Genomic DNA, 225,119 nt, shown 5'->3' with positions numbered 1-225,119 from the left:
GCCCGAAAGCTTCGACTACAAGGCCTATACCGAGAAATTCGACGAGGTGGTCGAGGCGGGCGAGCTGTGCGATGCCGAGGAACTCGATCGCCTGCGCGCCTATCTCGACAGCCAGCTAGCGGGCCTGCAGGGCATCGTCACGCGGCTCGCGAACCGCCTCCAGCGCCGCCTCATGGCCCAGCAGAACCGCAGCTGGGATTTCGACCAGGAAGAAGGCCTGCTCGATGCCGCACGCCTCACCCGCGTGGTCATCAGCCCCGGCCATGCGCTGAGCTACAAGATCGAACGCGACACCGAGTTCAAGGACACGGTCGTCACCCTGCTGATCGACAATTCCGGCTCGATGCGCGGCCGCCCGATCAGCATCGCCGCGATCAGTGCCGACATCCTTGCACGCACGCTGGAGCGGTGCGGCGTGAAGACCGAAATCCTCGGCTTCACCACCCGTGCGTGGAAGGGCGGGCAGAGCCGTGAGGCGTGGCTCGCCGACGGACGCCCGGCCAATCCCGGCCGCCTCAACGATTTGCGCCACATCCTCTACAAGAAGGCCGACGAGCCGTGGCGCCGCGCGCGCCGCAATCTCGGCCTGATGATGCGCGAAGGCCTGCTCAAGGAAAACATCGACGGCGAGGCGCTGCTCTGGGCACACGCCCGCCTGCTCGCCCGGCCGGAAGATCGCCGCATCCTGATGGTGATTTCCGACGGCGCGCCGGTCGACGACAGTACGCTGTCGGTCAACCAGGCGGGCTATCTCGAAAGCCATCTTCGCAAGGTCATCGACTGGATCGAACGCCAGTCGCCTGTGCAGTTGGCCGCCATCGGCATCGGCCACGACGTGACCCGTTACTACAAGCGCTCCGTAACGATCATGGATGTCGAACAATTGGGCGGCACAATTATCGAGCAATTGGCCGATCTTTTCGACGTCGATTAGTCCGCTTTCCCGCTTGCATGCAAAAACTGCAGTGATAATTACCCCGCGACAGGGAAACGGGGTTCGCTATCAAATGAAAACGGGTGTTGTCGGCCTTTGGGCCGTCGCCGCTGCCGCCTTGGGCGGTTTGGTCGCTCCTGCGATGGCGCAGGACGTGGACGCAGAGGTCGTCGCAACAGAAGCGGTGGTCGAAACCCAGCCGGAACCAGCGCCCGCTGCCGTTGCAGCGGAGATGGTCACCATTCTCAAGCTGACTCCGATTGTTATCGAGATCCTCGACCCGCTCGGCAGCAAGACCAGCAAGTCGCTCGATAGCTACCGCATCCGGCTCGCGGAACCGATCGTGGTCGAGGGCGTGGAACTGGTCCCGGCCGGTGCGGAAGGGCAAGGCGAAGTCGTCCATGCCAAGAAGGCAGGCGGCATGGGTGCGGCGGGCGAACTGGTTCTCGCCGCACGCTGGCTCGACATCGGCGGCACGCAGATGCGGCTGCGCAGCATGGAACTGATCGAGCGGGGCGAGGGCAGGGATCGCACAGGCACCGTCAACGCCATCAATGTCGCCTCGGCCGCCTCGCCGCTGCCCATCGGGCTGATCGGCTACTTCATTGGCGGCGGCAATATCGACATCCCGGCAGGGGCACTGGCCTCAGCCAAGCTGGCTGCGGACTTCCAGGTCCCCAAGCCTGCCGTCCCGGCGACTGCCGATCCGGCGGACACGCAGCCGGCCCAAGAGCTTTCCGGTCCCGAGGGGGGAACGGACGTTACCGAAGAAGGAAAACCAGAATGAAGATCGCAAAGACGCTGGCGGCATCGCTGCTGCTGGCCGGCATTACCGCGCCGGTCGTCGCCAAGGACAAGGAGCCGGTGGAACCCATCGTCCTCCCGACCGCACCTGCCGGCATGGGCCAGATCGTGTTCTTCCGCCCCGGCGGCGCGGGCTTCGCGCTCGGCTGCTCGGTCAACGAAAACGGCGAGAAGGTTAGCTCGCTTGGCGCAGGCAAGTACTTCGTCATGCAGACCACGCCGGGCCGTCACGAATTCACCGTGAAGAGCGAAGCCAAGGACGTGCTCGCGCTCGAGGTCGAGGAAGGCGAAACCCAGTACGCCAAGTGCAAGATCAAGATGGGCATCATCGTCGGTCGTCCCGACCTCGCGCCCGCCACCGAGGACGAGTTCCGCAAGGGCAAATTCAAGATGGTTGACGCTGAGGACATGGGTCCGGCACCGGGCGCCGTGCGCCCCGAGGGCGAAGTCGCCGTCGAAGCGGAAGCCGCCACCGAGTAATCGGACGCGCATCGCTGCAATTTCCGGCGCGCCGGGGCGGGAGTGCTTGCACTTCTTTCCCGGCGCGTTAGCGTTCGGGCGATGAAAATGACCGTCAGCGAAGCCGTCCAGTCCCGCCGCTCGGTGCGGGCCTTTCTCGACAAGCCGGTGGAGCGTGAGACGCTGGCGCGCATCCTCGAAAAGGCACAGCGCTCGCCCTCGGGCGGCAATACCCAGCCGTGGCACGGGATCGTCCTCACTGGCGAGCCGATGCAGAAGCTCTTCGCCCGAGTAGCGCAGGACCTGCCCAGGGGGCGGGAGGCTTTCGCTCCGGAATATCACGTCTATCCTCCGGAACTCGACGGTGCCTACGAACTGCGTCGCAGGGGTGTGGGCGAGGACATGTACGGCGCGCTCGAAATCTCCCGCGAGGAGAAGGGCAAGCGGCTGATGTGGTTCGCGAACAACTTCCGCGCTTTCGGGGCGCCCGTTCTGATGCTGGTCCACACGCCGAAATACATGGGCCCGCCACAATGGTCGGACATCGGCATGTGGCTGCAGACCATCGGCCTGCTGTGCCGCGAGGAGGGGCTCGACACCTGCTTCCAGGAGGCCTGGGCGGTCTACAGCCCGCAAATCCGCGAGATGGTCGAGATACCCGAGGATCATATCTTCTTCTGCGGCGTCGCCATCGGTCACCGCGATCCGGATGCGCCCGTGAACAACTTCTCCGTCGCCCGCGCGCCGATCGAAGAATCCGTGCGATGGGAGGGTTGGCAGTAGCGCGGCAGCAACCTATGCGCCGCGCATGACCGACGTGCCGCTCAAGCTGTTCAACTCGCTCACGCGCGAGCTGGAAACCTTCACCCCCGTCCATCCGGGCGAGGCGCGCGTCTATTCCTGCGGGCCGACGGTCTACAATTACCAGCACATCGGCAATATGCGCGCCTACGTGTTTTCCGACACGCTCGGCCGCGTGCTGCGCTGGAAGGGCTACGATCTTACCCACGTGATCAACATCACCGACGTCGGACACCTCACCTCCGACGCGGACGAGGGCGAGGACAAGATGGAGAAGATGGCGGCCAAGGCGGGCAAGTCCGCCTGGGATATCGCCAAGTTCTACCAGGAAGACTTCGAGAACGATCTCGCCCGCCTCAACATCACCGGCAAGCAGCACCCGCGCGCAACCGAATATGTCGAGGCGATGATCGCGTGGGGCAAGCGTATCGCCGACAAGCACTGCTACGAATTGGATAGCGGGCTTTATTTCGACGTCTCGACGGTCGCCGACTACGGCCGCCTTGCGCGTGCCGTCACCGACGAGGGCGAGGGCCGGATCGAAACCGTGGAGGGCAAGCGCAATGCTGCCGACTTCGCCATCTGGCGCAAGACGCCAGAGGGCGAGACACGGCAGATGGAGTGGGACAGCCCCTGGGGCCGCGGCGCGCCGGGCTGGCATCTCGAATGCTCGGTCATGGGCGAGGCGCTGCTCGGCTTCCCCTTCGACATCCACACCGGCGGCATCGACCACCGCGAAATCCACCACCCGAACGAGATCGCGCAGAACCAGGCCTATTGCTGCACCAATGGGCTGGACCGCGCGGAAAACTCTGGCGCGCGGATCTGGATGCACAACAACTTCCTCGTCGAGCGGTCAGGCAAGATGAGCAAGAGCGCGGGCGAATTCCTGCGCCTGCAGCTGCTGGTCGACAAGGGCTACCACCCGCTCGCCTATCGTCTGATGTGCCTCCAGGCGCATTACCGCAGCGAACTGGAGTTCAGCTGGGAAGGGCTGGGTGCGGCGCTGACGCGGCTGAAGCGGATGGTGATGGCGGTGGAGGTGCTGAAAAATCTCGCCGAAGGTAAAGAGCGCGAAGACGTGGACAACGTAATTCCTGACCAAGCAGCGCGAGAATTGTGCGATGACCTCAATACTCCGCGCGCCTTGGCTCACCTTGATGCGATGCTTGGCTCTAAAACTCATCCGGTCACTAAGCTCGAAGCGGTAGGCAAATTTGATCAGATGCTTGGGCTAAATCTGCTCAAGCTTACTCGCCAAGGCCTTCGCATCCGGCCCGTCTCTGCCGAAATCACCGAAGCCGAAATCGAGGCCGAGCTTGTCCGTCGCAAGGAAGCGCGCGCGGCCAAGGATTTTGCCACCAGTGATGCCATCCGTGAAAGCCTCGCGGCCAAGGGCGTCGAGGTGATGGATGGCGACCCGCTCGGCTGGGAGTGGAAGCTCTAGCCATGGCCGATCCCCGGACCCTTCTCTGGCAGCATCTCAAGGACGTGCCGCGGGGTCTGGCATTCGTGCGCGACTTCGAGGGGCCGGACTTCACGCTGCATTTCTACTGCGCGGCGGCGCACCTCGCGATCGAGGTCGAGGACGACCCGTTCCGCAAGCGACCGTCGGATTCCCGTGAGCAATGGCAGGAACAGCATCGCGTCGACGTGATGCAGGTCCCGCCGAGCCACGTCCTGCGCAACGCCACGGAAGTTGCCGAAGCAATCCTCGACATTGCCGGTCCGCGCAAGGTCCGGTTCGAGGCCTCGGCCGGGTGAGGCTCTGGCGGCTCACCCGTGCGCCCTTCGTGGCGTTAGACGGGGCTGGGCCGCAGCGACACGGGGCGCGCTATTCCTCGCCCGGCAGGCCCGTGGTGAACTTCGCTTCCGAAGCTGGTCTCGCGGTGCTGGTGGCGCTGCGCTACCTGCCCGAAGACAGGGCCGAGCGGGCGACCGACTACCTGCTTGGCTGGACCGACGTTGATGCACAGCCACTCCGCGTCCCCGACGACGAAGGCGAGGTCGCCGTTCGCGCCTGGGTCGACGACTGGCTCGACACCGGAAGATCGCTGCTCGCCGCCATCCCCTCGCGCGTCCTCCCCGAAGGCGATATCGTGATGATGAACCCGCGCCATCCCGATGCGGTTGCGATCGCGCCGCTGAAGACGCGAGCGTTCGATTTCGACGCCTGCCTCCATCGCCCGCCCATGCTCGACACCTACCGGAGCCTCCCATGACCAAAGCCGTCCTTTCAGCCCTGATCCGCCCGCTGGTCGAACCGCGCCTGCCGGAATGGATCGAGCCACTGTGGTTCATGAGCAAGGAACAGGCGCTGCAATTCGCGCCCGAGGCGGAGATCGGCTGGTTCGACCTCAACGAGAAGGAACCGATGGTCGAGATCGCCAAGGCGGCGACCAATCTCAAGTGGATGAACTCGATCTACGCAGGCCTCGATTTCATGCCGCTCGACCTGCTCAAGGAACGCGGAGTGGTGGTGACCAATGGCGTCGGCATCAACGCGATCACCATCGCCGAATATGTCGTGATGCTGATGCTGGCCCATGCCAAGGGCTATCGCGAAGTGGTCCGCGCGCAAGAGCGGCACGAGTGGCTGCTGGACAGCCCAGGCAAGCGCGAACTTTCCGGCGAGCGTGTCCTGCTGCTCGGCATGGGGGCCATCGGTTCGCTCATCAAGACGCGGCTCGAGGCCTTCGACATGAAGGTGATCCCGGTTCGCCGATCGGGCAGTGATGGGGCGCTACGCCCCGGCGAGTGGCGCGAGAAACTGGGCGAGTTCGACTGGGTCGTGCTGGCGGTCCCCTCGACCCCCGAAACCCGCCACATGATCGGCGAGATCGAACTTGCCGCGATGCGACCGAACGCCGTGCTCGTGAACATCGCCCGTGGCGACGTGGTCGACCAGGATGCGCTGGTTTCGGCGCTGGAAAAGAAGTCGATCGAAGCTGCCCTGCTCGACGTTACCGATCCGGAACCGCTGCCCGCCGACCACCCCTTGTGGGATCTCGACAATGCGCAGGTCACCATGCACCTGTCGGGCCGCGCGCAGACCAAGATGTTCCAGCGCAGCGCCGACCGCTTCGTCGAGAATCTCGAACGGTGGCAGAGGGGCGAGCCGGTCTGGCCCCAACTCGACCTCGACCTCGGTTACTGATGGCTCAGGGGCGGGGGACGATCGTCAACTTGTAGGGAATGTAGAGCAGGACCTCGCCCGGTCCAGCCTTTGCCCATTGGACGGGCATGTTCAATCCCTCGACCTCGACGGCGTAGCCTTGGCCCATGCGTGATGCCATGGCGTTGGCATCTTCGGCGATCGCAATCGCTATGGCGGGGCGGTAGCCGTCCGGCCCGACGATAGAGAGCGAGCTGTCGCCCCATTCGTCCATCTGCGCTCGACCGACTTCGGGAACGGATTCGATGTACCGGGCAATCTGCGCCTGCGCCGACCCGCCGCTCTGCGTGCCAGCAAGTTTCGCCTTCACCAGAAAGACTACGCGTTCGCTGTCCGGACGGTTGTCGGACTGGAGCGTGATCTCCTCGGCATTCTGCGCAGTCAGTCGGGTCAGCACGTAGTCGCCATAGGCCAGCTCGACCCCGGCCTTGTCGGCCCGCCTTATCGCATCAGCCAGCATGGTGCGGATTTCCTTGCTCCGCTGCTTCGGGTCGCGCGTATCGCCGCGAATTGCCACTGTCTGGACAAGGAAGTCTGCCGGTCGGCGCAAACCGACCGCAGGCATGTCGTCCGAGTAGTCATCCTGCTCGATCCGCGTGGCGGTGACCATGATTTCCTGGTTTTCGAGGTCCTGTGCGAAAGCGGGGACAGCGACGGCCCCGAGTATGGCAGCCAGGAGCAGTCGGCGCATTGTGTTTCTCCCCGTTTGCCCGCCAGTTATCGGCGGTTTAACAGGGAATATTCGCTCAGCCGTCCTCCAGCAACAGGAGTTCGCATTGCACCACGAGGCGAGGCGAGGGCAGCAGGCGATGCTCCACCTCGACAATGTTCGCATCGGCCACAAGCTGGCCGGGGATCGCGAACTCGTGATCGGGCAGGGCAGCGACGAAGCGTTCGCCTGACGCCACGGCGGCATCACCGGCGAACAGGATCGCGAAGCTGTGGCGCGCGCCGGCAAAGGTAATACTGGCCCAGGGGCGCTCTGAGTGGGTCAGCACCTGGCCCTGATGATCGCCGAGGACGGCCAGTGCGGTGCGTAGGCGGTCAGTGGTCGAGCGGCGCGGGCGGACGGGGGCCTTGCGGCGGATGGGGGCCTCAACCGACATGGGCGACCTCCTTGCTGGCAGCCTCGGCGGCGGCATCGAAACCGGCCATGAAGCCGATGATGCGCTGTTCGGTGCGGTCGCGCGGCTCGCGGCCCATGCGCAGGTCGAGGACGAATCGCGGGTCGTGCGCGGCAAGGCGACCGAATTTCGTGGCCGCCATTTCGTGCTGGCGAAGGAATTTCTCGACGGAACGGATCAGCATCTGTTGCTCCCCAATTGACTGAACTGACTGGCGAATCGCGCCATTTGTTCCAGTTATGTTCCAACTGAAATCCTACTTGTCTAGGAAAAATCCTATGGTATAGGAAAAAACATGGAAGACATCTCACGCAGCGAACAACATGCCCGGGGGCGATTGCAGGACCTGGCGCGCAGGAGCGGCGCCAGCCTCGCAGGCCTGTCGCGCATGATCGGTCGCAATCCGGCCTATCTCCAGCAGTATGTGACGCGTGGTAGCCCGCGCCATCTCGACGAGCCAGACCTGCGCAAGATTGCTGAATTTCTTGGAGTTTCGACCCGTCTCATCGAAACCCGCCGGTTCGACGATACCCGCCTCGACGCGCCTACGCAGCGCCGCGCCGCCCTGGCCGAGTATGCCGCTGCCGGGATCGATGACTGGGTCGAGGTCCAGCGCCTCCCGCTCGATGCATCCGCAGGGCCGGGGGCGTTTTCTGCGGAGGAAATTTCCTTCGACAGCTTCCGCTTTTCGCGCCGCTGGTTGCGTGAGATGGGGCTCGAAGGTGCCGACCTCACTGCGATCCGCGTGGAAGGGGACAGCATGGAGCCTTTGTTGCGGAGCGGCGACGAAATCTTCGTCGACCGCAACAAGCGCGCGGGCGAGGGAGTGCATGTCGTGCGCATCGGTGACGCGCTCCACGTCAAGCAGGTTCAGGCGCGCGGCCCGGGCCACATCGCCCTGATCAGCGCCAACGACGCCTATGCCCCCATCGAACTTGCGCGCGATGAGGTCGAGGTTATCGGTCGGGTTGTATGGAAGGGCGGGCGCGTCTGAACAACCTCATCGGGTTGCCACACTTTTGAACGATTCCCATCCTACAACGCCGCCGCCGACAGATAAAAGTATCGGCGGGCCGCTGGGTCGCATCTTCGACAAAGGAGGATGCATCATGGCGATTAATCGAAAAATATGGACTGCTTCACTCTTGCTGGTGATCTCGTCTCCCGGTTTCGCGGGCGAGATAACCGGGAACGGCAAGATCACGCCGATCGAATCTGGAGGAGTGGCTTCATCCATATGTGCCTACAGTGGGCGGAACGACACGCCCGGCCTGGACGGATTTGGGGAGGTCCAGGCTTACGGGATGCTGGTCAAGGCATTCGGCGGTTTCGATCCTGGTTTCAGTCATCATCCGGGCGTTGCTTGCCGGGGCTGAAGGACCGAAGACACTGAAGGGCGTGCGCGGCGCTTGTGTCGCGCGCGCCTTTTCGCCATTTCTGAATTCATGACCGAAACCCCCGCGACCCCGCCCATGAAAGCCGGCATTATCCCGGTTACTCCGCTGCAGCAGAATTGCTCGCTGATCTGGTGCACCAAGACCAACAGGGGCGCGCTGATCGATCCGGGCGGCGATCTCGACCGGTTGAAGGCTGCGCTGAAGCAAACCGGGGTGGAACTCGAAAAGATTCTGATCACCCATGGTCACATCGACCACTGCGGCGAGGCGGGGATTCTTGCCAAGGAACTCGGCGTGCCGATCGAAGGGCCGCACGAGGCGGATCGCTTCTGGATCAGCCGCCTTGATGAGGATGGGGCAAAGTACGGCGTCAACGGGCAGGTATTCGAGCCTGATCGCTGGCTGCAGGACGGTGACAAGGTCACGGTGGGCGAGCTGGAGCTCGAGGTCATCCATTGTCCCGGACACACGCCCGGGCACGTGGTCTTCTTCCACCGCCCAAGCAAGTTTGCCGTGGTCGGCGACGTGCTTTTCCAGGGCAGCATCGGGCGGACCGATTTTCCGATGGGCAACCACCAGGACCTGATCGATGCCATCACCCAGAAGCTTTGGCCGCTGGGCAATGACGTGACCTTCATTCCCGGCCATGGCCCGACGAGCACCTTCGGGCGCGAGCGCCAGACCAATGCCTTCGTGAGCGATTACGCTCTCCAGTAAGGCGGGAAGGGCCGGAGCATTGTGCCCCGGCCCGAGGAATTTACATTGCGCCGAGGACGATCAGGACGGCCACGACCGAGAGGCCGAGCTGCGTCAGCATAGTGATCATGATCCCGATCGAACGACCCTTGCCGAGCGATCCGCCGTCCATGCCGAAGGCGTGGGCAAGCCTGCCCAGCATGTAGATCGCAACTACCCAGGAAAGCCACGGATTGCCGCGACCGGCCAGTTCTATGGCTGCGACCAGGACGAGGACGAAGGCGGTGTTCTCGACGAAATTGAGCTGGGCGCGCATGCGGGCGGTCAGCGGACCGCCGGCGTCGTCACCGATTGAAACCTTGTGCTTCACGCGCATCTGGCCGACCCTGACACCGAGCCAGATGTTGATGACTGCGGCTGCGGCTGCGGCGGTAAGCGTAACTGGCAGGACTACGGCCATGCGATCCCTCCCTCTTCTCTCGTTTCGGACCCGCCGCGTTGCTACGACGGGGAAGGGAAGCAGGCAATCGCGACAGGGGCTTCCCGCCGCTTGCATCCCCCGCAAAAATCGGTATAGCGCGCGCCTTCACCGCCACGGTCGGGAATATTCGGGTTCACGCGCTCTTGTGCGTTGCCGGACCTTCCCCTAGGGCGGCCACCGAAATTGACTGTAATTGTTTGAGGAACAGGTGCCGCCATGGCCGTCCCCAAGAGGAAAGTATCGCCCCACCGTCGCGGCAACCGCCGTGCGCATGATTCGCTGAAGGTCGAAGCCCATCACGAGTGCTCGAACTGCGGTGAACTCAAGCGCCCGCACAACCTGTGCCCGCATTGCGGCCACTACAACGGTCGCGAAATCATCGCCGTCGGTCTTTAAGACCGCAAGCAGAACCGGAGTTAGCGCATGAGCCTGCCGCGTATCGCTGTTGATGCGATGGGCGGCGATGAAGGCGTGCGCGTGATGGTCGAGGGCGCGGCGCTTGCCCGTCGCCGCCACGACAAGTTCAAATTCCTGCTGGTGGGTGACGAGACGCGCATCAAGGCCGCGCTCGAGAATCACCCTGGCATGTCCGGCGCGTCGGAAATCCTCCACTGCGAGGATGTGATCGCCGGCGACGAAAAGCCCTCCAGGGCGCTGCGCCGCGCCAAGACCACCAGCATGGGCCTCGCCGTCGATGCGGTGAAGCAGGGCCTGGCGGGTGCGGCAGTCTCCGCCGGCAACACCGGCGCTCTCATGGCAATTTCGAAGCTCGCATTGCGCACAATGCCCGGACTCGACCGTCCCGCGCTGGCTGCACTGCTGCCCACGCTCGGCGACAACGATGTCATCATGCTCGACCTGGGCGCGAACCGCGAATGCGATGCGCGCAACCTCGTCCAGTTCGCCATCATGGGTGCCGCCTACTCGCGCATCGTGACCGGCAAGGAACGTCCGCGTACCCGCCTGCTCAATATCGGCACCGAGGAAACCAAGGGCACCGAGGACATCCAGCAGGCCGCCGAAATCCTTCGCGCCGCGACCAGCCTCGACATGGACTTCGAAGGCTATGTCGAAGCGGACAAGATCAACCGTGGCGACTGCGACGTGGTCGTGTGCGATGGTTTCTCCGGCAACATCGCGCTGAAGGCGATCGAGGGTACTGCGCGCTTCGTGACCGACCTGCTGCGCCGTGCCTTCACCAGTTCGACGCGCTCGAAGATCGGTTTTCTCGTCTCGCGCCCCGCAACCGAGCTGTTGCGCCACCACCTCGACCCCAACAACCACAATGGTGCGGTTTTTCTCGGCCTCAACGGTGTCGTGGTGAAGAGCCACGGCAGCGCCAATGCCAAGGGCGTGGCCAACGCGGTTGAAGTCGCCGCGCGCCTGCTCGAAGACGATATCCTCAACCGCATCCGCCACGACCTGGGCGAAGTCAGCGACGGGCTGGCAGCCAAGTGATCCGCTCGGTCATCAAGGGCACCGGCTCGGCACTTCCGGCGAAGTGCGTTACCAATGCCGAACTCGCGGCCCGCGTGGACACTTCCGACGAGTGGATCGTCGAGCGCACCGGCATCCGCCAGCGTTACATCGCCGACGAGACCGAGACCACGTCGAGCCTCGCCACTGCGGCTGCGCGTGAGGCGCTGGCCGCGGCTGGAATCGAAGCTGGCGAGATCGGCCTCATCGTCCTTGCCACCGCAACACCTGACCACACCTTCCCCGCAACCGCGACTCAGGTGCAGGCCGCGCTCGGCTGCGGCGGCGGGATCGCATTTGACGTGCAGGCAGTGTGTTCGGGCTTCCTCTATGCTCTGACCACGGCAGACGCGATGCTGCGTACCGGTATGGCGAAGAAGGCTCTGGTGATCGGCGCAGAGACCTTCAGTCGCATTCTCGATTGGGAAGATCGCACCACCTGCGTCCTCTTCGGGGACGGCGCGGGCGCTGTCGTGCTCGAGGCGCAGGACGTTGGCGCAGCTGGCGTTGGGGACGGCCCCGGCATCCTCGCCAGCCGCCTCCATGCCGACGGTGCGCACAAGGACATGCTCTATGTCGACGGCGGCCCTTCGACCACGCAGACCGTCGGCCACCTGCGCATGCGTGGCCGCGAAGTCTTCCGCCATGCCGTGGTGAACCTTGCCGAGGTTCTCGGCGAAGTGCTTGATGAGGCTGGCTTTACGGCGGCAGACATCGACTGGGTCGTGCCGCACCAGGCCAATGCCCGAATCCTCGACGCGACCGCCCGCAAGCTCGACCTGCCGCCGGAAAAGGTGATCGTCACGGTCGACCGCCACGCCAATACTTCTGCGGCTTCGGTCCCGCTCGCGCTCGACGTCGCAGTGCGTGACGGGCGCATCAAGAAGGGTGATCTCGTCATGTTTGAAGCCATGGGCGGTGGCTTCACCTGGGGTGCTTCGCTCGCCCGGATGTAACATTTGGTCGAAAAAGCGCCGCGCGCGTTTGCCAGAATCGCTCCAAGCCCCTATATTGCTTGGTGAAGTTTACGACAGGGCCGCTTCTTCACTCAGGGTCGCATCTGAGGGGAAGGGAATTATGGACATGATGCGCTCGGTGGGCACATTGACCAGGGCAGACCTGGCCGAAACGATCAACCGCAAGATGGGTCTTAGCCGGGCAGAATCGCTCGAGATGGTCGAGACCATTCTTGCCAAGATGTGCGACGCGCTGGCCAACGGTGAAAACGTCAAGATTTCAGGCTTCGGCAGCTTCGTGCTGCGCGACAAGAAGGAACGCATCGGCCGCAATCCCAAGACCGGGGTCGAGGTGCCGATCACGCCGCGCCGCGTGATGACCTTCCGCGCCAGCCAGCTGCTCAAGGAACGCATAGCCAACGGCTGAGGCCGCAAGAGGGTAGGGCGCCATGGCGACATTCGACGACGGCAAGGAAACCGGCGCACTGCGCACCATCGGCGAAGTCGCCAAGGCGACCGGCATAAAGCCCCACGTCCTGCGTTACTGGGAGCAGCAGTTTCCCATGCTCAAGCCGCTCACCCGCAGCGGCGGGCGCCGCTATTACCGGCCCGAGGACGTCACGTTGGTCGAGCGGATCGACCGGCTGGTCAATCGCGAAGGCTACACGCTGAAAGGGGCCAAGGCGGCGCTGCGAGGCGTACCCGACCCGCAGGCGGCGGCGCAGGCGACATCGCCGGCCCCGTCCACCGACGGCGACGTACTCCACCGTCTCAAGGCCATTCGTGAGGACCTGCGCGCCGCGCTCGCGGCCTGAACCTATTCCGACGGGATGAGCGTCAGTTCGGTCTGACGGCCGTCGAGGAAGTGTACCTCCTTGCCGTCGAAAAAGGCGTCTTCTTCGGACCGGAAATCGACCTTCTGGCCGCCCCATTCGGGCACGGCATTGTAGCTCGTCAGCTCGATCGACCAGGTCGTGTTCGGCCGGATGGCATAGGTGCCGCGCGGATCGTCCTTCTGGTTGTCCCAAAATCCGATTGCAGTCCCCGCGCCATGGCCGTGGAAGCCGATCGGGTGCGAATAGATCGACGGATCGAGCCCTTCCGCCAGCGCCTTCGCTCGTGCCCGCGCCAGCACCACGTTACCGGACAAACCGACCGCGAAGGATTGTCGCAACAGGTCCTGTACCCGGTTGGTTGCCTTGAGGCCCGCGCGCAGGCCGGCAGGCGCCTCTGTCTCGCCGGGTTTCAGGACATAGGCGAGGTGCTGGGTGTCGGTATTGAGGCGCATGTAAGTGATGCCGAAGTCGGTCCACAGAAGGTCGCCCGGCTGGATGACCTCGTCACCTTCGATCATGCCCTTCACGCCTTGCCGCTGGATGCCGATCGAGGGGTGGAACCAGGTATCGATGCCAAGGCCCGCCAGGCGGTCGCGATACCACCACTGGACCTCCTCCGCCGTAGTCTTGCCCGGCGTGATGACTTTCCGCGAAAATGCCTCGCCGATCACCGCATGGGCCAGCCGCACGATGCCCGGGTAGATTTCCAGCTCGCGCGGCGTGCGGCTTTCCAGCCAGCGTAGCGACAAGGTTTCCCCCGGGACAATCCGCTCCTCGAACCCGGTGGGGAGGGCAGCGGTCATCGCCTTGTACTGGCTCAGCGTCATGCCGTCGCCGAAGGCGGTCAGGTCGGAAGTGTTGATCGCGATGCGCTTGGGGTCACGGGCTGCGATGATTTCGGCAACGGCCTTCCACTGGTCAGGCTGCTTCGCCGGATCCCAGGATGCGGCGAAGAGGTTGCCCAGGCCATAGCGGCTGACCGTGAGCCGTTCGACTGGCTTGCCTTCGCCCGGGTTGTAGAACACCAGGATCGTGCGCCGCCGGGCACTCATGCTTTCCGCATCGAGCATTGTGGCGACCACCGGCTCCTCGAAATATTCGCGTGCCATCAGGATCCACATGTCGATGCCCTGTTCGCGCATGATCGCGGGGACGACCGTCTCCATCCGTTCGGCGAGGATGTCATCGACAACCGCCGCCCGGTCGCGTTGCGAGAGGACGACGGGCAGGTCAGGGTGCGCCTGCTCAGCGTCGGACATCGGCAGGATGGGAGGTTGGACATCCCCCGCCGAGGCTGGAGCGGACAGTCCCGCGATCACCGCCAAGGCCATCGAGTAAACGGAGAATTTCAGCATCCTGATCCCATCAAATCGGTTCGATCCGGCGCCCATCCCTATCGGAAAATCGATCAAGCGACAGCAGCGCCGAACAATTTCCCGACGAGCGCGGTGACGACCATGGCCATCGCGCCCCAGAACACTACGCGCAGGACCGAAGGCACCGGCGGTGCACCGCCGGCCTTCGCCCCCAGCGTGCCGAGGATCGCAAGGCAGATCAGCGACGCGATTGCGACCGCCATGACCATGGACTGCAGCGGTGCGAACGGCACCACGAGGAGCGGTGCCGCCGCGCCGGCGGTGAAGGTCAGCGCCGACGCGATGGCTGCCTGAAGCGGACGCGCCGTGCTCGCCTCCGAAATGCCGAGTTCGTCGCGGGCATGGGCACCAAGCGCATCGTGTTCCATCATCTGGCGGGCGACTTCTTTTGCGGTTGCTGCATCGACACCGCGCGCCTCGTAGACTCCGGCCAGTTCCGCGTGTTCGAACTCCGAGTCCGTCGCGAGTTCGTTCTCTTCGCGGGCAAGGTCCGCCTTTTCGGTATCGGCCTGCGAACTCACGGAAACATATTCGCCCGCCGCCATCGACATGGCCCCGGCGAAGAGAGAGGCCATTCCCGCGACTAGGATTTCGCTGCGCCCCGCGCTGGCCGCCGCGACACCCACGATCAGGCTCGCCGTCGAGACGATGCCGTCGTTGGCCCCCATGACGGCGGCGCGAAGCCAGCCGATGCGCGACGTCGCGTGGCTTTCGGTATGGGTCTTGAGTCTGGTCACGGACCGGTCCTCCCTGGGTGCAGGACGAGCGGCGAAACTACTCCGCCGCCAGCAATTCCTCCGCGCCGCCGAGGTCAACGCTGACGAGGCGGCTGACGCCCTTTTCGATCATGGTCACGCCGAACAGGCGGTGCATCCGGCTCATGGTCACGGCATTGTGCGTGACGATGAGGTAACGCGTGTCGGTTTCCTTCACCATCGCGTCGAGCAGGTCGCAGAAGCGGTCGATGTTGGCATCGTCGAGCGGGGCGTCGACTTCGTCGAGGACGCAGATCGGCGCGGGGTTGGTGAGGAACAGGGCGAAGATCAGCGCGGTGGCGGTCAGCGCCTGCTCGCCGCCGGAAAGCAGGGTGAGCGACTGGAGGCGCTTGCCCGGCGGCTGGGCGAAGATCTCGAGCCCGGCCTCCAGCGGATCGTCGCTGTCGATCAGCGCGAGATGCGCCTCGCCGCCTTCGAAAAGCCGGGTGAACAGGCGCTGGAAATGGGCGTTGACCTGCTCGAACGCGGCGCGCAGCCGCTCGCGGCCTTCGCGGTTCAGATTGCCGATAGAGCCGCGCAACCGGCTGACCGCTTCGCGCAGTTCGGCCTGTTCCTCGGCATTGGCGCCGTGCTCGCCTTCGATCCGCTCGAGTTCCTCGGCGGCGACGAGGTTGACCGGGCCGATCCGCTCGCGGCTGGCGGTGAGGCGGTCCATTTCCTCGCTCTCGGCCTCGGCACTGGCGATCTTCGCTTCCTCGAAGCCAAAGCGTTCGGCGAGAAGCGGGGGCGGGCATTGGAAGCGCTCGCCCGAGATGCGTGCCATCTCGATCCGACGGCCGTCCTGGTTCTCGGCCCTCGCGGCGAGACCGGCGCGGGTTTCGCGCGCTTCGGCGAGCGCCTCGTTGGCGGCGTTGAAGGTGCGGTCGGCGGCCTGGGCCGCTTCGGTCGCCGCGGCGACGGCGGCTTCGGCCTCGGCGAGTTCGCGGCCGAGGCGCTCGCGAACCTGGTCGCCCTGTTCGATCTCGCGCATCAGGCCTTCGGGCTTGGCGGCGGTGACAGCGCGCTCCTGCTCGATTTCCTCGGCGCGGATTTCCATTTCCGACAGGCGCCGCGCGGCATCGCCGCTGCGCGCCTGCCAGTTGGCCATGTCGCTGCGCTGGGCCGAGGCACGCTCGCGCGCGACAGCGAGCGCCTGGTCATGCGCGGCAAGTTCGGCGGCGCGGGCCTGCAGGGTGCTGCGCGCAGCCTCGTTCTTCGCCCGCGCGGCATCGAGCGCGGCGCGACCCGCGGCAGGATCGGGGAGCGCATCGCGCTTGGCGGTCGAGGCCGCGAGCTCGGCGCGGGCGGCAGATATGGTCTCGCCATGCTCGGCCTCGCTGCGGGCCAATTCCTCCAGCCTTGCGGCAAGCCGTTCGCGGGCTGCCTCGGCCTGGTCGAGCGCGCGCAGGGCTTGGCGCTCCGCATCGGCTGCGCCCGCCAGCTCGCGTTCGGAAGCGACCAGTTCGCGCTGGAGCTGGGACAGCTGTTCGGTCGCGGAATCGAGCGCCTCATTCGCCTGTTCGGTCGCTTCGTGCAGCTGCGGCATCCGGGCATCGAGTTCGGCAAAGCGGTTCTCGGCCTCAAGCCGCGCAGCCTCCGCCGAACCCTCGCCACGAACCACGAGCCCGTCCCACCGCCGCAGCGCCCCCGCCATGGTGACAAGCGAATGCCCGGGCGCAAGCGCGCGTCCGTCGTCATTCTCGGCAGCGTGGACCAGCGCCAGTCGCGGCCGCAATTCCTCGGGGCACGTCTCTACATGCGAGGCGAGGCTGTCCGCAACCGGGGCAGGTGCCGTGGCCCCGGTCCAGTACCGCCCCTCGGCATCGCCCTCCGGCGCACCGAGCAGGGCCTTACCGTCACGGCCCAGCGCGGCGGCCACCGCCCGCTCATAGCCCTTGGCGGCGCGCACGCCGTCGATCGCCTGCTTGCGACCGTTGCGCTTCTCTGCGGCGCGTTCGCGCGCTTCGCGGTCGCGCTTGAGTGCATCCCATTCGCGCTGGACGCCGGAGAGTTCGGCCTTCGCTTCCGCCAGTGACGAGGTTGCCTCGTCACGCACCGCCTGCAGCTCCGCCTTGCGCGCCTGCATTGTCTCGAGAGCAGAGCGCTGCCGGGCCAATTCAGCCGTCGCAGCCGCAACCGCTGCCTTGGCCGCAGTCACATCGGCTTCGGGGTTTTCGCCCGCCAGCGAAGCGCGCTGCTCGGCCATGCGACGACCTTCGGCCTCCGCGCGATCGACCCGTGTCTGTGCCTGCGCGATCTCTGCGTCGGCGACGCGCCATTCGGCCTCGACCCCGGCATTGTCGGCCGTCGCCTTGGCGAGCGCGAGTTCGGCAGCGCGGCTGGCGCTTTCGGCATCGGCATAGGCGCGCTCCAACGCCGGGCGCTTCTGTTCATCGCCGGCGAGTGCCTGCTCGCTCGCGGCGAGTTCGCGTTCGAGGCGCGACAGAGCTTCGGCCGCGTCCTTGGTCAGGCGGTCGGCATCGCCGCGATCGGCTTCGAGACGGGCCTTCTGGCGGTCGAGGTCGGCTAGGCGCTGTTCGGCAGCCTCGAGTTGGGTTGTCAGCGCGGCCATACGATGACCGTGGGCGCTGGCATCGTCGCGACGGTCGGCCTGTTCCTCGCGGGCTTCGGCGAGTGCTTCTGCCGCGACACGCTGGGCCTTCTGCGCCTCGTTGGCCGCCTGCTGCGCCGCATCGACGCGGGCGTTGGCCTGCTGCGCCGCCTGCTTCGCTTCCTCGGCGGCCTTGGCCGCATCGCGCCAGCGGGCGAAGACCAGCCGCGCCTCGGCGGATTTGATCTCGTCGGAAAGCTTGATGTAGCGCTCGGCCTGCTTTGCCTGCCGCCGCAGCGAGGCGATCTGGCTGTCGAGCCCCGCCATGATGTCCTCGAGCCGTTCGAGATTGGCCTCGGTCTGCCTCAGCTTGCCCTCTGCATCCCGGCGGCGGACGTGGAGGCCGGCGATCCCTGCGGCCTCTTCGAGCATCATGCGCCGCTCGGTCGGCTTGGCCGCAATGACCTGGGCGATCTTTCCCTGGCTCACGAGGGCAGGGCTGTGCGCCCCTGTCGCCGCATCGGCGAAGATGAGTGCGATGTCCTTGGCACGGACGTCGCGGCCATTGAGGCGGTAGGCCGAGCCGGCACCGCGTTCGATCCGGCGGACGACCTCCAGTTCGTCATCCTCGTCGGTCGCGCCCTGCAGCACCACCTCCGCAAAATCGCGCGGGGGGCGGCTCTGAGTTCCGGCGAAGATGACGTCTTCCATCCCGCCCGAGCGCATGGACTTGGGCGAGTTCTCGCCCATGACCCAGCGGATTGCTTCGAGCAGGTTCGACTTGCCGCAGCCGTTCGGGCCGACCACGCCGGTCAGCCCGGGCTCGATGAACAGGGTGGCAGGCTCGACGAAGCTCTTGAAGCCGCTCAGCTTGAGCTTCGAGATCTTCATCGCCGCCGTATCCCCCCTGCGCCGGCCTTACCTGGCGCCGGCGCGCTGGAGGATGGGTTCGAGCGCCGCCCAGGTGTTGGCGTCGACGCGCGTGCCGTTCAGTTCGAAGGTGGGCGTGCCACCGACATTGAATTCCTGCGAATAACGCTGGGTCTGCGCAGCTGCTGCTTCCATCGATTTGCCATCGGCGAGGCACTGGCGAGCCTGGTCTTCACTGACGCCGCGGGCAGCGAAGAAGTCGAGATAGCCAAGGACCTCTGCAGCGCGAACGAACCGCTGTTCGAGCGGCAGGCTCATCGCGGCCTCGAATGCCTGACCATTGGCCTGGACGGGAGCCATGATGGCGTCGTGGTTGCCCCAGACCTGGTCGGCGAGCGGAACGACTGCGGTCACCGGACCGCACTTGGTCAGGCGTCCGAGCAGCAGGTCGATCGGGCCATGAATGGCGAACTGGCGCAGTTCGAAGCTGACGCGGCCGGAATTGACGTAGTCGTTGAGCAGTTCTTCCGAACCCTCGACCGAGAAGCGCGCACAGGTCGGGCAGGTCACCGAACCGTATTCGATGAGCTTGAGCGGCGCATTGGGATTGCCGACCAGCGTGCCGCCGTCGGGCGTCTCGACCGCCTGGTCGATCCACTGGGTCCCGGCAGGGGCAGGAATGGCCGCAATCGCTTCGCCCTTCAGCGCTTCGGTATCTTCGGCGGTGCCTCCACAGGCCGCGAGTGCGAGAGCTAGCGGAGCGGCGATGGCGAAACGCAGGGTCTTGGTCATGGGAATCCTCATGTCTGGACGAGAGAGGCTAAATCAGCCCCAAGGATGATGGGAAGGCAGGAGGCGGGGTATCCACAGGGCTTTCCCCCGAAAACCCGCCTCCGGGCAGATCAGAGCGCGCTGTCGAGCTTGGGCCGCAGGTCGGCCCAGGAATGCGTGCCCTCGAGCAATTGGCCGTCCAGGACGAAGCTGGGCGTACCCTTGAGGTCCCAGGTCGCGATGTCGGCGCGCGAGAGATCGGCCATCTGACTGGCCTTCGCCTCGTCGGTCAGGCACTTGTCGACCTCGGCCCGGCCATAGCCCCGCGATTCCATTATTTCGTAGAAATCGAGATCGCTGGCGATAGCCTGCAGCCGCGCGCCGAGCGTTCCGAACTGCCAGCGCGCACGCTGCGCCTGCGTCGTCACTCGGGCCTTTTCCATCCACTCGGGATGCTTGGTCATGAAGGCCTGATGGTTGAGCGGGAATTTCTTCGCGCTCCCGCAATGGGTCAGCATGGCCGCGGTCAGGTCTACGGGGTCACGCAGCAAGTGGCGGATTTCGTAGCTCATCCGTCCGGTCGGCACATAGACCAGCTTGATCGCCCCATCGCCTTCCTGCGCAAAGTGGGCGCAGTGCGAGCAGGTGTAGCTCATGAACTCGACCAGCTTGGTCTTTGCATCGGGATTGCCGAGCAAGTGGCCGCCATTGGTTTCGGTCACCATGGCAGTCCAGTTGCCCTTCAGGGCAGCAGGCTTGTCCTGCGCACTGGCGCCAAGTGCCAGCGATCCTGCGGCGGCAATCACCAGGGCTTTGAGAAATCCGTTCTTCGTCTTCACGTGTCGTCCTGTCCCTCGTCCTGCGAACCAAGGCTGCGCGCCAGCGATTCGAGCACCGTGCGCAATTCGGGATCGCCGATATCGCGCAGACTGTCGCCCAATTCCATCGGAATCGGCTTGAGCGACGGCGGCGCCTTGGGGCGTTCCCTGCCCGGAGGCGGCTTAACCTCGCCTTGCCGCAGCTTGATCCGCGCAACCGCGCGGTAGCCGAAGAAGCGGTTCACCCGGTCGGTGATCTCGGGAAGGATCTGCTGCACCAGCGGCGCATGGGCGGGCAGTACCACCAGGTGCATGATCCCGTCCGACTTCTCGCCGGGAGGGAAGCGGATCATCTCCGGCGCACAAACCCTGGCGTGGGTCTCGCCGACGATCTCGGGCCAGCGGCTGACCACCGAGCTCTGGACGAAGCCGAAACGGCGGAATGCACTGCGGCCAATCTGTGGCATGAGATCCGAAATCGGCTTGGCCGCGCCGCCGCGTTCGCGCTTGTATTCGCGCCCAGCCGCTCCGCTGCCCGAGGCCTTGCCTTCGCGCCCGGCAGGCGGTTTGCTCTTGTCGCTTCCCATGATGTGCAGCGCCATGCCATAGGCCGCGCGTGGCCGCCACCGTCTCTGAACATTTGCTCGACTGGTACGACGCGCACGCCCGCGATCTGCCGTGGCGCGCACGACCGGGTCAGCCTGCGCCCGATCCCTATCGCGTGTGGTTGTCGGAGGTCATGTTGCAGCAGACCACCGTCGCCGCGGTGAAGCCCTATTTCGAATCCTTCACCCAGCGCTGGCCAAGTGTCGATGCACTGGCCTCTGCGCCGGAAGAGGACGTCATGGCGGCGTGGGCGGGGCTGGGATATTACTCGCGCGCCCGCAATCTGGTGAAATGCGCGCGAACAGTCAGCGCATTGGGCGGCTTTCCCGACACGGAGGCCGAATTGCGCAAGCTGCCGGGACTGGGCGACTATACCGCCGCCGCAGTCGCCGCGATCGCATTCGGAAGGCGGGCGGTCGTCGTCGATGCCAATGTCGAGCGGGTGGTGGCGCGGTTATTCGCAATCGGTGAACCGCTGCCCGGGGCGCGCAAGACCATCCGCTCAAGAGCCGAAGAAATCACTCCGGGCACGCGCGCGGGCGACTTTGCGCAAGCGATGATGGACCTTGGTGCAACAATCTGCACCGCACGCGATCCCAAGTGTTTGCGGTGCCCACTCTCAAGCGCATGCGAAGCGCGCAGGAATGGCGATCCGGCGCGGCTGCCGGTCAAGGCTCCGAAGAAGACCCGTCCTGTCCGCCAGGGTCGCGCATACTGGGTCGAGCGCGACGGAGCGGTGTGGCTCGTCCGCCGCGAAGGCGAAGGGATGCTCGGCGGCATGCGCGCGCTACCCGACGATGGGTGGAGCGCGAGGGGGGATGGTGTCGCGGAACACTCCGGCGAACTACTGGGTATGGTCCGCCACGGCTTCACCCATTTCGAGATCGAGCTCGCGATCCATGCGGTCGACATTCCGCTTGGTGATGGCGAATGGTGGCCGCTCGACCGGCTCGACGAAGCGGGCCTGCCGACGCTCTTCGCCAAGGCCGCGCGGCTGGCGCTGGCTAAATAATTCCGCCGCCAAGGCTCAGGCGGATTGCCGCGACGAGCAGGACGATCAGGCAGAAATTGCGTCCGCCCTTGCTCGACGAGAGCTGGCCCAGGATCACACCGATCGCGATCAGCGGGAGGGCGAGCCAGTTGGCCCAGCCAAGCAGCGGGATGGTCGCCGGGATCACGATCACCAGCGAAACGAGGCCGAAGATGAAGGAAAGGATGTTGAGCATGTGTCTTATATGGATAGGACACACAGGCAATGCAATACCCCTGCGCGACGGTTTCATTTCGCAATTGACCGTTCAGGATCGCTCACGCACATAACCGCCGCACCCCGGATCAAGAGGAAATCCATGGCATACCGCGAATTCGAGACTCCCGAGTTTTCCCGTCGCTCACTGCTGCGCGGCGGCGCATACCTTGCTGCCGGTTCGGCGCTGGCCGGCGTACCGTTCGGCCGGATCGCCATGGCCCGCGACACGGTGTCGTCCTGGCCTGCGGTTTCCGGCCTGATTTCCAAGTATGCCGGTGAACGCAAGGTCGCCAACATGGTCGCGACGCTCGGCTGGGGGCAGCGGCAGGCGCAGACGATCGCACAGGGCACGCTGGCCATCGGCGGCGAGGCAAAGGCCGGACCCGACAGCCTCTACCGCATCTATTCGATGACCAAGCCGATCACCGGCATGGGCGCGATGATCCTGATCGACGAGGGCAAGCTCGGACTCGACCAGCCGATTGCCGACCTCATCCCCGCCTATGCCGACATGATGGTGCAGAAGACCTACGACGGGTCGATCACCGACCTCGTTCCAGCCGAACGACCGATCACGGTCCGCATGCTGATGACCCACACTGCGGGTCTCGGCTACGGCATCGTCCAGAAAGGTGCGATCAAGACCTATTACGAGGAACACGGGCTGATCCCCGGACAGGTCAGCCGCCTGCCGATCCCGGGTCTCGGTCGCGCCAAGGCGGTGACCGGCCTCGATGTTTTCGCCGAGCGACTGGCCAAGGCGCCGCTAGTCCTGCAGCCGGGCACCAAGTGGAGCTATTCGGTCGGACTCGACCTGCTGGGGCGGGTTATAGAAGTCGCTTCGGGCCAGAAATTCGATGCCTTCCTCAAAGAACGCATCTTCGATCCGGCCGGAATGGACAGCACCTGGTTCACCGTTCCCGAAAGGGAAGTCAGCCGCTTCACCACCAACTATGGCATCATGAACGGCATGCCGTTGCCGCTCGATCCCGCGGCTGCCTCGATCTACCTCGACACGCCTCCGTTCCCGATGGGCGGCGCAGGGCTGGTTTCGAGCCCACGCGACTACGACCGCTTCCTCCAGATGCTGCTCGGCTACGGCGTGATCGACGGCAAGCGCGTCATGAGCGAGGCCGCGGTGCGTGTCGGCACGTCCAACCTGCTTCCCGAAACCGCCACGACCAAGGGCACCTGGGTCGAAGGGCAGGGCTTCGGCGCAGGCGGCCGCTCGTCCGACGGGTCTTACGGCTGGGGCGGTGCAGCGGGCACGGTGGCCTTCGTCAATTACTCCGCCGGCCTGCGCGCTAACCTGATGACGCAGTACATGCCTTCAGAAGCATACCCGATCCACGACGCCTTCCCCAAGGCGGTGCTGGAAGACCTCACCGCAATGAAGGGCATGTGAGCAGCCCGGTGCTGAGCTTCACGGGATCCCGGCTGGACCGCGCCGACCACGTCCGCGCCGACCCTGAACGGCTTGCGGGCTACATGAACTGGAAGGCGCGCGTGCTCGCGCTCGACGGTCTTATGCCCTCGCTCGACGATGACGGCGGCCTGTCATGGGTCACGCTGGCGGACGTGCCCGAGGATGCCGAGCTGTGCTTCCTCGGCCTCGATGACGGCAAGGCCTGTTTCGCTGCCGTCCCGCCCAGGGGTGATGCCAGCCCGCGCATGGCCAACCCGGCGCTGTGGTCGCTGATGGCGACCCTGCGTCCCGACGATCTTGCGCTCTATGGCGGCGCGCGTAGCCTCATCGACTGGCATGCACGGCATCGCTTCTGCGCCCAGTGCGGCGGCGATACCAGGCTCGCCAAGGGCGGCTGGCAGCGCAATTGCGAGGCCTGCGGCGCGCAGCACTTCCCGCGTACCGATCCGGTCACCATCATGCTGGTCGAATACGACGGCAAATTGATGCTCGGGCGCGGCCTCGGCTGGCCCGAAGGACGCTTTTCCGCCCTCGCGGGATTTGTCGAACCGGGCGAGAGCATCGAAGAAGCTGTCGTCCGCGAAGTGCTCGAGGAAGCAGGCGTGCGCGTGCGTGATGTATCCTACATCGCCAGCCAGCCCTGGCCGTTCCCCAGCCAGCTGATGATCGGCTGCCACAGCCATGCCGACAGCGACGAGCTGGAAATCGATATCACCGAAATGGCCGAGGTCGTCTTCTTCACGCATGACGAGGTCAAGGCGGCGCTTGCCGGAAACGGCCCCTTCGTCGCCCCGCCGACACATGCTATAGCGCATCACCTGATGCATTGGTGGGTTAGGAAATGAGCGAACCGAGACGCCTGCGGATCGATATCTGGTCCGATGTCATGTGCCCCTGGTGCCTGGTCGGCTGGGGCGGACTGCAGAAAGGTCTCGAACTGCTCGACGGGGAAATTGAGGCGGATGTGCGCTGGCACGCCTTCGAGCTCAACCCCGACATGCCGCCAGAAGGTGAGGAAAGCACCGCTCACATCGCGCGCAAGTACGGCTCGACCCCCGAACAGTCGCGCGCGGTGCAGGGCCGGATGCGCGAGGCGGCGCAAGGTGCCGGAGTGTCGCTGGAATACGAAGGGTCGGAGCCTGCGCCCGAGCGCTGGATGTGGAACACCTTCCTCGCGCACAAGCTGCTGACCTGGGCCGGCGAGGAATTTGGGCCGGCGAAGCAAACCGAACTCAAACTCGCGCTATTCGAGGCGCACTTCAATCACCGACGCAAGATCGGCGAGCGTGATGTCCTGCTTGATGTCGCGAGTTCCGTCGGGCTCGACCGTGCCGGCGCCGAAGCCGCGCTCGACAGCGAGGAACTGGCGCACAAAGTCCGCGCCGAGGAACGCGCCGCCTGGGATATGAACATCACCGGCGTGCCCGCGATGATCATCGAGAACAAGTACATGATCCCCGGTGCCCAGCCGGCCGAGGCCTATGCCAATGCCTTGCGGCGCGTCGCGGAGAAGGTCCCCGCGTGAGCGAGTGGCTGCCCGCCACCGCGGTGGTCACGGGCGGTGCGTCGGGCATCGGCCTCGCCATCGCCCGCAAGCTCTCAGCGCTGGGTGTCGCCGTGTTGCTGGCCGATCTTCCGGGCGAGAGACTGGCCACCGCCGGGTCCGAGCTTTCCTGCGGCACATTCGCCTGCAATGTCGCCAAGGCGGAAGAAGTGGACCGGCTGGCCGAAGTCGCTTTCGAGCGACTGGGCCGGGTTGAACTGCTGCTCAACAATGCCGGTGTCGGTGGACCTCGCGGCAAGCAATGGGAAGTGAGCAGCGATGATGCCCGCGCCCATTTCGACATCAATTTCTGGGGAATCTGGAACGTTTGCCAGGCTTTCGCCGGGCGCATGGCACGGCAGGAGGCTGCTTCGGCCATCTACAACACAGGGAGCGAAAACAGTTTCTTTTGCGCCGTGCCGCAGACCGCAGCCTACATTGCCGCCAAGCACGCTGTCCTTGGCCTGACCGAGAGCCTGCGTGAGGATCTTCCCGAAAATGTCCATGCGGGTCTGCTGATCCCCGGGTGGGTCTTTACTGCCATCGGAGACGAGCGGGTGATGCGCAACGGAATGGATGTCGACGAGTTCGCATCGATCGTGGTTCCCCAGATCCTCGCCCGCCGCCGTTTCGTGGTCAGTCACCGCTCGAACGTGAAACGCATCGACGAGCGCATCGACGAACTGCGCGAAAGCTATGACGAGTTCGGCGTCGACGACGACATGGACGTCCGCGACGTGATCGCCCGGTTGCGCGGATCATAATCCGCGCCTGACGCAAAATTCCAATTTCCTTTGCCTGCTCTGATTTACCGGAGATCTTGGGCGCAAGAATGGGGGGATTTCATGCGCTGCTTGCTTCTGCCGGTTCTGGCGTCGCTGCTGGGTCTCGCTTCGCCTGCATCAGCGGGAGATGGCGATAAGATAGCTTTCCTGAATGTCGATGTCGTCGACGTGGCGAGCGGGCAGATTATCGATGGCCGGACCGTCCTTGTCGAGGACGGGCTGATAGCGAGCATCGGAGACAAGGACACTGCGCTGCCACCTGATGCCCGGCGCATCGACGCGACAGGCAAGTTCCTCGCGCCGGGCCTTGCCGACATGCACACGCACACTTGGTACGAGGATGTGCAACTCCCGCTGGACCTTGCTTTCGGGGTCACCACTATTCGCGAGATGTGGGGGACACAGTCGACGCTCGACGCTCGCAAGAAGATCGAGTCCGGCGAGATGCTCGGACCCCGCATCGTCACTGCAGGGGCCATCGTCGACGGGGACCCGCCTATCTGGCCCGGCAGCGCCGTGCTGGCTGATCCCTTGAAAGCACGCGAACTCGTCGCCGAGCAAAAGGCCGCCGGATACGACTTCATCAAGACCTATGACGAGCTGTCGCCCGAAGCATTCGCCGCCCTCGTCGAAGCCGCTCGTGAAGCAGGTATGCCGATCGCCGGACACATACCCCTTGCCGTGCCGATTGCCGATGCGGCGAAGGCAGGCATGAAGTCCTTCGAACACATCGGGGCGAAGTACGAAAGCGAGATTCTTCGGCCCGAGATCGACCGCAAGATGATGAACTGGCGCAGCGAACGCTTCGACCTTGGCGCACAGCTGCTCGCCGGCACTCTTTCGCTCGACGCCATTTACGATTGGGACAAGGTCCGCTCCTTCGCGCGCACGATGGTCGCGGCCGGGGTCGCCGCGACACCCACACTCGCAGTCGATTTCGGCTTCCTGCAGACTGCGTCGGAAAAGGAAGCGCGACTGCAACGCCCTTCCTCGCGTTTCTCCTCCGAAAAGATGCGGGCCAACTGGCGCGAAGATCGCTGGATGAAGGAACTCGGGTGGGATGATATTACCATTGCCCGGCTGGCTGCCTTCCTCGCCGGAACACAGCGCATTGCTGCCATCCTCTACGAAGAAGGCGTTCTGATCCTCGCCGGAACCGACACGGGGAACCCGTTCATGGTGCATGGCTACTCGATCCACGAAGAACTGGAGGAGCTGCGCGATGCGGGGCTCGGCAATCTCGGGGCGATCCGGGCTGCAACGATCAATCCGGCGAAGTTCCTGGGCGAGGAAGGGCAGTGGGGCGAGGTTCGCCTAGGCGCGCGGGCCGATCTGGTACTGCTGGCTGCCAACCCGTTGGATGACGTTTCGAATTACTACCGGATCGACGGCGTAGTGGCGCGCGGACACTGGCTGGACGCCAGCGAAATCGCCCGTATGCGTGAGGATGGGCGGAAGGCCTATGCGGCCATCCCACCGGACCCGCCGGCAGAAGAGGCGCCAAAAGAAGAGGCCAAGGACTAGATCAGCCCCAGCCGCTCCAGCTTGCCCGCCAGCTGGCCCGGCAGCGCATCGCCGATGTCCTCGCCCTCGGCGAGATCGCGTGGCGGATCACCCTTGAGATAGCGCCAGCCTTGGTGCGCGCGCTTGGGGCGGGGGTGGACACGGACCAGCTCGGGCTTGAGGTCGATCGACCAGCGCCCATCGGGCAATTCGCTGAAACCGGTGATCTCGCTGCGCGCGACGATGCTGTGCTGGTGGATCCAGAAGAGCGACCCGCCCACGCACTCCTGCCACCGCGTCGGGCGATAGCGGGTGGTGAGGTTCGGGCTGCGACGCTGCGCATACCAGCTCGCGATATCCTCATAGCTTTGCGCGCCGAAGGCGATCTTGGTCAGGTGAAGCGGCATGAGCCGGGAGATAGGCCATCGGGCGGGAGTTGAAAGGGCTTTCCTACAATCTTCCTACAGGCGCAGGCTATGCCGATGACTGCTGCACACGCCCCGCAATTCCAGCATTCCTGCGGTTTCGAGCCTCCTTCGCAGGCCCGGAGAAAGTTTCTCCAGGACCCTGTTCCATGTGTTCCATCCTGTTGGAACTCAGGCGACGATCCCGCTGGCAACGGCAAGGCCGAGGAAGGCGAAGAAGCCCATCGAATCGGTGATCATCGTCACGAACACGCTGCTGGCCACAGCCGGGTCCTGGTCGAGCCGGTCGAAGGCTACCGGCACCAGCACGCCGGCCGAACCCGCGATCACGACATTGATGGTCATGGCGAGCGCGATGACCGCGCCGAGCTGGGGCGTGAAGATCAGCGCCGTCGCCACGCCGACCAGCAGCGCCACGGTCACGCCGTTGAGCAGCGCGACGCGCATCTCGCGCCAGAGGATGCGGCGGGTGTTCGACCGGGTCAGCTGGTTGGTGGCGATGGCGCGGACGGTCACTGCCATGGTCTGCGTGCCGGCATTGCCGCCGATGCTGGCGACGATCGGCATGAGCACGGCCAGGGCAACCAGCTTCTCGATCGCGGCTCCGAAGGCGGCGATGATCAGCGAGGCGACCAGCGCCGTGCCAAGATTGGCGACAAGCCAGCGCACGCGGCTGGAGTATGCCTCGCGGATCGGTTCGTTGATGTCGCCTTCGCCGGCACCCGACATGAGCAGGGCGTCTTCGCCCGCTTCTTCGGAGATGATGTGCACGACGTCGTCGACCGTCATCTGGCCTACCAGACGCCCACTGTCGTCCACCACGGCTGCGCTGATGAGCGCATACTTCTGGAACATCAGCGCCACTTCTTCCTGGTCGAGCATCGCCGGGATCAGGGTCTGGTCGCGCTTCATCACGTCGCCCAGAGGGATCGAGCGCGGAGTGCGAAGGATCCACGAAAGCTGGCAGGTGCCGACCGGGTGGTGACGCTCGTCGACGACGAAGACCTCGAGGAACTCGGCCGGAAGGTCGCGCCCGTCGCGCAGGAAATCGATGAGGTCGCCCACCGTCATCGCCTCTGGCACGGCGACGAACTCGCGGCTCATCAGGCGGCCTGCGGTCTCCTCGGGGTAGGCGAGGGCCGACTGGATGGCGATGCGGTCTTCGGCATCGAGTTCGGCGAGGACCGCCTGCTGGTCTTCCTCGTCGAGGTCCTCGATCAGCTGGACGGCGTCGTCGGTGTCGAGCTGCTCGGCAATCTGCGCCACCGCTTCAGCGGGCAGCGCCTCCATCATGTCCTCGCGGACGTAATCGTTGAGTTCGGCGATCACGTCGCCGCTCATCAGGTCGGTGATCGCTGCCGCAAGCGGTGCGCGGTCGTCCTTGGTGACGAGTTCGAAAAGGTCGGCGATGTCGGCCGGGTGGAGCGGTTCGACGAGATCGTAGACCGCCTGCTCGTCACCTTCCTCCAGCGCATCCTCGACCGCGCGGACGAACTCGGGCTTGAGCGTGTTCTCTTCGTCCATCCGCTCGTCGTCGATGCGGTCGTCCGGGCGCGCCTCTTCAGCCGGCGCGTCTGCCAGCATCACATCTTCGTCTTCGAGGCGGGTCTCGTCGGACATGCGATGCGGTCTAGGCAGACGGGGAGGGATTGCAAGCAGAGGGTGACACGCCGTGCACAATCCCTATGTAGGCGCGCAACAACCCACAGGAGATACTACCGATGGCCGACACGCTGACCTTTACCCTCGACACCGGCGACGGCGAACACAAGGACGTGGTGATCAAGCTGCGTCCCGACCTTGCACCGGGTCATGTCGAGCGCATCACCACGCTCGCCAACGAAGGCTTTTACGACGGCGTGGTCTTCCACCGCGTGATCCCCGGCTTCATGGCGCAGGGCGGCGATCCGACCGGTACCGGCATGGGCGGCAGCGACAAGCCCGACCTCAAGGCCGAGTTCAACGGTGAACCGCACGTGCGCGGCACCTGCTCGATGGCGCGCACCCAGGTGCCCGACAGCGCCAACAGCCAGTTCTTCATCTGCTTCGACGACGCGCGCTTCCTCGACCGCCAGTACACCGTCTGGGGCCAGGTCGAGAGCGGCATGGAACACGTCGACGCGCTCCCCAAGGGCGAGCCTCCGCGCCAGCCGGGCAAGATCGTGAAGGCTACTGTCGCCTAAGAAATCGCGACGAGGATCCGGAGCGCGTCGTCAGCGGACACGGCTGGCGGCGCGCTTCGCATTTCCGAACAGTGCGCCAATGATGACCATCGCATAGCTGATCATGATCCCGACTATCGGGGTCAGACCGAACCAGCTCGCATTCTCGCCCGCAACAATGTTGGCTTTCGTCGGCGCGAGGTTTGCGAAGACGAGTGCCGGGACGACGACCATTGTCACGAGGAAATAGAACAGGCCGGCGTAAGGAAAACCTGCCGGCGCACGACGGGCGATAAGGTATCCGATCAGCATCTGCACGGCGACCATAGGGGCGAAGAACAGGATCGGCGGCACCTCCATAGACCGCTGCATCATGGCGATCGGCCACATGGCGAGGAAGATCAGCACCATCATCACGATGGGGCTCAGGAACAGGAAGAGTGTCCGCCCCGGATTGTCGCGCCAGTGGAGACCGATCGCACTGGCGAGCGCACCCAGCGCCCACAGCGTACCGCCTTTTCCGGCAGCGTCGGTCTCAGCTGCCATGGCCGCAGTCCACTCGCTGCGCTGCGGGCCAGCGATGCGATCGGCAAGGCGCAGGATGCTGCGCGAGATCGGGTTAAGTCCACTCATGCGAAATACTCCCTGCTGCTGGTTATGGGATTTGTCGTCGGCGCGCTGGATCCTCCTGCCTCTTCCAGCGCGCGAATGCCTGCTGGCAGGATGCGGTAGGCGTGCCGTGGCGGGCGACCGGGTTCGATAGGGTCGAGCCACTGCGACTCCAGCAGGCCACGCTCGGCACAGCGGATCAGGATCGGATAGAGAGACCCTGACTTGAGGGCGGTGCGTTCTGCGATTTCGAGACCGTACAGCCAGTCGCGCGGCCGTTCTGCAAGCGCAGCAAGGACGCGAAGGGTCTGAAGGGAGGGGCGGCGGTTACGTTGCATCGGCATTTGTCTATATATGTAGAGTTAAGAGTCAAGTCGGACTTTCAACTGCTTGTCGGTTGCTGCTGCCCCGGTGCATCACGTGTTTGAAATCCTCGCTCCGACGGGCTAAAGCGCGCCCTTCCATGAAACCGACCACCACCCCCAGGACCTACAGGGTCAAGAGCTTCGGCTGCCAGATGAACGTCTATGACGGCGAGCGCATGGCCGAGATGCTCGCCGAGCGCGGCATTGCCCCTGCGCCCGAGGGGGAAGAGGCCGACCTTGTCGTCCTCAACACCTGCCACATTCGCGAGAAGGCGGCGGAGAAGGTCTATTCGGACATCGGGCGGCTGCAGAAGGCCGACGGAACCAAGCCGCTGATTGCGGTCGCGGGTTGTGTTGCGCAGGCCGAGGGCGAGGAGATCATGGCGCGCGCGCCTGCGGTCTCGATGGTCGTCGGCCCGCAGGCCTATCACCGCCTGCCCGAGATGCTCGACAAGGCGGTCCAGGGCGAGCGCGCGACCGACACCGACATGCCCGCGATCGCCAAATTCGCGGCACTGCCCGAGCGCAAGAAGATCGGCCCGACCGCCTTCCTGACCGTGCAGGAAGGCTGCGACAAGTTCTGCACCTATTGCGTGGTGCCCTATACCCGGGGCGCGGAAATCTCGCGCCCCTACAGCGACTTGGTTACCGAAGCGCGCAAGCTCGTCGAAGCGGGGGCGAAGGAGATCACCCTGCTCGGACAGAATGTCTCGGCTTGGGGCGGCGAGAATGACAAGGGGCAGCACGTGGGCCTCGCGGGCCTGATCCGCGACCTTGCCGAGGTCGATGGCCTTGCGCGCATCCGCTACACCACCAGCCACCCCGCCGACATGGACGACGCGCTGATCGCCGCGCATGGCGAGATCGACAAGCTCATGCCCTTCCTCCACCTGCCGGTGCAGGCAGGCAGCGACCGTGTGCTCAAGGCGATGAACCGCAGCCACACCGTCGAAAGCTATCTCAAGCTGCTTGAACACTTCCGCACCGCACGCCCCGATATTGCGCTTTCGGGAGACTTCATCGTCGGCTTTCCCGGCGAGACCGATGCCGAGTTCGAAGAGACGTTGAAGGTCGTCGACGCGGTCGGCTACGCGCAGGCCTTCAGCTTCAAGTATAGCCCGCGCCCCGGCACGCCCGCTGCGACGATGGACGGCCAGATCGCCAAGGAGGTCATGGACGAGCGCCTCCAGCGCCTCCAGGCCGCACTCAACCGCGACCAGCACGCCTTCAACGCTGCGAGCGTGGGCAAGACCTGCCAGGTGCTCGTCGAGCGCAAGGGCAAGCATCCGGGCCAGTGGCTGGGCAAGTCGCCCTGGCTACAGAGCGTGTGGTTCGAGGGCGACTTCGCTATCGGCGATCTTGTCGAGGTGGAGCTGGTCGAAGCTGGTCCGAACTCGCTTGCCGGCGCCCTGCGCCAGATGGTTGCGCTAACCGTCTGAGGGTGTCTCGGCTTCCAGCTTGGTCATCACCGGCTCTTCGGCAATGACCTCGGCGCCCGTCTTGTCCGTCATCTCCGCCGGCGCAACCGTCGGGTTTGGCGGGTAGGCCTTGCCGTCGAACTTCAGAAGGGCATTGCCGGAAGCGCCGCCTCCACCACTAATCGCGACAGTAATGTCCTTCCAGCCATTGCTGCTCGTGTCCATCACCGTGATGGGCGTGCGCGAAACGCTGATTTCGCCGACCTTCTCCCACATCGGACCTGCCGGGGTCAGGATGAGTGTGTTGCAACCGCCCGTGCCGCAGAAATAGGGCGTTATCAGATAGACGATCGCCTCGTCCGCTCCGTCACCATTCAGGTCGCTCCAGGCGAGAGCGTACTGCATCGGGGACGCATCCGGATATTCCTGAAGCAGGAAATGCTTGATGTCCTCTTCGGCATTGGCCGGGGCGGGTGATACGGCCTCGCTCGATTCTGTTGCACTTTCGTCAGGCGCGGGTGAAGGAGAGCCACTGCAGGCGGCAAGAGCAATGACGGCGAGCGGTAGGAAGTATGAGCGCACAAGTTTGCTCCTTTGGACTTGCAGGCCAATCATGCTCCGACGCTTCCAAGGTTGCAACTCGGTGACTTTCCACTGCCACGTGATGGCACCCAACTTGCCTCTGGTGCGTTGAAGCCTAGACTCCGAGTCGCAAACGAAAGGAGCCCATGGCCCGCAAACCTGCCCGGGAGGCGCTACCCGCCTTCTCACCATCGCCAAGCCCGCAACGCGAGATCCGCCGGGCACAGGTCGATATAAGCTTCGACAACCAGAGCCTGCTTGGCGCGCTCTTCGGACAATTCGATGCGAACCTGGTGCAGGTGGAAAACCGGCTCGGCGTGTTCATCTCCGCCCGCGGCAACCAGCTGCACATCGAAGGGCCCGAGGACAGCGTTGCCCGCGCGCGTGATGTGCTCAAGGCGATGTACGACCGCCTCGCCATCGGGCAGGACCTCGATGCCGGCGCGATCGAGGCGGTAATCGCCATGTCGGATGAACCGACCTTCGACGGCATTGTCGACGCGGACATCAAGGGTCCGCCGATCATGATCCGCACGCGGCGCAAGACCATCGTGCCGCGCAGCGCCATGCAGGCGACCTACATGCGCAGCCTAGTGCGCGACGACATCATCTTCGCGCTTGGCCCGGCGGGTACCGGCAAGACCTATCTCGCCGTGGCGCAGGCGGTGGCGCAGTTGATCACAGGCAGCGTCCAGCGCCTGATCCTCTCGCGTCCGGCGGTGGAAGCTGGCGAGAAGCTCGGCTTCCTCCCCGGCGACATGAAGGACAAGGTCGATCCCTACCTGCGTCCGCTCTACGACGCGCTCTACGACTGCATGCCGCCCGAACAGGTCGAGCGGCGGCTGGCCAGCGGCGAGATCGAGATCGCGCCCATCGCCTTCATGCGCGGCCGCACGCTGGCCGATGCCTTCGTCATCCTCGACGAAGCGCAGAACACCACCCGCGAGCAGATGAAGATGTTCCTCACCCGCTTCGGCCAGAACAGCCGCATGGTCGTCTGCGGCGACCCGCGCCAGGTCGACATTCCCGGCGGCGACCGCATGAGCGGCCTGGCCGACGCGGTCGAGAAGCTCGAAGGCGTAGAGGGTTTCGGCACCATCCGCTTCACCGCCGCAGACGTCGTCCGCCACCCGATCGTGGGCCGGATCGTCGAGGCGTACGAGGGACCCGCGTCCTGAAGTGGAACTCGACATCGAGATAGATGGCTGGCCGTCCGGCACCGATTGGGCTGGACTGGCGGAGCGGGTTGCTCTTGCTGCTGCGGAGGTGGAATCCGCCTTGGGCAATCCTCGCCTGAGCGCCAGCCTCCTTTTCACCAGCGATTCCGAGGTTCACGAACTCAACCGCGAATGGCGGGACAAGGACAAGCCGACCAACGTGCTGTCCTTCCCCATGCTGGAGCGCGAAGAGTTGCTCGGTCTCGCTCCAGAAGGGCCGCCCGAAATGCTCGGCGATCTGGCTCTTGCCTATCAGACATGTGCGAATGAAGCACTCGATAAGGGTGTTCCGCTCGCCGAACATGCCTCCCACCTGATCGTGCATGGCCTCCTCCACCTTGCCGGCCATGATCATGTCGACTCCGACGAGCAGGCCGAGGCGATGGAGGCCCTGGAAATCGCGGCGCTTGCAAAACTGGGCATCGCCGACCCATATGGGGATCGCAACTGACTGGAGCGCATTGTTAGGGCCATGCCCGATTCGCCATCACCCGCGGGAGACGCGGACAGTAGAAGCGGGCTATGGCTCGCAATCCGGAAATTGTTCGATCCCGACGCCGGCGAGCGGTCCCTTCGCGCGCAGCTGGAAGAAGCGATCGACGAGCACGAGGGCGAGAACGGCCATGCCGCGCCCCAGAACAGCGGCACCGGCGACCTGTCGCAGGTCGAACGCCAGATGCTGCGCAACCTGCTGCATTTCTCCGAGCATGATGCCGACGACGTCGCCGTACCGCGCGGCGAGATCGTGGCGATGAACGCCGATGCCAGCTGGGACGAGCTCGTCGCGACCTTCGCCGAACACGGCCATTCGCGCATGCCGGTCTATCGCGACCAGCTCGATTCCGTGATCGGCATGGTCCACATCAAGGATATTTTCCCGTTCCTGGCGAAGGGCGATACGCCGCCGGCCGACTGGACGGTGCTGATGCGCCAGCCGCTGTATGTGCCGCAGACGCGCAACGCGCTCGACGTGCTCGCCGACATGCGCCAGCAACGCATCCACCTTGCCATCGTGGTCGACGAATTTTCGGGCACCGACGGCCTCATCACGATCGAGGATCTGGTCGAGGAAATCGTCGGCGATATCGAGGACGAGCATGATGACGCACCCGAGGAATGGATCGTCCCCATCGGGGCGGGCATGTGGGATTGCGACGCCCGCGCAGAGCTCGACGATGTTGCCGAAAAGGTCGACCCGGTGCTCGCCGAGGTCGAGGAGTCGGTCGACACGCTTGGCGGCCTCGCCTTCGTCCTTGCGGAACAGGTGCCGGAAGTTGGTGCCATCCTTGAACACAAGAGTGGCTGGCGGATCGAGGTCACCGACGGTGACGAGACCCACGTAACGCGCCTGCGTCTCCACCAGCCGGAAGAGGCGCTCGACGCCAAGTAATCGACGCTTGCAGAAAATCGTACATTGAGGGTCGACAGGCGCGCTTGCGAGCAATAGTCCGCAAGCCGCATGGCAACCCGTCGTCTTCCTCCCCTGCGCGCCCTCGAAGCCTTTGTCCGCACTGTCCGGCTTGGCTCGGCACGCGCGGCGGCCGACGAACTTGGGCTTAGCCCTTCGGCGCTCTCGCGTCGGATCGGCAACCTTGAAGATTTCGTCGGCAAGAAGCTGTTCACCCGCGCCCGCCAGTCGATGCAGCTGACCGATGACGGACATGCCTTTTACGAGGCGGTCAACCCGCAGCTCGAGGCTCTTGCCCGGGCAGTGGAGAGCCAGTCGGAAAACCTCTCACTCCTGCGCCTGCATCTTGGCGTGCTGCCCCTGTTCGGAACCCAGCGACTGTTTCCGCGGCTGGGCGAGCTCCGCGCGCGGCATCCTCTCCTGCACATCGACATCGACACGGGTCCGCATCTCGAAGACCGGGTGGGCGATGTCCTCGATGCCGCCATAATCCTGTCACGCGGACCCGAACGAGGACTTCACGCGGTTCGGCTTGACTACAACAAGGTCCACGCAATCTGCAGTCGCGAGATGAAGGAGAAGCTGGGCGACGCGCCGACGGCGGAGCTGCTCGCGAAGCAGACCTTCCTGGTGCACAACGAACTGCCCGAAAGCTTTTCCGCCTGGAAGGCAGAACTCGAAATGCCGGATCTCGAACCGGCTGCCATCGACCATTTCGACTCCGGCCAGATCATGCTTGAGGCTGCAGCGCAAGGTCTCGGCATCGCTATCATGCACGACGACCACCTTCGCCGTGCGCACGACAACCGGCTGGCGCAGGTATACGACATTGAGGTCGAAAGCCCCTACAGCTACTGGTTTGTGTGCAAGCCTACTGCGCTCGAAGAACGGCCAGTGAGGCTATTCCACGACTGGCTGGTCGGCGCGGGTCTCTAGCTTTCGGTCGTGCCGTCTGCCTTGGGGCGATAGCGCACAGCATCGACTACATGCTCGAAATCGCGCAAGGGCTTGCCCAGCGTAGCGACCAGTGCCGCTTCGATTTCCTCGCGCGCCTTCGACGCAATCGCCTTGCGCCCGCGGTGATCCTCGGGGCTGAAGGGTTCGAGAAAGGTGATGGTCAAGCGGAAGGTTCCTCGTCGCGCCATGATCCGCTTTGCATTGTTGACCCCACTTTCCTCACCGATCCAGCCTATTTCCTCGGCGACCGGACCGTAGTCGAGCATCACCGGCTGGACCATCACGCCTGGCGGAGGCGGTTCGAGGACCGACAGCATGGACGATTTGAACGGCAATAGGGAATGACCATCCGTCACCGTTCCTTCGGGAAACACGGTGACCGACCAGTTGTCCTGCAGCGCCTCCTTCAGCGCGTTGATCTGCTCGGCGACGCCCATGCGGTTTTCACGCTTGACGAAGACCGTCCGGTTAAGGCGGCAAAGCCAGCCGATGACCGGTACTTCGGAAAGCTCCTGCTTGGCGACAAATGCCGTGCCGCTGGCACCGGCCAGCGCCAGGATGTCGATCCATGAGATATGGTTGGAGATGAAGAAGACATCGCGCCGCAGCGGCGTCCCGATGGTGCGCACCCTTGCACCAACAATGCGCGCCGCAAAACGCAGGAACCACATGGGGAAGGGGGAGCCATAGGCGAAGACACGATATAGGTAGTGAAGTGGAACAAGCACGACCAAGACAGCCACGATGGCGAACATGCGCAGTCCGAAGCGCACCCAGCCCATTGGCGATAGCACGGTCGGCTCACCGCGCGCGGCCGCAAGTCGCTTCTCGGTGTAGCGCGCGAGGCGCCGCTCAGCCTTCGCGGTCGAGGCGGACGCCATAGAGCTCGAGCCGGTGGTCGACGAGGCGGTAGCCGAGTTTTTCGGCGATCTGCTTCTGCAGCGCCTCAATCTCGGGATCGACGAATTCGATGACCTTTCCGGTCTCCACGTCGATGAGATGGTCGTGATGTGCTTCTGGCGCCGCCTCATAGCGGGCACGCCCGTCCCCGAAATCGTGGCGGTCGAGGATGCCGGCTTCCTCGAACAGGCGCACCGTGCGGTAGACGGTCGCAATGGAAATGCCGGAATCGATCTTGTTCGCGCGTTCGTGCAGCATCTCGACGTCGGGGTGGTCTTCGCTTTCGGACAATACGCGGGCGATTACTCGCCGCTGCTCGGTGATGCGCAGCCCCCTGTCCGCACACAACTGCTCAAGATCGATCTTCTGGTGCAATGATGCTTCCCGAATGAAAAACGCCCCGTACCCTTATCGGGCCGGGGCGTCTTCCTCAAGGCGAACCGAAGGGCCTTATGCGGCCTTTTTCTTGCGACCGCGCTTCTGGCCGGGTTTGCGGCCAAGTCCGATCTTCACCGCCAAGTCACGGCGGGTTGCCGCATAGTCGGGTGCTACCATCGGATAGTCGGACGAAAGGTTCCAGCGTGCGCGATACTCTTCCGGGGTCATGTTGTGCTCGGTTGAAAGATGTCGCTTGAGCATTTTCATCTTTTTACCGCAGTCGAGACAGACAATGTGATCTTTCTTCACTGAAGAACGAACCGAAACGGCGGGGTCGGGCGTCTCGACAGTGACAGTCGAATTGCCGCCAAGACCCGCAAGGGCCGAATAGACATTGGAAATCAGGGCAGGCACCTCGTCTACCGAGACGCTGTTGTTGCTCACGTGGGCCGCGACGATATCAGAAGTGAGCGTAATGAGCGTCTCCGCCATGTCCGTCTCGAAATTATCCATCGAGTCTTAATCCTCTTCACACAGAATTATTGGTGCGACCCCGGTTTCTGCATGAGATTGTATAAAATCGACAAGACTTAGTAAACACCAATATCCATTGATATTTTTGGCGCAAATCTACAACTTTCGTGTCGCGTGGTTACAATTTCCGCCCAAAGGTGATGGCATCGAGGCTCTCGCCATCGGCCGTCCGGTAGTAGGCGCGGCGCCTTCCGATGGGTTCGAATCCGCAGGACGAGTAAAGACTCGCTGCAGGATTATTATCGCGCATCTCGAGGAAAACCTGGTCGGCTCCATTGGCGCGCGCAGTGCGGAAAAACCACTCGATCAACGCCTTGCCGATACCCCTTTGGCGAAATTCGGGGCGCACACCAACCAGCAGGAGTTCTTCTTCGCCCGGTGCCCGCCGGGCGAGGATGAAGCCGGCAGCTTTTGCATCGCCTTCAAGGGGTTGCTGTTCCTCATCCATCAGGAGGGCATAGGTGTGGGGCAGCGTCAACGAACTCTCGACCTGGCTACGGGTCCAGGCTTCGCGCCAGTGCGGATCGAAGGCGGTCTCCATGACAGCCATCAACTGGTCGATTTCGCTCATTAACCGGGCAGCTTCGCGTCTGGGCTCCGTCCGTAAAGCGGACTGAGCAGCGGGGTAAATTGTCCTGGATCAATTCGTAATAGATGTTGTGCGTCCGGAAGTATTTCAGAAATTTCGTACGTGTTTCCGGTCGAATCGCCTAGTGCTGAGGCGCGATTGCCGACAATGAGGGGTTGCAGAACCGCATTCGCAGCGTCTTCCGGGGGCAGCGAGCGGACTTTGTCCATAGCCTCTCCGCGACTGTCGAAGTTCTGAACGAAGAATTCGCCATGACCTCCGTTCATGCAGACTGTGGCACCGCGACCCGCCATCGCCGCCACAAGCGCCAACGTGGGATAGCCCATCACCTCTGCACCCCACGCGATTGCCAGCGCCCGAGCGGTTGCGAGGCCGATGCGAACACCGGTGAAGCTGCCGGGGCCAAGCGACACGCGGATCGCGTCGGCGCGCCCTTTTCCGGGCAGTTCCGCGATCATCGGTACCAGACGCTCGGCATGGCCGCGACCGAGCACTTCGTGGCGCGCGTCGAGGAGCTGGCCGTCCTCGAACAGCGCTACCGAACAGGCTTCTGTCGCCGTTTCTATCGCGAGAATACGCATCGCCCGGCCCTGCCCGAGTGGACGGCGCGCTTCAAGTCAGTCGATGCGGTTGAACTTGTCGAAATCGGGCCGCGGGCTGCGATCGAAGATGCTGGCCGGATCACCATAACCGATTGAACAGATGAAGTTGCTGCGATGGCGCGGCTCGTCGGCGAAGAAGGCCTTGTCGACCGCTGCATTGTCGAATCCGGACATCGGCCCGCAGTCGAGGCCGACCGCGCGTGCGGCCAGCATAAGGTATGCGCCCTGGAGTGAGGAATTGCGGAAAGCACCGGTCTTGCGGCCTTCCTCGTCGCCTTCGAACCAGCTCTTGGCGTCGGTGTGCGGGAACAGCCAGGGCAGCTCTTCGTGGAAATCGATGTCGTAGCCGATGATCGCCGTGACGGGAGCGGCAAGGATCTTGGCCTTGTTTCCTTCCGAGGCGAGGTCTGCAAGCTTCTGTTTCGCCTCGTCGGACTTGACCCACACGATCCGCGAGGGCTGCATGTTGGCCGAGGTCGGCGCCATCTTCATCAGCTCGTAGATCGCGTGGATCTGATGGTCGCTTACCGGCTTGTCGAGCCAGTCGTTGTAGCTGCGCGCATCGCGGAATAGCTGGTCGAGCGCGGAATCCGGAAGGGTATGGTCGTGGTACTGCGTGGTCATGAAGGTCCTCGGGCGGGAAGGGGAGGTCAGGCGGCGCGGACTTCAACGACCTCGGGGACGTAATGTTTCAGCAGCCCTTCGATGCCGTGCTTGAGCGTCGCGGTCGAGGAGGGACAGCCCGAACAGGCACCTTGCATCTGCAGGTAGACGATCCCGTCACGGAAACCGCGATACTGGATATCGCCGCCGTCGCCGGCCACGGCCGGACGCACGCGCGTTTCGAGCAGTTCATTGATCTGCGCGACGATGTCGGCGTCTTCCTCGCGCTCTTCCACCAGCATTTCGCTGTCGGCAGGGACAGAGATTCCGCCGGCGGTGCCGGGGGCGAAAAGCGGGGCTTCGGAGACGTAGTGATCGAGCAGGATTGCGAGCACTTGCGGTTTCATTTCCGACCAGCTGGCGCCCGGAGCGATGGTAACCGAGATGAAATTACTACCGAAGAACACGTTGGTGACTTCGCCGGTGTCGAAAATGGCCTGCGCCAACGGACTGGCTTCGGCCGCTTCCGGAGTGGAGAATTCGCGCGTTCCGCTGCCCATGACCTCCTGGCCGGGCAGGAACTTCAGGCTCGCCGGGTTCGGCGTCGTTTCGGTCTCGATGAACATGGACTGCGATGTAGGAGCGGGCAGGGCACCGGACAAGCAAAGAAGCGTTTGTTCAATGTTCACTGTCCCTTCACTTCAACGGACCCTATAACTCCCGTCATGGCTATTCTAACGCGCGCCGTTCGGCGTCTCGCGCTCGTCCTTCCCCTCGCGCTGCTCGCCCCGCAGGCGATTCATGCGCAGGACCCTGCGCCGGCAACTCCGGCCTACCTGACCAAGGAAGGGCAGACGCCGTGGATTTACGAGGGCAGCGACGTCCCGCGCGACGAGGAGTGGATTTTCGGCAAGCTGCCCAACGGCGTTCGTTACGCCGTGCGCAAGAACGGGGTGCCGCCCGACCAGGTCTCCATCCGCGTGCGCATCGATGCCGGCTCGCTCTACGAGGACGATAGCGAACGCGGCTTTGCCCACCTGCTCGAACACTTGCTGTTCCGCGAAAGCCAGTACCTCGGACCGGCGATGGCGATCCCGACATGGCAGCGCCTCGGCGCGACCTTCGGCAGCGACACCAACGCCGAAACCAGCCCGACGCACACCGTCTACAAGCTCGACCTGCCCAATATCGATGCGAAGAAGCTGGCGGAGAGCATGAAGATCCTTTCGGGCATGGTGCGCGCGCCCGTGCTGTCCGACGCGAATGTGAAGGCTGAAGTGCCCATCGTCCTTGCGGAAAAGCGGGAGCGCGGTGGGCCTCAGCAGCGCGCGGCGGAAAAGACCCGCGAGACCCTGTTCGCCGCCCAGCGACTTGCCGACCGGCTGCCGATCGGGACCGACGAGACGCTCAATGCTGCGACCGGCGCGACAGTGAGTGCATTCTACAAGCGGTGGTATCGACCGGAAAACACGGTCATCGTTGCAGTCGGCGATATCGATCCGATGCAACTTGCCGCAGAGGTCGAAAAGTATTTCGGCGACTGGAAGGGCTCTGGTCCCTCGCGCCCCGCACCCGATTTCGGCGATCCGAAGGCACCCAAGGGTGCAGATCCGGCCAATCCGGTTGGCGAAGTGGCGGCGATCGTGGAGCCCGGCACGCAGCGCAATTTCACCTATGCGATCATGCGCCCGTGGCGTCCGGTACAGGATACCATCGCCTATAACGAAGGGCTGCTGCGCGACACGCTTGCCCAGGCGCTGATCAACCGCCGCCTCGAGGCGCGTGCGCGTGCTGGGGGCGACTACCTGTTCGCGCAGGTCCAGCAGGACGATGTGAGCCGGTCCACCGATGCGACCTTCGTGGCTTTCGCTCCCCTCACCGGAGACTGGAAGGCCGCACTGGCAGATGTACGCGCGGTCATTGCCGACGCGTTGATCAATCCGCCGACGCAGGAAGAGATCGACCGCGAGGTCGCCGAGTTTGCCTCGATCTTTGCGAGCTCGGTCGAACAACGTCGCGTCATGGCGGGTGCGAAGCTTGCCGACGACATCGTCAATGCAGTCGACATACGCGAAACCGTTGCCGCGCCGGAGACGGTCCTGACAGTCTTTGAATCGATGAAGAAGACGCTTACTCCGCAGCAGCTTCTCGATCATACGCGGCAGCTCTTCTCGGGGAGTGTCATCCGCGCCGCTTACCTCACGCCCGAAGCCGGCGAGGCAAGCGAGGCTGCAATCCGTGACGCACTCAAGGCTCCGATCGAGGCGGCTTCGGACGCGCGGATCGCAGCGCAGGAAATATCGTTCGCCGACCTGCCTGCCATCGGTGCACCGGGCACGATCACCCAGCAGGGTGCTCTCGGCGTGCTCGACATCGAGCGGGTCGATTTCGCCAACGGTGTGCGGACCATCCTCTGGGCCAACGATGCCGAACCGGGACGCGTGTCCGTGAAAGTTCGCTTCGGCGGTGGCTGGCGTTCGATCGGACCTGACGACGCCGCCTACGCGACTCTTGGACAGATGGCGCTGGTCGAAGCGGGCGTGGGTGAACTCGGGCAGGAAGAGCTCGACCGTATCACGACCGGGCGCCGCATGGGTTTCGACTTCGCGATCGGCGATGGGGTTTTCACCTTCCTCGGCCAGACCCGCGGACAGGACCTTGCCGATCAGCTCTATCTCTTCGCCGCCAAGCTCGCCATGCCGCGCTGGGACGCGAACCCGATCGTGCGTGCGCAGGCAGGCGCGAGGCTCGCATACGAAAGCTATGCTGGCACTCCGGCCGGCGTCATCAATCGCGACCTCGAATACCTGCTGCGCGCAGGCGATCCGCGCTACAAGACGCCCGATCCGGAGATGCTCGCCAAGGCCACTCCCGAAGGCTTCCGCAAGATGTGGGAGCCGCTGTTGAAGCAGGGGCCGGTCGAAGTACTGGTCTTCGGCGATTTCAACCGCGACGAAGCAATTGCGGCGCTGACCAAGACGTTCGGCGCACTGCCGCCGCGCGAAGCGCTGCCAGCCGCCGTGCTTTCCAACAAAGCGACCTTCCCGAATTCGGGCGAAACGGTCGTCCTCCATCACATGGGCGAAGCCAACCAGGCTGCGGCTGCCATAGCGTGGCCAGGCGGGGCCGGGGTGGAGAACCTGCGCGAATCGCGCCAGCTCGAAATCCTCACCCAGCTGTTCAACAACCGCCTGCTCGACGCCATGCGTGAACGGGCGGGCGCCAGCTATGCGCCGGTGGTGAACAACCAGTGGCCGACCGACGTCGACAGCGGTGGCCGCATCACCGCCTTCGCCCAGCTCCGGCCCGAGGACGTTCCGGCGTTTTTCCAGGCAGCCGACAAGATTGCCCGGGACCTTGCCACCACGCCGCCAGCCACCGACGAGCTCCAGCGCGTGACTGAGCCGCTGCTGCAGTACCTCAACCGCGTTTCGACCGGGAACCTTTTCTGGCTCTACCAACTCGAGGGATCGACCCAGGACCCCATGCGCATCGCCCTGCTGCGCTCGCTCCTCGTCGATTTCACCGAGACCACGCCCGAAAAGATGCAGGCGCTGGCGCAGAAGTATTTCGGGACGGCTGGCTGGCGCCTTGCCGTGATCCCCGAAGGTCAGAAGCTGGCGACACGGGTTACGGCGACGCCGGCGGAAGCAGGACGCTGATCCGAACACGGCAATCGGCTTTTTGGGCTGGCCAAGCAAAAGCTGCTTGCTCCATTATGCCTGCTCGTCTGCTGTGAGCGGGCAAATCGGCGCGAATTCCCGCGCCACAACTGGAATTGGTAATGGCGACGAACTGGGCACCCGATAGCTGGAAGGAATTCGAGGCAAGGCACTTGCCCGAATATCCCGACGCAGGCGCGCTCGATGCCGCCACCTCGACGCTCGAAACGCACCCGCCGCTCGTGTTTGCGGGCGAGGCGCGCGCGCTGAAGGCCGACCTTGCCGAAGTGGCGGAAGGCAAGGCGTTCCTGCTGCAGGGCGGCGATTGCGCCGAAAGCTTCGCCGAATTCCACCCGAACAACATCCGCGACACCTTCCGCGTGCTGCTGCAGATGGCGGTCGTCATGACCTTCGCCAGCAAGAAGCCGGTGGTGAAGGTCGGGCGCATGGCTGGCCAGTTCGCCAAGCCGCGCAGCTCGCCCACGGAAACGCAGGGCGATGTCACCCTGCCGAGCTACCTCGGCGACAATATCAACGGCATCGACTTCGACGCCGACCAACGCATCCCTGATCCGCAGCGCATGGTGCGCGCCTATTCGCAGGCCGCCGCCACGCTGAACCTGCTCCGCGCCTTTGCCAACGGCGGCTACGCGAACCTGCGGCAGGTCCACCAGTGGACGCTCGAGTTCATGGGCCGCAGCCCGTGGGCGGACAAGTTCAGCGACGTTGCTGACCGCATCGGCGAGGCGCTCGACTTCATGGAAGCCTGCGGGATCAGCCCCGAGACGCTACCGCAGCTTCGCGGCACCAGCTTCTACACTAGTCACGAGGCGCTGCTGCTCCCCTACGAACAGGCGCTGACCCGTCGCGACAGCCTGACCGGCGACTGGTACGACACCAGCGCGCACATGGTCTGGATCGGCGACCGCACCCGGTTCGACGGCAGTGCGCATATCGAATTCTGCCGCGGCATTGGCAATCCGCTCGGCATGAAGTGCGGACCGAGCCTCGAGACAGACGCCCTGCTGCGCCTGCTCGACACTCTCAATCCGGCACGCGAGGCGGGACGCATCACGCTGATCAGCCGCTTTGGCCACGACAAGGTCGAGGAAGGCCTGCCGCGGCTCGTGCGCGCAGTGAAGCGCGAAGGCCACCCGGTGGTCTGGAGCTGCGACCCTATGCACGGCAATGTCGTCAAGTCGGACAGCGGCTACAAGACGCGCCCATTCGACCGCATACTGAGCGAGGTGAAGGGTTTCTTCGCCGTACACCGTGCGGAAGGCACGCACCCGGGCGGCGTCCATGTCGAAATGACCGGCCAGGACGTGACCGAGTGCGTGGGCGGTGCGGTTGCGATTACCGACGAAGCCCTCGCGGACCGTTACCACACGCATTGCGACCCGCGCCTCAATGCGGCGCAGTCGCTCGAATTGGCCTTTCTCATCGCCGAGATGTTGAACGAGGAACAATCTGTCCGCCGCGCCGACGCGGCCTAGGGGATTCTACCGAGGCCGGCTTGCGAGCCGTGTTTTGACCTAGAAGTCTATGCGGGCCTCCCAACCCCCGGAGGTTCGATTGCGCTTGCGCTGGCTTTGCATAACGGGACTGTTCAGCCTCTGGGCAATTTTCGTCCTGCCGGCGACGATGACTTTCGCCCGCGATCAGCGTCACGAACTTCCGCTACTGATGGTCGCGACTGCACTGCCGATTGGTGTCATGCTTCTCCGCCACTTCGCGCTGTCGATGCGTCTCTACCGTCGGAACAGGGAACTTCAGGAAAAGGTCACCCAACTCCAGCTGGCCGAACAGCTCGCCGGTGTCGGTCGCTGGAGCGTCGACATCGCCACCCGGCGTCATCGCTGGTCCGAGGAAGTCTGCACCATCGTTGGCGTACCGCCGGGCACTCCGCCGACCGACGACCTGCTCGCGGGATTGCTGGTCGACGGACTGAAGCAGATGGAGACCACCTTCTATTCCCACCGCACCGATCGCGAGCCCTTTATCGTCGAATTCGAGGTGGAAAATCCGCGCCGTGGAACGCGAATCCTGCGCGCCAGGGCCAGCAACTCCTTCTCGGCCGAGGGAGCGCGCGAACAGGTGTTCATGGTCGTCCAGGATGCAACGGACGAATACCTCCGCGTCGCGGCCGCGGAACGCGAACGTGCCGAAGCTGTCGCGCGCGAGGAGGAGGCACAGCTCCTCGCCAACACGGATGTTCTTACCGGCTTGGCCAATCGCCGCGCCGCCATGGCGACGTTAGATCGCGCGATAATGACTGCGCGGCGGTGTAGGGGGGAATTGGGTCTGATCGTCTTCGACATCGACCATTTCAAACAGGTCAACGACGAGCATGGCCACGCCATCGGCGATCGTGTGCTCGCCGAAGTGGGTCGGATTGCGGCTCGGAATGCGCGCGACGGGCAGCTTGCCGCGCGCATCGGGGGCGAGGAATTCCTGATGATTCTCGCCGGGGCGCCGGAACTCGCCGTGACGGGTGCGGCCGAGCGTTTGCGGTTGGCGATCGAAGCCGGGACGAGCATGGCTCCGCTGCCGAATGTCACGGTCAGCGTGGGGCAGGCCATGCTCGGGCCGGGCGACACGAGCCTGAGTTTGTTCGCCCGTGCCGACGAGGCGCTGTATGCGGCAAAAAGGGGCGGACGAAACCGCGTCGCGCTCGCAGCATGATGTATCAAATGATTGATTGGTGAAAGAATTTTCGCGGAAGCCTTTAAACCGTCACCGATATGCGCCATCATCGCAAATGGTTGCCGCGACCTGGCAGCCGTTGCGCCGAGGGGGACCCCATGCCCCATCCTGAGCAAGTCCCTGCTTTCGCCGACGCGCCGCTCAAGGCGCGCTACCGCGCCGTGCGCGCGCTGTCCGAAGCACTCGTTGCCCCGCTGTCCGAAGCCGATGCCACCATCCAGTCGATGGAAGATGCGTCTCCCGCCAAGTGGCACTTGGCGCATGTCACGTGGTTCTGGGAAACCTTCCTGCTTCGCGACCATCTGGCCGGCTATGCGCTGTTCGACGAGCGCTGGCCCTTCGTCTTCAACTCTTACTACGAGGCGGAAGGGGAGCGGATCGCGCGCTTCTCGCGCGGGATGTTGTCCCGCCCGACGTTGGCGCAAGTGCTCGAGTGGCGCGCCCATGTCGATGCGGCGATGGAACTGCTGTTTGATCGCAAGGAGTTGCAGCCGCTGATCGAACTCGGCCTTGCGCACGAACAACAGCACCAGGAACTGCTGCTCACCGACATCAAGCATGCGCTCTTCCAGAACCCGCTCGGCGTGGCGATGTGGGAGGACACTGGAGCCGCGGCAGAGGCCTGGTGCGACGGATGGTTCGGACACCCGGGCGGGGTGGCGCGGATTGGTCACCAGGAACCCGGCTTCGCCTTCGACAGCGAGGGACCCGCACACCGCGTCCTGCTTGAGCCTTTTGCCCTGTCCTCTCGTCTCGTGACGAATGCGGAGTGGGCGGAGTTCATAGCCGACGGCGGCTACGAGACACCGACCTTGTGGCTTTCCGACGGCTGGGCCTGGGTGCGCCGGGACGACATCCGCGCGCCGCTCTACTGGCGGGAGGAAGAGCACTTCACCCATTCAGGCTGGCAACCTCGCCTTGCCGAAGCGCCGGTCACACACATTTCCTATTTCGAGGCGGACGCCTTCGCGACCTGGTCCGGTAACCGCCTGCCCACCGAATTCGAATGGGAAGCCATCGCCCGCGGGCAGGAAGGGGAGGAACAGGCGCATGATCCCAGCGGCGGCAACCAGCTCGACAGTGCTGCACCGCCATTGCCTGTGGGCAGTCCCGGGCTGTTCGGCGACTGCTGGCAATTTACCCGCTCGGCATACTTGCCTTATCCGCGCTTCAAGCCTGCCGGGGGCGCCGTGGGCGAATACAACGGCAAGTTCATGAGCGGCCAGTTCGTCCTCAAGGGTGCCAGCTGCGCCACCGCGCGCGGCCATTCGCGCCCGAGCTATCGCAATTTCTTCTATCCGCACCAGCGGTGGCAGTTCACCGGCCTGCGGTTGGCGAGGGACGTGTGATGCGGACCGAACAAGGCATTGCCATCGTCGACCGTGACGAGGACGGCGTCGACCGCGCATTCCGCGCGGATGTCCTCGCCGGTCTGCGCCAGCAGCAGAAGGCTGTGCCCGCTCGCTGGTTTTACGACGAGGCGGGTTCGCAGTTATTCGAACAGATCACCGGGCTCGAAGAATACTACCCGACGCGTGCGGAGACCGAAATCCTCCAGGCTCGAGGAGCCGAGTTCGCAGATCTCATCGGGCCCGACCGAGCTGTGGTGGAGTTCGGCTCGGGAAGTTCGGTCAAGACGCCCCTACTGCTCGAGACAATCGAGCCCGCCGCCTACGTCCCCCTCGATATCTCGGGCGATTTCCTGCGCGAGAGCGCCGCCGCGCTTGGCGAGAAGTTTCCCGGCCTGCCGGTTCATCCGGTGGAAGCGGATTTCATGCGCCGCGTCGCCTTGCCCGACGATGTCGCGCCGCTGAAGAAACTGGGGTTTTTCCCCGGCTCCACCATCGGCAACATGGTCCCACGGACGGCTGTCGATCTGCTGCGGTCGATGCGCGCCACGCTGGGTGCCGACGATGGCGAGGCACCGCTGCTGCTGATCGGCATGGACCTGGTAAAGGACGCCGCAACCCTCGAGGCAGCCTACGACGATGCACAAGGCGTAACGGCCGCATTCAACCTAAACCTCGTCCATCGCATCAATCGCGAGCTCGACGGCACGATCCCTGTCGATGCCTTCGCCCACGTTGCGCGCTGGAACGATGATTTCGCACGCATCGAAATGCATCTCGAAGCCAAGCGCGACATCGCCTTCGACGTGTCCGGGCGGCGTTTTTTCATGAGGAAGGGCGAAACCATCCATACGGAGAACAGTCACAAGTTCACCCGCCGCAGCGCGAACATTCTGTTGCTGGCAGGCGGCTGGACCCCGTTGGAACGCTGGCTCGACAAGGGCGAACGGTTCGCACTGATCCTTGCCCGCGCGACCGAACACCGCGACGCGCCCTGACATTCATGGACGCGCCACGCGTCGCTTCCTATATCCTCGCCATGGACATCGGACCCGTTTTTTCTGCCGCCGCAGACACGTTGAGAGCGATACCGCGCTCTGAATTGCTGATGGCCGCAGTTGCGGCGATGGTCATCGGCTGGATTGGCGCTCTCGTCGCAAAGCGAACCGCGCTCGGTGGTATCTTGAAGACCGCAAGCTCCGTGGCGTTGGGCGCAATACTGCTAACGGTGGTGCTCCAGCTCTCCCGGTTCGATCCCCGTTTCGATGTCGCCGTTCCGCAGATTGGCCTGCCGGAACAGGTCGTGGCCGGCGGCGAGACCCGGATCCCGATTTCTCCCGACGGCCATTATTGGGTCCGGGCCCAAGTCAACGGCGTTCCGGGCAACTTCATGATCGACACCGGCGCCACGCTAACCGCGATTTCCGAGCCGCTTGCCGAGCGTGCCGGACTTGAACCGCGCAGGGGAGGGATACCCATCATGCTGGGTACCGCCAACGGCACAGTGCAGGCCTATGTTTCGACGGTAGAGAGTCTCACCTTCGGCAACATCAACGCCAGTGGTACGGATGCCGCAGTTGCGGCGAACTTCGGCGACTTCAATGTCATCGGGATGAATGTGCTTGCACGACTGGGGTCATGGCGGGTCGAAGAGGGGACGCTGATCCTCGTGCCCAAGGCTGCTGATCGGATCGATTGATCCTCAGACGGCGCGGGTGACGAAGCCGTCTTCCCGCCCGCGACCTGCATTGTATTCCATGACCTCGCGGAGTTCACGGTGGGCAGGGCGTCCCTCGCGCGAATGCAGCACCAGCTTCACCGTGTGGAGCAGAAACCGTCTGTCGAAGGGTTTGCGGACATATGCCTGCGCGCCGCCGTACATTGCCGCGGCTTCGTCCTCGGCGCCCTGTATCGCGGTAAACATGATGACGGGCAGGTCATAGTTGCGCGCCGATTGCCGCACTTCCCGCAGTACCTGCCGTCCACTCATGCCCGGCATGTCCTGGTCCAGTAGCAGCAGGTCGGGCCTGCGCCACTTGAGCAACTGCAGCACCTTGTCGCCATCCGTCACCCATCCGCAGGCGTGACCCGCCTCTATCAGGATGTTGGCGGCGAGCTCGGCCACGATTTCATCGTCGTCGACGATCAGGATATGCGCCATGGGCAATACTCCGGTCTTTCGATATTCCAGTGGCTTACCTGCGGAGGGTTCGTTCCGCCTATCCGGTTGGCTACGTAATATTGCGCGCTAGGCAGGCGCGCAGACATTGCGGGCGGCCCGCACGAGTGCCACTTGTCTCCCGATGATTCGCGATCCTTTCCTCGTCACTCAAGGCATTCACAACTTCCGCGACTATGGCGGTTGGGAGACGCGTGGGCGCGAGCGCGTGAAGAGTGGGCTGCTGTTCCGATCCGGCCAGCACGTCGATGCGACCGATGAGGACCTCAAGGCGATTGCGGACCTCGACATTCGCACGGTCATCGACTTGCGCGGCACCTCAGAGCGCGAACGCAATCCGTGCCGACGGGTCGAGGGCTTCGACGGCGAAGTGCTGTTCTATGATGGCGAAACCACTTCCAGCCCACCGCACATGGATGTCGAACCGGGCGCCACTGCATCGGATTTCGCCCGCCAGCGGATGATCGCCGTCTATACTCGCATGCCCCACAATCCCGCCATGATCGACATGTTCGGTCGCTATCTGAATGTGCTCGCAGAGCGCGACGGTGCGAGCCTTGTCCATTGCTTTGCCGGCAAGGACCGCACCGGCATCGCGGCGAGCATGCTGCTCCACATCCTTGGCGTGCCTGAGGAATTGCAGCGCGAAGAATTCCTGCGCACCAACAAGAGCCCGACGTTCGATGTCCTCGTCCAGCAGTCACTGCCGGGTATCGAGGAACGCCTTGGCCGCAAGCTGGAAGTGGAACAGGTCCGCGACCTCCTGGAAGTGCGCACCGAATACCTCGACACATTCCATGCGGAGGTGCGCCGCGACTATGGCGACTTCGACAGGTACCTGACCGATGTCATAGGTGTGGATGAACCGTTGCGCGAACGGCTCAAGGGCCGGTTCCTCGCGTGACTCTCGGCGCGCGGCTTCCCATATAGCCGGGCATACCGAGATTCTGACCTTACGAGACTAGATATGGCTACCCACCGCACAAAGATGCTCATCATCGGCTCCGGCCCTGCCGGATATTCCGCCGCCATCTATGGTGCGCGCGCGATGATGGAGCCGATCGTGGTGCAGGGCCTGCAACCCGGCGGCCAGCTGACCATTACCACCGATGTCGAGAACTATCCCGGCTTTGCCGACGTCATCCAGGGCCCATGGCTGATGGAACAGATGCAGAAGCAGGCCGAACATGTCGGCACGCGGATGATGTGGGACACGATCGTCGACGTCGACCTCGCAAACGGCTCGCCTTTCAAGGCCATTGGCGACAGCGGCGATGAATACGTTGCCGATGTGCTGGTCATTGCTACTGGCGCGCAGGCCAAATGGCTCGGTGTCCCGGGCGAAATGGAACTCGGCGGCAAGGGCGTCTCGGCCTGCGCGACCTGCGACGGGTTCTTCTATCGCGGCAAGAAGGTCGCGGTGATCGGCGGCGGCAACACTGCGGTCGAAGAAGCGCTCTACCTCACCAACCATTCGGACGACGTGACGCTGATCCACCGCCGTGACGAGCTGCGGGCAGAGAAGATCCTTCAGGAACGCCTGTTCAAGCATCCCAAGATCAAGGTCCTGTGGAACAAGACCGTCGATAGTTTCGAGGCTGGCGCGACGGGAACCCTTGGTCACCTTAACCTGCGCGACACGGTTACGGGCGAGGCTTCCCGGTTCGAAGCGGACGGAGCCTTCGTGGCGATTGGCCATGCCCCGTCGACCGAGCTGTTCAAGGGCAAGCTGCCGCTCGACGAAAGCGGTTACCTGCTGACCGAACCTGGCTCACCTAAGACAGCCATCCCGGGCGTGTTCGCGGCCGGCGACGTTACCGATCATGTCTATCGCCAGGCCGTTACGGCCGCGGGCATGGGCTGCATGGCCGCGCTCGACGCAGAGCGTTTTCTCGCGGGCCTGGAAATCGATGCCGACGGCCACGCCCAGAAAGTGGAAAGCGTGGCCGCCGGATAAACGCCTCGAGGTGCGTCAGAACACCGCGATGGCGGCGTGAAGCACCAGAGCCATCAGCACCAGGCTGGACAGCGCGAACAACACGAACCGCACGAGTACGCGATTGGCGGTCGCCTGGACCAGCGAGTGCGCGACGCGCAGGCCGACATAGATCCACGCCAGCAGGGCATTCAGCCCTTCGCCCTGACCGATGATCGCGAGCACGATCGCGATGGCATAGAATACCGTCGGCGCTTCGTGCAGGTGGTTGTAGTTGTCGGCCTTCCAGCTCACGCTGTCGGGCAGTTCCGCGCGCAGGCTGGCACCGGTTGAACCGACCATCTTGGTCCCGTCGATGCCCGCCTTGCTCATTGCCGGGATGCGTGTGAGGTACATCCACCACCACATGATCATCGTCCAGCCGGCGAGTGCGACGACGGGTTGCAGGATTGCTGACTGGATCATGCGAGAGCTCCCGGATCGGCGAAGACGGTCAGCATGACCGCCCGGTACGCGAGGTACACCAAAGCGAAGGTGGACAGCAGGAACAGCATGAAGCGGATCGCGACCACGTTGACGGTTGCCTGCCAGATCGAGTGGATGATCCTCAGGGCCACGTAGATCCAGGCCGCCAGCGTATCGACAGCGCTGGCGCCCATCAGAGCGATGATCACAACCGCCGGGTAGAAGATGGTCGGCTGTTCCATCAGGTGGGCGTAATTGTGCGACTTCCACTGCACGCTGTCGGGCAGGACGCCCTCGAGGTCCTGGCCGCGACCGCCGGGCTTGGCCTTGGAAATGTCCATGCCGCTCTTCGACATGGCCGGAAAGCGCGTTCCCGCGGTCCAGAACAGCATGACGAGCGACCACGCAATGAGCACCGCTGCGGGCGCCAGCATCTGGGCTTGCATTGTTTTTTCCCCTCCTATCCGACCCTTGGCAGGAATCTGCGATGGAGCGGGGGGATTGTCAAACGCAACCTATCCGCTGGCGAGCGTCTGCGCGAAGCTCTGCATGTCGGTATTGCCGCCGGTCAGCATGATGACAGTATCGGCATTGACCGGCACCTTGCCGGACAGAGCCGCCGCCAGTGCCGCAGCGCCGCCCGGTTCCACGACCAGGCGAAGGTTGCGGAACGCGAACCGCTGGGCTTCGCGCACTTCGTCGTCGGTCACCGCCACCCCGGGCTCCGCACGGCCGAGCAGGACGGCAAGGTTGATATCTTTCGTGGCGTCGGGCTGCAGGGCGTCGCAGATAGTCTTGGGCGGATCGGCGGCAACGCGGACGATTTCGCCCGCAGCAAGAGACTGGCCGACCATGTCCCAGCCTTCCGGCTCGACGGGATGGATTGCACTGGTCGGGCAGGCGAGGGCGAGGCCTGCCGCAAGGCCACCCCCACCGCAGCACGCGATGAAGCGCGAAGGCGTGCGACCGAGTTGTTTCTCCGCTTCGATACCGGCACTCCCCTGTCCCTCGATTACCCAGGCATCGGCAAATGCATGGACCAGTGTCGCACCGCTTTCCTCGATGAGCCGCGCGGCAACTTCGTCGCGGTCCTCGCCCGGCCTTTCATACAGCACTACTTCGGCACCAAGCGCGCGGGTTGCATCGAGTTTCACCTGTGGCGCGTTGCGCGGCATGACAATTGTGGCTGGTATCCCCAGCCGCCGCGCTGCCCAAGCGACACCTTGCGCATGGTTGCCGGAGGACACGGCAACCACACCGCGCGCCCGTTCCTCCTCCGACAGCGCGGACAGGCGATGCCACGCCCCCCTGATCTTGAACGCGCCCACGGGCTGCAGCACCTCAGCCTTGGCCCAGCATTGCACGCCGCCGATGTCGACCGGCATCAGCGGCGTCGGCGGCAGGATCGCAGCAATCTTTTCATAGGCCTCGGCGACGCCTTCGCGGGTCGGGTTGCGTGAAGAGTCTCGGATCATTTGGCGCGCTTAGCGCATTTCGCTAGGGGAGCGCCAAGATTCGAATTCGGAGAAGTGAAACATGTCGACAGTCCTCGTGATCGGTGCCGGAGGCGTCAGCTCGGTCTGCGTCCACAAGATGGCGATGAACAAGGATATCTTCGGGGACATCCATCTCGCCAGCCGCACGCGTTCCAAGTGCGACGCGATTGCCGCCAGCGTGAAAGAGCGCACCGGCGTGGATGTCGCCACCTACGAGATCGATGCCGAGGAAGTCCCGGCGATGATCAACCTGATCAAGAAGATCGGCCCCAGCCTCGTCGTCAACCTGGCGCTGCCATACCAGGACCTGCCGATCATGGACGCCTGCCTTGCTGCCGGCGTCGACTACCTCGACACGGCCAATTACGAGCCGAAGGACGAGGCCAAGTTCGAATACAGCTGGCAGTGGGCATACCATGATCGCTTCAAGGAAGCGGGGATCATGGCGCTGCTCGGTTCGGGCTTCGACCCGGGCGTCACCAGCATCTTCACCATGTGGCTCAAGAAGCACAAGCTGAAGACGATCCGCACGCTCGACATTCTCGACTGCAACGGCGGCGACCACGGGCAGGCCTTCGCCACCAACTTCAACCCCGAAATCAACATCCGCGAAGTGACCGCGCCTGCGCGCCACTGGGAGAACGGCGAGTTCGTCGAGACCCCGGCCATGGGCAAGCGCGTCGAGTTCGACTTCGAGGCGGTCGGCCCCAAGAACATGTACATGATGTACCACGAGGAGCTGGAGAGCCTCGCCAAGTTCAATCCTGAGATGGAGCGTGCGCGCTTCTGGATGACATTCGGCGACGAATACATCAAGCACCTCACCGTGCTCCAGAACGTCGGCATGACCAGCATCGAGCCGATGAAGTACAAGGGCGTAGAGATTATCCCGCTCCAGTTCCTTGCCGCCGTGCTGCCCAAGCCCGAAACGCTGGGCGAAACGACCAAGGGCAACACCAACATCGGCTGCATCGCCACCGGCGAGGCGCTCGACGGATCGGGCGAGAAGACGTTCTACATCAAGAACATCTGCAGCCATGAGGCCGCTTACGAGGAGACCGGCAACCAGGCGGTCAGCTACACTACCGGTGTTCCGGCGATGATCGGCAGCGCAATGGTGGTGCAGGGCATCTGGAAGGGCGAGGGTGTGTTCAACGTCGAGGAAATGGATCCCGATCCCTTCATGGACATGCTTAACCGGCATGGCCTGCCGTGGACGGTCGAGGAACTCGACGGACCGGTCGAGTTCTGATGCCTATGCGACGGACGCTGACTTTCTGCGCCGTCGCCTTCGCATTGGCAGCTTGCGATCCCCAGTTCGGGTCGAAAGCGCCAGATGTCACCAAGTCAGGGGAGGTCGCGGAGACGCGACCTAATCCGCCCCCGCGTCTGCCAGTTGGAAATGCTGGCCGTATGTCCGACGAGGAGGCAGCTCTGTGTATTGAAAGCGGCGGCACACCCAGTCCGCAAGGGATGATTCAGCACGAAATGTGCGTCATCCAGTACGGCGATGCAGGCAAGAGCTGTTCCGACAGCGATGAGTGCGAGGGCTATTGCTATGCGGAAGAGGCCGGCGATATTACGGTCGCTGGCAAGTGTTCACCAAGCAATGTACCCTTCGGATGCTATGCCATCGTGCGAAAAGGCAAGGCTGATGCAGTCATGTGTCGCGATTGACGGGAGGGCAAGGGGCTGGTGAACCGATACTGCATTCAGCTGCGCAAGACGGTAACCGGACTTATGGAAGCATATCCGTGCGGGCTTTGATAATCGGGGTCATTGCTTGTGCGCTCGCGGCCTGCAACCAGGCTCCTCCCAAGGAGGAGGTGCCCAAGCTGGCGGTCGATGCCGGCTGGCCGACGATACCCGCCGATGCCAAGTTCGGCGAGGTCAGCGCGGTCGATGTCGACAAGGAAGGAAACATCTTCGTCCTGCATCGCGCCGGGCGGGTGTGGGAGGAGCCCTTCCCCGCAGAACCCATCGCCGAACCGACGGTCTTCATGTTCTCGCCCGAAGGAAAGCTTCTGGCTCGCTGGGGCGCGGGTTTGTTCGTCATGCCCCATGGCATTTCCATCGACGCCGATGACAAGGTCTGGATCACAGATGTCGGACGCGAGCAGGTATTCCGTTTCAGCCACGACGGGCAGCAGGAGCTCGTGATCGGCGAACGCGGAGTCAGCAAGCAGGACGCGACACACTTCGGCCGACCCGCGGACGTGGCGTTTCTGGGAGACAATGTGCTCGTTGCCGATGGCTATGTGAATACCCGCATTGCCGAGTTCGACCGCGAGGGGCACTTCATCAGGGACTGGGGCGACTTCAATATCGCCCACGCGGTCGCGGTGGATGACGGGCACATCTACGTCGCCGACCGCGAGAACGGGCGCATCCAGATCTACTCCTTCGACGGGAAGCTGGTCGAGAGCCGCGTCTCCCCTGGCGGCAACCACACCTATTCGATCAAGCCGCTTGGCAACGGTCGACTCCTGGCGGTCGAAGGAAGGGATGGAGCGGATCGCAAGGGTGCTGTCATCCGCATCTACGCCGCCGACGGGGCGATCGAGCGCTCCTTCGATGTTGGCTTGCCGGGTGTGGATGCGAGCCTTGGCCATGACCTCGCGGTCGGAGCGGACGGCAAGGCCTACGTCACCGACGTGCCCGGCGGTCGCTTGGCTCGTTTCTCTCTGCCGTAGTGAGCTCGCAGCACTCGCTTGACGATTTTATCAAGTGATATAATTTGAGTCGGGAAAGGAGCCGCCATGGCTACGCTCGCACTCGATTCCGACTTTGCGCCCAAGAACGATCCGCTGCCTGCCGAGGTGCTGGCGCAGCGCGATGATATTCCGCGCATCTATGGCAACGTGGACTTCGCCGTCATGCCCGAGCGGTTCTCCACCGATCTGGCGGACAAAGTTGAAATGCCTCCGCGATTCCTCTCGCGCCGGGCGGAACTGCTTGCGGACGAAGACTGCCTCGAGACGATCAGGGCCTACACCATGACGGGTGACCGGACGGCCGACGCCTATGCCGCGCTGATGCCCGAGTTCGGGTTCCGTCGTCTCGTCGACATGCTCGACCTCGCTTGCGACGAAGGGCTCGAGGCTGTCGAGGACGCACCTGCAGAGCTGTCCGCATTCATCGGCGCAATGGAAGAAAAGCCCGATTGGCTCGACATTGAGATGGTGGAGCAAGGTGCCCGGCAGGAGCGCAATGCCCACGTTCACCTGACACCCTTTGTGCTGCGCGGGGCTTTCATCGCGACCTTCATGAACAAATACAGTGCGCTTCCAATGGCGCTGACCGGTACGCTGTCGAACAACACCGCCGCGCGCCGTGCATACGAGACAGGAAGTTTCTTCACCTCCACGCTGATGCCCGGGGCCCTGCGGCGCGATGGCGCGGGCTTCAAGGCGGCGGCCAAGGTTCGCCTGATGCACTCGATGGTGCGGGCCAACATCATGCGTAGCGGCAATTGGGACGTCTCGGTGTTCGGCATACCGATCCCGCAGGTCGACCAGATGCCCGCAGGCCTCATCGGCACCTATCTGATGGCACGCGAAGTGCTCGACAGCGGGCGCGAGACATTCACACCCGAAGAACGCGCCAAGGTTGAACTGGCGCGTTACCGTTGCTTCCTCCTCGGCCTGCCCGAAGACCTGCTGAGCGACACACCGCGAGGGATCGAGAAGCTTTGGCTTACCCGCCAGGCGACGTTGCGCGCGGAATTCGACCCGGAGACCTGCGGTGCCCTGCTGCGCGCAACAATGGCGGCGGAAATGACGCAGGGCCGAGGTCCAATGGCCGGGGTCAGGCGGTGGATGGAGGGCGGCTTCTCCAAACTGTTCTTCATCGAACATTTCATGGGCGGCGACCGGGCGCTGGCCGCCAGCGTGGGCGTGACCATGAGCGCGATCGACAAGCTCGCCGCACTGACGGCAGTGGCTTTCGTCCATGGCCGGATCCGGTGGTTCAAACTGCTTGATGCAATTCCGGTCACACGAGATTGGGCGGACCGTCGCCTGGTCGGCAAATTGGCCAGGCTGCTCAAGACCTACGGCCATGCCGACTTCATCACCGACGCGAGCAAGTACAAACCATCGGTCTGAATTCTTTGAGGGACCTCTGGAGCTAAACTCGCTCTTGGCCTATCCCGCGGACATGGCTCAGACCGAACCTGCCAGCCGCGGTGCCTATGCAAAGAGTGCGGACACGCGGCGTGCCATCCTTGATGCGGCAATCGTGGCCTTCGGTGAGAGCGGGCTTGACGGGGCCAGTACGCGCACGATCGCTGCCGCTGCCGGGGTCAACCAGCCAGCCCTGAACTATCACTTCGGGTCCAAGGATGCGCTCTACGTCGAATGTGCACGGGCCATTGTCGAGCGGTTCGCAGCAGGAACCGCATCGGCTTCGGGTCCGGCAATCGCTCTATTGGGGAGCGGTGAAAGGGTTGATCCCGATCTTGCTCTTGTTCGCCTGCGCCAGCTTATGGACGCGCTGGTCGATACGCTTGTCGCCAACGAGGATGCCGCGATCTGGGCAGGGTTCGTTGCGCGCGAGATGAACGCCCCGGGCGATGCCTTCGCGATCCTCTACGACAGCCTGTGGCAGCCAGGCACGGAATTGGCGGCGCGCCTGATCGCTGCGGCACGCGGCTTTGCCGATCCGGGGGATGACGAACGGCTGGACGCCCTGATGCTGATTTCGAACCTCATCGCCTTCACCAACGGAAGGCGCGTGTCGAAATCGATAATGAAATGGCAGGACATCGGGCCTGAGCAACTCGTCGCCGTCCGCCGATCGATTTCACGCCAGGTCGATGCACTGGTGGCTCAAGGAAACTGACGGTCAGAAAACGCTGGTCCGGTCCTCGGGGACGGGAATGCATGAGGGGAAGGGAAGAATCATGGCAACGACAAGACGCGGTTTTATTGGTGGAGCCGCTGTCGCGGCATCGGTTGTAGCCAGCCCTTCGATCGCTGCGCCGCGTGCCTCGGGCAAGGTCCGCGGACCCTTCGTTCTCACGACCTGGGATTTCGGGCCCGGCGCCAACGAGGCAGCGTGGCCGGTCCTCGCCGCTGGCGGTTCCTCGATCGATGCGGTCGAGCACTCGATCAACCACGTCGAGCTGCTGCCCGACGAATATTGGGTCGGCTACGGCGGCGTACCCAACGAGGTCGGTGAAACCACGCTCGATGCGACGATCTTCTGGGGCCCGCGCCACGATTTCGGCGGCGTCGGCTGCCTCAAGCGGGTCAAGAAGGCGATCTCGGTCGCGCGCAAGGTTATGGAGGAAACGCAGCACTCGCTGATCGTCGGCGACGATGCGACGCGATTCGCCGTGCGCATGGGGTTCGAGGAGACCTCGCTCACCAATCTGCGCTCGCAGGAAGCATGGGAGAAGTGGGCCGCCAAGGGCGAGCGCACCGATGCCTTCCTGCCCGAGCCGTTTGCCGAGGATCATTTGCCGGGACACGACACGGTCGGGTCAATCTCTGTCGATGCGGCCGGAAACCTGTGCGTCGGCTGCTCGACCAACGGTCGCGAGTTCAAGATCCCCGGACGCGTCGGCGATTCCCCGATCCCCGGCGCGGGTGCCTATGGCGACCAGGCCGTGGGCGGAGCGGTTGCGACCGGCAATGGCGACGTGATGATGCGCTTCCTGCCGACCTATCACACGGTCGAGTTGATGCGGCAGGGCATGCCGCCCGATATCGCCGCCGCGACAGCGCTGAAGCGGATTACCGACAAGGGCTACAAGTTCGGCGGCGGTATTGCGGCAATCGCGATCGACGGCACGCACGGCGGTGCCCAGGTCGGCTGGGACGATGCCGGGTTCAGCTATTCGGTACGCAGCGCATCCGGGAACGAACAAATCTGGGTCTCGCCGAAGCCTGCCTGAGCGGCTAGGGGGCGGCCATGGAAACCAGAGCCGGCGACCCGGGCGCCTTCGCGCACTTCGACCTCAATCGTGTCAACAGCCCCGCTTTCGTGGTGGACGCTGCAAAGCTTCGCGCCAACTGCCAGGTGCTGGCCGACATCCGCGACGCGGCGGACATCAAGGTGCTTGCCGCATTGAAGGCCTTCTCCATGTGGTCGACCGCGCCGATCATCGGCGAGTACCTCGATGGTGTGTGCACCTCGGGCCTGTGGGAAGCGCGGCTGGCCAGCGAGTTCTACGACGGCGAGATCGCGACCTATTCGGCTGCCTACAAGCCGGAGGAACTGGACGAGGTTTGCCGCCTGTCGGACCACGTCATCTTCAACTCGCCGGGCCAGCTCGAACGCGCATCCCTGATCCTCGAGAATGCGCGCGCGAGCGGACAGGACTTCGACATCGGCCTGCGCGTCAATCCGCTCAGCCCCCAGGGCGAAGTCCCGCGCTACGATCCCTCGAGCCCGGGCAGTCGCCTCGGTTTCCCGATCGACCAGCTGACGCCGGAAATCATGGCGCAGGTCGACGGCATTCACTTCCACAATCTCTGCGAACAGGATTTCGAGCCCTTGCTGGCGACCTGGGACGTGGTCTTCGATGCGCTGGAACCCTGGTTCGGTCAGCTCAAGTGGATCAACATGGGCGGCGGCCATCACATCACCCGAGCAGACTACCAGCGCGAGGAGCTTGTCAAGTTCCTCAAGGACGCGAAGGACGATACCGGCGCGGAAATTTACCTCGAACCGGGTGAAGCCGTGGCGCTCGACGCGGGCATCCTCGTCGGCACCATCCTCGATACCGGGTGGAACGGCCTGCCGGTGGCGGTATCCGACGTGTCTGCGACCTGCCATATGCCCGACGTGATCGAGGCACCTTACCGCCCGGCGATGCTTGGCGAGTTGCAGGATCCTGACGTTACCCCGACCCGCATCGGTGGCCCCTCCTGCCTCGCTGGCGATGTCATCGGCGACTATCGCATTCCGGGCGGGGCCGAGGTCGGCAACCGTTTCGCCTTCCTCGACCAGGCCCATTACTCGATGGTCAAGACCAACACCTTCAACGGTGTGCAGCTGCCTTCGATCTACCTCTGGGACAGCGACACCGACCAGCTCGAGCTGGTGAAGGAGTTCGGCTACGAGACCTTCCGCGACCGGCTGAGCTGACGCTCAGTCCGGCTGCGGAGCGAGGCTCGCGACCTCGACCGGCTCGCCCGCAGCTTCCGCCACGGCGACTTCAACGGCGTCGACCGGTGCAGGTTCGGGCGCGGGGCGCAACGCAACGCGTGAGCCAGCTTCGGCAACCGCGTCGGTCTTGCGGTCCAGCTTCACCCAGCTGTCGACCGAATAGCCGTATTCGGCCAGGCAATCGCCCATCACGCGCTTGAACTTGCGTTCACGTCCCCCGCGGATGGCCCGAGACATTCCGAAACCGGCCAGCACGCCGATGACGGGTACGGCAGCAAAGCTGGCAGAGACCGCGCCCGTGCCGATGTTCACCCCTCCCATGCCGAGGCCGGCAATCGCGGCACCCGTGCCGACCGTACTGACGCCCGTGGTAAGGGCAGTTGCCGCAGCTCCCTTGAAGTTCGACTTGTGTCCTGCCGCGACCAGTTGCTGGCATGTGCGATAGTCGCTCTCGAATGCCATGCGATCGGCAACCGGAGTTCCGACCGAGGCGGCGAAATTGCGCGGCCGCGTCGAGCAACCACCGGTTACGGTGGCCATGGCGGCGAGGGCAAGGATCATGTGTGACTTGCGCATAATGAAATTCCCTTGGTGACGATTACGCGATCCGTCGGGGAAGTTGGCCCGATTGCCGGGGCGAGCGCAGCCGCATCGCGATGCACCGTGCAATGCAACCAATTGCAATCGCTGACGGCAGGAGTAACCCAAGCACATGGACCCGGCACGCGACCTACCCATCAAGCTGGATATGATGCTGAAGGCAGCATCGCTCAGCCGTGTCGAGCTCGCGCACCAACTGGGTGTCGACAAGTCGCTGGTGGGCCGCTGGCTGGCAGGAACGGTGCACCCCAGCGAACACAACTTGGCGCGCCTCAGCCACCTGCTCGCCGATCATGCAGAAGGTTTCCGACTCGCAGACTGGTATTTGCCAGCGGAGGACTTGGCGCGGCGCTATTCGATCGAGATGCCGACTGTCCCCGGTGTCTCGCCAGCCGAGCCGATCCTTGGCGAGTTCCGCGAGGCTGTGGAAGGCGACATGACCGCGCGGGGAAGCGCCTACGAAGGGTTCTGGCGAACTTCGCGCCCCTCGCTGCTGATGCCGGGAGAACTCTTCCACGACTATGGCATAATCCGCCGCACGGACAGCGGGCTGGTCGAAGTGAAGATGAGCGGATCCGGGCTCGATTTCACCGGCCATCTGTTCCCGTTCGCCGGCAACATCATTGTCTACCTGTTCGACCGAATCGGTCGCTCGCCGGTCACGGTGATGTGCCGCGGCGTGACGCTGCCGCGTGCCATGGTGCTCGATGGTATCATCATGCTCGCCGCGCTCGATCCGGCACGCACTCCGGCTGCCTTTCCGCTCCTGGTGGAGCGGGTAGGGGACCTCACCGGCGACACGGCTCGCGACGATGCCACCTATTCCGAACTCGCCGACTTGCAACCACAACCGCTCGATCCGGTGGGCGACGAGGCAATTAAGGCGCGAATCTACCGCGATTCGGGGCCGTCGAGTGCTGCGCAGGGGGGTGATGCCTTCCTCAACGTGTCGGCCGGAGACTCGCTTTCGCGAGGCAGCACCGGCCGCGGTTTGCGCGGCTAGGGCGGGCTCGACCCACCGCATCTCGCGCCCGACGCGCCCCGGGGCGGGGTTGCGCATTTTTCGCGCGTATTCACTTGCGTTTCATGACCCACGATTTATATGCGCCGCTCCCGCTGCCCCAAGGGGACTTCCTAACCGCAAGGCAGCTTGTCGTTTCATGGTCCGCAAGGACTGTTTAGGGGGTCCCTTGAGTTGCAGCATTTCCCTGACGCACGGTCTGTAGTTCGCGCGCTCGCGCCTGACGAACCCGTCATTCTCAACCGCCCGCACGCCGCCGCGCGCGCCGCCCGCTTCTTCGTCGAGAAGTTCCCGGGCCGCTCGCTCTATGCGGTGAAGGCGAATCCCTCGCCCGACCTGCTCCAGATACTCTGGGACAACGGCGTGACGCATTACGACGTCGCCTCGATCGCCGAGGTGCGCCTGGTTCGCAGCGTCCTTCCCGAAGCGACGCTGTGTTTCATGCACCCGGTCAAGGCGCCCAGCGCCATCCGCGAAGCGTATCACCAGCACGGCGTGCGCACCTTCAGCCTCGATTCGGTCGAGGAACTGGCAAAGATCGTCGATGCCTGCCGTGACGAGGCCGGTGAGCCGGCGCAGGACCTGCGCCTGTGCATCCGCCTGCGTGTGTCGAGCGAGTATTCCGAACTCAGCCTCGCGTCGAAGTTCGGCTGCGACCTGACCGAAGCGCCCGCGCTTCTGCAGGAAACCCGCCAGCATGCCGACTGGCTCGGCGTCTGCTTCCACGTCGGAAGCCAGGCGATGACCCCCTTCGCCTATGTCCAGGCGCTGGAGCGCGTGCGCGCCGCGATTGCCGAGGCTTCGGTGGTCATCGACATGGTCGATGTCGGCGGCGGATTCCCGAGTGTCTATCCGGGCATGGAGCCTCCGCCGCTGGAGGACTATTTCCAGGTCATCCACCAGCACTTCTACAACCTGCCGATCGCCTACAACGCCGAACTCTGGTGCGAACCGGGCCGTGCGCTGTGCGCCGAGTATTCCTCGCTGATCGTCAAGGTCGAGAAGCGCCGCGGAGACGAACTCTACATCAATGACGGCGCCTATGGCGCGCTGTTCGATGCCGCTCACGTGGACTGGAAATTCCCGGTCCGCGCGCTTGAGGACGACCTCATCAAGCCGGAGATGGACTTCGCCTTCTACGGCCCGACCTGCGACGATGCGGATTACATGCAGGGCCCGTTCCCGCTGCCCGAGGACATCCAGGCTGGCGATTATTTCGAGATCGGCATGCTCGGCGCATACGGTGCTGCAATGAAGACCGACTTCAACGGCTTCGGTGCGGCCGAGCGGATCATCGTCACCGACGAGCCCATGGCGAGCCTCTACGACGGCAGCCGCACCCGTCCGGAAGCGGACAATGTGGTGAGCCTCCGCTGAAGCGGCCAAGACCCAAACGGACATCGACCCCCGGCAGGCCACCGCCCGCCGGGGGTTTTTTCTTGCATCGCCCCTCTCCGCTCATGATGGTGCCTTCCAGACAGGGGAGATTGCCAGCCGATGATCGAATTCTTCACCGCGCCTGCGCCCAACGGGTGGAAGGTCGCGATCATGCTGGAGGAGTGCGGACTCGCTTATGAACCGCGCTGGGTGAACCTTGCCGCCGGAGACCAGCACACCGAGGAATATCTCGCGATCAATCCCAACGGGCGGATTCCGGCAATCATCGATCATGCGCCCGGTGACGGGGGAGAGCCGGTCACCGTTTTCGAATCCGGCGCGGTGCTGCTCTACCTTGGCGAGAAGTCGGGGCAGTTCCTCCCCACCGACCTGCGCGGAATGTCGCGGGTGCGGCAGTGGTTGTTCTGGCAGGTCGGCCACCTTGGCCCTACTTTGGGGCAACACGGACACTTCCACCTCTACGCGGAGGAGAAGCTCCCCTACGCCATCGAGCGTTTCCACCGCGAGACGCTGCGCGTCTACGCCGTGATGGACCGCCAACTGGGGCAGGAAGAACACATCGCGGGGCCGGACTATACGGTCGCCGACATGGCCTGTTTCCCGTGGGTTCGGACTTGGAAGGCGCAAGGGGTTCCGCTCGACGAATTCCCGCACGTGAAGCGTTGGTACGACACGCTGAAGGCTCGCGAAGGCCTGCGGCGCGGAGTGGCTCTCGGCAGCGACATGCGAAGGCAGGGTGAAATGAGCGAGGAGGAGCGACGCAACCTCTTCGGAACGGGGAAGGCGAAATTGCTATGAGCGTGGATGTCGAATTCTTCTTCGACCTGTCGAGCCCGTGGACGCGGCTCGCCTTCGCCAACATCCGATCCAAGCTCGAAGGTCTCGACTATGCGATCACATGGCGCCCGTTCCTGGTCGGCGGCGTCTTCAATGCGGTCAATCCGGCCGTTTACGAAAGTCGCAAGCCGGAGAATGCGGCGCGGCTGGCCCGCAGCTTCGTCTGGCTCAAGCAATGGGCGCGGCTGGCCGGGGTGGAGATGAATTTCCCTTCCGAACATCATCCGGTCAAATCGGTCCACGCCATGCGTTTCTGCTGCGCACTGGAGGACGACCAAGAGGCGCTTGAACGCTTCGCCCACGCGGCATTCGAGGCCTATTTCACCGGCATGCGCAATCTCGACGATCCCGAAGTGCTGGTCGCCATAGCCGACGAGGCAGGCTTCGACGGGGCGGCGCTGGCGCAACGGTCGACCGACCCCGAGATCAAGGATCGCCTGCGCGTCAACACCGACGAAGCGATACATCGCGGCGCCTTCGGCTCCCCGACGATCTTCGTGGGCGAGGAGAACATGTATTTCGGCAACGACCAGCTGCCGCTAGTGCGGCAGAAGGTCGAACAATTGTCCTAACCGCCGATGCGGTAGAGGACTTGCGCGCCGGCGCCGATATCAGGGCTGCCGTCGGCGAGTCCGGTATAGGCATAGCCTTGCAGCCTCAGCCTATCGTTGAGCTTCTGGGTCAGCGATCCGGTGATCTCGCTCCGGTCGGGCGAGGTGGCGAGCGATCCTTCGCGCCAGTCGTAGTCGAGGCCGAAGGTGCTGTTGCCGGAAGCGAGGTACAGCCCTCCGCCCGCCTGCCACACATCCTCGAGCGGGTAGACGTCGCTCGAACCGTTGAAACGACGTCCGCCGCGCACCGATGCGCTCAGCGGACCGAAGGCATGCAGCAATTCGCCCTGAAGAGTGAAATCGGTGGTACCGGTTCCGAGGAACTTCGCTTCCGAAGCGGTCGGAAACTTCACCTTGCCCGTCGTGTCGAACCAGGTGCTCTCGCCGATCGGCATTGAATAAGTCGCCGACAGGACGGCATCGCCGAGCCCCGAGCGCGAAGACACAACGGGATCGGCAGTCCCGCCACCGCCATTGCCGTTTCCGTTTCCGGGGCCTCGTACGCCTCCGTCACCAGGAATGACGCCTTCCGGGCCTGTGACATCGACATAGGGCAGTGTCAGCTTGACGTCGAAATTGCCGCGCTGGACCTTCACCGAGAAAGGTACGGCAAGCATGTCGGTGTCGACCGTGTCTCCATAGTCGCCGCTCGAATAGTCGATACCGGTGCTGAACTGGACATAGTCATCGGCCGCTGCCGGTGTGGCGAGTGCAATCGGGATGGCGGCCATCGCTGCCGCTTTGGTGATCCGCATGATCTGGTGTCCCCTGGACAGGAAGCCCCGCCTCCGCACGCGCGGGGCGGGGCTTCGGATTTCATCGATGATGTCAGCCGCCGCGGCCGGGCTTTTCCGGCTTTTCCGGCTTCTCGGGCTTTTCGGGACGTTCGGGGCGCTCGGCCTTTTCGACGCGGGCGCTGCGTTCGGGACGTTCGGCACGTTCATGGGTCACGACGGCATGCTCGCCATCGGCCTTGGTGATGGTGTGGACATTGCCCGAGGGCGTTTCGACCGTCTGCGAACGACCGACCACGACTGTTTCCATGAGCGGATTGCCGGCTTCGTCGACGACAGGATTGCCTTCCTCGTCGAGCACTGCGCGATCTTCGGTCAGATCGCCACGGGTGACGATTGCACCCTTGCCGGCAGGTTCCTCTACCACCGGCTCAGCGTCGGTGTCGGTGCCCGTGTCCTGGGCGATTGCAGTCTGCCCGGCAATGCCGAGTGCGAGTACGGCGGCCAGTGCCACCGGGGTAGTATATTTCATGAGGCGACCTCCAAATGCGAGTCCTGCCGATTAGCGGCTCAGTGCTCGTGATCGGAGGTTGGCCTTAATTTCGGGTCATCAAGCAAGGTTGTTGTGACAGGGCGTCTCGCGCTCGCGGTGAGCGCACATTCGAGGATGCTGGCGCACTCCGAGAGTTAATGCCTTCACCCGAACTGAGCGCGGTGCTTGTCCAGAACCGGCTTCACGCGACCCAAGGCTTCGCCCACCAGGTCTGGGAAACTGCCCGAGGAAATTTCCAGCACGGCATTGTGAGCGGCAGCGATGCGGCGGGCGTCGGACCAGCGGATTCCCAGATCGATCGCCCATTCGCGGAAGTCGTCCGCTGCCCCGGCACGTTTCTCCAGCGCCTTGGCAAGGGTGGGGTGGAAACCCAGCCGCCCCGTGATCGGCAGAAGCGAAAGCGGGAAACCCTTCTTGAGGTGGTTGAACGTGTCGTCGACGTGGATGGTGCCGCTCTCACGGTGCAGGGCAAGCACGGAGGAGAAGTGCACGCTCTCGTCGTCGCAGACCAGTGGAACGCCCTGGGGCACCGAGAAGTCGAAGTCGGCGCCGAACCGTTCGGCCAGTGCCGCATCTTCGCATTTGGTCTCCTGCCACGGCAGCTGCGGGAATTTCGCCAGGTGGCGCGCCGTGCCGTAGAGTGCAGCCTGCGGGTAGGCGGCATGCATCCACTCGCAATGGACCGTGTGGAAGGGGTGCAGGTTGAGGATGGCCTTCACCTTCGCCCCGCCATCGGTCAGCGCGTCGATCTCGTCCCGGATGGGATCGGTGAGCGTGTAGCTGTCGAGAAATACGAAATCGCCATCCGCCAGCCGCACGAGCGCGCATTGCGTCCCGACGTCGAGAATGCCGCCAATGCGGAATTCGCCCCGCACGGACCAGAAGTTGTCCGCAAGACGGACGAGAGTGTCGCTCATGCCAGTGTCTCCCTGTTGCGGATGATGAACCCGCAGGAAGCCAATTCTATCCCTCAAACCCCACGAAACGTGCCGCTTCCTCCACGCTCTTGCGCGTGCTGACCACGGCATTGGCGGGGAAGGTTTCGTCGGGCCAGCCCATGGCGACGGCCTTCATGATGATCTGGTCCTCGGGGATGCCCGCATATTCGCGCACGACCGGGCTTTGCATGATGCCTTGCGAGTTGATGACGCAGCCGAGGCCACGGCTCCACGCGGCATTGACGAGGGCGGTCGTCACTGCGCCGCAATCGAACTTGCTGTCGTCGCCGTCGTCCAGCACGCGATCGTAGGTGATGATGACACAGACCGGGGCGTCGAACTGGCGGAAGCCGCGCAGCACCCAGTCCTGCCGCCGTTCCTTGTCGTCACGCTCGATACCCATGGCGCCGAACAACTGCTTGGCGACGTAAATCTGCCGTTCGCGGTGGACACCCTCGAAGGCGCTGCCGCGCCGGAACTCGCGGCTGTCGGGCACTCCGGCGAGGATGTTCTCGGTGTTGCCCTTGCGGATCTTGTCGAGCGGTTCGCCGGTGATGACGTGGAAATGCCAGGGCTGCGTGTTCATGGAAGAAGGAGCGCGCATGGCGATCTCGAGCACTTCCTCGATAACCTCGCGCGGGACCGGCTTGTCGAGATAACCGCGGATCGAACGCCGCCCGCGCACCACCTCCGCAAACGTCATGTCCGGATTGCCGCTCATCCACTCTCTCCTCGTATTTGAGGAGAGGATTAGCGCGGCATCTGGCTTGCGCAAAATACGCTACGTCAAGCGCGCTCTTACGGGGTGAAAAAGGGCCGGTCGCCGGCAATCGTGACTCGCTCCATCACGCGGCGTGCGGGGAAATAGTCGCTCACCGCAAGGTGCTGGCATACGCGATTGTCCCAGAAGGCGATCGAGTTTTCGCGCCAGCGGAAGCGGCACTGGATCTCGACGTCCATGGCGGTGGCGTAAAGGTGCTGGAGCAGCCAGTCGCTTTCGGTTTTCGAGAGGCCCTCGATGTGGCTGGTGAAGCCGGTGTTGACGTAGATCGCGCGCTCGCCAGTCTCGGGATGGGTGCGGATCACCGGATGGCGCATCGGCGGATATTTCTCGTGCAGTTCCTCGACCGACTTGCCGAGCCGTTTTGCGAAGACGCGCGCGATGTCGTGTACGGCGGTGAGGCCTTCGCAAAACCGCTGCATCTGTTCGGACAGGCGCTCGTAGGCGAGGTGCATGTTGGCGAACAGCGTATCGCCGCCCACCGGCGGGACTTCGCGCGCATATAGGATCGAACCGAGCGAGGGGCATTCGCGCCAGGTAACGTCGGAATGCCAGTTGTTCTCGCTCCCGCGGCTGTCAGGTCCGTGGGCGATGCGCAGCACTTCCGGATTGGCCTGGCTCTTAGGGGTGGCGGGGTGGATTTCCAGTTCGCCGAAATGGCGCGCGAAGGCGATGTGCTGTTCCTGCGTCAGCTGCTGGTCGCGGAAGAAGATCACCCCGTACCTAAGCAAAGCCGCACGAATCTCCGGAATACGTTCGGCGATGTCGTCCGCGCCAAGGTCGACGCCGTAAATCTCCGCCCCGATGGCAGGCGTCATCGGCTGGACATCGAGTGCCCCGGTATCAAGCCCGCTCTTGTCGATCACTGTCGCCATGTGCCTCTCCCTCTCGAGGAAAGGCTATCATGCAAGGCAGGGGCATGCGAGTCCCTCGGGCTTGCAATCGCGCGGGCCGATCGACTGGCGGGAGAGCGAGTGTGGCCCGGGAGCGCCCTCAGCCCTTCCTCAGGGGCTGAGGAAGGTCACACCGCCATAGGTGACGTCGCTGTTGTCGGGTCGCCGTTCTGTCATCTTGAAGGAGACCGCCATTGTCGCCCCCTGCGGTCCGAAGAACCAGCCGCCGAAATTGCCGACGACCAAGCCGCCGGAGGTCGAGACGATCCCGGAAAAGGACTGCTTCGATCCGTCTATCGTCGTACTTCCGGTGTAGGTTCCAAGGTCGGTCACCGTGTCCGAAACCGTACCGGCAACCACTTCCTGGCCCTTCAGGTTGAGGGTAAAAGAAATCTGTCCGTTCGCCGGATTTGCAGTCGCGGTCATCGTCGTGGGGCTGGTCGAATAAGTGTGGACCGGTCCCATTCCGAGGGTACCTGCGTTTTCCACCAGCCTGAGAATGCCGGTCGCTACCGCTTTGCTATAGGACTTGGTAGCTGACGGAACATCGCTCAGCACTGTCGGAACCCCGAAAGCGCATCCGATGCTGACGAAGCCGACGCCGGTTGGTGAGCTTAAAGTCGCAAGCCGCACATAATCCTGGGTCACTCCCCCCAGTGTGACCACGGAAACACCGAAGCGCTGCGCGTTCCCGCTCGCATCGGTCTTCTTGTAGCGCTCGGTCCCGGCAGGGGCGGCAGGGTCGCGGTCGGCCTGGGTGAAGGACAGACTGAATGGCGGGTTGAAGCCCATCTGCTGGACCGTGATGTCGTAACTCGGACCCGAGCGGTCGGAATTGATCGCGATGCCTTCACCGAAGCCGGTGCCGCCATTCGTGAAGGTCTGGCCATTGAAGATTTCTTCGCCGCCACAGGTCGATGCAAAGGCCTGCTGTCCCGTAAGGTCGGCGAACTTGGAATAGGTTACCGGTGATGGGGTTGGCGTGGGGGTCCCACCGCCACTGCTGCCGCCGCCACCACCTGTGGGTGGCGGTGAGCTGCCGTCTCCCCCGCCACACGCGCAGAGGGCAAGCGCAAGGACGAGAGTGGATGCCTTGGAAAATTTCATGGAGACGACCCCTTCCTGATGGGCAGTCCCGTCCGCCCTTCCAGAACGACGTCGCGGATTCTTGAATGTCGTGCAACTGTGGTCGCTATTGTGCCGGAAGTAGTTGCGGAAAAATGCGCAGTAGAGGTTGAGTGATCAACGGATCGCTCTTGGCAAACAGGCCCCGCTTTCAAGAGCAATAAAGACCCTGCAGTCGAAATAGACGACTTCCGGATTGCCTGAACGTGCGGGCAAGTAACTGAAACGCAAGGCTCTGCGCGCATCTTCGCCCAGGGGCAATCGCGCGGGAATTGCGGTTGCATCATCCCAGCCATAGACCTGGCAATAGCGGTCGCCCGGGCAAAGCGTGCGCGCCTTCTCGACCAGTGCACCCGGCGCATCTCCGCCTGACACCAGCACAAAATGTACTCCGGGAGCAGGCGAATCGGGGGTACTCGGCCTCGTTACAGCCAAACTCGGGTCGCGCGGGATATCCGAAGCCGTGATGCTTCGAACTGCCGTGCCCTGTTGCGCCAGACGGGGTAGCAGGTCTTCTGGGCGTTCGACTTCCTGTGCGGTTTCCCGGAGCGCCAGGGGGTCCGGCTCGCCGCCGCTGTAACGTGCCGAAAGCGCCTGCGGCATCCCCCATGCGCCGCGCCAGCGGAAGAAGAGGTGAGGTCCGACTTCGGCGATCTTGTCGAGCGAACCGGACCAGTAGGGATAGACATAATTCGCATGGTAGTGGGTGGCGCTGCCAACCTTCGCATCCACGTAACCACCCAAGGCCTCCTGCGCCCGTTCGCGCGCCGAGCGCCACATGGCGTCGGAATAGGTCCGGTCGAGCGATCCGTCGCAGGTGAAGGTGAACTGGCAGCCTGTGGGGCGCTCGGAGCCTTCGAACACGACCCCGCAGACGGTCTTCGCAAAGGCTGGGTGTCGTACACGGTTGAGGACGACTTGCATCACGGCGCGTTGGTCCTCGTCGCCGCTACCTGCCTCGGCCATGGCGGCGAGGGCAAGGCAGTCACGCGCCCGTTGGCGGTCGATTCCGTTGCCGCGAAACGTGAACGGTTTGGCAGGCGGCGGCGCGTCGTCGGCGAAAGGCACGGACTCGTTTCGCGCCTTGGCATCGTCAGGGGCGAGGTCCGAGACGATGGTGCCGACGTCATCGCCGGTTGCGGGCAGTGTTTCGATAAGGCTGGTTTCGGACCGTTCGCGCTCTATTTTCGCCGTCGCATCTGGATGCCCGAACATGGCGAGCAGCGCAAAGGTCGCCAACAAGAGGGCGACCACCCCGAGCAAGGGCGCATTTTCGCGAAAAGTCGTAGCGTTCCTACCGAACATCGCGGTTAGATAGGACTGAGCAAGGCCGGTTACACCCCTCGGCGAACGTCACTCGCAGAGCTTGCCGGACTGTTCGCAGAAGGCCGCGCGTACCTCGCCCTTGTAGTCGAGCCCTGCAAGTTCCTGCATGATCGAACCGACGATCATCGGCATGATCTCGCGGCGATGCGCTGCTGCGGGCGAGCGTTCGAAACTGGCGATGGCATCGAGATCTTCGAGTGTCAGCATTGCTGCCATCGCCTGCGCTTCAGCCTCGATCGCGCGCTTGCCGATCTCTTCTGCCTTCTCGCGTCCGATGGTGCGCAAGTCATCCTGTTCCTGAGCAGTAAGATCGGGCGCATCGGCAATGATTTGCTCGACCTCTGCAGCGGTCTGCAGCGGGCCCAGCGTCGCCAGCAGCGAATGGCCGGCGATCTCGCGTGCGAGTGCCAGCTTTGGGTCATCGTTTGCTGCGAGGGGAGCTGCCAGCACCAGGACCGGCAGCGCCAATGTCAGGAGCTTCACGCCGCCTTCTGCAGCTGCAGTTCGACGCGGCCCCAGATTTCGACCAGCGCGGCGACGAGTTCGTCCATCATCGGCGGCGTGTGGGCAGGGCCGGGGGTGAAGCGCAGGCGCTCGGTTCCACGCGGCACGGTCGGGAAATTGATCGGCTGCACATAGACGCCGTATTCGGCGAGCAGGATGTCGCTGATCTTCTTGGCGCGTACCGGATCGCCAACCATGACGGGGACGATGTGCGTGACGCTGTCCATCACCGGCAGGCCCGCATCGCGCATTTTCTGCTTGAGGGTGGCGGCTGCGGCCTGCTGGCCGTCGCGTTCCTCGCTCGAGGACTTGAGGTGGCGGACTGCGGCGAGCACGCCTGCGACCAGCACCGGGGAGAGCGAGGTTGTGAAGATGAAGCCCGGGGCATAGCTGCGGATGCAGTCGATGATGCGGGTGTCGGCAGCGATGTAGCCACCCATTACGCCGAACGCCTTGCCCAGCGTGCCTTCGATAATGTCGATGCGGTGCGCGGCCTCGTCACGCTCCGAAATGCCGCCACCACGCTTGCCGTACATGCCGACCGCGTGGACCTCGTCGATGTAGGTCAGCGCATTGTACTTCTCGGCGAGGTCGCAGATCGCGTGGATCGGGGCAACGTCGCCGTCCATCGAATAGACGCTCTCGAATGCGATCAGCTTGGGCGTATCCGGGTCCTCGGCGGCGAGCAGTTCTTCGAGATGCTCGACATCGTTGTGGCGCCACACCCGCTTCTCGCAACCCGCGTTGCGGATGCCGGCGATCATGCTGGCGTGGTTGAGCTCGTCCGAGAAGATGACACAGCCCGGCAGCAGCTTGGCGAGCGTCGAGAGCGTCGCATCGTTCGAGACATAGCCGCTGGTGAACAGCAGCGCGCCTTCCTTGCCGTGAAGATCGGCCAGTTCCTGCTCGAGCTGGATGTGGTAGTGCGTATTGCCGCCGATGTTGCGCGTGCCGCCCGAACCCGCACCGACGTCATGCAGCGCCTCTTCCATGGCAGCGATGACCTTGGGGTGCTGGCCCATGGCGAGATAGTCGTTCGAACACCAGACGGTGACCGGCTTGGGCCCGTTGTGTCCGGCGAAGCAGCGTGCGTTCGGGAACGCGCCCTTGTTGCGCAGGATATCGATGAAGACGCGATAGCGGCCTTCCTCGTGAAGGCGGTCGATAGCCTGGTCGAAAATCTGGTCGTAGTTCACGCGGGGTCCGCCCGTCTCAACACCGCCCGTCCGCGGCCTGGAATGGCTCTGCCCATAGGGCGGAAAACCGCGGAATTCCACCGCGATCTTTGCGAATGGTTCTTAAGTATTAGGCGGGCGGAAGTCGGGAAGGGGTGCCCCGCCGTCGCTGCGGAAGAAGTCCTGTCGCAGGCTTTCGACGAAAGATGCGAATTCCTGCCTGACCTCCAGCCACATCTCCCTCTCGTCGTCGCAATCAGCCGGTATCGTCTCGAAAAGGATCTCCAGCGCGGCGTCGACCAGGCCAAGGTACCAGCGCGGAGGGATCAGCATGGTGTCGTTGTGATGGACTATTGCCGTCCCATGATCGATCCGTGCTGTGGGCGGGGATTCGACCCATTGCAGGAGCAGGAAGAGCGCCTCCGTCGCCATTCGCGCTTCGAGCTCGTGCGTATGTCCGAGGCCATGGTGCTCGAACGAGGCGCGGGCGTCGGGATGCCGGCGATAATAGGCGTCGATCATTTCACCGGTCACGTCGCCACGCTCGTCTGCCAGCCGCTGCAGGCTGCGTTCCGCGAGCGTGACGCGATCTTCCGCCATTGCCCTAGAACTTCTCCAGCCGCTCGATACCGTACCGGGCGAAGGTCGACGCGAGGCGATGGAAATCGGCAAGGTCACCGGTGGTCACGGCCCTGTCCGGACCATCCCGCTCGAACGACTGGCCTTGGGTGAGATAGGCGACACGCCGGGCGATGCCCTCGGCCCCGTGAACGAACCTTACGTCACGGCCGATTGCCTGCCTCAATTCGTCCTCGAGCAGCGGGAAGTGCGTGCACGCGAGGACCAGCGTGTCGATCGAATCCGCGCCGTCCAGCGATAGCAGCCCCGCAATTTCGCGAGCCACTGCTTCGACGCTAACGTCCTCGCCGCGCAGCTTGGCTTCGGCCAACGGGACAAGTCCGTTCGCGCCGTGGCGCAGCAAGCGCTTGCCGCCCGCAAACTCGCGCTCGAGATTGTCGACATAGGCCTGGCGAATGGTCGCCTCGGTCCCGAGCAGGCCGAAGGTACCGGTCGTCGTCAATGAAGCGGCGGGCTTGATGGCCGGAACCGTTCCGACGATGGGGATTTCGAGCACGTCGCGCACCATGCCGAGCGCAATGGTGCTGGCCGTATTGCAGGCGATGCAGATCAGGCGCGGTTGCCACCGTTCGGCCATGCGCCCGAGCAGACCGGCAACGCGCGCGGCGATTTCCGCCTCGCTTTTGGTGCCATAGGGCAGGCCGGCCATGTCGGCGGCATAGATGACCGGCGCGTCGGGCAGGGCTTTCCGCACCTCGGCCAGCACGGTCAGCCCGCCGACGCCGGAATCGAACAGCAGGATTGGTGCGGATGCGTTCACAACGGTCCTTTTCCACCGTGCCGGTGCTTGTCGAACTGCACCGGATCACTCTAGATGCTGCGCTAGTAGAAAGTGCGGGCATTCAGCAAGCTTGCGCGGAAAATGCGGGGTGAATTGTGCTGACTGACATGACCATCACGACGCTTTATGCCGCGCTGCTCGGCTATGCCTTCGGCTCGATCCCCTTCGGCTTGATCATCGCCAAACTGGGCGGGAAGGGCGACATCCGCTCGATCGGCAGCGGTAACATCGGCGCGACCAACGTGCTGCGCACAGGCAGCAAGGGGCTGGCTGCCGCGACATTGCTGCTCGACCTTGCCAAGGGGCTGATCCCTGTCCTCATCGCCAGGCAATTGTTCTGGGAGGACATGGGCTGGACCGCGCTGTTCGCCGTACTCGGCCATTGCTTCCCCGTGTGGCTGGGCTTCAAGGGTGGCAAGGGCGTGGCGACCAATGCCGGCGTATCCTTTGGCCTCGCCGTGCCGCTCGGACTGACCTACGCCGTGGTGTGGATCGGAATGCTGGCGATTACCCGCATCAGTTCGCTCGCGGGCATGAGCGCGGTGGTTGCAGCCGCGATTGCCGCATTCCTCATCGGCCAGCCAACCTTTGCCAAGGTAATGGCGATCATCGCCGTGTTGGTGATCTGGCTGCATCGTGAAAACATCAAGCGGCTGATGGCAGGCACCGAACCCAGGGTCGGCGGATCGAAGGCCAAGCCCGAAGAGTGAACGCTCCGGCGCATCCGGTACTGACGCAGGAGGAGGCGTTTGCGCGCATCCGCCTGTTGCGCTCGCCCAATATCGGGCCGGTCAGCTACGCCATGTTGCTGCAGCGATTCGGCAATGCCGGTACGGTGATCGACGCGTTGCCGGAGCTTTCGGCGCGGGGAGGGCGGCAGTATCGTCCCGCCAGGGTCGAAACGATCGAGCGCGAAGTCGAGGCGGTGCGCGCGGCGGGCGCAAAATACCTGTTTCACGACCAGCCTTCCTATCCCGCTCTGCTGGGGGAGATCGACGGCGCGCCGCCGATCCTGACTTGGCGCGGGGATGTCTCGCTGCTCGACCAGCCTTGTGTCGCCTTGGTCGGTGCCCGCAATTCGAGCGCGGCGGCAGTCAAGCTGGCCCGGGATTTCGGCGCGGCGCTGGCGGAAGCGGGCTTTACGGTCGTATCGGGTCTTGCCCGAGGCATCGACGGAGCCGCACATGAGGGCGCTTTCCCGCGCACCGTGGGCGTGATCGCCAGCGGGATCGACATCGCCTACCCCCCGCAGCACGCGGCGCTACAGGAACGGATTGCGGAAGAGGGCCTGCTGGTCGCCGAACAGCCCCCCGGTACCGAACCGCGCGGCAGCCACTTCCCCAGCCGCAACCGCATCATTGCCGGACTGTCGCTCGGCACGCTGGTGGTCGAAGCGGCGGTGAAATCCGGTTCGTTGATCACTGCACGGCTCGCCGGGGAGGCAGGACGCGAGGTGATGGCCATACCCGGTAGTCCGCTGGAACCGCGCAGCCACGGCTGCAACCACCTGATCCGCGAAGGCGCTGTGCTGGTGAACTCGCCCGAGGATGTCGTCGAACTGCTGTCCGGCTTCGAGGGTAATCCGCGCTCGCACTTCCGCGAGCCTCTTTCGGCCGAGTGGTATTCACACGCGGAATTGGCGTCGACCGAACCTGCTCGGATAGCGGATCTTCTAACCACTGCACCGGTAGGAGTTGACGAGCTTATCCGGCAGTCCGGAGAAGGCGCTGCGGCAGTCCAACTGGCGCTGCTGGAACTGGAGATTGCCGGTCGTCTCGAGCGTCATGCGGGCGGACGGGTAAGCCTGGTATCCTAAGGGGGAGGCGATAGGTGGGCGCACCATACTCGGAGCTCAGGCAAGCCATGTCGCAGCTCGTTTCGAAGTCGTTTCCCTGGCTGATCGGCTATCTGATCCTCGTTACCGTGCCGTATGTCCTCGTCGATACTTTCGCGCCCGAGATCGACAGTCTTGCCTTAATCTTGAACATGCTTGCTTGGGCACTGGGATACCTTCTCTTTCTCAAGCTCATGCAAACCGGGGGGTTTTTGGCAGGCGGGCGTAAGACCGGCGTGGGTACCTATTTTGCTGTGGGATTCACCATTTCCATCCTGGTTGGTCTGGCTCTCATGGTGCTCGTCATCCCGGGACTTTACTTGCTGATGCGCTGGAGTCCCGCTTGGTCGCGCGCGCTGGTCTCCGATTATGGGGTGGGAAATTCGATGCGGTGGGCATGGAGCCGCACTGAGGCAATTCAGCGCGATCTTGCGTGGGGAATGGTCGGTCCGACGCTTTGCTTCCTCGTGACCATCGGTCTGGGACTTGCAGTCTACCAGTTCTATGAGTGGGTCAGTTGGAGCAATTACGTCATTGCTTCCATCATTTGGAACACAACATTGTCTTTGGCATCGGCATGGTATGCCGTCCTCAGCGTAGCTGCATTCGACCTTGTGACGAAAGATTAGACTGACCTCACCGTCAAAAGTCCCGATCTGGGACAATTGTAAGAATTCGACACAAATGACGGCATTGTGACGCGTTCATGCAATGCGAATCGCCTTCGCAGGCGCAACAGGGCGCCGCGCTGAGGCCCCCCGCTATCGCGCAACCCGGTCGCAACCATCGCAAGTTTCATTAGCGGGCGCGCCCCCGGCGCTCTCGCGACGGGCCGCCTTCGTACCTCCTGTACGGGCGGCCCGTTCCATTCTGGCAGCTTGACCCCAGAACCTTTTGCGAAGCAGAACCCGCGCGAGGGAGGCCGTATGACGCCAGAGGAACAGTTCGCGAGCCGGGTCTATCGCTGGGCCGCAATCTACGGAATTCCCGTCCTGCTTCTCGCTTACTTCCAGCCCGTGCCTGATCCGTGGCACCTGACGCATCTCGGCTTTGCGGGCACAGCACTGGTCTTCCAGGGTGTATTCCTCGTCATTGCCCGCGACCCGCGCCGCTTCCAGCCGCTGATGCCGGTGACCTTCTTTGAAAAGCTGTGTTTCGGTATTCCGGCGGTTGCCTTCGCTCTCACCGGGCAGAACGAAGTGATGACCGGCATCTTCGGAGCGATCGACCTTCTGCTCTTCGCGCTGTTCCTAGTGGCGTGGCGGAAGATGGTGCGTTCCACGGCTTGACGCCCCCGAATCTCCGGCCCCATTTTCGCGCGTACGTACACGTACACACGTAAGGGACTGCATCTTACCCCATGCAACTGGTCATTGTTGAATCGCCCGCCAAGGCGAAAACTATCGAGAAATACCTGGGTTCGGACTTCAAGGTCCTGGCCTCCTACGGGCACGTCCGCGACCTGCCGCCCAAGGACGGCAGCGTTCGTCCGGACGAGGATTTCGCGATGGACTGGGAGCTCTATCGCGACAAGCAGAGCCGCTTCAAGGATATCGCCGACAACGCCAAGAAGGCCGACCGCCTGATCCTTGCTACCGACCCCGATCGCGAGGGCGAAGCGATTTCGTGGCACGTTCGCGAACTGCTGCAGAAGAGGAAGGCACTGCCCGACAAGGTCGAGCGGGTGACCTTCAATGCGATTACCAAGCAGGCGGTGACCGACGCCATGAAGTCGCCGCGCGAGCTCGACCAGCCGCTGATCGACGCCTATCTCGCGCGCCGCGCGCTGGATTATCTCTACGGCTTCACGCTGAGCCCGGTATTGTGGCGCCGCCTGCCCGGGGCCAAGAGCGCAGGCCGCGTCCAGTCGGTCGCCCTGCGCCTGATCGTCGACCGCGAGATCGAGATCGAGCATTTCCGTGCAGAGGAATACTGGTCGGTCATCGCCAAGCTGCAGCACGACGGCACCGAGTTCGACGCGCGCCTCGTCAAGTTCGACGGCGACAAGCTCGACAAGATGACGCTCGGCAACGAAGGCAGCGCCATGGCCGCGAAGAAGGCGGTCGAAGGGTCGAATTTCACGGTCGAGGAGGTCGAGACCAAGCCCTTCAAGCGCAATCCGGCGCCGCCGTTTACCACTTCCACGCTGCAGCAAGAGGCGGCGCGCAAGCTGGGATTCTCGGCCAGCCACACGATGCGCCTGGCGCAGTCGCTCTACGAAGCGGGCGCGATCACCTATATGCGTACCGACGGGGTCAGCATGGACGGCAGCGCTATCGCCGCCTGCCGCAAGGCCGTGGCCGACCGTTACGGCGGCCACGCGCTCCCCGACAGTCCGCGGATGTACAAGACCAAGGCGAAGAACGCGCAGGAAGCGCACGAAGCCATCCGTCCGACCGACTTCAACCGCGACCGCGCAGGATCGGGTGACGAGGGCAAGCTCTACGATCTCATCTTCAAGCGCGCGATGGCGAGCCAGATGGCCGCCGCCAGCCTCGAGCGGACGACCGTTACGTTTCGCGATCCGACCGGCCGCCACGAGCTGCGCGCCAGCGGCCAGGTGGTGAAATATCCCGGCTTCCTGGCCGTCTATCAGGAAGGTCGCGACGACCCCGAGGACGACGAGGACGGTCTGCTACCCACGCTCGCCAAGGGCGATGCGCCGCTCAAGAAGGGCGTCGAGGCCAACCAGCACTTCACCCAGCCGCCGCCGCGTTTCTCCGAAGCCAGCCTCGTCAAGCGGCTGGAGGAACTCGGCATCGGCCGTCCCTCGACCTATGCCAGCACGATCCAGACGCTGCGCGACCGCAATTATGTCCGGATGGAGAAGAACCGCTTCTTCGCCGAGGAAAGCGGGCGCTTGCTGACGGCTTTCCTCGAGCGATTCTTCGAGCGCTACGTCGCCTTCGATTTCACCGCCGGGATGGAGGAGGAACTCGACACCGTTTCCGACGGGCGCGAGGATTGGAAGGCGCTGCTCGCCGAGTTCTGGAAGGACTTCAAGCCCAAGACCGAAGAGGTGATGGAGAAGAAGCCTTCGGAAGTGACCGAGGAGCTCGACGACTTCCTCGCCGACTACCTCTTCCCCGAACGTGCCGACGGCAAGGATCCGCGCCACTGCCCACTGTGCGAGGCCGAAGGCCGCGAAAACGGCAGGCTGGCCCTGCGTGGCGGCAAGTTTGGCGCCTTCGTCGCATGTGCCAATTATCCCGAGTGCAAGTACACCCGCCAGTTCGCCAAGCCTGGCGGCGCGGATGGTGACGGGGGCGAGGACGCGGTGCTCGGCAACGATCCCGAGACCGGCCTGCCGGTCGAGCGCAAGAGCGGCCGCTTCGGTCCCTATGTGCAGCTGGGCGAGGGCAAGGAGGCCAAGCGCGCGAGCATTCCTAAGGACCTCGACGACTTCGATCTGGAATGGGCGCTGAAGCTGTTGAGCCTGCCGCGCATCGTCGGGGCGCATCCCGAAACGGGTCTGGAAATCGAAGCGAATATAGGACGTTACGGTCCCTATCTGCGCCATGACGGAAAGTACGGCAAGCTGTCGGGCACGCGCGAAGTGTTCGATGTCGGCATGAACCGTGCGGTCGATATTCTCGCCCAGGCCGCTAATCGCGGCGGGGCAGGTGGACGCGCCAAGGCCGAGCCGATCAAGACTCTCGGCGCGCACCCGACCAGCGGCGGCGAGATGAAGGTCATGCCGGGCCGCTACGGCCCCTATGTCACCGACGGCACGACCAACGCGACAATCCCCAAGGACGTGAAGCCCGAGGACCTGACCGAAGCGCAGGCGATCGAACTGATCGACGCCCGCGCCGCCAAGGGGCCCGCCAAGAAGAAAGGCCGCAAGGCTCCGGCCAAGAAGAAGGCGGCACCGAAGAAAAAGGCTGCCGCGAAGAAGGCTGCCAGCTGATGGCCAAGGAGCATTTCGAGCGGCACAAGCAGCCCTGGACCAGCGACGAGGCCAGTCAGCTGCGCACGCTCGCGGCCAAGGGCAAGGGGCTGAAGGAGATCGCCAAGGCGCTCAATCGCAGCGAGGAATCGACCAAAGACTTCGCCAAGAAGAACAAGATCGAGTTCGCCAAGAAGCGTTAGGCCTGTCCCAGCGACAGGCTGGCCATCTTGCTGCGCTCTTGCGCATCCTCGCCGATGCGGTCCCATAGTGTGCGCATGAAGGCCGTTGCATCGTCGTTCGAGGCAAAGGCGCTGTCGGGTAGGCACAGCGTCAGCGCATCTGCCCCGACGATCCAGTAGGGTTCATCGCGGACGATCTGGTGGATCGAGGGGTATGATGCGACCGCCGTGAAATTGTCCGTCCGGTATTCGAGGCCCCGCTCGTCCAGAACATAGGCGACATCAGCCTCATTCGGGATTCCGCGCTTCGCGAGACCCTCTCTCCAGGCTTTGTCGAGCACGATCGCCACGCGCTTCCAGCCTCGATCCACTCCCCACAGCGTTCCGAAAGCCGCGAGTACGAGCATGGCGAAAAGCACCGATATCGGGTGCGCCATCATCCAGGTGGGCGGGATGAAGAGGCTTAGGATGCCCGCAATCGTCAGGCCAAGCATCGTCCCGACCATGGTCGCCAGAGTGAAGTAGGCCCTCGTGTGAAAGCCGGTATGAGCAACCTTGCCATGGACCACGCTGGCTGCCCAGGTAGCCTCGTCGAGACGCAGCCTTCCGTGTGCTTCCAACCTCTCCATGGCTTGCAGGCCCTTCCCAAAAAATCCTTGCTAAAGGCGGAGATAGCCCACGATCAGGCTCGCCGCCAGCGCCACCATGCTCGCTCCGAGCGCCAGTGCTGCGGGTCGCGCGGCACCCTTGCCATAGACGAGGGTGGTACCGAGCTTCACGGTCATGTTGGCAAGGATAGTCCCGCCGATTGCCAGCGCGGCGAGGTGAGGGGCGATGGTCCCGGGTTCCAGCCCTCCGGCGGTGATGATGGCGGCATCGACATCCATCGTTCCCATGACCAGCAGCAGGACCGCTATGCCCTGTTCGCCGAAGGTCCCCTCGGCCCAGCGCGCGACGACGGCAGCGACCGCGACGAAGGCGACGAATGTGAAGGCGGGAAGCAGGGCTATCGGGTTGCCCGGCGGGGCCGCGCCGGTGCTGTGCGGCGCCCGGCGATAGAGCCACCAACTGACAGCGAAACCCGTCACAAGTGCCGGAGCCACGATGATCACGAAGGGCACGAGCAGGCTCGTCGCGAGGATCGCGACCAGCACTATCACCCGCAGGTACATCACCGCCGTGGCCAGCGCGATACCGGCATTTTCCGCCCCGCCGCCTTCTCCTGCGCCAAGCTTTTGGGAGAAGGAATAAGTCACCGCAGTCGAGCTGTAGGCCCCGCCGATGATGGCAGTCGCGATGGTCCCGCGCTTCGCCCCGAACATCCGGTTGGCGGCGTATCCGGCGAAGGAGAAGCCGGTGACGACGATCACCACCAGCCACAGCGCGTGTGGATCCCAGGCGTCATAGGGGCCGAAACGTCCGTTGGGCAGGAAGGGATAGACCGCCGCCGCGATCACGGCGTAGCGAGCGAGCGCCTTGATGTCCTCCTCGTCGAGCAGGTGGATCAGCCGATGCGTCTCGCTCCGCAGCGCCAGGACGAAAGTCGCCACTGCCGCGCCCGCTACTGCAAGAGCCGGCTGGCCAATACCTGCGAGAAAACCGAGAACGATCGTCACCATGGCCGCGACGGCGGTGGTAGCATCTGCGCGTCCGCTGGACTGCATATCGCGCCAGTATCCGAGGGCTGTAACGCCAGCGAGGCCGGCGACGATCAAACCGGCAACGAGCGAGTAGCCAAGTGACTGCAGCAGGCCTGCCACGCCTGAACCGAGTCCGAGCAGTGTAAAGGTCCTGATTCCGGCAACTCGCGACCCGTCGGCAGCTGAACGCAACTTCCAGCCGCGCTCGATGCCAATCAGCAGGCCGACGGCAAATGCCGCGCCGAGCGTCAGGGACGTGGGGCCGAGGCTAATAGAGGCCCCTCCCATCTAGCGCACCCAGTCGAGGCCCATTTCCTCGAACATTTCCTTGTCCTCGGTCCAGCGCTCGTCGGTCTTCACATGGAGGAAGAGGTGGACCTTCTGGCCCAGTACTTCGGACAGTTCCTTGCGCGCCGCCTCGCCGATGGCCTTGATCTTCGATCCGCCCTTGCCGAGCACGATGGCGCGCTGATTGTCGCGGGTGACGACGATCTGCTGGTGAATCTCGACGCTGCCGTCCTTGCGCTGGATGTATTTCTCCGGCCGCACCGCGCTGTCGTAGGGAAGTTCCTCGTGCAGCTGCTTGTAGAGTTGTTCACGCGTGATCTCGGTGGCGAGCAGGCGTTCGCTGGCATCGCTGACCTGGTCTTCGGGATAGTGCCAGGGACCCTCGGGCATCATTGCGGCAAGCGCGGCCTTCATCTCGGGCACGCCGTCGCCGGTAAGGGCAGACACGAAGAACACCTCGGCGAAGTCGACTTTTTCGCCCAGTTCCTGCGCCAGTGCGAGGAGCGGCTCCTTCTTGGCCACATCGACCTTGTTGAGGACGAGAATCTTGCGCTCGGGCCGCCCGGCGATCTGTTCGACCAGTGGTTCTAGTTCGTGGCGGCGCTGCTTCACCGGGTCGACCAGCAGCAGGATCGCATCGGCGGCTTCCGCGCCTTCCCACGCCGCGCTGACCATGGCGCGGTCGAGGCGGCGCTTGGGCGCGAAGATGCCCGGCGTGTCGACCAGGATCATCTGCGTGTCGCCGTCGAGCGCAATGCCCATCATCCGTGCCCGCGTCGTCTGCGCCTTGGCACTGGTGATGGCCACCTTCTGGCCGACGAGCTGGTTCACCAGCGTCGACTTGCCCGCATTGGGGGCACCGAGCACGGCCACGACGCCGCACCTTGTGGTTGCGCTATCGCTCACCCGTATTTCTCCATGAATTCCTTGGCTGCGGCCTTCTCGGCTTCGCCCTTGCTGCTTGCAGTCCCTTCCGCCTCGCCGACGCGGTGAACGCGTACGCGCACCGTGAAGGTCATCGCGTGGTCGGGGCCCGAACGTTCGATGATCTCGTATTCGGGCGGCTTGCGCTGGTTACCCGCGGCCCATTCCTGCAGCGCGCTCTTGGGATGCTTGGCCTTGCCCGCTCCGCTTTCGAGTGCGGGGCGGAACAGCAGTTCGACGACTTCGCGGGAGGCTTCGAAACCGTTGTCGAGATACTGCGCGCCGAGCAGGCTTTCGACAACGTCGCCCAGGATGTTGTCACTGTTGCGGCCGCCATCGGCGTGGGCCTGCTTCGAGATGCGGATATGTGCCGGCAGGCCGATGCCGCGGGCGACTTCGGCGCACATCTCGCGGCTGACGATGGCATTGAGGCGCTGTGCGAGCTTGCCCTCGGGCGCGGTGCTCTGGCGATAGAGCCAGTTGGCGATCGAGAGGCCGAGAACACGATCGCCGAGGAACTCCAGCCGCTCGTAATCGCGCTTTTCGCCCATGCTGCCGTGGGTCAGCGCGGCGAGCCACATTTCCTCGTCACGCACGGTGAAGCCGGTCGCTTCAAGCCATGCGCGGGTATCGTCGGACATGCCCTTGCTCATATGCCGTGCCCAATCCGGTCCCAGCGCGCGGCAGTGAACCATGTCCAGGGGAACAACCATTCGGCGCTGCCATCGGTGGAGAACAACACCACGCTGGCGCGTGCGACCAGCGCGTTCTGGTCGACCAGCCCCACGCCGCCCCCGGGGACTGCGGGAAAGCGGCTGTCCATCGAGTTGTCGCGGTTGTCGCCCATCATGAAGACCTGCCCTTCGGGCACGACGACGGGGCCGAAATCGTCCTGGATGGTGGCACCGAAGTCGAGCACCTGGATCTTCTTGCCGCCCGGCAGCGTCTCCTCGAAGCGGGAATAGCGGCAGGCTTCGTTGCCGCTCGGGTAGCGCATCAGCTGTCCGCGGGGGTGGCAGCGGGTGTTGGCGCTTACCGGCATGAGGAAGTCGGCGATCTTCCTCTTGGGGACCATCTCGCCGTTGATGACCAGCACGCCGTTGCGCATCGCGATCGTATCGCCGGGAAGGCCGATGGCCCGCTTGACGTATTCGGTGCCGTCGACCGGGTGCTTGAACACCACCACATCGCCGCGGGTAGGCAGACTTCCGAATACGCGGTCCCTGGGGCCCGGTATCCCCAGAGGCAGCGAATTCTCGTTGTAGCCATAGGGCCACTTGGCCGCGATCAGGTAGTCGCCGGTCTGCAGGCCGGGCAACATGCTCTCGCTGGGAATGGTGAAGAAGCTGAACAGGAACGTGCGGAAAATCAGCACTGCAAGCACGAGCTTGGCGCAGAACCACAGGAAGCTGCCCCAGCTTTCCTGCTCCTTGCGCTCGCCGCCCTCGACGGCATTCGTATCCATTACCTGATCTGTCATGCGGGGTTCTCAATCATCGCCGAGTTCCCTAGTCGCGGCAGTCGGCACACGAAAGGATTTTTGCGCGATGACCACCCCGACCGAGCTCTGGCACAAACTGGCATCCCTGCCGCGCCCGACGCTGGGAGAACTGTTCAGCGCCCAGCGTGACGGCGGCGAGGGCGCCGACGAGCCTGCGGGTGCAGCACGCGTCGCCATGCTCTCCGGCCGGATCGAACTGGGCGACGGAGGCATCCTGTTCGACTGGTCCAAGACTCATCTCGACCGCGATGTCGTTGCCGCCTTCGAGGAACTGGCCGAGGCGATGGATTTCGGCGGAATGCGCGCCAAGCTGTTTGCCGGAGAGATCGTCAATCCGACCGAGGGCCGTGCCGCCGACCATGCGACGCTGCGCGGCACGGGCGATCCTGCCAAGGTCGAGGAAGCCGCGGCCCTGATCGACCGCATGGGCATGCTGGTCGAAGCGATCCATGCGGGCGCACTGGGCGAGATAGAGCACCTGATCCACATCGGCATCGGCGGCAGTGCCCTGGGCCCCGCGCTTGGGGTCGACGCTTTGAGCCGCGACCTCAGCTATTGCGACGTTCATGTCGTCTCGAACATCGACGGCGTCGCGCTGGAGCAGGCGTTCGCCGCCTGCGATCCGGCCAAGACGCTGGTTGCGGTGGCAAGCAAGACCTTCACCACCATCGAGACCATGACCAATGCTGAAAGCGCGCTGAAGTGGCTGCGCGACAATGGGGTTTCGGACCCGGGCGGGCGCGTGATCGCGCTGACCGCCGCACCCGAAAAGGCAGTCGAATGGGGTGTCGATGAAACCCGCATCCTCCCGTTCCAGGAAAGTGTCGGCGGCCGCTATTCGATCTGGTCGAGCATCGGCTTCCCGATCGCAATGGCGGTGGGCATGGACGATTTCCGCGCGATGCTTGCAGGTGCAAGGGCAATCGACGAGCATTTCCGCGATACCGACGGGGCGGCCAACCTCGTCCTGCGCGCGGCATTTGCCGACCTCTATTATTCGCGTGTGCGCGGGTGCCAGACCCGCGCCGTGTTCGCCTATGACGAGCGGCTGGGCCTCTTCCCGGACTACCTCCAGCAGCTCGAGATGGAATCCAATGGCAAGAGCGTTACTGCCGACATGCAGCCGGTCGAAGGTCCGACGGCACCGATCACTTGGGGCGGAGTCGGCACCGATGCGCAGCACGCCGTGTTCCAGCTGCTCCACCAGGGCACCCACCTGATTCCGGTCGACTTCATTGCCAGCATAGCGCCCGGCGACGACCTTGATGCCGCACACCATCGTATCCTGCTGATGAATTGTTTTGCGCAGGGTGCCGCACTGATGGCGGGCAAGGCGGGCGAGGACCCGGCGCGCAACTACCCGGGCGACCGGCCGAGCGCGACAATGCTGTGCGACGACCTCGACGCGGCGACCCTGGGCGCGTTGATTGCCTTCCACGAACACCGCACCTTCGCCAACGCCGTGCTGATGGGCATCAATCCCTTCGACCAGTTCGGCGTCGAACTGGGCAAGCAGATGGCCAAGGCGATCGAGAAGGGCGGGGAGCAGTTCGACGCCAGCACCGACGCTCTGCTCAAGGCAGCTGGTTTGGGTTAGGTCGAATTTTCATTCCAGTCCGGCGTAGTCGTGATAACTGGGACCAATCGATGAACGAACCTGCCGACACATCCTTCCGCGATGCGCACTTTGCCGCAATCGTCGCCAACTCGACCGACGCCATCGTTTCCAAGGATCTCAATGGCGTCGTGATCTCCTGGAACGCTGCGGCCGAGCGGCTGTTTGGCTGGACCGCGGAAGAAATGATCGGCGAAAGCATCCGGCGCATCATTCCATCCGACCGCCAGGATGAGGAGGACAGCATCCTTGCGAGGGTTCGCGCCGGTGAACTGATCACCAAGTTCGAGACTGTGCGGCAGACCAAGGCAGGCGCACCCGTTCCCATCGCCGTCACCGTTTCGCCGATCCGCGATGCGGAAGGCAAAATTGTGGGCGCGTCCAAGATCGCCCACGACCTGCGCGAACACAGCACGCTCCGCCAGGAATTGCGGGAGAGCCAGCAGCAATTCGCTGCCCTGGCGCAGAATATCCCCCAGCTCGCCTGGATGGCTGACGGCAAGGGCTGGATCTATTGGTACAACCAGCGCTGGTACGACTATACCGGCACAACCCTGGAGCAGATGCAGGGCTGGGGCTGGCGCGACGTCCACCATCCTGAGCATGTCGACCGTGTCGTCGAGCGTATCCAGCACTCATGGGACACCGGCGAGGTATGGGAGGACACCTTCCCGCTACGGGGTGCCGATGGCGAATTCCGCTGGTTCCTGTCGCGTGCCAACCCGCTCAAGGACGACGAAGGAAACGTCCTGTTGTGGTGCGGGACCAATACCGACATCACCGAGCAACGCGAAGCGAGCGAGCGCATCACCTTGCTCATGCGCGAGGTAAACCACCGCGCGCGCAACATGCTCTCCACCGTTCAGGCGATCGTCAATCGCACGGCATCGGCCAGTGACAGCGAGCTTGCCGATGCATTGCTTCGTCGCATCGCGGCTCTCTCGGCCAACCAGAACCTGCTCAACGAAGGCGATTGGGTCGGGGCGGTCGTCGCGGACATTGTTGCCTCGCAGATACTGCATGTCGGGGACATAGCGGAAGGACGCATCCACACGGGTCGCCGTGACCAGGTCATGCTGAAACCCGGTCCAGCTGAGGCGCTGGGCCTCGCCATCCATGAACTCGCTACGAACGCCGCGAAATACGGGGCGCTCGCAAACGACACCGGCGAGATCGACGTTACCTGGGGCTTCGAAGGCGAAGGCGAGGACAGGCGCTTTGTCATGGAGTGGCGCGAGCGCGGTGGGCCGCCGGTCGAAAAGCCCGAGCGCAAGGGCTTCGGCACCACCATCATCGAACGCAATCCCGCCTTCGCCATGCGTGCCGACGTGACGCTGGACTTCGATCCCGCCGGCCTCGTGTGGCGGATATCCGCACCGTATGACAGTGCGATCGCGCCGGACCTGTCCGACATCTCTCGACCCGAAGCGGATTGACTTTTTGCACTGCAGCATCCACATGGCCGCCATCGAGACGCGCTAGCCAGCGTGAAGCGGCGATGTGGAGACATCCATCGCCCCGGCCGCGCCTCGGCATGTTTTTCCAAGGACTTCCCTTTTCACGCGGGTCGTTTGACACCCGCGCCGCGCCCGGAATCCGCCAGGAACCGGTCTGCGCGCCGCATATATTGCGAGTTACGATGACACAGTTTTCAGACCTCGGGCTTTCGCAGCCCGTCCTCCAGGCCCTCGATCTCAAGGGCTACGACACGCCGACTCCGATCCAGGAGCAGGCCATTCCCCCCGTCCTCGCGGGCCGCGACCTCATGGGCATCGCCCAGACCGGCACCGGCAAGACGGCCGCCTTCATGCTGCCCTCCATCGACCGTCTGCGCGAGGCGGAGAAGCAGACCCCGTTCAAGTCCTGCCGCATGCTGGTGCTTGCGCCGACCCGCGAACTGGCGGGGCAGATTGCCCAGTCGGCCAAGGACTACGGCGCGCTTGCCGGACTCAAGGTGCAGTCGATCGTCGGCGGCACCTCGGTCAACAAGGACCGCAACAAGCTCCACCGCGGGACCGACATCCTCGTGGCCACGCCGGGCCGCCTGCTCGACCTCATCGACCAGAAGGCCTTCGCGCTAAACGGCGTCGAAATCCTCGTCCTCGACGAGGCCGACCAGATGCTTGACCTCGGCTTTATTCATGCCCTGAAGCGGATCAGCCAGCTGGTGCCGAAGGAGCGCCAGACGCTGTTCTTCAGCGCCACCATGCCCAAGTCGATCAAGGACCTCGCCGCGCAATACTGCCAGTCGCCGGTCCACGTCTCGGTCACTCCCGAAAGCACCACGGCGGAGCGCATCGAGCAGTATCTCTTCATGGTCCAGCAGGACGAGAAGCAGACCCTGATCGAGATGATCCTCAAGGGCCGCCACCGCGTGCCGGGCGAGTTCGAGCGCGTGCTCGTCTTCACCCGCACCAAGCACGGTGCCGACCGCGTGGTGAAGAAGCTCGGCCAGGTCGGCGTGCGCGCGAATGCCATCCACGGCAACAAGAGCCAGCCGCAGCGCGAACGGGCGCTGGGCGAATTTCGCAGCGGCACCACGCCGGTGCTGGTGGCGACCGACGTCGCCGCGCGCGGGATCGACATCCCGGGCGTCAGCCACGTCATCAACTACGAGCTGCCCAACGTGCCTGAACAGTACGTCCACCGCATCGGCCGCACCGCGCGCGCCGGGCGTGACGGCATTGCCATCGCCTTCTGTGCCGAGGACGAGCGCGACTACCTCAAGGACATTCGCAAGAAGACCGACGCCGAGTTCGAGCGCCTGCCGCTGCCGGACAATTTCCGCGCCGTGGTCGAAGGCGTCGGGCCGACCAAGCGCGAGCAGAAGCCCAAGCTTGCCCGCCCGAACGTGCGCCCCACCGGCGATGCCGCGGCAAGGAAGCCGAAGCCGAAGAACAAGCACCCCAACCGTGCCGGCGCACCCAAGCGCGATGGCGCAAGCGGGGGCGGGGCACCCGGCGGTCGTCCGCAGGGAAAGCGACCCGGCGGGGGCGGCAATCGTCGCCGGCGTTCGGGGGCCCGTCGCCAAGCCTGATCGTTTGGCTGCTGGACACTGCATCGGCTTGGGCGCATGAGCGCGTCCAAGTCGCATTGCTTGGAGCACCAGACCATGGAACCGGCCTTCAAGCCCAAGATTACCCCGATTGACCGTATCCAGGAAAACCTCGTCGCTCGTATCGAACGGCGCGCCTTGAACTGGCTGTGTGCACGCCTGCCGCGCCGCGTATCGCCCGACATGCTGACTGCCTTCGGGATGGTCGGCGCTCTGATGGTTTTTTCCGGTTATCTCGGCAGCAATCTGGACCGTGACTGGCTGTGGCTGTCGGTGGCCGGATACGTCGTCCACTGGTTCGGGGATTCACTCGACGGCAGCCTCGCCCGCTTCCGCAAGATCGAACGGCCGCGGTACGGCTACTTCCTCGATCATAGCTGCGACGGGTTGGCGACCACACTGCTGGTGGTCGGCATCGGGCTAACCCCTTTCGTCCAGCTTGAAGTCGCTTTGGTGGCGCTTGCAGGGTACCTGCTGATGTCGATCCACGCCTTCCTGTCTGTGCGCGTGCTCGGGGAACTGCGGTTGTCCTACATGAATGCCGGACCGACAGAACTGCGGCTCATTCTCATTGCCCTGACCCTGGCCATGTATGGATTTGGTCGGGAACACCCGATCGTCTGGCAGTTGAACGGTTTCGATCTGTTCGTAGGGGGCGTGGGACTGGTGCTGGTCGCACTGTTCGTCGTCCAGACGCTGCAGGTGGCGAGGCGCCTCGCCGTCGAGGAACCGTCGCGGAACTAGTTCTCGACTGTAACTCGCGCCTTGGCAAAAGCGTATCGCAACGCGATATCGCGGTCCGCGAACCAAGGAGCCTCTCATGTCCGACACCTATGATTTCGACCTCTTCACCATCGGCGCGGGGTCGGGCGGCGTTCGGGCAAGCCGCGTTGCCGCGGCGCACGGGGCCAAGGTCGCTATCGCCGAGGAATACCGCGTCGGCGGGACCTGCGTCATCCGCGGCTGCGTGCCCAAGAAGATGCTCGTCTACGGCGCCCATTTCGCCGAGGACCTCAAGGACGCGCGCAATTTCGGCTGGAAGACCGAGACCTGCGACTTCGACTGGATCACCCTGCGCGACAACGTGCTGAAGGACGTCGATCGGCTCGAAGGTGCCTATACCGACACTCTTGAGAACCACGACGTCACCATCTTCCACGAGCGCGCCGAGATCACCGGCGAGCACGAAATCACGCTCGCCAGCGGGAAGAAGGTCACTGCGAAGTACATCCTCATCGCCACCGGCGCGCGGCCGCATATCCCCGATGTCGAGGGTGCCGAGCACGCGATCACCTCCAACGAGGCGTTCCATCTCGACGCGCTGCCCAAGCGCATCGTGATCGCCGGCGGTGGTTACATCGCCAACGAATTCGCCGGTATCTTCAACGAGTTCGGCAGCAAGGTGACGCTGGTCAACCGGAGCGACAAGCTGCTGCGCGGCTACGATCAGGCGCTGATCGACCGCCTGCTGCAGATCTCGGTCATGAAGGGCATAGATTTCAAGTTCAACACGGTGTTCGAGTATATCAAGCCATGCGAGGACGGCGGCTTCTTCGTGAAGCTGTCCGATTGCGACGAAGAGCATGTCGACCAGGTCATGTTCGCCACCGGCCGCGTTCCCAATATCGAAGGACTGGGGCTCGAAAAGGCGGGTGTGGAGCTGGGCGAAAAGGGCCAGATCAAGGTCGACCGCTTCAGCAAGACCAACATTGATCACATCTATGCCGTCGGCGACGTGACCGATCGTGTCCAGCTGACCCCGGTTGCCATTCGCGAAGGCCAGGCCTTTGCCGACACCATCTTTGGCAAGGGCGACCCGGTGGCGGTCGACCACTCCTGTATCCCCAGCGCGGTTTTCAGCCATCCGCCCATCGCGGCGGTCGGGATGACCGAGGGCGAGGCCAAGAACAAGCTCGGCAGCGTCAAGGTCTACCAGTCCGATTTCCGCCCGATGAAGAACGTGCTGGCGGGCCGCAACGAACGCAGCCTGATGAAGATGGTCTGCGACGGCGAGAGCGGGAAGATCGTCGGCATTCACATGATTGCGCCTGATGCAGCGGAAATGATGCAGGCGGCGGCCATCGCGGTGAAGGCCGGTCTGACCAAGGCAGATTTCGACGCAACCACCGCGATCCACCCGACGATGGCGGAAGAACTGGTGCTCATGCGCTAGGCACACGCCGCGGCGCTGGGACGAATTGCACGGATTTCGCAACCCGGCGGATTGCGCGGGCTCTGTTGGCGAATATGCTTCGAAGAGGAAGGGGCACGGCCGTGTGTTCCCGGCATCGTCGAGGCATTGCCATGGACCGATTCTTCACATCCTTTGCATCCCGCACCGCCGTGGCAACCGGGCAGCCTTCCGCTTTCGTCATCGCGGTGACTGTCATTGCCGCCTGGGTCCTCAGCGGGCCGTACTTCGGCTGGTCGGACACATGGCAGCTGGTGGTGAACACCGGCACGACCATCGCCACCTTCCTGATGGTCTTCCTCATCCAGAATTCGCAGAACCGCGACGCAGCCGCGATCCAGGCCAAGCTCGACGAGCTGATCCGGTCGGTCCACGATGCGCGCAACGAGTTTGTCGGGATCGAGCACCTGACCGACCGCGAAATCGAGGAAATCAGGACGGAACTGGAGCGCGAAGTGGCGACGCAGCTACCCGGGCGCAGGCGTCACGAGACGATCAAGCGGATGCTCCAGAGGCGCTAGTCGTGGAACCTCGATCGGTTCAGTCGAGAGCGCCGAGCAGGTGCTCCATCCGGTCGCGGGAATAGTCGTCGAGTGACCGGTACTGTTCACGCAGTGGCGCGTCGGACGACCAGTTCTGCAACATCAGCCATGCGCTCTTTTCGACCTGGCTGAGCCCCGCAGGGCAGGGCAGGACCTGTTCGATTTCGGCAGCCCGCTGACCACCCAGCCGCTGCCGCAGGGCGTCTCTCAGGACGGCACGAGAATCGGCAGTGACGAGCATGTGGCGGATTCTGCCGCGGAATTCGCCAAGCACAATGAGCGGCTGATGGCTGTCACATTGATGACGCAAACCGCTCCGGCGAAAGGGCTGCCTCGTCCACGCCGACGGCGCGTAACTCCTCCGGCCATTCGCTACCCGTGGCGACGGCTTCCACCGCCAGCGCCATTGCGGGCGAGGTCTGGAGGCCGAAACCGCCCTGTCCTGCGAGCCAGAAGAAGCCCGGTGCATCGGGATGGAAACCCGCCACCGGTCTGCGGTCTGGCACGAAACTCCTGAGGCCCGCCCACTTGCTTGCAAGGCGGCGGATTTGCAGCGTCGTCGCTTCTTCAACGCGCCAAGCGGCGAGGGCGATATCCTCTTCCTCCGGTTGCGCGTCGCAGGGTTCGGTCGGGTTCTCGTCCATCGGACAGGCAAGCAGGCGGCCGCGTCCCTCGGGTTCGATGTAAAAGCCCGGGCCGACCGTCTTGGTGAAGGGCCACGCCGAAACGTCGAGGCCCTCGGGTGCGTCGAAGGTGATGACCGTGCGGCGCAGGGGTGAAATGCCGATCGGCGTGACCCCGGCCATCGTCGCCACCTCGTCTACCCAGGCACCTGCTGCATTGATCACGACGCGGGCGGACCAGGCGCCTTTTGCGGTCTCGACAAGCCAACGCCCGCCCTCACGGCGCAGGGAGGTCACGGCAGCACCGGTCGCTAGTTTTCCGCCAGCCGCCGACAAGGACTTGCGGTGCCCTTCCAGCATGGCGTGAGCATCGAGCTTGCGCCCCGCGCGATCGAGCACGGCGCCGATGATCCCGCCTTCACCTTCGCGCAGGACGGGCACCAGCGTTCTTGCCTCTGCCACGCTCAGCCGCTCAACCGTTGCACTCCACTCGCGATAGTTCGCCTCTACCCGGTCGAGGGCAGCCTCCTGTCCTTCCAGCGCGATGAACAGGGCGGGGTGGATGTGCGCCGCCGGTTCCTCGAAGAACGGCATGCTGGCGGCGGTCAGGGCGCGGACGACGGGTGCATCCATGTCGAAATGGGCAAAGGCTGCACTGCGGCCGGAGGAATGGACGCCCGGAGCGTCTTCCATTTCGCACACCACGACCGATCCGTGGCCGGCGAGCCTCGCGGCAGCGGACATGCCGGCGATACCGGCACCGACGACTATGAAATCGACCTGTTCCATCGAAACTCCGTTGCCCGCTGCAACCCGCACTCGTAGGTAGCACGCAAAGGGGAGAAAGTATGGCAGGCACCGTACTCGTTACCGGGGGCACCGGCTATATCGGCGGCGAAGTCATCGACCAGCTTCTGGCCAAGGGCTACACCGTCCACACCACCGTTAGGAACAGGGCGAAAAGCGAACCCAAGCTCAGGCAGCGGTGGGCGACGGCGGGTGACCGGCTCAAGGTCTTCCAGGCAGATCTGATGAGTGACGAGGGCTGGGCGGAAGCAGTGAAGGGCTGCAACGCGGTGGCGCATGTTGCCTCGCCATTCCCGATCGGAGTGCCGAAGGACAAGGACGAGCTGGTCGTCCCTGCACGCGAAGGAACCCTGCGGGCGCTGCGCTTCGCAAATTCGGTCGGCATCAAGCGTTTCGTCCAGACCAGTTCAGCCGCTGCAATCGCCTACGGCCATCCGGAGAAGGATCACTTCGACCATACGGACTGGACCAATCTCGATGCAGGCGTCCCGCCCTATATCGAGAGCAAGACCGTCGCCGAACGCGCCGCGCGCGACTGGGTCGCCGCGAATGCACCCGACATGGTGTTCTGCTCGGTCAATCCCGTCGCCGTCTTCGGACCGGTCTACGACGATGACGTTTCGACCAGCATCGAGATCGTCAAGAAGGTCATCGACGGGTCGATACCGCTCATTCCCAACATGGGCATTTGCGTGACCGACGTTCGCGATGTCGCCGAAGCGCACGTCCGCGCGATCGAGGCCCCGGCGGAACAGGTCGCCGGCGAGCGCTTCCCAACCTCGGAAAAGTTCATGTGGATCCGCGAGATGGCGGAAACGGTGCGTCAGCGCACGCCCGAATATGCGAAGAAGGTGCCTTCCAGGCCCATGCCCGATTTCATGGTCAAGCTGCTGGCGCCGTTCATGCCCGAGATGAAACAGATCAAGGGAGAGCTCGGCAATGTCCGCGATGTTTCGGGCAAGCACACCGAGGACGTGCTCGGCTTCAAATTCATCTCCGCGGAACAGACCATCGAGGACACCGTTCGCAGCCTTGTTGCGAAAGGACTGGTGAAAGCCTGATGGACATCAACGGAAAACGCATCCTCGTTACCGGGGGCACGGCTGGCATCGGCGAACAGCTGGCGCGCCAGCTGAAGGATCGCGGGGCCGAAGTGATCGTGACCGGTCGTTCGATCAAGCGGCTCGACGCCATGCGCAAGGCAGGCTTCGAGGCGATCGAGGCCGACCTTTCCACGCCCCTGGGTGCCGACCGCATCCTGCAGGCGCTGGGCGAGCGCGAGCTCGACGTGCTGGTCAACAATGCCGGACAGGGGGTCGACCACGACTTTCGCGAAGCGGCGCCCGATGTCGACGATGCGGACGACTGCATCTATGCCAATCTCAACACGCCCATCCGGCTGATCACTGCGCTCGTTCCTCGCCTGCGCGAGAGGCCGCAGGCGGCGATCGTCAATGTGACCAGCGGCCTTGCCATCGCGCCGCGTGCCGGCGGGCCGGTCTACTGCGCGACCAAGGCGGCGCTGCGCAGCTACACGCAGGCCATCCGTGCGCAGCTTGCAGGCACGCGCGTGACCGTGATCGAGGCGCTGCCTCCGGTGGTGGACACGCAGCTCACCGCCGGGCGCGGCGGCAACAAGATGTCGGCCGCCGACTGTGCCACCGCCATTCGCGAAGGGATCGAGAAGGACCGCGAGGAAGTGAACGTGGGCATGGTCAAGGTGTTGAAGGCCGTCCACTCCGCTTCGCCGGCGCTGGCGCGAAAGGTGATGCTGCGCTTCTGAACCGCACCCTTTCGGGACTAAACAAGAGGGTGCATTGCGCCGGGGCGCTTCGCTCGCCAAAACGCGGTTAACGATTCGCCAATCTGGGGAGATTGCATGAACATGCTGGCTTCGCGCGGGCAGCTGCGCGCTAGTTTCATCCGCTGGGCCCTGTTCACGGTGCCGCTGATCGTGCTGCTCGGCTTCCTTGCGGGCATGGTGGGGAGCCCCGCCTCCGAATGGTTCCAGTCGCTCGCGAAGCCCGACATCTTCCCCGAGCCCAAGTGGTTCGGCATCGTCTGGACAATCCTCTACATCATGATCGGCCTGTCGGTGGCCTTCGTTGCCTCCGCCTGGGGCGCGCGTGGTCGTACCGCGGCTTTGATCGCTTTCGCCATCCATTTTCTCCTCAACCTCGCCTGGTCGCCAACCTTCTTCGGTGCGCACCAGATCACGCTAGCCCTGGGCATCCTCGCGGCCATCGTGGTCACGTTGCTCGTCGTGATGGCGCTGTTCTGGAAGGTCCGCCGCGTCGCCGCGCTGCTGCTCGTGCCCTACCTTGCCTGGGTCTGCTTCGCGACGCTGCTCAACTACGAGTTCCTCAGGCTCAATCCCGACGCCGATGGCGCGAGCGGGGGAAGCCAGGTGGAGCGTGTGCGCATCGGGAATTGATGTCGCGCGTGCCTGCGCCTAGATAGCCGCCATGCAAAGCCAGAACCCGCTGATCGCCGATTTTGTCAAACTCGCCAACTCGGCCGCCGGTACGCTCGCCGGCATGGGCCGCGAGGCACGCGATGCCGCGCGCGAGCGGGCCAAGGAGACCTTCGGCGGGATGGACTTCGTCAGCCGCGAGGAATTCGATGCGGTCAAGATGATGGCCAGCAAGGCACGGGAAGAGGCCGACAAGCTGGCCGATCGCGTTGCGGCGCTCGAGGCGCGTCTCGACAAGCAGGCCTGAGGCCTCGATCACCCGAAATACCCTGATCCCAGGTGCTTGCGCTCACCCGTAGGGAGGCGCAAGAACGCGCTCGGCCGCCGTTCCGGCGCTTGGGAGGGGGATGAGATGCATCGTATCGCCAAATCCGCAGTTTCAGCGATCGTAATGATGTTCGCTGCCACTGGTGCAAGTCTGCAGGCGCAGGACCTGCCGACGCGAGCATTCACCGGCAACGACCTGTTCAAGCTCGAAGGCGCGGCCGATCCACAGATAAGCCCTGACGGGAGCCAGATCGTCTATGTCCGCATGACCGGGGACGTCATGAAGGACACTTACAGACCCTCTTTGTGGCTGGTCGATGTGAAGAGCGGCGCGCAGCGCCCGCTCGCTGCGGATGGGGGGGCGAACTTCTCCCCGCGCTGGTCCCCCGATGGCAAGCGCATCGCCTATGTATCCGCCGGCAGCGACGGCGCGCAGATCCACGTCATGTGGCTCGACAGCGGCACCAGTGCGCGCGTGACCGGGCTCCCTGACGGCCCCGGCTCGATCGCGTGGTCACCCGACGGGCGGCAAATCGCCTACAGCATGCGCGTGCCCGGCGAGGGGGCGACTCTTGGCAAGGCTCCGGACAAGCCCGAGGGCGCCGAGTGGGCCAAGCCGCTGACCATCATCGACAAGGTCACCTACCGTTTCGACGATGCCGGTTATGCCAAGCCGGGCTTCGACCAGGTCTTCGTCGTCAGTGCAGATGGCGGGGCATCGCGCCGGGTCACGAGCGGGAAATGGGATGCAGGCGGGCCATTGTCCTGGTCGCCCGACAGTCGTGCGATCCTGTTCACCGGCAACCGCGTGGAAGATTGGGAGCGCGCCGGACGCGAATCCGAAATCTATCGGGTCGACCTTGCCTCGGGTGGGATCACCGCCGTCACCCATCGCGTCGGCCCGGACTTTGCGCCAAGGCTGTCGCCCGATGGCCGCAAGATCGCCTATCTCGGGTTCGACGACAGTGCGAAGGCATACGAGGACACCCAGCTTTATGTGATGGACGCCGACGGGTCCAATCCGCGGTCGCTCACGGCCAGCCTCAACCGGTCGATCAACGATTTCGCCTGGTCCGACAGCGGCACGATCTATGCGGTCTATGCCGACGAGGGCGTGACCAAGGTCGCCCGCATCGGGCTCGACGGGAAACGCAGTGTCGTGGCCGAAGGGTTGCAACCCGGCGCGATCTCCGACCGTCCCTATGCCGCCGGCGAGTTCAGTGTGAGCCGGAACGGCACTCTCGCCTACACCGGCACCGCGATCGACCGGCCCGGCGACCTCATCGTGCAGGCCGCGGGAGACAAGGCACGCCAGCTGACCCGGCTCAACGCCACCTGGCTTCAGGGCAAGGACATCGCGCCGATGCGCAAGCTGGCGGTGAAGGCCCCCGATGGGCTTGCCATCGACGCCTGGCTTATCGAACCGCCGCATCTCAGGCCCGGGGAGCGGGTGCCGATGATCCTCGAGATCCACGGCGGTCCCAATGCCGAATATGGCCCCGGGTTCTCGACCGATTACCAGCTCTATGCGGCGGCGGGATACGCGGTGCTCTACACCAACCCGCGCGGTTCGACCTCTTACGGGGCGGATTTCGCCAACCTCATCGACAAGAACTATCCGGGTCCCGACTATGACGACCTGATGGCGGCTGTGGATGCAGCGATTGCGGACGGCGTGGCGGATCCGGACAACCTGTTCGTCACCGGCGGTTCGGGCGGAGGGGTGCTGACCAGCTGGATCGTGGGCAAGACCGATCGTTTCGCGGCGGCGGCGACGCAGAAACCGGTAATCAACTGGACCAGCGAGTCGCTCACGGCCGACCTTGCGACCTTTGCCCCGCGCTACTGGTTCGGGGCGATGCCATGGGAACAGCCGATGGAATACTGGCGGCGCAGCCCGCTTTCGCTGGTGGGCAACGTCAAGACTCCAACGATGGTCGTGGTGGGCGAGGACGACTACCGCACCCCGGCATCCGAGAGCGAGCAGTATTATGCCGCGCTCCAGCTACGCGGTGTTCCCACGACGCTGGTGATCGTCCCCGAAGCAAGCCACCATGGAATTGCCGGCCGTCCGAGCCAGAGTGCAGCCAAGGCATCCGCGATCATCGCCTGGTTCGACCGCTACCGTAAGGGCAAGACGCCGGCCAATTGAGGTTTTGCGTTCGGGATTGCGGGGCTTAGGGGGAAGGGCATGCAGTTGTCCGCCCCCGCAATCCTCGTCGCCGCGCGCCCGCATGGCGAGACCGCGGTTATCGCGCGGATGCTGACCGAGGAGAGCGGCCTCGTCGCCGCCTATGTCGCGGGCGGTCGGGGCAGGGTGCTGCGGCCGGTGGTCATACCCGGCAATGTGGTCGCTGCCGATATTCGTGCGAAGTCCGACAGCCAGCTGCCTTTTGCCCGTCTTGAACTGGTCAGGAGCCGGGGGCCGTGGCTGTCCGAGCCGCTACCCGCTGCCGCCATCGCCTGGGCGACCGCGCTGACCGCTTCGGCACTGCCCGAACGCAACCCCTATCCCACACTTTATGCCGCGCTCGGCGGGCTGCTCGATGCTATCTGCTCCTCGGAAGCGGCGCGGCAGTGGGTCGAGGCCTTGGTCGCCTACGAGGCGCTGTTATTGCGCGAGCTTGGCTATGGCGGCGAACGACCTGCGATAGCGGACCTTGGGCAGGCCTTGGAAATTCTCGACCGGCAGGAGGGCCTCATCGCCCGATACCTGCTTGCCGACACGCGTACCGACGTTCTAGCCGCAAGACAGCTCCTGAGGCAGCGCCTGGCACGGATGATTGAATGAAGATTGCAGTATTACCCGGTGACGGGATCGGACCCGAAGTCACCGCGCAGGCGCTGCGCGTGCTCGAAGCGCTTTCACTGCCCGGCCTGACCTTGTTTGAAGGCGATGTCGGTGCCGTCGCCTATCGCCGCCATGGTCATCCGCTCCCGCCTGAGACGCTGGAAATGGCACGCGCAGCCGATGCGGTGCTGTTCGGGGCGGTGGGCGACTTCTCCTGTGACGACCTGCCGCGCCACCTCCGGCCCGAACAAGCGATCCTCGGCCTGCGGGCGGAACTGACCCTGTTTGCCAACCTGCGCCCAGCGGCAGGCTTCCCGGGCCTCGAAGATCTTTCCCCGCTCAAGCCAGAGATCGCCCGCGGCATCGACCTCCTCGTCGTGCGCGAGCTCAATGGCGACGTCTATTTCGGCGACAAGGGCGAGCGGGACAGCGCAGGGGGCCGCGAGGGCTGGGACGCCATGTCCTACAACGAAGCCGAAGTGCGTCGCATTGCCCACACCGCCTTCCGCGCCGCGCAGAAACGGCGCAAGAAGCTGACCAGCGTCGACAAGGCCAACGTACTCGAAACCAGCCGTATCTGGCGCGAGACGGTGATCGAAATTGCCGCCGAGTACCCCGATGTCGAGCTCGAGCACATGTATGTCGACAATGCCGCGATGCAGATGTGCCGTTCGCCCGGGCAGTTCGACACCATCGTCACCGGCAACCTCTTCGGCGACATATTGTCCGACCAGGCGAGTGCGGTGGTCGGTTCGATAGGGCTGCTCGCGAGCGCCAGTCTGGGAGAGCGCCAGACCGAATTCGGCACTTTCGGCCTCTACGAACCGATCCACGGCAGCGCGCCCGATATCGCCGGGCAGGGCAAGGCCAACCCGGTCGCCGCCGTACTTAGCCTCGCCATGCTGCTGCGCCATTCGCTGGGGCGCGAGGAGGAAGCCAACCGCGTCGAGCGTGCCGTGGCGCAGGTATTGGCCTCCGAAACCCGCGGCGGAGACCTGGGCGGGACGGCCTCGACCAGCGAAATCGGCGATGCGATTGTTAGCACCCTGCTAACCATATCTTGAGAATTGCCCCCTAATCGGGGCAAGCAATGGATATGACACCCGAAAGCCAGCCGTCAGTGGTCCGTGAACGCCGTGCAGGTTCCACGCCGCTCGAACTTGCCATCATCCTGCCGACGCTCAACGAACGCGACAATCTCGAGCCGCTGGTCGAGCGAATCGAGGGTGCACTGGGTCATGGCGGATGGGAAGTGCTGATCGTCGACGACAACTCGGCCGACGGCACCGCCGACGAGGCGCGCCGCATCGCCCAGACCGATCCGCGCGTGCGGGTGATCCAGCGCATCGGTCGTCGCGGGCTTTCCAGCGCCGCCATCGAAGGTTTTTGCGCCACCGCCGCACCTTACGTGGCGGTGATGGATGCCGATCACCAGCATGATCCCAAGCTGCTCGTCGACATGCTTGCCTGTGTGAAGTCGGGCGAGGCCGAGGTCGCCGTCGCCAGCCGCTTCGCCGACGGTGCGAGCATGGAGGAGTGGGGTCGCCCCGACCGCGAAAAGCTGTCGAGCGTCGCCAATACGCTCGCCCGCAAGCTGACCGGAGTCGAACTTTCCGATCCGATGAGCGGGTTTTTCCTGCTTCCTGCCGAAACCGCCCGCAAGCTGGTGCCCGGCCTGTCGGGCATCGGCTTCAAGATCCTGCTCGACCTTCTCGCCACATCCGAAACGCCGCTCAAGGTGAAGGACTTCCCGATGAATTTCTCCGCCCGCCGTTCCGGCGAATCCAAGCTCGACCGAGCGATCGCGCTCGATTTCCTCGCCGGTCTCTACGACAAGAGCTTCGGCAAGGTGATCCCGACCCGCTTTGCGCTGTTCGGTACCGTCGGGGTCATCGGCGTCGGCGTGCACATGGCCATCCTCTATGCCTTCCTGCTGCTCGGCGGTGCGAATTTCAGCTGGAGCCAGGCCGTCGCAACCTTCGGGGCGATGAGCTTCAACTTCTGGCTCAACAACTTCCTGACCTATCGCGACAAGCGCCTGACGGAGGCGAAGAAGGTGTTTTTCGGCTGGGTCAGCTTCATTGTTGCCTGCTCGATCGGCGCCTTCGCCAATGTCGCCGTGGCGACCACGCTGCACGACCGCGGCTTCCACACGGTCTTTGCCGCCCTTGTCGGCATTGGCATCGGTTCGGTGTGGAACTACGCCTTGTCGAGCCGATTCGTCTGGGGCCGCTACTGAGGCTCAGCGCCAGCTGGCAAGCCAGGTCCAGACGGCAAAGCTGTTCGGACCCTCGAGCGGCGCGGCGCTGAGGATCGGATAGAACCAGGCGAACACAAGCACGCTGCCGATGACGGGCGCAAGTGCCAGCTTGCGCCGGCCCTTCTGCCACGGCGCGTCGCATGCCAGCGCCAGCGCGGCGAGCAGTGCCATGCTGGGCAGGGTGTAGTGGTAGTAGAACTGGACCGCCTTCGCCGCGAAGATCCAGAATCCGAGGCTGACCACATAGACCAGCACCGCCGCCAACGCCGCGTGGTTGCGTCGCAGCAGTGCTGCCCACAGACACCACAGCAGCGCCGGAAGTCCGACCAGCATGGTCAGCGGATTGCCGATCAGGATGATGCCGCGCTGGATGCCATCGACCGGTTCGTAAAGGTACCAGATCGCCCGCCAGTTGATCACCCAGTCGGTCCAGGTCGACTGGTAGGGATGCGGGCTCAGCACCTGTTCCTGCAAGTCGAGCATGAACCTGTGATGGAAGATCAGGCCCTCGGTAATCGGGTTGATCTTGAACCAGAATCCCGGTGCGAAGGTTGCCGCATAAACCAGCACTGGCAATACGCCGAGCCAGAGCGCGGCCTCGACCAGCGTGATTCCCGGGACGGGCGCTCCGCGGCGGCTGAAGAGCAGGCGGCGACGGCCGGCCATGAACCGGGCGACGAGGAAGACGAGACCGGGCAGCATGGCCACCACCACCGCGTTCCACTTCGATCCCATGGCGAGGCCCAGCGCTATACCCGTGATCGCGAGCCGCCAGCGCCCCTGTTCGGGCTGGCGCATTGCGGCGGCGAACTGCCACGCGGCCAAGCTCAGGAAGGCGAGATAGAAGATGTCGAGCATCGCGATGCGCGCGTGCACGAACAGGTGGAAGCCGCTCGCCAGCAGCACGCCGTAGGCGATGGTGGCGAAGCGGCTGGATGTGCCGAACCACATGGCGCGCATGTTGGCGAACAGGGCCAGCGCGCCGAACAGGGTGGGAATTAGGCGCCAGCCCCACGGATTGTCGCCCAGCAGCCAGATTCCCGCGGCGATCAGCTCCTTGCCGACCAGCGGGTGTTCGCGATTGGTGAATTCGCCCAGCGCCAGCAGCTCGCGCGCGGCGGGAAGGTAGTGGACCTCGTCGAAATAGGGCTTGGTGACTGCGGTCAAAAACGGCAGGCAGAGCAGCCAGAATGCCAGCGTGATCGCGGCACTCCAGCCAAGGGGATCGCGGGTTTGCTGGGGCGCGCGGCTCATCGCGAACGGCCTAGAAAATGGCCACGCGCGCTGCAAGCTGCTTAAGAAGTGGCGGCCTGCTTCTCCAGCCAGAAAAGGCGCGCGACCATCGCAAGCAGGCCGATGCTGGCCGTCAGGGCAACGAAGACGATCCAGGGCAGCACGTTCATTCCCGCGGCCCGTGCCCGCGGAACGATGAAGAACACCGCCAGGGTAACCGCAATGAGGAGGTCCCACCATACCTGTACGCCCCACAGGCTGGTCGTGTGATTTGCCCACACCAGCAGTGCCCCTTCCTTGAACACCGTGATTGCAGTGAAGCCAGCGAAAGCGCCCGCGAGCATGGCAGCGGCGAGTGCGTCGCCGCCCGACAAGCGCCCGGAAGCGATAAGACCGAGAGCGATCAGAACGGCGGCGAGGCCGCCCGCAGCGAGAATTTCGTAAGACGACATGCGGCCCCCAGGAATGATTTGTCGTCCCGCTATATCCAGATCGCGCCAAACTGCGAGCGTTATCGGCGAAGCGGGGCTTGCCGTGCTGCAAGGCCGTGCCGCTTGCCGCGCGGGCTTGCCGTGCTATCCCGCGTGCCATGAAAAAGACCACCGGAATGGACCGCTCGATTACTTCGAAATGGCGCCCCGCGACGCAGGCCGTGCGCGGTGGCACCTGGCGTAGCGAGCACGGCGAGACCAGCGAGGTGCTGTTCCTCAGCTCGGGCTACACCTACGACAGTGCGCAGATCGTCGCCGACCGCTTTGCGGGCGAGGCCGAAGGGATGACCTATTCGCGCCTGCAAAACCCAACGGTGGCGATGCTGGAGGAGCGCATTGCGCTGATGGAGGGGGCCGAGGCCTGCCGCGCGCAGGCGACCGGCATGGCCGCGATGACCACGGCTCTGTTGTGCCAGCTTTCGGCGGGCGACCACATCGTCGGCGCACGGGCCGCTTTCGGTTCGTGCCGCTGGCTGCTCGACAGCCTGCTGCCGCGTTTCGGCATCGAGACTTCGGTCGTCGACAGCGCCGACAATGCCGCTTGGGAAGCCGCGATCCAGCCCAACACCAAGGTGTTCTTCTTCGAGACCCCGGCCAATCCCACGCTCGACGTGGTCGACCTCGAACATGTTTGCGGAATCGCCAAGGCACACGGCATCACCACCGTGGTCGACAACGCCTTCGCCACCAGCGCGCTGCAGCGCCCGATGGACTATGGCGCCGACGTCGTGGCCTACAGCGCGACAAAGCTGATGGACGGGCAGGGCAGGGTGCTTGCCGGTGCCGTCTGCGGATCGCAGCAATGGATCGACGAGGTCCTGCTGCCCTTCCAGCGCAACACGGGTCCCAACCTGTCGCCTTTCAACGCGTGGGTGGTTCTCAAGGGGCTGGAGACACTCGATATGCGCGCCCGCCGCCAGAGCGAGAATGCCGTCGAACTGGGCAGGGCGATAGAGGCGCGCGTGCCGAAGATGCTCCATCCCGGGCTCCCCAGCCATCCGCGCCACGACATCGCCACACGGCAAATGGCTGCGACCGGCCCGATTTTCGCGTTCGACGTGGGCGACCGCGCGACCGCTTTCGCCGTTCTCGACGCGCTCGAGCTGGTCGATATCTCGAACAATATCGGCGATTCCCGCAGCCTGATGTGTCATCCGGCCAGCACCACTCACGCCGGGATGACGCAGGAAGCGCGCGACGAAATGGGCGTTACCGAAGGCTTGCTGCGCATCAACGTCGGGCTCGAGGATGTCGAGGACGTCAAGGAGGACCTCGACCAGGCGCTGGCGAGGGCCGGACTATGACCAAGACTGTCGAATACATCTTCGATTTCGCCGGACCCAACGGCTACCTCGCGTGGTATCCGCTCAAGGAGATCGTCGAACGGACCGGCGCGAAGCTGGTGGTCACACCGGTCCTGCTGGGCGGGATGCACAAGCTGACCGGCAATTCGCCGCCGATGATGCGGGACGCCGATGTGAAGGGCAAGGTCGCCTACGCTTCTCTGGAGTTCAACCGCTTCCTCGACCGCCACGGGATGACGCGCTTCACCATTCCCAAGGCCTTTCCGTTCAATTCGATCCTGCTGCAGCGCGTCCTTGTGGCTGCAGCGGACGAGGAGGAGCGGCAAGCCCTCGTCGATGCCCTGCTGCCTGCCGTGTGGGAACGAGGGCTCAATTGCGGCGATGTCGATGCCGTGGCGGCGGAACTCGCGGCGGCGGGCTTCGACGCGCAGCGCCTGCTAGAAGCGACGCAGGGTCCAGAGGTCAAACAACGCCTGATCGACAACACAGAAGGTGCAGTCGCGCGCGGCACTTTCGGCATCCCGACCTATTTCGTCGGCGAGGAAATGTGGTTCGGCAAAGAACGCCTCGCCCAGATCGAGGAGTATCTCGGCGGCGGTAAGCCCTGATTTTCGAGGCCGTCGTTGCGGCCGGCGGTCCGAAGAGCGTTCAGCTCTGGAGGTAGACCTTCTTTGTCTGCGTCAGCACGATCGGCGGGATCGGCGCAAAGGGGATGATCGGCTTCATCGTGATCGTCATCGTCATCTCGCCCGTGGCCACGTTGTTCACCGTGCCGCGATTGAAGGTCAGCTTGGTGATGCCGTTGTGATCGACGCCGATCAGCGTGTCCTTGGTCCGCTTGATGACCTGGTCGGTCGTCGCCGTAGGCTTGACCTTTGCAAGGCGCAGGCCCTCGCCCATGGCATTGCGCATCGCGCCGTTGGCGTTGAGGACGAGGCCGAATTGCAGCACCCCGATGATCATGGCGACGAGAATCGGCAGGGCGAGGCCGAATTCGAGGCCGATCGAGCCACGGCTGTCGGAAAGGAAGCGCTTCATCACTGGAGCCTCACCACGCTGTCGCCGATGACCGTAATCGGCGTGTAGGTTGCGGAGCCACCGGTGAACATGGCGCCGACGATGCGCCAGTTGAACCCGGTGGAAACCTGCTTCTTGATCGATACGGTGGCAAAGCGCCGGGTCACCTGGCCGCCGTTGCACATGTCGGTGAACTTGTTCTGCACTACCCCGTTGCATTCGCAGGTCAGGGTCACGGTTACATCGCTCGAAGGCACACCGGATGCAGCAACGGCCTCCGCCACGAGGTAGGCGGTATTGCCGTTGGGCGGGCGCTTGCCGAGCGCAAGGTCGGTGGTGCGCTGCGCCGCCTGTTCGAGATCGACGCGCGTGGCGATGACCTTGCTCATGTCGATCATGCCGAGGAACATCAGCGCCAGCAGCGGCGCTACCAGCGCCAGTTCGACGAACCCGATGCCGCTCTGGTCACGAAGCAGGCGCTGGACGAAGGCGTAGATCATCACTCCTACTCCACTACCCGGACGACCTTGGCTTTGCCGGCCCAGGGGTCGATGTCGACGTTGCAGTTGTTCTCGATGTTGTTGGTTCCGCCGAAGCGCACCCGTTCGGAAATCAGCAGCAGGCACTGCGCGTTCTGCGTCGCGTCGCCGTTATAGGTGACGTCGCCGGTGGGCATGTAGATGATGCCTTCGATATCGATGTTCGCACCGCCGTTGAAGGTGTGCGTCGCCGAACCCATCGGGTCCTGGTAGAACAGAATGCCCGCCCACTTCGAATTTTCCGCCGAGGTGGGTGCCCTGATGTCGAGCTTTGCATCGCCGTTGATCGAGACCGTGGCGACCGTATTAGAATTCTTGCCGGTCAGGATGATCGTGACGCCGCCATCGCCGAACAGCGTGACATTTGCGCCCGAGTTCACCTGGAAGGTGCCGCTCTTCATGACGTAGACGCCACCGTGCATCCGCACAGTGCCCTGCAGCTTCATGCCGTTGCAATAGGTCCCGCCATAGGTCTGGACGTGATCACTCGGCGACACGGAGTAGTTCGTGTAGTTGCAGGTCGCGCTCGAATAGGAGAGGTCGCGCCCGGCAAGCGGATCGCTTACCGGCAGGCCATACGGAATGATCGCTGCGTCCGAGGGCAGGTTGCCGGTCGAATAGTCGATACCGCCTACGCTCATGATCAGCCCTGAATCGAGGAAGGCGCTGCCGCCGACGTCGACCGACACGTCCACCGGCGAGTTCGAAGCAACCGGGCAATCGAGCGAGACGTCTGCACTACCGAAGACTTCCACGCCCGTGCCCGAAGTCGCGAGCGCGAGTACGCAAGGGTCTCCCACCGCGACAGCCGTTGCCACCGCCCGGGTACGGATGGTGGGTGCGGTGGCGAGGAACACGCTGGAGAAGGGCAGCTTGCGGCTGGTGGTCGCGATGACCTCGACCGCGCCGGTATCGCCGGCATAGGCACCGCTGGTCGGCGGAATGCGGATGGCTTCGACGGTGTAGGCCGTGTTCGCCGTACGGGCGATCTCGCTGCGGGCAGAGGAATCGTAGTCGCGGCCGAAGCTGAGCGCGATGGCACCGGCGGTGGCCCCGGTATCGACCGTCTGCTGCATCTGGCGCTTCCACAGGTACCATTGCACGGTGTCGACGCCGATACCGGCGGCACCGATCAGTCCGGTCAGCGCGGCACCGGCCATCAGCAGCAGATTGCCGCGTTCGTCGCCCCTCAGTCGCTTCAGCATCCTGGCGATACCTGCGATCATGCCCTGTTCCCCGTTTGCGAAATGGTAGCCATTCTGCCGGGGAGGCTAGTCCGCATGCGGTTAGCGGATTGTCAGCCCTTGCGGTAAACCGATTTTAACCATGTCGGGCAGGGCGCGATAAATATCGTTGCGGGGGAAATCCCGCTTGCACGCCTTGCACGAGGGGCGCGCGATACTAGTTTAGAGGTGTGATCAAGGAGCTTTTCCAGCATGCCGCCACGACCGACGGGATTACCGTCAGGGTCGCGGTGAACTTCCTTCCCGAACAGAGCCAGCCCAAGGCAGGCAAGTGGTTCTGGGTCTATCACATCCGTATCGAGAACGGTTCGCACGAACGCGTTCAGCTGATGACGCGCCACTGGCGGATCACCGACGGGCGCGGCATGGTCAGCCACGTCGATGGCGACGGCGTAGTCGGCGAACAGCCCATCCTCAAGCCGGGCCAGAGCCACGACTACGTCAGCGGCTGTCCGCTGGAAACGCCGCACGGTTCGATGGAAGGCTTCTATACCTTCCATGCCGAAGACGGCTCGCCGCTCGAGGTGCGCATTCCCTTCTTCCCGCTGGCGGCACCCGCGACCGCGGACTGAGCACGCGTCGGGCAGCGCGATTGCCTGTTTGAGCTCTGTCGCGGCAATTCCAACAGGATCAAACGCTCTCGGACGGGCGCTGGAGAACCTGCATCGGCTTGCCCGCAATCGCCGTGCGAGCCACGGCTGCAGCCCATAGCACCGGGTGAGGTGCGGCTGCGAAGGCCCCCGGGGTGGTATCCATGAAGCGACGGAAATCGCGGATGAAATGTGCCTGGTCGACATATTGGTGGTCGAGCGTGTCGATCCACGCCAGCGACGGGTCGAGCATGAACTGCGAAAGGCTTCGCAGGAAGCGCTGGCGGCGCAGCAGCAGCTTGGGACTAAAGCCGAACGTCGCAAGCGACAGCCGTTCGAGCGCCCGCACACCCGTGCCCGCCCGCTCGGCAAACGCGTCGACCGTGGTCACTTCGGGATCGAGCAAGGCGTCATGGGCTTTCAGGATGGTCTCTTCCCTGCGCGCCGGGCGTTTGAGCATCGCCAGCAGATGCGCATCGAAGCGCGCCGCTATGCTGGTGAAATCGTCATCCTGCCCAGCGCAATCGAGCAGGGGAGCGAACGCCGCGAATGAACTTTCGCGTCCGATGACCTCCCACCGGTCGGCAAACTCGGCTGCGCGAATGCCCACCAGTTGCGCCCAGCCAAGCGGGAGCAGGCTGATCGTCCAGTAGCGGCCCGGAGCAAGCGAGAAGTGGGTCGAATGGCTGGTCGGACCGATCGCGCAGATCGGATTGCAGGGCTGCAACGGGCCGGGACCCGTGCAGGCGGCCATGTCGCCACCCGCGGTCAGGCGGATATTGGGCCATTCGGGATAGACCTGGTCGAACACCGTCGGCGAACCCGGAGCGACGACGGTTTGCGAATAGGTGGAAATGTAACGCCGCAAGGGGCCCGCCGGCAGCGCGTAGCTGACGGAGACACCCGGTTTCAGATTGGCGCCATGATCGGAAACTGCGCTTTCTCCATTCGCGACCCACACGGGGGGCTTGCTGCGAGGCCGCTGCCCTTAGCCTAGAAAAATGATTGGCGCACAAGATGTTTCCGCCACGCGATGGCCTGTCGGCACAAGACCTTCGCAGCGGATTTTTTCAGTCGGCCAGGCAGGCAGGTTCCCGCCTACTCCAGTTCACCAACCTTAATCTTGGGTTCGAGGCCGAGCCAGTCGGCGAGCATCGTCAATTCCTGCTCGACCGGCCCCGCTGCCAGCGCGGCGTGGCTGGCTGCGAGTTCCAGGACCAGCTTGCGCTTCTTGCGCCGCAACCTGCTGTTCGAAAGCGATTCCCGCGTCCCGCCGCCGAGCCTCTGGGCCAGACGCAGGCCGAGACCCCAGGTCATGCCTTCGCGCAGATCGTCGTCGCTGGCGAGGACGCGCAGGCGGTCGGGCAGCTCGGTCCGGCCGAGCGCGCCGACAAGCGCGGCGCAGATCATCGCCCGGCCGCGCGGGCTAAGGTCGATCCAGCGTTTGTCGAGCGACCATTCGATCGCGCAATTAAGGCGCAGGTTCGGCTCCACACGGCGCAGCGAAGCAGCAAGCTGCGCAGCGGCGATGCGCTTCCTCTCGTCCCCCGGCTTGGCATTCTCGACGAGATCGGCGGTCCATGCGGAGACGAGCGTGGCGTCGGTCACATGGACGTCGCGCGCGCTGGCAAAGGCGGAAATGCCCGCGAGCAGCGGATCGCGCGATTGCTGCAGCGGCTCGAGCCGCGAATAGAGCAGCCCCTCGCGAATGCCCCAGCTCGAGAACACCAGGCAATCGGGCTCGAATTCGGCAAGCAACGGGCGCAGCAGGGCGGCAGCATCGGGCAGGTAACCGGCGCGCATTTCGCTGATCCCGCCGATGTCCATCAAGTCCACCGGATTGGCCCTGACCAGCTCCGCCGCCATCCGGTCCGCATCCCCGACCGAAAGGACGAAGCCGTGCGGGTCGGTCAGCGGATAGTCGATCTCGCGCATGGCGTAGGAGGCAAGCGCACGCCAGGTGCCGCCGATCATGTACAGCGGCCCCTCGTGGTGTGCCGCCCAGCCGACTTCGCCGAGCGTTTCGTGAAGGTGAGCCTCGAAATCGCCCGCCGCGCGCATCTTCGGCAAGCGCAGCGTGCCGTAAGGCAGCGATTTGGCGCGATGGCATTCGTTGCCGTGGATCGACACCAGTTCGAGACTGCCGCCGCCAAGGTCGGCCACGACGCCATGCGCACCCGGGAAGGCGCCCAGCGCGCCCATGGCCGAAGCGCAGGCTTCCTCTTCACCCGAAAGCAGGCGCGGATGAAGGCCGAGGGCCGCAACCCGGTCGAGGAATTCGCGCCCGTTCTCCGCGTCACGCGCCGCAGCGGTCGCGACCGTCTGTACGTCCCCGATCCCGAGGTCCTCGATAATCAGCGCATATCGGGCGAGCGCCGCCAGTGCCTCCTGCGCCGCCTCTTCGGGAATGCGACCGGTTTCGGACAGGTCGCGGCCAAGGCGGGCGGCGACCTTTTCGTTCCACACGGTTTCGGGCGCGCGTGCGGTACCCTCGTAGATGACGAGGCGGACCGTGTTGGAGCCGATGTCGATGACTGCACGGGGCGGCGGGGGTGGCCTGCGGCGAGCGCCGCGACGCAGGTTCACTTGCGTTTGCCCTTGAGCGTCAGTCGCGGAACGTCCGATGCCGAGCTGGCCTTGCCGCGACCCGACAGCGAGGGATTGGCCATGAAATATTCGTGGCAGTTGAACCCGCCGACATCGACGCGCATGCGCCGGTACTCGCCATCCGGGTCGAGCCGCCAGCTGCGCTCGGTATCGAGGATGTTGGCCAGCATCACCTGGTCGAGCAGCTGGTCGTGGACGGTCTTGTTGGTCACCGGGACCATAACCTCCACGCGGTGTTCGAGGTTCCGGCTCATGGCATCGGCACTGGTGATATAGACCGAGGCGCGCTTGCTGGGCAGGTTGTAGCCATTGGCGAACACCCACATGCGACTGTGTTCGAGGAAGCGGCCGATGATCGACTTGACCTCGATATTGTCAGAGAGGCCCGGGATGCCTGCACGCAGCGAACAGATGCCGCGCACCACCAGCGTGACCGGAACCCCGGCAGCGCTGGCTTCGTAAAGCTTGTCGATCACCCCCTTGTTCGTGATCGCGTTCATCTTCGCCCAGATACCCGCCGGCTTGCCTGCCTTGGCATTGGCGATCTCGTGGTCGATCAGGCGGTAGAGCTTGTCCTGCAGTCCGATGGGCGAGATCGACAGCTTCTCGAGCTCGGTCGGCTCGATGTATCCGGTGACGAAGTTGAACAGCTTGGCCGCATCGCGCCCCAGCGCAGGATCGGCGGTGAAGAAGCTGAAGTCGGTGTAGATGCGTGCGTTGACCGGGTGGTAGTTGCCCGTGCCGAAGTGGCAGTAGGTGCGGTAACCGTCTTCCTCGCGCCGCACGACGAGGCTGACCTTGGCATGGGTCTTCCACTCGGTGAAACCGTAGATCACCTGCACGCCCGCGCGTTCAAGCTCGTTCGCCCAGTGGATGTTGCGTTCCTCGTCGAAGCGGGCCTTCAATTCGACAACGGCAGTCACGGCCTTGCCGTTCTCCGCCGCCGCGATCAGCGCGGCAATCACCGGCGACTGGTCACCTGCGCGGTAAAGCGTCTGCTTGATCGAGACGACCGCGGGATCGACTGCAGCCTGACGCAAGAAGTCGACCACCACCTCGAAGCTCTCGTAGGGGTGGTGGACGACGAGGTCCTTCTCCCGGATGGCCGAGAAACAGTCGCCGTCATGCGCCAGCACGCGCTCGGGATAACGCGGGCTGAAGGGCTCGAACTTGAGGTCGGGGCGAGGTTCGGCGGTAATCTGAGCAAGGTCGGATAGGCCGAGCATGCCCGGCGTCTTGACGATCATCGCCGCATCGATGTCGAACTGTTCGCGCAGCAGCGCCTCGGAAATCTCGTCGCATTCATCGTCGAGTTCGAGCAGCACGACATGGCCGCGGCGGCGGCGCTGGATGGCGGTGCGGAAGAAGCGGACGAGGTCCTCTGCCTCGTCCTCGACCTCGATATCGCTGTCGCGCAGCACACGAAACAGCCCGTCGCCAAGGATCTTGAAGCCGGGGAACAGCAGCCCGGCAAAGCGCACGATCAGCTGTTCGATGGAGATGTAGATCGCCCGGCTGCTTCCACTCTCGCCGGGCACGCGCACGAAGCGCGGCGCGCCGCTGGGAATCAGCACCATCTCGACGAGGTCGGTCTGGCGCTTGCCGCGCTTCAGCCGGAAGATGACCCCCATTCCCATGTTGGCCACGAAGGGGAAGGGGTGGCTGGGATCGATCGCCTGCGGGGTGATGATCGGCAGGATGTCGTTCTCGAAATACTCTTCCAGCCAGCTCAGCTGGTCCTGTTCGAGATCGTCGATCGTGGCGATCCAGATATCCTCGACCGCAAGCAGTTGGCGCAGGTCGTCGAGTATGCCCTGCTGGCGCTGGACCAATTCGAGCACTTCGGCGCGGATCGCCTCGAGTTGCTGGCGCGGGTCGCGCCCGTCGATGCCCAGCGTCTCCAGTCCGCGCGTCGCCTGGCCTTCGAGCCCGGCGATGCGGATCATCGTGAATTCGTCGAGGTTGCTCGCCGAAATCGACAGGAAGCGCAGCCGCTCGAGCAGGGGGAATGCGGCATTCTCTGCCTCGGCCAGCACGCGCCGGTTGAACGACAGCCAGCTGAGCTCACGATTGACGTAGCGGCCCTCGGGCGTGTCGAGGCGCGGGGCCTCCTCGATGGGCTGCTGGTCGTTCATCGCTTTTGGAATCCGTACCATGCGCACTGTTTGCCGCATGTTACGCTGGCGTGACAACCGTATTCGCGAGCCAAGCATCTTGTGCCGCAACGCAGCATCGCCTAACTCGCGCTTCCGATGAAGCGTACGCACCTGCCTCTGAACGCCCTGCGCGTATACGATGCCGCCGCGCGGCACCTCTCGTTCACCCGTGCGGCGGACGAGCTGGCTGTGACGCCGGCCGCCGTGGGCCAGCAGATCCGCGCGCTCGAGGATCACCTCGGCACGGTGCTGTTCCGCCGCACAAGCAAGGGGCTGGAACTGACGCAGGAAGGCGCCGCCGGGCTCGATGCGCTGCGCGAAGGTTTCCTCAAGTTCGAGGAGAGCGTGTCCGCCATGCAGGCGGGGCAGGCTTCCGACAGCTATACCATTGCCTGCCCGCGCGAATTCTACGCGCAGTGGCTCGCGCCGCGGCTGGCTGAATTCGGCAAGGCCAATCCCGAGATCAAGTTCACCTTCGTGGCGGACGAGAACGCCGATTTCACCGAGGCGAACCTCGATTGCGCGATCCGCCTCGTCGACGGACCGGGCGATCTGCAGGGCGTCGAGCTCGATGCCGCGCGCCGCGTGACCGTGGCCGCGCCGGGTTCGCCCGACAAGTGGATCGACTGGGGCCTGCCGCTGCAGCAGGACACGCCGGCACACATCACCGTGTCGAACGCCGGACAGGCACTGTCCTCCGCGATGGCAGGGCTGGGCAAGGCGATCCTGCCCGAACTGCTGGCCAAGGACGCGGTCGAGGCGGGCAAGCTCGAAGTGCTCGAAGGCCCGACCACCGGAACGCGCGCCTACTGGCTCGTCGCTCCCACGCCGCAATGGCGGACGAAGAAGGTCAAGGCGCTGGTCGGCTTCCTTACCGGCTCCTGACCCCCTCGAAATGCGCGAATACGTCGGCGAGGCCGGGCGGGTCGGTCTCGGCCCGTAGCAGGTCGAGCGCCTGCGCGATCTCCAGCCGGTATTCGAGCGTCGGCCCGTCGCTGGCGACCACTTCCGCACCCAGCCGCTTGATGAACTCGATCGCCGCGCGGTTCTCGTAGAGCACGTGCGCGGCAAGGTGGTCCATCCCGTCGTCCTCCGCATCGAGCAGCAGCGTCGCCGTCAGCAGCCGTCCGACGCCGAGGCCGTGGTAGTCGTCGACCACGCCGATCGAGAACTCGGCCACCTGTGCCTCCGGGTCGGGGCGCATGGCGTGGACCACGCCCATCGCGGGCTGCGCGGGGTCGGAAAGGTCGATCGCGCCCCAGGCGAGGTGGAGCACGCCGTCGGCGTCGAGGAGGCGCTCGATCACCCAGTCGGGCGGGGTCCTGGCGCCGGAGAAGAAGCGCAAATAGCGCGAGCGGGGCGAGAGCCGCGCGATCCCTTCGCGCAGGCGCTGCTCGTCCGCCAGCTCGACCGTGCGCAGGCACACCGGCCGCCCGTCCTCCAGCCGCGTCGTGATCGACGCCTCGCCGCAGGCACCGCGCCAGCGCAGCTCGTTTCCGGCCATATCACCTCCTGCGCAGCGCGACCCGCGAACCCACCCTAGCTTGCAATTTGCCATCGGGCGAGGCGATAACCCGCGAAGGCCAGCAAGGGGGAGGGTGGCGCAGATGGACTTCATGAAGATCCTGAAGAGCCTCGAACAGGCGCTCTACGAGGTCATGGTGTGGCTGGTGTTCTACCCGCTCACCATGTGGAAGGTGATCACCCGCCCGGGCGAGATGATGGCCTATGCCGACGAGGAACTCGATGACGCGGACGAGGACCGCTATTCCGACCGCCTCAGCCCGCCGATCTTCCTCGCCATCACGCTGGGCATCTCGCACGCGCTGGAGGTGTCGACCGGGCTCAACTCCGACCAGAAGGGGCTGCTGGCGGACGACCAGAACCTCCTCGCCTTCCGCATGTTCATCTACAGCGTCTATCCGCTGGTGCTGACGGTGCGACTGCTGAGGAAGCAGGGCATCGCGCTCGACCGCAAGACAATGCTGCCGCCGTTCTATGCCCAGTGCTATGTCGCCGCGCCGTGGGCGGCGGTGGCGGGCGCGGCGCCGGTGGCGGCCTATTCGGCGCAGGGGAAGACGGTGGAGGCGCTGCTGACCGCGCTCGGCGTGATGTTCGTGGCCTTCATCTGGTACATGGTGCTGCAGACCCGCTGGTTCGCAAAAAGCCTGGGCGTGGGCCTGTGGAGCGGCTTTCGCAACGCGCTGCTGACCTTTGCCGAGGCGACCTTCCTCGTCCTCCTCGCCACCGCGCTGGTGCAGAAGTTCTAGGCCCGCCTACCAGGCGATCTTCGCGATGAGGTCTTCGAGGCTCCAGCTTTCGAGCGCGTAGAGCAGGCGCTCGCGCTGGCGACTAGCTTCGCTGCTGCGCGTGGTATTCGGCCAGCACTTCCTCGCGAATGCGCTCGTAGGTCGATTGCCCCGGCACGATATCGCGCGCGTCGATGCGGTAGCGCCCGCGATAGGCGAGGACGAAGCACAGCTGCGAATTGGCGCGCAAATTGTACAGCCCGCCGTTGATCGCCCGCTCCATCGCGCAATCCTCCAGCCGCTTGACCCCGTAGACGAGCGCCGCGTCCCAGGCGGCGGCAAACCCTTCCGCCCCGGGCCGCGCACGCAGCTTGTAGAGCGCCTCGAGCGACTTGCCGACCGCAAGCGCCGCCTGCTTGACGATGCCCGTCGCAGCCAGCTCCGCGACGAAGCGCCGTTGCACATCGGGCGTGATCGAATTGCGCCGGGGAGCGGCGTGGAGATAGGGCGCGAAACCGAGGAGCGGATCGTCCTCGTCAGGCGGCTCGGCGGTATAGGCGACGGCGGAGGTGGCCTGGCGGGGTGTGGCACGGGTGGGGGTGGGGTGGTCTGACACAAAATTCTCCCTCTCAATCTGGCGAGATGACCGAGCCGCACGCGAGGCAAGCGCGACCGCGCGCCGACCGGTTAGGTCGAAGCCAAGCTGCACGGATGTGCGGCGCCCGGCGTTTGAGGGACGAAAACTAAAAACTGCGAAGTAGGAAAATGCTTTCTATCTGGCGAAATCCGGCGCGCGACCAGCGCGCCGCAAGGCCGACCGGCCGCCGCCGCATAAGCGAGCGGAATCGGAGCGAAAGGGAGATGGCCAAAGGCCTACCCAAGGAGCGCCGACGCGTCGCGCCCGGCGTCTGAGGGACGGCAACGAAAAAGCTGCGAAGTAGGGAAACGGTACTGTCGTACCATCGTCAATAAGTGAGCATGCCATTCAATTAATTCATTGCCTTTTCATGACTTAGGCGCGAACGCGATTCTATGCAGGAACTTACCGGCAACGATGTTGCTCGTATAGAAGAACAGATTGATGCGTTGTTGGAGGCGGAGAGCCTTCCAGGCGGATCATTAGCTGACTCCCGATGGATGCTTGTCACTGCCTGTGAAGACATGTTGCGAATTGTGTTCGCAAGCAGCGCGCAACTTTGGACCACGGAAGCAGATATCGAGCAACGTGCGGCTGTAATTCACCGCCTCGACGAGATAAAATATCTAATACGAATTGCGCTTCTTAAAATTGATAAAGAAAAGCCAATCGGTCATTGGGAAACAAAATACTTTAATAGAAAAAATGACAATCGTTACACGTATATAGGCGACTTCATTTGGCGAATTGCAAAGTTCTATATGAGGGCTCAAGGTGTCTTCAGTGGCATCTATGGTCGCGATGCAGATGCTTGGGGAGTTAGAGGAGGACTCAAGCTTTTTACGCGACCTAGCTTAAGGTCTATGCAGTATCGGCTCTTAGAGGCGCTAGTGGTGCAAGATCTTGATCCCTTTACGCCCATTCCAATACTCGCATCATCATTTTTGGGAGACAAATTTACTTTTCCTGACGGTAGTCGCTTAGAACAAGGTGCAGCGTTCAAGGCGGCCGTGAAGAGCGTAAAACTGCGAAATGGCAAAATTTCTTATCCGTTTGTTTTGCAAAGGATAAGGGATCTTTTCGATATGCACCTATATGATCCACAGATTGTCCCACAAGAGTGGGTGTTCCCGTGGGGAGATTACGATTTCTCAAGAAGGTTCTTTGCGGGCTTGAGCGCGCTTTGTCATATGCACATGGTGTGCGTTTACCATGGTGCACTTAAGCACGGGTTGCAGGGAGGGGGATTGGACCAAGCCTGCTTAATCTTGAAGAGAGGCGACTTTGCCAAGAGAATTTCGGCAGTAGCCGGAATTCCTAGTGATCAAACTTCAAGAGCAATCGAGATGCTGACTTACGGCACACTCGCCAAGACACCTGACCTTGCATTGCAGCCTTTTTTGCCTCTGGCCGGTGAAGAGCTGCTAGTGGCTCCGTTACACACGATATCTTCAAACTGGCCGAGAAATTCATTGACTTTACACGCCAGGATCGCGTCGTCGAATTTTGATCGACAAAGTCATCTTTTTGAGCTTCCCATGATTGAAAAGATCACCGATTCAGTTCCGAACCGGTTCGATAGTTTCGGGAATATTACCTTAAAGGTAGGTCGGCGAAAGGAAGAAATTGATGTTGTACTGGTAGACCACCTCAACAAGCAAATTTTGCTCTGTGAGTGTAAATGGTCCATCCCCCCAGGTGATCCGCGAGAAGTCAATGATCGACGCAAAAGTATGATTCAAAAAGTCGGGCAAGCGGATCGAAAACTAGAGTTTGTCCGGAAGAATCTTGCATCGTTTACTGCTAGAATGAATCTTCATGCGGATGATTATTTTTGTAGGGCGCTTGTCATCACAGAGGGGTTCGGTGGTGACCTGACCGATCAACAACATATACCGGTAGTACCTGCGGCAGTTTTTAAGGAAGCGCTGGGTCAGGAAATTACTTTGCACAAGCTCCACGAGATATTCACCTCCCCACTCTGGCTGCCTAGACCAGGAATTGATTGCGATGTGCAGGGCGAGGTCCATCGATTTGCTGGAGTCGAAATTGGAGAGGTAGGCTTGGGCTTTACGAGCAATGAATATTTGGAACAGAATCTGGCTAAGTACCTTACTGACGCTGCCGCGTTGTCTTCAGAACAGATTGCGGGCAATGTTTGGTAGCCTTGACCCATTCCCCCTCCCGCACTATGTGCGCGCCCATCCGGTGAGGGAATCGCCCTGCGCGTCTCCCACTCCGGTCAGATAGAGCTGAACATTGCCGGTCATGACCCGGGGGCCTGTCGCTGATGCGACGAGGCTCTTTTCTATTGAAGCGAACCTCACGGAACGCTCGGGGCAGCCGTCAAAGTAACCCGGTGGCCGTGGCCGATGGGTGGAGCGTTTCAGGCTCGCGCGAATGTACCGCTTACGGCGCCGTGCTGCGCCTGTGCGGCGTTAACGCGAACCCTCGCACTCCTCACCCTTCGGCATCAGTGTCACCACCAACCGGTGAAGTGAGTAATCATGCCGACGATCAACCAGCTGGTCCGCAAGGGCCGCGTTCCGCAGAAGGCCAAGAGCAAGGTCCCTGCGATGGAGCAGAACCCGCAGAAGCGCGGCGTTTGCACCCGCGTCTATACGACGACCCCGAAGAAGCCGAACTCGGCTCTGCGCAAGGTGGCCAAGGTTCGCCTGACCAACCAGCGCGAAGTCATCTCCTACATCCCCGGCGAAGGCCACAACCTGCAGGAACACAGCGTCGTGCTGATCCGCGGTGGCCGTGTGCGCGACCTTCCCGGCGTGCGTTACCACGTCCTTCGCGGCGTGCTCGACACGCAGGGTGTCAAGGACCGCAAGCAGAGCCGTTCGAAGTACGGCGCGAAGCGTCCGAAGTAAGAACGCATCTCAGGAGATATAGAAGATGTCACGTCGTCGTCGTCCCGAGAAGCGGGAAATCCTGCCTGACCCGAAGTTCGGTGATCAGGTCCTTTCGAAGTTCATGAACAACCTCATGTATGACGGCAAGAAGGCCGTCGCCGAAGGTATCGTCTACACCGCGCTCGACACCGTCGAAGCCAAGGCCAAGGCGAACCCGGTCGAGCTGTTCCATGCTGCTCTCGACAACATCAAGCCGCAGGTCGAAGTGCGCAGCCGCCGCGTCGGTGGTGCGACCTACCAGGTGCCGGTCGAGGTTCGCCCCGAGCGTGCCCAGGCGCTGGCCATCCGCTGGCTGATCACCGCAGCGCGCGGTCGTCCGGAAACCACCATGGCCGCACGCCTTTCGGGCGAGCTGATGGACGCTGCCAACAACCGCGGCAACGCCGTCAAGAAGCGCGAAGACACGCACCGCATGGCGGACGCGAACCGCGCCTTCTCGCACTACCGCTGGTAAGGCGTTCCGTTTTGGAGGCCGGGGGAGGGCGCTGCTCTCTCCCGGGTCTTCAAGCGGTCACATTAATCCCTACATGGGGCGCGAGTTAGCTCACCCCCGAACCCGAGGAATTCCACATGGCCCGCGAGTATCCGCTGGAGCGTTACCGCAATATCGGCATCATGGCCCACATCGATGCCGGCAAGACCACCACGACCGAGCGTATCCTCTACTACACCGGCAAGTCCTACAAGATCGGCGAAGTCCACGACGGCGCCGCCACCATGGACTGGATGGAGCAGGAGCAGGAACGCGGCATCACCATTACGTCGGCCGCGACGACCACCTTCTGGACCGCCGAGGATCCGACCATGGATCCGCGTTCGAACCCGGAAGACCTTCGCGCCAACCAGCCGAAGCACCGGATCAACATCATCGACACCCCCGGGCACGTCGACTTCACCATCGAAGTCGAACGCTCGCTGCGCGTGCTCGACGGTGCGGTCGCGGTCTTTGACGGCGTCGCCGGCGTCGAACCGCAGTCCGAAACCGTCTGGCGCCAGGCCGACAAGTACGGCGTTCCGCGGATGTGTTTCATCAACAAGCTCGACCGCACCGGCGCCGACTTCTACTACTGCGTCCAGTCGATCATCGACCGCCTCGGCGCCAAGCCGCTGGTGCTCTATCTCCCGATCGGTTCGGAGAGCAACCTCAAGGGCGTCGTCGACCTCGTCAACATGCGCGGCATCGTCTGGCAGGCCGAAGACCTCGGCGCGAAGTACGAGTTCGTCGACATTCCGGAAGACCTTGCCGACAAGGCTGCCGAATACCGCGAGCAGCTGGTCGAAACCGCCGTCGAGCTCGATGACGACGTCATGGAAGCTTATCTCGAAGGCAACGAACCTGATGCAGCGACGCTGAAGAAGCTGATCCGCAAGGGTACCATGGACCGTGCGTTCGTGCCCGTGCTGTGCGGCTCGGCGTTCAAGAACAAGGGCGTTCAGCCCCTGCTCGACGCCGTCGTCGACTACATGCCGAGCCCGCTCGACGTTCCCGCGATCAAGGGCGTCCTGCCCGACAGCGACAAGGAAGAAACCCGTCCGTCGAGCGACGACGAGCCTTTCGCTGCCCTGGCGTTCAAGATCATGAACGACCCGTTCGTCGGCTCGCTGACCTTCACCCGCATCTATTCGGGCAAGCTCTCCAAGGGCTCGGTCCTGAACTCGGTAAAGGACAAGAAGGAAAAGATCGGCCGCATGCTGCTGATGCACTCGAACAACCGCGAGGACATCGAAGAAGCATTCGCCGGCGACATCGTCGCTCTGGCGGGCATGAAGGACACGACCACCGGCGACACCCTGTGTGATCCGGCCAAGCCGATCATCCTCGAGCGCATGGAATTCCCCGAGCCGGTCATCGAACTGTCGGTGGAACCCAAGACCAAGGCCGACCAGGAAAAGATGGGCGTTGCTCTCAACCGCCTGGCCGCCGAGGATCCGAGCTTCCGCGTTTCGACCGACCACGAAAGCGGTCAGACGATCATCAAGGGCATGGGCGAGCTTCACCTCGACATCCTCGTCGATCGCATGAAGCGCGAGTTCAAGGTCGAAGCCAATGTCGGTGCACCGCAGGTGGCCTATCGCGAGTATCTCGCGCGTCCGGTCGACGTAGACTACACCCACAAGAAGCAGTCGGGCGGTTCGGGCCAGTTCGGTCGCGTCAAGGTCAAGGTCACCCCAGGTGAGCGCGGCCAGGGTTTCGTCTTCGAAGACGAGATCAAGGGTGGCAACATTCCGAAGGAATACATCCCGGCGATCGAAAAGGGTTTCCGCGAGCAGGCCGAGAGCGGCTACCTCGTCGGCTTCCCGATCATCGACTTCACCGTCACCCTGTATGACGGTGCGTACCACGACGTCGACTCGAGCGCGATCGCGTTCGAAATCGCCGGTCGCGGTGCGATGCGCGAAGTTGCCGAGAAGTCCGGCATCAAGCTGCTCGAACCGATCATGAAGGTCGAGGTCGTGACCCCCGAGGATTACCTCGGCGACGTCATCGGCGACCTCAACAGCCGTCGTGGCCAGATCCAGGGTACCGATACCCGCGGCAACGCCCAGGCGGTCGAGGCCAATGTGCCTCTGGCCAACATGTTCGGCTACGTGAACGAACTGCGTTCCTTCACCCAGGGACGTGCGCAGTACACGATGCAGTTCAGCCACTATGACGAGGTCCCGGCGAACGTTGCGGCCGAAGTCAAGGAGAAGCTTGCCTAAGGCAGCTTCAAGGTCTAGGGGCGGCGCCTGATTCCGTCAGGCACCGCCCGCACCACGGAAATTCAACTCTTCAGACAGAGGTAAATTGAGAAATGGCGAAGGAAAAATTCCAGCGGAACAAGCCGCACTGCAACATCGGCACCATCGGTCACGTCGACCATGGCAAGACCACGCTGACCGCGGCGATCACCAAGGTGATGGCTGAAGAGCACGGCGGTGCTGCAGTCGATTTCGCAAACATCGACAAGGCTCCCGAAGAGCGCGAGCGCGGCATCACCATCTCGACTGCACACGTCGAGTACGAAACCGCTGCCCGTCACTACGCGCACGTCGACTGCCCGGGTCACGCCGACTACGTCAAGAACATGATCACCGGTGCCGCCCAGATGGACGGCGCGATCCTGGTCGTGAACGCAGCCGACGGCCCGATGCCGCAGACCCGTGAGCACATCCTGCTTGCCCGTCAGGTCGGCGTTCCGGCTCTCGTCGTGTACATGAACAAGGTCGACCAGGTTGACGACGAGGAAATCCTCGAGCTCGTCGAACTGGAAGTCCGCGAACTGCTCTCGAGCTACGACTTCGACGGCGACAACATCGCCATCGTCAAGGGTTCGGCTCTCGCCGCTCTCGAAGGTCGTGACGACGAAATCGGCAAGAACTCGATCATCGAGCTCATGAACGCCGTTGACGAGCACATCCCGCAGCCGGAGCGTCCGGTCGACAAGCCGTTCCTGATGCCGATCGAAGACGTGTTCTCGATCTCGGGCCGCGGCACCGTCGTCACCGGCCGTGTCGAAACCGGTATCGTGAACGTTGGCGACGAAGTCGAAATCGTCGGCATCAAGGACACCCAGAAGACCACCGTCACCGGCGTGGAAATGTTCCGCAAGCTGCTCGACCGTGGTGAAGCTGGCGACAACATCGGCGCCCTCATTCGCGGCATCGGCCGTGAAGACGTCGAGCGTGGCCAGGTCCTCTGCAAGCCCGGTTCGGTTAGCCCGCACACCGAGTTCAGCGCAGAAGTCTACGTCCTGTCGAAGGACGAAGGCGGCCGTCACACGCCGTTCTTTGCGAACTACCGTCCGCAGTTCTACTTCCGCACCACCGACGTGACCGGCGAAGTGATCCTTCCCGAAGGCACCGAAATGGTGATGCCGGGCGACAACGTGACCATCTCGGTCAAGCTGATCGCTCCGATCGCCATGGACGAAGGTCTGCGCTTCGCAATCCGCGAAGGCGGCCGCACCGTCGGCTCGGGCGTTGTTGCTTCGATCACGAAGTAAGCTTCGCGCAAGCGATTGAAAAACGTTGGCCCGCTCCTCGGAAAGAGGGGCGGGCCTTCGCTTTTAATGAAGGCATTGGACGGCCCGCGCGCACGGTTCGTCTGACCCGTTTCCACTCGGCGAAAAGCTGTTGGATTTTGGGGTTGCCAGATGGGGGTCTCCTCCGTATATGCGCGCCCACAGACGGGGATTCGTCCCTGTCGCAAGAATTCAAGGGAAGGTCGCCCATACCGGGAAACCGGGGTCAAGCAGGGCGGGCCTTTCTTTTTTTGCGGGTTGGAAACGGCCCGTTTGGCTCTTTCGCATCGGTATAGGTAATGGAAGCTCAGAATATTCGCATTCGCCTCAAGGCGTTCGACCACCGCGTTCTCGACCAGGCAACTGGCGAAATCGCCGAAACCGCACGTCGCACCGGCGCCCTTATTCGTGGCCCCATTCCCATGCCGACGCGTATCGAGAAGTTCACCGTGAACCGCGGCCCGCACATCGACAAGAAGTCGCGCGAGCAGTTCGAGGTGCGCACCTTCAAGCGTCTGCTCGACATCGTGCAGCCGAACGCCCAGACCGTCGACGCGCTTATGAAGCTCGACCTCGCAGCTGGCGTGAACGTCGAGATCAAGCTGGCCTAAGCCGCTGATCCGGTCCCCGGCAGGACCTTAAACCGGCCGGAAGTTCAGGGGCCCTCGATTGCCCCGCTAGTCCGTAGGACTGGCAAGACATCGGGATACCGCCGGATCTGATCCGGGTCTGCGTCCCCCGTCTCGCTCCCGCAGCCTTCACTGGCGAGGGGGCAATCAGCCCGGACGGGGCGACGCATCACAAATTGGGCTGGCAAGCACTTGGGGATGGGCCCCACGTGCCTCTGTTTAGGAGTTTGACGATGCGCACAGGCGTTATCGCAAAGAAAGTCGGGATGACCCGCCTCTTCCAGGAGGACGGTCGGCACGTGCCGGTCACCGTTCTCGCGTTGGAGAATTGCCAGGTTACCGCTCACCGTACCGAAGATCGCGATGGCTATTTCGCGGTCCAGGTCGGCTCGGGCGAAGCCAAGCAGAAGAACGTCAACAAGCCGCAGCGCGAAGCTTTCGCGAAGGCTGGCGTTTCGCTGAAGATGAAGGTCGCCGAATTCCGCGTCGAGACCGAAGAGGCTCTGCTTCCGGTTGGTGCGCGCATTTCGGCCGAGCACTTCGTTGCTGGCCAGAAGGTCGACATTACCGGTCACACGCAGGGCAAGGGCTTCGCCGGCGCCATGAAGCGTTGGGGCTTCGGCGGTATGCGCGCCACCCATGGTGTCTCGATCAGCCACCGTGCACACGGTTCGACGGGTAACCGCCAGGATCCGGGTCGCGTGTTCAAGGGCAAGAAGATGGCCGGCCACATGGGCGACCGTCAGCGCACCCAGCAGAACCTCGAGATCGTCCGCACCGACGCCGATCGCGGCCTCCTTTTCGTCAAGGGCTCGGTCCCGGGTGCGAAGAACGGCTGGCTGCTGGTCAAGGACGCGGTCAAGATCGACCACGCCGACCTGCCGTTCCCGGGTGTGATGTATCGCAACCAGGACGAGTTCGCTTCGGAAGAAGCTGCTGCCGGCATGGTCGAGAGCGCAGCCGAGCATGAAGTCGGCACCGAAATTTCCGCCGAGCAGCAGGAAGCCCTGCTGCAGTCGCAGGAAGCTGGTGCGGACACCGAAACCACCACCGATACGCCCGCAGCCGACACCGGCTCGGACGAAAACAAGGAGGGCTGATCCGTGAAGGTGAAGGTCCAGAAAATCGACGGCAAGGCTGCTGGCGACGTCGAGCTGAACGATGCCGTTTTCGGCGTCGAGCCGCGCGCCGACATCCTGCATCGCGTCGTTACGTGGCAGCTCGAAAACCGCCGCGGAACCGCCCGCCCGACGCGCGAGCGTTCGGACGTGGCCCGCACCGGCAAGAAGTGGGGTCGCCAGAAGGGCGGCGGCACGGCTCGCCACGGTGACCGCGCTGCGCCGATCTTCATCGGCGGCGGCAAGGCCCACGGTGCCCGCAAGCGCGACTTCAACCAGTCGCTGAACAAGAAGGTCCGCGCCCTGGGTCTCAAGATGGCCCTGTCGAGCAAGGCGAAGGACGGCCTCGTCGTCGTCGATAGCCTCGAGCTCAAGGACGCCAAGACCAAGGCGCTGGTCGCCACCTTCGGCAAGAACGGCTGGAGCGGCAAGGTGCTGGTGATCGACGGTGAGAGCGTCAACGACGGTTTCGCCAAGGCTGCCCGCAACATCCCCGGCGTCAACGTGCTGCCGGCAGTGGGTGCCAACGTCTACGACATCCTGAAGCATGACACGCTCGTCCTCACCAAGGACGCGGTCGAGAAGCTGGAGGCCCGTTTCAATGGCTAAGAAGCAGGAAATCGACGCGCGTCACTATGACGTGATCCTTGCGCCGCACATCACCGAGAAGGCTACGCTGGCTTCGGAGAACAACGCGGTTGTCTTCAAGGTCGCCAACGACGCCACCAAGCCGCAGATCAAGGAAGCCATCGAGGCGATCTTCGGTGTCGGCGTGACCGGCGTGAACACGATCGTGGCCAAGGGCAAGACCAAGCGCTGGAAGGGCAAGACCTACAAGCGCACGGACATGAAGAAGGCCATCGTAACCCTGAAGGACGGCGATTCCATCGACGTCACCAGCGGTATCTGAGGGGCTAGAGAGAAATGGCACTCAAGAACTACAAACCCACGAGCCCGGGCCGTCGCGGCCTGATCCTCGTCGACAAGTCGGGCCTCTACAAGGGCAAGCCGGTCAAGTCGCTCGTCGAAGGCAAGCGCAAGACCGGTGGTCGCAACAACAAGGGTCATGTCACCTCGCGCGGCATGGCTGGCGGCCACAAGCAGAAGTACCGCTACGTCGACTTCAAGCGTCGCAAGTGGGACGTCGAAGGCACCGTCGAACGGCTCGAATACGATCCGAACCGCACCGCCTTCATCGCCCTGGTGAAGTACGAGGACGGCGAACTGGCCTACATCCTGGCGCCGCAGCGCCTGGCCGTCGGTGACAAGGTGATCGCAGCCGAAAAGGCCGACACCAAGCCCGGCAACGCCATGCTGCTCGGCCAGATGCCGGTCGGCACCATCTGCCACAACGTGGAGATGAAGCCGGGCAAGGGCGGCCAGATCGCCCGCGCCGCCGGTTCCTACGTCCAGCTGGTCGGTCGTGACCGCGGCATGGTCATCGTGCGTCTCAACAGCGGCGAGCAGCGTTACCTGCGCGCCGACTGCATGGGCACCGTTGGCGCCGTGTCGAACCCCGACAACCAGAACCAGAACATGGGCAAGGCCGGTCGTCGTCGCTGGATGGGCAAGAAGCCGCTTACCCGCGGTGTCGCCAAGAACCCGGTCGACCACCCGCACGGTGGTGGTGAAGGCCGCACCAGCGGTGGCCGTCACCCGGTTACCCCGTGGGGCAAGCCGACCAAGGGCGCCCGTACCCGCAACAACAAGCAGACGGACAAGATGATCATCCGTTCGCGCCACGCCAAGAAGAAGAGGTAATCCGACATGGCTCGTTCCGTCTGGAAAGGTCCGTTCGTCGAGCTCAGCCTTCTCAAGAAGGCGGAGGACGCACAGGACAATGGTGGTCGTGCACCGATCAAGACCTGGTCGCGTCGTTCGACGATCCTGCCGCAGTTCGTTGGGCTCACGTTCAACGTCTACAACGGCCACAAGTTCATCCCCGTGTCCGTTTCGGAAGAAATGGTCGGTCACAAGCTCGGCGAGTTCGCTCCTACGCGCACTTTCCCGGGTCACGCTGCCGACAAGAAGGGTAAGCGCTGATGAGCAAGCAGAAAGCACCCCGCCGCGTTGCGGATAACGAGGCGCTGGCCGTCGGTACCACGATCCGTGGTTCGGCGCAGAAGCTCAACCTCGTCGCCGCCCTGATCCGTGGCAAGAAGGCCGAAGAGGCCATGAACATCCTCGCCTTCTCGAAGCGGGCGATGGCGCGTGACGCCAGCAAGGTTCTCGCTTCGGCGATCGCCAATGCGGAAAACAACCACAACCTCGACGTCGATGCACTCGTCGTTGCGGAAGCGTCGGTCGGCAAGTCGATCACCATGAAGCGCTTCCACACGCGCGGCCGTGGCAAGTCCACGCGCATCCTCAAGCCGTTCAGCCGGCTGCGTATCGTGGTTCGCGAGCAGGAAGAGGCGTAAGATGGGCCATAAGAGCAATCCGATCGGTCTGCGCCTGCAGATCAACCGCACCTGGGACAGCCGCTGGTACGCCGAAGGGCGCGACTATGCCAAGCTGCTCAAGGAAGACATCGAGATCCGCAAGTTCATCGTCGAGAACCTGACCCAGGCGGCGATTTCGAAGGTGGTGATCGAGCGTCCGGCCAAGCTGTGCCGCGTGTCGATCTACGCTGCCCGCCCCGGTGTCATCATCGGCAAGAAGGGCGCGGACATCGAGAAGCTGCGTTCGCAGCTGTCGAAGATGACCGACAGCGAAGTGAAGCTGAACATCGTCGAGATCCGCAAGCCGGAGATCGATGCCAAGCTCGTCGCCCAGGGCATCGCCGACCAGCTGGTCCGCCGCGTCGCCTTCCGTCGCGCCATGAAGCGCGCCGTGCAGTCGGCTCTCCGCCTCGGTGCGGAAGGCATCAAGATCACTTGCGGCGGCCGTCTCGGCGGTGCGGAAATCGCCCGTGTGGAATGGTATCGCGAAGGTCGCGTTCCGCTGCACACGCTGCGTGCCAACGTCGACTACGCTGAAGCCGAAGCTCTGACCGCTTATGGCATCATCGGCATCAAGTGCTGGATCTTCAAGGGCGAGATCCTCGCCCACGATCCGACCGCACAGGACCGCCTGATGATGGAAGCTCAGACTTCCGGCGTCCGCCCGGCTCGCTGATTGCAGGATTAGGAAAGAACCATGCTGCAACCGAAGAAAACCAAGTACCGCAAGGCGTTCAAGGGCAAGATCCATGGCAACGCCAAGGGCGGCACCACGCTCAACTTCGGGTCGTACGGCCTGAAGGCGATGGAGCCCGAGCGGATCACCGCGCGCCAGATCGAGGCCGCTCGTCGTGCGATCACTCGCCACATCAAGCGTCAGGGACGCCTGTGGATCCGCGTGTTCCCCGACGTGCCGGTGTCGAAGAAGCCTGCCGAAGTCCGTCAGGGTAAGGGCAAGGGCTCGATCGAATATTGGGCAGCTCGCGTGAAGCCGGGCCGCATCCTGTTCGAACTCGACGGCGTTGCCGGCCCGCTGGCCGCTGAAGCGTTCGAGCGCGCAGCGATGAAGCTGCCGATCAAGACCAAGGTCGTTGCCCGCCTGGGCGACACCTCGCACCTGGGAGGCGAATGATGGCCAAGATTGAAGACCTGCGCCAGAAGTCGGACGACCAGCTGGCCGAGGAACTGACCACGCTCAAGCGCGAGCAGTTCAACCTCCGCTTCCAGGCGGCCACGAACCAGCTCGAGGCTCCGGCCCGCATTCGCGAAGTGCGTCGTTCGATCGCCAAGATCAAGACGCTGCAGACCGAGCGCGCCGCCAGCGCCGCAGCCAAGGCTTAAGGAGTAGACCATGCCCAAGCGTATCCTGATCGGGACCGTCACCTCCGACAAGACCGACAAGACCGTGACCGTGCTCGTCGAGCGCAAGGTGAAGCACCCGCTCTACGGGAAGATCATCCGTCGCTCGAAGAAGTACCATGCCCACGACGAGAAGAACGAGTACCAGCTCGGCGACGTCGTGCGCATCGAAGAAACCAAGCCGATCTCCAAGACCAAGACCTGGCAGGTGATCGATCGCGTTACCGCAGGTGGCACGCAGGCTGTCGAGGCTGACCTCGACGTCGCAGCCGCAGGTAACTGAGCAGTTAGACGTAAGGAACTGCCGGACTGGTTCCGGCAAGCCAGTGAGAAGGAACCGGATCGATGATCCAGATGCAATCCAATCTCGACGTCGCGGACAACAGCGGCGCAAAGCGCGTCCAGTGCATCAAGGTACTGGGCGGGTCGAAGCGCCGGACTGCTTCCGTGGGCGACGTGATCGTGGTTTCCGTCAAGGAAGCCCAGCCGCGCACCAAGGTGAAGAAGGGCGATGTCCATCGTGCCGTCATCGTGCGCACGAAGAAGGACGTCCGTCGTCCCGACGGCAGCGTTATCCGCTTCGACAGCAACGCCGCGGTTCTCGTCAACAAGAACGAGGAACCGATCGGTACCCGTATCTTCGGACCCGTCGTGCGCGAACTGCGCGGCCGTGGCTTCATGAAGATCATCTCGCTTGCTCCGGAGGTGCTGTAATGGCCGCCGCAAAGATCAAGAAGGGTGACAGCGTCGTCGTCCTGTCCGGCAAGGACAAGGGCAAGACCGGCACCGTCGCGAAGGTCATGCCGAAGGACGGCAAGGTCGTCGTCGAAGGCGTGAACGTCGCTGCCCGTCACCGCAAGCCGACCCAGCAGAACCCGCAGGGTGGCATCGACCGCTTCGAAGCGCCGATGCACATCTCGAAGGTCGCGCTGGCCGATCCCAAGTCCGGCAAGCCCACCCGCGTCCGCTTCGAAACCTCGAAGGACGGCAAGAAGGTGCGCGTTGCCGTCAAGTCCGGGGAGACCATCGATGGCTGATTATACCCCCCGCATGCGCAAGCGCTACGACGACGTGATCGTCAAGGCGATGACCGAGAAGTTCGGTTACAAGAATGCCATGGAAGTTCCGAAGCTGGAGAAGGTCACGCTCAACATGGGCGTCGGCGAAGCCAGCCAGGACAAGAAGAAGGTCCAGACGGCCGCCGAGGAAATGGCTCTGATCGCTGGTCAGAAGCCGGTCATCACCAAGGCCAAGAAGTCGATCGCGCAGTTCAAGCTGCGTGAAGGCATGCCGATCGGTTGCAAGGTCACCCTGCGCCGTGAACGCATGTACGAATTCATGGATCGTCTCGTCACCGTCGCAATGCCCCGCATCCGCGACTTCCGTGGCCTGAATCCCAAGTCGTTCGACGGCCGTGGCAACTACGCCATGGGCCTGAAGGAACAGATCGTCTTCCCCGAAATCTCGTACGACAAGATCGAGAAAGTTCGGGGCATGGACATCATCGTAACCACCACGGCGAAGACCGACGAAGAAGCGCGCGAGCTGCTCCGTCTGTTCGGTTTCCCGTTCCCGGCCGAAGCGTCGGAAGAGAAGGAAGCGGCGTGAGCCGCTAATAGAGGAACTTAAGTCCAATGGCGAAACTGAGTTCGATCAACAAGAACGAGCGTCGCAAGAAGCTCGTCAAGCAGTATGCGGACAAGTACGCGAAGCTGAAGGCTATCGCTGACGACAAGAATGCCGACGAGACCGAGCGCCTGATGGCCCGCCTCAAGATGGCTGAATTGCCGCGCAATGCGAACCCGACGCGTGTTCGCAACCGCTGCTCCACCACCGGCCGCCCGCGCGGCTACTACCGCAAGTTCGGGCTTTGCCGCGTCGAACTGCGCGACCTCGGCAACAAGGGCCTGATTCCGGGCCTGACCAAGTCGAGCTGGTGAGGTAAAGACAGATGGCTATGACCGATCCCCTGGGTGATATGCTCACCCGTATCCGCAACGGCCAGCGCGCGAAGAAGGACAGCGTCCTTTCGCCCGCCAGCAAGCTGCGTGCGAACGTCCTCGAAGTGCTCCAGCGTGAAGGCTACATCCGTGGCTTCAGCGACGACACCTCGGGCAAGCACCCGCAGCTGCGGATCGAACTGAAGTATTTCGAGGGCGAACCTGCGATCAAGCATGTCGCTCGCGTCTCCAAGCCTGGCCGCCGCGTCTACTCGGGTTCGAAAGAACTCCCGGTTGTTCGCAACGGCCTTGGCATCACCATCGTCTCGACGCCGAGGGGCGTGCTTTCCGACGCGGAAGCCCGTTCGCAGAACGTCGGCGGCGAAGTGCTGGCGGAGGTGTTCTGATGAGCCGCATCGGCAAGAAGCCGGTAGCGATCCCGAGCGGGGTCACTGCCGCCATCGATAACGGCATGCTCAACGTGAAGGGTCCCAAGGGCACCCTTTCGATGGGTCTGTCGGACCTGGTCGAGTACAAGCTCGAAGACGGCGAAATCGCAGTCAAGCCGGCGAACGACACCAAGGCTGCCCGCAGCCACTGGGGCATGCAGCGCACGCTCGTGTCGAACCTCGTCGAAGGCGTGACCGACGGTTTCACCAAGGTCCTCGAGATCACCGGCGTCGGCTACCGTGCCAATGCGCAGGGCAAGAAGCTCAAGCTTCAGCTAGGCTATTCGCACGACGTCGACCTCGATGTTCCCGAAGGTCTCGAAGTGAAGACCCCCGACCAGACCACCGTGGAGATTTCCGGCATCGACAAGCAGGCCGTTGGCCAGTTTGCCGCCGAAGTCCGCCGCTGGCGCAAGCCCGAACCCTACAAGGGCAAGGGCATCAAGTACCGCGGCGAATACATCTTCCGCAAGGAAGGGAAGAAGAAGTAAGATGGCAAAGCTTTCCCTCTTCGAACGCCGCCGCCGCCGCGTCCGTACCGCTCTCAAGAGCGTTTCGGGCGGCAAGCCGCGCCTTTCGGTCCACCGCACCGGCAAGCACATCTACGCGCAGATCATCGACGACGCCGCGGGCAAGACCCTCGCCGCCGCCTCGACGCTCGGTGCGAAGAACTCGGGTGCCAATGTCGACGCCGCCAAGCAGGTCGGTAGCGACATCGCCGCCGCAGCCAAGAAGGCCGGTGTGACCACCGTCGTGTTCGATCGCGGCGGCTTCCTGTTCCATGGCCGCGTCAAGGCGCTGGCCGACGCCGCTCGCGAAGGCGGGCTGGAGTTCTGATGATGGCTGACGAAAACAAGAACGAAGAAACCGTGGCTGCCGAGACCGAGCACGCGGTGACCAACGAGCAGCCGGCAATCGCCGACACGCCGTCCGAAGCCGCCGACAACCAGTCGGCTGCCCAGGGCGACGAGGGCCAGCCGCAGGAACGCCAGGGCCGTGGCCGTGGTCGCGGTGGCGAGCGTGGCGAAGGCCGCGGTCGTGGCCGTGGTCGCGACGATCGTCGCGGCAAGCGCGAGGAAGAAGACGACGGCATCATCGAGAAGCTCGTCCACATCAACCGCGTCAGCAAGACGGTGAAGGGCGGCAAGCGCTTCGGTTTCGCTGCGCTGGTCGTCGTGGGTGATGGCTCGGGTCGCGTCGGCTTCGGCCACGGCAAGGCCCGCGAAGTGCCGGAAGCCATTTCGAAGGCGACTGCCTCGGCGCGCAAGAAGATGATCCGCGTTCCGCTGAAGGAGGGCCGCACCCTCCATCACGACGGCAATGGTCGCTTCGGTGCCGGCAAGGTCACCGTCCGCACCGCGCCTCCGGGTACCGGCATCATCGCCGGTGGTCCGATGCGCGCCGTGTTCGAGAGCCTCGGCGTTGCCGACGTGGTGACCAAGTCGGTCGGCACCTCGAACCCCTACAACATGATCCGCGCCACCTTCGACGCGCTGCAGGACCAGACTTCGCCGAAGTCGGTGGCCCAGCGTCGCGGTAAGAAGGTTGCCGACCTGCTGGGTCGCGGCGGGGCATCGGAGGCCGAGGCTGAAGCCGACGCCGCCGCTATCGCGGAGTAAGATCGATGGCCAAGAACAGCACCATCAAGATCAAGCAGGTCGGTTCGCCGATCCGCCGTCCGGAAAGCCAGCGCAAGATCCTCATCGGTCTTGGGCTGAACAAGATGCACAAGATCGTCGAGCGCCAGGACACCCCCGAGGTGCGTGGCGCGATTGCGAAGATCCCGCATCTCGTCCAGATCGTCGACTGATCTGCGACAGCATAATTGACGGGGGCGGCCTGCTGCGATAGCGGGCCGCTTCCATTTTTCAGCGCGAACTAAAGCGAAAGCGAGTGCACACCATGAAACTGAACGATCTCCGCGACAACGAAGGCGCCCGTAAGTCCCGCATCCGCGTGGGCCGTGGCATCGGCTCGGGCAAGGGCAAGACTGGCGGCCGTGGCCAGAAGGGCCAAAAGAGCCGTTCGGGCGTCGCCATCAAGGGCTTCGAAGGCGGCCAGATGCCGCTTCACATGCGCCTGCCGAAGCGTGGCTTCAACAACCCCTTCGCCAAGGACTATGCCGAAGTGAACCTGGGCATGGTCCAGAAGTTCATCGACGCCAAGAAGCTCGACACCAAGAAGACCCTCGACCACGAAGCGCTGCAGGCTGCTGGCCTCGCTCGCGGTGGCAAGGACGGCGTCCGTCTGCTCGGCAAGGGCGAACTGACGACCAAGGTCACCTTCAAGGTTGCCGGCGCGTCGAAGGGCGCGATCGAGGCGGTCGAAAAGGCTGGCGGCAAGGTCGAGATCATCGAGAAGGCCCAGCCCGAGCACGAGAAAAAGGCTGCTCGCGCCGAAGCCAACAAGGCCAAGAAGGCCAAGTAACCGACAAAAAAGCGGGGGGCGGGGTTCGACATTCCGCCCCCCTCTCCCTATCTGTCCGGTCAGCGCCGGGACGGGCCGGCGACAAGCTAGGATCGAATACGACCAATGGCATCACGCGCCGACAATATCGCGAGCAACCTCAGTCTCGCCAATTTCTCGAAAGCCACCGAGCTCAAGAACCGTATCTGGTTCACCATCGGCGCGCTGATCGTCTTCCGCTTCCTGAGCTTCGTGCCGCTGCCGGGCGTTAATCCGCTCATCCTCAGCGACCTGTACGATCAGACCCGCGGTGGCATCCTCGACCTGTTCAACACATTTTCGGGCGGCAGCCTTGAGCGCATGAGTCTCATCGCGCTCGGCGTCATGCCCTACATTACGGCCTCGATCGTGGTGCAGCTGGCGGCTGCTTTGCATCCGAGTCTCGCCGCGCTGAAGAAAGAGGGCGGGGCAGGGCGTCAGAAGCTCAACCAGTATACCCGCTACGGCACGGTCTTCCTGTGCGCGATCCAGGGTTGGTTCCTTGCATCCGGCCTTGAAAGCTACGGTGCGCAAAGCGGCCTCCAGGCCGTCGTCGAACCGGGCCTGATGTTCCGCATAGGTGCCGTCATCAGCCTTGTCGGCGGGACCATGTTCCTCCTCTGGCTGGGTGAACAGATCACCAGTCGCGGCATCGGCAACGGCGTGTCGCTGATCATCATGGCCGGTATCGTCGCCCAGTTCCCGACATTCGTCAGCAACATGGGCAAGGGCTATTCGGAAGGTTCGATTTCGACCGGTACGATCGTCGGCTTCATCGTTATGGCGGTGCTGCTGATCCTTGGCATCTGCTTCTTCGAGCGCGCCCAACGGCGCCTTCTCATCCAGTATCCCAAGCGCGCGACGCAGCGCGGGATGATGCAGGCCGACCGTTCGCACCTGCCGCTCAAGCTCAATACTGCGGGTGTCATCCCGCCGATCTTTGCCAGCTCGCTGCTTCTGCTGCCGCTGACGATCACCCAGTTCGCGGGCAATTCCGTGGACACCGATACGACCTTTGGCTCGATCCTCCAGACCGTGCTGCAGTACCTCCAGCATGGCCAGCCGCTTTACATGGCGCTCTACGCCATCGGCATCATCTTCTTCTGCTTCTTCTACACGGCGATCGTCTTCAATCCTGAAGAGACGTCGGAGAACCTGAAGAAGAATGGCGGCTTCATCCCGGGCATCCGTCCGGGCAAGCGCACCGAGGAGTATCTCGACTACGTGCTGACGCGTATCACCGTGATCGGCGCGATCTACCTGACCATCGTCTGCGTCATTCCCGAATGGGGCATCGCGCAAACGGGCGTACCGCTGTTCCTCGGCGGGACCAGCCTGCTGATCGTGGTCAACGTTACGGTCGACACGATCAGCCAGATCCAGTCGCACCTGCTGGCGCATCAGTATGGCGATCTCATCAAAAAGGCCAAGTTGAAGGGGCGCCTGCGTTAAGGCATCAACGCAGGTGAAGGGGACTTAACGCGATGGACATTATCCTTCTTGGCCCTCCGGGCGCTGGCAAGGGCACGCAGGCACAACGCCTCGAGGAGCATCACGGGATGCGCCAGCTGTCGACCGGCGACATGCTTCGCGCGGCAGTGAAGGCAGGAACCCCGGTCGGCATCAAGGCGAAGGCGATCATGGATCGCGGCGACCTCGTTTCGGACGACATCGTGAGCGAGCTCATCGATGCGGAACTGACCGCGATGGGGCCAGACACGGGCGCTATTTTCGACGGCTATCCCCGCACCGAAGCCCAGGCCGAGATGCTTGACAGTATCCTCGCAAGGCATGGCCGCAAGCTCGACCATGTGATCGAACTGGAAGTGAACGAAGACGCGCTCGTCGAGCGCATCACCGGTCGGTTTACCTGCGCCAATTGTGGCGAAGGCTATCACGATACGTTCAAGCAACCCGAGAAGCCGGGTGTTTGCGACAAGTGCGGGTCGACCGAATTCAAGCGTCGCCCCGACGACAACGAAGAGACCGTTCGCAATCGAATGGCGGTCTATCGCAACGAAACCGCGCCGATCCTGCCCGGCTACGAAGCGCGCGGCATCGTCAGCCGTGTCGATGGCATGGCCGCTATCGGTGAAGTGACGCACGCGATCGACGCGATCCTCTCGCGCTGATCCGAGCCGACCTTTTCAAGCCTGCGCCCATCGCTTAGGACCTCGATCCAGAGGGGAGTGAGGGATGCACCGTTTCGCCACCGCCATAGCGCTGTTTTCTGCCGCACCTGTGGCAGCCGAAGTCGTTGAAACTCGCGCAGATGGATTCGTGACCCGTGACACGGTTACGGTCGCGACTACAAGCATGAAGACCTGGCTGGCACTGACCAAGCCGGGTGATTGGTGGACTGACGCCCATACCTGGTCGGGCGATGCCTCAAACATGACTCTGGTACCGCAGGCCGGGGGCTGCTTCTGCGAAAAGGTGCCTGGCGAGGACCGCAAGGATGGTTTCTCGCTCGATGGCAGTGTCCAGCACATGACCGTCATCCAGTCCTATCCGCTCAAGGTCCTACGCATGCGCGGCGGGCTTGGCCCGCTGCAGGGTGAACCCGCCACCGGGGTCCTCACCATCACACTGAAAGGGGTCGAAGGGGGCACCCGGGTGCTGTGGGAATACAATGTCGGTGGCCCCATGCGCTACAAGATCGACGAGATCTCGAAAGCGGTTGATGGCGTGATGACGCAGCAGTTGCGGGCGCTTCGCGATCACCTCGGGCCGCTAGATACCGCCGAGGATCGGGAGACCGCGGCTACCGAGAACCCTTCTCCTGACAGCCTGGAGGCGGAAATCGACAGCCTCGGGCAGGATTGATCGAACAGCTGCAGCATTTACGCGGTTAACGTTCAAATGGCCGCGAGGACTTTTGACCTCGCCTCGCGGCTGGTGTAACAGGCTTGAAACACGAGGCGAGCCGCCCATATCGGCGGTTCGTCGTGTCGCGTGCGCAAGGCGGTTGACGCCCAAGGCGAATCCTCCTAAGCGCGCCTTTCATTCGACACTTGCGGTGAGTCCGGCAGGCGACAGCCAATGTGCGCGCCAACCGGGCTTTTTGCGTTAGCATGCCGCCTGCGCCGAGTGGATTGAGCGATGAGATAGGGGTGCCGGCCTTCCGGTACGTCCCTGTGGAGCATGGAGAAGTAAGTGGCTCGTATTGCCGGGGTAAACATCCCCACCAACAAGCGCGTTATCATCGCGCTGACCTATATTCACGGTATCGGCCGTACCACGGCCCTCGAGATCGCCGACAAGCTCGGTATCGACCACGCTCGCCGCGTGCAGGACCTTTCCGATGAGGAAGTGCTGCGCATCCGCGAGACGATCGACGCCGACTACACTGTCGAAGGCGACCTGCGCCGCAACACCGCGATGAACATCAAGCGCCTGATGGACCTCAAGTCCTTCCGCGGCCTTCGTCATCGTGCCGGCCTGCCCGTCCGCGGCCAGCGCACCCACACCAACGCCCGCACCCGCAAGGGTAAGGCCAAGCCGATCGCCGGCAAGAAGAAGTAAGCTTCGGGGCTTTGTCCCGAACGCTTTTCCCTTCTTGAGAGAATGTAAGGAAAGAACACCATGGCACGCGAACCCGGCCGTATCAGGCGCCGCGACAAGAAGAACATTTCTTCGGGCGTTGCGCACATCAACGCCAGCTTCAACAACACCATGATCACCATCACCGACGCTCAGGGCAATGCTATCAGCTGGTCCAGCGCCGGCATGATGGGCTTCAAGGGCAGCCGCAAGTCGACTCCCTATGCCGCGCAGGTTGCTGCCGACGACGCGGGCCGCAAGGCCGCCGAACACGGCGTTCGCACCCTCGAGGTCGAAGTGAAGGGCCCGGGCTCGGGTCGTGAGAGCGCGCTGCGCGGTCTTGCTGCGGTGGGCTTCACCATCACCTCGATCCGCGACGTGACGCCGATCCCGCACAACGGGGTCCGTCCTTCCAAGCGTCGTCGCGTCTGATCCGTACCTGCCTGGCGGCTCGCTAGCGGGCCGCCGACACCCTCCACGGACCGGGCGCTCTTGCCAAAGAGCTCCGGTCCCGCCCGCATCCGAACCAGGGGATTTTCATGTCCGTCAACATCAAGAACTGGCAGGAACTCAAGAAACCCAATAGCCTTGATATCAAGGATTCCGGCGACAAGGCCCGCAAGGCTACCTTCGTTGCTGAACCGCTCGAGCGTGGCTTTGGCCTGACGCTCGGCAATGCCCTGCGCCGCGTGCTCCTGAGCTCGCTCCAGGGTGCCGCGATCACCTCGATCAAGATCGAAGGCGTGCTGCACGAATTCTCGTCGCTCGCCGGTGTCCGCGAAGACGTCACCGACATCGTCCTTAACGTGAAGCAGATCGCGCTGAAGATGGAAGGCGAAGGCATGAAGCGCCTGCAGCTTTCCGCCACCGGCCCTGCCGAAGTGAAGGCCGGCGACATCGCCGTCTCGGGCGATATCGAGGTGATGAACAAGGATCTCGTGATCTGCCACCTCGACGAAGGTGCGACGCTCAACATGGAGCTGACCGCCGACACCGGTAAGGGCTATCGCCCGGCCGTGATGAACCGTCCGGTGGACGCTCCGATCGGCCTGATCCCGGTCGACTCGCTCTACTCGCCGGTTCGCCAGGTGAGCTACAAGGTCGAGAACGCCCGCGTTGGCCAGGAACTGGACTACGACAAGCTCTCGCTGACCGTCGAAACCGACGGCACCGTGGCTCCGGAAGATGCCGTGGCCTATGCCGCGCGTATCCTCCAGGACCAGCTGACGCTGTTCGTCCACTTCGAGGACGGCATCCCGCAGGCACCTTCGGCCATGATCGGCCAGGCTGCGGAGCCGCAGGAAAGCGACACCAACCAGCTCAACCGTTACCTTCTCAAGAAGGTCGACGAGCTGGAACTGTCGGTGCGTTCGGCCAACTGCCTCAAGAACGACAACATCATCTACATCGGCGACCTGGTCCAGAAGACCGAGGCCGAGATGCTCCGCACGCCGAACTTCGGCCGCAAGTCGCTCAACGAGATCAAGGAAGTCCTGAGCTCGATGGGCCTGCGCCTCGGCATGGACATCCCCGGCTGGCCGCCCGAGAACATCGAGGAAATGGCCAAGAAGCTCGAACAGGAGCTGCTGGGCTAACACCTCGCAACGGGAATGGGCCGGACCCGCAATTCCGGCCCGTACCGGGCTACCTAGAACGGGCCCCTTACGAACGAAGGAAGTATTGAAATGCGTCACAAACTTTCCGGCCGCAAGCTGCAGCGCAAGACCGGCCACCGCAACGCCATGTTCCGCAACATGGCTGCCGCGCTGATCAAGCACGAGCAGATCATGACCACCGCCCCCAAGGCGAAGGAACTGCGTCCCTACGTCGAAAAGCTGATCACGCTGGCAAAGCGTGGCGGTCTTTCGAACCGTCGCCTCGCGCAGGGCCGCCTGCAGGACGAAACACAGCTCAAGAAGCTGTTCGACGTCCTGGCCGAGCGTTATTCGGACCGTGACGGCGGCTACACCCGCATCATCAAGGCCGGCATCCGCGCTGGCGACGCCGCTCCGATGGCCGTCATCGAGCTCGTCGATCGCGACGTCGATGCCAAGGGCCAGGATTCGGGTCCGGTGATGAACGAGGAAGAGTTCGAAGACGCCTGAGGCGCCTTCGTAGCAAGACAAGCGGGGCTGGAAGGGAAACCTTCCGGCCCTTTTGTTTTGCCCGTGCGGGGCAATAAAGTTCAGGTAAAGTGCTTCCAATATTAACAGAGCCCTTGCCGATCAGAGCTCCGGGCGAAGGCTTCGAAAAGGGACGTTCGGAGCGCTTTCTTGGGTAAGTATCGGATTCTAAGTACAAAATGATATTCATAAAAATAGGCAAAATGCTGAACGGGGCCTGTCAGCCGAGTTCAGCGTGACCTCAGAGCGAATCACCTAGAAGAGGCTCAACCGAGGCAGTCCCGCCACGGTGCTTTCGAGGAGAGCCTCACATGACCAAGAACCTGAAGACCTTTGCGAAGGGTGGGATCGCAACGGCAGCCGTCGGCGCAATGGCGCTTGCGGGTGCTACGCCTGCCTACGCCGGCCACCGCGACAATGACGGGATTTCCGTCGGTGACGTGATCGCCGGGGCCGTGATCATCGGCGGCATCGCCGCTGTTGCCAGTGCCGCCAGCAAGAACCGTGGCTACGGCTATGACGACTATCGTTATGGCGACCGCGACTATCGTTACAACGACCGCGACTATCGCGGTGACCGCTGGTCGAGCCGCGGCAATCCGCGTGCTGCCGTGGAACGTTGCGTCAATGCGGCTCGCCAGGATGCCCGTCGCTACGGCTACAACTACGCCCAGGTCACCGACATCAGCGACGTCAAGGACACCCGCTACGGCTGGCGCGTAAAGGGTCGCATCATGGTCGACGGCAATTATCGCGGCGGACGCTATGACCGTTACGGCTATCGCGACAACTACAACCGCTACAACCGCTGGAACGACCGCGATAGCGGCAAGTTCACCTGCTACATCGAGCGTGGTCGCGTGACCGACGTCGATTTCAAGGGAATTCGCGGTCTCGGCTAAGCGACGAACCGTGCAATGACCACCACGGGCGGTTCAGGCTCCATGCAGCCTGGACCGCCTATTTTTTTGCCATCGTATCAGCCGCGCGTCTTGGTGGGGGCGGGCACTCTGGGGTAATCGGGCCATGACCAAGGTCTTCAAGCTTTCCGCCGCACCGGCAATCCTTGCCGCTCTCTCGCTCACCGCAACTCCCGTTCTCGCCGCCGATCTTCCGGCACCGGTCCCGGCCGTGTCGGTAGACGCTCCGATGGCTTGGGCCCCGGGTGAGGACGTCGTTCACAACCACTGGTACCGCTATCGTCGCAATCGCGTCGATGGTGGCGACATCCTTGCCGGCGTGCTGATCCTTGGCGGGATCGCCGCGATCGCCAGTGCAGCCAAGAATTCGCAGGACCGCCGCTATCGCGACCGCGACTATCCGCGTCCCTATCCCGATCAGCGCCGTGGCGACTGGAATTCGGGCTACGACGACACGCGCGGTATCGATCGCGCGATCAACACCTGCGTCGACGAGGTCGAACGCAATGCCCGCATCGAGACTGTCGATACGGTGAATCGCAACGCGCGCGGGTGGGAAGTGACCGGCACTCTCTACAATCGCGATGGATGGACCTGCTCGATCGGCCAGGACGGCCGGATCGAAGCGATCGACTATGGTCGCGGTCGCGAGGATCGCAACTACCAGGGCAGCAACGACGACGATCGGGGCGACCAGTCCTGGGAAGAACGCGACGACGAGGACCGTGGCGACCAGGCTCGTGACGATAGCCAGTACGGCGATGATTACTATGCCGCCGCACGAGCGCGCACGGATGCACAGGGTGGGGCGGATGCCACCTATCCCGGAGGTCCCTCGGCTGGGGCCCCGGTCGATGCCGACATCGAGTTCGGCACCGGCTATCAGGGCAAGGGCGCCTAGTCCCTGCCGTAGGCCGGGAGCGCGAGCTTCCACCTGATTGCGGCGAGGCGCAGGCCGAAACCTGCGCCCGTCGCCAGCACCCATGTCAGTTCTCGCGGTATCCCGATCGTTTCGCCAAGCACGGTGACGCTCGCGGATAGTGCGGCCGCTGTAACATAGAGTTCCGGCTTCATCAGGATTGACGGGCGACCCGCGATAACGTCGCGGATGATCCCGCCGGCGCAGCCTGTGATGATCCCCATCAACAGCGCGGGGATATGAGGCACGCCGTATTCCAGCGCCTTTGCCGTGCCGAGCACCGCATACGCAGCCAGCCCGAGGCCATCCGCGATCGAGAGAAATGTTCCTTCCCACCAGCGCGTTGGTGTGAACCAGGCAAAGAGCGCGACCCCGAGACAGATTGCGGCCACCCAGGCGTCGTGGATCCAGAATACCGGCGCCCCTATGAGGAGGTCACGGATCGTTCCTCCGCCAACGCCGGTCACCAGCGCGAAGAACGACAGCGTGACCATGGTCTGCTTCTCGCGCGCCGCAACGAGGGCACCGGTCAAGGCAAAAATCGCCACGCCTGCGAGGTCGAGCCAGTCGAGGACCGGGGTCAGGACCTCGCTGTTCATGCCGCGACGCGCGCCTTGCGGCGGCGGAACATCAGGATGCAGCCGAGCAGGGCGCCGAGAACGGACGGGACTGCGAAGAGGATCAGGATCGGGTGGTGCGTATCCTCGCGCGTCTGCAGGTCCATGATGTGAAGGCCCCAAACGAAATCGAACGTTCGCCACCAGCGCGTGCGGACCGCCTCGATCTCGCCGGTTTCCGTCCCGACATAGACATGGGTGCCATCAGCGAGCCGGACCTGCCAGACGGGTAGGGGACGCCGGAAATCGAGCGGCACGTCATCGGCCGCAAACCTGCTGGTGCCGGTAACCTTGTCGCCGCCAACGATCTCCTGCGCGACAAGCAGGCGCGCCTCGACCTCGGAAACCGGACCCATCCGGCGTCCGTCTGCGGCGAAGCGGTCGCTTGTTCCGTCGAGGTAGGCGATCCGGGTGATCGTCTCGCCGCGCTCGACGCGTGTCGTCACCGAACTGACCGGTTTGGTGCTTCCCGAAGGCAGCGATATTGCGATGCGGGTGTCTGCAGGCAACGCGGCCGGGGCGGCTTCCTTGCGAAGATGGTTGCCGCGCACTTCCTCGATCGGCTTGGCGACCATGACGAGACCCGTGACCGTCCACATCAGGACGGGCACGCCGACCAGCCAGCCAAGCCAGATGTGCCACTTTGCGAATTTGAGCATCATGCGCTGTTGCGCCATGCAGTCCCCGTCCTTTTCATTGACCCCCGAAGGCGGTCTGCTTTGGCCGAGCAGGCTCAGCCGTGCAACAGCTTCCCGATGGCACCCGCGGTGGCGATGCAATCGAGGTCGGACCAACGCGGCCCCATGACCTGCATGCCGCACGGCAAGCCGTCGGTCGCCCCGACCGGGACGACGGTGGAAGGAAGGTTGGGATAGGTGGCGATGCCTGCCCAGGCCAGCGCGTCGGCAAAGGCGGAATCCTTGCCGTTGATCGTGATGCGGCGCTGGTTGATCGGTGTAGCGTCGTGCTTGTAGGCAAGGAAGGGCAGCGGCGGCGCGAGGACGAAATCGTACTCGGCGAAAAGGTCGCCCCACGCGTATTCGCAGCGAGCCTGCCGGTCGAGCAGGAGGTAATAGTCGACCAGCGACATCTCCTTGCCGCCGGGTGCCGGACGACCGCGTGCCATGGCGACGTTGAGCAGGCGCAGGTAATCAGCATGCAACTCGGCCAGATCGGGAAGCAGCGCGCTGGTGCGGTCGATCGTGGCCCCGGCCTTTTCCAGTTCTGCCAGAGCTTCCTCGATGGGCACCCGCACGGAAGCGTCAACTTCGCTGACCGGATGCTCGAGCACGGCAAGGAAGCGGCACTCCGACAAAGACTTCTCTCGCCGCACGAGCGGTCGCGCAGTGGTGATCTCGAGCAGGGCGGTGAGGTCTTCGGCCGAACGGGCAAGGGGACCGACGACCGAAAGCGGGCCCTCGTGCACGTCGAGGCCGCCGGCCGCCGGATGCGTATGACCCCGCCTGCTGACGAGGCCGAAACTGGTCTTGTGGCCATAGATGCCATTGAAATGCGCCGGGTTGCGGATCGAGCTGCCGATATCGCTGCCGTATTCGCATGGCACCATTCCGCTAGCGACCGCTGCCGCCGAACCGCCGCTCGATCCGCCAGCCACCCGGTCATGATCGTGCGGATTGTTGGTGCGGCCGTAGACGGGGTTGTTGCTCTGCAGGTCGGCGAGGTCTGGGGGAACGTTGGTCTTGCCAAGGATGATCGCACCGGCGCCCTTCAGCAGGCGGACGACCTCCGCATCCTTGTCTACGATATTATCGGCATACTGCTCGTGACCGAATGTCGTCGGCAAACCCGCGACATTGAAGCTCTCCTTGACGGTCATGGGCACACCGAACAGCGGTTCGTCCGCGCTAGGCTGGCGCTTGCCAAGCGCCTTGGCCGCATCACGCGCGCGATCGAAATCGGTGACCGCGACCGCATTGATATGCGCATCGTGATGTTCGATGCGCGCGATCGCCGCTTCGACCGCTTCGATAGGCGACATGGATCCATTGCGGATCGCTGCGGCGGTTTCGAGTGCACCCGGCTGCTTGGTCAGTTTCGGATAAGCCATCGTCTCTCCCTCTCGCCCGCCTTGTCGGACAAGGTCGGTCGCCGGTCAATCGGCTGCTTGCGCGGGACACTTCGGACCCGCATGGCGTTGGATAACCAGAGACAAAGTCCCGGAGGAGATTCACATGCGTCGCGCCATCCTGCCCCTTCTGCTCGCCAGTGCTGCCTGCGCCCCGCTTGCCACCGAGACCAAGGTCGCAAGCACTGAAACGCCCGCCGCCCATGAAGGCTACGACATGGCGGCGCAGTACGCGAAGCTGGCCGAGATCCGCATGACACCCGACACCAGTTACCTCACGCCCGAGGAACGCGATGTGGTGAACATGCTGATCGAAGCATCGGGCTACATGGACAAGATCTACCTGCGCCAGCGCTACGCCGACAATCCGCAGGTTCGCGCAGCGATTGCCAACAGCAAGCGCGGCGACCGCGACATGCTGCTTGCAATGTTCGACCGCTATTTCGGCGCGTGGGACGATCTTGCCGAATTTCACCCGTTCTGGGGAACTACCCAGTTGCCCGAGGGAGCCGGCTTTTACCCGACCGAGCTGACGCGCGAGGAGTTCGATGCCTACCTTGCCGCTCATCCCGACCAGAAGGAGGCGCTGCTTAGTCCCTATACGGTGGTCAAGCGCGAGGGTGACCGGCTGGTCGCCGTGCCTTATTCCGTCGAGTACCGCGAATTCCTCGTTCCGGCCGCGCGCTTGCTTGAACAGGCCTCGCAACGCACCTCGAACCCCAGCCTCAAGAAGTTCCTTTCGCTGCGGGCGGCAAGCTTCCTCACCGACGACTATTTCGAGAGCGAGATGGCTTGGATGGATTTGAAGGACACGCCCATCGAAGTCGCGATTGGCCCCTACGAAGTCTACACCGACCGCCTCTACGGCACCAAGACCGCCTTCGAGAGCTTCGTTACCCTGCGCAATCCCGAGGAAAGCGCCGCGCTCGACAAGTACAAGCACTACCTGCGCGACATGGAAGGCAACCTCCCGATCGAGGACCAGTACAAGAACTTCCAGCGTGGCTTCGAAAGCCCCATCGCGGTGGCCGACCAAGTCCACGGCGGCGGCGACAATGTCCCCGGCGTGCAAACCATCGCCTTCAACCTGCCCAATGACGAGCGCGTGCGTGAGGCCAAGGGCGCGAAGAAGGTCATTCTCGCCAATGTTCTCGGCGCTAAATACGAGCGCATTCTCGATCCCATCGGCGATGTCGTGCTGAAGCCCGACCAGGCGAAGCTGGTGGCGAAGAAGTACATGGAACTCGAAACGCTGTTCCACGAGCTGTCGCACAGCCTCGGGCCGGGCACGATCACCAAGAACGGCCGCCAGACAACGGTGAACGAGGAGCTGAAGGAGCAGTACTCGGCGCTCGAGGAGAGCAAGGCCGACGTTATGGGCGTGTGGAACATCCTTTTCATGATGGAGAAGGGCGAGCTGCCCAAGGCGGAGAAGCAGCAACTGCTCGCCACCTATTTCGCGGGCATCTTCCGGGCGATGCGCTTCGGCATCGACGAGGCTCACGGCAAGGGCGCGGCGCTGCAGTACGGCTACCTCAAGGAGAAGGGTGCGTTCGCCTGGGATGGCGATAGCAATCGCTACGTCGTCGACTACGCACAGCTCGAAAGCGGGCTGGAAGACCTGCTCCACGACCAGCTCATGCTGCAGGCGCGTGGCGATTACGAAGGGACCAAGGCCTTTTTCGCGCGCTATGCCGTGCTCGATGCGGCGGCGAAAGCCAGGTTTGCCGCCATGGGCGACATACCGGTCGACATTCGGCCCCTTTACCCCGACGGCGTCTGACGGGCGAGGGCGAGTGCCACGCCGAAGCCGATGATCGGCGCCGCGCCATAGCCGATGAGGACGCTGGGGTAGTTTGACACCAGCGCGGCGAGCGAGAAGCCGAACAGGGCGCCTGCGAGCGCATGCCGTTCGGGTTTGGGCGCGTGAAGGGCATGGACAACGGTGAAGAACCCGCCGAGCAGGGCGGTGAGCAGTCCCAGTCCGATCAAGGGTGCGTCAAGCCCGAGCTGGATGAGCACGCGCTCGACAAAGGGCTGGGCTGGCAGTTCGCCGCGAAATCCGGCGATCAGGCTGGCAAGGAATGCCACTCCCGCCACAAGGACCAGTCGCCAGTCGCGCGTTGCGTTGTAGAGGCCGGCAGCTGCGAACATGACAGCGTAGCCTGTCGCGGCGTCCGGCTGGACGAAGGCAACAAGCAACGCCGTGAGCAGGATTGGCGGGGCATAGTCCGGCTCACGCGCTGCGAGGACGGCGATGGTCGGCAGGACGAGCGATCCCGCGTGGAGCTGGAACGGACCTAGGGGTAGCCAGCGGGAAATGCCGTTGAGGTGTGGTCCCGTTGCGAGCGGAAGGAAGAGAACGACCAGCAGCGCGATGAGAATTGCGCGGCGAAGGCGCAGGGATGGCTCGACAGCCGGGAGGAGGATGGCAGCCCAACCTGTCGCAAGGGCCACGGCGTTGATGACCGGATAGCTCGCTGGTGCTCCCCCGAGCCAAAGGTACGCGATACCGGCAAGGACCGGCAGGCCGAGCGCGAACAGTGCCGGATACCGCGCCGATGCCGTTCCTGTCGGGTGCATCGGCGCGGCTTCCATGGTCAGATGTGGATGGGCTTGCCCTGGACCGCCATCGCCGCTTCCTTGATCGCCTCTGAGTGCGTCGGGTGAGCGTGGCAGGTGTAGGCGATGTCCTCGCTGGTGGCACCGAATTCCATGGCCTGCGCGGCCTGGGCGATCATCGTGCCGGCGACCGATGCGATGGCCCAGACGCCGAGCACGCGGTCCGTCTCGGCATCGGCGATGACCTTCACGAAACCGTCCGGCTCATGGTTGGTCTTGGCGCGGCTGTTGGCCATCATCGGGAACTTGCCGACCTTGACCTTCGTCTTGTCGCCCAGCTTCTCGATCGCCTCTTCCTGCGTCAGGCCGACACCGGCAAACTCGGGCCAGGTGTAGACGACGCCGGGGATGACATCGTGGTTCACGATGCCGGTCTGTCCGGCGATGTTCTCGGCACATGCGATGCCTTCGTCCTCGGCCTTGTGCGCGAGCATCGGGCCGGGGACAACGTCGCCGATGGCCCACACGCCGTCGACCGCGGTGCGGAAGTCGTGATCGGTCTCGATCTGGCCGCGCTTGTTGAGCTCGAGGCCGATGTTTTCCAGGCCGAGGCCCGAGGTGTTCGGCCGACGACCGATGGATACGAGCACACAGTCTGCTTCCAGCGTCGTTGCCTCGCCGCCAGCGGCGGGTTCGAGCGTCAGCGTCGCCTTCTTGCCCTTGGCGGTGCAGCCGGTGACCTTGGTCGACAGGCGCAGTTCCATGCCCTGCTTCTTGAAGATCCTGCCCGCTTCCTTGCGGACTTCGCCGTCCATGCCGGGGAGCAGTTGGTCGAGATATTCGACCACGATCACCTCTGCCCCGAGACGACGCCAGACCGACCCGAGTTCCAGCCCGATCACGCCGCCACCAATGACGACCATCTTCTTCGGCACGGCCTTGAGTTCGAGCGCGCCGGTGGAATCGACCACCACCTGCTTGTCGTTGTCGACCTCGACACCGGGCAGGGGCGTGACTGAGGAGCCGGTGGCGATGATCACGTTCTTCGCGGTGACCGTCTCGTCGCCGACCCTGACCGTATGCGCGTCCTGGAAGGTGGCGTGGCCCTTCTTCCAGTCGACCTTGTTCTTCTTGAACAGGAACTCGATGCCACCGGTTAGCTGCTTCACCGCATCGCGGCGCTGGCCATGCATGGCGTCGAGATTGAGCTTCGGCGAAACTTCGATGCCCATATGCGCCATCGTGCCGTTTGCGGCGGCGTCGAAATACTCCGATGCGTGCAGCATGGCCTTTGACGGGATGCAGCCGACGTTGAGGCAGGTGCCGCCCAGCGTCTCGCGGCTTTCCGCGCAGGCGGTCTTGAGGCCCAGCTGTGCCGCGCGGATAGCGGCAACGTAACCGCCGGGACCGGCGCCGATGACGAGGACGTCGTAGTCGTATTCAGCCATGATTTCTTCCTCAGAGGTCGATCAGCATCCGCGTGGGATCTTCGATCGCTTCCTTGATGATCTTGAGTGCGGTGACCGCCTCGCGGCCGTCGATCAGGCGGTGGTCGTAGGACAGCGCGATGTACATCATCGGGCGGATCACGATCTCGCCGTTGCGCACGACCGGGCGGTCTTCGATGCGGTGGAGGCCGAGGACGGCGCTCTGCGGCGGATTGATGATCGGGGTCGACATCAGGCCGCCGAACACGCCGCCGTTGGAGATGGTGAAGGTGCCGCCCTTCATGTCTTCCATGGTGAGCGTGCCTTCCTTGGCGCGCTTGCCGAAGTCGGCAATGTCCTTCTCAATCTGTGCGAACGACTTGCTGTCGGCATCGCGTACAACTGGCACGACGAGGCCGTTGGGGGCCGAGACCGCGACCGAGATGTCGACGTAATCGTGGTAGACGATCTCGTCGCCGTCAATCTGCGCGTTGACGCCCGGGATGTCCTTCAGCGCCAGGCAGGCAGCCTTGGCGAAGAAGCTCATGAAGCCCAGCTTGATGTCGTGCTTCTTGGCAAACAGGTCCTTGTACCGTTCGCGCGCGGCCATCACTTCCGACATGTCGACGTCGTTGAAGGTGGTCAGCAGCGCGGCGGTTTCCTGCGCGCTCTTGAGGCGCTTGGCGATGGTCTGGCGCATGCGCGTCATCTTGACGCGTTCCTCGCGACGCTCGCCGGTGGCGGCGGCAACCGCGGCCGGACCGGCGGAGTCGGCCGGAGCGGTCGCAGGTGCGCTCGACTTGGCCTGAGCAGCGGCGACGACGTCTTCCTTGGTCAGGCGACCGTCCTTGCCGGTACCCTTGATCGTCGAGGGATCGACGCCGTGTTCGAGCACTGCGCGGCGAACGGCAGGCGACAGCGTCTGGGCGCTGTCGGAAGCGGCTTCCTTCGCCTGTGCAGGCGCGGGGGCGGGGGCGGGGGCAGGCGACGGGGCCGGGGCCTCGCGCGGTTCGATTGCGGTGGTCTCGCCTGCCGCCACGCCGTCGCTCACGACGGCGATGACCGCGCCGACCTCGACCGTGTCGCCGACGGCAACCTTGATCTCGGTGATCGTGCCCGCGACGGGCGAGGGCGCTTCGACCGCAACCTTGTCGGTCTCAAGGCTGACGATGGGCTCGTCCACCTTCACCGTGTCGCCGACCTTCTTGAGAAGTTCGCCGATGGTCGCTTCGGTGACCGATTCACCCAGCGTGGGGACTTTGACTTCGGTGGCCATGATATCGTTATTCCTTCCGGGGCCTCGATCAGTTGCAGGTGGTGCTGGCGGCGGAATTGTCGCCGTCGTTCAGGCCGAGCGCGATGTTGACCAGCGCTTCCTGCTGGACCTGGTGGCGGCTGGCGTAGCCGGTGGCTGGCGATGCAGCGACTTCGCGACCGGCATAGCAGGGACGCATGCCCTTCTTGCCCGCCGCGTCGGCAGCTTCCTCGATCAGGCGGTCGACGAAGAACCAGGCGCCATTGTTCTTCGGTTCTTCCTGGCACCAGACGATCTTCTCGAGGTTCTTCATCTTCTTGAGGCGCGCCGCGAGCGGTTCGCCGGGGAAGGGGTAGAGCTGCTCGATACGGACAACCGACACGTCCTCGAGGCCTGCCTCGTCACGGCGCTGCATGAGGTCGTAGGCGACCTTGCCGCTGCACAGCACGAGGCGCTTCACCTTGGCGTCGGCAATGTCCTTCATGTCCGACTTGATGCGCATGAAATGCGTATCGCCCATGAACTCGGCGGCATCCGACTTGGCGAGTGGATGACGCAGCAGGCTCTTGGGGGTCATGATGACCATGGGCTTGCGGAAGTTGCGCAGCATCTGGCGGCGAAGCACGTGGAAGTAGTTCGCCGGCGTGGTGATGTTGCACACCTGGATATTGTCGTTCGCACACAGCTGGAGGAAGCGTTCGAGACGCGCCGAGCTGTGTTCCGGACCCTGGCCCTCGTATCCGTGCGGCAGCAGCAGGACCAGGCCGTTGGCGCGCAGCCACTTGGCTTCGCCCGCGGCGATGAACTGGTCGATCATGATCTGCGCACCGTTGGCGAAATCGCCGAACTGCGCTTCCCACATCACCAGGCTCTTGGGATCGGCCATTGCGAAGCCGTATTCGAAGCCGAGCACGCCGTATTCGGACAGCGGGCTGTCGTAGACCTCGAACTTGCCATGCGGCAGCTGGCAGAGCGGGATGTACTTGCGCTCGGTGTTCTGGTCGACCCAGACGGCATGGCGCTGGCTGAAGGTGCCGCGTCCCGAATCCTGGCCCGACAGGCGGACACCGAAGCCTTCGGTGACGAGGCTGCCGAAGGCGAGCGCTTCCGCCGTAGCCCAGTCGAACCCGGAACCGCTGGCGAACATGTCCTCCTTGGCCTTGAGCACGCGGCCCAGGGTCTTGTGGATGGTCAGGTCGTCAGGGACGGTCGTGAGCGTGCGGCCAAGGCTGTCGAACAGCTTCTTGGGGATCGCTGTCTCGACGTTACGGCGCGCGTTTTCGGGATCGGCAGGCTTGTTCATGCCGGCCCAGCGCCCGCCGAACCAGTCGGCCACGTCGGGCTTGTATTCCTTCGCAGCGGCGAATTCCTGCTCGAGGTGCTCGTTGAACTCGTCGCACAGCTTGTCGGCATCGCCCGGCGCAATCACACCCTCTGCCTCGAGGCGGGCGGCGTAGATCTTGCTGACCTTGGGATGTTCGCGAATGCGGTCGTACATCAGCGGCTGGGTGAACTTGGGCTCGTCGCCCTCGTTGTGGCCGAAGCGGCGATAGCACCACATGTCGATCACGATGTCGCGGCCGAAGACCTGGCGGTATTCGATGGCCAGCTTGCAGGCGAAGGTCACCGCTTCCGGATCGTCGCCGTTGACGTGCAGGATCGGTGCCTGGACGCCCTTGGCGACGTCGCTGGGGTAGGGCGAGGAGCGCGCGAACTTGGGGCTCGTCGTGAAGCCGATCTGGTTGTTGATGACGAAGTGCAGGCAGCCACCGGTGTTGTAGCCGCGCACGCCCGAGAAGCCGAGACACTCCCACACGATGCCCTGGCCTGCGAAGGCCGCGTCGCCGTGGAGGAGGACGGGGAGGACCTGCTCGTGCTTCTTGAGGTCGTCACGGATGGCCTGCTGCGCGCGGGCCTTGCCGAGAACGACTGGGTTCACCGCCTCGAGGTGCGAGGGGTTGGGCACAAGGCTCATGTGCACGTCGATACCGTCGAAGCTGCGGTCGGTGCTGGTGCCGAGGTGGTACTTCACGTCGCCCGAACCGCCGACATCGTCGGGGTTGGCGCTGCCGCCGGAGAATTCGTGGAAGATGACCTTGTATGGCTTGCCCATCACGTTCGCGAGGACGTTCAGGCGGCCGCGGTGGGCCATGCCGTAGATGATCTCGCGCACGCCGAGCTGGCCGCCGTACTTGATCACCGCCTCGAGCGCGGGGATCATCGATTCACCGCCGTCCAGGCCGAAACGCTTGGTGCCGACGTATTTCTTGCCGAGGAAGGCTTCGTACTGCTCGCCGCGGATGACCGAGGCGAGGATGGCGCGCTTGCCCTCGGGCGTGAACTGGATCGTGTCCTCGGGCGTCTCGAACTTGTCCTGGAGGAAGCGGCGCTCCTCGGTGTCCGAGATGTGCATGTATTCGAGGCCGACATTGCCGCAATAGGTGCTGCGCAGCGCCTCGTAGAGGTCGCGGACCTTGACCCATTCGAAGCCGAACACGCCGCCGACATAGACTTCGCGGTCGAGCTGGTTCTCGAACCCGTGCCATTCGAGCGTCAGGTCCTCGGGTACGTCGTGGTGCGACAGGCCCAGCGGATCGAGGTTCGCCGCAAGGTGACCGCGAACGCGATAGAGCCGGACGAGCAGCATCGCGCGGATGGAATCGTCTGCCGCCTGTTCCACGGCCTTTGCATCGAGAGCCTTGCCAGCCTTCTCGGCCGCCTGCGCGACCGCGATGCGCATCTGCGTCGGGTCGAGCGCGGCAGTCAGGTCGGCGCCGCTGTCGACGACGTCGGACAGCCAGCTGCGGCTGCTGCCCCAACTCGGGCCCGGTTGCGGACCTTCCTGGTTGCCCAGCTCGGGCAGGAAATCATGGCTTTCGTTACCCATCTGGGTCACCTTTCGCGCCGACGCTTGTGTCGGCTCCTATCTGGCAATGCCTTTACGGTGCGGAAGGCTCCCGGGGAGGAGACAGCCTGTCCGCAATCGTCGGTCAGGCGAGTTCCTTCAACAGCGCGTCGAGCGTGGTGCCGAGTTCGCTGGGCGAGGGCGAAACGCGGATGCCCGCCTTCTCCATCGCGGCGATCTTGTCTTCTGCGCCGCCCTGGCCGCCCGAAACGATGGCGCCCGCGTGACCCATGCGGCGGCCCGGAGGCGCCGTGCGACCGGCGATGAAGCCGACCATCGGCTTCTTCACGCCCTGCTTCGCCTTGTAGGCGATGAATTCGGCGGCTTCTTCCTCGGCGCTGCCGCCGATTTCGCCGATCATGATGATCGACTTGGTTTCGTCATCCTTGAGGAAGAGGTCGAGCACGTCGATGAAGTTGGTGCCGTTGACCGGGTCGCCGCCGATACCGACCGCGGTGGTCTGGCCAAGGCCGACCATCGTGGTCTGGTGGACAGCTTCATAGGTCAGCGTGCCCGAACGCGAGACTACGCCGACCGAACCCTTCTGGAAGATGCTGCCGGGCATGATGCCGATCTTGCATTCGCCCGGGGTCAGGACGCCCGGGCAGTTGGGGCCGATGAGGCGCGACTTCGAACCCGACAGCGCGCGCTTCACGCGAACCATGTCGAGCACCGGAATACCTTCGGTGATGCAAACGATCAGTTCGACTTCGGCATCGATAGCCTCGAGGATCGAATCCGCAGCGAACGGCGGCGGCACGTAGATGCACGATGCGGTCGCACCGGTGGCAGCCTTGGCTTCGGCGACCGTGTCATAGACCGGCAGGTCGATGTGGGTGGTGCCGCCCTTGCCGGGAGTCACGCCCGCAACCATCTGCGTGCCATAGGCAAGCGCCTGCTGCGTGTGGAAGGTACCGGTGTCACCGGTCATCCCCTGAGTGATGACCTTGGTGTTCTTGTCGACGAGGATGCTCACGAGGGCCTCTCCTTGGATTTGATTTCTAGGGGTGCTCAGGCGAGCGAGTTGTCGAGGCCCTTGCAGGCCACCAGCAGTTCCTCGACCGCGTCGGTCGAGACCTTGAGGTTGGCCTTTTCCTCGTCCGACAGGGCGATTTCGACCACGTCCTCAATGCCGTTCGCGCCGATGACCGCGGGCACGCCGACATAGAGGCCGTCGAGGCCGTACTTGCCGTCGACATAGGCCGCGACGGGGAGGATGCGCTTCTGGTCGCCGAGATAGGCTTCGGCCATCGCGATCGCGCTGGTGGCGGGGGCGTAGTAGGCCGAGCCGGTCTTGAGCAGGCCGACGATCTCGCCGCCGCCCGAGCGGGTGCGCTGGACGATCTCGTCGATGCGGCTTTCAGCGACGCCCTTGATCTTGGCGAAGTCCTTGACCGGGATGCCGTTGATCGTGGTGTAGCTGGTGACGGGAACCATGGTGTCGCCGTGACCGCCGAGGACGAAAGCGTTCACGTCCTTCACCGAAACGCCGAATTCCCAGGCAAGGAAGGTCGCGAAGCGCGCGCTGTCGAGCACGCCGGCCATGCCGACGACCTTGTTGTGCGGCAGGCCGCTGAATTCGCGCAGCGCCCAGACCATCGCGTCGAGCGGGTTGGTGATGCAGATCACGAAAGCGTCGGGGCAGTTGTTCTTGATGCCTTCGCCGACCGCCTTCATCACCGACAGGTTGATGCCGAGCAGGTCGTCGCGGCTCATGCCCGGCTTGCGCGGCACGCCGGCGGTGACGATCACCACGTCGGCGCCGGCGATGTCGGCATAATCGTTGGTGCCGGTAATCTTCGCGTCGAAGCCTTCGACCGGGCCGCACTGCGACAGGTCGAGCGCCTTGCCCTGCGGAATGCCCTCGGCGATGTCGAACAGGACGATGTCGCCCATTTCCTTCTTCGCGGCGAGGTGGGCGAGTGTGCCACCAATCATGCCGGAGCCGATGAGGGCGATCTTCTTGCGAGCCATAGGGGGAAGGGTCCTTGTTCCTGCCGCGGGACCAGTCGTGAAACCCGGACCGAAATGGGCCATACCGAAATGTCCCGCGAAGGCGGCACGGCACCCGGTCGATTGCGAGTGCGACCTAGGCCTCTGGGGTGGGGTTTGCAACCTTCAATTGGACGCTACGTCCAACTATCTTTGCAAATGGTTCGCAATTGCAATAACGCTGGGTTTGCGCGGCCTGAACGGGCCTGTTTCCGAAGTATATTATGTCTAACCCGCGCGGCGGCGGAAGAGTTCCTCGGGCGCGGTCTCGCGCTCTTCAGCCAGGAGCAGGGCAGCCTGGTAGGCCGGGACCGCGCGGCTGAAATGGTAGCCTTGTCCGTGGGTGCAACCTGCCTCGCGTACTGCCCGCACCTGGTCGATGGTTTCAAGGCCCTCGGCGACGATCTCCATCCCCAGCGACTTGCCCATTTGCGAAACCGCCCGGATGATGGCGTCGCTCTTGCGACCTGCCTGCGAGCCGGAGACGAAGCTGCGGTCGACCTTGATCTTCGAGAAGGGCCACTGGTTGATGTAGCCGAGGGACGAGTACCCTGTTCCGAAGTCGTCGAGTGCGAAGCGGACGCCCATGCCCGACAGCTCCTCGATGAACATTGCGATGTTGGGACTGTCTTCGAGGAACAGGCCCTCGGTGACCTCCAGTTCGAGCCTTTCGGGCGGTAGGCCTGCCTCGCGGAAAGCGCTGATGATCCCGAGAGCCGCGCCGGGGACCTTGAGCTGGAGTGGCGAGAGGTTGACCGCCACGCGAACCTCCTCCGGCCAGCTCGTCGCGACGCTGGCTGCCTGTGCGGTCAACCAGTTGCCCAGTGTCACTATGGCACCCGACTCCTCGGCGATGGGAATGAATTCGTCGGGCGAAATCTCGCCGCGTTCGGGATGGAACCAGCGCACGAGCGCTTCGAAGCAGCGGATCCGTCCGGTTTCCAGCTCGACAATCGGCTGGAAATAGACCGCCAGCTCGTTCTCGCGCAGTGCCCGACGCAATTCGGTTTCGATTTCCCGCCGGTGTGCGATGTCCCGGGCCATCGAGTGATCGAAGAACCGGATCTGGCGGCTTCCGTCCGCCTTGGCTTCGAACAGGGCGAGGTCTGCGCGCTTCAACAATATATCGGCAGAGATCCCGTCGTCGGGAAGCATGGCAATGCCGATCGAACCGCCCAACTCGATCCTCTCGCCATCGATACGGATGGGTCGCACGAGTTCGGCGAGCATCTGTTCCGAAAGCTTTTCCGCGGTCTTTCGTTCGGCGACCGGGCAGACGACCACAAACTCATCCCCGGCAAATCGGGCAACGATACCGCGGGCATCGACAAGGCGAGTGAGCCGCTCGCCTGTTTCGCGCAGGACCTTGTCGCCTGCCTGATGGCCCTTGAGTTCGTTCACATCCTTGAAGCGGTCGAGGTCGACCCAGAAGATCGCTACTTGCGCACGTTCATCTGCCGTTGCGAGAATTTCCACCAGCCGCCGGTCGAGCCCGGCCCGGTTGTACAGACCTGTCACATGGTCGGTCAGGGCGAGGCGCTCCATGTTGCTCGCCAGTTGCGCGCTGCGTTCTGCGGCATCGATCGACTGGCGCAGGGTGCGAAAGACCGAGAAAGTCACCCCGTACATGGCCGGGAAGAGCAGCACGATGTTGATCGCCATGAAGGCGCCCATCCGGCTATGCGTCGCAATCATCGCAAAGAAGATCGGAATCGATACCAGCGATAGTTGCGCCATAGCCAGCTTCGGTCGGGCGCCGTTGTGTGCGCATACGCCGACGCCATAACCGATGGCGTTGGCAATCATCAGTACCTGCGCCAGCGCTGGCAGGTCGAGCTGGACGCTTGCGCCTGCGATCAGGCCCAGGACCAGAGCATACGCGTATGCGCCGACCGTGTAGGCAGTCTCGACCCTGAAGATGGAAATGTCGCCGGGGTGGTGGCGCAAGTGGTTCGCATTTACCACGCGCAGGATGGCAATCGAACTCAGCAGGAATGAAAGGGAGTAGAAGGTCGACTTGTCGGTGAAAAATGCGACGGCTGCGCTGGCGAGAACGCCGTTCAGCGCCCCGAACATCAAAGCTGTCGGCCGGGCATATAGCGTGTCGACAAGGACGCGGCGCGTCTTGTCGGACATCTGTTCCCCCTTCGCTCCCGACGAAAGGAAACTGCGCAACCCGGAAGAAATCGAACGTTCCCCCATGTTCTGGCGACCTACGGGTAAACTCTCAGTTTTCGGTTAACGCACGGGGCCGAAGTGCCAACACAAGCGGCGACTTCCCGGCTGCGATCAATAGATGAGCGAGTTGGCGCGGTTGACGCGCCGCTCTACCTTTGCGGCAAGACCGCGGTCGAGCGCACGACAGACGCCAAGCCACCAGGCGAAAGCTTCCGCATCGCCGTCGTGAAAGGCTTCTTCGGCGTGCTGGCTGGCCGCCTCCGCAGCTCCCATGCCGTGCTCGGCAAAATGCTTGAGTGCAGCCCGCATCACATGATCGAAAGAGGTCGCTTCGGCGGCAAGCTGTGCAGCACTGCCGTTGTCGTTGGCGGCCCTCGCAAGAGCTTTTCGCGCCAGGGCACGGGCTATCGGCGAATGTGCGGTCGACCGGGCGGCGGCGAAATGGACGGGCATGCAGGCGGCTCCTGGAAACTCATGGCCATTGCTACTGGCCTTCGCGCCTGCCTAGCCGCATCGCGACTAAGCATCTGTTCCGCAGCATGGTTTTGAAAAGGTAAAACTCCCGCTCGACGGAAGAGTTAGTCGGACTTCCCGGCCTTGGCCGGATCGCGCAGCCAGCGTCCGCTGTTGGCGTATTCGGCTTTCACCCGTCCGGATTGGGGCAGCTTGTCGGTGGGCTGGGCCGCAGGCGCTGCAACATTCGTCGGGGCAGCTGCGCCGACAGGGGCATCGGCTTGTCCATCGACGCCGAGTGCCGAATTGGGCGGTGGCACCGATGCACGCGCAGCCGGTGAAGACGAAGCTTCCGTGGTGCGCGCGTTAGAAGCCGCCAAGGGCTCGACACCGACATAGGCATTCGTGAAGGCGCCCGCTTTCCCGGCGCCGCCCTTCCAGCGATAGAAACGGTGCGCACCTATGCTGCCGACATAGTCGAGGCTGGCCGCCCAATAGGGGTTAACGTAGTTCGTGTGGTAGTGCGTGGCGAGGCCGACCGGCTTGAACACGTAACCGGCCAACGCAGCCAGCGCGATCGACTGTGCGCGGGCCCAGCCCTGGCGCGAAGGTCGGCGGTCGAGCGAGCCGTCGCAGGTAAAGGTAAACTGGCAACCGGTCTTGCGCTCCGACCCCTGGAAGACGACCCCGCATACGCTGGCCGGGTAGGCCGGATGCGCAACGCGGTTGAGGACGACCTGCGCGACCGCTTCCTGGCCTTCGTAGCTTTCGCTCGCTGCCTCGTAATAGACGGCCATGGACAGGCACTGGAGTGCCCGTGCCTTGTCGAGCCCGCTCCCCGCGGCGCGGAAGGCCTGTGCGGCTGCGCCGGCCCCATGGCTGCGGGTGAACTGGACGGTTTCCAGCCTGCCTTCCTCGCGGCGCATGTCCGAAAGGTCGGCGGCGAGGATGGGCGCGTCCTCGAGATAATAGAAGGCCGAACCGGGGAAACTCTCGCCTGCCGTTTCGAAAGGCATGGGCGACAACGGCACGCGCTCCTCGACGAGTCCGAAGGCAGTGCCGATCGCTTCCCACTTCCCCTCGGCAGCGTAGGTGGGAAGGGCGATTGCGGCGGCGAGGACGCCCGCGCGAATTGCGAACTGGCGGCGGCCATGGCGTGATTGATCGCGGCGACGGGCGCGCGGACGCGTGGCGCGCGAAGCACCCTCGATCTGCCATTCGTCCTGTCGCGTCTGGTAGTTCAACCCGTCTGCCTTTTGCCTGGCCCATAGCGCATGGGCACGCGCGCCGGGAATCATCCCGTCGTACCGTGTCCCGCATTAACGCAGATTGCTTAACGAAGCCCGTCTCTTGTGCAGCGCAACAGCGCGGTGTAGTGGCGGCACCGCGTCATGGGTTGGCCTGTTCGCGCAGGCCCGAAGAGGGAAGAGGGTGAAATGCCCTCGCTGCCCCCGCAACTGTGACCGGGGAGCGATCCCGCCACATGCCACTGGACCGCGCGTCCGGGAAGGCGGCGGGCGAGCGATGATCCGGGAGCCAGGAGACCTGCCTGTGCGCGTCGTTCGGCCGCGGGCGGGGTGTACCGATGGCAAACGTGGATGCGAGCAATTCTGCTCCTTCCCGTCATGAGCGACGTTCGCTTTTGACAGGAGGTTTTGTGTCCAAATATCTGTTTTTGTTCAGTACCGTTTTGATTTCCGCTCCTACCTTTGCGCAGGATGCGGATGATCGCGAAATCATCCCTGTGATCTCGGATGGCCAGCCAAATCCAGCCATCACCGTAACCGGCAACGGGATTGGCACTGCGGTCGGTAACACCGGGCAATCGGTAACCATCATCGACCGCGATGAGATCGACGCCATCCAGGGCGCCGACGCCACCCGTGTCCTCCAGCGCACGCCCGGCATGTCGCTGACCCGCAATGGCGGCATCGGCGGCTTCTCCGGCGTCAGCCTGCGCGGCGCGAATTCGGAGCAGTTGCTGGTGCTGGTCGACGGCGTGCGCGTTGCCGATCCGGCATCGCCCTCGGGCGGGTTCGATTTCGGCAATCTCCTGCTCGGCACGGCGGGCAAGTTCGATATCCAGCGCGGGTCCAACAGCACGATCTGGGGCTCGGACGCCATCGGCGGGGTGGTCGACGTGACCACGCGAGGCACCAGCGGCTTTGCGGGCAATTTCGAATACGGCAGCCGCGACACGCTGTTCGCCAGCGCGGCGGGCGGCCTGAGCGATGATCGCTATTACGTCGGGCTCACCGGATCGTGGTTCCGCACCGATGGCTTCTCCGCCGCAGCCTCGGGCAGCGAACGCGATGGGTTCGAGCAGGTCGCGCTGGGAGGCTCGCTCTTTTACGACGTCACGCCCGGACTCGAAGTTTTTGCCCACGCCAACTGGAGCGAAGGCAAGCTCGACATCGACGGTTTCCCGCCGCCCGACTACGCGCTGGCCGATACGCTGGAGACGCAGGAAACCCGCCGCCACTGGGGCGATGTCGGCTTCACCTGGAGCACCAACGACCTGACCCTGCGCGGTGCCTACAGCCTGGCGGACACGGAGCGCGATAATTTCGACGATGCCGGCGCGGAAAGCTTCGCCAGCGACGGCCATTCCGAGCGCGTCCAGCTACGCGGCGAATACCGCGCCATTGGTCCGGTTACCGTGTCCTTCGGCGCGGAGCAGGAATGGACCGATTTCGTCACCAGCTTCGACACGGCGGCGAAGACCAGCATCTTCGGTGCCTATGCCCAGATCGGGGTCGAAATGGGCCGCTTTGCCGCGCATGTCGGCTCGCGCATCGACGACCATGAACTGTTCGGCACCAATGGCAGCTATGGCGCGGACCTCTCCTATGGCTTCGGCGAGGACTGGCGGGTCAAGGCAAGCCTCGGCGAAGGGTTCAAGGCACCCACGCTGTTCCAGCTGCTGTCCTTCTACGGCAATGCCGATCTCCAGCCGGAGGAAAGCACCAGCTTCGACCTCGGCGTCGAGAAGGGCGAGCGAGGGCGCGGGACACATCTCGCGCTGACCGGCTTCCGCCGCGACAGCAAGGACCTGATCGGCTTCGCCTTCAGCACGGCGCGGCCCTTCGGCTTCTACGACAACACGGCCCGTGCCCGAGCGCAGGGGATCGAGGCAGAAGCAGGGTTCGACCTTGCCGAAGGGCTGCGGCTGTCGGGCGTGTATTCCTTCGTCGATACCGAGGATCGCATCAGCGGCAACGACCTCGCGCGTCGTCCGCAGCATTTCGGGACTATCTTTGCCGACTACCAGGCACCCTTCGGCCTGAAGCTCGGCGCGGACCTGCGGATCGTTGGCAAGAGCTATGACGATGCCGGGAATTTCACCCGCCTCGGCGGCTACGAGGTTCTCGACCTGCGCGCGGCAATGCCGGTGAGCGAGGCGTTCGAGGTCTATGGCCGGGTCGAGAACGTCTTCGACACCGACTACCAGACCGCATCGGGCTATGCCTCGACCCCGCGCGGCGTCTTTGCCGGGGTGAGGGCCAAGCTGTGATCCGCCTGCTGCCCGCGCTGGCCCTGCTGCTCGCAGGCTGCGCGGGCAGCGGCACTTCTGGCGTGCGGTACGATGCGCGCCCGACGATCGTCAGTCTCAATCCCTGCACCGATGCAATCCTCGCCGAAGTAACGGCGCCGGGGCAGCTGCTGGCCATCTCGCATTACAGCAAGGACCCGCAGGCGAGTTCGATGGAACCGGCGGCAGCGGCGCGCTTTGCGGCAACGGGCGGGACGGTCGAGGAAGTCCTCGCGCTCGATCCGGACGTGGTCGTAGCCTCAAGCTTCATCGCACCGACCGCGCGGGCGGCATTCGAGGATCTGGGTATCAGGGTCGTGACCTTCGGCGGCACTGCGACGGTCGAGGATAGCGAGGCACAGGTGCGCGAACTGGCCAGGCTGGCCGGTAACCCTGCGGCTGGCGAGCGCTTGGTGGCCCGGATCGAAACCGCGCTCGCCGAGACGCAGGCTTCGGGTGCGCCTGTCCAGGCTGCTCTGTGGCAGCCCGACGGCATTGTGCCCGGCGAAAGCTCGCTGGTGAGCGATCTCCTCCGCCGTACGGGCTTTTCGTCCTATTCCGCCGCGCGCGGCATGGCGCAGGCCGACTACCTCTCGCTAGAACAGGTGGTCGCCGATCCGCCGCAAGTCCTGCTGCTTGCCGGGAGCGAGGTAGGGCAACGGCATCCGGTTCTGGAGCACCTGCCCCGGATGCGGCGCGAAGCCTTCGACACGCGCCTCCTCTATTGCGGCGGCCCGACGATCATCCGCGCGGCACGGCGGCTCGCGGAAATCAGGAAGGGCGTGTCGTGAACCGCGCCGTCGCCGTTCTCCTCGGGTTGCTTCTGCTCGCCATCCCGCTGTCGCTCCTTGCAGGGCGGGTGTGGCTCGATCCGTCGAGCACACCCAATGCGGCCATTATCCTCGCCGAACTGCGCCTGCCACGCGCCGTGCTAGCCTTAGTGGTCGGTGCTGGCTTGGGAGCAAGCGGGGCGGCGATGCAGGGCTATTTGCGCAATCCATTGGCCGACCCGGGCCTCTTCGGCATAGCTCCGGGAGCAGCGTTGGGCGCGGTCGCGGCACTGTGGTTCGGGTATGCAACCTCGCCCTTTCTGCTGCCGCTGTTCGCTCTCGTCGGAGCGGGGGGAGCGATGGCGTTACTTGCCGCGATTGCCGGACGGACCGGCGGGATTGCCCTTTTCACCCTCGCGGGCCTGATGGTCGCGAGCCTTGCGGGAGCCTTGACCGCGCTCGCCATCAGCATGGCCCCTAATGCCTTTGCCATGAGCGAGATCGTGATGTGGCTCAACGGCGCGCTGACCGACCGCAGCTGGCGCGAGGTCTGGCTGGCCGCCCCGCTGGTGGCGCTGGGCATCGCCCTTCTGTGGCGCAGCGGCAAGCCGCTCGATGCGCTGACCTTGGGCGAACCAGTCGCACGCTCGCTCGGCGTCGATACGCGCAAGCTGCTGTGGTTGCTGATTGCGGGCATCGGACTGACCGTCGGCACGAGCGTGGCGGTGAGCGGCATCATCGGCTTTGTCGGACTGATCGTTCCCCATCTCGTGCGCCCGCTGACCGACCGCCGGCCTTCGCAACTGATCCTGCCGAGCGCACTCGCGGGCGCGCTGCTGGTGCTCGTCGCCGACAGCGTGGTGCGCGTCCTGCCGCTGGTGACCGAACTGCGGCTCGGTATCGCGCTCAGCCTGCTCGGCGCGCCGTTCTTCCTCTGGCTCCTGATCCGGATGAGGACGGGACTGGCATGAACCTCGCGGCGAAAAGCGTGACGGTCGACGGGCGGCTTCATGACGTCTCCCTGAGCCTCGTGCCCGGCACGATCACCGCGATCTGCGGGCCGAATGGGGCGGGCAAGTCGACCCTGCTGGAAACGCTTGCCGGTCTGCTCGACACCGATGCGGGCGAGGTCATGCTGGGCGAAGATGCCCTGCGCACTCTCCACCCACGCGAGCGGGCGCGGCGCATCGGCTACCTGCCGCAGGCGCATGAGATTGCGTGGGACGTGCCCGTCCGCAGTCTCGTCGAACTGGGCCGGATGCCGCATGGCGACCGGCTTGCCGGGCCAGTCGATGTGGCGCTCGCCACGCTCGACATCGCGCAGCTCGCCGAACGCCGCGCCCAGTCGCTCTCGGGCGGCGAGACTGCGCGAGTCCTGCTGGCGCGTGTCCTTGCCGGTGAGCCGCAATGGATTCTCGCCGACGAGCCGCTGGCCGCACTAGACCTTTCCCACCAGCTGTCGCTGATGCGTTACCTCAGGCAGGCGGCGAACACTGGTACCGGCGTTGTCCTGGTCCTCCACGACCTAGCCCACGCGGTGAACCACGCCGACCGTATTGTCGTGCTCGACCGGGGCGGGTTGGCCGCCGTTGGTAACCCGGCAGACGCGCTTTCAGAGGATATAGTCGCCCGTGTCTGGGGCGTCGCCGGGCACTGGGTCGGCGAACAGGGCTACCGCGCCTTCATTCCGCACTGACACGAAAAAGGGGCCGGACCGAAGTCCGACCCCCTCGTGGCTCTCCTCTCCGGAGAGCTGCTTGTTACTTCGGCTCCGTGACCAGGCCACGCGCCTCGAGCATCGGGGTCACGTCGGGATTACGTCCGGCGAAGTTCCGGAACATCTCGAAGTAATCCATCGTCCCGCCCTGGCTGATCACCGTTGCGCGGTAGTGGTCGCCATTGGCGCGAGTGAGGCCGCCATTGTCCATGAACCACTTGCGGCTGTCACGGTCGAGCATCTCGGTCCACAGGTAGCTGTAGTAGCCCGCCGAATAGCCCGAGGGGCTGGAGAAGATGTGGTTGAAATAGGTGCTGCGGTAACGCGGCGGCACCAGGTCAATTTCGAGACCGAGGTCTTCCAGCGACTTGCGTTCGAAGGCGTCGACCTTCTCCGGCGTGTCGATGGCAGCAGCCTCCGCTGGCGACAGCGCGCTCCACTTCATGTCGAGCAGTGCAGCCGCGACGACCTCGCCGAAGTCGTAACCCTGGTTGAACTTCGAGGCTTCTTCGATCTTGTCGATCATCGACTGCGGGATGGGCGCGCCGGTCTTGTAGTGCTTGGCGTAATTGGCCAGCACTTCGGGGTAGGTCGCCCACACCTCGTTCACCTGGCTCGGGTACTCGACGAAGTCGCGGGCCGTCGCCGTGCCCGACAGGCTCGGGTACATCTGGCTGGCGAAGAAGCCGTGCAGGGCGTGGCCGAATTCGTGGAACATGGTGTTCACGTTGTCGAAGCTGACCAGCTGGACCTCGCCCTCGGGCGCCTTGGGAATGTTGAGCACGTTGTAGATGACCGGCTTGTTGTTCCACAGCTTGCTCTGGTCGACGAAGTTGCTCATCCACGCGCCGCCGCGCTTGGACGGGCGCTGGAACGGGTCGAAGTAGAACACGCCCAGTTCCGATCCGTCGCGGTCGAAGACGGTGTAGGTCCACACGTCGGGGTGGTAGACGGGCAGGTCGGTGCGGCGCTCGAAGCGCAGGCCGTAAAGCTTGCCGGCGGCGTAGAACACGCCGTCTTCCAGCACCTTGTCCATCTGGAAGTATTCGCTCATCGCGTCTTCATCGAGCGAGTAGCGTTCCGCCTTCACCTTGTTGGCATAGCGGTACCAGTCCCACGGCTTGACCGTGTAGTTGCCGCCATCCTTCTTGATTGCGGCGTTGAGCACTTCCGCCTCGCGACGCTGGGTCGCGGCGAGGGCGGGGACCATCTGCTCCATGAAGTCGAGCGCGGTCTTGGGCTTTTCCGCCATGCGGTCCCACATCGCGTAGGTTGCCCAGTCCGGTTCGCCGAACAGCGCGGCCTTTTCGGCACGCAGCTTGGCAATCTTCGCCACCATCATCCGCGTGTCCTTGGCGCGCTGGCCGTCGGCACGGTGGAACGAGAGCTGGAACAGCTTCTCGCGCGTGGCGCGGTTGGTCAGCGTGGGCAGCAGCGGCTGCTGGGTGGTGTTCTGCAGCGCGATGGCGAACTTGCCCGGATGCCCCTTTTCGGTGGCGAGGTCGGCGGCAGCCTTGATGTCGGCTTCCGAGAGACCGGCGAGTTCGGCCTTGGTGTCGACGATGAGCGGCTGGTCGGCCATTGCCGAGCGGGCAGCAAGGCCGAACTCGGTCGTGACTTCGGAAAGCTCTGTGTTGATTGCCTTCACGCGCTCGCGCTGGGCGTCGGTGAGCAGGGCGCCCGCATGGACCATGCCCTCGTAAGTGTCTTCGAGCAGCTTGGCGTCTTCGCGCGTCATGCTCATCGCAGCGCGGTTGTCGTAGACTGCCTTCACGCGGGCGAAGAGCGCGGGGTTGAGCGTAATCGAGTCACCGTGCGCGGTCAGCTTGGGGCTGATCTCGGTGTTGATCGCATCAAGCCGGTCGGTGGTGTTCGAACCGGTGAGCGCGAAGAAGACCGTAGCCACGCGGTTCAGCATCTGGCCCGACTTTTCGAGCGCGACGATGGTGTTCTCGAAAGTCGGCGCTTCGGGGTTGTCGATGATCGCCTGGATCTCGGCCGAGTGGATCGCCATGCCCTGATCGAACGCGGGGACGTAGTCGTCTTCGGTGATCTTGGTGAAGTCCGGCGCCTTGAATGGCAGCGTGCTGTCGGAGGCGAAATAGCCGGTGCCTTCGGGGATCGATGCCTGGGCCATGGTTTCGACTTCTCCGCCCGGAGTGGTGGTGCAGCCTGCAAGCAGCGCGGCGACGGCAGCAGTGGCCAGAATGTGGGCCTTCATGGGTTCTCCCTGGAAAGTTGGCGCACTGGTCGTACCAGGCGCAATTGGCGACATTTATCGGACGCGCTTGGAAAGCATTGCGGGCCGCAGTGCAAGAAGCCCAACGTCGCCGGTCGGCGCGACTCTACGGTTTATCGAACGGTGTAGCCTTGGTGGGGTTCCGCCGCGCGCTTCATGCCAGCGGGTAGCGGACCACCGGTTCGTAGCGCGCTCCGCCAGGATCGAGGTGGCTTTCGTACAGGCGAAAGTCGTCGACCGTCCATTCGCCGAAGCGCAGATCGCCGGTGCGTGCCAGGAATTGCGCCAGCGGACCGGCTGATGCGTTCAGCCGCGCGAGCGTGATGTGGGGCACGAACTTGCGCGTTTCGGGGGCGAAGCCGACCTGCTGGCACACGCGCTCGATACGCGCCTGTAGGCGTTGGAGGGGTTCGCTGGGTTCGACGCCTGCCCATAGTGTGTGGACCGTTCCCTTGCGCTCGAAGATCCCCGATCCGCGGACGGAGAGGGCGAAGGGTGAAGCCGAGACGCTGGCAAGCGCGCTCGCGAGGTCATTGGCTCGATGGTGGTCGGTTTCACCGAGGAAGCGCAGCGTCAGGTGCAACTGCCCATCGTCCTGCCACCGCGCACGCTCGACCCCCTGCATGGCATCGAGCAAGGCATTGCGAATGGCATGCGGTGGACGGATGGCGATGAAGAGGCGCGGAACCATTGGCGCTCATTGCGCCACGAAGCAGACCCGCGGCAAGCCCGCCCGCTAGCGCGAGGCGATGTCGGCTTTCGACAGAATGTGCGAGGCAAGCACCCGGTCTGTCAGTGACGGCCTTACTCCGAAAGCTGCCCGGGCCGCTTCCCGCGCTCTCTCGAGGTCGCCGAGGTGCTGGCGCTCGCTCTGTCTGAGTTCGTCTGCAGCCCGCGTTTCAGGAGGCGTTGCCTTGCCTTTCCAGTCTACGCGTTCGAGCGGGCGGTCGAGCTGTTCGAGCAACAGGCGCAGATTATGGCTTGGCGTAGCAGACGCAATTGCACCGCCGTTTCCGATCCCCTCGCTGGGGTGACTCTCGTGCTGTGCGTCCATGGAAACTCAGGGGGCCTTCGATTATGATTGCTCGGTGTGCAGCCGCGCGCAGTTCGAATTTGAAATCTGCGGAACAATGCGGACCGGAAATCAAACGCGCTGTTACGCTGTCGGGGTCCCCCACCCATCGCGAGCGCGGCTCGTCCTGCGGGATTTTGCGTGGATCAGGCCGCCCGGCGGACGCGATTGCGGCCCTTGTCCTTGGCTTCGTAACAAGCAATGTCCGAACGTAGCAGCGCGTCGTCGAGGTTCTCGCCTCGGCGCCACTCGGCAATCCCTATCGAAGCAGTCACCTGGAGGCGGGCGTAGGCGGTGAGGGAAGGCCCGACCGCGGCAATCGCGCAGCGCAATCGCTCGGCGACCTCGTTGGCTTCGTCGGCATCCACACCTTCCAGAATGACGAGGAACTCCTCGCCCCCCAGTCGGAATGCCTCTTGTTCGCCGCGATCGGCAAGCTGGGCGGTGGCCGATCGGATGGCGTCCGAAGCTGCGATCAGGACGTGGTCGCCTGCCGCATGGCCGAACCGGTCGTTGATTGCCTTGAACCGGTCGAGGTCGATCGTAAGCAGGTGCCGGTTGGCCGCGTGGCTCTCGGGTGAACGCTCTTCGAAGAGGCGACGGCGGTTGAACAACCCCGTCAGGGGATCGCGCCAGTTGAGGAATTCGGCATGGGCGAGCGCTTCTTCAAGCTCTTCGGTCAGCTTGCGGTTCTCGACCGTGGTCCTCGCTGCGGCCTCGATATGGCGACCGGCGTTGGCGGCATAAACCCTGACGCCCAGCACAAAAGCCGTCGCGACGAAAATGAACAGCTGGTCGTAGCGTTCGGGGTGAGCGAGGATGATACCTGTCGCAACCAGCCAGAACGATCCCAGCATTCCGTCACGCGGTGCCGGGAAAGCGGCCAGCGTAACGGAGATCAGGGTCACCACCACCAGGACGACCACCTGAAGGGTGACGGCTGATGCGACCGTAGCGCCCAGGGGCGCGGGCCACAGCATCAGAGCAAGGGTCGCGCCGGTCGTCACCATGGCGGCGAACAGTACGTGTTCCGCATGTCCCAGCGGCTTGCGCTGCTCGATCAGCTTTTCCAGCCGTGTTGCTGCCCAGCGGGTAAACACGAAGGAAGCAATGCGCGCGAGCATGAACAGCGAAAGCAGGATCGAAGGCGGCATGGTCGCGACGGTGACCAGCAACATTGTGACGCCGAGCAGGCTGGCGGTCAGCGCGTGCCTTTCGCGCGCGAGCATGTCGAGCACCGCCTCGCGTCGCACTTCCAGCGCGTCGCGGGCGGTGTCCGGCTCATTCTCACGCAGTTCGGCGGTCGACAATTCGCGTCTCTTCCGATGCTCCTGTTCAAGCTCGGGTGAATAGCGCGAAAATGTTAATATTTGGGCAGCGCGGCAAAGCTGAAACGGCGCATTACAGGCGGTTTGCCCCGCCTGTAATGCTTACCGAGTAGAGCTGGCCTACCGAATCCGGCTGCTTACCAAATGCGCGCGCGATCCTCGGGCGCGATATACATGTCGTCGTCGGGAGTGATGCCGAAGGCTTCGTACCAGGCATCGACATTGCGCAGCGGGGCGATGGTGCGATAGCGCGCCGGGCTGTGCGGATCGGTTGTGACCTGGTTGCGCAGTGCATCCTCGCGCGCCTTGGCCCGCCATACCTGGGCATAGGCGAGGAAGAAGCGCTGGTCGCCGGTCAGCCCGTCGATCACCGGGGCTTCCTGCCCGTTCAGCGACTTGTGATAGGCATCGAGTGCCACCAGCACGCCGGCAAGGTCGGCAATGTTCTCGCCCATGGTCAGGTCGGGATTGATGAAGGCGCCGGGGACGACTTCGAACTTGGCGTACTGGTCGCCGAACTTCTTGGCCTCGACCTTGAAACGCTCGTTGTCCTCGGCGGTCCACCAGTCGCGTACCGCGCCGTTGGCGTCGATCTTGCGGCCCTGGTCGTCGAAGCCGTGGCTGATCTCGTGGCCGATCACCACGCCGATCGCGCCATAGTTGACCGCAGGGTCGGCATAAGCGTCGAAGAACGGCGGCTGGAGGATGCCGGCGGGGAAGACCATCTTGTTCTCGAGCCCGCCATTGTAGGCATTTACGGTCTGCGGGTTCATGCCCCACTTGCTGCGATCGACCGGCTTCCCGAGGTCGCTCATGGCATAGTCGGCGTTGAACTTCGTCGCCGCGACCATGTTGTCGTAAAGGCTGGTGGAGTTGATCGGCAGCTGCGAGTAATCGCGGAACTCCTTGGGATAGCCGACCATCACGTCCATCTTCTGGAGCTTCTCGATGGCGGCTGCCTTGGTATCGCTGCTCATCCATTCGTTGCCGCGGATGCGGTCGGCCATTGCGAGCTTCAGATTGCCGACCAGCTCGTCCATGCGAGTCTTGGCGATCTTGGGGAAGTATTCCGCGACATAGGCCTCGCCGACCAGTTCGCCGAGCTGGCCGTCGATCAGGTCGACCGCCCGCTTCCAGCGCGCACGCTGCTCGCTGACGCCCGACAACGTGCTGGTGAAGGCGAACTTGCTGTCGACCATCTTCTTGTTGAGATAGGGCGACGCCTGGTCCGAAATCCGCGCCTTCTGCCACAGCTTCAGCGTGTCGAGGTCGGTCTTTTCATACAGCGCGGCGATGGCCTTCACCGCAGTGTTGTCGGTGACGATGATGCGCTTTTGTTCAGGGATATTGTTCCCCTCGAAAAAGGCACCCCAGTCGACACCGGGGGCATAGGCGGCGAGCTCGGCAGTCGACATCGGATTGTTGATCTTGTCGATGTCGCGGGTCTTCTCGTTGTCCCAGTTGAGCTCGGCAAGATAGGTTTCGAAGGTTATCACCTTGCTTGCCGCAGCGCGCGGCTCGGCAACGCCGATGGCGCGGAAGGTCCGCTCGAGATAGTCGAGATAGGCGCCACGCTGGCTCGCGAACTTGGCGTTGAAGTAATAGTCCTTCTCGGGAAGCCCGAGTCCGGCAGAACCGAGCCACAGCGTGTTCATCGTCGGGTCGTCGGGATCGGCATAGGGACCGCTGCCAAACAGCGTGCCGCCGAACTTCTCGTAGGTCGAACCCATGAAGCGGGCGAATTCGACCTTGTCGGCGATCGCGTCGACCTTGGCGAGGTCACGCTTGAGCGGGGCGATCCCGGCCTTCTCGATCGCCTTTTCGTCCATGAAGGTCTTGTAGAGCGCGCCGTGCTGTGTGCCGGCGGGCGCCTCGGTGATGAGCCCGTTAACCTGGCTCGTTACGTCCTCGCGCAGGTTGTAGAACGATCCGACCGAAGGACGATCGCCCGGGATTTCGGTGCGGTCGATCCACGCGCCGCTGGCGTAACGCTCGAAGTCGTCACCCGGGTCGGCGTTGAGGTCGCGGGTGGTGAGATCGAGGCCGTATTCGCCGATCTTGGCCTGGCCAGTGACGACAATTACGTCGGCCGAGGCGCCATCCGCCATGGCACTCGGCTCGGCGTGTACGGAAACGGCGGGAAGGGCGAATGCGAGGCCGAGCGCGAGCGCCGAAGTGGCCTTCGCGCGAGCGAGAATGCGATTGCGATACATGGAATGGTCCCCTGACAATACAGTGGTCCACGGCTATCACCGCTACCTCGAGCGCGGCATTCGTTGGTCGGCGAACGACAGGGAATTGTCGGCGGATGTCGGATCACGTCCGCCCAGCGACTTGGCGGTGAGTCTCCTCCACACGCGGGCTTGCAAGGCGGCCCCCAGACCCCACATGGCGGGGGCTCGTATTCGTCGGGACGGAGGCGCGACGGGCACCGTTTGGTGCACAAGCCTTGCGGCGCCTTGACCAACGCGAACAATTCAGGAACAAACCTACTTCATGGCACTCACCACAATCTCCGTCCGCGGCGCGCGCGAGCACAACCTCAAGGGCATCGACATCGACCTGCCGCGCGATGCGCTGATCGTGATCACCGGCCTTAGCGGCTCGGGCAAGTCGAGCCTCGCCTTCGACACGATTTATGCCGAAGGTCAGCGACGCTATGTCGAGAGCCTGAGCGCCTATGCGCGCCAGTTCCTGGAGATGATGCAGAAGCCCGATGTCGAGCATATCGACGGGCTCTCCCCTGCCATCTCCATCGAGCAGAAGACCACCAGCCGCAATCCGCGCTCGACCGTGGCCACGGTCACCGAGATCTACGACTACATGCGCCTGCTCTGGGCGCGGGTAGGGGTGCCGTATTCGCCCGCAACCGGCCTGCCGATCGAGGCGCAGACCGTCTCGAACATGGTCGACCGGGTCATGGCGCTGCCCCAAGGGACGCGTCTATACCTGCTCGCGCCGGTGGTGCGCGGGCGCAAGGGTGAATACCGCAAGGAACTGGCCGAGTGGCAGAAAGCCGGCTTCACCCGCGTGCGCATCGACGGTGAGATGTATGCGATCGAAGAAGCACCCGCGCTCGACAAGAAGTTCAAGCACGACATCGAGGTGGTGGTCGACCGTATCGCGGTGAAGGAGGGCATCGAGACGCGGCTGGCGGACTCGTTCGAACAGGCGCTGAAGCTCGCTGAAGGGCTCGCCTATGTCGACCTCGCCGATGGCGTGGTGCCGGGGCGTGAGGCGGAAGAGCAGGGCGGGGCGATGAAGGGCGCGGGCCTCCCCGCCAACCGCATCGTCTTCTCCGAGAAGTTCGCCTGCCCGGTGTCCGGCTTCACCATCGAGGAGGTCGAGCCGCGGCTGTTCTCGTTCAACGCGCCGCAGGGGGCCTGCCCGACCTGCGACGGCATCGGCGAGAAGCAGCTGTTCGACCCGCAGCTGGTCGTGCCCAACGAGGCGCTTAGCCTCAAGAAGGGCGCCGTCGTGCCCTGGGCCAAGTCGAACCCGCCGAGCCCCTATTACATGCAGGTTCTCGCATCTCTTGCGAAGGAATACGAGTTCAGCCTCGACACGCCGTGGGAGGATTTCGACGCCGAGATCCGCGACATCATCCTGTTCGGCACGAAGGGCAGGGCCATCCCGCTGACCTTCAAGGACGGGCGCAAGGAATACACCGTGCGCAAGCCGTTCGAGGGCGTCATCGGCAACCTCAACCGCCGCATGCTGCAGACCGAGAGCGCGTGGATGCGCGAGGAGCTGGCCAAGTTCCAGACTGCGCAGCCGTGCGAGACCTGCCACGGGAAGCGCCTCAACGAGAAGGCGCTGGCGGTGAAGATCGCGGGCACCGACATCGCCACGCCGACCAAGATGAGCGTGTCGGATGCCAAGGCCTATTTCCTCGCGCTGCCCGAGCAGCTGACCGACACGCAGCAGCAGATTGCCAGGGCCATCCTCAAGGAGATCAACGAGCGGCTGGGCTTCCTCGACAATGTCGGGCTCGACTACCTCAACCTCGACCGCACCAGCGGCACGCTGTCAGGGGGCGAGAGCCAGCGTATCCGTCTCGCCTCGCAGATCGGCAGCGGGCTTTCGGGCGTGCTCTACGTCCTCGACGAGCCCAGCATCGGCCTCCACCAGCGCGACAACGACCGGCTGCTCGAGACGCTGAAGCGCCTGCGCGATCTCGGCAACACGGTCATCGTGGTCGAGCATGACGAGGATGCCATCCGCGCCGCCGACCATGTGGTCGACCTCGGCCCGGGCGCGGGCGTCCACGGGGGCGAGGTGGTCGCCGAAGGCACGCTGAAACAGGTGCTCAAGTCGAAGAAATCGCTCACCGCCGCCTATCTCAACGGCACGCGCGAGATCGAGGTGCCGGCCAAGCGCCGCAAGGGCAACGGCCACAAGCTCACCGTCCATGGCGCGCGGGCGAACAACCTCAACGACGTCACCGCCTCGATCCCGCTCGGTACCTTCACCTGCATCACCGGCGTGTCGGGCAGCGGCAAGTCGTCCTTCACCATCGACACGCTCTACGCCTCCGCCGCGCGCCAGCTGAACGGGGCACGCGTGGTCGCGGGCGCGCACGACAAGGTCACCGGCCTCGAATATTGCGACAAGGTGATCGAGATCGACCAGTCGCCCATCGGCCGCACCCCGCGCTCCAACCCGGCGACCTACACCGGCGCCTTCACCCAGATCCGCGACTGGTTCGCAGGCCTCCCCGAAAGCCAGGCGCGCGGCTACAAGCCCGGGCGCTTCAGCTTCAACGTCAAGGGCGGCCGCTGCGAGGCGTGCCAGGGCGACGGGCTGATCAAGATCGAGATGCACTTCCTGCCCGACGTCTACGTGACCTGCGAGGAATGCCACGGCAAGCGCTACAACCGCGAAACGCTGGAGGTGAAGTTCAAGGGCCACTCCATCGCCGACGTGCTCGACATGACGATCGAGGATGCGGAGGAGTTCTTCAAGGCCGTCCCCCCGATCCGCGACAAGATGCACATGCTGAACGAGGTCGGCCTCGGCTACGTCAAGGTCGGCCAGCAGGCGACGACGCTCTCCGGCGGGGAGGCGCAGCGGGTGAAGCTCGCCAAGGAGCTCAGCCGCCGCAGCACCGGGCAGACGCTCTACATCCTCGACGAGCCGACCACGGGCCTCCATTTCGAGGATGTCCGCAAGCTCCTCGAAGTGCTCCAGCGGCTGGTCGACCAGGGCAATTCGGTGGTGGTGATCGAACACAACCTCGACGTCATCAAGACCGCCGACTGGATCCTCGACCTCGGGCCGGAAGGCGGGGTGCGCGGCGGGGAGATCGTGGCGGAAGGAACGCCGGAGGACGTGGCCCGCGAGCCGCGGAGCTTTACGGGCCAGTACCTCGCGCCGATGCTGGAGCGGGTTAGCGAGGCGGCGGAATGAGCGACAAAATATATATCGAATGCGATCTGTGCGGATGTTCATTTCAGATGGGACGTCACCGATATGACGGGAAATGGATCCGCGAGTTTGAGCTTTCTCTTTGCTCGGTATGCTATTCAAGCAACTGGGATGGAATCGCTCCAATGTATGAGGCGACATTTGAAAGGCACCTCAATGCACGTGGCATCCCTTTGCCCGCCAAGAACGCAAGCGGCTTTTATCCCAGAGGACGATAGGTCCCGTTAGGACTTCTTGCCGTGGGTTGAACCAAAATCGATCGAGTGGTCGATCGTAAGACCCGGCGAAATATTCAAGTACTCTTGGTACTTCTCGTCGTAGAATTTCTTCCTTTCTTGATCTCGCCAAATAATGACTGCCAGCCCAATTACGGGCAGGACTTTGATCAAATCGAGACACGCGGAAAAGCTTAAGGTCGGAATAATCTTTAAAAATGCAAAGTAGAAAAACGCAAGGATTGCGGAGAGTTTAATGTAGTTTCGCTGGATAGATAAGTGTTCCAAAAATGAACCCTTCTTCCTATGGCTCGCGAAGTAAGGATGAATCAATTTTAGATCGTCTTTAGTGAGAAATATTCTTTCTATATTGGTGATCATAACCAGATTTCGGTTATACCAAAAATTACTGTCATGAATGTGATCTATCGCCCAAAGGCAGACGCCATAGAACAGTAAGATTGCCAGAGCGAGTGGGAAGCCGTTCTCTTCGGAGATAGCGATCGCCGCGACCGCTGCTGCGACCACACCCGCCATTTGCCATACGACAACGATATGTCGATTGATGTCACTCATGAGCTGATTGTACATCGCGATCAGGAATTCAGGCCGCTTCTCATACGCAGTGCCATCCGGTGTTTCGGCTTCAGTCATGATCGGTATCCGTTTCCCACAAAGCTTTAACGTTGCGAATTGAATCTGTTACGCAGCGACGATACCCGCCCTCTGGATGGGGTCGAAATCGCTGGCCGTCAAAATAGTCACCAAATTTCGCATCCAATGTTAGGCGGTTTCCATCAATGCTTTGGACATCCATTTGACGCGCTAATTCCCGTTGGACATCCGGCCGACCACCTAGCAGATGAACTGGCCCTCTAAAAAAAGTCGTTGGGATTTCGGTGCCCCCATAACGTGTGGGAACACTATACCCTAAACGGAACATGTAGGGAACAGATAATCGAGGCTCATCCATCAGTGCTGGGTCCTTGGGAACCACGATCACCGTCTCGCAATAGCGTCCCAACACTTCGGCTTCTCGCAATATCTCATCGAGGTGAGTCGCGTCGAGGACGTCTCGAGCGACTGTAAGGGCAGGCCGCTTTTCCCGCACGGCATGCAGGTGACGATCATAGTCGTAGTTTTTCCAGTCAATGTCGATGAAGTGCACAGAGTTGAGGTGCTTCACATCGCGAAGGTTTGTATATCGCGCCCCGGCTTTCCAACCGAAAGACATTGCAATGTCGAGCACATACTTGCTGTGACAAATAATGTAGTCGGGTTTCATCAGTATCGCTGAAAACTAGAACGACTTGCTCCTACTCGGCTTCGCGGACAAATCAATCGCTAACTCAGAGATTGGCGTGTTTTCCCAATCATTTATATCACACTAGATCGACCACCGGTGGATACTCCGAGGGCAAGAAATTGGGTTCAAGAGGCAGAGGAGTGAGATTTTCACTGGTCAGATCAGTTCTGTCCTACACCCCATCCAGCGGATAACTAACCCGGTTCACTCCACGCCATGAGGTGAACCATGAACGCCCTCGTCACCCTTCCATCCGAACCCCACACCATCTTCACCGCGCGCGCAGGGGGAGTTTCTCAGGAGCCTCCAGCTCAATGGCAATGTCCGGCTCGCCTGCCGCGCAGCGCGGGTTTCGGCGCAGACGGCCTATCGCGCGCGGCGGCGCTCTCCTGCCCTGGCGCGGGCGTGGGATGCGGCGCTGCTCGCGGCGCGCGACCATGCCGAACAGGTGCTCGCCGACCGGGCCTTGAACGGGGTGGAGGAGGCGGTGTTCTACCACGGCGAGGAGGTCGCGCGGCGCCGCCGCTATGACAGCCGCCTGCTGCTCGCGCATCTCGCGCGGCTCGACCGCATGGCCGAGCGGCCCGAGGTCCAGGCCGCGCTCGCGCTGCTCGACGACCAGATCGAGGGGCTGGCGCGCGGCGAGGAACTGTCCGATCCCGCCACTGCCGCCTGCCCTCGTGCGGAGAGGGGCGAAAAACGCCAGGACCGTGTTCCACCTGTTCCATCCTGTAGGGATTGCGGGGGCGATTGCGACATTCCCCATGGCGAGCTGGGGCCGGACGATTGCCAGTGGTACCCGAACCGCATCGCGCGGATGGAGGAGGCGCGGCCCGATCTTGCGGACACGCCCGATGAACTCGCCCGCGAACTGGCCGGGGAGCGGGGCGTGGACTGGGAAGAATGCGCCGACGCGATCGAGGGCTTCCAGCTCGAGGCCTTCGAGGCCGACGGGTACGAATGGTGGCTGGTCACCGACGAGCCGGGGATGATGGACTCGATCCTCCACGACTATCGCGAGGAGGAGGAAGAGGGGAGTTAGGACTTCTCGACCAGGTCCTTGGCTTCCTTGAGGCCGAGGCCCGTCCGCTGGCGCACCAGCTTGATCGCCTCGATCTTGCGCCCCGCCGCCAGCGCCGTGGCCACATCGGGATCGGCGAGCGCCTTGTGCGCGTCGACGGGGGAAACGGGGGTGTTGCGCCGCTGGCGCTCGATCATGTCGCCGCCGCCGCGCCTGCGGGCCGCGAGGACGAAGACGAGCAGCAGCACGACGCCGAGGACGAGGAAGGGCAGGGGGATGTACATCGGGCGAGGCTACACAAGCCCCGCGTGCCTGTCAGCCCGCGCTGCGCTCAGTCGACGCCCTAGTCGACCAGCGCGAGTTCGACCGTGCCGTGGCCGCGGGCGACGAGGCCCAGCTCGGTGGCGGCGGCGCGGCTCACGTCGATCACGCGACCGCCGTGGAAGGGTCCGCGGTCGTTGATGCGGACCACCACCGACTTGCCATTCGCCGGGTTGGTGACCCGGACATGCGAACCGAAGGGCAGGGTGCGGTGCGCGGCGGTCATCTCGTTCATGCGGAAGACTTCGCCGCTGGCGGTGCGCCGGCCGTCGAATGCGCGGCCGTAGAAGGATGCGGTGCCGCTGCCGAGCGGGGTGCCGGCGGTTTCGGCGACCGGCTCGATGGTGTCGATGTCGACCGCACCGGAGGTGGCCACGGGGGCAGGGGGCAGCGTTTCGAACTGGGCGAAGCTGGACGCAAAGGCGACATCGGCCGCGACAGCCGCCGCCACGCCATCGCGGTCGGCCGAGTGGCCCGCGGTTGTCGGCAAGGCCGTTGCAGCAATGAAAAGCAGCGTGCGTATCGCGCGTTTGGCCATGATCTGGACCTCCCGTTCGGTTCCGGCGGCTATACCGGAGGGGGTCCCGGGAGTCCTTAACAGGAGGGGTTCCTGCCCCATTTGCGCCACAGTTCGTCGTGGTTCGGGGAACCGCGATCCGTTTTCCTACAGCATCTTGGGGGTGCTACCGAGTCGCGATACGAGTGGTTGGAGGCCGCAGTTCGTGCACATTTTCGGCATCAAGAGCGGCTTTGCCATGCGACATGTGGCCGTACGGAAACTTGCTTCCCGCATAGCAAATGGGGCCGGCATTGCTGCCGACCCCACTCTCACCGATGCGTGGTCTTGTCTCCGAAGAGGCAGGAACTTGGCATCCGATGTTTCCCCGTCCGTCGCATCCGAAGATCCGTCTTCCGGTTCTGTCACCGGCGCTCGCACCGGCATCCGGCTCCACCCTCCAGTCTACCCGGTCAAGTGCGCCAGGTCCGAAGACCCTCGCTTCTGTCCCAGGCCGGCCTTCAACAGGCGGCTCCGCAGCAAGACCTTCCGTAGTGGTCGGAGCCTCGAGCGGTTGCTTCTCTTTCCGGTCCGAAGACCTTCCGGTTCAGCATCCATCAGCGTCCGGCCGGGTTGGCCATGCTCGTTCAGGAATGACTTCACGGTTCCGTCATCGACCCGCCTTGTCTCCGGCCGAAGCCTTCGCCACGAGGGTCTCTTGATCCGTGCGGACAGCTTCCGTCACGTCTTTCCGGTCTGGAATTCTTTCGAACTTTCAGATCGTTGGACCTTCCAGTTCGGCTGGCTTCCTCGCCGTTCCGATGAGTTAAAGCTGCTCCTGCCGAGCCGATTCTGCAATCGCGCAAGAGTATAGTTTTCCACTTTCCCCGCTTTTCCCTGTGGAGGGGGGTGGATAACTCAACGGTTCATCGCAAAAATAATCCAAATGCGATGCTGCAGGCGCAATATTGCGATGCACAACCCATGTTGCAGCGCAATTACCTGTCGCGTTTGGCAAGCAGGCGCAAGCGGAGCGCGTTCAGCTTGATGAAGCCTTCGGCGTCCTTCTGGTCGTATGCGCCGGCGTCATCCTCGAACGTCACATGCGCTTCCGAATAGAGTGAATTGGGCGATTTGCGGCCGACGACGCTCGCCAGACCCTTGTACAGCTTCAGCCGGACGGTCCCGCTGACCTTTTCCTGGCTGAGGTCGATCGCCGCCTGCAGCATCTCGCGCTCCGGGCTGAACCAAAAACCGTTATAAATGAGCTCGGCATACTTGGGCATGAGCTCGTCCTTGAGATGCGCCGCCCCGCGGTCGAGAGTGATCTGCTCGATCCCGCGATGGGCGCGGGCATAGATCTCGCCGCCGGGGGTCTCGTACATCCCGCGGCTCTTCATGCCGACGAAGCGGTTCTCGACGAGATCGAGACGGCCGATACCGTGCTTGCGGCCGAGGTCGTTGAGGGCGGTCAACAGCGTCGCCGGGCTCATTGCCTGACCATTGAGGGCGACGCCATCGCCCTTTTCGAAGTCTATCGTGATGTATGCGGGCGTGTCGGGCGCGTTCTCGGGATGATCGGTGCGCGAATAGACGTAGTCGGGCGTCTCCTCCCACGGGTCCTCGAGGACCTTGCCCTCCGACGAGGTGTGGAGGAGGTTAGCGTCGGTTGAGAACGGGCTCTCGCCACGCTTGTCCTTGGGAACGGCGATCTGGTGCGCTTCAGCCCAGGCGATGAGGGCGGTGCGGCTGGTGAGGTTCCACTCGCGCCACGGGGCGATCACGCGAATATTTGGATCGAGCGCATAGGCCGAAAGCTCGAAGCGCACCTGGTCATTGCCCTTGCCGGTGGCGCCGTGGGCGATGGCATCGGCACCGGTCTCGTGCGCGATCTCGACGAGGCGCTTGGAAATCAGCGGGCGGGCGATCGACGTGCCCAAGAGGTAGTCGCCTTCATAGCGAGCGTTGGCGCGCATCATCGGGAAGACGAAATCGCGCACGAATTCCTCGCGCAGGTCCTCGATGAAGATGTGGTTGTCGGGAATGCCCATGGCCTTGGCCTTGGCGCGCGCCGGTTCGATCTCTTCGCCCTGTCCAAGGTCGGCGGTGAAGGTCACGACTTCGAGACCTCGCTCCACGCTCAGCCACTTGGCGATGACGGAGGTATCGAGGCCACCGGAATAGGCGAGGACGACGCGTTTGATATCGGACATTGGGTTACCTTGGCTTTGACGAGCGCGCGGCTAGCAGGGGCGAGCGGGCGCGGCAATGGAGAAGGGGCAGGGGCAAGGCAAGCGCGGCTATCGACTCCCTCCGTATACATGCTAATATTCGCATATTCTAATAAGGAGAGGGTGATGGGGAGAGTTTCGAAGGGGATCGCTTTTGCGGTCCTGGCAATTGGTGTGGCTACTCCGGCAGTGGCTGGCGATCCCACTGGCAACTACCAGCGCAAGAACGGTGACAAGGTTCACGTATGGGTGGCCGAAGACAAGCTCTATTGCCGGATTACCGAGGGCAAGAAGAAGGACTTCGAGATGTGCCACGGCATGTCACCGCAGGGCGAGGCCTGGTTCGGCAAGAAGATGAAGCACCCCGGCATGCCGGGCTTCATGACCTTCAATGGCACCGTCACCCATGATGCGAAGAGCATCAAGATCAAGGGGTGCGCCATGGGCAAGTCCATGTGTGACAGTGAGGTCTGGACCAAGCTGGACTAGGAACGGGCCGCGCCTTCCCGCGGCGCTCCCTACCACATCCGTCCGCAAACAGGCGCAGCGGGCTCGGCCAGCTATATGGGCCTGAGGCTCGCTTCTGCACCCGCAATGTAGCTGCGTGTGACCGGGATGGCATGGCGGCTACGCACGTACTGGATCTGGTAGTTCCCCATCGAGCCCCATTCGAAAGCTGCTGTCGCCCCGGCGAGGTAGAAGGTCCACATGCGATAGAAGCGTTCGTCATACATGGCGATGATGGCGTCGCGGTTGGCCTCGCAATTGGCGTACCAGGCGCGCAACGTGCGGGCATAGTGCAGGCGCAATGTCTCTATGTCTGAGTGGATCAGTCGGCTTTTCTCGCTGGCGGCCAAGGTTTCGGACAGTGCCGGGATGTAGCCGCCCGGGAAGATGTACTTGCGGGTAAAGGCATCGGTCGTCCCCGGTCCTCCGAAGCGCCCGATCGTGTGGAGTAACATCACGCCATCGTCGGCGAGCAGGTTCGCGCAACAGCGGAAGAATGTCTCGAACTGCGGTCGCCCGACATGCTCGAACATGCCGACCGACACGATCCGGTCGAAGCGCTGTCCCCGCGCCGGGACGTCGCGATAGTCGACCAGATCGAATGTGACCCGATCGGCGACGCCCGCCGACACGGCGCGTTCCCGAGCGAGGGCGAGCTGCTCCTGCGAGAGCGTGATACCGGTGACACGCACGTCGAACTTGCTCGCGAGATAGATCGCCATCCCGCCCCATCCGCAGCCAATGTCGAGCACGTTCTGCCCATCGGCAAGCGCAAGCTTTGCGGCAATATGGGCAAGCTTGGCCTCCTGTGCTTTTCCGAGTGTGGTTACACCTTCCGGCCAGTAGGCACAGGAATACTGCATGTGCTCGGGATCTAGCATGAGGCGGTAGAGGGCGTTGCCGATATCGTAGTGGTGCGAAACGTTGCGGCGCGATCCGATCCTGTTGTTGACCGACTCAATTGCGAATGCCGCGCGGTTCTTGAGGCGCTGAGCCAATCTTGGCGCGCGAAGAATCCCGCCCCGCTCCCACGGCTTGTTCGACCGCAGCAATTGGACCAGTTCCATGATCCCGCCGCGCTCGATTACGAGGCGACCGTCCATGAATGCCTCACCCGCGCCGATGCGGGGATCGAGCAGGATGTCACGCGGCACCTTGGCATCGGTGAAGGCAATGGCGATGTCGGGAAATCCATCTGCCGACTTGCCGAATGTGCGCTCGTCCCCGTCAGCAAAGCGCACGGAAAGGGTGCCTTCGCGCACCGTCGATTCAAGAAACCGGGCAACGAGGCGCTTGCTCATGTTATGCTCGCAATCCTTTCATCTGCCGGAGCTGTAATCGATGGCCGAAGCCAAGACTGTCGTCACAAGGATCGAACCTGCTGACTTCATCTCGCAGGTAGAGCCCGAGCGCAAGCGCGAGGAGGCGAGGGTGCTCGATCGGATCTTCCGCGAGGCGACAGGCGAGAAACCCAAGATGTGGGGGCCAAGCATCATTGGATACGGATCCTACCAGTACCGGTATGAAAGCGGGCATGGAGGGACCATGTGCCGTCAGGGCTTCAGCCCGCGAAAGGCCAAGCATTCGCTCTATGTCCTGCGTTGCGGGGACGAAACCGAAGCGGCGGCTTTCGCCCCGTTGCTCGCGAAACTGGGCAAACATTCGATGGGCAAGGCCTGCCTCTATGTGAACAAGCTCGACGACATCGATCTCGAAGTGCTCGAGGAGATGATCCGGCTGGCATGGAAGCGGTCCTTCGACTCCTTCCCTGAATAGGCCCTAGATTCCGGCGTACCATTGGTAGCCGGACCGGTCTTCCCAGAACCCGCCTTGCCCCTCGCCGATGCCTTCGAGGCTCGCGACAGCTTCGATTGCGGTGAGGTATTTCGCCTGCTTGTAGCCGAGTTGCCGTTCGATCCGCATGCGAAACGGCGCACCGTTTCGGACTGGCAGTGGTTCACCATTGAGCTGGTGGGCCACGATCGTTTGCGGATGGAAAGCATCGACCAGGTCAATGCTCTCGTAATAGCTCGTGCCCTTGTATTCGTCGGCACAATGGAAGACGATGAAGCGGGCCTCCGGCTTCAGCTTTGCGGCTTCCAGCAACAGGGAAAGCTGCGGGCCGGTCCATTCGCCGATCGCGCTCCAGCCCTCGACACAATCGTGGCGTGTCACTTGCGTGCGCTGGGGAAGCTTGCGGACATTGTCGAGCGACAGACTGAGCGGCGTTTCCACCAGTCCGCGGACCTCGAGCCGCCAGTCGCTGAAGCCATTGGCAGCATGGCGTGGGTATTCGCCGTTCTGCGGATCGGTCGAGCCATTCCCGCGGAAGAACGGGGAAACGGCGCTGTGCGGATACTCGGGTGCGAGAGCGTTGCGGTCGATCAACAGGCGGTGTGCACCCCGATGCCACTTCTCTGCAGCGGAAAGAAGCTTTGCCCCCGTATCGGTTTCCGCGACCTTGTTGCAGCCGGCAACCCAGAGCGCACCGAGGCCGGCGAGGACACTCCTACGCTTCATCGATGCGGCCTCCGGTAAGCATGTCCCTGATCTGGTGGATTGGCCCTGAAAGGACGACCAGCGCGATATGGACGAAGAAGAAACCGCAAGTGGCGAAGGCGAAGATGAAGTGCAGGCTCCGTGCCGACTGGCGACCTCCAAACAGGTCGATGAGCCAGCCGAACGCCGGGCCCATTCCGGGGCTGATCGAAATGCCGGTGAAGATCATCATGGGCAGAAAAATGCCGAGAACCACCCCGTAGGCGAGCTTCTGGAGGAAGTTGTACTTGCCTCCGGCATGGCTGAAATCGAGCTTCAAGTGCTGGACTATGTCATCGAGGATGGCTTGCGCACGCCATTCGCTGCGCGTCGTGGCAATGTCGCGCACGAAGTGCCTGCTCACGAGCATGGCGAGCCACATGAACAGCAGGCCCAGGGCAAAGGGCCATGCCATCAGGACATGCCAATCGCGCGCGACGGCCAGGCTGTAATGGCCCGGGATGGTCATCCAGTCAGGAAAGCGCGGCACGTCGAACCACGCTTGCCGGGCATCGAAACCCCAGTCGCCCCAATACAGGTGCCGATGGGCGTTGGAGATGGACAGGCCGGACATGAAGAGGACGACGACGCACAGGGCATTGAGCCAATGCCACAGGCGCGTGCTGAGCGAATGCCGCCTCATGAATCAGCTCCCTCACGCGCGAGATAGATCACGTCGCGGGGCTGGCGCAGCAGGTGCTGGCCGCTGTCGACGAATAGCGTCTGGCCGCTCTTGAGGCAGCCGTCGGTCAGGAACAGTGCCGCATCGGCGACCTCTTCCTTTGCCGTCTTGCGGGCAAGCAGGTTCATCCGGTGGGAAAGTTCGGTCTCTTCTTCGCGCTGGTCGTGGCTGGCGAGGATGGCACCGGGGGCGAGGGCATAGACCCGATCCTCGGGACGGCACGCTCCCATCGCCAGCATTGGCACTGTGGCCGCAAGGGCATGCTTGCTCATGGTGTAGCTGAAGAAGTCGGGGTTGGGGTTGGCGATCTTCTGGTCGGTGACATGGATTACGCGCCTCCCCAAGCGAGCCTGTGCCCCCGCAAGATAGGCCTGGGCCATGCGAGCGGGGGTACAGGCATTGACCTGCATTGCCCGCTCGTTCGTGGCAGGGTCGAGTTCGGTTACATTGTCGAACTCGAAGATTGCGGCGCAATTGATGAGAGCCCGCCAGTCCGGAATGCGCCCGGCCAGCGATGCGATCATGGCGACTGCCGCATCGCCATCGGCCAGATCGCAACCGACCGTTTCGGCATGTTCCAGAGTTACGGCGAGTGCCTCCGCGGAGTGCCGGGAGCGGCCATAGTGGATGACGACGTGCCAACCTGCGTCTGCGAAACGCTGGACAATGGCCTTGCCGAGGCGGTGCGCCCCTCCGGTAACCAGAACGCTCGGCCTGTCGCTGCTCATGCGCGAACCATAGCCGAGGCGTCGCCAAAAGAAAGCGCGCCGCTACCGGCTTTCGGTGGCGGCGCGCTCTTGCGATCCGAAGGGCCCTGGACCCTCGTCGTTAGCGGCAGCTCAGGCTGCCACGGTCGATTTCGCGACCAACGATGGCACCTACTGCGCCACCGAGAATGGCGCCGAGCGTCTTGTCGCCACGACCCGCAAGCTCATGGCCTGCAAGGGCACCGACGCCAGCGCCGATCACCAGACCGGTGGTGCCATTGTCGCGGCGGCAGTAGTAGCGGCCATCGCGTCCGCGCCACATGTAGTCGTCCCGGCTGATGCGGCGCGGCGTCACGTAGTAGCCGCGGCTGTCGTACATCGCGCGGTCCTTGGCACGCTTACCGTGCGCGGGGGCCCATGGCGGCGGGTCGGCGGCGGCCGGTGTTGCGGTGGCGAGGCCGGTAAGGGCCATGGTGCCGGCGGCGAATGCGAGTGCGATCTTCTTCATCGTTCTACCTCATCTGCGATGTGTCGGTTTCTTGAACCCACAATGCGCGAGGCTGCAGAACCGCGGATGAACAAGCGAGCTTAACTCCAAATTAGCGATAAAACGAGGCATTCGGCGGGACGAACGGACGCCTTTAGGCGATCTTTGCCTCCGCCTTCTTGCGCCAAACGGGGCCGAGGGCCGGGAGCGATATGAATTCTTCGATTTCCGCCCGGTCGGGCACCCGTTTCGGCTCGAACAACAGGGCAAACGCCCGTTCGACAGTCCACTCCGGCGCGCCACTTTCGACCCGCTCGAAAATATCGCCCGCCTCTGCCTCGCCTTCCTCGAGCACCCGATAGTACCACCCGCAACGACCGTTCGCGACGATGCGCTTCACCATGTCAGTCTGCTCGAAGTGGCGGGCGAGGGTGCTGCAGGGCTGGCGGCCCATGCTGACTTCCAGCAGCGCGCTGCCGACCCGGAAGCGATCGCCGATGAGGACGTCGCTTTCGGTGAGGCCCGACACATGCAAGTTCTCCCCGAAGGCGCCCGGAGCTCCAAGCCTCGCCACCGCGGGCAGCTCGGTGCGCCAATAGCCGTAGTGGTCCGCCGGATAGTGATGCACCGCCATGTGCTCGCCGCCATGGTGCTTGCGGTCTACCTGAGCGTCGCCGTCGAGGCCCAGGCGACCGATGCGAATTGGACCCGCGCGTTCCTGTTTGTCGATCGCGCTCAGCTTACCGTCAGGCAGCGGGCTCGGCGCGCCGGTGCAAAGGGCGAGGAGTCTGGCACTCATTCCGAAATCAGGGTCCTACAGGATGGAACACATGGAACACGGTCTAGCATATTAATATCTCTCCCTCGCCAAACTGGCGGAAATCCGAGGTTTTCGACGATCGGAAGCGCGCAGTGACAATCTTTCAGCACAGGTCTGAAATGTAGGAAAGGCCTGTCCGACGAGCGCTCTCAATCGATGCGCTGCACGGTCAGGGCGAGCCAGTCTCGCTGCGTCCCGTCACACCCGCTCCCGGGATAACGCTCGCGTTCTACGATCGTGAATCCGGCGTTCCGATATGCGTCCTCGAGCCACTCCGGCGATGGCAAATTGGTCCAGCGGCCCAACAGGTCACGCCCTTCGTCCGGATGCGCTTCGTCGCACAGCTTGTAATTGGCGAAATGGAGACCACCGGGGCGGAGCGCCCGGTGGATGGCGACGAGGACCCTTGGAAGGACGGCGCGGGGAAGGTGAGCAGGCTCGCATGCGCCCAGACGGCGTCATACGCAGCCTCCGCGGCCAATTCGTCGAATCGCATCTGGCGTGCCGGCACTCCGCGCAGGTCCCTGGCCTTGCTGACCATGGCCGCCGTGCCGTCTGTAGCATCCACGATGAAACCGCAGCCCAGCATATGCGCGGCGTCGCGGCCGCCTCCGCAACCGAGCTCGAGGATTTCCGAGCCCGGAGCGAGACGTGCCAGAAATCCATCCAGATGATGGCTGCAGCCTTGCGGCCCGCGAGCTGTGTAGTCAGGCGCCTCGCGTTCGTACCAAGCGAGCGTCGCCTCGTCGGTCATCAGGAAGCGGCAGCCTCGGCAGCCTCGCGATCGCGCTGGGCTCGGCTCTTCTTCTCGGCTGCGGTTTTCAACTGGCCGCAAGCTGCATCGATATCGCGACCGCGCGGGGTGCGGACAGGCGCGCTGATGCCGTGCTCGAAGATAATCTCAGAGAAACGCTTCACCCGCTCGGGCGTCGAGCATTCATAAGGCGCGCCGGGCCACGGGTTGAACGGGATCAAATTGACCTTGGCGGGCAACTTGTACTGCTTGATCAGGCGCACGAGTTCGCGCGCGTGTTCGTCGCTGTCATTCTTGTCCTTGAGCATCACGTATTCGAAAGTGATGCGACGAGCATTGCTGGCGCCGGGATAGTCGGCGCAGGCCTGCAGCAGTTCCTCGATGCCGTATTTCTTGTTGATCGGGACGATCTCGTCGCGGATTTCCTTGGTCACCGCGTGGAGCGATACGGCAAGATTGACGCCGATTTCCTCGCCACACTTTTCCATCATCGGCACGACGCCGCTGGTGGAAAGCGTGATGCGACGCTTGGACAAAGCCAGTCCGTCGCCGTCCATCACGAGGCGCAGCGCGTCGCGGACATTGTCGAAATTGTAGAGCGGCTCGCCCATGCCCATCATGACGATGTTGGTCAGCAGGCGCCCGTCGGCGGTGTACTCCGCCTCGTCCGCATCATCGGCGAAATCCATCTTGCCCTTCGGCCATTCGCCCAGCGCGTCGCGCGCCAGCATGACCTGCCCGACGATCTCTCCGGGCGTCAGGTTGCGCACCAGCTTCATCGTGCCCGTGTGGCAGAAGCGGCAGTTGAGCGTGCAGCCCACCTGGCTCGACACGCACAGCGTGCCGCGATCGGCATCGGGGATGAAGACCATTTCGAAATCGTGGCCGTCATCGGTCTGGAGCAGCCATTTGCGCGTGCCGTCGACCGAGTGCTGGGCCTCGACCACATTGGGACGACCGACGACGAAGCGCTCGGCCAGCCAGGGGCGCATGGTCTTCGCGATATCGGTCATCGCCTCGAAATCGGTGACGCCGCGGTGATAGAGCCAGTGGTATACCTGCTTGGAGCGCAGCTTTGCCTGCTTCGGTTCCAACCCGGCCGTCTCGAACAATTCCCGGATCCGCTCCTTCGGCAGACCAAGCAGGTCAATGCGACCGTCGGCGCGCGGTGTGATGTCACGCGCGACAGGAACCGGGTCGACCTGCCCGGGGATGCTCATGAGGTGCGTATCGGCCATGGGAGGCGCGCATATAGTGGCAGGGCGCCATAAAAGAAAGCACGGGCGTGCGGGCGCGCGTGAATGACCGGCTTTCGGTGAAGTTCCCGGAATTCGACCAGCCCGGTCAACGGTTCGTCGACGATTTCGGGTTCCCGTCGACTCGTCGCCCGAACTGAACCATTCATCGCATCAGATGTGTCTCAAAAACAACGATTTTATGTTGTGCCCTGTTCAGGAAACCAACCACATCGATGCCCCGTTCTGAAGGTCCACGCGGTGCCGGACGGCCCGCGGAAACATAAACGGAGCAATACCATGAACAAGGCAACCGCCTTCCTCGCCGCCGCCTCGATCGCGGCCATTTCGACCCCTGCATTTGCCCAGAGCACCGACAGCCAGTTCGATGGCTTTCGCGCACAGGGTGTTGCTGGCTACGACATGCTTTCGGCCGGCAGCAGCATCGATGACGACAGCACCGTCGATAACGACCAGTCGATCGAAGGCTTCGTCTACGGCGCCAACGTTGGCTACGACTTCGATATCGGCAATGCCGTGATCGGCGTCGAAGCCGAGCTCACCAAGAGCACCGCGCAGACCGAGTTCGCCGATGGCGACTGGGAAGGTTTCGGCTACGGCCGCGTCGATGCCGGTCGTGACCTTTTCCTCGGCGTGCGTGCTGGCGTGAAGGCTGCACCGGATCTGCTGGTTTATGCCAAGGGCGGCTACACCAACATGAAGCTCAACCTGCTCTCGAACGACGGCACGACCGAGTTCAATCAGGACCTCGATCTCGACGGCTGGCGCGCTGGTGCAGGCGTTGAATATGCCATCAATCCGAACACCTTCATCAATGTCGAGTATCGCTACTCGAATTACCAGAAGGGCGAAGTCGACTTCAGCGGCAGCGTCCCCGACAGCAACCGCTTCGACGTGGACCTCGACCGCCACCAGATCATGGCCGGCGTAGGCGTCCGCTTCTAATCGGGCGGACCAGGAAATCGGGCCGGGAGCGCGCGTCGCTCCCGGCCCTTTTTCTATTTGAGGCGGGCGCAGCCGAGCGTCGCGGCGTCGATCGCGCTTGCCGCGCCGGCCAGCGAATAGGTGTCGGTGAAACGACGGCCGCTGCGATCGGTCGACCGGATCGTCATCCGCGGGGTCGAGCGCATTCCGGCAAGGATGGCTGCGTCCATGGTCCGGTCCTGCGCCCAGGCATCGGCCCCGCCGCCCGTTAGGCGAAAACTTTTCCGGCCCAATATCAGCGTTACGGCTGCCTTGTCGGCGATCTGGCGGGATAGGCGAAAGTGGACTTGCCCGCGAAGCTGGCGGCGAGGCCAGGTTCCTACCGAGGCGAAAGGATCGAACTCGCGCTTCGCCTTGCTATCGGTCGCAACCGCGATCGCATAGCAGCGCGGAACCGAAGGGTCGCGAAACGCGCCCCAGTCCGAAAAAACGCCGAGGCTATCCTTCGCTGCCAGCGGCGTTGCGAGGCATATGAGGGCGAGGGCAATCGTCTTACGCATAGTCGATGGCGATCACTTCCCATTCCTTGTCCCCGCCGGGAAGCCGCACGCTGCGCAAATCCCCGACCGAGGCGCCCTTGAGCGCGCGGGCGAGGGGGGACGACCACCCGATGCGACCGATGCCGGCATCCTGCTCGTCATCTCCGACGAGGGTGACCACCTTCTCGTTGTCGTCCTCGTCGGCGAGGGTGACAGTTGCACCGAAGAAGGCACGGTTCTTGTCCGGTTGCTCGCCCGGTTCGATAACGCGCGCCGCCTTCATCCTGCGGGCAAGGTAAGCGAGTTCGCGGTCGATCTCCCGCATGCGCTTGCGGCCATAGAGATAATCGCCGTTCTCGCTGCGGTCGCCATTGCCCGCCGCCCAGCTGAGGATCTCGACGATCTCCGGGCGTTCCTTGCCCAGCAGATGATCATAGCGTGCCTTCATGGCGGCATAACCGGCGGGCGTTATGGGGTTTGTCGGCGCGGACATGCTGCCGCCCCTAGCCGAGGTCAGCGGAGGAAGTCACTCACCGAACGCGCCCGCTTGTACGGCGTCCGCTCGGGATAGAGCGTCTCGTACATCGAAGCGTTCTCGACCACGCGCTGGACGTAGTTCTTGGTCTCGTAGATCGGGATCTTCTCGATCCATTCGATCCAGCTGATCGACCCGGTGCGCGGATCGCCGTTTGCACGCAGCCACTTGTTCACATTGCCCGGACCCGCATTGTAGGCCGCTATGGCGAGCGGGTAGCTGCCATTGTAATACGAGACCATGCGCTGGATGTAGTTGTTGCCCAGCGTGATATTGTAGGCGGGGTCGTCCGTGAGGGAGGCGGACATGTAGTTCATGCCTGCCTTGCCAGCTTCCTCGCGCGCCGTGCCCGGCATGAGCTGCATGAGCCCGCGGGCGCCTGCGTGGCTGATGGCGTTCTGGGCGAACTGGCTTTCCTGCCGCGCGATGGCGTGGACCAGCGTGAAGTCCGCGCCTTGCGGTAGCTGCAGTGTCGGGAATCCCTGGACGATAAACTGGTCATGCCCGTTGCCCCCCGCCGCATCGGCTAGGATCACTGCAAGGTCGCGCCTGCCGATATCGCGGGCGAGTTCGGCAATGAGAGCATGTTCCTCTGGCGTGTCTGCCTGCGAGGCGAGTTCGCGGTAGAACCATATGCCCGTGCGCCAGGGAGCCCCGCGGGCGACTTCGCGCACGGCCGCGACGAGCGGCATGCGGTTGAATTCCGCGCGCTGTTCGGGGGTCGGCAAGGCAACCCCGGCCTTCGCCAGGTTGGGGAATGGGCGACCCAGTTCCTCGAGCGCGAGATGGCCGTAGAACCTGTCGGGATAGGCCGCGGCCATTTCGAAATAGCGGTTGGCCTCAGCCATGTCACCGGCACGCTTCGAAGCGCGACCGGCCCAGTAGAAACCCTTCGACCGGGTCTGGGCCGTCTGCGCTGCCGCGCCATAGCGATAGAAGAGCGGCGCAGCGCGTTTGCCATCGCCAAGATTCCATAGCGCGCTCGTCCCGCCGAGCCACATCAGCGAAGTGTAGTCGTCACGCAGTCGGAAGGACATCTTGCTGACGTCCGCATCGGGCGCAAACAGGTCGTCGACCCGCGCTGCGATGCGCGCGGCGGGATCGGAACCGGCGGACTTGGCAACGCGCAGCGCTTCACCGATGAAATCCTCGGGATCGTAGGCGAGGCTGGTGAATGCAGGTCGGTTGGCAAGCGTACTCACCGCCATCGGCATCTGACCGGTAGAGCGGTAATGGCGTGCGAGATTGTAGACGTACCCGGGATCGCTCTGCGCGTTGCCCGGAACTGTCAGGCCGATGTCCTGCGGCAGGCTGCCCTGCAACAGCGAGAGGCGCGCCATCGACATTTGCCTCTCGGATGCAGGCAAGTTGACGATTTGACGGGCCGCAGCCTCCTTGTCGCCCTGCCACAACAGGGCGTCCATGCGTGCGGCCTGGTCATCGGGCGTGAAACGCGCACCGAACAGGCCCTGCATGTAAGCCTCGGCAGGGCTGCTCATCGTGCCCCCACGCCAGGCAGCGCGTGCAATGTCGAAGGCTTCGGGGCGCTTCAGGCTCGCAAGAGCCAAAGCATAGCGTGCCTTCGCGCCGTTCGAGATCGGGGGATTGCGGTCGAAGAAAGCGACAAGCGCCTCCGGCGTCACGGCGTCACGATCGAGTGCCGCCTCGGCGCGCGTCTGCAGCAGCTCCTGGCGCGGAAACCCGGGATATGTCGTGATGAAGCCCGCATACTCGTTGAACGACAGGTTTTGCTGGCCGACAAGGTATTCCCAGCGCGAAATCGCCCCGGCCATCCGGCCGCTGCTCTGGGCAACGAGGTTATTGCGGGCATTGTCCCAGGAAACCGGGTCTTCGGCGTGGGCGACAGAGGGGAAGGCGAGCGCGGCGCCGCCGAGCAATACGAAAGAAAATGCTGTCTTTAGTCCCATGCTGGACATAATGCCCCCCGGCTCCTTATCAGGCGCTGAATGAAATTTCCCGGTCGCGCGAATTCGTCCGACCATTCATGCAGGTAACGCAGGACTTCCGCAAATGTTCTCAGGCTCGATTCCGGCTCTGGCGACTCCTTTTCGCGACGGATCGTTTGACGAGGCCGCTTTTCGCAAGCTGGTCGACTGGCAAATCGAAAACGGCAGCAGCGCGCTGGTCGCCTGCGGCACGACCGGCGAGGCTTCGACTCTCTCCAATGCGGAGCATCATCGCGTTATCGAAGTTTGCATCGAGCAGGCTGCCGGACGCGTGCCGGTGATCGCGGGTTGCGGTTCGAACGATACCAACAACGCGCTCCTGCACATGAATTTCTCCAAGAAGGCGGGGGCTGCCGCAGGCCTTCTGGTTGCGCCCTATTACAATCGCCCGAGCCAGGCGGGTCTGATCGCCCATTTCAGCTTCCTCGCCGAAAACAGCGACCTGCCGATGGTGCTCTACAATGTGCCCGCGCGCACGGTCACCGACATCCTCGACGAAACGGTGGTCGAGCTGGTTACCAAGTACCCCAAGCGCATCGTCGCGATCAAGGATGCCAGCGGAGACCTGTCGCGCGTTGCCGATCACCGGATGGGTATCGGTCATGACTTCTGCCAGCTGTCGGGCAATGACGAGCTGTGGCTGCCGCATTCAGCTGCGGGCGGATCAGGCTGTATCTCGGTCACCGCCAACGTTGCACCCGCGCTTTGTGCCGAGTTCCATGCGGCCATTGCAGCCAACGATCTCGTCAAGGCCCGTGAGCTGAACGACAAGCTGTTTCCGCTGCATTATGCCATGTTCTCGGACGCCAGCCCGGCACCGGCAAAATATGCGCTCAGCCGGGTCCACGACTGGTTTTCCTGCGATGTGCGATTGCCGTTGGTCAACGCAAGCGAGTCCAGTCGAAGGGCGGTTGACGAGGCGCTGGTTCACGCGGGCCTGATGTAGACGGGTCAGACGCGACCTTCAAAGACCGTCGCGCGGATCGGCAATTCCTTCATCGCCGCAGTCTCGATCTCGAAGGGATCGTGATCCAGCACGACGAAATCGGCTTTCTTGCCCGCTGCGAGCGAACCGATCTCGTCATTCATGCCGATCACGCGCGCCGCTTCGATGGTGATGGCGCGCAGGGCCTTTTCACGTGTCAGGCGCTCTTGCGGCGCGCGGGCGACACCGTCGATCCCCAAGCGTGTCTGGGCAATCCATGCGAGATAGAACGGATCGATGGGTGCCATGTTGAAATCGCTGTGCAGGCCCAGCGGGATCCCCGCGCGTTCAATCGATCCAAGGCGGTTCATCAGTGCTGCCCGGTCGGGGCCGAAACCGCGCTTGGCATAGGCACCGCCAAGGACGCGGATGTAGTTGGGCTGGGCGGAAACCATGGCCCCGAGCCGGGCGATGCGGGTAACCTGCTCCTCGGTGCAATAGCCCAGGTGTTCGACGACGATGTCCTGCGCCGGTCGCGGCGAGAGCTTGCCCAGGCCGTCGAGAACGACCTCGGCCCCTTCGTCCCCGTTGACGTGGATGTGCAGCGCGAAACCTGCCTGCCAGTATCGCTGCATCTGGTCGTGAAGCTTGTCCGGTTCGGTCAGCCACTTGCCCAGGTGCCCGTCCGAGTAGCCCGGCGCGCCCATCTGCATGTTCTGGGCGAAGAAGGCGCCATCGGCGAACAGTTTCACGCGGCGCTTCAGGCTGACATTGGCGCTGACATACTTCGCCGAGCGCTCCTTCATCCATGCCTCGATATCCTCGACCGCATCGATCTCTGCGGCGATGGGCATGACGTTCACCCGCGCAGTTGGATTGCCGGTGGAGAATGCGCGGGCAATGAGGCCGGCCTCGGTATCGAAGCGAGCGAAAATACCTGTCGCTAGATCGCTGGTGGTGGTGACACCGCGCTCCTGCATCATCTGGATCAGGCCGGCGAAACCCTGCTGGAGCGTTTGCGGTGCCAAGATTACCGGACGCAATTTGGCCAGCGCGACCTGCAACGCCGTCTCCGAAAACATCCCGCGCGCGATGTCGCCATGCTCGGGCTGGGCACCTGCCGCGCTCAGTGCTGCGGCGAAGGCGGCGGGGTCGGAAAGCTCCATCCACTCGAGTGCCGCGCTGTTGGCGTAGATGTCGTGGAAGCTTCGCTGCCAGACCAACAACGGCCGATCAGGCGCGATTGCATCCAGTTCGGCGCGCCCGATGGGACCATGGAAAAGCTCGTGATGCCCCCAGACGATCAAGGGATTTGCCGGGTTCGAGGCAACGACCTGGGCGAGACGCGAGCGGAAGGCCTCCTGCGACTGGATGCCGGGCCACTTGCCCGATGGAAGCGTCCAGTCGTCGGGCGCCAGGAACGGCATCCCCAGCATGATTGCGGCCTGCATCGGGTGGATATGCGGATCGACCAATCCCGGGAAGATGACCTTGTCGGCAAACCTGCGGTCGAGCGAAAACTGGCGACCGCCTGTCCAGGGGGCAAGGGCGTCGAGTGTGTCGCCGAGCCCCAGGATCGTGCCGCCCGCGACCACCATGAAACGCGACCTTGGCATGGATTGCGACATGGTCACGATCCGGCGGGCTTCGAACACGGTTATCGGCTCGCGCAACGCCGCGCTCATGCCTCCCGTTGCGGATATCAGCGGGAATGCTGCGAGCCCCGCCAGAATACTGCGCCGGTCCGTCTTGCCGATAATCATCGCCTGTCTCCCCGATCGGAGCATTGACCGAAGAGAAAGGCTTCACAAGCCCTTTCGCTGCGCCGCGACCTTGCCTACATGCCGCCGCATCATGGCACGCCCGAAACCCGCAACCTTCGACAAGCAGAAGATCGTCGCCGACAACCGCAAGGTGCGTTTCGACTACACGATCGAGGACACGTTCGAAGCGGGCCTTGCGCTGCAAGGCACCGAGGTGAAAGCGCTGCGCGCGGGCGAGGCGAGCATCAAGGAAAGCTATGCCGAGGTCCGCGACGGGCAGGTCTGGCTGGTTAACGCCAACATTCCGGAATATTCGCACGGCAATCGCCTCAACCACGAGCCGCGGCGACCGCGAAAGCTGCTGCTCCATGCGCGCGAGATCGAGAAGCTGTTCGGCGCGGTCGAGCGCAAGGGCATGACCCTCGTGCCGCTGTCGGTCTATTTCAACTCCACCGGACGGGCCAAGGTCGAACTTGCCCTGGCCAAGGGCAAGCAGGCGCACGACAAGCGACAGGCCACCAAGGATCGGGACTGGCAGCGCGACAAGGCCCGCCTGATGCGCGAGCGTGGCTGACCCAGACAGCCTCTGTCGAGCACAACGGTGAATTCATCGCACTTCGCTTTCGCGCGGCCCTTGCACTTGCCAGTGGGGCAGCGCATTTCGGGACCGTGTCAATGAGCAAGCCACAATCGAAGACGGCACTATCGGACTGGTTCCGCAGGAGGATGCCGACGCGCGAGGAAATGGCGGAGAACAAGTATCTCCGGCCTATCGCGCACCGGTTCCTGTCGCCGGAGCTGTGGCGTTTCACCCGCCGCTCGGTGCCGCGCGGCGTGGCCCTCGGCATCTTTGCCGGGTTCATCGTGCCGGTCGGGCAGATCTTCCTCGCCGCTTTCATGGCCCTGCCTGCGCGTGCGAACGTACCGCTTGCGGCATTGGTGACCTTCATCACCAACCCCTTCACTTTTCCCTTCTGGGCCGTGGTCGCCAACAGGGTCGGTGAGTTCATCCTCAAGGTCGATGCCGGCGTCACCGGCGGTGCGGCGCAGAGCGAGATCGCGAGCGGGCGCTGGGCTTGGTTCGTCGGCATGTTCGAGGGTGTCGGTGTGACGGTGCTGGTGACGATCTTCGGCTTCATCGTCCTGTCGATCGTCGGCGCTGCTGTCGGCTACCTCGTCTCGGGCTTCATCTGGCGCTTCGTCGTGGCGCGCAAACGCAGTCGCAGGTTGCGCAAGATGACCGAGCGCCTCGACCAGCGGCTTGCCGAGAGCGCCGAGTGATCGCCAAGGAAGAGAATCCCATTGGGCGCCTGCCGCCGCTGCCGCTTACACTCGGCATCTTCGCCGCGTGCCTCGTCTCGATTTCATTGGTGTGGCTAATCGGGCAGGAGACAGTCGTTGCGGTAGCGTATGGCGGCGCCCTTGTCGCAGTCCTGCTGACCCTGCTTCTCGTGGCCCGCCTCCGCTCCGCGCCGGTCGAACAGGAATGGACGTTGCCCGACTGGTCGGTCACTGCGGCTGCGATCGAGAACCGCCGTCGCGGCATCGCCATCACCGACCGGGCGAATCGCCTGACCTGTGCCAACGAGACTTTCGAAGCCTGGTTCGACAAGGCCGTCTCACCCCTTGAGTTGCCCTTTGCCGAAGATGGACGCGCCGCGATGATGGCGGCCGCGCGCGAGGCCTGGCGCGACGGTTCGGCGCTAGTCGAACTGCTCGCAAGCGAAGAGGGCGACCGCCGCTTCAGCCTTGCCATCGATCGTGCGGGCAGGGCCGAGGACTACCTCGTCTGGCGTTTCGCCGAAATCGTCCAGGAACGCAGTTATGACGGCCTGAGCGAACGCGTGATGGGACCGTTCGGCGATGTCATGTCGCGCGCGGGGCTCGAGCTTGCGCTGGTTGCGCCGGACGGGATCGTGCAGGCCGCCACCTCCGGGCTTGCCGAAAGGGCGACGGGCAGCAGCGACAATTCTCTCGTCGGGATGGAGTTCGTGCAGCTCCTGCGTTCGGATGATCGCGACCGCATCTTCTTCGCGCGCGAGGGCCAGCAGGGTTCGCCCCAGACGCTCGTTCACGTTCCGCTCGACCTGCCCAACGCGCCGCGGGTCAGCGAGGCGGACCAGGCCCCTTCGCTGATGCTTCTAGTCGACAGCACCGTCGGGATCGGCGGCGGCGGCGAGGGCAGCGGCAAGGCCGCGATTCCCCAACTCGAAGCGCTCCTGTCGGCACTCCCCCTCGGGCTTGCACTGACCGATCGCGACGGCCGTTTCCTGTTCGCGAACAAGGCATTCCTGCGGGCAGTTGAGAAGGAAGGCGAGGGGCTTCCCCAGTTCCCCTCGGACCTCGTCGTGCGCGAAGACAAGGCGGCGATGTCGGATACGGTCCGCCGCTTTGCCAAAGGCGCGACCTCGAGCGGGGACATGGCGGTGCGTCTCGCCAGCAATTCCGAGGAACCTGTTTCGATCGGGCTCGCCGGCGTGCGCGGCCTTGGCGATGCGGCGGTCCTGCTGTCGATCACCGACTCCACCGAAGAGAAGCGCCTTCGCCGCCAGGTCGCGCAGGCCACCAAGATGCAGGCCGTGGGTCAGCTGGCGGGCGGCGTCGCACATGACTTCAACAACGTGCTCACCGCCATTATCGGCTATTGCGACCTCATGCTGCTTCGCCACACGCCGGGCGACAGTGACTATGACGACATCCAGCAGATCCGCGCCAACTCCAATCGTGCGGCTTCTCTGACGCGGCAACTTCTGGCCTTCAGCCGCCAGCAAACCCTGCGCCCGGTGGTCCTCCAGCTTCCCGACGTGGTCAGCGAAGTCAGCCAGCTGCTGAAGCGCCTGATGGGCGAGAAGATCGAGTTCGTCGTGCGCCACGACCGCGAGCTCGGGCCGGTCCGCGCCGATCCGCAGCAGCTCGAGCAGGTCATCGTCAATCTCGCGGTCAATGCCCGCGACGCCATGCAGGCCCATGCGGCCAAGACGGGCAAGCAGGACTGGAAGGGCAGGCTGACGCTCGCAACAAGGCGCGTTTCGGCGCGCGACGTGCGCAAGATGGGCGTCGATATCATGCCCGCCGACGACTACACGGTGCTGATCGTGCAGGATACCGGCGGAGGCATCCCGTCCGAACATCTCAACAAGATCTTCGAACCCTTCTTCACCACCAAGGAGCAGGGCAAGGGCACCGGCCTAGGCCTGTCGACCGTCTACGGCATCGTGAAGCAGTCCAACGGCTTCATCTTTGCCGACAATGTCCGCGGCGCGGATGGCAGCGCGGCTGGGGCGCGGTTCACCGTCTATCTTCCGGTCCACAAGGGTGCGATGCCAATTCCGGCCAAGCCCGTGGACGAAAGCGAGGACCAGCGCGCGAGCGACTGGTCGGCCGGCGGCAAGCTGCTGCTGGTCGAAGACGAGGACATGGTCCGCGCCGTCGCCGAACGTGCACTTGTCCGGGCAGGGTACACGGTTGTCACGGCTTCGGATGGCGAGGAGGGTCTTGCCGCCATAGCCAACGGCAAGGAGGACTTCGACCTGATTGTCTCGGACGTCGTCATGCCTGCGATGGACGGCCCGGCGATGGCGCGAGCCATCCGGCGGGTGAAGCCCAAACTGCCGATCCTCTTCATGTCGGGCTATGCCGAAGAGACCTTGCGCAATGAAATTGACATCGAGAACATGCATTTCATTCCGAAGCCATTCAGCGTTCAGCAAATAAATGCCAAGGTTGCAGAAGTGCTGAGGGAACAAAAATAAGCCTTTCAACCTTCAGCTAAAAACCGCTCAAAGGGGATTGGGATGAAGGTTCGCGCATTTTCGCTTCTGGCCACCGCCGCACTACTCGTGCCGGCATCGCTGCCCGCCCAGACCACTGCCGAGAAGCTGGCCGACCCGGATGCGACTTCACAGGGCGACGTTTCGGTCACCATCTACAACAACGACCAGGCGCTGGTGCAGGATGTCCGCCAACTCGCCATCGGGTCGGGTCGCACGCGGATCGAATTTCCCGACGTTTCGGCCCGTATCCGGCCTGAGACTCTCAGTTTCTCCGCAGCGGGCGCAGGCATCGTCGAACAGAACTTCGACTTCGACCTGCTGACCCCCACCAAGCTGATGGAAAAGGCGATCGGCCAGACCGTCACGCTGATCAGGACCAATCCGGCGACCGGTGTCGAAACCCGCGAACGGGCCACAGTGCTGTCGACGGCGGGGGGCGTTGTCGTGAAGATTGGCGACCGCATCGAGGTCCTGCGCGACGACGGGCTTCCCGTCCGTACGATCTTCGACCGCGTGCCGCCGAACCTACGCGCGCGTCCGACGTTGTCGGTCACGGTCGAGAGCGACCGCGCCGGAACGCGGCCCGCCTCGATCCGCTACCTGACGCCCGGACTCGGCTGGAGCGCGGACTATGTCGCACTGTTCGACGAGGCCAAGGGATCGGTCGACATGCAGGGCTGGGTCACGCTGACGAACCAGACCGGCACGACCTTCCATGCGGCCGACACGCTGCTTGTTGCGGGCAATCCTTCTGGCGGGAACCAGAACATCTATAACCGTCGCGGCTATCCGACGCCGCCACCGCCTCCGCCGGGAATGGTCCAGCCGGGCACCGAAACGGCCAATCGCGAGCGGTTGGGCGATTTCTATCTCTATCCGCTGGCCGAACGCACGACGATCGCCAATGCCCAGACGAAGCAGGTCAGCTTTCTCGACATCCAGGGCGTCCCCGCCAAGCGCCAGTATTCGCGCACGATCGGCTGGCTCACGACTGACGACCGCGCCTACAACGTGGCCAGCATGGTCGGTTTCAGTTCGAGCCGCGACCAGGGTCTGGGTGACGCCCTGCCGGCGGGAACGGTCCGCTTCTACCAGCGCGATGCGCAGGGTACGCCGCAGTTCATCGGCGAAAGCGCGATCGGCCATACGCCGATGGGCAGCCAGCTGTCGCTCCAGACCGGCGAAGCCTTCGACGTTTTCGTCCAGTCCGAGGTCATAAAGCGCGAAAAGATCACGTCGGACGAATATGAGCGGTCCGCGCGCTATCGCGTGATCGAGAATGGCGAGGTGGTTCGCCAGATCGAAAAGGACCGCGCCATCGATTACTGGCGCACGACCATGCGCTACACCATCACCAATGCGAAGCCCTCCGCGATCGAGGTCGACCTGACCCAGCAGGGCCTCGACCAGGGCTGGTGGACGCGCGACTATCGCATCGTGTCGGAGGATGTGACGGGGCGGCAGGTCAACGCCGACATGCGCAGGTGGACCATCCCGGTCGCAGCCAACAGCAAGCGCGAGGTTACCGTAGTCTTCGAGACCCGTTACTGATCGGCGGGTCGCTGCGATGCGCATCCTCTTGAGTATTCTGGCGCTGGCCCTGGCATGGCCTGTAGAGGCGCGTGAGGCCGTCGACGCTTCGGCGCCGGAAAAGCTTTCGGTCACCGTCTACCGCAATCCCGACAGGGGCGAGGGCGAGAAGATGGACCGCAACTGGCCGCAAGGCTTCGCCATGATCAGCGAAGTGCGGACGGTGACTCTGCCGGCAGGGGAATCGACGATCCGTTTCACCGGTGTATCGGAAGGAATGGTGGCGGTCAGCGCCATCGTGACAGGCCTCCCCGGCGGAACGATCGAGAAGAACCGCAATGCGGATCTCCTGAGCCCCGCTGCCCTGGTCGACGGCACGCTTGGCAACCGCGTCACCATTACGCGCACCAATCCCGCGACTGGCAAGGCGCAGTCGGAAGATGCGATCGTGCGAACCCGCGCAGACGGTGGGCTGGTTCTTCAGACCGCGCAGGGGTTCGAGGCAGTTCGTTGCTCGGGTTTGCCGGAAGGCCTCACCTACAACCGCGTTCCGGTCGGGCTTTCGGCACAGCCGGTTTTCACCATCGACACGCGCAGTCCCGCGGGCGGAACGTACCAGGTGACCCTGACCTATATTTCGTGGGGTTTCGACTGGGAGGCCAATTACGTTGCGCGGCTGCGCGAAGGGATGGGCGAGGGCAGACTCAAGGTCGATCTCCTGTCGTGGCTCACGCTGCTCAACGATAACGACCAGAGCTTCGACAATGCCGAACTCATGGCCGTTGCCGGGAAACTGAACATCGGGAGCGACTTCCAGGCGCTGGCCGATCCGCCGCAGGCACGGGCCTTGAGCCTGACATGTTATCCTTTCGGAAGTACGGCTGCCGGCTCCCCGATCTACGGCTTCCCGCCTCCGCCACCGCCACCGCCGCCTCCGGCAGCCGTGGCCTATGCGGATTCTGCCGAGATTGTCGTCACCGGTGCGCGCATCACGCAAAAGGCACTCGAGAGCCCTTCGCCGGTGTCGGTCGTCGCGGCGGAAGAGGTGCTGGGCGACCTCAAGCTTTACCGTGTTCCGGAACGCGTCGATGTATCGGCCAAAGGCCAGAAGCAGGTCGCCTTCCTCGACCGGAAAGGCGTTAAGGGGAAATTCCTCTACATCACCGATTGCGACCGGGGCGGGAACGACGGGTTCCACCCGGCTGCCATGCAGCTGCTTGCGCTGAACGAGAAGAAGGACGGGCTTGGCCAGTCGCTGCCGATGGGCGGCATGACGATCTACGAGCCGACCGAAATGGGCGACCTTCTCGTCGCCGAGACGCGCCTGCGCGACTATGCTTTGTCCCAAGAGGTCGAACTGGACCTGCCTGAGAGCAGTCAGGTGCAAGTTTCCTGCGGCGTCGTCGGCGAATGGAAGGAAGGCCGCAAGTCCTACCCGATGCGCGCGATCGTCGCCAATGCGAACGACGAGCCCATCACCATGCGCCTCAAGCTCGGTTGGGCCGCAGATGTCGAAGTGCAGGGGATGAAGGGCAGCCGGGTCAAGGACGGTTTTCGCATCGTCGAAGTGGAGGTCCCCGCCAACTCGCGCCGCACCTATGATTTTCGCCTGCGCGAGACTGGTTCCGACTAAACTCTAGGCTTGTTGGAAAAAATTTCGTTCCACTCTTGTTCTTGTGGAACAAACGCGGTACACCGCTTGGCAGTTGAAGAGTCGATCGCGGCTCTGGAATTGCGAAAGGGGTGATGTCATGGCGGCCAATCTGAAGCTCGTAGAAGGAAAGCAAGTGGACGCAGACCGTCAGAAGGCACTCGATGCCGCCCTCGCGCAAATCGATCGCGCGTTCGGCAAGGGTTCGGCGATGAAGCTGGGCCAGAAGGAAGCGATGAATGTGGAGGTCATCTCCACCGGTTCGCTGGGACTTGATATCGCGCTCGGTGTGGGCGGCCTGCCCAAGGGCCGCGTGATCGAGGTCTACGGCCCCGAAAGCTCGGGCAAGACCACGCTGGCGCTGCACGTTATTGCCGAAGCGCAGAAGAATGGCGGCACTGCTGCCTTCGTCGACGCCGAACATGCGCTCGACCCGGTCTACGCCAAGAAGCTCGGCGTCGACATCGACGAACTGATTGTGTCGCAGCCCGACACGGGTGAGCAGGCGCTGGAGATTACCGACACGCTGGTGCGTTCGAATGCGATCGACGTTCTCGTGGTCGACTCGGTCGCGGCGCTGGTACCGCGTGCGGAAATCGAAGGCGAGATGGGCGACAGCCACGTCGGCCTTCAGGCTCGTCTCATGTCGCAGTCGCTGCGCAAGCTGACCGGCTCGATCAACCGTTCCAAGTGCATGGTGATCTTCATCAACCAGCTGCGCATGAAGATCGGCGTGATGTACGGCAATCCCGAGACGACCACGGGCGGCAACGCGCTCAAGTTCTACGCCTCGGTCCGCCTCGACATCCGTCGCACCGGCCAGATCAAGGATCGCGACGATATCATCGGCAACACCACCCGCGTGAAGGTCGTGAAGAACAAGGTCGCTCCGCCGTTCAAGCAGGTCGAATTCGACATCATGTACGGCGAAGGCATTTCGAAGATCGGCGAGATCCTCGACCTCGGCGTGAAGGCCGGAGTGGTCGAGAAGTCGGGTAGCTGGTTCAGCTACGACAGCGTCCGCATCGGCCAGGGCCGTGAGAACGCCAAGACCTTCCTGAAGGAAAATCCAGAGATGTGCGCCAAGTTGGAAGCCGCGATCCGCGGCCGCACCGACGAGGTGGCCGAGGAGATGATGACCGGTCCGGACGCGGACGAGGACTGATTCCCCTCAAGCGGGAGCGCCCCGGTCCTCCTCCCCCGGACCGGAGCCTCAGCCGGACTGTCCCCCGGTGCTCCCGAATGAACGGAAAGCCGGTGTGCGCCGCCCCCATGGCCGCACCGGCTTTTCCGTTTCCGGCGCTGGCAGGAGCGCTGGAGCTCACCTAGTGTGCCCCCCGAATCGTCCGACGTGGGCCGATCGATAAGGAGAGCTCGATGACGATAAGGGTCCATCACCTCAACAACAGCAGGTCGCAGCGAATTCTCTGGCTGCTCGAGGAACTCGGCGCCGATTACGAGATCGTGCACTACCAGCGCGATGCGGTGACCAACCTCGCGCCGCCCGAACTGAAGGGTCCGCACGAACTCGGCAAATCGCCGCTCATCGAAGACGACGGCTTCCGTGTCGCCGAGAGCGGGGCGATCATCCAGTACCTTTGCGAGCGTCATGGAGGGGGCGGCTGGCTTCCGGCTGTCGATACGGAGGACCATGTCCGGCACCTCGAATGGATGCAGTTCGGCGAGAGCAGCTTCTTCGTGCCGGTCATGCTCAACATCATGGCTGGTCGGCTGGGGGAAGCTGCGGCTCCGATCATGCCGCGTATCCAGGAGCAATTCGCCGCCCATGTCGACTTCATGGAGACTGGCTTGAATGACTCGCTCCATTTCGTCGGCAACGACTGGACGGCCGCCGATGTCCTGATGAGCTTCCCGGCCGAGATTGCGGTGATGCAGGGTTTGGGAGAAAGGGCACCGAAGTCGGCGGCCTTTGTCGAAGCCATTCATGCGCGGCCCGCGTGGCAGCGTGCACGTGAGAGAGGCGGGCCCTATTTCGGTTGGTAAGGGGGCGGCCTGCCACGGTCTTGCAAATCGCCTCGCACGGTCACACAAGGCGCGCAATCCGCGCTTCGGGGCGCACCAATTGACGGCACGGAAATCCGGATGAAGATTGCAGTTTTCGGGCTCGGCTATGTCGGGCTGTCCAATGCGATAATGTTGTCGCAGCATAACGAAGTCGTCGGTTGCGACATTTCGGAAGATCGCGTTGCCTTGCTGGCTGAAAGGCGCTCGCCCATCCAGGACGCGCTCGTCGAAGAATACCTGCTCCGCGACGATCTCGACCTGCGCTTCACGACCGATTTTGCCGATGCGATTTCGGGTGCGGAATTTGCCGTGGTCGCCGTGCCGACCAACTACGATGTCGAGAGCAACTTCTTCGACACATCGGCTGTCGACAGCGTCATCGAGGGTGTTCTCGCCGCTAACGAGACTACTGTGATCGTCGTCAAGTCTACCGTCCCGGTCGGTTACGTTCGCCACGCACGCGAGAAGTTCTCGACCGACCGTGTGATCTTCAGCCCCGAATTCCTTCGCGAGGGCAAGGCGCTCTACGATAACCTGCACCCCTCGCGCATCATCGTCGGCGAGAGGTCTGAGCGTGCACAGCGGTTTGCCGACCTGTTGCTGCAGCCCGCGCTCGATGATGACGTAACGGTCCTGCTTACCGATGCCGACGAGGCAGAGGCAATCAAGCTGTTCGCCAATACCTATCTCGCCATGCGCGTTGCCTTCTTCAACGAACTCGACAGCTATGCGCTCTCGCGAGGTCTCGATACCCGCCAGATCATCGAAGGCGTCGGTCTCGATCCGCGGATCGGCAGCCACTACAACAACCCCTCGTTCGGCTACGGCGGTTACTGCCTGCCCAAGGACACCAAGCAGCTGCTCGCCAATTACTCCGAGGTTCCGCAGAACCTGATCCGCGCGATCGTCGATGCGAATCAGACCCGCAAGGATTACCTCGCGGACCAGATCATCGCCATGCATCCACGCAAGGTCGGCGTCTTCCGCCTGGTGATGAAGGCCGGTTCGGACAATTTCCGCCAGTCCTCGATCCAGGGAATCATGAAGCGCGTGAAGGCCAAGGGTATCGAGGTGATCGTGTACGAACCCGTGATGCAGGAAGATCACTTCTTCGGCAGCCGGGTCGAGCGCGACCTCGCGAAATTCAAGGCCGAGGTCGACGTCATCGTCGCAAATCGTCTCGATCCCGAACTGGAAGACGTTCGCGACAAGGTTTTCACGCGCGACCTGTTCGGCGCCGACTGATGAGCGAACCGCGCACCGCGCTGGTCACCGGCTCGGCGGGCTTTATCGGCTACCACACCTGTCGCCGACTGCTGGCCGACGGATTTCGCGTTGTTGGCGTGGATTCGCTGTCCGATTACTACGACCCTGAGCTGAAGCACCGTCGCCAGGCTGGCCTGTTGCAGAACCAGAAGTTCGCGGCGATCAACGAGCCGATCGAGACGCCAGGCCTGCTGCTGGACCTGTTCGAAGAGCACCGGCCCGATGTGGTCATCCACCTCGCCGCGCAGGCGGGGGTCCGCTATTCGATCGATAATCCGCGCAGCTACCTCGAGAGCAATCTGGTCGGCACGTTCGAACTGCTCGAGGCTGCACGCGCGTATCCGCCGCAGCACATGCTGCTCGCCTCCACGTCCTCGGCATACGGCGCGAATACCGAGATGCCTTATCGCGAGACGATGCGGACCGATCACCAGATGTCCTTCTACGCCGCCACGAAGAAGGCGACCGAGTCGATGGCGCACAGCTATGCGCACCTGTTCGACCTGCCGGTGACGATGTTCCGATTCTTCACCGTCTACGGTCCGTGGGGACGCCCGGACATGGCGCTCTTCAAGTTTACCAGAGCGATGCTTCAGGGTGAGCCGATCGACGTGTACAATCACGGCGAGATGATGCGCGACTTCACCTATATCGACGACCTTGTGGAGGCGATCCGCAGGCTGGTCGATGCGGCTCCGGTGCGTCCCGCTTCCCCAGAGGACATTGCGGAAGGCGATAGCCTGTCCCCGGTCGCACCATGGCGGGTGGTCAACATCGGCAATTCGCAGCCGGAGCAGCTTGGCGACATGATCGCGGCCGTTGAAGAAGCTTTGGGTATAGAGGCGAAGCGTAATCTCATGCCGATGCAGGCAGGCGACGTGCCAGCCACGTGGGCGGACGCGGATTTGTTGCGTTCGCTGACCGGGTATGTTCCGTCGACCCATATCCGCGAGGGGGTTCGCAAATTCGTCGATTGGTACCGCGACTACTACCGGGAGTGACCGCATGACCGACCACAGGGACTGGACCGGTAAGGTCGGCTCGATCTGGGCGCAGGAATGGCGCCGAACCGACCGCAGCTTTCGTGAACTGACCCCCATCCTGCTCGGTGCGATCGAAGGTCAGAGCTTCTCCTCGGTTGTCGATATTGGCTGCGGAGCCGGTGAAATCGCCTGTGCTCTTGCCGCTGATCATCCCGAAGTCCCGGTGACGGGCGTCGACATCGCGCCCGAACTGCTCGACGTGGCGCGTGAAAGGGGTGAGCGGCTCGCCAACCTCCGGTTTGTCCTTGGCGACGCAGCAGCAATCGAGATCGCAAGTTCTCCACCTATCGACCTGCTGGTCTCGCGACACGGCGTGATGTTCTTCAAGGATCCGGTCGCCGCCTTCGGCCATTTGCGCGGGCAGGTCGCACCGGGTTCGGCTCTGGTGTTTTCCTGTTTTCGCGAAAGGACCGAGAATTTCTGGGTCGAGGAAACCCTGTCTGCTCTACCGGTGATGCCGCCGGCTGCCGACCCCAACGAGCCTGGGCCCTTCGCCTTCGGTGACAGGAACAGGGTCGAGACAATCCTTTCCACCTCTGGCTGGACGGACATTGCCTTTCACCCAATCGACTACCGCATGACCTTCGGCGAGGGCGAGGATGCTGTCGGGGACGCACGCGATTACCTGACACGGGTCGGGCCGACGGCGACGCCGATTGCACAATTGGAGGGCCCCGAAAGGGCGGCAACTCTCGCCCGTCTCGCCGACATCCTTGCCAAGCACGCCGCTCAGGGTATCGTTTCTCTTCCAGCTGCTGCCTGGATAGTTATCGCCCAGTCACCCGGCTGATCGCCCACACGGCACAGTCTGACCGTCCTTTCCGGCTTGTCGGCGCTTGAGCGATTGCCTAACTGCGCCCTCATGACTTCGACCAACGACATTCGCCGCAGTTTCCTCGATTATTTCGCGTCCAATTACCACGCGGAAATCGCCAGCGCGCCGCTCGTGCCCTTCAGCGATCCGACGCTGATGTTCGTGAATGCCGGCATGGTCCCGTTCAAGAACGCCTTCACGGGGCTCGAAACCCCGCCCGCGCCGCGCGCGACCAGCTCGCAGAAGTGCGTCCGCGCCGGGGGCAAGCACAACGATCTCGACAATGTCGGCTACACCGCGCGGCATCACACCTTCTTCGAGATGCTGGGTAATTTCAGCTTCGGCGACTACTTCAAGGAGCAGGCGATCCACCATGCGTGGACCCTGCTGACCAAGGAGTGGGGTCTCGATGCGAACCGGCTGACCGCGACCGTGTATCACACGGACGACGAGGCCTTCGACCTGTGGAAGAAAATTGCCGGTCTGCCTGAAGAACGGATCATCCGCATCCCGACCAAGGACAATTTCTGGGCCATGGGTTCGGACGGTCCCTGCGGTCCGTGTTCGGAAATATTCTACGACCACGGCGAGCATATCTGGGGCGGCCCTCCGGGATCGCCGGAAGAGGATGGCGATCGCTTCGTCGAGATCTGGAACCTCGTCTTCATGCAGTTCCAGCAGGAGGCCGACGAGATCGTTGCCGACCTGCCCAAGCCGAGCATCGACACGGGCATGGGGATCGAGCGTATCGCCGCAGTGATGCAGGGCGTGCACGACAACTACGATACCGACACGTTCAAGGCGTTGATCGGTGCGAGCGAGAGCCTCACCGGCGTTAAGGCCGAAGGCGCACAGCAGGCGAGCCATCGCGTCATTGCCGATCACCTGCGCTCGACCAGCTTCCTTTTGGCCGACGGCGTACTGCCGTCCAACGAAGGCCGCGGTTACGTCCTGCGCCGCATCATGCGTCGCGCCATGCGCCATGCGCACCTGCTCGGCGCAAGCGAGCCGCTGATGCACCGCCTCGTGCCTGCTCTGGTGACCGAGATGGGCCAAGCCTATCCTGAGCTCGTCCGCGGCCAGGCGCTGATCCAGGAAGTGCTCGAGCGCGAGGAAACCCAGTTCCGCCGCACGCTCCAGAACGGCCTCAAGCTGCTCGACGAAGCGACCGCCGACATGGGCGAGGGCGGCACGCTTCCCGGCGAAACCGCATTCAAGCTCTACGACACCTACGGCTTCCCTTACGACCTGACCGAGGATGCACTGCGCAACCGTGGCATCGGCGTCGACAAGGATGGGTTCGACGAGGCGATGGCGCAGCAGAAGGCTGCCGCACGCGCCGCGTGGAAGGGTTCGGGCGAGGCAGCGAGCGAGGAAATCTGGTTCGACATCGCCGAACGCGAAGGCTCGACCGAGTTCACCGGCTATAGCTCGACCACGGGCGAGGCTGCAGTTGTCGCCATCGTGAAGGATGGCAAGGAAGTGCAGTCTGCCGCCGCGGGTGACGAGGTCGTCATCCTGACCAACCAGACGCCCTTCTACGGCGAAAGCGGTGGCCAGACGGGCGACGCCGGACGCATCTGGACGCCCGAGGGTCTGGAGATTGCGGTCAGCACGACCAACAAGCCGCTTGGCCGTCTTCATGCCCATGTCGGCAAGGTTGCAAAGGGCTCGGTCAAGGTAGGCGATGCCGTCCACCTCGTTATTGACGCCGACCGGCGCGACCGCATCCGCGCGAACCACTCGGCGACCCATCTTGTCCACGCCGCACTGCGCAACCGCCTGGGCGGGCACGTGACGCAGAAGGGATCGCTGGTGGCGGACGACCGCTTCCGGTTCGACTTCTCGCACCCCAAGCCGCTGTCTGAAGAGGACATTGCGGCGGTCGAAGCTGAAGTGAACGCCGAAATCCGCGCCAATGAGTCGGTCGGCACGCGCCTGATGACTCCGGACGATGCCGTTGCCGCAGGCGCGCTCGCTCTGTTCGGCGAGAAGTACGGCGACGAGGTTCGTGTGCTCTCGATGGGCCGCAAGGGCGGCGAAGGTCGTAACTACTCGGTCGAACTGTGCGGCGGCACCCACGTTCGCGCGACCGGCGATATTGGCGTCTTCAAGATCGTTTCGGAAAGCGCCGTCAGCTCGGGCGTGCGGCGCATCGAGGCCATGACTGGCGAGGCGGCTCGCCAGTGGCTGGTCGCACGCGACGAGGCAGTGCGTGCAATCGCCAGCGCTCTCAAGACTTCGCCCGACGAGGCGCCTGCTCGCGTCTCCGCGCTAGTCGAGGAACGTCGTCGCCTCGAAAAGGAACTTGCGGAAGCGAAGCGTGCACTTGCGCTCGGCGGAGGCGGCGGAGCAGGAGATTCCGGCTCTGCCGACGAGGATATTGGCGGTGTGACCTTTTCCGGTCAGGTTATCGAAGGCCTCGATCCGCGCGAACTGCGTCCGCTGCTCGACGATGCCAAGAAGCGCATGGGCTCCGGCATCGCCGCTGTCTGCGCCGTCAACGAGGGCAAGGGTGCCTTCGCTGTCGCCGTTACGGACGACCTGACCGGCCGGTTCAGCGCGGTCGATCTCGTTCGTATCGGCGTCGAAGCACTGGGCGGAAAGGGCGGTGGCGGTCGCCCTGACATGGCACAGGGCGGTGGCCCCGACGGCTCGAAGGCGGCAGATGCGATCGCGGCGGTCAAGGATGCCCTGGCTAAGGCACCCGCCTAAGCTGCTGCGTCGGCCGTGCTCGACCTGAGCTTGGGCTTGTAGTCGAGCGCGCCTTCCTCCTCGATCTGGGCGCGGAATTCGTCGCGCTTTTCGTGGATCGAGGCAATCACCGGCCCCATGGCGACGCCGATGTCGACCAGCACCGCTTCCGAAAGCTGGAGCGAGCTTTCGAGTGTCTCCGGCACTGCGTGACTTGCGCCGGCGCGGTAGAGCGCTGCGGCATGTTCCACGTCGCGCGCGCGGCACACGATCAGCAGGTCGGGGTGTTCGTTCCTCAGCTTGGTGACAAGCCGTTGGACAAGAACCGGTTCATCCATGGTCAGCACGACCGCAACGGCATGATCGATACCAAGCCGGGTCATCGCATCCCCCCGTGCAGCATCACCAAACACCGCGCGATAGCCTTCGCGCTTGGCGCTCTCGATCAGGTCGGGATCGGCATCTAGTGCGACATAGGGTTTCTTGTGGGCGGACAGCATCTGCGCGACGAGAAGACCGACGCGCCCTGCGCCGACGATGATGACGCGAGCTTCGCCTTCGTCCTCGGGCGGCAATTCCGGCACCGGTTCGACCCTTCTCGCGATGACCCGGCCAAGCAGGGCCAGAAGGGGGGTGACGGTCAGGCCGACCGCAGTGACGATTTGCCAGAACTGCGCGGTGCCGGGCTGGATGAGTAGCGCCGAACTTGCTGCGGCAAGCACGATCAGGGTGGTTTCGGACGGGCTTGCCATGAGGATGCCGGTTTCAGCGGCGGTGCTACGGCGTGCACCCATGAGGCGCAGGAGGATTCCGGTCACCAGAGCCTTGAACAGAAGGATGGTCACTACTGCTGCAATGATGGTGCCGAGGTTCTCCCAGATTGTTGCGACGTCAATGCTCATGCCGACGGTGATCAGGAAAATGCCGAGTGCAAGCCCTTTGAACGGGTCCATGATGGCCTCGACCTCACCATGGTATTCGGTCTCGGCAATCAGCAGCCCTGCGATCAGCGCACCCACGATTGGTGACAATCCCACCGCAGCCGTGGCCAAGCTCGAACCGATTACTACCAGCATCGATGCGGCTAGGAACAGTTCGGGGCTCTTGGTTCGCGCTGCCTGACCGAAGAGGCGCGGAAGGGCGAAGCGTCCCAGCACCATCATAGCCGCGATGACGAGCCCCCCCTGCCACAGCGTCGTGAGCAGGCCTTCCCACCCTTCAGCGTCGGCATTGGGGGCTATCGCACCCAGGACAAAGATAATCGGGACGATCATGATGTCTTCGAACAGCAGCATCGAAAGCGCTGCGCGTCCTACCGGCGAGCTGGTTCCCGAAATGGGCAACACGATCGCAGTCGAAGAGAATGCCAGCGCGAAGCCCAGAGCCAGCGCGCCGGTCCAATACTGGCCCATCATCGACAGGAACGTCGCCGCGCAGGTTCCTATTACCAGCAGTTCGAGCGCGCCCAATCCGAACACCAGCCTGCGCATTTCCCACAGACGGTTGAAGCTCAATTCCAGGCCGATGGTGAACAGGAGCAGGATAATCCCGAACTCTGCATAGATCTCGAGTGAGTCGGGATCGGATATCGTAATGTGGTTGAGCCAAGGATGCTCGAAAACCAGCCGGCCGAGCCCATAGGGGCCGACAAGGATGCCGATCAGGATGAAGCCAATGACTGGCGTTATCCGGAAACGCGTGAAAACGGGGATGACGAGCCCTGCCGCGCCAAGAATGACGAGCGCGTCGGACAGGGCGGGGGAGGCAAGTTCGGCTGAGGCCATGGGAACTTGGTCTAGGCGGCTGCCCGGCCAAAGTCACCACATGGAGCGAACCCATCCATAGCTGAAGCAGAGGCGCGCAGCCGGATGCCGCGCGCATCCACCCCTTCGGGCTTCCCTAGAAGAACAGTTCCCCGGTCGGCAGTGCGTGGTTGTCTGCGACGTGCGGGGCGAGGATGCCTTCGCCAAGGCCATTGGGGACATCGCTGGATGTCAGGCCTGTGTCGAACGCCTTGGCGATGTCGCCGGCGGGCTCCGCGCCTGCCGGGAACCAGCCTGCCCAGGTGGAGGGGGCGAAGCCGTTGGCGGTGAGGTAGTCGATCACCTGCTGCTGGCTCTGGTAGTTGGCATAGCGGATGTTGCCGTCGGCATGCATGTAGGCATGGAGGTACGCCGTCCCGTCGGTCAGCGCGAAATAGACCTCCTGCAGCCCGTCGCCATCGTAGTCGTCGGCTCCCAGCACGCGGTTGATGTTCTCGATCTGGAGATCGTTCTGGAAGCGTCGCTGGCTGTCGTTGGCCGAGCCTGCGACGACCTGGCCCGCGGCAACCAGCGGATCGATGTAGATGCCGGCAACGCGCGTCTCGCCGGCCCAGCCATGGTCGGCGAAGTAGACGAGGCCGTCGGGTGCGGTGCCGACAGTGGCGAAGCGGCCGATGGTGCGGTTGACGAGGATCTGGTCGACATCGCCGTCGCCGTTGACGTCGGCGCTGCCGATACGCAGCCATCCGCCATTGCCGCCCAGCGCATTGCCGTCGAAGTCGCGGATGTTGTTCATCGCGGACTGGTAGACGCTGCGGTCGGCGGTGTTGAAGTTGACCGAGACGCCGGTGCCGGGAAGCAGGCGCAGCGTGGCATTGTCGAACTGGAGATACTCGACATTGCGCAGCGTGTCGGTCCCATCGGGCCCAGTGACCTGGAAAACACCGGTCGAGGTCTGGGTCACCGTATATGCCGACTGCAAACCGCGAACCACCGCTGTGTCCACGTTCGATCCGCCGTCAATCGAATCATTGCCGCCAAGACCGGTGAGGATGTTGCTCTCGCTCGAACCGATCAGGGTGTTGGCCACGAAATTGCCGGTGGCGTTGAATGCACCCTCCATGATGACGAGGGTTTCCACGGAGCTCGCGATCACCGCGTCGAAGCCATAAACTCGCATGGTGTCGTTGCCGCCGGTTGCGGTCTCGATGATCTCGTCACCGAAATGGTCGACGACATAAATATCATCGCCATTGCCACCTTCGAGCCGGTCGGCGCCGGTTCCGCCATCGAGGAGGTCGTTGCCATCGCCGCCGAACAACCAATCGATACCGGCATCCCCGTAAAGTGAGTCGTTGCCGTTTTCACCGTAGATATCGTCATCGCCGCCGCGGCCACGGAGCAAGTCGTTACCGTCGAAGCCGAGCAGCAGATTATTGCCACCGTCTCCGTACAGGGTGTCATTGTAAAGCGAACCACTCAGACCTTCGATTTCGGCCAGCGTATCGCTGCCTGCCCCGCCGGTGGCCTGCGCAGTCGTTATCGCAAGGTCCACAGTGACGCCCGAGGGGGCATCTTCGTAGCTTGCAATATCGAGCCCGGTTCCTCCGAAGAGGTTATCGTTGCCTGCACCGCCAATCAGCCAGTCGTCCCCGGCCAGGCCGTAGATCGTATCTGCGCCTCCACGCCCATTGATGATGTCGTCACCAGGCGTACCGTTCAGCGTGTCTGGCCCCTCAGTGCCGAGATCCGGCAGGTCGATGGTCGCGTGGACGATGCCCTGAGCTGTGTTGTAGTAGAACCCTTCTCCGTCGGCGGAGACCACGATTTCGGCTCCCCAATGAAGGGTGGCGAAATTTACGCCGGATACGGAGACGCTGCCAACGAGAGCGTAATTGTAGGCGTCGACGACCACGACAGCCTGGTTCTGGCCATCAAGGAAGAAAATGCGCTGTCCGTCAGGGCTGAACGCCACACCTTGGGCATAGCCGAGCGACGGATAGATGCTGGACAGGTCGCCAACATATTGCATCGTGCCGGTATACAGGTGCGCGCCGCCACCGGTGACGATGATGATACGGTCATCCGCAGTGACGCCGGACGCAGCTTCGATCCCCTCGGCGTAGCCATAGACGTTGTTCTCGTAGATGCCGTTGCTGGCCGTGCTCGAGCCGTTCGGAGCGATGAGGAAATATTCGGCGGACGACAATCCCAACTGGCCAAGCAGGACGACATTGGAATCGGGTATGGTCAGCAGCGACGCCGCAGAGCCGAGACCTGCATAATAGCTACCGCTCAGAGTTCTGCTGCCATCAGCAAGTTCGACGGTCGACAATGGTGCCCAGCCGCTCCACCCGGGAAGGATGTTCTGCGACACCTGCAGGGTATCCGCGTCGCTCCAGGTGACGTCGGAGAAGGTGTAGTCGCTTCCGGTTACCGTATAGGTGTAGGCAGTGGCGGAAAACGTCCCCAGATCGACGACGTAGAGGCTCACATCGGCGGTATTGCTGGTCCAGTTCTGCGTCTGCTGGACGTTCTCGGCAATTTCTTCGACGATTGCGAGGTGCGACCCGTCAGGGGATAGAGAGATGGCACCAAGATCACTGCCCAGCTGTACCTGGTAGAGGAGGGCGCCGGTCTGTGAATCATAGACCCGAAGGTAACCGTCGTTCCCCGCAACATAGATGATGGTTCCATCGGCGCTGAGGGTCCAGTCCTCGTCGCCCTGGGTCGAGATTAGTGTGGCTGGCATCGGCTGATTTCCACTCGTTTCGGGCCCTGTGCGGACCTATGTTATTTTCTACGGGCAGCGATCACCGTGCCCCCCTGAAACTTGATTATCACAGCCAATTTAGTGGTCAATTCCAAGAATTGACCTTGTCCGATATTTGCACGTGCAAGTGCACGGCTTCCGTATCTGTTAGACGGAACCCTGCCTGTCGGCCAAATTCTGAAAAATTACTTCCGGGAAGCCCGAAAACCCTTCGGGCTTCCCTAGAAGAACAGTTCCCCTGTCGGCAGTGCGTGGTTGTCTGCGATGTGCGGGGCGAGGATGCCTTCGCCAAGGCCATTGGGGACATCGCTGGATGTCAGGCCTGTGTCGAACGCCTTGGCGATGTCGCCGGCGGGCTCCGCGCCTGCCGGGAACCAGCCTGCCCAGGTGGAGGGGGCGAAGCCGTTGGCGGTGAGGTAGTCGATCACCTGCTGCTGGCTCTGGTAGTTGGCATAGCGGATGTTGCCGTCGGCATGCATGTAGGCATGGAGGTACGCCGTCCCGTCGGTCAGCGCGAAATAGACCTCCTGCAGCCCGTCGCCATCGTAGTCGTCGGCTCCCAGCACGCGGTTGATGTTCTCGATCTGGAGATCGTTCTGGAAGCGTCGCTGGCTGTCGTTGGCCGAGCCTGCGACGACCTGGCCCGCGGCAACCAGCGGATCGATGTAGATGCCGGCAACGCGCGTCTCGCCGGCCCAGCCATGGTCGGCGAAGTAGACGAGGCCGTCGGGTGCGGTGCCGACAGTGGCGAAGCGGCCGATGGTGCGGTTGACGAGGATCTGGTCGACATCGCCGTCGCCGTTGACGTCGGCGCTGCCGATACGCAGCCATCCGCCATTGCCGCCCAGCGCATTGCCGTCGAAGTCGCGGATGTTGTTCATCGCGGACTGGTAGACGCTGCGGTCGGCGGTGTTGAAGTTGACCGAGACGCCGGTGCCGGGAAGCAGGCGCAGCGTGGCATTGTCGAACTGGAGATACTCGACATTGCGCAGCGTGTCGGTCCCATCGGGCCCAGTGACCTGGAAAACACCGGTCGAGGTCTGGGTCACCGTATATGCCGACCGCAAACCGCGAACCACCGCAGTGTCTACGTTCGATCCGCCGTCAATCGAATCATTGCCGCCAAGACCGGTGAGGCGATTGGCAACACCATTGCCGATTAGCTGATCGGAACCTGACCCACCGACCGCATTTTCGATCACCGTTCCGCGCGCAATCGTCATGTTGCCGACGCTGCCGCCAACGTTCGAATAGGTTTCCTGGTTCAGGTTGATGACCTGGGCTGTCGCAAAACTCGAATAGTTGAGAGTGTCGACGCCGCCGTGATCCACAATCGTGAATGCGAGCAAACGGCCCAACTGATCGGTAGCGGCATCACCCACACCGTAGACGTCACGTCCCGAAGTATTGCCGACACCGTAGAAAGTGTCGCCGGTGCGGGTCGAGTTGGCCACGCCATAAGCTTCCTGGATCGCGACAATGTCCGCCGCGCGCGGGGTAACCGCGAAGACTCGCGTGAATCCCTGGGCCTGGAAGAACGTGTTCTCGGACTGATCGAAGTACGACATCACGGTCGTGGCCCAGGAATCGTTCAGATAGCTGGCATCGCTCGTGTAATCGGCGGTGTTGTTGTAATTACCCGCATGACCCAGGCCGAGCGCGTGGCCGATCTCGTGAAGGTAGGTCTGGAAGGAATAGCTGTCGAGCGTCGTGCCCGATGAAACCAGCCAGTCGGTCGAGATGTTGACCTGCGAGCTGATGATGAAACCGCCGGACGTCGTCGAAGTCGCGAAAGCACCGCTTTCGGTATCGTCGAACACTATCTGGCCACCGCTCGAGACCTCGGAGAAATTTATCCCGAGCACGTCGCTCCACAGCGTCAGGGCGGAGCGTGCGAGGAACTGACCGTCAGTGGTCAAAGCCGTGACATTGACGGTAATCGTGCCGCCGATGCCGACGTTGAAATGACGACCGGCGCCCTGTCCGCCCCAGTAGCCGTAGAGCAGCTGGTCGGCGATCTGGTCGTTCGAATACTCGCTGAGCGGCTCGGCAATGCCCGCAGACAGGTGATATGTGCCTTGCTCTCCCTCGGCCCAGCCGGCCACGTCGATATAATACGTGCCTGAAGTTTGCGCGACGAAACGGATGCGCGAATATGTTCCGGAACTGTCGTCGTTGAAGGCAAGGACGCTGCCCGAAGCGGTCCGCAGGGTCAGCGTGGTATCGACATCGCTTGCTCCGCCGGTGGCGCTCGTGACGAATTCGTAGGTCTGCCCGGCCTGAAGAGTGACGGCATACCAGTCGTGGTCACCCGTCTGCTCGAGCGAGGCGCTGACAATCGCTCCATCAACTACAATCGACGAAGCGGTTGCGGCGGTGGATCCTGCCGCATCTGCAACCGGACGCGAGCTGGTGACGTAATAGTCGCCCGTGGCCGTGTCGTAACCGGTGACGTCGAGATAATAGGTCCCGCTGGTCGTGGCAGTGAAGGTGATCTCGGAATAGTACAGCCCGGCATCGGTATTGGCATCGTCATTGGTTGCGACGATCCCACCGGATGAGTTGCGCAGGTTCAGGATACTGTCGACCAGGCCGCCGCCCGGCAGGTAGGTCGAAAAGGTGTAAGTCTGGCCTGCCGTCAGCGTGATGCGAAACCAGTCGCTGTCACCCGGAGTGTCGATGGCACTCGTCTGGTAGCTGCCGGGGCTGAGAGTCGCGGTGGTGAGCGTGCTGCCGGGGATGGTGTCCTCCGCGCCGGAAATCCCGGTGCCCGGCTGGAACAGCTTGCCGCCATCATGGGCGAGGCATGCGGGGCAAATGCAACCTCCGGCATGGACGCTTTCACCAGCCAGCGGATTGCCTGTATTATCGAGGAAATCGAACGAGAACGTGTCGTCCCCATCGAAGGTTTCGTTCAACCTGAAAGTCTGCCCGTCCATCACTCGACCCTTACCCTAAACCCGCCGCTCGCGAATGGCTCATCCCTGAAAGCCAAAGGAGCGCGGCTCCAACAGAACTACCTTTTGCCTTCCGGCGCATTCCGACACAATCGCAAGTTCGAAGTAACTCACGATGGCTGGACGATATCGTCCCAAATCATTGGCATTGCTTTTCTTAAAGTCGCTAGCCCAAGATTGGTTAAACCGATCTTCAACCCCTCGATGTGCCGGGAAGCCAGCGCAGAATCGCCAACTTCACCGGGACATGGGCAATGTGACAGGTCTTTGATTAACCTTGCCTAACTGATGTCGAGGTCGTGAGCAGTGTCCAGCAAAGGACGACGAACCAGCCGATGGCCACCGCCACGAAGACGTAGAGGAGCGCGGTCGCAAGGCCTGCCACGATCGCAAGGAAGGCGGCAAAGGCGTAAAAATCCCGCATGGTGATGTAGGTCAACCAACGCCTGACGGCGGAGGGGCGCTGCCCGAAGCGCGTCTTGAGCGCATCGAAAGTCAGGTCGCCACCGTCGCGTCGCGACTGGATGGCGAGGATGGCACTGCCCAGAGCCAGGATGATACCGCCGGCAAGGCCTGCAAGACCGGCGGTCTCCTCGCCGGCAGTGAACAGGTTGAAACTGACGCCGCCGACGAAACAGAGGTTGGTTGCGGTATCGGTGAGACTGTCCATCATCGCACCGGCCGCTGAACTGCGGAAGGTGGCTCTCGCCATTTCGCCGTCCACTCCATCGACGATGGAAGCCAGCTGGAACAATGCAGCGCCGACCAGCAGCCCCTGCGAACCACCGCTGATCAGTGCAACGAACATCGCGATACCCAGCAGGCCTGCCGCGAAGGTCGCATGCCATGGGCGTGCCGCAGGAACCATCAGGACGAGGCGCGTGATGAACTGCGAAATCGGTCGGTTGAGGTGTCGCGAGACGATTCCGTCGGTCGGCTTGCCGGTGCTGGCGACGATCCTGCGCCCGAGCGCTTGCAGGGTCGGCACATCCGCATCCCCCGCATTTGGCGAAACCTCTCCCGGTGTCTGCAGCGTATCGCCACCAATCAGTGGGCGTTCGCCGAGGCCGCACGAGTCGACCGCCAGCAATTCGAACCCCGGCGCGAGGCGATGTATCTCGCGCACGGTCAGTGGGGAGGGCGACCAGCCTCCGGGCACGGCGACAATTACTTGCCTGTTTTCCCCGCCATGGACCTTCGCGAACTGCAACATGGCTCTGGCTGTCGCAGGTACGCCTGCAACGAGAAAGTTTGCCGCGCGCTCGGACGGGAAGGTTATCGCGGCAGGAGTGGGGGCTGACATCTTGGGTGTGATGGCTTGCAATTGTCGTAGGGGAATTGCATCGCCGTCTACCGACAAGTCCGCCAAGATCAAGCCGGGCAACCCGCCCACAGCAGGTAAGCAGATTCGTGCCCGCTTCCGATAACGCCAACTCTGGCAAGCACTTGCCGACTTCTCCGGAAGGGCGGATCGTCGAGCTACAGAACCCGCTTGACCGCGCGCTGTACCATCCGGTCGCCGCGTATCTCGCACGGTCGCTTGCCCGCACGGTTGTCACTCCGAACATGGTTTCCGTCCTTGGCAGTTTGGCAATTGTTCTGGCCGGGATTGCCTACATCCAACCCGCCTGGCCGCTGGCAGCACTGGCCGGCTTGTGCCTGCACATGTCATGGCATGTCTTTGATGGAGCGGATGGCGATCTGGCGCGGCGAACTGGCCGGGTCAGTGCGTCAGGAGAGATCATTGACGGGATTTGCGACTACGCCGGTCACACGGTCCTTTATGTCCTTCTGGCCGCTGCGGCTTCGCGGGAGGTTGGGCCGGTGGTCTGGGTCCTCGCGGTGGCCGCCGGCGTCAGTCGGGTAGTCCAGGCCAATTTCTACGAAGTACAACGCCGTCAATTCGCGTATTGGGCGTATGGTGTGGGGTGGCTGAGATCCGGCAACGAAACTTCGGGCACGAATTTTCTGGCCGTCGCGGCCCGGACGTACCTACGCATCGCGAGCTTCTTCTCTCCACCGCAATCCGAGATCGACGACGCAGCGACCGACCCCTCGCGTGCCCAGATGCTGTCGCGGCTGGTGCGCGACCTCGGACCTTTCGCCTTCGCAGGAAGCAGCCTGCTCGGCGCCAACTATCGTACTCTCGTCCTCGGTGTTTCGATGCTGTTCGGATCGCCCCTATGGTACTTCGCCTACGAAGCGGTAGTTCTCAACATCGTCATGGGCATCAGCCTAGCGCGTTCGCGAAGAAACCTGAGGGCCCTCACTGCTGCGCTTCAATCAGGCTCGAGCACTGTGCGATAGGCATCGAGGTTCGCGGCCGCGAAATTGCACCAGTCGAGCATCCTGGCGCGGGCGATCCCGCGTTCCACCAAGCCTGAAGCGAGCGCCGGATCTGTTGCGATCCGCCTTAGGGCACTGGCAATAGATGCCGTGTCTTCCGGGTCGACAAGCAGAGCCGCACCTGCGGCCACTTCGGGCATGGCGGAACGGTTGCTCGTGATGACGGGGCATCCGCAGGCCATGGCCTCGGCAATCGGCATGCCGAACCCTTCGCAAAGAGACGGGTGGAGCAGAGCCGTCGCACCATTGTAGAGGGTGACGAGCGCGTCTTCGTCAACTGGTGCCAGGAAGTCGACCCGGTCAGCGATGCCGAGCTGGGTCGCCAGCTTCTGCAACCGGGAGTTCGATGCACCCTGCCTCTGGACCAGGACGAGGCCAATCGACTGGTCGGACGAAAAGGCAGAGGCGAACGCTTCCAGGACACGCGCGTGGTTCTTGTACGGTGCGTTCTGCCCGACAGTCAGCACATAGCGTGGGCGGGAGACGCCGATCCGGTCGATTTGTGCGAGATCGGTGGCTCGCCGGACGAAGCGTTCCGACAAGCCCGGCAGCACTGCCCGGCATCGTGCGGCGAGGGCCGGTTCAAGATCGATCAGCCCGGTTCGTGTGGCCTCGCTTACGGTCAGGATGATGGTAGACCTCGCCATCGCATGGCTCATCCCGTGGCGGTAGAAGGCTTTCTCGGCCAGGCCCCACGGCTTCGGATTGCAGAGCTCCGGATCGGTCAACCACATCACGTCATGCACGGTTGTGATGCAAGGCATCCCCAGTCCCATGGGGAGAATGTTCGACGGGGCATGGAAAAGATCGATGCCGGAAAGGTCGGCAAGGTAGGGCAAGAACCACATGTTCGCCGGGCCGTTGGTCGCCCAGGGGACGACACGTTCGGTGACATTGGCGGCGTTGGAAAGGGGGCCGGACATCGCCGGATGACGCAAGAAGAAAAATTGCAGGTCGGGGGCGAGTTGAGGCAAATGATCCACCAGTGCCTGGACCATCTCCCCAATCCCGCTGGGCGAGCCGTTGATGTATCGGCAGTCGAGGCAAACAGTCGGCATTCTGCGGTCACGCTTGCGTCAGAGGATGATCGCTCTGCAAGGACGAATTCAGGATAGGGTCAGGAAATCATGACCACGGGCATTTCGGCGTGGTGCATTCGAGAATGATGTCTTCGGTCGTTGGTTTTTCGGGCGATCAAGTCTAATGGGTAGGGCGCTGGAGCTGACCAGTTGTTGTCGTCGATTGCGGGAACTTTGTCGTGATTCGTGACCCGTGGATTGATTTCTACTGTTTGGGCCAGTGTTGAAGATCGCTACTTCAAATCGCAACCAAGCGCGCTTCTAGAATAATATTTTGACCAGGATTGAATTCATGTCAGCGATTCGCGTCGCAATCGTCGGTGTCGGGAACTGCGCCAGTTCGCTGGTCCAGGGTGCGGCATATTATTCCCGGCAGGCGTCGACCCGTGGTCTCATCCATGACTACGTCGGGGGTTACGGCGCCGATGACGTTCGGTTCGTTCTCGGCATCGACGTCGACCGGCGCAAGGTGGGCAAGGACCTTGCCGAGGCGATTTTCGCCGCTCCGAACAACACCAAGGTCTTCTGCGAAGACGTTCCGCTTACTGGAGCGACTGTCATCCGAGGAAGGATTCTCGATGGCGTTGCGGAGCATATGACCACTGCAGGTGAACGCGGTTTCATCGTCGATGAGGGTGCCGACGCAACACAGGCGGACATTGTTGCGGCGCTAAAGGCTTCGGGTACGCACATCATGCTCAACTTCCTCCCGGTAGGGTCTCAGGAAGCGAGCGAATTTTACATGGAATGCGCGCTCGAGGCCGGTGTTGCGGTGGTGAACTGCATCCCAGTGTTCATCGCCAGCGACCCCGAATGGGAATCCCGTTTTCGCGAGCGCGGCCTCCCTATCGTAGGGGATGACATCAAGGCGCAGATCGGCGCGACCATCGTCCACCGCACCCTGTCCAGCCTGTTCACCACCCGCGGGGTAACGGTCGAGCGGACGTACCAGCTCAATACGGGCGGAAACACGGACTTCATGAATATGCTCGATCGCCAACGGCTGACGAGCAAGAAGGAGTCGAAGACCGAAGCGGTTCAGGCTGCATTGGCTGAACGGCTGGCCGCGGAAAACATTCAGATCGGTCCCTCCGAGTACGTACCTTGGCAGAAGGACAACAAGCTGTGCTTCCTGAGGCTGGAAGGGACGCAATGGGGCGATGTCCCGGTCGAACTCGAACTGCGCCTTTCGGTCGAAGACAGTCCCAATGCGGCGGCGTGCGTCATGGATGCCATCCGCTTCTGCAAGTTTGCCATGGACAATGGTGACAGCGGCGCGCTGATTGCGCCCAGCGCCTATTACTGCAAGCATCCCCCGCAGCAGATCGACGAGGACACGGCGGGCCGCATGCTGGACGATTACGTTTCGCGTTTCGCCCAGGCGGCGGAATGATCGCCTAGTCCGAACTGCCGGCGGGAAGTTACCGATGGACGCCCTGATACTTGCTGCCGGTTTCGGCAGTCGCCTGCGTGAGGTGGAGCCGTGCAAGCCGCTGACCCGGCTGCACAGCCTTTCGTTGCTGGAGATTGCGGTCCGTCAGCTTGCATCGGTCGGCGTTACCCGGGTGGTGGTAGCGACAGGCTATCTTGCGGACGAGATCGAAGCCGCGCTCCCGTCGATCGCAGAACTGGCCGGCATCTTGGTCGAAGCCCGGAGGGTGCAGGACTACAATCTACCCAATGGTCATTCGGTGCTGGCCGGTGCGGCCGGGTTCTCCGGCGAATTCTTGCTGGTGATGGCCGACCATTTGTTTTCCCGCCAAGTTCTCCAGGCCTTGGTGGATCGAGGCGTACCAGACCACGGCGTCGTACTCGCCATTGATCGGCGAGTGGATTCCCCGCTCGTGGATCCCGACGATGCTACTTGGGTCGAGACGGGCGACGACGGGCGGATACGCAAAATCGGGAAGTCGATCACACGATATGATGCGGTGGACTGCGGTGCATTCCTGGCCACCCCTGCGCTGCTGGCGGCAATCGCGTCGGCCATTGCCGGCGGCAAGGCCGGCTCGCTCTCCGAAGGAATGCAGCGTCTTGCCGACGATGGTCGTGCATGGACGACCGATATTGACGGCGCATGGTGGATCGATGTCGATGATGCGCGTGACCTCGAACTTGCAAGGCAGCAAGTGACGGAACAATGCCCGGAACTGTTCGCATCGGACGAATTTCAGGGATCGGTGCCGGCGTGAGCGATCGGATCCTTCTCGATGTGACTCGTGCGGTCAGCCGTCGCTGGCGAGGCAAGACCCCGAGCGGACTTGATCGCGTAGCGGATGCCTATGCCAAGCATTTCGCCGCAAAGTCTCTGGCCGTGCTGCAGGTACGCGGCAGGCCCTTCGTCCTGGATGCTGGCAATTCGGAACGTCTGCTTGGTGCCCTCGACCAGTCCCGTCCCGAGTTTCGCAAAGTGGTCATGCGCCTGATGGGCCGATTGCCCATTGGCACCGCCCCGGCCGCGGACTTCGCCGGTGCCAGATACCTCAATGTAAGTCACACGGACTTCGATTTGGCCGCGCACTGGCGCTGGGTCCGCCGTCACAGATTGCGTCCGACCTATTTCCTGCATGACCTCATCCCCATCAGCAGTCCTGAAGTAACCACGCCCCACAAGACTGCGAGACATCGGGGCAGGGTGATGCGTGCACTCTCAGGTGCCGAAGGGATCGTGGTCAATTCGCATACTACCGCGCAGGAACTGACGCTGTTTGCCCGCAAGACGGGGTCGAGGTTGGTGGCAACGCTGGTTGCCCCGCTTGCAGCCGAGGGGAAGCCGGTCACTTTCCGCCAGACACAGGCGACGGGGCCGGTTTTCGTTTCGATCGGCACGGTAGAGAAGCGCAAGAACTACATGCTGCTGCTGGATGTCTGGTCGCGCCTTGTTCGGCGACTTGGCGATGGCACGCCAAAATTGGTTATCGTGGGAAGCTGGGGACTGGGTGGTCACGCGGTACGAAACCGCTTGATGCGGGATGCCGATATTGCACGCTTCGTAGAGGTCCGCAGCGGGCTGGGAGATGCGGAAGTTGCTCATCTGGTGTCGTCTTCCCGCGCGGTGCTGTTGCCGTCACTCGCCGAAGGTTTCGGACTTCCGCTGGTCGAGGCGCTGCAACAGGGCGTTCCGGTCATCGCCAGCGACTTGCCCAGTTTCATCGAAATCGGGCAAGGCATTCCGACCTTAATCGACCCGGCAAACGCGATTGCGTGGGAACAGGCGATCGTCGACTTCTGCGGTGAAGGCATCGAACGCGAGCGTCAACTTGCCTGCGTGGGTAACTTCACATCTCCGACCTGGGCAGATCACTTTGCCTCTGTCGAAGGATGGCTGGCATCCGCGGCAAGGGCCGAACCTTGCGCCAGGCGGGAATATGGCATCTACACAAGTGACCGCAGGTCAGGGGAACAGGGACGGGAAGTGCAGTGCTGAACAGGATGAAGTCCATCAATCCGCTGTTCCTGGCGGTAGTGGCACTGCCGACATTGCTGGCTTCGATCTACTTCGGCCTGCTGGCCGAGGATGTCTATGTTTCCGAATCCCGCTTTCTCGTCCGTAGTCCCAGCAAGCCCGACGTATCGCCACTGGGTGCAATCCTGAGCTCTGGCAGCCTCGCCGGGGCCACGGAAGAAAACAATGCGGTCAGGGAGTATCTCGGCTCGCGTGCGGCACTTGCGGAGGTCGACCGCCAGGGCCTCGTCCGCAACGCATACAGTTCCCCCGCGATTTTCTTCATCGACCGGTTCGGGGGGCTCAATGGGAGCAGCTTCGAACAGCTCTACGAATACTACTCCGACAAGGTGTCGATCGAGGAAGGCGATAGCGTGCCTGTCCTGCGACTTCGCGTTGAGGCCTTTGACGCGAAGGATGCGCAGCAGATAAACGAGAAGCTGCTGCAAGCTTCTGAAAAGCTTGTGAACGACCTGTCCAGGCGGGCGCAATCAGATGCAGTCCGGTTCTCCGAAAATGAAGTCAGCGAAGCGCGAGAGAAGGCTCGCAGTGCATCGCTCGCCCTGGCGCGCTTCCGCGACCAGCAAGGCATCATCGATCCGGAATTGCAGGCCAAGGTCGGCCTGCAGACGATCTCCCAATTGCAGGAGCAGCTGATCGCGACACGGACCCAGCTGTTGCAGATGCGGACCTATACGCCGCAGGCGTCGCAGATCCCATTCCTCAGGACACAGGTTGCGGAACTGGAGCGAGAAATTGCGCGGCAGACCAAGCAGATCGCGGGTGGTGCGCGCTCGCTCTCATCAAGTGCGGCGCGATTCCAGGAACTCACTCTCACGTCTAAATTTGCCGAACAACAGCTCGCGATCGCGCTCGCCTCGCAACAGGATGCGCAAGCCGATGCGCGGCGCAAGCGAGCCTATGTCGAGCGGATTTCGAACCCGTCGCTGCCAGACTACGCGATCTTTCCGCGCCGCATCCGCAACATCTTCGCTACGTTTGTCTTCGGGATCCTCGCCTGGGGTGTGCTGTCCATGCTGATTGTCGGCATCAGGGAGCATCGCGACTGATGGCGACAAGCCCGCCCGCACCAGTTCCCCTGCGCCAGAGCCTGCAAATCAACGGGCGCGTGGTCGGTGCATTGCTGGTGCGCGAAATGCTGACCCGATACGGCAGGCACAATATCGGCTTCCTTTGGCTGTTCGTCGAACCGATGCTGTTCACTCTGGGGGTCACTGCCCTCTGGACTGCAACAAAGTCGGTGCACGGAAGCGATCTCCCGATCGTCGCATTCGCCCTGACCGGCTATTCCAGTGTCCTCTTGTGGCGCAACATGCCGGGTCGCTGCATCGGAGCGCTGTGGGCCAATCTTTCCTTGATGTACCACCGCAACATCAAGGTTCTGGACATCTACACGGCGCGCCTGCTACTTGAATTCGGTGGAGCGACCATCTCGTTCGCTGTGCTCGCTATCGTCTTCATGGCGTTCGGCATACTTGCGCCTCCGGAAGACTTTCTGGGTGTAGCGGCCGGGTGGCTTCTGCTGGCATGGTTCGGCTGTGCGCTCGCAATTTTCCTCGGTGCCATGTCGCACCGGAGCGAGCTGGTCGACAAGTTGTGGCACCCTGCATCCTACTTGCTGTTCCCGCTCTCCGGAGCGGCATTCCTTGTCGATGCACTGCCGCTTGCTGCTCAGAAGGTCGTCCTCTGGATACCCACGGTGCATGGTGTCGAAATGGTCCGCGAAGGGTGGTTCGGATCACAGGCGCGCGCCCACTTTGACGTTGGCTACCTGCTAGTCTTCAACCTTTTGCTTTCGGTTGCCGGACTATTGATGGTGCGCTGGGTCGCGCGGCGTGTGGTGCCGGAATGATTTCGGTCCGCAATCTTCACAAGTCCTATCCCACACGCTTTGGCAACAAGGTGGTTCTGGACGGGATCGACTTCGATCTAGCGCCTGGTGAAAGACTGGGCATCCTGGGCCGCAATGGTGCCGGCAAGTCGACCTTGATCCGGCTGGTCAGCGGAGCTGAGAAACCGACGTCCGGATCGATCGTGCGGGACATGTCGGTGTCATGGCCACTCGCCTTTGGCGGCGCGTTCCAGCCTCAATTGACCGGCATCGACAACATCCGCTTCATCACCTCGATCTACAACCAGGACTTCGAGCGCAATCTCGCCTTCGTCGAGGAATTCGCCGAACTCGGCCCCTATTTGCGGGAGCCGGTGCGCAGTTATTCTTCGGGCATGCGTGCGCGCCTGGCTTTCGCCATTTCGATGATCATCGAGTTCGACTGTTTCCTGATCGACGAAATCGGTGCGGTAGGTGATGCGCGGTTCCACGATCGCTGCAACCGCGAGCTGTTCGATGTTCGGGGCGACCGCGCCATGATCATCATTTCCCACGATGCCGGATACGTTCGCGAACACTGCAATCGCTGGGCAATCCTTCATGACGCCAAGCTTTCGCTGTTCGAGGAATTCGAGGAGGCATACGAGACCTACAAGGAATTGATCGGGGCGGAAACGCACTCGCAGCCGGTACCGGTCGACTTCACCAGTCGCGCATTGATGATTGCCTCGTCACAGCATGCTGCGCTGACCGACGAGCGGTTTCGTGCCCTCGTGCAGCAGGGGGATTGGGCGCGCGACGAAAGGGACTGGCCGCGCGCGGCGGATCAGTATGGCAAGGCCCTGGCACTGTATCCCTACCAGCGCAGTTACTGGTCCCAGCTAGGCCATATGGAAAAAGAACAGGGCAACTTCGGTGAGGCGGAGATTGCCTACCGCACCGCTGTCGCTCTGGGTGAACCCTTGTCCGACGTCGACGAGCATGCGCAGTTCGTGATGGTTCGACAGGACTTTCAAGGGGGCGAGGGGACTTTGCGCGTCCCGCAGCTTGGTCCTGCGGTCATTCAGCCGCCCGCACGGCCCGACATCGAATTGCTTTCGTGGCTGTTCACGGGCGATCACAAACCCGAAGCAGAGGTGGTGAGGAGTTCGATGCGAGAAGATGGCACGCTCGACGAAGTGGCCGCAAACCTTGTCTCGGGCATTTCCTTCTCAGCCGTACACAACAAGCGCGATGCGCAGTTCGAGCCATTGCTGGAACGAGCGATTTGCCTGCTGGGAGATGGGCGCTCCATCTTGGACCGCAGTTCGCTGGAGGACGGTGATGACCTGCCGGCGGACCTGTTTCGGCTAGGCGCCTTCGAGCGCTGGCCTCTCACCAATGAGGCGATGTCCCGCCGCTATCCAGAGCTGGCCCACTCCAACGACAAAATGATGGCGCCTTCGCGCTCCAACTAGACAATGACTTCAAACCAGAAAAACATCCTCATAGACGGCTACAACCTCGGGCTCGAGAAGGGCACGGGCGTCGCGACCTACGCGCGCAATCTGAGCTACGAGATCCACGAACTCGGCCACAAGGTATCGGTGCTTTATGGCAACCGTGGCTCCTACAATCGCGATGAACTCCTGCATGAGATCGCCTTCTTCGACGGACCGGTCGAACAACCGCGCTTCCTCGAAATTTTCGAAAGAGCAAAGCAGGCGATACGCGGCCCCCTGAGCTACTCGGCCAAGCAGGTTCCGATTACCGGCAAGGTCGTTTCACGAACCTTTGCTTCGCGCCTTCCCTATTTCGACGCGATCTACAATTCGAACGAAGTGTTCAA

General features: G+C 63.4%; 232 protein-coding genes and 1 riboswitch (2 of these 233 only partly in view). Of the genes, 137 read left to right on the top strand and 95 right to left on the bottom strand.

The features are described from left to right. From cobT to IRL76_RS08455, 8 genes are all read left to right on the top strand, one after another. Positions 1–934, top strand: the 3' portion of a protein-coding gene (cobT, locus tag IRL76_RS08490; RefSeq protein WP_200980944.1) for a cobaltochelatase subunit CobT. It extends 890 nt beyond the left edge of the window; 934 of the gene's 1,824 nt are visible here — the last part of the coding sequence; the start codon falls outside the window, past its left edge; its stop codon occupies positions 932–934. Positions 935–1,007: 73 nt separating this feature from the next. Beyond that, complete coding sequence (locus tag IRL76_RS08485) at positions 1,008–1,721, top strand: hypothetical protein (RefSeq protein ID WP_200980943.1); 714 nt, start codon at positions 1,008–1,010, stop codon at positions 1,719–1,721. Beyond that, the gene (locus IRL76_RS08480; protein ID WP_200980942.1) at positions 1,718–2,218 is read left to right on the top strand and encodes a DUF2846 domain-containing protein; all 501 of its coding nucleotides are present in this window, start codon (positions 1,718–1,720) and stop codon (positions 2,216–2,218) included. The genes IRL76_RS08485 and IRL76_RS08480 overlap by 4 nt, the downstream gene beginning before the upstream one ends. Positions 2,219–2,299: 81 nt before the next feature. Continuing rightward, positions 2,300–2,980, top strand: coding sequence for a nitroreductase (locus IRL76_RS08475; protein ID WP_246449620.1), 681 nt, complete (start codon positions 2,300–2,302; stop codon positions 2,978–2,980). A 25-nt stretch (positions 2,981–3,005) separates the two neighbouring features. Next, positions 3,006–4,445 (top strand): cysteine--tRNA ligase, encoded by a 1,440-nt coding sequence (gene cysS / locus IRL76_RS08470; RefSeq protein ID WP_200980941.1) that lies wholly within the window; start codon positions 3,006–3,008, stop codon positions 4,443–4,445. Positions 4,446–4,447: 2 nt separating this feature from the next. Continuing rightward, on the top strand, positions 4,448–4,762 hold the full coding sequence (locus tag IRL76_RS08465) for a PDDEXK family nuclease (RefSeq protein ID WP_200980940.1): 315 nt from the start codon (positions 4,448–4,450) through the stop codon (positions 4,760–4,762). Continuing rightward, positions 4,759–5,220, top strand: a complete 462-nt coding sequence (locus IRL76_RS08460) for an RES family NAD+ phosphorylase (protein ID WP_200980939.1) — start codon at positions 4,759–4,761, stop codon at positions 5,218–5,220. Before IRL76_RS08465 ends, IRL76_RS08460 begins: the two co-directional genes overlap by 4 nt. Further along, complete coding sequence (locus IRL76_RS08455; RefSeq protein ID WP_200980938.1) at positions 5,217–6,155, top strand: D-2-hydroxyacid dehydrogenase; 939 nt, start codon at positions 5,217–5,219, stop codon at positions 6,153–6,155. Before IRL76_RS08460 ends, IRL76_RS08455 begins: the two co-directional genes overlap by 4 nt. Before the next feature lie 4 nt (positions 6,156–6,159). On the opposite strand, the gene IRL76_RS08450 is transcribed toward IRL76_RS08455, so the two are convergent. The 3 genes from IRL76_RS08450 to IRL76_RS08440 are packed head-to-tail and all read right to left on the bottom strand — an operon-like array spanning position 6,160 to position 7,481. Beyond that, complete coding sequence (locus IRL76_RS08450; RefSeq protein ID WP_200980937.1) at positions 6,160–6,864, bottom strand: TonB-dependent receptor; 705 nt, start codon at positions 6,862–6,864, stop codon at positions 6,160–6,162. A gap of 55 nt (positions 6,865–6,919) precedes the next feature. Continuing rightward, positions 6,920–7,279 carry a hypothetical protein gene (locus IRL76_RS08445; RefSeq protein WP_246449618.1) on the bottom strand — a complete coding sequence of 120 codons (360 nt, stop codon included), beginning with the start codon at positions 7,277–7,279 and terminating at the stop codon, positions 6,920–6,922. Beyond that, entirely contained in the window at positions 7,269–7,481 is a 213-nt protein-coding gene (locus tag IRL76_RS08440) for a hypothetical protein (RefSeq protein WP_200980936.1), read from the bottom strand. Before IRL76_RS08440 ends, IRL76_RS08445 begins: the two co-directional genes overlap by 11 nt. A gap of 111 nt (positions 7,482–7,592) precedes the next feature. Here IRL76_RS08440 and IRL76_RS08435 point away from each other — a divergent pair, with 111 nt between their 5' ends. The 3 genes from IRL76_RS08435 (at position 7,593) to IRL76_RS08425 (ending at position 9,411) form a co-directional block, all read left to right on the top strand. Next, positions 7,593–8,291, top strand: a complete 699-nt coding sequence (locus IRL76_RS08435) for a LexA family transcriptional regulator (protein WP_200980935.1) — start codon at positions 7,593–7,595, stop codon at positions 8,289–8,291. 115 nt (positions 8,292–8,406) lie between these two features. Continuing rightward, complete coding sequence (locus tag IRL76_RS08430) at positions 8,407–8,673, top strand: hypothetical protein (protein WP_200980934.1); 267 nt, start codon at positions 8,407–8,409, stop codon at positions 8,671–8,673. 69 nt (positions 8,674–8,742) lie between these two features. Next, on the top strand, positions 8,743–9,411 hold the full coding sequence (locus tag IRL76_RS08425) for an MBL fold metallo-hydrolase (RefSeq protein ID WP_281388096.1): 669 nt from the start codon (positions 8,743–8,745) through the stop codon (positions 9,409–9,411). Positions 9,412–9,451: 40 nt separating this feature from the next. Here IRL76_RS08425 and IRL76_RS08420 read toward each other — a convergent pair whose 3' ends face one another. Beyond that, entirely contained in the window at positions 9,452–9,850 is a 399-nt protein-coding gene (locus IRL76_RS08420; protein WP_200980933.1) for an MAPEG family protein, read from the bottom strand. A gap of 237 nt (positions 9,851–10,087) precedes the next feature. Between IRL76_RS08420 and rpmF the strand changes: the two genes are divergently transcribed. The 5 genes from rpmF (at position 10,088) to IRL76_RS08395 (ending at position 13,118) form a co-directional block, all read left to right on the top strand. Next, complete coding sequence (gene rpmF / locus IRL76_RS08415) at positions 10,088–10,267, top strand: 50S ribosomal protein L32 (RefSeq protein ID WP_200980932.1); 180 nt, start codon at positions 10,088–10,090, stop codon at positions 10,265–10,267. A 27-nt stretch (positions 10,268–10,294) separates the two neighbouring features. Further along, a complete protein-coding gene (gene plsX, locus IRL76_RS08410; RefSeq protein WP_200980931.1) occupies positions 10,295–11,329 on the top strand; it encodes a phosphate acyltransferase PlsX in 1,035 nt (344 codons plus the stop codon). Continuing rightward, the gene (locus tag IRL76_RS08405) at positions 11,326–12,303 is read left to right on the top strand and encodes a beta-ketoacyl-ACP synthase III (protein ID WP_281388094.1); all 978 of its coding nucleotides are present in this window, start codon (positions 11,326–11,328) and stop codon (positions 12,301–12,303) included. The genes plsX and IRL76_RS08405 overlap by 4 nt, the downstream gene beginning before the upstream one ends. 127 nt (positions 12,304–12,430) lie before the next feature. Further along, entirely contained in the window at positions 12,431–12,730 is a 300-nt protein-coding gene (locus IRL76_RS08400) for an integration host factor subunit alpha (protein WP_200980930.1), read from the top strand. Positions 12,731–12,752: 22 nt separating this feature from the next. After that, positions 12,753–13,118, top strand: a complete 366-nt coding sequence (locus tag IRL76_RS08395; RefSeq protein WP_200980929.1) for a MerR family transcriptional regulator — start codon at positions 12,753–12,755, stop codon at positions 13,116–13,118. A 2-nt stretch (positions 13,119–13,120) separates the two neighbouring features. Here IRL76_RS08395 and IRL76_RS08390 read toward each other — a convergent pair whose 3' ends face one another. The 6 genes from IRL76_RS08390 to IRL76_RS08365 all read right to left on the bottom strand — a co-directional run bounded on the left by IRL76_RS08390 (position 13,121) and on the right by IRL76_RS08365 (position 20,882). Continuing rightward, positions 13,121–14,494, bottom strand: a complete 1,374-nt coding sequence (locus IRL76_RS08390) for a M24 family metallopeptidase (RefSeq protein ID WP_246449617.1) — start codon at positions 14,492–14,494, stop codon at positions 13,121–13,123. A gap of 53 nt (positions 14,495–14,547) precedes the next feature. After that, positions 14,548–15,252, bottom strand: a complete 705-nt coding sequence (locus IRL76_RS08385) for a VIT1/CCC1 transporter family protein (RefSeq protein WP_246449615.1) — start codon at positions 15,250–15,252, stop codon at positions 14,548–14,550. 37 nt (positions 15,253–15,289) lie between these two features. Then, entirely contained in the window at positions 15,290–18,712 is a 3,423-nt protein-coding gene (locus IRL76_RS08380) for an AAA family ATPase (RefSeq protein WP_200980928.1), read from the bottom strand. Between the two features lie 27 nt (positions 18,713–18,739). Beyond that, positions 18,740–19,483, bottom strand: a complete 744-nt coding sequence (locus tag IRL76_RS08375; protein ID WP_200980927.1) for a thioredoxin domain-containing protein — start codon at positions 19,481–19,483, stop codon at positions 18,740–18,742. Positions 19,484–19,593: 110 nt separating this feature from the next. After that, a complete protein-coding gene (locus tag IRL76_RS08370; protein WP_200980926.1) occupies positions 19,594–20,301 on the bottom strand; it encodes a thioredoxin domain-containing protein in 708 nt (235 codons plus the stop codon). Beyond that, complete coding sequence (locus tag IRL76_RS08365; RefSeq protein WP_200980925.1) at positions 20,298–20,882, bottom strand: DUF721 domain-containing protein; 585 nt, start codon at positions 20,880–20,882, stop codon at positions 20,298–20,300. The genes IRL76_RS08370 and IRL76_RS08365 overlap by 4 nt, the downstream gene beginning before the upstream one ends. 14 nt (positions 20,883–20,896) lie before the next feature. Between IRL76_RS08365 and mutY the strand changes: the two genes are divergently transcribed. Next, positions 20,897–21,898 carry an A/G-specific adenine glycosylase gene (mutY, locus tag IRL76_RS08360; protein WP_200980924.1) on the top strand — a complete coding sequence of 334 codons (1,002 nt, stop codon included), beginning with the start codon at positions 20,897–20,899 and terminating at the stop codon, positions 21,896–21,898. On the opposite strand, the gene IRL76_RS08355 is transcribed toward mutY, so the two are convergent. After that, positions 21,891–22,112, bottom strand: coding sequence for a hypothetical protein (locus IRL76_RS08355; protein ID WP_200980923.1), 222 nt, complete (start codon positions 22,110–22,112; stop codon positions 21,891–21,893). The genes mutY and IRL76_RS08355 overlap by 8 nt on opposite strands. A 123-nt stretch (positions 22,113–22,235) precedes the next feature. Here IRL76_RS08355 and IRL76_RS08350 point away from each other — a divergent pair, with 123 nt between their 5' ends. The 5 genes from IRL76_RS08350 (at position 22,236) to IRL76_RS08330 (ending at position 27,413) form a co-directional block, all read left to right on the top strand. Beyond that, positions 22,236–23,540: a serine hydrolase domain-containing protein gene (locus tag IRL76_RS08350; RefSeq protein ID WP_200980922.1), complete on the top strand. Its 1,305-nt coding sequence runs from the start codon at positions 22,236–22,238 to the stop codon at positions 23,538–23,540. Then, positions 23,537–24,406, top strand: coding sequence for an NAD(+) diphosphatase (gene nudC / locus IRL76_RS08345; RefSeq protein WP_200980921.1), 870 nt, complete (start codon positions 23,537–23,539; stop codon positions 24,404–24,406). Before IRL76_RS08350 ends, nudC begins: the two co-directional genes overlap by 4 nt. Further along, positions 24,403–25,086 carry a DsbA family oxidoreductase gene (locus IRL76_RS08340; RefSeq protein WP_200980920.1) on the top strand — a complete coding sequence of 228 codons (684 nt, stop codon included), beginning with the start codon at positions 24,403–24,405 and terminating at the stop codon, positions 25,084–25,086. The genes nudC and IRL76_RS08340 overlap by 4 nt, the downstream gene beginning before the upstream one ends. Then, positions 25,083–25,868, top strand: coding sequence for an SDR family NAD(P)-dependent oxidoreductase (locus IRL76_RS08335; RefSeq protein WP_200980919.1), 786 nt, complete (start codon positions 25,083–25,085; stop codon positions 25,866–25,868). The genes IRL76_RS08340 and IRL76_RS08335 overlap by 4 nt, the downstream gene beginning before the upstream one ends. A gap of 81 nt (positions 25,869–25,949) precedes the next feature. Continuing rightward, positions 25,950–27,413: an amidohydrolase family protein gene (locus IRL76_RS08330; RefSeq protein ID WP_200980918.1), complete on the top strand. Its 1,464-nt coding sequence runs from the start codon at positions 25,950–25,952 to the stop codon at positions 27,411–27,413. On the opposite strand, the gene IRL76_RS08325 is transcribed toward IRL76_RS08330, so the two are convergent. Together IRL76_RS08325 and mgtE are read right to left on the bottom strand one after the other, a co-directional pair. Further along, entirely contained in the window at positions 27,410–27,799 is a 390-nt protein-coding gene (locus tag IRL76_RS08325) for a DUF1489 family protein (protein ID WP_200980917.1), read from the bottom strand. The two genes, IRL76_RS08330 and IRL76_RS08325, sit on opposite strands and share 4 nt — an antisense overlap. Before the next feature lie 189 nt (positions 27,800–27,988). Then, positions 27,989–29,437 carry a magnesium transporter gene (mgtE, locus tag IRL76_RS08320; protein WP_200980916.1) on the bottom strand — a complete coding sequence of 483 codons (1,449 nt, stop codon included), beginning with the start codon at positions 29,435–29,437 and terminating at the stop codon, positions 27,989–27,991. A 101-nt stretch (positions 29,438–29,538) separates the two neighbouring features. Here mgtE and IRL76_RS08315 point away from each other — a divergent pair, with 101 nt between their 5' ends. Further along, the gene (locus IRL76_RS08315; RefSeq protein ID WP_200980915.1) at positions 29,539–30,000 is read left to right on the top strand and encodes a peptidylprolyl isomerase; all 462 of its coding nucleotides are present in this window, start codon (positions 29,539–29,541) and stop codon (positions 29,998–30,000) included. 30 nt (positions 30,001–30,030) lie between these two features. On the opposite strand, the gene IRL76_RS08310 is transcribed toward IRL76_RS08315, so the two are convergent. Together IRL76_RS08310 and IRL76_RS08305 are read right to left on the bottom strand one after the other, a co-directional pair. Further along, complete coding sequence (locus IRL76_RS08310) at positions 30,031–30,612, bottom strand: hypothetical protein (RefSeq protein WP_200980914.1); 582 nt, start codon at positions 30,610–30,612, stop codon at positions 30,031–30,033. Next, a complete protein-coding gene (locus IRL76_RS08305) occupies positions 30,609–30,926 on the bottom strand; it encodes a PadR family transcriptional regulator (protein ID WP_200980913.1) in 318 nt (105 codons plus the stop codon). Before IRL76_RS08305 ends, IRL76_RS08310 begins: the two co-directional genes overlap by 4 nt. Positions 30,927–31,051: 125 nt before the next feature. Between IRL76_RS08305 and miaB the strand changes: the two genes are divergently transcribed. Continuing rightward, positions 31,052–32,392 (top strand): tRNA (N6-isopentenyl adenosine(37)-C2)-methylthiotransferase MiaB, encoded by a 1,341-nt coding sequence (miaB, locus tag IRL76_RS08300; protein ID WP_200980912.1) that lies wholly within the window; start codon positions 31,052–31,054, stop codon positions 32,390–32,392. Here miaB and IRL76_RS08295 read toward each other — a convergent pair. Beyond that, positions 32,381–32,953 carry a hypothetical protein gene (locus IRL76_RS08295; RefSeq protein ID WP_200980911.1) on the bottom strand — a complete coding sequence of 191 codons (573 nt, stop codon included), beginning with the start codon at positions 32,951–32,953 and terminating at the stop codon, positions 32,381–32,383. The two genes, miaB and IRL76_RS08295, sit on opposite strands and share 12 nt — an antisense overlap. A gap of 146 nt (positions 32,954–33,099) precedes the next feature. Here IRL76_RS08295 and IRL76_RS08290 point away from each other — a divergent pair, with 146 nt between their 5' ends. The 4 genes from IRL76_RS08290 (at position 33,100) to IRL76_RS08275 (ending at position 36,514) form a co-directional block, all read left to right on the top strand. Continuing rightward, complete coding sequence (locus tag IRL76_RS08290; RefSeq protein ID WP_246449613.1) at positions 33,100–34,131, top strand: PhoH family protein; 1,032 nt, start codon at positions 33,100–33,102, stop codon at positions 34,129–34,131. Between the two features lies 1 nt (position 34,132). Then, positions 34,133–34,621, top strand: coding sequence for an rRNA maturation RNase YbeY (gene ybeY / locus IRL76_RS08285; protein WP_200980910.1), 489 nt, complete (start codon positions 34,133–34,135; stop codon positions 34,619–34,621). Between the two features lie 21 nt (positions 34,622–34,642). After that, positions 34,643–35,560 carry a hemolysin family protein gene (locus IRL76_RS08280; protein WP_200980909.1) on the top strand — a complete coding sequence of 306 codons (918 nt, stop codon included), beginning with the start codon at positions 34,643–34,645 and terminating at the stop codon, positions 35,558–35,560. A 69-nt stretch (positions 35,561–35,629) separates the two neighbouring features. Beyond that, on the top strand, positions 35,630–36,514 hold the full coding sequence (locus IRL76_RS08275; RefSeq protein WP_200980908.1) for a LysR substrate-binding domain-containing protein: 885 nt from the start codon (positions 35,630–35,632) through the stop codon (positions 36,512–36,514). On the opposite strand, the gene IRL76_RS08270 is transcribed toward IRL76_RS08275, so the two are convergent. The 7 genes from IRL76_RS08270 to IRL76_RS08240 form a co-directional block, all read right to left on the bottom strand. After that, positions 36,511–37,416, bottom strand: coding sequence for a lysophospholipid acyltransferase family protein (locus IRL76_RS08270; protein WP_200980907.1), 906 nt, complete (start codon positions 37,414–37,416; stop codon positions 36,511–36,513). The genes IRL76_RS08275 and IRL76_RS08270 overlap by 4 nt on opposite strands. Next, entirely contained in the window at positions 37,388–37,810 is a 423-nt protein-coding gene (locus IRL76_RS08265) for a Fur family transcriptional regulator (protein ID WP_200980906.1), read from the bottom strand. Before IRL76_RS08265 ends, IRL76_RS08270 begins: the two co-directional genes overlap by 29 nt. A 75-nt stretch (positions 37,811–37,885) precedes the next feature. After that, complete coding sequence (locus IRL76_RS08260) at positions 37,886–38,326, bottom strand: Ros/MucR family transcriptional regulator (RefSeq protein ID WP_200980905.1); 441 nt, start codon at positions 38,324–38,326, stop codon at positions 37,886–37,888. Positions 38,327–38,465: 139 nt separating this feature from the next. Beyond that, positions 38,466–38,918 (bottom strand): GNAT family N-acetyltransferase, encoded by a 453-nt coding sequence (locus IRL76_RS08255; protein WP_246449611.1) that lies wholly within the window; start codon positions 38,916–38,918, stop codon positions 38,466–38,468. Beyond that, positions 38,918–39,517: a tRNA (adenosine(37)-N6)-threonylcarbamoyltransferase complex dimerization subunit type 1 TsaB gene (gene tsaB / locus IRL76_RS08250; RefSeq protein WP_200980904.1), complete on the bottom strand. Its 600-nt coding sequence runs from the start codon at positions 39,515–39,517 to the stop codon at positions 38,918–38,920. Before tsaB ends, IRL76_RS08255 begins: the two co-directional genes overlap by 1 nt. Before the next feature lie 36 nt (positions 39,518–39,553). Then, positions 39,554–40,162: a malonic semialdehyde reductase gene (locus IRL76_RS08245; RefSeq protein WP_200980903.1), complete on the bottom strand. Its 609-nt coding sequence runs from the start codon at positions 40,160–40,162 to the stop codon at positions 39,554–39,556. Positions 40,163–40,188: 26 nt separating this feature from the next. Beyond that, positions 40,189–40,767: a NifU family protein gene (locus IRL76_RS08240; RefSeq protein WP_200980902.1), complete on the bottom strand. Its 579-nt coding sequence runs from the start codon at positions 40,765–40,767 to the stop codon at positions 40,189–40,191. A 99-nt stretch (positions 40,768–40,866) separates the two neighbouring features. Between IRL76_RS08240 and IRL76_RS08235 the strand changes: the two genes are divergently transcribed. The 6 genes from IRL76_RS08235 to IRL76_RS08210 all read left to right on the top strand — a co-directional run bounded on the left by IRL76_RS08235 (position 40,867) and on the right by IRL76_RS08210 (position 49,557). Continuing rightward, complete coding sequence (locus IRL76_RS08235; protein WP_200980901.1) at positions 40,867–43,803, top strand: M16 family metallopeptidase; 2,937 nt, start codon at positions 40,867–40,869, stop codon at positions 43,801–43,803. 122 nt (positions 43,804–43,925) lie between these two features. Continuing rightward, positions 43,926–45,299 carry a class II 3-deoxy-7-phosphoheptulonate synthase gene (locus tag IRL76_RS08230; protein WP_200980900.1) on the top strand — a complete coding sequence of 458 codons (1,374 nt, stop codon included), beginning with the start codon at positions 43,926–43,928 and terminating at the stop codon, positions 45,297–45,299. A gap of 148 nt (positions 45,300–45,447) precedes the next feature. Then, the gene (locus IRL76_RS08225; RefSeq protein WP_200980899.1) at positions 45,448–46,488 is read left to right on the top strand and encodes a GGDEF domain-containing protein; all 1,041 of its coding nucleotides are present in this window, start codon (positions 45,448–45,450) and stop codon (positions 46,486–46,488) included. A gap of 119 nt (positions 46,489–46,607) precedes the next feature. After that, positions 46,608–47,858 carry an ergothioneine biosynthesis protein EgtB gene (gene egtB, locus IRL76_RS08220; protein WP_200980898.1) on the top strand — a complete coding sequence of 417 codons (1,251 nt, stop codon included), beginning with the start codon at positions 46,608–46,610 and terminating at the stop codon, positions 47,856–47,858. Further along, positions 47,858–48,856 (top strand): L-histidine N(alpha)-methyltransferase, encoded by a 999-nt coding sequence (gene egtD / locus IRL76_RS08215; RefSeq protein WP_200980897.1) that lies wholly within the window; start codon positions 47,858–47,860, stop codon positions 48,854–48,856. The genes egtB and egtD overlap by 1 nt, the downstream gene beginning before the upstream one ends. Positions 48,857–48,861: 5 nt before the next feature. Beyond that, positions 48,862–49,557 carry a retropepsin-like aspartic protease family protein gene (locus IRL76_RS08210; protein WP_246449609.1) on the top strand — a complete coding sequence of 232 codons (696 nt, stop codon included), beginning with the start codon at positions 48,862–48,864 and terminating at the stop codon, positions 49,555–49,557. 3 nt (positions 49,558–49,560) lie between these two features. Here the strand turns inward: IRL76_RS08210 and IRL76_RS08205 are convergent, their stop codons facing one another. Then, entirely contained in the window at positions 49,561–50,019 is a 459-nt protein-coding gene (locus tag IRL76_RS08205) for a response regulator (RefSeq protein WP_200980896.1), read from the bottom strand. 142 nt (positions 50,020–50,161) lie between these two features. Here IRL76_RS08205 and IRL76_RS08200 point away from each other — a divergent pair, with 142 nt between their 5' ends. Then, positions 50,162–50,941, top strand: a complete 780-nt coding sequence (locus tag IRL76_RS08200; protein WP_200980895.1) for a tyrosine-protein phosphatase — start codon at positions 50,162–50,164, stop codon at positions 50,939–50,941. Positions 50,942–51,004: 63 nt separating this feature from the next. After that, positions 51,005–51,994, top strand: coding sequence for a thioredoxin-disulfide reductase (gene trxB / locus IRL76_RS08195; RefSeq protein ID WP_200980894.1), 990 nt, complete (start codon positions 51,005–51,007; stop codon positions 51,992–51,994). 15 nt (positions 51,995–52,009) lie between these two features. On the opposite strand, the gene IRL76_RS08190 is transcribed toward trxB, so the two are convergent. From IRL76_RS08190 to IRL76_RS08180, 3 genes are all read right to left on the bottom strand, one after another. After that, on the bottom strand, positions 52,010–52,438 hold the full coding sequence (locus tag IRL76_RS08190) for an MAPEG family protein (protein ID WP_200980893.1): 429 nt from the start codon (positions 52,436–52,438) through the stop codon (positions 52,010–52,012). Next, positions 52,435–52,884, bottom strand: coding sequence for an MAPEG family protein (locus IRL76_RS08185; RefSeq protein WP_200980892.1), 450 nt, complete (start codon positions 52,882–52,884; stop codon positions 52,435–52,437). Before IRL76_RS08185 ends, IRL76_RS08190 begins: the two co-directional genes overlap by 4 nt. 69 nt (positions 52,885–52,953) lie before the next feature. Then, positions 52,954–53,913, bottom strand: a complete 960-nt coding sequence (locus IRL76_RS08180; protein ID WP_200980891.1) for a threonine ammonia-lyase — start codon at positions 53,911–53,913, stop codon at positions 52,954–52,956. 61 nt (positions 53,914–53,974) lie between these two features. Between IRL76_RS08180 and IRL76_RS08175 the strand changes: the two genes are divergently transcribed. The 7 genes from IRL76_RS08175 (at position 53,975) to IRL76_RS08145 (ending at position 61,029) form a co-directional block, all read left to right on the top strand. Further along, positions 53,975–55,186: a saccharopine dehydrogenase family protein gene (locus IRL76_RS08175; protein WP_200980890.1), complete on the top strand. Its 1,212-nt coding sequence runs from the start codon at positions 53,975–53,977 to the stop codon at positions 55,184–55,186. 221 nt (positions 55,187–55,407) lie between these two features. Next, complete coding sequence (locus tag IRL76_RS08170) at positions 55,408–55,611, top strand: hypothetical protein (RefSeq protein WP_200980889.1); 204 nt, start codon at positions 55,408–55,410, stop codon at positions 55,609–55,611. Between the two features lie 77 nt (positions 55,612–55,688). Beyond that, complete coding sequence (locus IRL76_RS08165) at positions 55,689–56,627, top strand: peptidyl-alpha-hydroxyglycine alpha-amidating lyase family protein (RefSeq protein WP_246449605.1); 939 nt, start codon at positions 55,689–55,691, stop codon at positions 56,625–56,627. A gap of 66 nt (positions 56,628–56,693) precedes the next feature. Then, positions 56,694–58,040, top strand: a complete 1,347-nt coding sequence (locus IRL76_RS08160; protein WP_200980888.1) for an oxygenase MpaB family protein — start codon at positions 56,694–56,696, stop codon at positions 58,038–58,040. Positions 58,041–58,092: 52 nt separating this feature from the next. Beyond that, on the top strand, positions 58,093–58,776 hold the full coding sequence (locus IRL76_RS08155; RefSeq protein ID WP_200980887.1) for a CerR family C-terminal domain-containing protein: 684 nt from the start codon (positions 58,093–58,095) through the stop codon (positions 58,774–58,776). Positions 58,777–58,837: 61 nt separating this feature from the next. After that, positions 58,838–59,833, top strand: a complete 996-nt coding sequence (locus tag IRL76_RS08150) for a glycosylasparaginase (RefSeq protein ID WP_200980886.1) — start codon at positions 58,838–58,840, stop codon at positions 59,831–59,833. A gap of 17 nt (positions 59,834–59,850) precedes the next feature. After that, positions 59,851–61,029, top strand: a complete 1,179-nt coding sequence (locus IRL76_RS08145; protein WP_200980885.1) for a carboxynorspermidine decarboxylase — start codon at positions 59,851–59,853, stop codon at positions 61,027–61,029. A 3-nt stretch (positions 61,030–61,032) separates the two neighbouring features. On the opposite strand, the gene IRL76_RS08140 is transcribed toward IRL76_RS08145, so the two are convergent. Beyond that, positions 61,033–61,626 (bottom strand): hypothetical protein, encoded by a 594-nt coding sequence (locus IRL76_RS08140; RefSeq protein WP_200980884.1) that lies wholly within the window; start codon positions 61,624–61,626, stop codon positions 61,033–61,035. A 136-nt stretch (positions 61,627–61,762) separates the two neighbouring features. On the opposite strand from IRL76_RS08140, the gene IRL76_RS08135 reads away from it, so the two are divergent. The 4 genes from IRL76_RS08135 (at position 61,763) to IRL76_RS08120 (ending at position 65,478) form a co-directional block, all read left to right on the top strand. Further along, positions 61,763–62,653 carry a helix-turn-helix domain-containing protein gene (locus tag IRL76_RS08135; protein WP_200980883.1) on the top strand — a complete coding sequence of 297 codons (891 nt, stop codon included), beginning with the start codon at positions 61,763–61,765 and terminating at the stop codon, positions 62,651–62,653. Between the two features lie 192 nt (positions 62,654–62,845). Beyond that, the gene (locus IRL76_RS08130) at positions 62,846–64,048 is read left to right on the top strand and encodes a type III PLP-dependent enzyme (protein ID WP_200980882.1); all 1,203 of its coding nucleotides are present in this window, start codon (positions 62,846–62,848) and stop codon (positions 64,046–64,048) included. A 120-nt stretch (positions 64,049–64,168) separates the two neighbouring features. After that, the gene (locus IRL76_RS08125; RefSeq protein ID WP_200980881.1) at positions 64,169–64,867 is read left to right on the top strand and encodes a glutathione S-transferase N-terminal domain-containing protein; all 699 of its coding nucleotides are present in this window, start codon (positions 64,169–64,171) and stop codon (positions 64,865–64,867) included. Further along, positions 64,864–65,478, top strand: coding sequence for a 2-hydroxychromene-2-carboxylate isomerase (locus tag IRL76_RS08120; RefSeq protein ID WP_200980880.1), 615 nt, complete (start codon positions 64,864–64,866; stop codon positions 65,476–65,478). The genes IRL76_RS08125 and IRL76_RS08120 overlap by 4 nt, the downstream gene beginning before the upstream one ends. Here IRL76_RS08120 and IRL76_RS08115 read toward each other — a convergent pair. From IRL76_RS08115 to murI, 11 genes are all read right to left on the bottom strand, one after another. Next, entirely contained in the window at positions 65,475–66,272 is a 798-nt protein-coding gene (locus tag IRL76_RS08115) for a hypothetical protein (RefSeq protein WP_200980879.1), read from the bottom strand. The genes IRL76_RS08120 and IRL76_RS08115 overlap by 4 nt on opposite strands. Positions 66,273–66,345: 73 nt before the next feature. Then, complete coding sequence (locus tag IRL76_RS08110; protein ID WP_200980878.1) at positions 66,346–66,783, bottom strand: hypothetical protein; 438 nt, start codon at positions 66,781–66,783, stop codon at positions 66,346–66,348. Positions 66,784–66,947: 164 nt separating this feature from the next. After that, positions 66,948–67,721 (bottom strand): hypothetical protein, encoded by a 774-nt coding sequence (locus IRL76_RS08105; RefSeq protein WP_200980877.1) that lies wholly within the window; start codon positions 67,719–67,721, stop codon positions 66,948–66,950. A gap of 46 nt (positions 67,722–67,767) precedes the next feature. Further along, the gene (locus IRL76_RS08100) at positions 67,768–68,463 is read right to left on the bottom strand and encodes a nitroreductase (protein WP_200980876.1); all 696 of its coding nucleotides are present in this window, start codon (positions 68,461–68,463) and stop codon (positions 67,768–67,770) included. A 77-nt stretch (positions 68,464–68,540) separates the two neighbouring features. Next, positions 68,541–69,398 carry a TauD/TfdA dioxygenase family protein gene (locus tag IRL76_RS08095; protein WP_200980875.1) on the bottom strand — a complete coding sequence of 286 codons (858 nt, stop codon included), beginning with the start codon at positions 69,396–69,398 and terminating at the stop codon, positions 68,541–68,543. Positions 69,399–69,527: 129 nt separating this feature from the next. Next, the gene (locus IRL76_RS08090) at positions 69,528–70,523 is read right to left on the bottom strand and encodes a hypothetical protein (protein WP_200980874.1); all 996 of its coding nucleotides are present in this window, start codon (positions 70,521–70,523) and stop codon (positions 69,528–69,530) included. A gap of 135 nt (positions 70,524–70,658) precedes the next feature. Further along, complete coding sequence (locus IRL76_RS08085; protein ID WP_200980873.1) at positions 70,659–71,846, bottom strand: cell wall hydrolase; 1,188 nt, start codon at positions 71,844–71,846, stop codon at positions 70,659–70,661. Between the two features lie 48 nt (positions 71,847–71,894). Next, positions 71,895–72,350, bottom strand: coding sequence for a hypothetical protein (locus IRL76_RS08080; RefSeq protein ID WP_200980872.1), 456 nt, complete (start codon positions 72,348–72,350; stop codon positions 71,895–71,897). Beyond that, positions 72,347–73,567 carry a 5-aminolevulinate synthase gene (gene hemA, locus IRL76_RS08075; protein ID WP_200980871.1) on the bottom strand — a complete coding sequence of 407 codons (1,221 nt, stop codon included), beginning with the start codon at positions 73,565–73,567 and terminating at the stop codon, positions 72,347–72,349. Before hemA ends, IRL76_RS08080 begins: the two co-directional genes overlap by 4 nt. 102 nt (positions 73,568–73,669) lie before the next feature. Further along, positions 73,670–74,146 (bottom strand): hypothetical protein, encoded by a 477-nt coding sequence (locus IRL76_RS08070; RefSeq protein ID WP_200980870.1) that lies wholly within the window; start codon positions 74,144–74,146, stop codon positions 73,670–73,672. Positions 74,147–74,150: 4 nt separating this feature from the next. Continuing rightward, a complete protein-coding gene (murI, locus tag IRL76_RS08065) occupies positions 74,151–74,945 on the bottom strand; it encodes a glutamate racemase (protein WP_200980869.1) in 795 nt (264 codons plus the stop codon). A 128-nt stretch (positions 74,946–75,073) separates the two neighbouring features. Between murI and plsY the strand changes: the two genes are divergently transcribed. The 6 genes from plsY to IRL76_RS08035 all read left to right on the top strand — a co-directional run bounded on the left by plsY (position 75,074) and on the right by IRL76_RS08035 (position 80,892). Further along, a complete protein-coding gene (gene plsY, locus IRL76_RS08060) occupies positions 75,074–75,676 on the top strand; it encodes a glycerol-3-phosphate 1-O-acyltransferase PlsY (RefSeq protein ID WP_200980868.1) in 603 nt (200 codons plus the stop codon). Next, positions 75,673–76,782: a DNA-processing protein DprA gene (gene dprA, locus IRL76_RS08055; RefSeq protein ID WP_200980867.1), complete on the top strand. Its 1,110-nt coding sequence runs from the start codon at positions 75,673–75,675 to the stop codon at positions 76,780–76,782. The genes plsY and dprA overlap by 4 nt, the downstream gene beginning before the upstream one ends. A gap of 47 nt (positions 76,783–76,829) precedes the next feature. After that, positions 76,830–77,429: a hypothetical protein gene (locus tag IRL76_RS08050; protein WP_200980866.1), complete on the top strand. Its 600-nt coding sequence runs from the start codon at positions 76,830–76,832 to the stop codon at positions 77,427–77,429. Between the two features lie 297 nt (positions 77,430–77,726). Continuing rightward, entirely contained in the window at positions 77,727–78,089 is a 363-nt protein-coding gene (locus IRL76_RS08045; protein WP_200980865.1) for a hypothetical protein, read from the top strand. Positions 78,090–78,160: 71 nt separating this feature from the next. Further along, the gene (gene topA / locus IRL76_RS08040) at positions 78,161–80,710 is read left to right on the top strand and encodes a type I DNA topoisomerase (RefSeq protein WP_200980864.1); all 2,550 of its coding nucleotides are present in this window, start codon (positions 78,161–78,163) and stop codon (positions 80,708–80,710) included. Continuing rightward, positions 80,710–80,892, top strand: a complete 183-nt coding sequence (locus tag IRL76_RS08035; protein WP_200980863.1) for a hypothetical protein — start codon at positions 80,710–80,712, stop codon at positions 80,890–80,892. Before topA ends, IRL76_RS08035 begins: the two co-directional genes overlap by 1 nt. Here the strand turns inward: IRL76_RS08035 and IRL76_RS08030 are convergent. The 5 genes from IRL76_RS08030 to lepB are packed head-to-tail and all read right to left on the bottom strand — an operon-like array spanning position 80,889 to position 85,203. After that, entirely contained in the window at positions 80,889–81,500 is a 612-nt protein-coding gene (locus IRL76_RS08030; RefSeq protein WP_200980862.1) for a hypothetical protein, read from the bottom strand. The genes IRL76_RS08035 and IRL76_RS08030 overlap by 4 nt on opposite strands. A 30-nt stretch (positions 81,501–81,530) precedes the next feature. Then, positions 81,531–82,799 carry an MgtC/SapB family protein gene (locus tag IRL76_RS08025; RefSeq protein WP_200980861.1) on the bottom strand — a complete coding sequence of 423 codons (1,269 nt, stop codon included), beginning with the start codon at positions 82,797–82,799 and terminating at the stop codon, positions 81,531–81,533. Continuing rightward, a complete protein-coding gene (gene era, locus IRL76_RS08020; protein ID WP_200980860.1) occupies positions 82,800–83,705 on the bottom strand; it encodes a GTPase Era in 906 nt (301 codons plus the stop codon). Continuing rightward, complete coding sequence (gene rnc / locus IRL76_RS08015) at positions 83,702–84,364, bottom strand: ribonuclease III (RefSeq protein WP_200980859.1); 663 nt, start codon at positions 84,362–84,364, stop codon at positions 83,702–83,704. Before rnc ends, era begins: the two co-directional genes overlap by 4 nt. An 8-nt stretch (positions 84,365–84,372) precedes the next feature. Continuing rightward, entirely contained in the window at positions 84,373–85,203 is an 831-nt protein-coding gene (gene lepB / locus IRL76_RS08010; RefSeq protein WP_200980858.1) for a signal peptidase I, read from the bottom strand. A 67-nt stretch (positions 85,204–85,270) separates the two neighbouring features. Between lepB and pgi the strand changes: the two genes are divergently transcribed. The 6 genes from pgi to IRL76_RS07980 all read left to right on the top strand — a co-directional run bounded on the left by pgi (position 85,271) and on the right by IRL76_RS07980 (position 92,606). Then, a complete protein-coding gene (gene pgi / locus IRL76_RS08005; RefSeq protein WP_200980857.1) occupies positions 85,271–86,821 on the top strand; it encodes a glucose-6-phosphate isomerase in 1,551 nt (516 codons plus the stop codon). Between the two features lie 50 nt (positions 86,822–86,871). Further along, complete coding sequence (locus IRL76_RS08000) at positions 86,872–88,275, top strand: PAS domain S-box protein (RefSeq protein WP_200980856.1); 1,404 nt, start codon at positions 86,872–86,874, stop codon at positions 88,273–88,275. 203 nt (positions 88,276–88,478) lie between these two features. After that, positions 88,479–89,876, top strand: coding sequence for a DEAD/DEAH box helicase (locus IRL76_RS07995; protein ID WP_200980855.1), 1,398 nt, complete (start codon positions 88,479–88,481; stop codon positions 89,874–89,876). Positions 89,877–89,951: 75 nt separating this feature from the next. Then, positions 89,952–90,638: a CDP-alcohol phosphatidyltransferase family protein gene (locus IRL76_RS07990; protein WP_200980854.1), complete on the top strand. Its 687-nt coding sequence runs from the start codon at positions 89,952–89,954 to the stop codon at positions 90,636–90,638. 76 nt (positions 90,639–90,714) lie between these two features. Then, on the top strand, positions 90,715–92,067 hold the full coding sequence (gene gorA, locus IRL76_RS07985) for a glutathione-disulfide reductase (RefSeq protein ID WP_200980853.1): 1,353 nt from the start codon (positions 90,715–90,717) through the stop codon (positions 92,065–92,067). 131 nt (positions 92,068–92,198) lie between these two features. Then, positions 92,199–92,606, top strand: coding sequence for a low affinity iron permease family protein (locus IRL76_RS07980; protein WP_200980852.1), 408 nt, complete (start codon positions 92,199–92,201; stop codon positions 92,604–92,606). Between the two features lie 19 nt (positions 92,607–92,625). On the opposite strand, the gene IRL76_RS07975 is transcribed toward IRL76_RS07980, so the two are convergent. Together IRL76_RS07975 and IRL76_RS07970 are read right to left on the bottom strand one after the other, a co-directional pair. Beyond that, a complete protein-coding gene (locus IRL76_RS07975; protein ID WP_200980851.1) occupies positions 92,626–92,868 on the bottom strand; it encodes a hypothetical protein in 243 nt (80 codons plus the stop codon). Positions 92,869–92,920: 52 nt separating this feature from the next. Further along, a complete protein-coding gene (locus IRL76_RS07970; protein ID WP_200980850.1) occupies positions 92,921–94,039 on the bottom strand; it encodes an NAD(P)/FAD-dependent oxidoreductase in 1,119 nt (372 codons plus the stop codon). A gap of 59 nt (positions 94,040–94,098) precedes the next feature. On the opposite strand from IRL76_RS07970, the gene IRL76_RS07965 reads away from it, so the two are divergent. From IRL76_RS07965 to IRL76_RS07930, 8 genes are all read left to right on the top strand, one after another. Then, positions 94,099–95,118: an NAD-dependent epimerase/dehydratase family protein gene (locus IRL76_RS07965; protein WP_200980849.1), complete on the top strand. Its 1,020-nt coding sequence runs from the start codon at positions 94,099–94,101 to the stop codon at positions 95,116–95,118. Next, on the top strand, positions 95,118–95,840 hold the full coding sequence (locus IRL76_RS07960) for an SDR family oxidoreductase (protein ID WP_200980848.1): 723 nt from the start codon (positions 95,118–95,120) through the stop codon (positions 95,838–95,840). The genes IRL76_RS07965 and IRL76_RS07960 overlap by 1 nt, the downstream gene beginning before the upstream one ends. A 96-nt stretch (positions 95,841–95,936) precedes the next feature. Continuing rightward, positions 95,937–96,491 (top strand): TspO/MBR family protein, encoded by a 555-nt coding sequence (locus IRL76_RS07955; RefSeq protein WP_200980847.1) that lies wholly within the window; start codon positions 95,937–95,939, stop codon positions 96,489–96,491. Between the two features lie 31 nt (positions 96,492–96,522). Further along, positions 96,523–96,777, top strand: a complete 255-nt coding sequence (locus IRL76_RS07950; RefSeq protein WP_200980846.1) for an accessory factor UbiK family protein — start codon at positions 96,523–96,525, stop codon at positions 96,775–96,777. A 105-nt stretch (positions 96,778–96,882) separates the two neighbouring features. Then, on the top strand, positions 96,883–98,949 hold the full coding sequence (locus IRL76_RS07945) for an alpha/beta hydrolase family protein (protein ID WP_200980845.1): 2,067 nt from the start codon (positions 96,883–96,885) through the stop codon (positions 98,947–98,949). 39 nt (positions 98,950–98,988) lie between these two features. Then, on the top strand, positions 98,989–99,588 hold the full coding sequence (gene recO / locus IRL76_RS07940; RefSeq protein ID WP_200980844.1) for a DNA repair protein RecO: 600 nt from the start codon (positions 98,989–98,991) through the stop codon (positions 99,586–99,588). After that, positions 99,585–100,652 (top strand): 3-isopropylmalate dehydrogenase, encoded by a 1,068-nt coding sequence (gene leuB / locus IRL76_RS07935; protein WP_200980843.1) that lies wholly within the window; start codon positions 99,585–99,587, stop codon positions 100,650–100,652. The genes recO and leuB overlap by 4 nt, the downstream gene beginning before the upstream one ends. Before the next feature lie 32 nt (positions 100,653–100,684). Continuing rightward, on the top strand, positions 100,685–101,827 hold the full coding sequence (locus IRL76_RS07930; protein ID WP_246450078.1) for a glycosyltransferase family 2 protein: 1,143 nt from the start codon (positions 100,685–100,687) through the stop codon (positions 101,825–101,827). Positions 101,828–101,830: 3 nt separating this feature from the next. On the opposite strand, the gene IRL76_RS07925 is transcribed toward IRL76_RS07930, so the two are convergent. Both IRL76_RS07925 and IRL76_RS07920 read right to left on the bottom strand, forming a co-directional pair. Next, positions 101,831–103,102 carry a phospholipid carrier-dependent glycosyltransferase gene (locus tag IRL76_RS07925; protein ID WP_200980841.1) on the bottom strand — a complete coding sequence of 424 codons (1,272 nt, stop codon included), beginning with the start codon at positions 103,100–103,102 and terminating at the stop codon, positions 101,831–101,833. A gap of 41 nt (positions 103,103–103,143) precedes the next feature. Beyond that, complete coding sequence (locus IRL76_RS07920) at positions 103,144–103,533, bottom strand: hypothetical protein (RefSeq protein WP_200980840.1); 390 nt, start codon at positions 103,531–103,533, stop codon at positions 103,144–103,146. Positions 103,534–103,670: 137 nt separating this feature from the next. On the opposite strand from IRL76_RS07920, the gene IRL76_RS07915 reads away from it, so the two are divergent. Further along, the gene (locus tag IRL76_RS07915) at positions 103,671–104,876 is read left to right on the top strand and encodes a trans-sulfuration enzyme family protein (RefSeq protein WP_200980839.1); all 1,206 of its coding nucleotides are present in this window, start codon (positions 103,671–103,673) and stop codon (positions 104,874–104,876) included. Further along, positions 104,873–105,484, top strand: a complete 612-nt coding sequence (locus IRL76_RS07910) for a 2-hydroxychromene-2-carboxylate isomerase (RefSeq protein ID WP_200980838.1) — start codon at positions 104,873–104,875, stop codon at positions 105,482–105,484. The genes IRL76_RS07915 and IRL76_RS07910 overlap by 4 nt, the downstream gene beginning before the upstream one ends. Before the next feature lie 40 nt (positions 105,485–105,524). Here the strand turns inward: IRL76_RS07910 and IRL76_RS07905 are convergent, their stop codons facing one another. The 3 genes from IRL76_RS07905 to IRL76_RS07895 are packed head-to-tail and all read right to left on the bottom strand — an operon-like array spanning position 105,525 to position 107,658. Beyond that, positions 105,525–105,914, bottom strand: coding sequence for a TadE/TadG family type IV pilus assembly protein (locus tag IRL76_RS07905; protein ID WP_200980837.1), 390 nt, complete (start codon positions 105,912–105,914; stop codon positions 105,525–105,527). Then, positions 105,914–106,393, bottom strand: coding sequence for a TadE/TadG family type IV pilus assembly protein (locus IRL76_RS07900; protein ID WP_200980836.1), 480 nt, complete (start codon positions 106,391–106,393; stop codon positions 105,914–105,916). Before IRL76_RS07900 ends, IRL76_RS07905 begins: the two co-directional genes overlap by 1 nt. A 5-nt stretch (positions 106,394–106,398) precedes the next feature. Beyond that, a complete protein-coding gene (locus tag IRL76_RS07895; RefSeq protein WP_200980835.1) occupies positions 106,399–107,658 on the bottom strand; it encodes a TadE/TadG family type IV pilus assembly protein in 1,260 nt (419 codons plus the stop codon). A gap of 191 nt (positions 107,659–107,849) precedes the next feature. Here IRL76_RS07895 and apaG point away from each other — a divergent pair, with 191 nt between their 5' ends. Further along, positions 107,850–108,248: a Co2+/Mg2+ efflux protein ApaG gene (gene apaG, locus IRL76_RS07890; RefSeq protein WP_200984234.1), complete on the top strand. Its 399-nt coding sequence runs from the start codon at positions 107,850–107,852 to the stop codon at positions 108,246–108,248. A gap of 58 nt (positions 108,249–108,306) precedes the next feature. Here apaG and IRL76_RS07885 read toward each other — a convergent pair whose 3' ends face one another. The 3 genes from IRL76_RS07885 to IRL76_RS07875 form a co-directional block, all read right to left on the bottom strand. Further along, positions 108,307–109,227, bottom strand: coding sequence for a helix-turn-helix domain-containing protein (locus IRL76_RS07885; protein WP_200980834.1), 921 nt, complete (start codon positions 109,225–109,227; stop codon positions 108,307–108,309). Positions 109,228–109,364: 137 nt separating this feature from the next. Further along, the gene (locus IRL76_RS07880) at positions 109,365–110,852 is read right to left on the bottom strand and encodes a Ppx/GppA phosphatase family protein (protein WP_200980833.1); all 1,488 of its coding nucleotides are present in this window, start codon (positions 110,850–110,852) and stop codon (positions 109,365–109,367) included. After that, complete coding sequence (locus tag IRL76_RS07875; RefSeq protein ID WP_200980832.1) at positions 110,849–113,029, bottom strand: RNA degradosome polyphosphate kinase; 2,181 nt, start codon at positions 113,027–113,029, stop codon at positions 110,849–110,851. Before IRL76_RS07875 ends, IRL76_RS07880 begins: the two co-directional genes overlap by 4 nt. Before the next feature lie 96 nt (positions 113,030–113,125). On the opposite strand from IRL76_RS07875, the gene IRL76_RS07870 reads away from it, so the two are divergent. Further along, positions 113,126–113,914, top strand: coding sequence for a LysR family transcriptional regulator (locus tag IRL76_RS07870; protein ID WP_200980831.1), 789 nt, complete (start codon positions 113,126–113,128; stop codon positions 113,912–113,914). On the opposite strand, the gene IRL76_RS07865 is transcribed toward IRL76_RS07870, so the two are convergent. Further along, positions 113,901–114,533 carry a GNAT family N-acetyltransferase gene (locus tag IRL76_RS07865; RefSeq protein ID WP_246449603.1) on the bottom strand — a complete coding sequence of 211 codons (633 nt, stop codon included), beginning with the start codon at positions 114,531–114,533 and terminating at the stop codon, positions 113,901–113,903. The genes IRL76_RS07870 and IRL76_RS07865 overlap by 14 nt on opposite strands. Positions 114,534–114,636: 103 nt before the next feature. On the opposite strand from IRL76_RS07865, the gene IRL76_RS07860 reads away from it, so the two are divergent. Continuing rightward, positions 114,637–115,299, top strand: a complete 663-nt coding sequence (locus IRL76_RS07860) for a hypothetical protein (RefSeq protein WP_200980830.1) — start codon at positions 114,637–114,639, stop codon at positions 115,297–115,299. A gap of 82 nt (positions 115,300–115,381) precedes the next feature. Here the strand turns inward: IRL76_RS07860 and IRL76_RS14545 are convergent, their stop codons facing one another. After that, positions 115,382–115,894 carry a hypothetical protein gene (locus IRL76_RS14545; RefSeq protein WP_246449601.1) on the bottom strand — a complete coding sequence of 171 codons (513 nt, stop codon included), beginning with the start codon at positions 115,892–115,894 and terminating at the stop codon, positions 115,382–115,384. 416 nt (positions 115,895–116,310) lie between these two features. On the opposite strand from IRL76_RS14545, the gene IRL76_RS07850 reads away from it, so the two are divergent. From IRL76_RS07850 to IRL76_RS07680, 35 genes are all read left to right on the top strand, one after another. Next, complete coding sequence (locus IRL76_RS07850) at positions 116,311–118,080, top strand: DUF234 domain-containing protein (RefSeq protein ID WP_200980829.1); 1,770 nt, start codon at positions 116,311–116,313, stop codon at positions 118,078–118,080. 342 nt (positions 118,081–118,422) lie between these two features. Continuing rightward, positions 118,423–118,794 carry a 30S ribosomal protein S12 gene (gene rpsL, locus IRL76_RS07845; RefSeq protein ID WP_006831873.1) on the top strand — a complete coding sequence of 124 codons (372 nt, stop codon included), beginning with the start codon at positions 118,423–118,425 and terminating at the stop codon, positions 118,792–118,794. 25 nt (positions 118,795–118,819) lie between these two features. Then, entirely contained in the window at positions 118,820–119,290 is a 471-nt protein-coding gene (gene rpsG, locus IRL76_RS07840; RefSeq protein WP_200980828.1) for a 30S ribosomal protein S7, read from the top strand. Positions 119,291–119,406: 116 nt separating this feature from the next. Further along, a complete protein-coding gene (gene fusA / locus IRL76_RS07835; RefSeq protein WP_200980827.1) occupies positions 119,407–121,539 on the top strand; it encodes an elongation factor G in 2,133 nt (710 codons plus the stop codon). 92 nt (positions 121,540–121,631) lie between these two features. Further along, complete coding sequence (gene tuf, locus IRL76_RS07830; protein ID WP_200980826.1) at positions 121,632–122,822, top strand: elongation factor Tu; 1,191 nt, start codon at positions 121,632–121,634, stop codon at positions 122,820–122,822. Between the two features lie 317 nt (positions 122,823–123,139). Then, positions 123,140–123,451, top strand: a complete 312-nt coding sequence (gene rpsJ, locus IRL76_RS07825; protein ID WP_086436159.1) for a 30S ribosomal protein S10 — start codon at positions 123,140–123,142, stop codon at positions 123,449–123,451. A gap of 251 nt (positions 123,452–123,702) precedes the next feature. After that, positions 123,703–124,569: a 50S ribosomal protein L3 gene (rplC, locus tag IRL76_RS07820; RefSeq protein ID WP_200980825.1), complete on the top strand. Its 867-nt coding sequence runs from the start codon at positions 123,703–123,705 to the stop codon at positions 124,567–124,569. 3 nt (positions 124,570–124,572) lie between these two features. Further along, complete coding sequence (gene rplD, locus IRL76_RS07815) at positions 124,573–125,196, top strand: 50S ribosomal protein L4 (protein WP_200980824.1); 624 nt, start codon at positions 124,573–124,575, stop codon at positions 125,194–125,196. Further along, entirely contained in the window at positions 125,189–125,497 is a 309-nt protein-coding gene (locus IRL76_RS07810) for a 50S ribosomal protein L23 (RefSeq protein WP_200980823.1), read from the top strand. The genes rplD and IRL76_RS07810 overlap by 8 nt, the downstream gene beginning before the upstream one ends. A gap of 14 nt (positions 125,498–125,511) precedes the next feature. Further along, positions 125,512–126,348: a 50S ribosomal protein L2 gene (gene rplB, locus IRL76_RS07805; protein ID WP_200980822.1), complete on the top strand. Its 837-nt coding sequence runs from the start codon at positions 125,512–125,514 to the stop codon at positions 126,346–126,348. A gap of 6 nt (positions 126,349–126,354) precedes the next feature. Beyond that, on the top strand, positions 126,355–126,630 hold the full coding sequence (gene rpsS, locus IRL76_RS07800; RefSeq protein ID WP_200980821.1) for a 30S ribosomal protein S19: 276 nt from the start codon (positions 126,355–126,357) through the stop codon (positions 126,628–126,630). Then, entirely contained in the window at positions 126,630–127,007 is a 378-nt protein-coding gene (gene rplV / locus IRL76_RS07795) for a 50S ribosomal protein L22 (protein WP_200980820.1), read from the top strand. Before rpsS ends, rplV begins: the two co-directional genes overlap by 1 nt. Before the next feature lies 1 nt (position 127,008). Then, positions 127,009–127,704, top strand: a complete 696-nt coding sequence (gene rpsC / locus IRL76_RS07790; RefSeq protein WP_200980819.1) for a 30S ribosomal protein S3 — start codon at positions 127,009–127,011, stop codon at positions 127,702–127,704. Positions 127,705–127,725: 21 nt separating this feature from the next. Further along, the gene (rplP, locus tag IRL76_RS07785) at positions 127,726–128,160 is read left to right on the top strand and encodes a 50S ribosomal protein L16 (RefSeq protein ID WP_200980818.1); all 435 of its coding nucleotides are present in this window, start codon (positions 127,726–127,728) and stop codon (positions 128,158–128,160) included. Beyond that, positions 128,160–128,369, top strand: coding sequence for a 50S ribosomal protein L29 (gene rpmC / locus IRL76_RS07780; protein WP_200984232.1), 210 nt, complete (start codon positions 128,160–128,162; stop codon positions 128,367–128,369). The genes rplP and rpmC overlap by 1 nt, the downstream gene beginning before the upstream one ends. A gap of 10 nt (positions 128,370–128,379) precedes the next feature. Further along, the gene (gene rpsQ / locus IRL76_RS07775) at positions 128,380–128,670 is read left to right on the top strand and encodes a 30S ribosomal protein S17 (RefSeq protein ID WP_200980817.1); all 291 of its coding nucleotides are present in this window, start codon (positions 128,380–128,382) and stop codon (positions 128,668–128,670) included. A gap of 62 nt (positions 128,671–128,732) precedes the next feature. Continuing rightward, complete coding sequence (rplN, locus tag IRL76_RS07770) at positions 128,733–129,101, top strand: 50S ribosomal protein L14 (RefSeq protein ID WP_006831888.1); 369 nt, start codon at positions 128,733–128,735, stop codon at positions 129,099–129,101. Beyond that, the gene (rplX, locus tag IRL76_RS07765; protein WP_200980816.1) at positions 129,101–129,424 is read left to right on the top strand and encodes a 50S ribosomal protein L24; all 324 of its coding nucleotides are present in this window, start codon (positions 129,101–129,103) and stop codon (positions 129,422–129,424) included. The genes rplN and rplX overlap by 1 nt, the downstream gene beginning before the upstream one ends. Next, entirely contained in the window at positions 129,417–129,995 is a 579-nt protein-coding gene (gene rplE, locus IRL76_RS07760; protein ID WP_200980815.1) for a 50S ribosomal protein L5, read from the top strand. Before rplX ends, rplE begins: the two co-directional genes overlap by 8 nt. A gap of 26 nt (positions 129,996–130,021) precedes the next feature. After that, positions 130,022–130,327: a 30S ribosomal protein S14 gene (rpsN, locus tag IRL76_RS07755; RefSeq protein ID WP_200980814.1), complete on the top strand. Its 306-nt coding sequence runs from the start codon at positions 130,022–130,024 to the stop codon at positions 130,325–130,327. Positions 130,328–130,338: 11 nt separating this feature from the next. After that, the gene (gene rpsH / locus IRL76_RS07750) at positions 130,339–130,734 is read left to right on the top strand and encodes a 30S ribosomal protein S8 (RefSeq protein WP_200980813.1); all 396 of its coding nucleotides are present in this window, start codon (positions 130,339–130,341) and stop codon (positions 130,732–130,734) included. Further along, the gene (gene rplF, locus IRL76_RS07745; protein WP_200980812.1) at positions 130,734–131,267 is read left to right on the top strand and encodes a 50S ribosomal protein L6; all 534 of its coding nucleotides are present in this window, start codon (positions 130,734–130,736) and stop codon (positions 131,265–131,267) included. The genes rpsH and rplF overlap by 1 nt, the downstream gene beginning before the upstream one ends. Before the next feature lies 1 nt (position 131,268). Then, positions 131,269–131,613: a 50S ribosomal protein L18 gene (gene rplR, locus IRL76_RS07740; protein ID WP_200980811.1), complete on the top strand. Its 345-nt coding sequence runs from the start codon at positions 131,269–131,271 to the stop codon at positions 131,611–131,613. Between the two features lie 2 nt (positions 131,614–131,615). Continuing rightward, positions 131,616–132,395 carry a 30S ribosomal protein S5 gene (rpsE, locus tag IRL76_RS07735; protein ID WP_425504519.1) on the top strand — a complete coding sequence of 260 codons (780 nt, stop codon included), beginning with the start codon at positions 131,616–131,618 and terminating at the stop codon, positions 132,393–132,395. A 5-nt stretch (positions 132,396–132,400) separates the two neighbouring features. Next, complete coding sequence (gene rpmD, locus IRL76_RS07730; RefSeq protein WP_200980810.1) at positions 132,401–132,586, top strand: 50S ribosomal protein L30; 186 nt, start codon at positions 132,401–132,403, stop codon at positions 132,584–132,586. Between the two features lie 92 nt (positions 132,587–132,678). After that, positions 132,679–133,203 (top strand): 50S ribosomal protein L15, encoded by a 525-nt coding sequence (gene rplO, locus IRL76_RS07725; protein ID WP_200980809.1) that lies wholly within the window; start codon positions 132,679–132,681, stop codon positions 133,201–133,203. A gap of 105 nt (positions 133,204–133,308) precedes the next feature. Next, positions 133,309–134,673 carry a preprotein translocase subunit SecY gene (gene secY, locus IRL76_RS07720; RefSeq protein WP_200980808.1) on the top strand — a complete coding sequence of 455 codons (1,365 nt, stop codon included), beginning with the start codon at positions 133,309–133,311 and terminating at the stop codon, positions 134,671–134,673. A 32-nt stretch (positions 134,674–134,705) separates the two neighbouring features. Beyond that, positions 134,706–135,353, top strand: a complete 648-nt coding sequence (locus IRL76_RS07715) for an adenylate kinase (RefSeq protein ID WP_200980807.1) — start codon at positions 134,706–134,708, stop codon at positions 135,351–135,353. A gap of 64 nt (positions 135,354–135,417) precedes the next feature. After that, a complete protein-coding gene (locus tag IRL76_RS07710) occupies positions 135,418–136,047 on the top strand; it encodes an SRPBCC family protein (RefSeq protein WP_200980806.1) in 630 nt (209 codons plus the stop codon). A gap of 330 nt (positions 136,048–136,377) precedes the next feature. Further along, positions 136,378–136,746 carry a 30S ribosomal protein S13 gene (rpsM, locus tag IRL76_RS07705; protein WP_200980805.1) on the top strand — a complete coding sequence of 123 codons (369 nt, stop codon included), beginning with the start codon at positions 136,378–136,380 and terminating at the stop codon, positions 136,744–136,746. 60 nt (positions 136,747–136,806) lie between these two features. Continuing rightward, on the top strand, positions 136,807–137,196 hold the full coding sequence (gene rpsK, locus IRL76_RS07700; protein WP_160607305.1) for a 30S ribosomal protein S11: 390 nt from the start codon (positions 136,807–136,809) through the stop codon (positions 137,194–137,196). Positions 137,197–137,303: 107 nt separating this feature from the next. Further along, the gene (locus IRL76_RS07695) at positions 137,304–138,359 is read left to right on the top strand and encodes a DNA-directed RNA polymerase subunit alpha (protein WP_200980804.1); all 1,056 of its coding nucleotides are present in this window, start codon (positions 137,304–137,306) and stop codon (positions 138,357–138,359) included. Between the two features lie 90 nt (positions 138,360–138,449). Continuing rightward, on the top strand, positions 138,450–138,869 hold the full coding sequence (gene rplQ, locus IRL76_RS07690) for a 50S ribosomal protein L17 (protein ID WP_200980803.1): 420 nt from the start codon (positions 138,450–138,452) through the stop codon (positions 138,867–138,869). A 329-nt stretch (positions 138,870–139,198) separates the two neighbouring features. Next, a complete protein-coding gene (locus tag IRL76_RS07685) occupies positions 139,199–139,789 on the top strand; it encodes a hypothetical protein (protein ID WP_200980802.1) in 591 nt (196 codons plus the stop codon). Positions 139,790–139,913: 124 nt separating this feature from the next. Continuing rightward, positions 139,914–140,708, top strand: coding sequence for a hypothetical protein (locus IRL76_RS07680; protein ID WP_200980801.1), 795 nt, complete (start codon positions 139,914–139,916; stop codon positions 140,706–140,708). Here IRL76_RS07680 and IRL76_RS07675 read toward each other — a convergent pair. The 3 genes from IRL76_RS07675 to IRL76_RS07665 are packed head-to-tail and all read right to left on the bottom strand — an operon-like array spanning position 140,705 to position 143,411. After that, entirely contained in the window at positions 140,705–141,325 is a 621-nt protein-coding gene (locus tag IRL76_RS07675; RefSeq protein WP_200980800.1) for a trimeric intracellular cation channel family protein, read from the bottom strand. The genes IRL76_RS07680 and IRL76_RS07675 overlap by 4 nt on opposite strands. Next, positions 141,322–142,020, bottom strand: coding sequence for a PepSY domain-containing protein (locus IRL76_RS07670; RefSeq protein WP_200980799.1), 699 nt, complete (start codon positions 142,018–142,020; stop codon positions 141,322–141,324). The genes IRL76_RS07675 and IRL76_RS07670 overlap by 4 nt, the downstream gene beginning before the upstream one ends. Positions 142,021–142,076: 56 nt before the next feature. Beyond that, on the bottom strand, positions 142,077–143,411 hold the full coding sequence (locus tag IRL76_RS07665) for an amidase family protein (RefSeq protein ID WP_200980798.1): 1,335 nt from the start codon (positions 143,409–143,411) through the stop codon (positions 142,077–142,079). A gap of 124 nt (positions 143,412–143,535) precedes the next feature. Here IRL76_RS07665 and IRL76_RS07660 point away from each other — a divergent pair, with 124 nt between their 5' ends. Beyond that, positions 143,536–145,212 carry a dipeptidyl-peptidase 3 family protein gene (locus IRL76_RS07660; RefSeq protein ID WP_200980797.1) on the top strand — a complete coding sequence of 559 codons (1,677 nt, stop codon included), beginning with the start codon at positions 143,536–143,538 and terminating at the stop codon, positions 145,210–145,212. On the opposite strand, the gene IRL76_RS07655 is transcribed toward IRL76_RS07660, so the two are convergent. From IRL76_RS07655 to IRL76_RS07615, 9 genes are all read right to left on the bottom strand, one after another. Next, on the bottom strand, positions 145,194–146,027 hold the full coding sequence (locus IRL76_RS07655) for a hypothetical protein (protein WP_246449597.1): 834 nt from the start codon (positions 146,025–146,027) through the stop codon (positions 145,194–145,196). The two genes, IRL76_RS07660 and IRL76_RS07655, sit on opposite strands and share 19 nt — an antisense overlap. 2 nt (positions 146,028–146,029) lie before the next feature. Continuing rightward, entirely contained in the window at positions 146,030–147,439 is a 1,410-nt protein-coding gene (gene lpdA / locus IRL76_RS07650) for a dihydrolipoyl dehydrogenase (RefSeq protein ID WP_200980796.1), read from the bottom strand. A 10-nt stretch (positions 147,440–147,449) separates the two neighbouring features. After that, positions 147,450–148,694: a 2-oxoglutarate dehydrogenase complex dihydrolipoyllysine-residue succinyltransferase gene (odhB, locus tag IRL76_RS07645; RefSeq protein ID WP_200980795.1), complete on the bottom strand. Its 1,245-nt coding sequence runs from the start codon at positions 148,692–148,694 to the stop codon at positions 147,450–147,452. Positions 148,695–148,722: 28 nt separating this feature from the next. Then, entirely contained in the window at positions 148,723–151,560 is a 2,838-nt protein-coding gene (locus tag IRL76_RS07640; RefSeq protein WP_200984229.1) for a 2-oxoglutarate dehydrogenase E1 component, read from the bottom strand. 103 nt (positions 151,561–151,663) lie between these two features. Further along, positions 151,664–152,554 carry a succinate--CoA ligase subunit alpha gene (gene sucD / locus IRL76_RS07635; RefSeq protein ID WP_200980794.1) on the bottom strand — a complete coding sequence of 297 codons (891 nt, stop codon included), beginning with the start codon at positions 152,552–152,554 and terminating at the stop codon, positions 151,664–151,666. A gap of 35 nt (positions 152,555–152,589) precedes the next feature. Next, a complete protein-coding gene (gene mdh, locus IRL76_RS07630) occupies positions 152,590–153,552 on the bottom strand; it encodes a malate dehydrogenase (RefSeq protein WP_200980793.1) in 963 nt (320 codons plus the stop codon). A 246-nt stretch (positions 153,553–153,798) separates the two neighbouring features. Beyond that, complete coding sequence (locus tag IRL76_RS07625) at positions 153,799–155,706, bottom strand: putative bifunctional diguanylate cyclase/phosphodiesterase (protein ID WP_200980792.1); 1,908 nt, start codon at positions 155,704–155,706, stop codon at positions 153,799–153,801. A 153-nt stretch (positions 155,707–155,859) separates the two neighbouring features. Further along, positions 155,860–156,201: a hypothetical protein gene (locus IRL76_RS07620; protein WP_200980791.1), complete on the bottom strand. Its 342-nt coding sequence runs from the start codon at positions 156,199–156,201 to the stop codon at positions 155,860–155,862. Positions 156,202–156,326: 125 nt separating this feature from the next. Further along, positions 156,327–157,445: a cell wall hydrolase gene (locus IRL76_RS07615; protein ID WP_246449596.1), complete on the bottom strand. Its 1,119-nt coding sequence runs from the start codon at positions 157,443–157,445 to the stop codon at positions 156,327–156,329. A 146-nt stretch (positions 157,446–157,591) separates the two neighbouring features. Then, positions 157,592–157,755, top strand: a riboswitch (cobalamin riboswitch). A 121-nt stretch (positions 157,756–157,876) separates the two neighbouring features. Between IRL76_RS07615 and IRL76_RS07610 the strand changes: the two genes are divergently transcribed. The 4 genes from IRL76_RS07610 to IRL76_RS07595 are packed head-to-tail and all read left to right on the top strand — an operon-like array spanning position 157,877 to position 162,199. Next, positions 157,877–159,715, top strand: a complete 1,839-nt coding sequence (locus IRL76_RS07610; RefSeq protein ID WP_246449594.1) for a TonB-dependent receptor plug domain-containing protein — start codon at positions 157,877–157,879, stop codon at positions 159,713–159,715. Beyond that, positions 159,712–160,524, top strand: coding sequence for an ABC transporter substrate-binding protein (locus tag IRL76_RS07605; protein WP_200980788.1), 813 nt, complete (start codon positions 159,712–159,714; stop codon positions 160,522–160,524). The genes IRL76_RS07610 and IRL76_RS07605 overlap by 4 nt, the downstream gene beginning before the upstream one ends. Beyond that, a complete protein-coding gene (locus IRL76_RS07600) occupies positions 160,521–161,474 on the top strand; it encodes a FecCD family ABC transporter permease (RefSeq protein WP_200980787.1) in 954 nt (317 codons plus the stop codon). The genes IRL76_RS07605 and IRL76_RS07600 overlap by 4 nt, the downstream gene beginning before the upstream one ends. Further along, the gene (locus IRL76_RS07595) at positions 161,471–162,199 is read left to right on the top strand and encodes an ABC transporter ATP-binding protein (RefSeq protein WP_200980786.1); all 729 of its coding nucleotides are present in this window, start codon (positions 161,471–161,473) and stop codon (positions 162,197–162,199) included. The genes IRL76_RS07600 and IRL76_RS07595 overlap by 4 nt, the downstream gene beginning before the upstream one ends. 64 nt (positions 162,200–162,263) lie before the next feature. On the opposite strand, the gene IRL76_RS07590 is transcribed toward IRL76_RS07595, so the two are convergent. The 5 genes from IRL76_RS07590 to IRL76_RS07570 form a co-directional block, all read right to left on the bottom strand. Continuing rightward, the gene (locus tag IRL76_RS07590; protein WP_200980785.1) at positions 162,264–164,441 is read right to left on the bottom strand and encodes a M3 family metallopeptidase; all 2,178 of its coding nucleotides are present in this window, start codon (positions 164,439–164,441) and stop codon (positions 162,264–162,266) included. A gap of 172 nt (positions 164,442–164,613) precedes the next feature. After that, positions 164,614–165,150: an RNA 2',3'-cyclic phosphodiesterase gene (gene thpR, locus IRL76_RS07585; protein ID WP_200980784.1), complete on the bottom strand. Its 537-nt coding sequence runs from the start codon at positions 165,148–165,150 to the stop codon at positions 164,614–164,616. A gap of 45 nt (positions 165,151–165,195) precedes the next feature. Continuing rightward, entirely contained in the window at positions 165,196–165,513 is a 318-nt protein-coding gene (locus tag IRL76_RS07580) for a hypothetical protein (RefSeq protein ID WP_200980783.1), read from the bottom strand. A 164-nt stretch (positions 165,514–165,677) separates the two neighbouring features. Continuing rightward, a complete protein-coding gene (locus IRL76_RS07575; protein ID WP_200980782.1) occupies positions 165,678–166,841 on the bottom strand; it encodes a GGDEF domain-containing protein in 1,164 nt (387 codons plus the stop codon). A gap of 155 nt (positions 166,842–166,996) precedes the next feature. Beyond that, a complete protein-coding gene (locus IRL76_RS07570) occupies positions 166,997–169,072 on the bottom strand; it encodes a M13 family metallopeptidase (protein ID WP_200980781.1) in 2,076 nt (691 codons plus the stop codon). Positions 169,073–169,355: 283 nt separating this feature from the next. Here IRL76_RS07570 and uvrA point away from each other — a divergent pair, with 283 nt between their 5' ends. Beyond that, the gene (uvrA, locus tag IRL76_RS07565) at positions 169,356–172,268 is read left to right on the top strand and encodes an excinuclease ABC subunit UvrA (protein ID WP_200980780.1); all 2,913 of its coding nucleotides are present in this window, start codon (positions 169,356–169,358) and stop codon (positions 172,266–172,268) included. A 242-nt stretch (positions 172,269–172,510) separates the two neighbouring features. Here the strand turns inward: uvrA and IRL76_RS07560 are convergent, their stop codons facing one another. Continuing rightward, positions 172,511–173,155: a hypothetical protein gene (locus IRL76_RS07560; protein ID WP_200980779.1), complete on the bottom strand. Its 645-nt coding sequence runs from the start codon at positions 173,153–173,155 to the stop codon at positions 172,511–172,513. Next, a complete protein-coding gene (locus IRL76_RS07555) occupies positions 173,148–173,786 on the bottom strand; it encodes a DUF6610 family protein (RefSeq protein ID WP_200980778.1) in 639 nt (212 codons plus the stop codon). The genes IRL76_RS07560 and IRL76_RS07555 overlap by 8 nt, the downstream gene beginning before the upstream one ends. A 469-nt stretch (positions 173,787–174,255) precedes the next feature. On the opposite strand from IRL76_RS07555, the gene IRL76_RS07550 reads away from it, so the two are divergent. Further along, positions 174,256–174,849, top strand: a complete 594-nt coding sequence (locus tag IRL76_RS07550; protein ID WP_200980777.1) for a hypothetical protein — start codon at positions 174,256–174,258, stop codon at positions 174,847–174,849. Here the strand turns inward: IRL76_RS07550 and IRL76_RS07545 are convergent. The 3 genes from IRL76_RS07545 to IRL76_RS07535 form a co-directional block, all read right to left on the bottom strand. Then, complete coding sequence (locus IRL76_RS07545; RefSeq protein WP_200980776.1) at positions 174,846–175,112, bottom strand: ribosomal protein L7/L12; 267 nt, start codon at positions 175,110–175,112, stop codon at positions 174,846–174,848. The two genes, IRL76_RS07550 and IRL76_RS07545, sit on opposite strands and share 4 nt — an antisense overlap. A 59-nt stretch (positions 175,113–175,171) precedes the next feature. After that, the gene (locus IRL76_RS07540; RefSeq protein ID WP_200980775.1) at positions 175,172–175,687 is read right to left on the bottom strand and encodes a septal ring lytic transglycosylase RlpA family protein; all 516 of its coding nucleotides are present in this window, start codon (positions 175,685–175,687) and stop codon (positions 175,172–175,174) included. Between the two features lie 956 nt (positions 175,688–176,643). Next, positions 176,644–177,858: an argininosuccinate synthase gene (locus IRL76_RS07535; protein WP_200980774.1), complete on the bottom strand. Its 1,215-nt coding sequence runs from the start codon at positions 177,856–177,858 to the stop codon at positions 176,644–176,646. Between the two features lie 144 nt (positions 177,859–178,002). Here IRL76_RS07535 and IRL76_RS07530 point away from each other — a divergent pair, with 144 nt between their 5' ends. Beyond that, a complete protein-coding gene (locus IRL76_RS07530) occupies positions 178,003–178,365 on the top strand; it encodes a DUF2147 domain-containing protein (RefSeq protein ID WP_200980773.1) in 363 nt (120 codons plus the stop codon). A 71-nt stretch (positions 178,366–178,436) separates the two neighbouring features. Here the strand turns inward: IRL76_RS07530 and IRL76_RS07525 are convergent, their stop codons facing one another. Then, entirely contained in the window at positions 178,437–179,684 is a 1,248-nt protein-coding gene (locus IRL76_RS07525; protein WP_200980772.1) for an SAM-dependent methyltransferase, read from the bottom strand. A gap of 40 nt (positions 179,685–179,724) precedes the next feature. Here IRL76_RS07525 and IRL76_RS07520 point away from each other — a divergent pair, with 40 nt between their 5' ends. Further along, a complete protein-coding gene (locus IRL76_RS07520) occupies positions 179,725–180,159 on the top strand; it encodes a DUF1801 domain-containing protein (protein ID WP_200980771.1) in 435 nt (144 codons plus the stop codon). A 3-nt stretch (positions 180,160–180,162) separates the two neighbouring features. On the opposite strand, the gene IRL76_RS07515 is transcribed toward IRL76_RS07520, so the two are convergent. The 7 genes from IRL76_RS07515 to rlmN form a co-directional block, all read right to left on the bottom strand. Next, a complete protein-coding gene (locus IRL76_RS07515) occupies positions 180,163–180,903 on the bottom strand; it encodes a molybdopterin-dependent oxidoreductase (RefSeq protein WP_200980770.1) in 741 nt (246 codons plus the stop codon). Beyond that, on the bottom strand, positions 180,893–181,564 hold the full coding sequence (locus tag IRL76_RS07510) for a cytochrome b/b6 domain-containing protein (RefSeq protein WP_200980769.1): 672 nt from the start codon (positions 181,562–181,564) through the stop codon (positions 180,893–180,895). Before IRL76_RS07510 ends, IRL76_RS07515 begins: the two co-directional genes overlap by 11 nt. Then, complete coding sequence (locus tag IRL76_RS07505) at positions 181,561–182,331, bottom strand: SDR family oxidoreductase (RefSeq protein WP_200980768.1); 771 nt, start codon at positions 182,329–182,331, stop codon at positions 181,561–181,563. Before IRL76_RS07505 ends, IRL76_RS07510 begins: the two co-directional genes overlap by 4 nt. A 100-nt stretch (positions 182,332–182,431) precedes the next feature. After that, positions 182,432–182,818, bottom strand: a complete 387-nt coding sequence (locus IRL76_RS07500; RefSeq protein WP_200980767.1) for a glycine zipper 2TM domain-containing protein — start codon at positions 182,816–182,818, stop codon at positions 182,432–182,434. 133 nt (positions 182,819–182,951) lie between these two features. Then, on the bottom strand, positions 182,952–183,596 hold the full coding sequence (locus tag IRL76_RS07495; protein WP_200980766.1) for an MOSC domain-containing protein: 645 nt from the start codon (positions 183,594–183,596) through the stop codon (positions 182,952–182,954). Positions 183,597–183,846: 250 nt separating this feature from the next. Next, entirely contained in the window at positions 183,847–184,206 is a 360-nt protein-coding gene (locus IRL76_RS07490) for a class I SAM-dependent methyltransferase (protein ID WP_343072324.1), read from the bottom strand. Between the two features lie 164 nt (positions 184,207–184,370). After that, the gene (gene rlmN, locus IRL76_RS07485; protein ID WP_200980765.1) at positions 184,371–185,609 is read right to left on the bottom strand and encodes a dual-specificity RNA methyltransferase RlmN; all 1,239 of its coding nucleotides are present in this window, start codon (positions 185,607–185,609) and stop codon (positions 184,371–184,373) included. Between the two features lie 297 nt (positions 185,610–185,906). Between rlmN and IRL76_RS07480 the strand changes: the two genes are divergently transcribed. After that, entirely contained in the window at positions 185,907–186,572 is a 666-nt protein-coding gene (locus IRL76_RS07480; RefSeq protein WP_200980764.1) for an outer membrane protein, read from the top strand. Between the two features lie 53 nt (positions 186,573–186,625). Here the strand turns inward: IRL76_RS07480 and IRL76_RS07475 are convergent, their stop codons facing one another. Genes IRL76_RS07475 through IRL76_RS07465 form a run of 3 tightly spaced genes read right to left on the bottom strand, consistent with a single transcriptional unit; the run spans position 186,626 to position 189,553 of the window. Continuing rightward, complete coding sequence (locus IRL76_RS07475; protein ID WP_200980763.1) at positions 186,626–187,111, bottom strand: hypothetical protein; 486 nt, start codon at positions 187,109–187,111, stop codon at positions 186,626–186,628. Beyond that, the gene (locus IRL76_RS07470) at positions 187,104–187,583 is read right to left on the bottom strand and encodes a GreA/GreB family elongation factor (RefSeq protein ID WP_200980762.1); all 480 of its coding nucleotides are present in this window, start codon (positions 187,581–187,583) and stop codon (positions 187,104–187,106) included. Before IRL76_RS07470 ends, IRL76_RS07475 begins: the two co-directional genes overlap by 8 nt. A 20-nt stretch (positions 187,584–187,603) precedes the next feature. Further along, positions 187,604–189,553 carry a lytic transglycosylase domain-containing protein gene (locus tag IRL76_RS07465; protein ID WP_246449589.1) on the bottom strand — a complete coding sequence of 650 codons (1,950 nt, stop codon included), beginning with the start codon at positions 189,551–189,553 and terminating at the stop codon, positions 187,604–187,606. A 103-nt stretch (positions 189,554–189,656) separates the two neighbouring features. Between IRL76_RS07465 and dapA the strand changes: the two genes are divergently transcribed. After that, positions 189,657–190,538 carry a 4-hydroxy-tetrahydrodipicolinate synthase gene (gene dapA, locus IRL76_RS07460; protein WP_200980760.1) on the top strand — a complete coding sequence of 294 codons (882 nt, stop codon included), beginning with the start codon at positions 189,657–189,659 and terminating at the stop codon, positions 190,536–190,538. Between the two features lie 5 nt (positions 190,539–190,543). Here the strand turns inward: dapA and IRL76_RS07455 are convergent, their stop codons facing one another. Beyond that, the gene (locus tag IRL76_RS07455) at positions 190,544–192,280 is read right to left on the bottom strand and encodes an amidohydrolase (protein WP_200980759.1); all 1,737 of its coding nucleotides are present in this window, start codon (positions 192,278–192,280) and stop codon (positions 190,544–190,546) included. 91 nt (positions 192,281–192,371) lie between these two features. Here IRL76_RS07455 and smpB point away from each other — a divergent pair, with 91 nt between their 5' ends. From smpB to alaS, 11 genes are all read left to right on the top strand, one after another. Then, on the top strand, positions 192,372–192,854 hold the full coding sequence (gene smpB, locus IRL76_RS07450) for an SsrA-binding protein SmpB (RefSeq protein ID WP_200980758.1): 483 nt from the start codon (positions 192,372–192,374) through the stop codon (positions 192,852–192,854). A 101-nt stretch (positions 192,855–192,955) separates the two neighbouring features. Continuing rightward, positions 192,956–193,561, top strand: coding sequence for a DUF2062 domain-containing protein (locus IRL76_RS07445; protein WP_246449586.1), 606 nt, complete (start codon positions 192,956–192,958; stop codon positions 193,559–193,561). Next, on the top strand, positions 193,558–196,032 hold the full coding sequence (locus IRL76_RS07440) for a hybrid sensor histidine kinase/response regulator (protein WP_246449584.1): 2,475 nt from the start codon (positions 193,558–193,560) through the stop codon (positions 196,030–196,032). Before IRL76_RS07445 ends, IRL76_RS07440 begins: the two co-directional genes overlap by 4 nt. Positions 196,033–196,074: 42 nt before the next feature. After that, positions 196,075–197,604 (top strand): DUF4139 domain-containing protein, encoded by a 1,530-nt coding sequence (locus IRL76_RS07435; RefSeq protein WP_200980757.1) that lies wholly within the window; start codon positions 196,075–196,077, stop codon positions 197,602–197,604. Between the two features lie 16 nt (positions 197,605–197,620). Further along, entirely contained in the window at positions 197,621–199,216 is a 1,596-nt protein-coding gene (locus IRL76_RS07430) for a DUF4139 domain-containing protein (RefSeq protein ID WP_200980756.1), read from the top strand. A 118-nt stretch (positions 199,217–199,334) separates the two neighbouring features. Continuing rightward, positions 199,335–200,399 (top strand): recombinase RecA, encoded by a 1,065-nt coding sequence (gene recA / locus IRL76_RS07425; RefSeq protein ID WP_200980755.1) that lies wholly within the window; start codon positions 199,335–199,337, stop codon positions 200,397–200,399. A gap of 212 nt (positions 200,400–200,611) precedes the next feature. Further along, the gene (locus tag IRL76_RS07420) at positions 200,612–201,238 is read left to right on the top strand and encodes a glutathione S-transferase family protein (protein ID WP_200980754.1); all 627 of its coding nucleotides are present in this window, start codon (positions 200,612–200,614) and stop codon (positions 201,236–201,238) included. Between the two features lie 99 nt (positions 201,239–201,337). Further along, positions 201,338–202,504, top strand: a complete 1,167-nt coding sequence (locus IRL76_RS07415) for a nucleotide sugar dehydrogenase (RefSeq protein ID WP_200980753.1) — start codon at positions 201,338–201,340, stop codon at positions 202,502–202,504. Further along, positions 202,504–203,526: an NAD-dependent epimerase/dehydratase family protein gene (locus tag IRL76_RS07410; RefSeq protein WP_200980752.1), complete on the top strand. Its 1,023-nt coding sequence runs from the start codon at positions 202,504–202,506 to the stop codon at positions 203,524–203,526. The genes IRL76_RS07415 and IRL76_RS07410 overlap by 1 nt, the downstream gene beginning before the upstream one ends. Positions 203,527–203,530: 4 nt before the next feature. Beyond that, positions 203,531–204,358 carry a class I SAM-dependent methyltransferase gene (locus IRL76_RS07405; RefSeq protein WP_200980751.1) on the top strand — a complete coding sequence of 276 codons (828 nt, stop codon included), beginning with the start codon at positions 203,531–203,533 and terminating at the stop codon, positions 204,356–204,358. Positions 204,359–204,430: 72 nt separating this feature from the next. Beyond that, a complete protein-coding gene (alaS, locus tag IRL76_RS07400) occupies positions 204,431–207,097 on the top strand; it encodes an alanine--tRNA ligase (RefSeq protein ID WP_200980750.1) in 2,667 nt (888 codons plus the stop codon). Here the strand turns inward: alaS and IRL76_RS07395 are convergent. The 4 genes from IRL76_RS07395 to IRL76_RS07380 form a co-directional block, all read right to left on the bottom strand. Further along, positions 207,094–208,860 carry a cation:proton antiporter domain-containing protein gene (locus tag IRL76_RS07395; RefSeq protein WP_200980749.1) on the bottom strand — a complete coding sequence of 589 codons (1,767 nt, stop codon included), beginning with the start codon at positions 208,858–208,860 and terminating at the stop codon, positions 207,094–207,096. The two genes, alaS and IRL76_RS07395, sit on opposite strands and share 4 nt — an antisense overlap. Before the next feature lie 115 nt (positions 208,861–208,975). Further along, positions 208,976–211,591, bottom strand: a complete 2,616-nt coding sequence (locus tag IRL76_RS07390) for a calcium-binding protein (protein WP_200980748.1) — start codon at positions 211,589–211,591, stop codon at positions 208,976–208,978. 242 nt (positions 211,592–211,833) lie between these two features. After that, positions 211,834–214,551, bottom strand: a complete 2,718-nt coding sequence (locus IRL76_RS07385) for a M10 family metallopeptidase C-terminal domain-containing protein (RefSeq protein WP_200980747.1) — start codon at positions 214,549–214,551, stop codon at positions 211,834–211,836. A 289-nt stretch (positions 214,552–214,840) separates the two neighbouring features. Further along, a complete protein-coding gene (locus IRL76_RS07380; RefSeq protein ID WP_200980746.1) occupies positions 214,841–215,872 on the bottom strand; it encodes a CDP-alcohol phosphatidyltransferase family protein in 1,032 nt (343 codons plus the stop codon). A gap of 107 nt (positions 215,873–215,979) precedes the next feature. Between IRL76_RS07380 and IRL76_RS07375 the strand changes: the two genes are divergently transcribed. Beyond that, positions 215,980–216,876, top strand: a complete 897-nt coding sequence (locus tag IRL76_RS07375; RefSeq protein ID WP_246449581.1) for a CDP-alcohol phosphatidyltransferase family protein — start codon at positions 215,980–215,982, stop codon at positions 216,874–216,876. On the opposite strand, the gene IRL76_RS07370 is transcribed toward IRL76_RS07375, so the two are convergent. After that, positions 216,849–217,853, bottom strand: a complete 1,005-nt coding sequence (locus IRL76_RS07370) for a glycosyltransferase family 4 protein (protein ID WP_216629289.1) — start codon at positions 217,851–217,853, stop codon at positions 216,849–216,851. The two genes, IRL76_RS07375 and IRL76_RS07370, sit on opposite strands and share 28 nt — an antisense overlap. 433 nt (positions 217,854–218,286) lie before the next feature. On the opposite strand from IRL76_RS07370, the gene IRL76_RS07365 reads away from it, so the two are divergent. The 7 genes in view from IRL76_RS07365 to IRL76_RS07335 are tightly spaced (at most 34 nt apart) and all read left to right on the top strand, a layout consistent with a single transcriptional unit that may run on beyond the window. Beyond that, complete coding sequence (locus IRL76_RS07365; protein WP_200980744.1) at positions 218,287–219,387, top strand: inositol-3-phosphate synthase; 1,101 nt, start codon at positions 218,287–218,289, stop codon at positions 219,385–219,387. A 34-nt stretch (positions 219,388–219,421) separates the two neighbouring features. Beyond that, positions 219,422–220,186 (top strand): phosphocholine cytidylyltransferase family protein, encoded by a 765-nt coding sequence (locus tag IRL76_RS07360; protein ID WP_200980743.1) that lies wholly within the window; start codon positions 219,422–219,424, stop codon positions 220,184–220,186. Then, positions 220,183–221,421 (top strand): glycosyltransferase, encoded by a 1,239-nt coding sequence (locus tag IRL76_RS07355; RefSeq protein WP_200980742.1) that lies wholly within the window; start codon positions 220,183–220,185, stop codon positions 221,419–221,421. The genes IRL76_RS07360 and IRL76_RS07355 overlap by 4 nt, the downstream gene beginning before the upstream one ends. Continuing rightward, a complete protein-coding gene (locus tag IRL76_RS07350; RefSeq protein ID WP_200980741.1) occupies positions 221,415–222,509 on the top strand; it encodes a KpsE/RkpR family capsule polysaccharide export protein in 1,095 nt (364 codons plus the stop codon). Before IRL76_RS07355 ends, IRL76_RS07350 begins: the two co-directional genes overlap by 7 nt. Continuing rightward, the gene (locus IRL76_RS07345; protein ID WP_200980740.1) at positions 222,509–223,312 is read left to right on the top strand and encodes an ABC transporter permease; all 804 of its coding nucleotides are present in this window, start codon (positions 222,509–222,511) and stop codon (positions 223,310–223,312) included. Before IRL76_RS07350 ends, IRL76_RS07345 begins: the two co-directional genes overlap by 1 nt. After that, on the top strand, positions 223,309–224,748 hold the full coding sequence (locus IRL76_RS14680; protein ID WP_200980739.1) for an ATP-binding cassette domain-containing protein: 1,440 nt from the start codon (positions 223,309–223,311) through the stop codon (positions 224,746–224,748). Before IRL76_RS07345 ends, IRL76_RS14680 begins: the two co-directional genes overlap by 4 nt. Before the next feature lie 3 nt (positions 224,749–224,751). Then, a protein-coding gene (locus tag IRL76_RS07335; RefSeq protein WP_200980738.1) for a glycosyltransferase family 4 protein crosses the window boundary here: on the top strand, positions 224,752–225,119 show its 5' end (the start). The gene runs 988 nt beyond the window's last position; 368 of the gene's 1,356 nt are visible here — the first part of the coding sequence; it begins with the start codon at positions 224,752–224,754; its stop codon lies off the right edge, out of view.

It is taken from the genome of Qipengyuania soli, assembly GCF_015529805.1.
GTDB classification, from domain to species: domain Bacteria; phylum Pseudomonadota; class Alphaproteobacteria; order Sphingomonadales; family Sphingomonadaceae; genus Qipengyuania; species Qipengyuania soli.
This window is presented reverse-complemented; position numbering and strand designations above follow the sequence as displayed.

Bases quoted from the DNA above. Each gene is read 5' to 3' on its own strand.
- IRL76_RS08485 (WP_200980943.1), top strand. From the start codon at position 1,008: ATGAAAACGGGTGTTGTCGGCCTTTGGGCCGTCGCCGCTGCCGCCTTG.
- IRL76_RS08480 (WP_200980942.1), top strand. From the start codon at position 1,718: ATGAAGATCGCAAAGACGCTGGCGGCATCGCTGCTGCTGGCCGGCATT.
- IRL76_RS08475 (WP_246449620.1), top strand. From the start codon at position 2,300: ATGAAAATGACCGTCAGCGAAGCCGTCCAGTCCCGCCGCTCGGTGCGG.
- cysS (WP_200980941.1), top strand. From the start codon at position 3,006: ATGACCGACGTGCCGCTCAAGCTGTTCAACTCGCTCACGCGCGAGCTG.
- IRL76_RS08465 (WP_200980940.1), top strand. From the start codon at position 4,448: ATGGCCGATCCCCGGACCCTTCTCTGGCAGCATCTCAAGGACGTGCCG.
- IRL76_RS08455 (WP_200980938.1), top strand. From the start codon at position 5,217: ATGACCAAAGCCGTCCTTTCAGCCCTGATCCGCCCGCTGGTCGAACCG.
- IRL76_RS08450 (WP_200980937.1), bottom strand. From the start codon at position 6,864: ATGCGCCGACTGCTCCTGGCTGCCATACTCGGGGCCGTCGCTGTCCCC.
- IRL76_RS08445 (WP_246449618.1), bottom strand. From the start codon at position 7,279: ATGTCGGTTGAGGCCCCCATCCGCCGCAAGGCCCCCGTCCGCCCGCGC.
- IRL76_RS08440 (WP_200980936.1), bottom strand. From the start codon at position 7,481: ATGCTGATCCGTTCCGTCGAGAAATTCCTTCGCCAGCACGAAATGGCG.
- IRL76_RS08435 (WP_200980935.1), top strand. From the start codon at position 7,593: ATGGAAGACATCTCACGCAGCGAACAACATGCCCGGGGGCGATTGCAG.
- IRL76_RS08430 (WP_200980934.1), top strand. From the start codon at position 8,407: ATGGCGATTAATCGAAAAATATGGACTGCTTCACTCTTGCTGGTGATC.
- IRL76_RS08425 (WP_281388096.1), top strand. From the start codon at position 8,743: ATGACCGAAACCCCCGCGACCCCGCCCATGAAAGCCGGCATTATCCCG.
- IRL76_RS08420 (WP_200980933.1), bottom strand. From the start codon at position 9,850: ATGGCCGTAGTCCTGCCAGTTACGCTTACCGCCGCAGCCGCAGCCGCA.
- rpmF (WP_200980932.1), top strand. From the start codon at position 10,088: ATGGCCGTCCCCAAGAGGAAAGTATCGCCCCACCGTCGCGGCAACCGC.
- plsX (WP_200980931.1), top strand. From the start codon at position 10,295: ATGAGCCTGCCGCGTATCGCTGTTGATGCGATGGGCGGCGATGAAGGC.
- IRL76_RS08400 (WP_200980930.1), top strand. From the start codon at position 12,431: ATGATGCGCTCGGTGGGCACATTGACCAGGGCAGACCTGGCCGAAACG.
- IRL76_RS08395 (WP_200980929.1), top strand. From the start codon at position 12,753: ATGGCGACATTCGACGACGGCAAGGAAACCGGCGCACTGCGCACCATC.
- IRL76_RS08390 (WP_246449617.1), bottom strand. From the start codon at position 14,494: ATGCTGAAATTCTCCGTTTACTCGATGGCCTTGGCGGTGATCGCGGGA.
- IRL76_RS08380 (WP_200980928.1), bottom strand. From the start codon at position 18,712: ATGAAGATCTCGAAGCTCAAGCTGAGCGGCTTCAAGAGCTTCGTCGAG.
- IRL76_RS08375 (WP_200980927.1), bottom strand. From the start codon at position 19,483: ATGACCAAGACCCTGCGTTTCGCCATCGCCGCTCCGCTAGCTCTCGCA.
- IRL76_RS08365 (WP_200980925.1), bottom strand. From the start codon at position 20,882: ATGGCGCTGCACATCATGGGAAGCGACAAGAGCAAACCGCCTGCCGGG.
- IRL76_RS08355 (WP_200980923.1), bottom strand. From the start codon at position 22,112: ATGCTCAACATCCTTTCCTTCATCTTCGGCCTCGTTTCGCTGGTGATC.
- IRL76_RS08350 (WP_200980922.1), top strand. From the start codon at position 22,236: ATGGCATACCGCGAATTCGAGACTCCCGAGTTTTCCCGTCGCTCACTG.
- IRL76_RS08340 (WP_200980920.1), top strand. From the start codon at position 24,403: ATGAGCGAACCGAGACGCCTGCGGATCGATATCTGGTCCGATGTCATG.
- IRL76_RS08330 (WP_200980918.1), top strand. From the start codon at position 25,950: ATGCGCTGCTTGCTTCTGCCGGTTCTGGCGTCGCTGCTGGGTCTCGCT.
- IRL76_RS08325 (WP_200980917.1), bottom strand. From the start codon at position 27,799: ATGCCGCTTCACCTGACCAAGATCGCCTTCGGCGCGCAAAGCTATGAG.
- mgtE (WP_200980916.1), bottom strand. From the start codon at position 29,437: ATGTCCGACGAGACCCGCCTCGAAGACGAAGATGTGATGCTGGCAGAC.
- IRL76_RS08315 (WP_200980915.1), top strand. From the start codon at position 29,539: ATGGCCGACACGCTGACCTTTACCCTCGACACCGGCGACGGCGAACAC.
- IRL76_RS08310 (WP_200980914.1), bottom strand. From the start codon at position 30,612: ATGAGTGGACTTAACCCGATCTCGCGCAGCATCCTGCGCCTTGCCGAT.
- IRL76_RS08305 (WP_200980913.1), bottom strand. From the start codon at position 30,926: ATGCAACGTAACCGCCGCCCCTCCCTTCAGACCCTTCGCGTCCTTGCT.
- miaB (WP_200980912.1), top strand. From the start codon at position 31,052: ATGAAACCGACCACCACCCCCAGGACCTACAGGGTCAAGAGCTTCGGC.
- IRL76_RS08290 (WP_246449613.1), top strand. From the start codon at position 33,100: ATGGCCCGCAAACCTGCCCGGGAGGCGCTACCCGCCTTCTCACCATCG.
- IRL76_RS08280 (WP_200980909.1), top strand. From the start codon at position 34,643: ATGCCCGATTCGCCATCACCCGCGGGAGACGCGGACAGTAGAAGCGGG.
- IRL76_RS08275 (WP_200980908.1), top strand. From the start codon at position 35,630: ATGGCAACCCGTCGTCTTCCTCCCCTGCGCGCCCTCGAAGCCTTTGTC.
- IRL76_RS08270 (WP_200980907.1), bottom strand. From the start codon at position 37,416: ATGGCGTCCGCCTCGACCGCGAAGGCTGAGCGGCGCCTCGCGCGCTAC.
- IRL76_RS08260 (WP_200980905.1), bottom strand. From the start codon at position 38,326: ATGGATAATTTCGAGACGGACATGGCGGAGACGCTCATTACGCTCACT.
- IRL76_RS08255 (WP_246449611.1), bottom strand. From the start codon at position 38,918: ATGAGCGAAATCGACCAGTTGATGGCTGTCATGGAGACCGCCTTCGAT.
- tsaB (WP_200980904.1), bottom strand. From the start codon at position 39,517: ATGCGTATTCTCGCGATAGAAACGGCGACAGAAGCCTGTTCGGTAGCG.
- IRL76_RS08245 (WP_200980903.1), bottom strand. From the start codon at position 40,162: ATGACCACGCAGTACCACGACCATACCCTTCCGGATTCCGCGCTCGAC.
- IRL76_RS08240 (WP_200980902.1), bottom strand. From the start codon at position 40,767: ATGTTCATCGAGACCGAAACGACGCCGAACCCGGCGAGCCTGAAGTTC.
- IRL76_RS08235 (WP_200980901.1), top strand. From the start codon at position 40,867: ATGGCTATTCTAACGCGCGCCGTTCGGCGTCTCGCGCTCGTCCTTCCC.
- IRL76_RS08230 (WP_200980900.1), top strand. From the start codon at position 43,926: ATGGCGACGAACTGGGCACCCGATAGCTGGAAGGAATTCGAGGCAAGG.
- IRL76_RS08225 (WP_200980899.1), top strand. From the start codon at position 45,448: ATGACTTTCGCCCGCGATCAGCGTCACGAACTTCCGCTACTGATGGTC.
- egtB (WP_200980898.1), top strand. From the start codon at position 46,608: ATGCCCCATCCTGAGCAAGTCCCTGCTTTCGCCGACGCGCCGCTCAAG.
- egtD (WP_200980897.1), top strand. From the start codon at position 47,858: ATGCGGACCGAACAAGGCATTGCCATCGTCGACCGTGACGAGGACGGC.
- IRL76_RS08210 (WP_246449609.1), top strand. From the start codon at position 48,862: ATGGACGCGCCACGCGTCGCTTCCTATATCCTCGCCATGGACATCGGA.
- IRL76_RS08205 (WP_200980896.1), bottom strand. From the start codon at position 50,019: ATGGCGCATATCCTGATCGTCGACGACGATGAAATCGTGGCCGAGCTC.
- IRL76_RS08200 (WP_200980895.1), top strand. From the start codon at position 50,162: ATGATTCGCGATCCTTTCCTCGTCACTCAAGGCATTCACAACTTCCGC.
- trxB (WP_200980894.1), top strand. From the start codon at position 51,005: ATGGCTACCCACCGCACAAAGATGCTCATCATCGGCTCCGGCCCTGCC.
- IRL76_RS08190 (WP_200980893.1), bottom strand. From the start codon at position 52,438: ATGATCCAGTCAGCAATCCTGCAACCCGTCGTCGCACTCGCCGGCTGG.
- IRL76_RS08185 (WP_200980892.1), bottom strand. From the start codon at position 52,884: ATGCAAGCCCAGATGCTGGCGCCCGCAGCGGTGCTCATTGCGTGGTCG.
- IRL76_RS08180 (WP_200980891.1), bottom strand. From the start codon at position 53,913: ATGATCCGAGACTCTTCACGCAACCCGACCCGCGAAGGCGTCGCCGAG.
- IRL76_RS08175 (WP_200980890.1), top strand. From the start codon at position 53,975: ATGTCGACAGTCCTCGTGATCGGTGCCGGAGGCGTCAGCTCGGTCTGC.
- IRL76_RS08170 (WP_200980889.1), top strand. From the start codon at position 55,408: ATGATTCAGCACGAAATGTGCGTCATCCAGTACGGCGATGCAGGCAAG.
- IRL76_RS08160 (WP_200980888.1), top strand. From the start codon at position 56,694: ATGGCTACGCTCGCACTCGATTCCGACTTTGCGCCCAAGAACGATCCG.
- IRL76_RS08155 (WP_200980887.1), top strand. From the start codon at position 58,093: ATGGCTCAGACCGAACCTGCCAGCCGCGGTGCCTATGCAAAGAGTGCG.
- IRL76_RS08150 (WP_200980886.1), top strand. From the start codon at position 58,838: ATGGCAACGACAAGACGCGGTTTTATTGGTGGAGCCGCTGTCGCGGCA.
- IRL76_RS08145 (WP_200980885.1), top strand. From the start codon at position 59,851: ATGGAAACCAGAGCCGGCGACCCGGGCGCCTTCGCGCACTTCGACCTC.
- IRL76_RS08140 (WP_200980884.1), bottom strand. From the start codon at position 61,626: ATGCGCAAGTCACACATGATCCTTGCCCTCGCCGCCATGGCCACCGTA.
- IRL76_RS08135 (WP_200980883.1), top strand. From the start codon at position 61,763: ATGGACCCGGCACGCGACCTACCCATCAAGCTGGATATGATGCTGAAG.
- IRL76_RS08125 (WP_200980881.1), top strand. From the start codon at position 64,169: ATGATCGAATTCTTCACCGCGCCTGCGCCCAACGGGTGGAAGGTCGCG.
- IRL76_RS08120 (WP_200980880.1), top strand. From the start codon at position 64,864: ATGAGCGTGGATGTCGAATTCTTCTTCGACCTGTCGAGCCCGTGGACG.
- IRL76_RS08115 (WP_200980879.1), bottom strand. From the start codon at position 66,272: ATGCGGATCACCAAAGCGGCAGCGATGGCCGCCATCCCGATTGCACTC.
- IRL76_RS08110 (WP_200980878.1), bottom strand. From the start codon at position 66,783: ATGAAATATACTACCCCGGTGGCACTGGCCGCCGTACTCGCACTCGGC.
- IRL76_RS08105 (WP_200980877.1), bottom strand. From the start codon at position 67,721: ATGAGCGACACTCTCGTCCGTCTTGCGGACAACTTCTGGTCCGTGCGG.
- IRL76_RS08100 (WP_200980876.1), bottom strand. From the start codon at position 68,463: ATGAGCGGCAATCCGGACATGACGTTTGCGGAGGTGGTGCGCGGGCGG.
- IRL76_RS08095 (WP_200980875.1), bottom strand. From the start codon at position 69,398: ATGGCGACAGTGATCGACAAGAGCGGGCTTGATACCGGGGCACTCGAT.
- IRL76_RS08090 (WP_200980874.1), bottom strand. From the start codon at position 70,523: ATGAAATTTTCCAAGGCATCCACTCTCGTCCTTGCGCTTGCCCTCTGC.
- IRL76_RS08085 (WP_200980873.1), bottom strand. From the start codon at position 71,846: ATGTTCGGTAGGAACGCTACGACTTTTCGCGAAAATGCGCCCTTGCTC.
- IRL76_RS08070 (WP_200980870.1), bottom strand. From the start codon at position 74,146: ATGGCGGAAGATCGCGTCACGCTCGCGGAACGCAGCCTGCAGCGGCTG.
- plsY (WP_200980868.1), top strand. From the start codon at position 75,074: ATGACCATCACGACGCTTTATGCCGCGCTGCTCGGCTATGCCTTCGGC.
- IRL76_RS08050 (WP_200980866.1), top strand. From the start codon at position 76,830: ATGTCGCAGCTCGTTTCGAAGTCGTTTCCCTGGCTGATCGGCTATCTG.
- IRL76_RS08045 (WP_200980865.1), top strand. From the start codon at position 77,727: ATGACGCCAGAGGAACAGTTCGCGAGCCGGGTCTATCGCTGGGCCGCA.
- topA (WP_200980864.1), top strand. From the start codon at position 78,161: ATGCAACTGGTCATTGTTGAATCGCCCGCCAAGGCGAAAACTATCGAG.
- IRL76_RS08035 (WP_200980863.1), top strand. From the start codon at position 80,710: ATGGCCAAGGAGCATTTCGAGCGGCACAAGCAGCCCTGGACCAGCGAC.
- IRL76_RS08030 (WP_200980862.1), bottom strand. From the start codon at position 81,500: ATGGAGAGGTTGGAAGCACACGGAAGGCTGCGTCTCGACGAGGCTACC.
- IRL76_RS08025 (WP_200980861.1), bottom strand. From the start codon at position 82,799: ATGGGAGGGGCCTCTATTAGCCTCGGCCCCACGTCCCTGACGCTCGGC.
- rnc (WP_200980859.1), bottom strand. From the start codon at position 84,364: ATGTCCGACGATACCCGCGCATGGCTTGAAGCGACCGGCTTCACCGTG.
- lepB (WP_200980858.1), bottom strand. From the start codon at position 85,203: ATGACAGATCAGGTAATGGATACGAATGCCGTCGAGGGCGGCGAGCGC.
- pgi (WP_200980857.1), top strand. From the start codon at position 85,271: ATGACCACCCCGACCGAGCTCTGGCACAAACTGGCATCCCTGCCGCGC.
- IRL76_RS08000 (WP_200980856.1), top strand. From the start codon at position 86,872: ATGAACGAACCTGCCGACACATCCTTCCGCGATGCGCACTTTGCCGCA.
- IRL76_RS07995 (WP_200980855.1), top strand. From the start codon at position 88,479: ATGACACAGTTTTCAGACCTCGGGCTTTCGCAGCCCGTCCTCCAGGCC.
- IRL76_RS07990 (WP_200980854.1), top strand. From the start codon at position 89,952: ATGGAACCGGCCTTCAAGCCCAAGATTACCCCGATTGACCGTATCCAG.
- gorA (WP_200980853.1), top strand. From the start codon at position 90,715: ATGTCCGACACCTATGATTTCGACCTCTTCACCATCGGCGCGGGGTCG.
- IRL76_RS07980 (WP_200980852.1), top strand. From the start codon at position 92,199: ATGGACCGATTCTTCACATCCTTTGCATCCCGCACCGCCGTGGCAACC.
- IRL76_RS07975 (WP_200980851.1), bottom strand. From the start codon at position 92,868: ATGCTCGTCACTGCCGATTCTCGTGCCGTCCTGAGAGACGCCCTGCGG.
- IRL76_RS07970 (WP_200980850.1), bottom strand. From the start codon at position 94,039: ATGGAACAGGTCGATTTCATAGTCGTCGGTGCCGGTATCGCCGGCATG.
- IRL76_RS07965 (WP_200980849.1), top strand. From the start codon at position 94,099: ATGGCAGGCACCGTACTCGTTACCGGGGGCACCGGCTATATCGGCGGC.
- IRL76_RS07960 (WP_200980848.1), top strand. From the start codon at position 95,118: ATGGACATCAACGGAAAACGCATCCTCGTTACCGGGGGCACGGCTGGC.
- IRL76_RS07955 (WP_200980847.1), top strand. From the start codon at position 95,937: ATGAACATGCTGGCTTCGCGCGGGCAGCTGCGCGCTAGTTTCATCCGC.
- IRL76_RS07950 (WP_200980846.1), top strand. From the start codon at position 96,523: ATGCAAAGCCAGAACCCGCTGATCGCCGATTTTGTCAAACTCGCCAAC.
- IRL76_RS07945 (WP_200980845.1), top strand. From the start codon at position 96,883: ATGCATCGTATCGCCAAATCCGCAGTTTCAGCGATCGTAATGATGTTC.
- recO (WP_200980844.1), top strand. From the start codon at position 98,989: ATGCAGTTGTCCGCCCCCGCAATCCTCGTCGCCGCGCGCCCGCATGGC.
- leuB (WP_200980843.1), top strand. From the start codon at position 99,585: ATGAAGATTGCAGTATTACCCGGTGACGGGATCGGACCCGAAGTCACC.
- IRL76_RS07930 (WP_246450078.1), top strand. From the start codon at position 100,685: ATGACACCCGAAAGCCAGCCGTCAGTGGTCCGTGAACGCCGTGCAGGT.
- IRL76_RS07925 (WP_200980841.1), bottom strand. From the start codon at position 103,102: ATGAGCCGCGCGCCCCAGCAAACCCGCGATCCCCTTGGCTGGAGTGCC.
- IRL76_RS07920 (WP_200980840.1), bottom strand. From the start codon at position 103,533: ATGTCGTCTTACGAAATTCTCGCTGCGGGCGGCCTCGCCGCCGTTCTG.
- IRL76_RS07915 (WP_200980839.1), top strand. From the start codon at position 103,671: ATGAAAAAGACCACCGGAATGGACCGCTCGATTACTTCGAAATGGCGC.
- IRL76_RS07910 (WP_200980838.1), top strand. From the start codon at position 104,873: ATGACCAAGACTGTCGAATACATCTTCGATTTCGCCGGACCCAACGGC.
- IRL76_RS07905 (WP_200980837.1), bottom strand. From the start codon at position 105,914: ATGAAGCGCTTCCTTTCCGACAGCCGTGGCTCGATCGGCCTCGAATTC.
- IRL76_RS07900 (WP_200980836.1), bottom strand. From the start codon at position 106,393: ATGATCTACGCCTTCGTCCAGCGCCTGCTTCGTGACCAGAGCGGCATC.
- IRL76_RS07895 (WP_200980835.1), bottom strand. From the start codon at position 107,658: ATGATCGCAGGTATCGCCAGGATGCTGAAGCGACTGAGGGGCGACGAA.
- IRL76_RS07875 (WP_200980832.1), bottom strand. From the start codon at position 113,029: ATGGTACGGATTCCAAAAGCGATGAACGACCAGCAGCCCATCGAGGAG.
- IRL76_RS07870 (WP_200980831.1), top strand. From the start codon at position 113,126: ATGAAGCGTACGCACCTGCCTCTGAACGCCCTGCGCGTATACGATGCC.
- IRL76_RS07865 (WP_246449603.1), bottom strand. From the start codon at position 114,533: ATGGCCGGAAACGAGCTGCGCTGGCGCGGTGCCTGCGGCGAGGCGTCG.
- IRL76_RS07860 (WP_200980830.1), top strand. From the start codon at position 114,637: ATGGACTTCATGAAGATCCTGAAGAGCCTCGAACAGGCGCTCTACGAG.
- IRL76_RS07850 (WP_200980829.1), top strand. From the start codon at position 116,311: ATGCAGGAACTTACCGGCAACGATGTTGCTCGTATAGAAGAACAGATT.
- rpsL (WP_006831873.1), top strand. From the start codon at position 118,423: ATGCCGACGATCAACCAGCTGGTCCGCAAGGGCCGCGTTCCGCAGAAG.
- rpsG (WP_200980828.1), top strand. From the start codon at position 118,820: ATGTCACGTCGTCGTCGTCCCGAGAAGCGGGAAATCCTGCCTGACCCG.
- fusA (WP_200980827.1), top strand. From the start codon at position 119,407: ATGGCCCGCGAGTATCCGCTGGAGCGTTACCGCAATATCGGCATCATG.
- tuf (WP_200980826.1), top strand. From the start codon at position 121,632: ATGGCGAAGGAAAAATTCCAGCGGAACAAGCCGCACTGCAACATCGGC.
- rpsJ (WP_086436159.1), top strand. From the start codon at position 123,140: ATGGAAGCTCAGAATATTCGCATTCGCCTCAAGGCGTTCGACCACCGC.
- rplC (WP_200980825.1), top strand. From the start codon at position 123,703: ATGCGCACAGGCGTTATCGCAAAGAAAGTCGGGATGACCCGCCTCTTC.
- IRL76_RS07810 (WP_200980823.1), top strand. From the start codon at position 125,189: ATGGCTAAGAAGCAGGAAATCGACGCGCGTCACTATGACGTGATCCTT.
- rplB (WP_200980822.1), top strand. From the start codon at position 125,512: ATGGCACTCAAGAACTACAAACCCACGAGCCCGGGCCGTCGCGGCCTG.
- rpsS (WP_200980821.1), top strand. From the start codon at position 126,355: ATGGCTCGTTCCGTCTGGAAAGGTCCGTTCGTCGAGCTCAGCCTTCTC.
- rplV (WP_200980820.1), top strand. From the start codon at position 126,630: ATGAGCAAGCAGAAAGCACCCCGCCGCGTTGCGGATAACGAGGCGCTG.
- rpsC (WP_200980819.1), top strand. From the start codon at position 127,009: ATGGGCCATAAGAGCAATCCGATCGGTCTGCGCCTGCAGATCAACCGC.
- rplP (WP_200980818.1), top strand. From the start codon at position 127,726: ATGCTGCAACCGAAGAAAACCAAGTACCGCAAGGCGTTCAAGGGCAAG.
- rpmC (WP_200984232.1), top strand. From the start codon at position 128,160: ATGGCCAAGATTGAAGACCTGCGCCAGAAGTCGGACGACCAGCTGGCC.
- rpsQ (WP_200980817.1), top strand. From the start codon at position 128,380: ATGCCCAAGCGTATCCTGATCGGGACCGTCACCTCCGACAAGACCGAC.
- rplN (WP_006831888.1), top strand. From the start codon at position 128,733: ATGATCCAGATGCAATCCAATCTCGACGTCGCGGACAACAGCGGCGCA.
- rplX (WP_200980816.1), top strand. From the start codon at position 129,101: ATGGCCGCCGCAAAGATCAAGAAGGGTGACAGCGTCGTCGTCCTGTCC.
- rplE (WP_200980815.1), top strand. From the start codon at position 129,417: ATGGCTGATTATACCCCCCGCATGCGCAAGCGCTACGACGACGTGATC.
- rpsN (WP_200980814.1), top strand. From the start codon at position 130,022: ATGGCGAAACTGAGTTCGATCAACAAGAACGAGCGTCGCAAGAAGCTC.
- rpsH (WP_200980813.1), top strand. From the start codon at position 130,339: ATGGCTATGACCGATCCCCTGGGTGATATGCTCACCCGTATCCGCAAC.
- rplF (WP_200980812.1), top strand. From the start codon at position 130,734: ATGAGCCGCATCGGCAAGAAGCCGGTAGCGATCCCGAGCGGGGTCACT.
- rplR (WP_200980811.1), top strand. From the start codon at position 131,269: ATGGCAAAGCTTTCCCTCTTCGAACGCCGCCGCCGCCGCGTCCGTACC.
- rpsE (WP_425504519.1), top strand. From the start codon at position 131,616: ATGGCTGACGAAAACAAGAACGAAGAAACCGTGGCTGCCGAGACCGAG.
- rpmD (WP_200980810.1), top strand. From the start codon at position 132,401: ATGGCCAAGAACAGCACCATCAAGATCAAGCAGGTCGGTTCGCCGATC.
- rplO (WP_200980809.1), top strand. From the start codon at position 132,679: ATGAAACTGAACGATCTCCGCGACAACGAAGGCGCCCGTAAGTCCCGC.
- secY (WP_200980808.1), top strand. From the start codon at position 133,309: ATGGCATCACGCGCCGACAATATCGCGAGCAACCTCAGTCTCGCCAAT.
- IRL76_RS07715 (WP_200980807.1), top strand. From the start codon at position 134,706: ATGGACATTATCCTTCTTGGCCCTCCGGGCGCTGGCAAGGGCACGCAG.
- IRL76_RS07710 (WP_200980806.1), top strand. From the start codon at position 135,418: ATGCACCGTTTCGCCACCGCCATAGCGCTGTTTTCTGCCGCACCTGTG.
- rpsK (WP_160607305.1), top strand. From the start codon at position 136,807: ATGGCACGCGAACCCGGCCGTATCAGGCGCCGCGACAAGAAGAACATT.
- IRL76_RS07695 (WP_200980804.1), top strand. From the start codon at position 137,304: ATGTCCGTCAACATCAAGAACTGGCAGGAACTCAAGAAACCCAATAGC.
- rplQ (WP_200980803.1), top strand. From the start codon at position 138,450: ATGCGTCACAAACTTTCCGGCCGCAAGCTGCAGCGCAAGACCGGCCAC.
- IRL76_RS07685 (WP_200980802.1), top strand. From the start codon at position 139,199: ATGACCAAGAACCTGAAGACCTTTGCGAAGGGTGGGATCGCAACGGCA.
- IRL76_RS07680 (WP_200980801.1), top strand. From the start codon at position 139,914: ATGACCAAGGTCTTCAAGCTTTCCGCCGCACCGGCAATCCTTGCCGCT.
- IRL76_RS07675 (WP_200980800.1), bottom strand. From the start codon at position 141,325: ATGAACAGCGAGGTCCTGACCCCGGTCCTCGACTGGCTCGACCTCGCA.
- IRL76_RS07670 (WP_200980799.1), bottom strand. From the start codon at position 142,020: ATGGCGCAACAGCGCATGATGCTCAAATTCGCAAAGTGGCACATCTGG.
- IRL76_RS07665 (WP_200980798.1), bottom strand. From the start codon at position 143,411: ATGGCTTATCCGAAACTGACCAAGCAGCCGGGTGCACTCGAAACCGCC.
- IRL76_RS07660 (WP_200980797.1), top strand. From the start codon at position 143,536: ATGCGTCGCGCCATCCTGCCCCTTCTGCTCGCCAGTGCTGCCTGCGCC.
- IRL76_RS07655 (WP_246449597.1), bottom strand. From the start codon at position 146,027: ATGGAAGCCGCGCCGATGCACCCGACAGGAACGGCATCGGCGCGGTAT.
- lpdA (WP_200980796.1), bottom strand. From the start codon at position 147,439: ATGGCTGAATACGACTACGACGTCCTCGTCATCGGCGCCGGTCCCGGC.
- odhB (WP_200980795.1), bottom strand. From the start codon at position 148,694: ATGGCCACCGAAGTCAAAGTCCCCACGCTGGGTGAATCGGTCACCGAA.
- IRL76_RS07640 (WP_200984229.1), bottom strand. From the start codon at position 151,560: ATGGGTAACGAAAGCCATGATTTCCTGCCCGAGCTGGGCAACCAGGAA.
- mdh (WP_200980793.1), bottom strand. From the start codon at position 153,552: ATGGCTCGCAAGAAGATCGCCCTCATCGGCTCCGGCATGATTGGTGGC.
- IRL76_RS07625 (WP_200980792.1), bottom strand. From the start codon at position 155,706: ATGTCCGACAAGACGCGCCGCGTCCTTGTCGACACGCTATATGCCCGG.
- IRL76_RS07620 (WP_200980791.1), bottom strand. From the start codon at position 156,201: ATGCCCGTCCATTTCGCCGCCGCCCGGTCGACCGCACATTCGCCGATA.
- IRL76_RS07595 (WP_200980786.1), top strand. From the start codon at position 161,471: ATGAACCTCGCGGCGAAAAGCGTGACGGTCGACGGGCGGCTTCATGAC.
- IRL76_RS07590 (WP_200980785.1), bottom strand. From the start codon at position 164,441: ATGAAGGCCCACATTCTGGCCACTGCTGCCGTCGCCGCGCTGCTTGCA.
- thpR (WP_200980784.1), bottom strand. From the start codon at position 165,150: ATGGTTCCGCGCCTCTTCATCGCCATCCGTCCACCGCATGCCATTCGC.
- IRL76_RS07580 (WP_200980783.1), bottom strand. From the start codon at position 165,513: ATGGACGCACAGCACGAGAGTCACCCCAGCGAGGGGATCGGAAACGGC.
- IRL76_RS07570 (WP_200980781.1), bottom strand. From the start codon at position 169,072: ATGTATCGCAATCGCATTCTCGCTCGCGCGAAGGCCACTTCGGCGCTC.
- uvrA (WP_200980780.1), top strand. From the start codon at position 169,356: ATGGCACTCACCACAATCTCCGTCCGCGGCGCGCGCGAGCACAACCTC.
- IRL76_RS07560 (WP_200980779.1), bottom strand. From the start codon at position 173,155: ATGACTGAAGCCGAAACACCGGATGGCACTGCGTATGAGAAGCGGCCT.
- IRL76_RS07555 (WP_200980778.1), bottom strand. From the start codon at position 173,786: ATGAAACCCGACTACATTATTTGTCACAGCAAGTATGTGCTCGACATT.
- IRL76_RS07545 (WP_200980776.1), bottom strand. From the start codon at position 175,112: ATGTACATCCCCCTGCCCTTCCTCGTCCTCGGCGTCGTGCTGCTGCTC.
- IRL76_RS07540 (WP_200980775.1), bottom strand. From the start codon at position 175,687: ATGGCCAAACGCGCGATACGCACGCTGCTTTTCATTGCTGCAACGGCC.
- IRL76_RS07535 (WP_200980774.1), bottom strand. From the start codon at position 177,858: ATGTCCGATATCAAACGCGTCGTCCTCGCCTATTCCGGTGGCCTCGAT.
- IRL76_RS07530 (WP_200980773.1), top strand. From the start codon at position 178,003: ATGGGGAGAGTTTCGAAGGGGATCGCTTTTGCGGTCCTGGCAATTGGT.
- IRL76_RS07525 (WP_200980772.1), bottom strand. From the start codon at position 179,684: ATGAGCAAGCGCCTCGTTGCCCGGTTTCTTGAATCGACGGTGCGCGAA.
- IRL76_RS07520 (WP_200980771.1), top strand. From the start codon at position 179,725: ATGGCCGAAGCCAAGACTGTCGTCACAAGGATCGAACCTGCTGACTTC.
- IRL76_RS07515 (WP_200980770.1), bottom strand. From the start codon at position 180,903: ATGAAGCGTAGGAGTGTCCTCGCCGGCCTCGGTGCGCTCTGGGTTGCC.
- IRL76_RS07510 (WP_200980769.1), bottom strand. From the start codon at position 181,564: ATGAGGCGGCATTCGCTCAGCACGCGCCTGTGGCATTGGCTCAATGCC.
- IRL76_RS07505 (WP_200980768.1), bottom strand. From the start codon at position 182,331: ATGAGCAGCGACAGGCCGAGCGTTCTGGTTACCGGAGGGGCGCACCGC.
- IRL76_RS07500 (WP_200980767.1), bottom strand. From the start codon at position 182,818: ATGAAGAAGATCGCACTCGCATTCGCCGCCGGCACCATGGCCCTTACC.
- IRL76_RS07495 (WP_200980766.1), bottom strand. From the start codon at position 183,596: ATGAGTGCCAGACTCCTCGCCCTTTGCACCGGCGCGCCGAGCCCGCTG.
- IRL76_RS07490 (WP_343072324.1), bottom strand. From the start codon at position 184,206: ATGCTGGGCTGCGGTTTCATCGTGGATGCTACAGACGGCACGGCGGCC.
- rlmN (WP_200980765.1), bottom strand. From the start codon at position 185,609: ATGGCCGATACGCACCTCATGAGCATCCCCGGGCAGGTCGACCCGGTT.
- IRL76_RS07480 (WP_200980764.1), top strand. From the start codon at position 185,907: ATGAACAAGGCAACCGCCTTCCTCGCCGCCGCCTCGATCGCGGCCATT.
- IRL76_RS07475 (WP_200980763.1), bottom strand. From the start codon at position 187,111: ATGCGTAAGACGATTGCCCTCGCCCTCATATGCCTCGCAACGCCGCTG.
- IRL76_RS07470 (WP_200980762.1), bottom strand. From the start codon at position 187,583: ATGTCCGCGCCGACAAACCCCATAACGCCCGCCGGTTATGCCGCCATG.
- IRL76_RS07465 (WP_246449589.1), bottom strand. From the start codon at position 189,553: ATGGGACTAAAGACAGCATTTTCTTTCGTATTGCTCGGCGGCGCCGCG.
- dapA (WP_200980760.1), top strand. From the start codon at position 189,657: ATGTTCTCAGGCTCGATTCCGGCTCTGGCGACTCCTTTTCGCGACGGA.
- IRL76_RS07455 (WP_200980759.1), bottom strand. From the start codon at position 192,280: ATGATTATCGGCAAGACGGACCGGCGCAGTATTCTGGCGGGGCTCGCA.
- smpB (WP_200980758.1), top strand. From the start codon at position 192,372: ATGGCACGCCCGAAACCCGCAACCTTCGACAAGCAGAAGATCGTCGCC.
- IRL76_RS07445 (WP_246449586.1), top strand. From the start codon at position 192,956: ATGAGCAAGCCACAATCGAAGACGGCACTATCGGACTGGTTCCGCAGG.
- IRL76_RS07435 (WP_200980757.1), top strand. From the start codon at position 196,075: ATGAAGGTTCGCGCATTTTCGCTTCTGGCCACCGCCGCACTACTCGTG.
- IRL76_RS07430 (WP_200980756.1), top strand. From the start codon at position 197,621: ATGCGCATCCTCTTGAGTATTCTGGCGCTGGCCCTGGCATGGCCTGTA.
- recA (WP_200980755.1), top strand. From the start codon at position 199,335: ATGGCGGCCAATCTGAAGCTCGTAGAAGGAAAGCAAGTGGACGCAGAC.
- IRL76_RS07420 (WP_200980754.1), top strand. From the start codon at position 200,612: ATGACGATAAGGGTCCATCACCTCAACAACAGCAGGTCGCAGCGAATT.
- IRL76_RS07415 (WP_200980753.1), top strand. From the start codon at position 201,338: ATGAAGATTGCAGTTTTCGGGCTCGGCTATGTCGGGCTGTCCAATGCG.
- IRL76_RS07410 (WP_200980752.1), top strand. From the start codon at position 202,504: ATGAGCGAACCGCGCACCGCGCTGGTCACCGGCTCGGCGGGCTTTATC.
- IRL76_RS07405 (WP_200980751.1), top strand. From the start codon at position 203,531: ATGACCGACCACAGGGACTGGACCGGTAAGGTCGGCTCGATCTGGGCG.
- alaS (WP_200980750.1), top strand. From the start codon at position 204,431: ATGACTTCGACCAACGACATTCGCCGCAGTTTCCTCGATTATTTCGCG.
- IRL76_RS07395 (WP_200980749.1), bottom strand. From the start codon at position 208,860: ATGGCCTCAGCCGAACTTGCCTCCCCCGCCCTGTCCGACGCGCTCGTC.
- IRL76_RS07390 (WP_200980748.1), bottom strand. From the start codon at position 211,591: ATGCCAGCCACACTAATCTCGACCCAGGGCGACGAGGACTGGACCCTC.
- IRL76_RS07385 (WP_200980747.1), bottom strand. From the start codon at position 214,551: ATGGACGGGCAGACTTTCAGGTTGAACGAAACCTTCGATGGGGACGAC.
- IRL76_RS07380 (WP_200980746.1), bottom strand. From the start codon at position 215,872: ATGTCAGCCCCCACTCCTGCCGCGATAACCTTCCCGTCCGAGCGCGCG.
- IRL76_RS07365 (WP_200980744.1), top strand. From the start codon at position 218,287: ATGTCAGCGATTCGCGTCGCAATCGTCGGTGTCGGGAACTGCGCCAGT.
- IRL76_RS07360 (WP_200980743.1), top strand. From the start codon at position 219,422: ATGGACGCCCTGATACTTGCTGCCGGTTTCGGCAGTCGCCTGCGTGAG.
- IRL76_RS07345 (WP_200980740.1), top strand. From the start codon at position 222,509: ATGGCGACAAGCCCGCCCGCACCAGTTCCCCTGCGCCAGAGCCTGCAA.
- IRL76_RS14680 (WP_200980739.1), top strand. From the start codon at position 223,309: ATGATTTCGGTCCGCAATCTTCACAAGTCCTATCCCACACGCTTTGGC.